This is a genomic window from Pukyongiella litopenaei (assembly GCF_003008555.2).
GTDB classification, from domain to species: domain Bacteria; phylum Pseudomonadota; class Alphaproteobacteria; order Rhodobacterales; family Rhodobacteraceae; genus Pukyongiella; species Pukyongiella litopenaei.
In genome coordinates this window covers 3362333-3593018 of sequence record NZ_CP027665.1, presented here as the reverse complement: position 1 = coordinate 3593018, position 230686 = coordinate 3362333, and the positions used below count along the sequence as shown (strand labels likewise).

The window sequence follows — 230686 nt, the reverse complement described above, 5'->3', positions numbered from 1 at the left end:
TTGGCGCGGACGGGCATTTGCGCGTCGACCACAAAGACGATGTCATCAAGATCCATGCGACGCGCCTCATCCTCGGGTAACAAAGCCGTTTCTTCCGTCCGTTCAGACATGCTGCGCCCCGCGAAGGGGTTTCGGCCGACCGATCGCGAGCGGGTCACAACGCGCTTGGTTGTTTTGCCGACGGCTTTGCTGAGCTCTTCGATGGTCTTTTCATCTGATGGGGTCAGGTAGAGCTTGATACCCGCGTTACCCTGCAGGGCGCGGCGGGCATTTTCGCCGTATATCTCGTCCAAGGCTGGGATCGTCTGTGTGACGATCGCGAGGTTGGCCCGGTAGGACCTCAGTGTTTCGATGCTGTCTAGAACGATCGGCATTTTACCCAGCCGGTTGAACTCATCGAGCATAATCATCACCGGCCAAGGCTCATCCTTGCCAGGTTCATGGTCTTGTAGCGATGCCAACAAATCCGAGAAGAACAATCGGATCAGCGGTGCGAGGGGTTTCACCATCAGCGGTTCGACCACAAGATAGACCGAAAACGGCGTCTTGCGGATTTCGCGGAAATCGAAGTTTGAGGTCGCGGTTGCGCGATCGATGGCGGGGTTGGACCATTGTTTGAGGCCAGATGTCATCAAGAGCGAAAGGTAGGACGTTAGCGTGTCGTTGTTGGTCGAGGCCATGCGCATGAAGATCAGCTTGGCGGCTGGGTTGACCACCTCGTCGGCGCGGCGGCGATATTCCTTCTGCTTGTCGCCACCTGATGCGGTGATGCGATAAATCTCGCCCAAGGTCGGCCGCTTGCGCTCGAACGCCAAGAGCCCTGCCGCCACGAATAGATCGATACCGCCATCGAGGAGCCCCTGAACCCGATCATTATCAGCTTGCAAGAACAGCGAAGCCAGGAGTTGCAGCTCCATCTGCTGGCGGTCGACGTTTTCCAGCGCCGATATGCGCAGCAAGGGATTGTAGCGGTGCGAGCGACCATCCTTCCAATCTGTTGGCGCGAACCGGAACACCTTGTCGCCCTGCGCGGCCCTGTGGCGCGCCGTCGCATCGAAGTTTTCGCCCTTCACGTCGAGCACGACGGCACTGCCCTGATAAGTCAGAAGGTTCGGAATGACGAAACCCGTAGTCTTCCCGCGTCCGGTCGGGGCCACGATCAAAGCATGGGGAAAAACCTTGGACATGACAAAAGGTTTGCGGCTCTTGGGCTTGCCCATTTTTCCGAGCACAAAGCCGTGGCCAGGCTTGCCGAAGAAGCCGTTGCGCTTCATCTCAGACATGTGCTGCCAGTGGGTTTCACCAAACTTGGTCAGCGCGTCGTTCATCAACACAGCGCTCAGCAAAACGCCAGCACCGGTGCTAATCCCGACGATCAAGTGAACGATCTGCATATCGTCGGGGTGGGTTATTCGAAGAACCCCATAGCTGCGTGACAGCATCAAGAAATCGATGTCTGCCCCAACCCCGAACCAGCGGAACGTCAGACAGGCCGACGCCAGAACATACCCCAGCACCGCGCCCAGAAGAGCAAAGCTCATGACGCCGAGTGCGATCCGTGCCTTACCCATGCGTCACGCCCTTTTCGCCATCGCTATCGACATGCCGCTCGCGTCGGGCGTCTATTTCTTCATTGGCGATCTCGTCGAGGACGTGCTCCATCCCCACGCTGCTCGCTAGAGCGGCATCGCTCTGCAGATAGGCTTTGGCCGCATAGAGCCGATCCAGGCGGTCTTCGATATGTTCCTCCAGCGCGGTCTCATCGCCAATCGCCAAGTCAGGGGTGTTTTCTTCACCGACCAGATCCTCCAGTTCGGCCCTCAAGGTCTCGCGCTCCAGATCGCTGCGGAATGGCTCTGCCGTCGGATCATCTCTCAAACGGCTCAGGATATCAGCGGTAGTCGGCGGCAACCTGTCGACCATGCTTTCCTGCCGGTCGGCTTCCACCGCCCCACTGTCCTTGAGAACCTCGACATCTGCCAACACTCGCCCAAGATCACTGTGCACTTGGTCGAGACGGTCGATCGCTTTCTCGAGCTCATCGGCGCGTGACAGGTCAAAGCCTTCCTTCTCGGCAATTGCCTTCAGATCCTGCCCAAGCCACTGCCGCTCCAGTGCTGCGTTCCCCGCGCCGATTTCGACGCGACGCGTCACATCCTGCGCGTCTATGCCGGTGCCTTTCAAAGCTTTCTGAAGACGCTCTGCAAGAGCTGGATCCTGCAAAGCGCCTTGGGCCTCGGCCCGTATATTCGCAGCGGAATAGATCCCACTCTTGGACGCGTCCTCGAGCAAGGTGTGGGACTGCGTTCCAATTGGGCTCAGATGCGACAGTGAACGATAGATGTCGTTCAGCTCATGCTCGAGCGCCACCCGCCGTTCGACCGGAGCGTCCGCCACAATGCGCTCGGCTTGGTTTAACTTGTCGTGAAAGGAATCCACGACCTCATCAAAGGAATGCTGTTCTTCGGCCATGCCATATACCTTTCCATCTGCTTCAAGCGATTTGCCCTGCGCCAAAAGTTTCGCGGCCTTGTCCAAGGCCGCTGCAATGTCATGCTGGTTCTCACGCGAGGCTTCGGCCGCCAATCCGCGATAAAGCAGCGCGTTCTGCGCCACTTCGACCAAGGCACGGTCAAGCTCTGGTCCCACGCGCTCGCGCTCGGTCAGCTTCTGGCCCGTAGCTTCAGCACGACGTTGGTCCACGTCGCTTGGCCTCTTCGTCGTGATCCCGCGCTCCAGCTTTCGCGTCGCCTCAAGCCGCAGCCCATAGCGGTCCGACACCTCCACCATCGCTTCGCGAAAACTGTCGTAGTTGAAGTGGTGCCCTTCTTTCAGAAAGAAGAATTCACCGTCCTTGCTGCGCCGGTTCAGAACGATGTGCGCGTGCGGATGGTCCCGGTCCTCATGCACGGCGGCGATGTAGTCAAAATGGCTGCCGTCGCCCTGAAAGAACCGCTCGCAAATCTCGCGCGTGATCTCGGCGACATCCTCTCCGCGCGTACCAATCGGGAAAGCCATCAAGAGATGCGAGGTATGCCCCAGCTTGGGATGGAATCCCTCATTCCACTGCGCTGAAAACCGTCGCGTGACCTGTTCGATCTCTTTCGCGGACAAGACGCTTTGACCGTCATAGGTGCCACGGCTGTCGATGATAAAGCTCGACTTGGTGGTCAGGTATTCCAGCTGGTTGCGCAGCTGCGCTTTGTTGTGCGTTCCGCCGTCGCGAATGGCTTTGAAGATCGCGGGGGAATGCCCCATGGCGGCGCGCGCCATTTGCTTGGCACGGGCGCGCGGGACGTTGCCGCGAATGCGGCTCCAGTCGCGATCGAAAAAGGCCTCCTGCACGGCGGCAACGGCACTATTCCGGGCCATTGGCAAAGCCTCCCAAAACGCGGGCAACCTCGCCGGACAGCGCACTTCGGCGGCGCTGCGCCATGTCCTGAACCTGGTCGGCGATGTTGAAGATCAGCCCGGCCAGAGCGCGCACCTCGCCATGGGCAGAATTGCCATAAGGCGGCGTTTTACCCTGGCGCTTTGCCTCATTCAGACGCTGCGCGATCTGGTTGATGTTGTTGCCGGTGCGATTGAGAGAGGCCGATAACCCCTGCATCTGGTTGGCCAGTTCATCGTCGGGAACAAATAGATCGTTCGACGCATAGATCAGCCGCCGCAACCCCTCGGCGCGGCTGGCAATTTCATGCCGCGTCAGCACCGCATCGAAGCTCGCGAGCTCCTTTGGCGTCAGCCGGACATTTACCAGTTCGGAGCGCACGCGCGCGTCGAGTTTGCGGCTTTGATCGGCCTTCAACGTGTAGAAGATGCTTCGGGTCGTGACGCCGAATTCGCGGGCCAGATCCTCGATTGGCACACCTTCGGCACGCTTGCGCACGATGGCAAAACGCTGGTTCTGCGTCAGTCGCTTGTGCCGTGGTGCGCGCGGTCGGCCCATGTGAAGTAATCACCCCTATTTCTTGCCAGCATCATACAGGCAGCCCTGTTATGGCATTTCGCCATAATTGATTCAATATTATAATATTGCATCAGCTGCCTGTATTCCGTTTGGAGCAGCCCTACGCTGCGACCGCCGGGCAAAGCCCGGCCACATGCGCAAGGCATGGCACCACTAATCGTGGTTCCACGCCTCAGCATCGCCAAGCAATTGCAGCGCTATTGCGCGGGCCGCGCCTTCGGCGCTGGCATAGGTTTGATGATCCGGCAGCTCGTGCAAATCAAAGGGCTGTTGCGGGTCGTCCGGGGTCTCAACTCGGACATAGATTGCCCAGCCATCGATCAGTGCTGAATCATCACAATACTCCTGCCCGCCATCGGGCAGATTGCTGAACCCATGCAGATGCACGCTGGCGCGGCCCTCTCGGGCCGCCTGCCTGATGTCAGAATACCTCATGGCGAACCTCTGCACTTTCCCCGATGAAAAATTCATCAGGCCTGCCGTTCAGGCGAGTGCCATCCCGACTGGTCAAACCAATAGCTGACCCGTTCCGCGAGAAGGTGATGAGGTACTGCCCAAGACCATCGCACGTCACCACATACCCGCTGTTGGCCCAGTGAACGCGGTTGCCCGCGTCCACTGCTGTTTTGATCTCTTCCAAGGTCATCGCAACGCCTCCTCAAGGATTGCGAGCGCCCCAAGACAGTCATCGATATAGGGCTGCTCCTCGCCGTCCAGATCGTTCAGCTCCAGCCGGTTCAACACCGCGTAAAGCGTGGCGCGCGCCTCACGGGCGGCGCTTCGCAGGCTGACCGTGTCTTCCAGACGCGCGGTCGCGAAATCATCGCTGTGGTAGTCCGGGGTCATGCCGCCACCTCCTTGCTCTGACCTGCTGCGTGCAAAACAAAGTCGGCAGCTTTCTGCGCCTCGGACGCCGCGCGAAAAATCGCCCGCTTGTCCTCTTTGAGCGCTTTCAACCACCCTTCAACATAGGCGGCGCTTTGGTCGAATTCCGGCGCGACGCCAATCTGAGCACCAAGGAAACAAGCACCGATTTCCGCCACCAGCTCTTCAAAGGCGTAGGCCTCGCGGTTGGCAAACTTCTTGATCCGCTCAAGCCGCTTTTCGCTGCCAGTCCAATGGATCACTTCATGGGCCAAAGTCCCATAGTAGCCTGCCGCATCGTGAAACGTGGCAATCGGTGGCATGTGGATGTGATCTTTGGCGGGGCTGTAATAGGCGCGCGGATCATCACTGGTGAGGATCTCCGCCCCGATCCGGCCGAAAAACGCCTCAAGCTCAGGATCTTCGGCCGTTCCCAGATCGCGCGGGGCCTCGGGCCGGATGTAGCAATCCTCCGGCAGACCCTCGATCTGGTCCGCATTAAAGACGCGGTAGGCGCGCGCATAGGGCACCTCTTCCTCGACACCCAGTTCGTTCTCTCGGGTGAACGTCCCGTATTTGACTACGGTCGACGACGTTTCACCTTTGCGGACCTGTCCACCCAGCTCCTGCGCCTGTTTGTAGGTCATCCAGCGGCTCGAAACATAGCCATGCTTGGCCGCCATCACCCAGAGCATCAGGATATTAATCCCGCGATACTCCTCGCCATTGTGTCGGGTTGGCAGGGCAATGCCCGACGCGCTCCCTGTCCACGGCTTGCGCCAAGGCGGCGTGCCCGCCTCAATCTCTGCAATAATGGTGTCGGTGACATGGGCATACGCGCGATATAGTGGGCGCTGGCACAAGCCTCCATTCCGACCAAACACGGTGGCAGGGACCGAAACAGCGCGAACAGTTGTGGTCTGGTGTACTTCCTGCGCTTTACGATGTGCCCTTGGACGTCCATCGCCACGACGTGAAAAACATTCTTGCCGAGATCGATCCCGACGACTGCAAACTCTGACATGATCCTTTCCTCTTTTTTTGATCTATAGGGAGGATGACCTGAACAGTCGCTCTCCCGAAAGGGCGGACCATCCCATTACTTCTAAGCCCCGCGCGTCGCCGGACTTGTATCGATCACGTGCGAAGCCAGTTCCGGATTTCTGAACGTCGAGCCTGTCGTGTGCTGAAGCAACACCGATCTACACAACGAAAGTTGCCTCGGGGCCGAGCCGATGAAGAGAAACTGGTCGCGGATATGATTGAGCTGGCACGTCAGTATGGCCGATACGGTTACCGCCGGATCGCGGCATTGCTGAGAGATGGAGGCTGGCAAATCAACGACAAGCGTGTGGAGCGTCTGTGGCGACGTGAGGGGCTGAAAGTGCCAATGAAACAACCGACGAAAGGGCGGCTCTGGCTGAATGATGGATCATGCGTTCGGCTCCGGCCCGAGCATCGCAATCACGTCTGGTCTTATGACTTCGTGCATCATCGAACCGACGATGGGAAGGTGTTCCGCACTTTGAACATCCTCGACGAACACAGCCGGGAATGTCTGGCAATCAGGGTAAAGCGCAAGCTGAACTCTGGCGATGTGATCGACGCCTTGAGCGACCTGTTCATCCTGCGCGGTGTGCCTTCCTATATCCGCTCTGACAACGGCCCAGAGTTCATTGCTCAGGCGGTTCAGGACTGGATTAAAGCCGTTGGCGCCAAGACCGCCTACATCCAGCCGGGCAGCCCCTGGGAGAACGGATACTGCGAAAGCTTCAACGCCCGGTTCCGCGACGAGTTTCTAAACGGTGAGGTCTTCTACAGCCTGCGCGAGGCTCAAATCCTGATCGAACAATGGAGGAAACACTACAACACCAAACGACCGCATAGTGCTCTGGGCTACCGCCCGCCGGCGCCGGAAACCGTCGTCCCGATGGACCAGAGGCCAATCATGCACTAACAATCAAACTGGACCACTTGGGTGGGGCTGATCAGCCCTTCTTCATGATGATGTTTCTCGCAGGCGGCATGATCATCGCCACTCCGCTGATCGTCCGCTCAATCTCGGGCAACTTCATGATGGCCGGACCGCCGAGCATTCCCAGTCCTGGCGGGTTCGCCAAGGGTTTGATCGGAAGCAAGGGCTCACGGGCGCGGGCACGGTTTGGGACGAGGTCGAATGCTGAGATCGCCGGGGCTGGGATAAGTCAGGCGGGCGCTGCGACTATTTCAGTGGTTCAGCGGATGGCAGAACGGGCGAGAAGGTTGGAATGAAACCGGCCCTAATCGGACCTTCACCCTATGCTCGTGATGCTGCGTTCGCAGCCCGCTTTGCGGACCTTCGCTGCAAGTGCAAGATCTGGACTAGATCGAACTGACGGTCTGCGGGATCTTCCAGACATTCGAACCGACCGTTCCGGCCGGCGCTTCTGGTACAAAGCGGTCATCAACGCATGCGGTACCCAACGACCGCCGTCACTTCATCCCGCCTTTTCCCTGAAATAGTCCCAGGCTTCGACCTCGGCGCCGTCCTCGAGGATGCAGACCCCGGTCTGCGAGCCGTCGGCGGCACGACGGATCTCGTATGTTCCACCATTTTCGACGCAGTAGTTCGCAGCGGGGTTAGCAAGAGCTGTTGCCGACGGCTGTTCATCCTCGGCCGTCTCCGGAGAACAGCCGGTCATGGCCACACCGACTGTGAGAAACAAGATTCCCAGTACTTTGCTTTCAACATTCATATTTGCTCCCTTTCAACTTCGGATCAATGCGGGCCATGGGCGACCGTCAACGCGTGGTGCAGAGCAGCTTCCATGAACGCCCGTTCCGCCTTGCTTTCCCCCGGCAGATCAAGCGAGGCTTTCCGCTCCGCCCCACCTGCGGGAAGTATCCGTCCTTCCATAACCGTGCCCCAGACGCCGACGTTTCGGATCTCCATCGCGTCGACTGAGAGGGGGTTCGCATCGAGGATAGTGAAGTTTGCCCGCTTGCCGGGAGAGATCGTCCCGATCTCGTCCTCGAGCTTCAGCGAGTAAGCCGCCTCGATGGTGACCCCACGCAGCGCTTCCTCGACGGTCACGCGTTGGTCCGGCCCCGCGATCCGGCCCGAGGTCGTCAGGCGGTTCACCGCGCACCAAATAAGGAACAAAGGATCGGCCGGTGCCATAGGCATGTCGGAGTGGAGCGACCACGGGATACCCGCCCGCGAGACGTCGCCGAGGCGCACCATCTCGTCCGCGCGCTCTGGGCCGAGGCCCACCTTCCCGTATTGATCGGCCAGCGCCGCGACGTAGTAGGGATTGCCGCTGACGATGGCACCAAGCGCCTTGATGCGGCTGACCTGATCGGCGCCGCTCACCGCGAAATGCACGAGCACGGTCCGGTGATCGTAGCGCGGGTTGCGCCGCAGGTTGGTCTCGAGGGTGTCGAGAACGCGGTTCAAACCCTCATCGCCGTTGACGTGGATGTGGATCTGGTAGCCTGCGTCCCAGTAAATCCGGAAGGCGCGCTCGAAGACGTCCCGGTCCATCATCCACTCGCCCGTGTGGCTATCGAGGTAGGGATCGCGCACCTGCATAAGCTGCGAATAGATAGCCCCGTCTGCGAAGAGCTTGACCTGCTTCGACGTCATACCCGTCATGCCGCCATACCAAGAGGCGAGCTTCTCGGTCTCGGCAATGACCTGCGCGTCGTCGGCATACATGCCGACCATGCTCTTGCCGTCCGGCATGAAGGACCAGCGAAACGGCATGTCGGGGCTCGAGAAGACGGCGTTAACTCCGTCCTGAACGGGTTTGGCAAGAATGCCGCCCGGCTCGTTGCCGAAGGTAATCCCCTTGGCGTGCATGTAGTCCCTGCTGAGTTCAAGACCGGCCTGAAGCCTCTCGGGGCTTGCCACCATCGTAGCGATGTGGGGCAGGATCGCGAACATACCCTGTTCCCAATAGTGGCCATCCTCGTAGTTGCTCTGCTCCCTCGCTGACGCGGAGAAGGCCGCGTAGGCTTCGCGGGTAAGCCCGCAGCGCTCGAGTGTGGCGGTGTTCAGGAAGAACTCATGACAAGAGCGACCCCAGACGAGGATCGGCCGGGTTGTGCTGATGGCGTCGAGCTCGGCTCGGGTCAGGGAGCCGTAGAACGCCGGATGATAGCCCCATGTCAGGACCGGCTCGCCGGAACCGGGCGCCGCCGCGACGGCGGCCGTCAGCCGGTCAATGAAGTCCTGCTTGTCCTTCACGGCCGGCACAGTCCCCGAGGGCAGGACCCAGTCCTCGATCGACAGGATCTCTGACGACATGGTCAGCGCGGCGAGCACCGGGTGGTCATGCTGGGCCACGAAGCCCGGAACGATCACGTGGTCGGCGAAGGTCGTGTCGACGTCGTGGGGCTGGTCGCCGAGGATCGCGGTCGTCTCCTCGAGGCTCCCGACCCAGAGGATTCGCCCGCCTACGACCGCCACCGCCTCGGCGGACGGCTGCGTCGGCTCCAGCGTGACGATCTCGCGAGCGGTGTAGATGGTAGCCTTTGGTGCGGCCATTGCGAGGCTTCCCACGTCTTGCAACGATCCAGTTAGCGCGATGGCCCGCCCCGCCGGCGTCAGTGACGTCGCTCCCAACAGACTGGCCCAGACAAAAGTTCTCCGGTTCAAGTTGGTCATTTTGTTCAAGCCTCCCAGCTCACTGTGTCAAATGCATTTTAAGTGAGACACGACGGATTGATCAGCCCCACCCAAGTGGTCCAGTTTGATTGTTAGTGCATGATTGGCCTCTGGTCCATCGGGACGACGGTTTCCGGCGCCGGCGGGCGGTAGCCCAGAGCACTATGCGGTCGTTTGGTGTTGTAGTGTTTCCTCCATTGTTCGATCAGGATTTGAGCCTCGCGCAGGCTGTAGAAGACCTCACCGTTTAGAAACTCGTCGCGGAACCGGGCGTTGAAGCTTTCGCAGTATCCGTTCTCCCAGGGGCTGCCCGGCTGGATGTAGGCGGTCTTGGCGCCAACGGCTTTAATCCAGTCCTGAACCGCCTGAGCAATGAACTCTGGGCCGTTGTCAGAGCGGATATAGGAAGGCACACCGCGCAGGATGAACAGGTCGCTCAAGGCGTCGATCACATCGCCAGAGTTCAGCTTGCGCTTTACCCTGATTGCCAGACATTCCCGGCTGTGTTCGTCGAGGATGTTCAAAGTGCGGAACACCTTCCCATCGTCGGTTCGATGATGCACGAAGTCATAAGACCAGACGTGATTGCGATGCTCGGGCCGGAGCCGAACGCATGATCCATCATTCAGCCAGAGCCGCCCTTTCTTCGGTTGTTTCATTGGCACTTTCAGCCCCTCACGTCGCCACAGACGCTCCACACGCTTGTCGTTGATTTGCCAGCCTCCATCTCTCAGCAATGCCGCGATCCGGCGGTAACCGTATCGGCCATACTGACGTGCCAGCTCAATCATATCCGCGGCCAGTTTCTCTTCATCGGCTCGGCCCCGAGGCAACTTTCGTTGTGTAGATCGGTGTTGCTTCAGCACACGACAGGCTCGACGTTCAGAAATCCGGAACTGGCTTCGCACGTGATCGATACAAGTCCGGCGACGCGCGGGGCTTAGAAGTAATGGGATGGTCCGCCCTTTCGGGAGAGCGACTGTTCAGGTCATCCTCCCTATAGATCAAAAAAAGAGGAAAGGATCATGTCAGAGTTTGCAGTCGTCGGGATCGATCTCGGCAAGAATGTTTTTCACGTCGTGGCGATGGACGTCCAAGGGCACATCGTAAAGCGCAGGAAGTACACCAGACCACAACTGTTCGCGCTGTTTCGGTCCCTGCCACCGTGTTTGGTCGGAATGGAGGCTTGTGCCAGCGCCCACTATATCGCGCGTACTCTAACAGAGTTGGGCCATGATGCGCGTTTGATGCCGGCCCAATATGTGAAGCCATATCTCAGAACTCAGAAGAACGACTTTCTTGATGCCGAAGCAATCTGCGAGGCGGTCCAAAGACCGACAATGCGGTTCGTTCCGATCAAGACACGAGAACAGCTAGAATTACAGGCTGTTCATCGCGTTCGGGACCGTCTGGTAGGCCGTCGCACTGCTGTCAGCAATCAAATCCGAGGGCTTTTGGTTGAACATGGGATTACCATGCGCCAAGGGCGTGGCGGATTGCGAGGTGTGGTTCAGAACCTTCTTGAAGAAGAGAACACAACCGTGTCGCCAGCCATGCGAACCCTAATCTCGGGTCTCTGGGCAGAATGGCAGTCAACAGATGCTGCCGTTCGGACCCTCACCCAAGAACTCGAGGCTCTTGCCAAGAAAGATCCGGCCTGCCAACGCCTGATGACAGTACCAGGTGTCGGACCGTTGGTCGCGACAGCAACGATTGCGGCCGTCGCAGACGGATCAGCCTTTGGAAGAGGGCGGGACTTTGCAACATGGCTCGGGTTGGTGCCAAGGCAAATGTCGACCGGCGGCAGGACCAGATTGGGCGGCATCACAAAGCGCGGGAATACATATCTCCGCCGAATGTTCATCCATGGCGCCCGGAGCTTCAAAATGAACGGGAACCGTTCGACGCACCGGATTGGAACATGGCTTAATGACCTTGAACAGCGAACCCACAAGAATATCGCCACCGTGGCTTTGGCAAACAAACTGGCGCGAATTGCCTGGTCAGTATTGGCCAATGAAACGGAATACAGATCGCTTCCGGCTTAATCGTAAGCCTGAAGCCCAAGAATGATGTGCGATGTGAGAGGAGATGGCGCTGCAACGATCCGCCACGCATAGATGCTGAAGAGGGAAACTGGCCAGTTCTGGCCGAGCTAGTATCAAGCAATATGCGGCAGCGGATACCCATCAAGGCCCGGAGCTGAGTGCTCCACACAGAGGCCGGATACATTGACGCAACAGTTCAGCGCATCGAAATCTGAGATTGCATATCGCGGGCGGACCATACATTTCCCTTCGCAGCTTCCGCCAAGATCAACTTGTCCAGAGTGAGGTCGGACACAGCCTTTCTCAGCCGTTCGTTCTCCTTCTGAAGGCGTTTTAGTTCCCTAAGTTGGTCGGTTCCCATCCCACCATATTGCTTGCGCCAGCGATAATAGGTCTGTTCGGTTATGCGAACCTCACGGATAGCATCAACCCGCGCCATTCCTTGCCCGACAAGCACCTCAACCTGCCGTAACTTCGTGACAATTTCCTCGGGCTTGTGTCGCTTATTTCCCATCGTGAATCCTCCGTTTTCTAAACATAGCGGCGGACCACTTCAGTGGGGGAGGATCACCCTCACTAAGGGGCAAGCAGCCTACATGGAATACCATCGAACCAATATCTTCCGCAGAGGCTAATGCTATACTTTTAAACTCAACAATTTCGGCAACATCCTTCCATCCTAACACTAAGCCCGTTTTTTTGGGTTCCGAACGAATAGCGCCTTTGGGAGCAACCATCATTTTCTGAAAAAACTCCAAGCTACCGAAGCGTTTTCACTCTCGAAATTTCTCCGGCACCGGAAGGCCGCTTAAATCATTGTTTTAAAACACATTTTATTCAACGGCATTTCGACGGAAAAACACCCGCCCCAGAGCGTGTCACGCAGCACCAACTAGCAACTTGTAAGTAACTGATTTTTAATCCGTTTACTCCGGTTTGCAAATCCGTGTACACTGGTTCGATTCCGGTACTCGCCTCCAATTCATCAGCCCCCAAGTGCCAAGACGCAACTACCTCGTTGCTTAGCTATGTTCGGCGCTAGAGCACCGCTCCCTTCTAACATGAACAGCATTTTGCATAGTGCCGTATGAACCGGACTTGTCAGTTCAGTTGCTCGGTCAGTCTGCTGTGATAGCGAAACGCGGACCGAAGACAGCCCGACTTAGTCACCCACAGCCACTTTCATGCGCGCATAATTGCAAAAACAGCGCTTTGCATATTCCAGTTTGCGAACCGTATCAGCTCTGTAACCAACAGCGACATCGCAATCCTCGCGCGCGGCGCCGGCCATTTGATACGCCGAACCATTTCGACCGGAGCCAGAGAGCCGTGAATAGGTCTGCGTTGCCTCTTGCAGGCGCGTTGCAAGATCTTGCTGAAGAGCGCCACCAACAGACTCAGTGGTCAATCCAACATCGCGCCAACTGCGGCAGGCACCCATGATGTCATCCAGAGAAACCGATACCCTGCGGTTGCGTAGCTCTGGTCCGGCGACACTTACCAACAGTTCATTTTTGCCACGGCTGGCCACAGTGCCAATTCGACTGGCTGGAACACCAGCAGCAATCAACGCATTTCGAACGGCTTCGGCCCGACGCAGGCCAAGGGATTGATTATACCCCGCCCCCCCGACTGCATCCGTATGTCCGATCAGAACTGTTTGCTTGTAGCTGCCGCTGGACTTCAACTGGAGCGCAATAGATTGGACCTGCTCCAGCGCTTCGCCACTTAACACACTAGAATCAAAACTAAAATTCACCTCCCCAAGTGCCTGAGACCAGGTCACTCCGGCCGAGAACAGAAAAATTACTGAGCTCACAACAGCAAGAAATCTCATGGTTTCAAAATCCATCTCAAGTAAGATAACGCTCAGAAAAGCCCACTCATCTTCGTCGTTTTGCCGTCAAATGGCAACTACGCACTCAAGGATAGTCTCCCCTCTTTGTTTCAGTGCTAGCTCTTTGTTTCAAAATCCGATAGTTTGGGCAGAAGATACCAATACTATTTTGAGGTGTATCGTGCGAATTTCATTGTTTTTTCACGGCGTTGTCGCCGGCCTTTCAATTTCGACTGCAGCTATGGCACTCAGCGTGTCTGATGCTATTACCTATGTGCTTGAAAGCAATCCGGACATTCAGGCTGCTGAGTTCAACAAACAGGCGGTTGAGTTCGAATTGGAACGCGCCCGCGCCTTTCGCGCCCCCAAGTTCTCGTTGGATGGTTGGACCGGGACCAGCCGTGACATCGGAGAAACGACCAATGGCACCGGTGGTTATATTCAGGGATACGAGCTTTCGGCCTCGATTTCGCAACGTTTGTTTGACGGGTATTGGACACGATCAGAAATCGAACGGCAGGCATATCGGGTCGATGCAGCCGCGTTGCGTGTTCTTGAAAGATCCGAGTTTCTCGCACTCGAGGCTGTGCGCGTTTTTGCCGACGTAAGACGAATGCGTGCGCAGGTGTCTTTGGCGCGTTCAAACATCGCCTATCACCGCACCGCAGTGTCTCGTCTGCAAAAGGCGTTTGACAATGGGGTCGTCGGCCCCAGCGATTTGCTGCAGGCAGAAGAGCGTCTGCTGGTAGCGCAGGATATTTTGCTCCAGTTCGAACTGGATCAAGCGGATACCGAGGCGATGTTCCTGGAGGTCGTAGGTATTGCCCCCCAGTCCCTGTCGCCTGTTCGATCCATAGCAGCCTCGGTACCTGGTTCACTGGATCTGGCGCTGGCAACGGCGCGGCGGCACAATCCAACCATCAAGTTCTCACAAGCTGATGTTGGCGCTGCCGACGCGATGGCGCGGCGTGCCAAACACAACCTGTTTCCCAGCCTGGATCTGGTATTGGAGGGACGGTACGGTGATGATCTCAACGGCATAGATGGTCGCGTCAATGATGTGTCTCTCGGCATACGGCTTACATACGAGCTACAGGGCGGTGCCCAACGGGCCCAGCGCGAGGAACAAGCACGGCGCGTCCACGAAAGCCGGGCACGGCTGTTGTCACAAACCCGGTTGGTTGAACGTGAAATGCGTCACAGCTGGAACTCTATGGTACAGATCCACCGCCGCGTAGGCCTATTGGAAAACCAGGTCTCAGAACTGCAAGAGCTACGTGACACTTACGAAAAAGAGTTCATTGTTGGCGCCCGTTCGCTTTTGGATGTTCTCAACACCCAGAACGCACTGGTGCGGGCACAGGCCGAACTGATCAATGCCCGTTCTCTAAGCGTTTACGTAGAATATCGCGTGCTGGCAGCGTCAGGTACGTTGTTGTCTTCGCTCGGCATTGAGCCCCCGGAAGATGCAAAACCCTATGCCCGTGACCAAGCCGGAGCGCCACCGGTTAGCTCTGCCGAACCCAATCAGCATTTTGACGCCAAGTCCTTTAGCAATTGGCGACGAAATGTATCAAAAAAAAAATAGGCCAAAGCCGGTATAGGAGACCGCTGCAATTTCCCTGACTGACGACACAGCGCCAGAATTTCGAAGCAAACTTGCGGTTTCGCCAAGCCGTCGGGTGGTACAGGCAGAGTCCTCTAAGGTCGCGGATTGGCAAATCGAAGACCGCCCTCTTGATCCTCTAGCTGCCTCGCTGGCAGAAGCCATGCGGCGCATGGGGCGGGATATTGACGAGAGCACCCTGCGTTCTGGGTTACCGCTGCCAACCGGCGGGAAGATGACCCCCGAATTGGCCATACGCGCGGCAGCAGGGCAAGAGTTCAGGGCCATGCTGACCCGTCAGGGCCGCCTGAAGGATTTGCCTGTTTCAGTCCTGCCTGCGGTTCTGTTCTTGTCAGGCCGCGACGCCTGTGTGCTGATTTCCCACTCTTCTACCGGTGACGTCGAGGTCTTGCGACCATCTCAGGGTCCTCTTCCTGTGACGCTGCCTGCAGATCAAATAGAGGCAGATTACTCGGGCCATGCGCTGGTTCTGCAGGGACCTTCCCAGACGGCACATGTTGGCGATGCCAGCGCCAATGTACCCAGACGCTGGTTCTGGGGTACTGTCTTTCGAAACTGGCCAGACTATATGCAGGTCATTCTTGCCTCGGCTGTTGTGAACGCGCTGGCGCTGGTCGTGCCGATGTTCACAATGAACGTGTATGATCGCGTGTTTCCGAATGCCGCCATCACAACGCTATGGTCGCTGGTCGCCGGCGTTGCAATAGCACTGCTACTGGATGCGGGACTAAAGGGGCTACGGGCTGGCATCGTGGATAAGGTGGGCCGACGTGTTGATCTGGTGGTTTCATCGCTTTTGTTTCAGCAGATCGCTGGGCTAAAGCTGGAAAATCTGGATCGTTCATCCGGCGCGCTCATGAATTCGCTCAAAGATTACGAGCAGGTCCGCGATTTCTTTGGCTCACAGACTGTGGCCTCGATGACCGATCTGGTTTTCAGCGTGCTGTTCGTAGCGGTGATTGCCTATATCGGCGGTCCTCTCGCCCTGCCCCCAGCAGTAGCCCTTTTGGTGACGCTCTGTGTGGGGATTGGAGTTTTGATCCCGCTGCGCCGCGCCAGTAACGATGCACGCCAGACCAGCGGTAACAAGAACGCGGTTGTCGTCGAAGCAGTAACAGATCTTGAAACGCTCAAGGCCGTTGCTGGTCAGGGGCGGATGCAGCACCGCTGGGAAACCCAGGTCGCGGCCAGTGCGACGGCCCAGGAACGCAGCCGTTGGCTTGCGACTTTTGCAACCACGGTGACATCGCTGCTGCAGCAGATGTCGTCGATCGGGATTGTCATTATCGGGGTCTACATGGCCCTGAACGGGCAGCTTACCATGGGGGCCGTGATTGCCTCGGTTATCCTGTCCGGGCGGGCCATGGCCCCGATGGCCGCTTTGTCCGGTCTGTTCCTACGAGGCAGCTATGCCCTGTCGACCCTGCGCAACCTTGACCAGCTGATGGCTCTTGGGTCTGATTCCAGCCGGACGAAACACAGGCTAAACGCCCAGATCCATGACGGCGAGATCAACTTAGACCAAGCCGGGCTTAGATACCCCGGCGCCGAGGTTGACGCGATGGAGGTGTCTGACCTTACGGTGCAGCCAAAAGAATGCATTGGCATTGTTGGCCCGGTTGGTGCGGGCAAAACGAGCTTGGTGCGGCTGCTGGCCGGATTGTATGAACCGACCTCGGGCATGGTGCGTCTGGATGGCATCAACATGAAACAGCTCAGCACGGCCCAATTGCGCAGCGCCGTGCAGCTGGTGCCACAAGAGGCGGTGCTGTTTTCCGGCTCACTGGCCGAAAACATTGCGTTTGGATTGTCCGATGCCCGCGATGTCGAAATCTTGCGAGCCGCCAAATTGGCCGGGGTAGACCAAATCGCGATGGCCCATCCCCAGGGCTATGGCATGCAGATCACAGAACGAGGGCGCAATCTGTCAGGCGGTCAGCGCCAGATGGTCGCCCTGGCGCGTGCCCTGCTGCAAAACCCCAAAGTACTGATACTGGATGAGCCCACCTCATCTATGGATCAGGCCAACGAAGCCAGGTTTGTAAAGCGCTTGTCCTATCTGCTTGCCCATCGGCCGATGACTTTGATTATTTCGACACACCGGAGAAGCCTGCTCAGCCTGACTACAAGATTGCTAGTGCTGGATCAGGGGAAAATCCTGCATGACGGCCCCAGAGATCAAGTTCTTACTGCATTGAAAACTCCCACAGAGGAGAAAGCCACTTGAGCCGACAGGATTGGGAGCTGCGGGATTTTGCCCAAGGCGCAGAGGCAGCCCGTCTTGGCAGCGCGCATCGCGCACTGACCTTTGCGCTGGTTCTGGTGATTACTTTGGCTGGTCTTGGCCTTGCATGGGCTGCCTGGGCAACATTGGAAGAGGTTGCACGCGCACAGGGCCGCGTTGTCCCTTCGGGACGCGCACGCACCGTCGAAAGCTTGGAAGGTGGTGTGGTGCGAGAAATCCATGTGGCCGAGGGTGACGAGGTGGTGCGTGGGGATGTTTTGGTCCGGATCGACGACACCTCGGCCTCGACCAATTTGGGCGAGCTGGTTGCACAGCACGAAGCCTTGTTGGTCCGCACATTGCGGCTTGAAACCGAAGCAGCAGGGATTGAAACACTCGACTTTTCTAGCTCAGCGGTTGCAGAAGACGCACCAATTGCGCTGCGGGAAAAAGCATTGTTCGATAACCGCCTGGCATCGTATATCGGGCAGCGGGCCGTGTTAGAGGCCCAGATAGACCAGGCGCGGCAAGAAGTCTCGAAGCTAGGGGCCGCAATGCTGCGGATCGACGAGAGCCTTGCCCTGTTAAGCGAGGAAATCGACCTCAAGACTGCATCAGGGGTGATCCCGCGCACCCAAATACTGCCGCTAGAGCGCGAACGTTCGGCCAAGCGGCAAGAACGTGACAATCAGGAAAGCCTGCAGGGGCAGGCACGTGCGGCGCTGCGCGAGTCTGAGGCGCGCTTGCGCGAGCTGGAACTCAAACGGCAGGCCGAAATCAGCGCCGAACGAGCCGAGACCCAGAGTAAGCTGGAAGTGATTGAGGAGACGATGAAACGGGCCACAAGTGCTGTGAACCGTGCCAGTCTGCGTGCGCCGGTAAACGGGCTGGTGACACAATTGAACGTCAATACAATTGATGAGGTGGTCAAACCCGGCGAAGAGGTTCTGCGCATTGTCCCGCTTGAAGACAGCTTGCAGGTAGAGGCTCGTGTCCGACCCGAAGACATTGCGTTCATTCGCCCAGGCCTGTCAGCCAAGGTCAAACTGACGTCGTTTGATTTTACAATCTACGGTGCGCTGGAGGGAGAAGTCACCCGTATCGGTGCCGATGCCAAGACCGATGAAGCAACAGGGGAAATCTATTTCCCGATTGTTGTGGAAACCGCAAGCACAGAGCTGCGCCGAGGTGACGAACGTCACGAAATACGCCCCGGCATGGTGGCCACCGTCGATATCCTGACGGGCGAGCGCACCGTTCTTGACTACATTCTTAAGCCACTGCGTAAAGCGCGTGCCGAGGCTCTTCGCGAACGCTGATCAGATGATCGCCGTGGCCTCTCCTGACGCCGCTTCAAAAATCACCTCGACCTGGGATGGAATGCCACCGCCGTCGGACACGCTCGCATATTGCGTACCACTAACCGACAGGTTTCCGAAGCCGTCAAAACTGATATCGGCTTGGGTTATGATACCCAGAGCTGTCAGGTCGATTTGATCGACGCCAAGCCCACCGGTTTCCTGATAGTCGGTGATCTGATCAATGCCTCCGGTTCCCAGAACAAAGATGTCATTTCCCCAGCCTCCGGTCAGGATGTCATTCCCCAAACCGCCATCCAGCACATCGGCGCCCAATCCGCCTTGTAGGGTGTCCTGCCCTTGTCCACCAACAGCCCAGTCCGCGCCGCTGCCAAGGTCGACAGAATATCCTGCACTTGAGGTTGACAGGTCAACAAAATCATTCCCTCCCAGCAGCGAAAAGCCCTCTATCTCGCTGTAGTCGCTGCCTGAAGCGTCATACACCACCGCATCGTTGCCTGCAGTTCCCTTGGCGATGTCCGATCCGCCAGGGGCGCCAGTCACGTCATCCATCAAATCATGGGTGCCGCCAGACGGCCCGATCACTGTGGACCCTGTTGCTTCCATTTGCAGCGTATCAATATCCAGATTTGCCGTGGTGGCCGTAGACAAGCCTCCACTGTCGACCACTTCATAGGACAGAACAGGTGTGCCGACATAGCCATCCGGCACGGTAATCTGCACCGAGTTTGCAGTCACGATGAGCGATACGTCTGGATCCGCTGTTGAAATGTTTTGAATTCCCAAAGGCAGGTCGGTGTCACTGGAGTTGGCCAAGAGTTCTGTAAACGTGACCGTAGACACCGGATCTGCGGTTGAGAATGTGACCGGCCCGGTCACATCTGGCGAACCATCTTCGACAACCGTTACCGAGAAAGCGACCGGCGTTTCTGCGCCGTGATTTGTCTCAGCTGTCACAGTTCCGGTGATATCCCCTGCAAAGCTGCCGGGGACGGTCAAGGTCAGGGCCGCAACAGTCGCCGCAAAACCTGCAGGGTCCATTGCCCCACGGGTTAGCGTCAGGGTTTGACGATCCGTCGACAACACCCCGGAACTGGCGCTGCTCCCTTCGGGTAGTGCGGCATCAAAACTGACCACAACCTGTTCTAGCCATTCATAGTCTTCGGCTGCCGAATGGGTCAGATCCGCATTGATCCCCATATCAATAACCACCGGGTTGCCGTCTTGCGTCCCACCTACCGGTGTTACGCTAACCGCCAGGTCAAGTTCACCATCGATATCAATCGTGAAACTGCCCCCATCGCTGCCGCCTTCGTTTGTAACTGCCGTTACAAAACCAGCAATCGAGGTCCCATTGGTGGCCGCATGAGCTGGGAATGTAATTTGTAAGGCAGCAAACTCGGCCTCGGTGCCGCTAAAGCTGAGTGTGCCGCCACTGGCAAAGACAAAACTGCCCCCATAGAACCCAAAGGTGCCAGCTGGGACACCGGTCAGCGTGTAGGTCACGGTGGCAATTTCGGAGCCGTCGACATCTGTAACGTCCACGGTCACATCATCAGATGGATGATACACCAACAAGGAATCTGCTTCAGTCAAAACCACCGAAGCATCGTTGATTGCAAAATCAAGATCCGGTGACACCGCGATGTCAAAATCCACCAATACGGCATCGGAATCTTCCGTATCGGTAAACAGGGGGGAGCTATCCGTAGTCGTGGCGACAACCGAAAATGAAACATCCCCTGCAAAATCCAGTGGAGGGACAAAAGTCACTGTGCCATCCGGCACAAACGGATTGGTTCCGCTACCACCTGCGTCAGCAACAGCTGGAATCTCAACAACGCCACCTGTCACTGTCAGAGGCACGCCATCCAGCAGGATCTGCCCACCAAGCGGCACCCCCGTAAGCTGAAGTGAAATCACTTCGTGAAAGTCCGGAGTATCCGCTGAAATTGTCAGCGTATATGGCGTTGGCTGATCCTCGACCCCATCTGTTGGAGAAACCGAAGCCGTCACCGTCGGCTCGTCCGCATCCGGGCGAACCTGGATCAGGATGTCCTGTTGACCAGAGGCTTCGTCCGAGTTTGCAATTTCGAGCGTATTCAAGGTAATGGTGATCGGAATTTGAGCAGGAATATCGGCATCGAGCGGGTCTGGCGTGCGCGCGTGCTCATCTTTTAGTTTAAACTCAACCTTGTCCAGGTCTTCGGCACGGATCGAATAGGTGCCGTCACCATTGTTGATCAAAGAGGCACCGCCGGTGGCACGTATTTCCAGATAATCTGGGATAGTTCCTATTGTGGCAGATACGGCTTCGGAGCCGTCCTGATCTGGTGGCATCGCCTGTAGCGCATCCCATAGGGTGAACCACTGATCCTCGATGATAGTTATCACCGGCAGGTTCGGATCAGACACATCAATAAACGGATTGCCGGTTTCGGGATCTACATTCGAAGTATCCGGAATGAATACAGGCTCATCAGCCACCGGGATCACATCTACAGTACGTGTTTCCGTCCGCGACAACGTACTGCCATCAATATCTTCAGCGGTTGCCGTTACCGTGATGCTCATCGGGCCCGAGTAATGCTCGGCTGCCATGATGCTGAGATCCGCCAGTTGTGCAGGTGTCACGGTAAAAGAAGCGTCTCCGGTTACTGGATCCAAGGCGTCTGGGGGCAATTCCACGCCACTTACAAACAGACGCCCTCCTTCTCCCAGGGTAATGCTGACATTGCCAACCAGACGTTCACCGCCATCCGGTCCAGTGACCGAAATATTAGGAAGATATTCGGTATCTTCGTCAAAGGATCTGCTGCCGCCAAACACCATGTCCGGACCATCAACGACAGGGTTGATAACAAAGCTAAAATTGCCATTGGCAGTCGACGTCGTTCCGCAGGTGATATTGTTCAGAACCAGCCGGTAATCCAACCCAGACAGATTGTCATAGGGATCATCCGGCCCAAAAGTTTCATTGGGATCGAACGGGTTTACCGGGCTCGATTCATGCTCGGGCGGCGTATACAAAAGCGCGCCTTCAGATTGCAGGGAACCGGGCGCTGGGTTGCCAATCAACTTGGCCAGGTCAATGGCATATCCCCCCGAAATCGGGTCATAAACCACTGCCCCTGGCACGTCGCTTGTCAGGCTCGCGCCCGGCGGCAAATCTATCAGAATGCCAAGATCCCCCGTGATCCCCAGGGGCAGATTGATCAGGTCAGAAATGTCATCGAACTGTGGGTTACCACCAGGATCAAGTGCCAGATGCAGCTCAATCTGGGTATCCTCATCTCCTGAGCCAACCAATGACAGGCTTGGTGGCAACAGCTCTTCTGGTGGGCAAGGGTCGATGCCCCCACCAGTCTCGGGCAGAACCACGACAGTAAAGTCGTCCTCAGCTGTCGCGAACCCGGGGTTGCTTCTGATTGCGTTCAGGAACTGATCAAGGTCAAGCTCTCCGGTTCCAGGGTCGGTTGCCGCAGCCCGAGCCGCAGCCAATGCAGCGGGATCCGCGTCATTTTCCATGACAATTGCGGTCAATGTCAGATCGTAATAGGTGACTTCATCCACGTTTTCAGGAATGAAGGCCAGCGTATCCAGCTGCCCTTCCATCACCAGATAGGTTTCACCGCTGCTGTCGACCGGAGTACCGCCTTCGAACCCTACTCCACTGGGAATGCCTGAGATCAAATAATATAGGGTTTCCGAGCCATCAAAGGGCGTACCACCGCCGACAAAGATCTCGGACATCTCGCCCGTAATCGGATCGGCGGCCTGAAAAACATCCGCGCCTGGTACACCATTCTCTTGATCCAGAACCGTCTGTGCCACGCCGTTTTGCAGGACATAATTGGTCAGCCGCTGATCCAGAAGAAACGGTTTAGTATCCTCCCCGGCATAACCATATAGGCGGTGATAATTCTCTGTCCCGGAGTTCCCTGCTGGCCCTGCCCCATCTGTGTCTTCGCTACCTGGTCGAAATTCGACATGCACATCACCCGGTGCAATGACAGGATCGCCACTGGTCTGGTCCGGATCGGCCTCTTGCACAGCAATCTGCGGCGTGTCGGCAACGCCTGTCAGTTCCATGGTCACCCTGCCAGTGCTGGACAAGGTTTGGGTGGGGTCCAAAGTTTCCTGGTAGGTTAAAGTGACTTGGAACAGATACCCTGGTCCCGTACCCTCAGGGACAAAGTCCTGGTTGCTATCCTGAGGCGGCAGAACATAAAGATTTGCAGCCTGACTGGGAGAGATCAACAGCGGCAATCCCGGCGCTGCGGTCAATTCATTGGTGTAACTGCCCGGATTGGCCGGGTCTGGTACGGGCACCCCATCAAAGAACCTTGGCAACCGGCCAAAATCATCTGCCTGAATATCGTGTATGGTAAAGAAATCGAGGATAATTTCCGGCGATCCCGGAGAGTTCCCCGAGTTGTCGATGATATTGCCATCCAACACCACATGGACCGCAGTGTCCTCCATGGTTTCGACATGTTCCGATGGGTTGCCACCGTCCACCACTGGCTCCACTCGAAGCGTCACATTCAATGTTGTTGTCGCGGTGCCGCCATCAGCCTCTTGGGTCACGGCCTCTAGCGTAATGGGGTAGTCACCAGCAAAATGCCGGGGGATCCCCCGCAATTCTACGCCGTCCCATTGCCCGGCGTCCAAACTCCAGTCGGCTGCTCCCGCTCCACTTACATCTGTGATAACAGCAGGGATTTTTTCGCCACCGGGATTGGCCGGATCCGGAACAAATACGGTAATGCCCGATGGCAATCCGCGAATGACAACCGAAATGATTTCCTCGGACCCGTCGCTGTCCTGGATGACAGGTGTAAACGGTATCTGCCAGACGCCACCGGCATCATCAATGACCTGCTCATTTCCGGGCGGTATGCTGATAATCACCACGGTGTTATTGACCGGCCCAACATCCACATCAAATGTGATATCCGACTGGTCCACATCCGTTTGCAATGTGTTTGTATCCCGAGCGCTGACTTCGATGTTGAGCTCATCGCCAAAAAACGCGCCTTCTGCCGTAAACGCATCGCTATCCGAGCGATCAAAATCATAGTCTTCATAAAGCGAAGGCTGCAATCCCAGAGCAAAGTCAAAGCCTGTGACATCAGGAAGGAATGTCACGGTCAGATCACCGGTCGCAGGATCGTACACTGCGCTGTCAATCTGATCCCACTGGGCATTTGAAATCGGTGCAGTGCCGGTTGCATCAAACAGACCGGCGCGCAGCAAGGTTACCCCGTCCAGCGCATGATCGATCCATGCGGATGGAATATTTGAAATCACCATCGTTCCGATTTCCTCGGAACCATCTGAATCCGTCGTGGCTCCAGACAGACCAACAAAGAACGTTACCTGCCCTTCCCCTGATCCATCAGCGGTACTTTCAAGGAATTCGATAATATCGCTAACGGTCACAGACTGACCCGTATCAGCCGTGCCAGAGACTTCGGCGGGGAACCCATCGCTGACAAAGTCACCATTCACCGCAAAAACACGCATCGCAATGTCGATATCCACAACCGGTTCAATCTCGTGGTGCAGCTCCAGAGTTGAGGTCTTTACATTGTCAGACCCATCATATTCGTGATCTCCGGCATAGCCACTGGCCGGATCTTCCGGGTTGTTGGCTGGCGTTGTGGTCTCCTGATGCTCGACACTAAGCACAACATCAATTCCACCGCTGAACTTGGCCGGGAATTCCAGTTCCAAATCCCTAACCGCCGCAGAGAAATGCGCGAATGAGACACCCGCTGCCGGTTCTAGAGTGTAGATCACCGTCTCAGCTGTCGACGCTGGATCAATGCCGATCTGGATATAGCCGGAATGCCCCGCGCTGGCAGTGGCAAGCCCCATATCGCTGCGCGCATCAAACCCATCGCTGGCTGTGGCTATTGTCACCGCCAGTTGCACGCTATTGATTGTCTCCGAGCCGTCATTGTCTTTAAGCGCAAACCTGTCGACACCAAGGCCTATGGTGACTGGACCATTCTGGTTCTCTTGGGTTATGGTCTCTTCGCCATGTAGCCGCAATCCATCCACGACCGCATCGACATCCACATCGATATACTGGCTAACACTGTCGTTGTTATCCGAAAGCCCGGCGGCTGTATCAACTCCATTCAAGACAAACTGCAGGTCTTCGCTGTGCAGGATCGTTTCCAGATCCCGGTCGTCATGTTGAAGAAGGGTAAAGCGAAGCCCGGCATCGAAATCCACAGTGCCGGGATTGAATGTGATTGTAACCAGCGTACCCGCCACTGTTGCACTGGCAATTGCAGAGGTATCCCCCTCAAATTGGCTCATATCTATATTGCCCGAGCCATCATCAGTCAGCCAGCCCACAGGAACGTTGTGGATCTCCAGTGTCTGAAGAGATTCAGACCCATCCTGATCAGGAGTAGACCCTCTGATGTTCACCAGGAAACTATGATCCTCCTTGACCACATAGTCGCCAGTGGCAGTGCTACCGACACCACTCTCAGAGGTATCAATCGAAACCTCCAGTTCCGTCTCGGCATCAGGCAGGATATCCACTTCAAACGACTGGCTGACCCCTGCTGGGCCAGATTCATTCGAGACAATTGTCAGGTCGCCATTGATGATCCCGGAAAAATGTTCCGGGAGTTGACTGAACTTGATCGACCGCAGCTCAGTCATATCAGCAAGTGTCATCGAGAAGGTTGACGTATTTTCAACAGTATAGCTGGCCCGGTCAGTTTCAATGATGATCGGGCCATTGCTGGCTGTATTGGTGGGCAGATCCGTGAATGTGACCGTGATACCGGTGACCACCTCTGAAAAGTCCATGTCAGACAGGGCCGCATCCAGGTTCAGCTGATGCGGCGGTTGATCTTCGTTTCCGACATAATCCGGCGCAAAAACATTCACATCCGCCTCGGCCGATACCGTGACCGTGAACCCCGCAGTTTCGATTCCATCGTCTGGCCCGGTATCTGTCTCTCCGGCCAAGATGGCCTCGTCAGTGACAAAGGTCGCTGTACCCGTAATTGCGCTGCCCGGGCTTTCGGTTGAAAAATCGTACGGCAGGCGAATGACCACGTTGTTATATTCGGCCTCACTCAGGGATACAGAAAACAGAGGTCCGGCAGGCACCGTGGAAAAGGTTCCACCACCATCTGTCGAAATCTGGGTACCATCTGGCAGACCCGTTATCGCCACATCCACCTGCACAATGCTTTCGGAACCGTCGGCGTCTGTCGCCGCAGCCTGAATGGCATCCGACAGGGAAAAATCCAGTGGAGCAAAGGTAGTTGTGTCATCATCAGGATCACCAGGACGGTCGTTCTCGGTCAATGTGATGACACCACTGCCAGTCACCGTCAGATCCCCTTCGGAAGTGACAGAGATCGTCAGGGTATCTTGGGCAAACCCACCTTCATCGGTCACTGCCACCACATTGGCAGTGACGGTTTCGGCAGGGTTTTCCGTGGAATAATCCCGTGGCAGGCGCACAACCAGACTGTCGTATTCCGTTGCAGTGACCAATATGGCGCCACTGGCAGGAACCGCAGCAAAGTTGATGCCATCTGCCGCAAACATTGCCCCACTTGGGAGGTTCGAAAAGTTCACCAAGACATGCGTGACACTTTCAGAGCCATCCGCGTCAGTTGCCACCGGGTTCAGGCCGTCAACCGGTTTGAAATCAACCACGTCATCGGTCTCGGACAGGGACAGGGCTCCGCTACCGTCGATCCGAATATCTCCCTCGTGGCGGACCGTCAGCAAAACATCTGCGTCTGTCGTCAAGGGTATCCCCGGCGCACCGATCTCTTCGGTGATCACGGTCATATCAGCAATCAGATCGGTTGCAGGATTGGTCGAGGAGTAGTCGGTCGGAAAGTTGATCTGCACCTCGTTAGGCAAGGCCCCATCGGCTGGCGAATTGTAGATGAATGTGACTGTGCCACCAGGCTGGGTCGTAAAACTCCCCACCGGGTCACCTGTGTTGACATTGGTTGCGGTGGTTCCGGCAGGCAACCCCGGCAGAGTGAAATCCAGCCCCATAAAGATCTCGTTCGGATCGGTGATAGCGACATCAACAAAATCCGACACCAGAACCGACACAACAGCGTCTGTTTCCTGGGCGATGACTTCACCATCAACAACGACATCCGGCGTTGGCGTTATGGCAACTGCCAACAGGTCAGCCACTGCTCCTTCGGGGGTTCGCACCGCAATCAGGACCGGTATGATCCCGGCATAGTCTCCGGGCAGGCTCAATTCGAGCGGGGTCGTTGCCTCGGCTACGGAACCTGTCCAGACTGTACCCGTAAGCGTTCCGGCATTGACCGTTGCACCTGCGGGCAAGTTGACAAACAGCATGTGAACCTGCGCCGCAAACCGAGGGTCACTGGTATCAGCGGTTTCGGAACCGTCTGCGTCATCAATCGTAATCGCAACAGGAATGGTGACTGTCACTCCCCCCGAACTTGCAGGGATGCCGTCATCCTCTTGTCCAACCACCACGGGGATCGGATAAGGGCCCGGATCGCTGGGATCGCCAACGACCAGCGTGATGTCATGTTCATGCTCGATATCGATGGTGCGGGTGGCGGTGGCTTCGCCGTCAATGGCGGTGTCGTCGCCGTTGGCCTGGTCCTCGTCGGTGCGCACTGTCAGGGTCAGGGTAATCGGCAAGGCCGTGGCATCCCCTGCATCCGGGCCATTCCCGTCGTCATCCAGATCAGAGCGGTTGGTGGTCGAGAAATCCGCAGGCAGGTTCAGCATAATCCCGGCATAGGCCGACGCCAGATCCCCCACATCCGTTGCGGACATCGTCAGCGTCAGAGTCGACGCCCCATCCGCCGCTGTCGCCAGATCCGCCACCGCACCTGCGGGAAGACCGGCAATATCCGCCAGTGTAAAACTGCCGTCACCGGGCAATCCCTCGATCACCAGGGTCAGGCTGCCCAAGGCCTCGGATCCATCCAGATCGGTGGCCTCGGGCAGCAACAGCGACGCTGGGACCAACGCGACAACCGCATCGGTCTCATCCGCAACCCTGTCCGGCAGGCTGTCATCAATCGACACATCCCCTTCGGGGATAATGCGCAGCGTCACGTTAGAGGTCGCAACTCCGGACTCGGTACTGGTGGCCGACAGGGTGCCATTGATCACCAGCCCATCCGCACTGGGACTTTCGGTGGAATAGCCCTGTGGAAAGACAAGCACCAGAGACTGATATTCTGCCAAGGTCCCCGTAAATTCCATCGTGCCCGCTGCCGCGTCATAGGTGATTGTCGAGGACGGAGGCCCATTAAAGGTCATCCCCGGTGGCAGGTCCGTCAGAGACAGCTGCACGGTGTCCACCTCTTCGCTGCCGTCAGGGTCACTCAGCACTACTTGCCAACTGTCCGACGGCACAACCGGCACCGCGGCATCGGTTTCGGCAGTCACCAGTTCGACAATATCCAGGCTAAGATCCTCTGATCCAGAGATCTCGACCACCTGATCAACGGTCTGCGACCCTTCAGGCGTGGTCAGCGTAATCGAGAGCGAGACTTCACCGGCGTAATTTTCTGGCAGGCCAAGCGTCAGCATATTAGCCTGGGCCACCGAGCCAGTCCAGCTGGCCCCATTGAGAAGCCCGGTATTTACCGTGGCTCCACCTGGCAACCCGGTAAAACTGATGCTGACTTCGGCTGCAAATCTTGGATCTCCTATGGCTTCGGTCTCGGACCCATCGGCATCATCTACCGACGCCGTGATCCCCAGATCCACGGTCACACCCGATCCGCTGTCGCTGTCTTCGACACCGGTGACCTGCGCAGGAGCTGACAGGCTGATGTCTGCCTCATGCTCGATATCGATGGTGCGGGTGGCGGTGGCTTCGCCGTCAATGGCGGTGTCGTCGCCGTTGGCCTGGTCCTCGTCGGTGCGCACTGTCAGGGTCAGGGTAATCGGCAAGGCCGTGGCATCCCCTGCATCCGGGCCATTCCCGTCGTCATCCAGATCAGAGCGGTTGGTGGTCGAGAAATCCGCAGGCAGGTTCAGCATAATCCCGGCATAGGCCGACGCCAGATCCCCCACATCCGTTGCGGACATCGTTAGCGTCAGAGTCGACGACCCATCCGCCGCTGTCGCCAGATCCGCCACCGCACCTGCGGGAAGACCGGCAATATCCGCCAGTGTAAAACTGCCGTCACCGGGCAATCCCTCGATCACCAGGGTCAGGCTGCACAAGGCCTCGGATCCATCCAGATCGGCGGCCTCGGGCAGCAACAGCGACGCCGGGACCAACGCGACAACCGCATCGGTCTCATCCGCAACCCTGTCCGGCAGGCTGTCATCAATCGACACATCCCCTTCGGGTGTAATGCGCAGGGAAATAGGTGAGACTGCTTCGTCCCCAAAATTTGTCTTGGCTTTGATCTCACCTGTTAGATCCCCGGCTGGGAAATCAATGCGACTGTCCGATGAGAAATCTTCGGGGAATGTCAGGGTAAGCGCATTATAGTTCGCAAGCGACCCAGTAAATTCAAGCGTAAATGTGCCATTTCCGGCGTCAATCAAGTTACCTGCTGAAGCTGTCGTCCCACTTGGCAATCCCAGCAATGATACCGTAACTTCGCTTATGTACTCACCGATGCTGTCACCAGCCAGCTCCACACCAATTCTGTCCGACAATGCAAAGGAAAGAGGGGCATCCGTTTCTGCGTAAACGGCATCGGGATCAATCACGATCACCGGCACCGCCGTCGACTCATACGCTTCACCACCTCTGTGCCGATCTGGCCTTTGCCTGTCCGGGTAGTCAGTGGGCGGTAGCAGGGGATGAATTTCTAATCCCTCCAGGGGATCACCGGCAGAAACCGGAAGGGAGCTGCCCGAACCTTGCTCAGAGATGTCGCCATCTCTTGACCTATCAAAGGTATCCTGTCCCCTGCCATCCCCAGCATTTGTCCAGCTGCTGTCCTCAACCGCCGCGTTCTGCAGCACCGAAGACGAAATGGTCAGCCCATCCAATAGGAGCTCATAGCTCCCTTCGCCCCCGCCCACGAGCACCAGGACCTCGCCATTTTGCTGCACCAGAAGCAGATCTGCCCCTAGCAATAGAACCCTTGAAATGTCGCTACCGGGCGGAAGCGATGCGCCAACAGTAAACGGGTTGATCAGAAGCAGACCTTCTACCTCCAATCCATCCTTGGATAGCTTAATCAGCTCCTTCAGTTGTTCTTGAGTTGTGCCCAGACTGACACGGATTACTGCAGAGGAAAAATGATTGTTCACGGCGACCAACCCAAGTTTTAGAAAATATAAAGACCCTAACAAATTTCTTTAACGTGGAAAATACAATAGCGATAGATGCAGCGGATTGCAGCCCGCTTGAGGCGAATTCAGTCGGCCCCTCACCGGTTGTAGTTTCACCATTCACTGGGCGATCTATGGGGTAGAAAGCGTGACCTCAGAGTATTTGACCCAGCCCCGAGAAATCAGGCCTGTCTGTCGTCAGACAATCTACACTGCCAAGGACAAATGGCTGGGCAAGCCGTTCTCTAATCGCAATATCCATGACAAGATCCTAAGTCGAGAAATCTGGAAGGTCTTTATCGACCATATCTATGACATGCTGAGGGAATTCTCGAACACGTCGAAAACCACCAAGGTCTGGCTGGTTGATTGTCGAAATGCGATTCCAAACCTTACCGACTGGGCAGACGAGTTTCACGGCACCTCTGATCAGCCCCACCTGAAGTGGTCCCATCTTTTTAGACAGTTTTGCAGCGTTTCTAAGGTGTATCGGGTTTAGGTTTCATGCTGCTTTCTGTTCTTCCAAGCCCGCCCAATATGCGTCGTCAGGTATCTGCCGATCAAGTGCGGAATGAGGCCGCGCGGTGTTATAGCATGTTATCCAGTCCTTGATGATACGTCGAGCCTGGAAGCCGTCGGTGATTTCTTCGAGATAAATCGCCTCCGGCTTCAGCGACCGCCACAGCCGTTCGATGAGGATACTGTCGAGGTACCTGCCTCGACCGTCCATCGAGATGCGCGCGCCCGCGTGGGTCAACGTCGTGATCCAAGTTGATCCGGTGAACTGCGATCCTTGATCCGTATTGATACTCTCAGATGAACCGTATTTGGCGATGGTTTCGTTTAAGGCGTCCACTCAGAAGTCCGCGTGCATCGTGTTGCTTAACCGCCAGCTCAGCTCCTTGCGTGTGGCCCAATCCATGATTGCGACCAGATACAAGAACCCGTTCCGCACCGGCACGAAGGTGATATCGGCGCACCAGACTTGGTTCGGGGGCGATTGTAGATTGCCACCAAGCCGATCTTCGCCATCAATCGCCTTAAACGATGCCGTCCTATAACAACCTCTTCCCGACGCAGATAGGCTGCGATCTGGCGGATGCCTAAGAACGGATATTTGGTGAACACCAGGTTGATCTCTTACATCATCGCCAGAGTGTCAGCATCGATCCCGACGGGCGTGTAATGGAACGCCGACCGGCTGAGCCGCACCAACTTGCATTGTTGACCGATACTGAGCTGCGGGTAGCCCCGCTTGATCATCGCGCGTTTCTTCTCGGGGCTCATCACCTCAGCCCTTCCGACAAAAAATCGTTCTCGACCGCTAACCTCCCGATCTTGGCGTGTAGCTCTTTCATCTCGGCTTCGGTCGGGCCGCTCTGCTTGCCGCCCGAAAACACATCGGCCATGTCTTCGATGGCTTGTCGCTTCCATGTGCTGACTTGGTTCGGATGCAGCTGATGCGTTGCCGCAATCTCCTGCACGGTCTTGTCACCACGCAGCGCTTCCAACGCCACATTCGCTTTAAACTGATCTGTAAAATTCCGGCGCTTCGCCATTCTCGTATCCCTTCAAAGGTTTGGGGTACACCTTAGCTGACTGTCCAGTTTTTTGGGACCACTTCAGTGGACCGACGCCGAGCGCTACACTGGAGTTTATTTCAACCGGATGGCCGCCCATATGTTGAAACAGCTCCAGATGGCCACCTTGATGGCTGCGCGCGGATGGCGCTATCAACTGATGGGCGCCTATGATGACGGCCTTGATGATCAATGGGCGTACAAGAGCTTTGTCACCAGTGACCCAACAGCCGAATACCTGTTGCACACCAATTGGGACCAAGAGAACTGGAACGTTTCAGGCATCTATCTTTATGTCGGCACCGATCAACTGCGTTTTGTCCGAAATAGCATTCCGGTAAGGCTAGAGACCGTTCCGCCGCGATTGTTGTCTGAAACGATGCGTGAGACCGATCTGTTTGAAGGGGTTGCCAGTGTCGGCAACGATCCTGCTTGGGTTGATCAAGGCCCTACACCGGAAGCTCGAAACTATTGGCAGAGCTACTCATTTGGCAAACTCAATGGGTTTGCCAAGACCCGAAAACAAGTGCTCGAATCCTTGCTGCCGTGACTCAAAATTCGCGATGTGGCCCATATCGACGGAAAATTCTTGATTGTTGAGGGCAAGCTGAACACCTGCAAGATCCATCTAGGATCATCAAGCATCCTGATGTCGCCGGGGGACCGTTATCTTTGCATCGTCCCTGGGGGAAGCGTTTCCAAGTCCGCCCAGGTCGCACTGCCATTTGAAGGGGATAACCGGCTCTCTGTTATCCTGTCCAAGGCGCTCATGTTGGCCGATGACGGGCGTTGTTGCAGAACTTGACCGATACAGATTCACCACGAGAATCCGGTGGGTTAAGAGGCTCGCATGAGCAAGCCCGAACCCGCCCGCTACCGCACGACGAACTGGAAGTCCTACAACGACGCGCTGAAACAGCGCGGCTCGCTGCTGATCTGGCTGCACAAGGACATGGTGTGGCTGGCACCCAGGGCCGGCCGCAACGGTCTCCCTGTTGTGTTCTCGGACGCAGCGATCCAGTTTTGTTTGATGGTGAAAGTGCTGTTCGGCCTGCCGTTGAGGCAAACGACCGGGATGGTGGGCAGCATCCTGACGATGGCCGGGCTGGACTGGCCGGTGCCCGACTTTTCCACCCTGAGCCGACGCCAGAAATCCATCACCGTCCAGATGTCGGGCCGTCGCGCGGCAGGCCCGCTGAACCTGTTGGTGGACAGTACCGGGATCAAGTTCCTCGGCGATGGCGAGTGGCTGGCCCGCAAGCATGGAACCCATCGCAGGCGCCAATACCGAAAAGTTCATCTGGCGATGGACACCGGCACCGGCGACATCCGGGCGGTGGAGTTCACATCCAGCAACAAAGGCGACAGTCCGGTCCTGCCCGAACTGCTGAGCCAGTTGCCGCCAGAGGAACAGATCTGTACCGTGACCGGTGATGGCGCCTACGACACGCGCCGCTGCCATACGGCCATCCTGGATCGAGGCGCGGCCGCCATTATCCCCATCCGCAAGAACGGGCGCTTTTGGAAGGAAGACTGTCCGGCCGCAACGGCTCGCAACGAGACCCTGCGCGCCACCCGGCACCTCGGGCGAACCATCTGGAAGCGATGGACCGGCTATCATGCCCGAAGTCGGATCGAGGCAAAGATGCGATTCCTGAAATCCTTCGGCGAACGCATCGCCTCACGAGACCCCGACCGCCAGACCGCTGAATTCCACATCCGTATCGCTCTCATGAACCGCTTCAACGAATTCGGCATGGCCGAGATCGAACGCGTGGCCTGAACTCAATGGGAAAGGGAAAACTCGCTCAGTTGCTGGGTTCTGCAACAATGCCGGTTCGATAGCAAGATGAAGCGACCTAGCTGACAACCTTGTTTTCGCCGATGAAGGCCAGGGCGGTGAACCCGCCCTAGCGCTAAGGTCACTCAGTGACCGGATCTTCATCCCGGCGCGGGAAGGCGACCATTTCGACATCGGGGAACATGCTGTGTTTGACGTTGATCGACGTGATGTTGCCGCTGTCGTCGGTGTTGACGAAGAGGACGCCGCAGCGGTCCCAGACAGTATGACCACACGGCAGCCCCACGCTTGCCTCTGCACGTGGCTCGCTTCCATCGTGTGCAAACGATGAACGAGGGCTGCACCATGAGTGCCGAGCCTCATGCACAGGGAGATGGGCCATGTCGGAATATAGTGTATTCGTGGGCCTTGATGTCCACAAAGAAACAATTGCGGTAGCAGTAGCCGAAGCGGCTCGAGGGGGCGAAGTTCGGGAGTAGGGAGAGATAGCAAGCACGTCGGATTCTGTTGCGCGGCTGTTGAAGAAGTTAAACGCGCGTCCCGATCGGCTGCATTGTGTATATGAAGCAGGGCCTTGCGGTTATGGCCTATACCGGCAGATTCTGGCAGATGGCCACGCCTGCGAAGTTGTGTCGCCAGCCCATACGCCACGTCGCCCGGGCGATCGGATTAAGACGGATCGGCGTGACGCAGTGACGTTGGCACGGCTGTCTCGTGCCGATGAGCTGACTTCGGTGTGGGTCCCGGATGAAGTCCATGAAGCGATGCGCGACCTGATCCGGGTGCGCAATTGTGCTACAAAGGATGTACGATGCGCGCGGCAACGCATGACAAGCTTTTTGCTTCGCCAGGGCCGCATCTGGGGCAAAACAACTTGGAAACGCAGCCACCGTAGATGGCTGGCCAATCAGAGTTTTCCTCGCCCGGCTCAACAGGTTGCATTTCAGACTTACCTCAATACAGAGGAACAAGCTGAGGCTCGGCGCGATAGTATCGAAGAACAGATCCAAATTTTTGTGCCGTACTGGTCGCTCGCGCCTGTTGTCGAAGCTCTGCAAGCCCTTCGAGGTGTCGCGTTGATTACGGCCGTGACGCTCGTCGCTGAGATCGGCGATATCCGCCGTTTCGAGCACCCGCGCCAGCTAATGGCGTTTCTGGGCCTCGTTCCGGGAGAACGCTCTAGCGGTGAAACCACACGCCGAGGCCGGATCACGAAAACGGGGAATGTACTGGCGAGAAGCATACTGATCGAAGCAGCATGGGCTTACCGGCAGCCCGCGAAAATTGGAATGCAAATGATGCTGAGGCAGGAAGGAATTCCTCAGGTTGCAAAAGACATAGGCTGGAAGGCACAGGTCCGCCTTTGTGGGAGATACCGTCGCTTGGTTGCCCGTGGAAAGAAAATGCCTTTGGCGATCACAGCCGTCGCTCGAGAGCTGGTCGGCTTCATATGGGTTTTGGCGCACACCGTGGAACCTAACGCGCAGAATACACAATCATAACCATCCGAAAGGTAGAACTAAAAACGATGCGGCGGGCTGGGTGCCGGGGAAGGTCAGGGAATCCCCGAGAACTTGTAGGGCAAAACCATCAGGTTTCACGCCCGCGTCCCAGACAAGGGTCCCGCGACGTATGCCGGAATGCGCTTTGAACGTGCGGATTAGAGTATGATCAGCCGTCGCACATTGCCCCGGCATCCTGCCCGCCGCATTTGCACACAAGCAATCCGCCAACTTAGCCGGTGCGGCCCATATGTGTTGGGATGAAGACTTGACTGCGGTCATTAGAGAAGTTCTTGCCGTCTTTTTCGCCGGATTTGACGTTCAGTTTCAGAGTTTGAGTAGGCATCTTTTGATCCTCACTTTGAGTGTTTCGATGAACATGACCAAAGCTGGCACCAAGGGGATGTCAGCGAGAAACTTGCTTCGCGAGGAATGCGCTGGCGCAGGGGAATTTTCTTGTTGAAGCGGGGCTTGCCCCGCGTCTGCTACGGCTGCCTGCTTATGTTCAGCAATCAGAAACACGGCGTTGAGGGTCTGAGTTCGGCACTCCAAAATCGACCTGCCACGTCATCACGCATCGAAATGACCAAGGACCTCAATACCCGCTGCCGCTAAACGGCTTTCGGTCAATCCAATTCAACAGCGGCCCCAGTTCACGCGCGCGCCAGATCCACTTCTTCGTGCTCGAAGGCTGTCGCCATCTCCCTGATCTCTCGCTCCGGAGCCCCCAAGGCACGGGCAACGTCACGCCAAGCCATCGTTGCTTCGGCTACCTCTGCAATGATGCGGTCTGCCTCGCCGCGTTCGAGAAGATAGGAGTCATGTTGCGCGCGGTGCAGGGCAATGCTGGCGTCCGGATTGTCGTCATCAACGTAGCTCTTGAGCACCCGTGGTTGGTTCGGCACAGGATTGATGTCGTAGGCCGGTGAGAGGTGCCAGCCGCCCCGCCCACGCAGAAATCCGTGATTGCGCATATGGTCATCGAGGTTCGTCACGAGAATGGAAAAGGCAACCCGCCGGTAGAGCTCCTCGCGATCTTGGTCGGGCGTTACGCTTTCTGAGGTGATGATATCGGCCAGGTCTAAATAGCTGTAGCTTTCGCCATCTTTGCCGCCCAGCATCGCCATGGCTGAGATGAACGGGATCCTGCCGTCATCGTTCCGGTCAAACCGATGGGACAAGAAGACCGGTTTGTCGCCTTCCATCTCAAGCGTGTGATCAGAAACCGTAATTCCGGCGCGTTTTGCCAGCTCTAGTGCGATGGCTTCCCAGCGTTCCACGCAATAGGTGTCCGTCTCCTTCGGGAACTTGGCGACAGATAGGCGGCCGTGCTGGTCAAGGATGCTGGCCTTCGGCCGAGCACCCCCGAGGGAACTTCCCGGTGCAAACAGCATTTTGAGGTCTTCAGCGGTCTCCTCCCCGCGAAGAACGCGTTGGGAGGCATTCAGCAAATCCCCGAGGCTTACGAGCGCAGGCACACCAATGCCCTCGCGCGCTTGAAACGCGCCATCAACCCTGAAGCGCAGCGCACCCAAACGGGTCTCGTCATTTACGCCAAGCAGGTAGTCTGTTTCTTGCAGCGTTCTTGGACGTCGCCCTTCGGCTTCTGCCATGCGACCCTCATAGCGCCGCATCACCGTTCGCCCCCAGGTATCGGGGGCAGAATCCCCAAGCGGTGCCAGCATGTCCTGCCCGGCCTCAGGAACGAATTGCCCTTTGACGAGAGGCATGTCCCGCGAAAGCCCGAAGGCATTTTCGTCGGCAAGCCAATCGTCATGATAGGTAAAGGATACCCGCTCTCGGCCCCGCCCCGCTGTGCGGTGGAGCGTGCCAACCCGTTTCAACCCCTTCCAGTCGATCCAGACCTCAACCATTTTTCAGTCTCGCGCGCTGCGGGAGGTCATCCAGGGCCATCTGCTCACCGACCGGGTCATCCAGATCCCCCCAGCCTTTCAAAAGGCCGAGCGCCTGCAAAACAGCAACGTAGGTGCCGATCTTGACTGCGGGGTTGCCGCTTTCGATCTTGGCGACGGTCTGCCGCGTTGTGCCAGCACGCTGCGCAACAATTTCAGCGGTCAATTTGCGGCGCAGTCGCGCAACACGAATGTTTTTCCCAAGTGTCACGAGCTCTTTACGTGCCGCTCTAGGCATTTTGATCGGAACAGCCATAAAGATACCTCCAGAGAACACTAAGCTGATATAAGTTAAGCTGAGAATACATTAATGTCAATTTTCACCGCTTAACCTGACGATCCAACACCCCAGCTCGCACCACGACTTATGTTATCTCAACATAACATTGAGAGAATTAAGGTTACCAGTACGAAACATGGCCTCGTTACCTCACCGCACTCATACAACGCGTCTGCTTGAACGAAACGATTGCGTTGCCTTCCTTCGGAAGTCACGCCTGCAGCCACGCAACGCGCACCTCCTCTGGAGTCACCACCTTTGATGCGGTCAAGTCCTCGATCTGCCGGTTCGTGATGTAGAGGCATAGGGGATGGCGCGCGCCTCATGCGGAGCGAGCATGGCAAGTCTAGCTGCGGAAAGTTAGTTGCATCTTTTTCAAGCTCCGCGAAATCTCAAGGCGTCACTGGCAATGGGAGATTACGACACCTAAGTTGAATTCAGGATTTTGAGAAACCACTGCAAGCCAATTCGGAGAAAATTCAGATGCAAGACGTTGAGTACGTGAAATCCGTTCTGGCCAAAGAATACGAAACGTCTCATCCTCATGAGATTGAATATCCGAATTTAAGCGACGTGATTGATGGCAATGAGTTCGACTACCCCGCTGGAACTGTGTTTGGCGAAACACCGAACGGCAGCAAAAGCCCAGAGGGGCACGATTATCTCTGGTTTAAACACGGAGAGAAATCGATCCTCACGCATCGGTTCATTGTGGCAGTAGCCCTTGGCAAGTGGGTACCGAGAGATTTTGATGTGGACCACATCAACCATAATCCGTCAGACAATAGACCGGAAAATCTTCGCGTCGTCACTAGACGCGACAACAACGGAAATCGGCGCAGAGTTCGATTGTCTGAGCTTGCTGACCTCAATGAGGTTACTTCCAAGGTTGCTGATCGCAAAGCGAAGAAGACTCCAGAAATTCCGGAACCGCAAGAAGCGGTTGAAGACCCATTTGCCAAATTCCTGAACAGCGGTCCCGTAACTGAGCCTTTTTTCACCGGCGAAACGAAGCCTGCTGAACATAGCAACGGAACATGGCATAAAACAAACTTGGGGTCGTGGCATCTTAAATTCGAATGACGATTGTATCGCCAATTCGGTCGTAGAAAATAATAGCAAGAAACGCATTCTCAGACCTGCAACCCCGCAGCGCGAACCTGTTCAGGCGTCACCAACTTTGAAGCGATCAAATCCTCGATCTGCCGGTTGGTGATGTGGCGACACAAGGGATGGCGCTCGTGGATCCACTCGGCGAGGCTCGCACGGCCCTTGGCTTCGGCCGCTCGCGCCTTCTCTCGGTCCGCCTGTACCTGGGCAAGCCCCTTCTCCCAACGCCGCATCTTGAACCAGTTGTCTGAGAAGCAGACCTTGCTGCGCGTGTAGCCCTCGCTTTCCTTCGCATAGGCTTTGACCGCCTGAAGCAGGTCATCGAGCTCCACACCGGCTTTCACAGCCGCTGCGATCAGGCGCAGACTGGTCCGCCGGTCTCGGATCCTATCCTCGGGATAGGCCGCCAAGATCTTCTCAGATTCAAGATCTTCAACCTCCTCCGCCGCCTCGCGCTTGCGCGTAGGTGGTTTATGGATGGTTTTAGGATGGTTTGGGGTCCACCGTGAACCCCGTACCCCGTTCACCGTGGACCCCGTACCGGGTTCAGGCTGGACGGGGTTCACAGTGACCCCCGTCTCAATGTCGGGCTCAGCCGTGGGTTCGAGCGCGGCCACGCGCTCCAACGCAATCCGGTAAATGACGGTGTAACCGTTCTTGCACTGCCGCCGCCCTGTCTCAATCAGAATGCCTTCGCGCAGGAAGTCGATGATGGTGCGCTTGACCGTGCTCTCGCTGAGCTCTGTGTGGCGCTGGATCGTCCCCTTGGAACACCAGATGCCAGAGCCGTCATCGCTCGCTTTGTCGGCTAGGAACATGATGATCTGCTTGCGCGCGGCGCTGCCAAAGCGGCGCTCGGCGCATTCATTTGCGATGCGCCAGCTCATGATCTCACCGCCAATTGGGTTGAGGTCAGACCGGAAATGCCGTAGGTATCGGGGCGGAAATATTTTTCTATGCCGTTGAGGTGGGTGGCGGCCCCCTCAGCGGTTTTTCTTTGCCTTTTCGTCAGAGCAAGAGCCGGTGAAAAACCGTTTACTTGGGCCTCGTAACCTATTGAAAAGTGACCCTGAACGAAACAAGCACGTTTACAATTTTTCCCTTTGAAATCAGCAAAATTTTTCGGATTGCAAATCCGTGTACACCGGTTCGATTCCGGTACTCGCCTCCATCCCAAACGATCCCCCTGCAGAGTTCAGCCACTGGCATTTTGCCTCCGAATACTCAAATTCTGTTCTGCTCTCGTATTCAACCAGGGTCGGCGTTTCCGGTATTCGGCATACGTTGAGCGCTTCTCTGGTTGGGGCCTTTCATGCGCCAGCCCCGTGAGCGATCAAAAAAGAGTTCGGGAAAAGAACAACACGATATTGACAGATCTCGCGGCACGACATCTATATGGTGTAGCTTTGGTGCCCATGACCAACCACATGGGTGAAAAGGGAAACCGGTGTAAATCCGGTACTGCCCCCGCAACTGTAAGCGGCGAGCCGAGGTCCGAAACCACTGGTGCGCAGCACCGGGAAGGGGGCCGACGCGTCATAGCCGTGAAGTCAGGAGACCTGCCAGGGCGAGAGTGATGACGACCACGGGCGGTGGGCCCGGGCGCGCATATCGGTCGCCGCGGCGCCGGTGTCGTGGTCCATGCCCCCTGCCACAACAAGAGAAAAGGGACAGGCAATGACCATCACCGTCTATTCGAAACCGGCCTGCGTGCAGTGCACCGCAACCACCCGCGCCCTGGATGCCCGTGGCGTGAGTTACGAGATCGTCGACCTGACCCAGGATCCGGCGGCGATGGAACTGGTGCAGGGGCTGGGGTACCGGCAGGCCCCGGTGGTCATGGCGGGCGACGACCACTGGGCCGGGTTCCGCCCCGACATGATCGGCCGCCTGTCCTGAGCCCATGGCCGATCTGGTCTTTTTCTCGAGCGGATCGGGCAACACGCGGCGGTTCATCGAAAAGCTGGGCCTGCCGGCGAGCCGCATCCCGGTCCGCAGCGGCAACCCCCTGCCCCACATCGCCCGGCCATTCGTGCTGGTCTGCCCGACCTATGCCGATGGCCAGGGTCGGGGCGCGGTGCCCAGGCAGGTGATCCGCCTGCTGAACGACCCGGCCCGGCGGCGCCTGCTGCGAGGCGTCATCGCCAGCGGCAACCGCAATTTCGGCGCGACTTTCGCGCTCGCGGGCGATGTGATCGCCCGAAAATGCAACGTCCCGGTCCTGTATCGCTTCGAGTTGGCCGGGTTCGACACCGATATCGCCCGCGTGCGCGCCGGGCTCGACAAATTCCGGGGGACCGAATGCTTGATGCCCAGCTGACCAGCGATCTCGATTACCACGCGCTCAACGCGATGCTGAACCTCTATGACAAGGACGGCCGGATCCAGTTCGACGCCGACCGCATGGCGGCGCGGCAGTATTTCCTGCAGCATGTGAACCAGAACACCGTGTTCTTCCATTCGCTGGACGAGAAGCTCGGCTATCTCGTCGACGAGGGATATTACGAGCCCGAGGTCCTGGCCCGCTATGACCGGGCGTTCCTGCACCGGATATGGGAGGCCGCCTTTGCGCTGAAGTTCCGGTTTCCGACCTTTCTCGGCGCGTTCAAATACTACACCTCCTACACGCTCAAGACCCGCGACGGGCAGCGGTATCTCGAACGCTACGAGGACCGGGTCGTGATGGTGGCGCTGACGCTGGCGCGCGGCGATGAAACGCTGGCCATGCAGCTGATGACCGAGATCGTCGAGGGCCGGTTCCAGCCCGCCACGCCGACCTTCCTCAACGCCGGCAAAAAGGCGCGCGGGGAACTGGTGTCGTGTTTCCTGCTGCGGCTCGAGGACAACATGGAGAGCATCGGGCGCGGCATCAACTCGGCGCTGCAACTGTCCAAGCGCGGCGGCGGCGTCGCCCTGATGCTGACCAACATTCGCGAACACGGCGCCGCCATCAAGGGCATCGCCAACCAGTCCTCGGGCATCATCCCGGTGATGAAGCTGCTCGAGGACAGTTTCAGCTATGCCAACCAGCTGGGCGCGCGCCAGGGCGCCGGCGCGGTCTATCTGAACGCGCACCATCCCGACATCATGCGGTTCCTCGACACCAAACGCGAGAACGCGGACGAGAAGATCCGCATCAAGACGCTCAGCCTGGGCGTGGTGATCCCCGACATCACCTTCGAGCTGGCCAAGCGGAACGAGGACATGTACCTGTTTTCGCCCCATGACGTGGAAAAGGTCTATGGCTGCGCCTTTTCCGACATCTCGGTGACCGAGAAATATCACGAGATGGTGGACGACCCGCGCATCCACAAATCCAAGGTGGGCGCGCGGCAGTTCTTTCAGACCATCGCCGAGATCCAGTTCGAGAGCGGCTATCCCTATGTGATGTTCGAGGACACGGTGAACCGCGCCAACCCGATCGACGGACGCATCACCATGTCGAACCTGTGTTCGGAAATCCTGCAGGTGAACGAAGCGTCCGAGTTCAACGACGATCTCAGCTATGCCCATATGGGCACCGACATTTCCTGCAACCTGGGCAGCCTGAACATCGCCCGCAGCATGGATGGCGGCGACCTGGGGCAGACCGTGGAAACCGCGATCCGCGCCCTCAGCGCGGTCTCCGAGATGAGCGCGATCGACAGCGTGCCGTCGATCCGCAAGGGCAATGACGAAAGCCATGCGATCGGACTGGGCCAGATGAACCTGCACGGCTATCTCGCCCGCGAACACATCCACTACGGCAGCGCCGAGGCACTGGATTTCACCAATATCTATTTCTGCACGGTGCTGTATCACTGCCTGCGGGCATCGAACGCGCTGGCGCGGGAAAAGGGCGAAACCTTCAGCGGCTTCGAGCGGTCGAAATATGCCAACGGGTCGTTTTTCGACGCCTATGCGGATGTCGACTGGCAGCCCGAAACCGACCGGGTCCGGGCACTGTTCGACGAGGCCGGCATCGCGGTGCCGGGACGCGAGGACTGGGCCGCGCTGAAAGCGGCGGTGATGCGGGACGGGTTGTTCAACCGCAACCTCCAGGCGGTGCCGCCCACCGGGTCGATCAGCTATATCAACAACTCGACCAGTTCGATCCACCCGATCACGTCACGGATCGAGATCCGCAAGGAAGGCAAGATCGGCCGGGTCTACTACCCCGCGCCCTACATGACCAACGACAATCTCGACTATTACCGCGACGCCTATGAAATCGGTCCCGAGGCGATCATCGACACCTATGCCGCCGCCACCCGGCATGTGGACCAGGGCCTGTCGCTGACCCTGTTCTTCAAGGACACCGCCACCACCCGCGACATCAACCGGGCCCAGATCCATGCGTGGAAAAAGGGCATCAAGACCATCTACTACATCCGCCTGCGCCAGCTCGCCCTCGAGGGAACCGAGGTGCAGGGCTGTGTTTCGTGTTCCCTGTGAGGCTGCCATGAAAGACCTGACCCAACCGACCCGCCCCGTCCCCGCCGCCATCAACTGGAACCGGCTTCAGGACGACAAGGATCTCGAGATCTGGAACCGCCTGACGGTGAATTTCTGGCTGCCGGAAAAGGTGCCGCTGTCCAACGACATCCAGAGCTGGTCGCAACTGACCGCCGGGGAACAGACGCTGACGATCCGCGTGTTCACCGGGCTGACCCTGCTGGACACGATCCAGAACACCGTGGGCGCGCCGGCACTGTTGGAGGACGCGATCACGCCGCATGAAGAAGCTGTGCTGACCAACATCGCCTTCATGGAAGCGGTGCATGCCCGCAGCTATTCGTCGGTGTTTTCGACCCTCTGCCAGACGGCGGATGTGGACGAGGCCTTTCGCTGGTCGTCGGAAAACGAACACCTGCAGGCCAAATCGCGGCTGATCCTGGACGAATACGATGCAACCGGGCACCCGCTGCGGAAAAAGGTCGCCAGCGTGTTCCTCGAAAGCTTCCTGTTCTATTCGGGTTTCTATCTGCCGATGCACTGGTCGAGCCGGGCGAGGCTGACCAACACCGCCGACCTGATCCGGCTGATCATCCGCGACGAGGCGGTGCATGGCTATTATATCGGCTACAAGTTCCAGCGCGGGCTGGAAACCCTGCCCGAAAGCGAGCGGCAGGAGATCAAGGACTTTGCCTTTGCGCTGTTGTTCGACCTCTACGAGATCGAAAGCCGCTACACCGAGAGCCTCTATGACCCGCTCGGGCTGACCGAGGATGTGAAACATTTCCTGCACTACAATGCCAACAAGGCGTTGCAGAATCTGGGCTTCGAGGCGCTGTTTCCCGATGAAACCTGCCAGGTAAACCCCGCGATCATGTCCGCCCTGTCCCCCAACGCGGACGAGAACCACGATTTCTTCTCCGGTTCGGGGTCGTCCTATGTCATCGGCAAGGCAGTGGCGACGGAAGACGACGATTGGGATTTCTGATCGGCCCATCGGGCCGGCGACAGGAACCACCCTCAACGGGCCGGATACGGGTCTCGACAGGGCATGGTGCGGGCGGCGGGAGTCGAACCCGCACGGGCCAAGCCCTAGCGATTTTAAGTCGCTTGTGTCTACCGTTCCACCACGCCCGCGCCGCCCGGCCGGGACCGGGCAAGACGGGTCTAGCCGCCCGCGCGGCCAGGCGCAATCATCCGCATGTGATCAGATATCGTGTTCCTCGGGCGCCAGTGGCCCGCCCGGGGCGACCAGGCGGCGCTCCGGCAGCCAGGGGTTCAGCGCCAGCGCGCGGTCCAGGTCCCGTCGCGCCGCACCGGTCCGGCCCAGCGCCAGCAGCGTCAGCGCCCGCCCGGCAATGGCGGCGACGTGATCGGGCGACAGGGCGACGGCCCGGTCCAGGTCCGGCAGCGCACGGGAAAAATCCTGCCGCAGGTAGTTGACGAAGGCGCGCTGGTTGTAGCCTTCGGCATAGTCCGGGCAATAGGCGATCAGCGCATCGAACGCCTGCAAGGCGCCGAGGAAATTGTAACCCGACCGGTTGGTCATGCCGCGCTCCAGCAACGCCTGCGCGTGATCGTCGGGGGCATCCGCCCACAGCGCCCACATGTCGGGAACCAGCCGTTGCGCCTCGGCCTCGGTCCCGGCGCGCCGCGCCTGCTCCAGCAACCCGGCCAGCGCCGCGCCGTGATCGGGCGCGGGCGGACAGCCCGCCGCGGCCGCGCCGGAAAACCCGGCGGCGGCCAGACCCAGCATGAAAACGATCCGGCGCATGGTCCCATGCTGCGGCATCGGCGCGCCGGGTCAAATCACATTGTTGCGCGGCCCCTCGCCCGCAGCTATCCGCCCCAGTCGTCGGGCGGGCCCAGCGCGCCCTCTTCCTTGATCGCCTGCATCGCCACATAGGTCGAGGTCGACGCCACATGCGGCAGGGTCGAGATCTTTTCGGCCAGCACCCGGCGATAGGCGTTCATCGACCGTGTCCGGACCTTCATCAGGTAATCGAAATTGCCGGCGATCAGATGCGCCTGCTCGATCTCGCCGATCCGGGCCACCGCGGCATTGAAACCCGCCAGCGCCTTTTCGCTGGTATCGCGCAGCCGCACCTCGACAAAGGCGACGTGATCCAGCCCCAGCCGGATCGGATCGACCAGAGCCCGGTAGCCGGTGATGATGCCGCTCGTCTCCAGCCGCCGCAGCCGCGCCTGCGTGGGGGATTTCGACAGCCCGATCCGGCGGGCGAGATCGGCGATGGATATCCGGCCTTCCTCGGACAGCACCCTGACGATCGCGCGGTCGAACTCGTCCATGTCCCTGCCGTCCATTTGCATCGTCATATGCCGATATCCCTGCCCCATTGAATTGCGGTAACGCGAAATTCGGGCCGTTGTCCCGATCTCTTCGCGATATACTGCCCGAAACACCTGCCCCGATTCAATCGCCAGATCACGAGGTTCGCCATGACCGCAGACACCGCCCTGCCCCTGCGTTTTCGCATCGATGCCGGCACCTATGCCGACGAAGACCGGGTGATCGCGGACCTGATCGCGCAGGCCGGCCTGTCGGCCCGGGACCGGGCCGCGATCTGCACCGCCGGCGCGGATCTCGTGCGCGCCATCCGCGACCAGACCGCCCCGGGCCTGATGGAGGTGTTCCTGGCCGAATACGGCCTGTCCACCGATGAGGGCGTGGCGCTGATGTGCCTGGCCGAGGCGCTGCTGCGGGTGCCCGATGCCGACACCATAGACGCGCTGATCGAGGACAAGATCGCCCCGTCCGACTGGGGCCGCCACCTGGGCCATTCCACCTCGTCGCTGGTCAATGCCTCGACCTGGGCGCTGATGCTGACCGGCAAGGTGCTGGCCGATGACGCGCCCGGCCCGGTCGGCCACCTGCGCGGCGCGATCAAGCGGCTGGGCGAACCGGTGATCCGCACCGCCGTGGGCCGCGCGATGAAGGAAATGGGCCGCCAGTTCGTGTTGGGCGAAGACATAACGGCGGCGATGACGCGCGCCGCCGGCATGGAGGCCAAGGGCTATACCTATTCCTACGACATGCTGGGCGAAGCGGCGCGGACCGAGGCCGACGCGGCGCGCTATCACCTGGCCTATTCCCGCGCCATCACCGCCATCGCGGCGGCCTGCACATCGAACGACATCCGCGTCAATCCGGGCATCTCGGTCAAGCTCTCGGCGCTTTACCCGCGCTACGAAGTCGCCCAGCGCGACCGGGTGATGTCGGATCTGGTGCCGCGCCTGCGGTCGCTGGCGCTGCTGGCGAAATCGGCACGCATGGGGCTGAATGTCGACGCCGAGGAAGCGGACCGGCTGGCACTGTCGCTCGAGGTGATCGACGCCGTGATGGGCGAACCGGCGCTGGCCGGCTGGGACGGGTTCGGCATCGTGGTGCAGGCCTATGGCCCCCGCGCGGGCATCGTGATCGACGAACTTCATGCGATGGCCAACCGCCATGACCGCAGGATCATGATACGGCTGGTCAAGGGCGCCTACTGGGATACCGAAATCAAGCGGGCGCAGGTCGCGGGCATGGACGGCTTTCCGGTCTTTACGCGCAAGCCCGCGACCGACATCTCCTACATTGCCAATGCCCGCAAACTGCTGGGCATGACCGACCGGATCTATCCGCAATTCGCCACCCACAACGCGCATACGGTCGCCGCGATCCTGCACATGGCGGGCGAACAGCCCTACGAATTCCAGCGCCTGCACGGCATGGGCGAAAGCCTGCACCGGATCGTCAGGGACCGCGAAAACACCCGCTGCCGCATCTATGCCCCGGTGGGCGCCCATCGCGACCTGCTGGCCTACCTGGTCCGGCGGCTGCTGGAAAACGGCGCCAATTCGTCCTTCGTCAACCAGATCGTCGACGAAAACGTGCCCGCCGAAACCGTTGCGGCGGACCCGTTCGAAACGATCCGCGCCGATGCCCCGGCCATTCCCGCCGGCACCGCCATGTTCGCGCCGGAACGGCCCAATTCACGCGGCTTCGACCTGGCCCACGCGCCGACCCTGGCCGTGATCGAGGCGGCCCGCGCGCCGTTTCGGGATCATCGCTGGCAGGCCGCGCCGCTGCTGGCGCGAAAGGCAACCCCCGCCCCCGAAGAAACCGTCGCCAACCCGGCCAATGCGGCCGACAGCCCCGGCGCGGTCGCACCCACCTCGGCCACGGATATCGAAACCGCTTTGGCCGCCGCGCGACCCTGGGGTGACAGCGCCGCCGATCGCGGCGCCGCGCTGAACCGGGCCGCCGATCTCTACGAGGACAGCTTCGGCGAGATCTTCGCCCTGCTCGCCCGCGAGGCCGGCAAGAGCCTGCCCGACGCCGTCGCCGAACTGCGCGAGGCGGTGGATTTCCTGCGCTACTACGCCGCCCGAATTCCCGACGCGGATCCGGCCGGGCTGTTCACCTGCATCAGCCCGTGGAACTTTCCGCTGGCGATCTTCACCGGCCAGATTGCCGCTGCGCTGGCCACCGGCAACGCGGTGCTGGCAAAACCGGCGGAACAGACGCCGCTGATCGCATCGCTGGCGGTGTCGCTGCTGCATCGCGCCGGCGTGCCGCGCACCGCGCTGCAACTGCTGCCCGGCGGCGGCGTGGTCGGCGCGGCGCTGACCTCGGATTACCGCGTCGGCGGCGTGGCCTTCACCGGCTCGACCGAAACCGCGCTGAAGATCCGCGCCGCGATGGCCGAACACCTCGCCCCCGGCGCGCCGCTGGTGGCCGAAACCGGCGGGCTGAATGCGATGATCGTCGATTCGACCGCGCTGCCGGAACAGGCGGTGCAGTCGATCGTCGAAAGCGCGTTCCAGTCGGCGGGCCAACGCTGCTCGGCGCTGCGCTGCCTCTATGTGCAGGAGGATATCGCCGACGATCTTCTGGCCATGCTCGGGGGCGCGATGGACGCGCTGCATATGGGCGACCCGTGGGACCTGGCCACCGATTGCGGCCCCGTCATCGACGACGACGCCCGCGCGGGCATCGCGGCGCATGTGGATGCGGCTCGGGCCGAAAACCGGGTGCTCAAGGAATTGCGCGCGCCCGCCAGCGGCACCTTCATCGCGCCAACGCTGATCGAACTGCCCGGGATCGCGGCGCTGGAGCGGGAAATCTTCGGCCCGGTCCTGCATGTGGTCCGGTTCGGATCCGCCGATCTGGACCGGGTGATCGACGACATCAACGCCACCGGCTACGGGCTCACCTTCGGGCTGCACACGCGCATCGACGACCGGGTGCAGCATGTGACCGACCGGGTGCATGCGGGCAACCTCTATGTGAACCGCAACCAGATCGGCGCCATCGTCGGCAGCCAGCCCTTCGGCGGCGAAGGCCTGTCGGGCACCGGCCCCAAGGCGGGCGGCCCGCATTACATGGCGCGGTTCTGCGCCCCCGACCGGCAGGCGGCGGTGGACGGCTGGACCGGCCCCGCAACCGGCCGGCCGGAGCCCGCCGGCACGCCGGCGCCGCCCGAAACCCGGTCCCTGCCCGGCCCCACCGGCGAATCGAACCGCATGACCGTGACCCCGCGCGCGCCGCTGCTCTGCCTCGGTCCCGGCCCGCAAACCGTGCGCGCGCAGGCCGCGGCGGTGCAATTGGCGGGCGGCGTCGCACTCTGCCCCGATGGCGAGATCGCGCCGGATGAACTCACCGGGTTCGACGGGATCGCGGGGGTTCTCTGGTGGGGCGACGCCGATCGCGGGCGCGCCATCGAACAGGCCCTGGCCACGCGCACCGGACCGATCCTGCCGCTGATCCCCGGCAAACCCGATCCGGCCCGGGTGATGGGCGAACGGCATCTGTGCATCGACACCACCGCCGCCGGCGGCAACGCGGCACTGCTGGGCGGCGCGGCCTGAGCAGCGCATCGCGGCCTCTGCCCTGATAATGAACCACGGGCATCACCAACGCCCATCGGCCGGGACGACAGACCACCGTCCCTGCTTCATCTTGCCCGATAAACTCCGGGGAGCGCGAGGGGCTGGCCCCTCGCTCCGGCGGCCGGTCCGGGTGCGCCGCCCTTGACCCCGCGCCGCATCCGGCCCAGCCTGTCGCCAGATGCTGCCGATCCGCGATCATAACCCGTCAGGACGCACGCCCGTCGTCGTCTACGCGCTGATGGCCACGAATATCCTCGTGTTCCTGTCCTATTTCGGGATCATGGACGATCCGCACTATTTCAGCCGCCTCATGTTCGACTGGGCGCTGATCCCGGCGCGGGTGGCGCAGGGCGACGGCGCCTATACGCTGATCACCTCGACCTTCCTGCATGGCGGGTTCCTGCATCTGGCGGGCAACATGCTGTTCCTGTGGATCTTCGGCGACAACCTCGAGGACGAGATGGGCCACGGACCCTTCCTGCTCTTCTATCTCGCCTGCGGGCTGGGGGCCGGGCTGATCCATGTGGCCGCCGGGCCCGGTTCGATGGTGCCGACCGTGGGCGCCTCGGGCGCGATCGCGGGCGTCATGGGCGGCTACATGCTGCTGTTCCCGCGTGCCCGCGTCGATATCTTCATCTTCCTGGTGATCCTGATCCGCATCATCCCGGTCCCGTCCTGGGTGATGCTGGGCGTCTGGCTGGGCCTGCAGGTGATGGGCGGCATCGGCACCGATCCCGATGCGGGCGGCGTGGCCTACTGGGCCCATGCCGGGGGATTTGCCGTGGGGCTGATACTGACCCTGCCGCTGTGGCTGCGCCGGGGCGGCGCGGCATTCTGGAACCGCACCCACGGGCACCCCCCGCATGCCGAACACCGCTATCGCATCGCCACGACCCGTATCCCCCGAGTACCCCGGTCCCGGAGATAGGACACCGCCCCCGCATCACCCCGCCGCATCACCCCACGGGCACTTCGGTGGTGTGCTTTACCCGCCGCATGGCAAAGATGGTCGAAGTGCCGGCGACCGCCTCATGTTCCAGCACATGTTTCATCAGGATCGCCTCGAGATCGGCCATGTCCCGCACCAGCAGGTGCAGCAGGTAATCCCATTCGCCCGAGATCTTGTAGACCTCGACGATGGTCGGTTCCTGTTCCATCGACCGCTGGAAATCCTGCCGCGACCGGGCATCCTGCGATTTCATCCGCACCTGGCAGAACACGTCCATCGAACGGCCCACGGCGGCCGGATCGACCAGCCTCACCTGCGGTCCGAGAATGCCGCGATCCTCGAGCCCGCGGATCCTTCGCCAGCAGGTGGCGGCAGAGGTTCCGACCGCCTCGGCCAGGTCCGCGACGCTTCTGGAGGCATCCCGCTGCAGGACTGACAGGATTCTCTGGTCCAGACCGGATATCGTCATGCGCTCGTTCACCTCTCACCCCAATATGAAACATTCATTTCAACTCTAGGCGAGCCCCGTCGCGGATTGAAGAGACTGGCTCAGCATTATGCTACTATTCTCCCAGATCAGCGTTCGGAACTCGCCCAGGCGCGACCCCAGGAGGACCGGCATGACGGATCAGACCCCTGTTCTGAGAGATTACGACCTGCTCGACCGTTACACGCGCCGGCAGGGCCGGGTGTTCCTGACCGGGACACAGGCGATCGTGCGCATCGCGCTGGACCAGGCGCGGCGCGACCGCGACCGCGGCCTGGACACGCGCGGCTATGTATCGGGCTATCGCGGATCGCCGGTGGGCGGGATCGACCTCGAAATCGAGCGGCACCGCGCCATCGTCGAAGAGGCCGGGATCGAGTTCCTGCCCGCCGTCAACGAAGAATTCGGCGCGACCCAGATGATCGGCACCCAGCAGGTCGAGACCGATCCCGACAAGATCTGCGCGGCGGTGTTCGGGCTGTGGTATGGCAAGGGGCCCGGTGTCGACCGCGCGTCGGATGCGCTGAAACACGGCAATGCCTACGGGTCATCGCCCACCGGCGGGGTCCTGGTGGTCGCGGGCGACGATCACGGCTGCGTCTCGTCCTCGATGCCGCATCAATCCGACGTGGCGTTCATGAATTTCTTCATGCCCACGCTCAACCCCGCCAACGTGGCCGAGTTCCTGCCCTTCGCCGAATGGGGCTATGCGCTGTCGCGGTTCTCGGGCATGTGGGTCGGGTTCAAGGCGATCTCGGAAACGGTGGAATCGGGCATGTCCTTCGACCTGCCGCCCGACCGCGATTTCGTCGCCCCCGATTTCACACCCCCCGCCGACGGGCTGCATTACCGCTGGCCCGACCTGCCCGGCCCGCAGATCGAGGAACGGATGGAGGCCAAGAAGAACGCGGTGCTGGCCTTTGCCCGCGCCAACCCGATCGACCGGGTGGAATGGGGCCATGATGACGCGCAGTTCGGCATCGTGACCACCGGCAAATCCCATCTCGACGTGCTCGAGGCGCTGCGGCTGCTGGGCATCGACCGGGCAACCGCCGCCGACCTGGGCATCGACATCTACAAGGTCGGCATGGTCTGGCCGCTGGAGGATGTCGGCGCGCTGAAATTTGCCAGCAACAAGCAGGAACTCCTGGTCATCGAGGAAAAGCGCGGCATCATCGAAAGCCAGCTCAAGGAATATTTCTACGACTTTCCCGGCCACAAGCCCGAACGCATGGTCGGCAAGCGCGACGAACATGGCGAACGGCTGGTGCCCTGGACGCATGAACTGGGCGCCGTGATGCTGGCGCGGATCATCGCCGCCCGGCTGGACCTGAATTTCCCCGGGCTGCACCTGTCGGACAAGGCCGCCGCGATCATCCCGCCGTCCCGGCCCATCACCGTCGCCGGGGCCACCCGCACCCCGTATTTCTGTTCGGGCTGTCCGCATAACACGTCAACCAAAGTGCCCGAGGGCAGCGAGGCCATGGCCGGGATCGGCTGTCATTTCATGGCCAGCTGGATGAACCGCAATACCACCTCGCTGATCCAGATGGGCGGCGAAGGGGTCAACTGGGTGTCGCGGTCGAAATTCAACGGCAACAGGCACATCTTCCAGAATCTCGGCGAAGGCACCTATTACCATTCGGGCATCCTGGCGGTGCGGCAGGCCATCGCCGCCGGCACCAACATCACCTACAAGATCCTGTTCAACGATGCCGTCGCCATGACCGGCGGGCAGGTCGTGGACGGCCCGATCAGCGTGCCGGCCATCGCCAATACGCTGGTTTCGGAAGGTGCGAAACAGGTGGTGGTCGTCTCCGACCGGCCCGAACAGTTCGACAAGGCCGATTTTCCGCCGGGCGTCCGTATCGAACACCGCCGCGACATGGACCCCATCCAGCGCGAGCTGCGCGACATTCCCGGCACCACCGTGCTGATCTATCAGCAGACCTGCGCAACCGAGAAGCGCCGCCTGCGCAAGCGTGGCAGGATGGAGGATCCAAAGAAATTCGCCGTCATCAATCCGCTGGTCTGCGAAGGCTGCGGCGATTGCTCGGTGGAATCGAACTGCCTGAGCGTCGAGCCATTGGAAACCGAGTTCGGGCGGAAACGCCGCATCAACCTGAATTCCTGCAACAAGGATTTCACCTGCCTGAACGGGTTCTGCCCCAGCTTCGTGACCGTCGAGGGCGCCAGCCTGAAAAAACCGGGCGCGTCCGAAAACCGGGTCGCGCTCGACACCCTGCGGGCCAGCCTGCCCGACCCGGCCCTGCCCGGGCTCGACACCCCCTGGGATATCCTGGTGACCGGCGTCGGCGGCACCGGTGTCGTCACCGTCGGCCAGCTGATCGCGATGGCCGCCAACCTGGAGCAGAAAGGCGCAAGCGTTCTGGATTTCATGGGGTTTGCCCAGAAATTCGGGCCGGTTCTGAGCTATATCCGCATGTCGGAAACCGAGGCCGGGGTGAACCAGGCCCGGATCGAACCCAGTTCCGCCGATGCGCTGATCGGCTGCGATCTGGTGGTCAGCTCGTCGCCCAAGGCAAGCCTCACCTATCGCGCCGGCGTCACCCGCGCGGTGGTCAACACCGCCGTGATGCCGACCGGCGACCTGGTGCAGAACCGCGACGCCGATCTGAGGGCCGAAACCCGCCTGGCCGAGATCGGCAAGGCGGTTGATGCGGCCGCGCTGAAGACGCTCGACGCCAATGCGCTGGCCGAGGCGCTGGTGGGCGACAGCGTGTTCGCCAACGTGATGATGCTGGGGGCTGCGTGGCAGGCCGGGCTGGTGCCGCTGGGTCTTGAGGCGCTGATGCGGGCCATCGAGCTGAACGGGGTCAAGCCGGAGCTGAACAAGGACGCCTTTGCCTGGGGCCGCGTCGCCGCCCATGCTCCCGATGCCGTGGAACGCATCGCGCAACTGCCGGTCAGCCCGGTGCAGACGCTCGACGAAAAGATCGACCGCCGCGCCGCGTTCCTGGCCGAATATCAGGATGACGCCTACGCGCAGGAATACCGCGACACGCTGGCCGGGGTGCAGGCGGCGGAAACCCGCGTCGCGGGCGCCCCCGGCGCGCTGACCGAGGCCGCCGCCAGAGGGCTGTTCAAGCTGATGGCCTACAAGGACGAATACGAGGTGGCGCGGCTGCATATGCAGACCGGGTTCCGCGAGAGCCTCGCGGAGCGGTTCGAAGGCGATTTCGTCATCCGCCACCACCTCGCTCCGCCTTTCCTGCCCGCCGCCGTCGATGCGCGCGGACGGCCGCGCAAACGCAGTTTCGGGCCGTGGATCGCTGGTGCGATGTCGCTGCTGGCGCGCATGAAGCGGCTGCGCGGAACAGCCTTCGACCCGTTCGGATATGCCGCAGAACGCCGCACCGAACGGGCCCTGATCGGCGAATACCGCGAGCTTCTCGACCGGCTGGTGGCCGGACTGACGGCCGCAAACCGGGCCGAGGCGGCACGGATCGCCGCCATGGTGATGGAAATCCGCGGCTATGGCCCGGTCAAGGACGCGGCCATCGCCGGAACCCGCGCCGGGATCGCCCGCGCGATGGCCGCCTATGCGGCCTGAAATGGACTAATGTTTCGCCTTTCCGTGCTGGGCCGGCCCGCCTATTCATTGGTCAGTGGATCCCGGACACCCTTGCGGGATGACCGGACCGTGCCAAAACCGCCCGAACGGCCTGAGGAGGACAGGACATGACCCTGCAGCACATCAGCAGCTATGCCCATGGCGAATGGATCGCGCCCGGATCGGGCGCCCGCACCATCGCCGACGCGGTCACAGGCGAGGTGTTCGCGACCGCGGGCAACGACGCGCTGGACGTGGCCGGGATGCGGGATTTCGCCCGCGGGAAAGGCGGGGCCGCGCTGCGCGCCATGACCTTCCACGAACGGGCGCGGATGCTGAAGGCGGTGGCGCTGCATCTCGACGGCCACAAGGACGCGCTCTACCGGCTGTCCTATCGCACCGGCGCGACGCTGGCCGACAGCCGGATCGACATCGACGGCGGGATCGGCACCCTGTTCGCCTTTGCGTCGAAGGGGCGGCGCGAGATGCCGGACGGCCATGTCTATGTGGACGGCGACGTCGAACGGCTCGGCCGAACGGGCCGTTTCCTCGGCCAGCATGTCCATACCCCGCTGCGCGGCGTTGCCGTGCATATCAACGCGTTCAACTTTCCGGTCTGGGGGATGCTGGAGAAACTGGCGCCCACGCTGCTGGCGGGGATGCCTGCCATCGTCAAACCCGCAACCGCCAGCTGCCATGTCACCGAGCTCTGCGTGCGGGCGATGATCGACAGCGGCCTGCTGCCCGAGGGCGCGGTGCAGCTGATCACCGGCGGCACCGGCAACCTGCTGGACCTGCTCGACTGCCAGGACGTGGTCAGCTTCACCGGCTCGGCGGACACCGCGTTCGCGCTGCGGTCAGCCCCGCATATTCTGCGCAACTCGATCCGCTTTGTCGCCGAACAGGACAGCCTGAACGCCTCGGTTCTCGGCCCTGATGCCGCGCCGGGCACGCCCGAGTTCGATCTCTTCGTCAAAGAGGTCCACCGCGAAATGACGACCAAGGCCGGGCAGAAATGCACGGCGATCCGCCGCATCCTTGTTCCCGACGCCCATGTGCAGCCGGTGATCGAGGCGATTTCGGCCCGGCTGGCAGGCACGGTGATCGGGGCGCCGGATCTGGACGGCACGCAGATGGGGGCGCTGGTCTCGAACGCACAGAAACGCGACGTGCTCGACAAGGCGGCCATCATCGCGGGCGAAGCCGAACGGGTCCATGGCGATCCGGAGGCGTTCGAGGTTTCCGGCGCGGATGCCGAAAAGGGCGCCTTCGTGCCGCCGATGCTGTTTCACTGCGCCGATCCCGAACGGGCCGAACGGGTCCACGACACCGAGGCCTTCGGACCCGTTTCCACCGTCATGGGCTATCGCGATCTCGACCAGGCGATGGCACTGGTGAACCGTGGCGGCGGCAGTCTCGTCGCGTCGGTCATAACCCGAGATCCCGAGGTGGCGCGCAGGGTCACGCTGGGTGCCGGGGCGTTCCACGGGCGGCTCTATTTCAACAACCGGGATTCGATGGCCGAGGCCACCGGCCACGGGTCGCCGCTGCCGCATCTGGTGCATGGCGGCCCCGGCCGTGCGGGCGGCGGCGAGGAAATGGGCGGCATTCGCGGCGTGAAACACTACATGCAGCGCACGGCGATCCAGGGCAGCCCCGACATCCTGACCGCCATCACCGACCAGTGGGCGCCCGGCGCGACCGAGATCGAAGGCCCGGCGCATCCCTTCACCCGCCGGTTCGGCGAACTGGAGATCGGCGAAACCTTCCACAGCGGCGAGCGCCAGGTGACGCTCGACGACATCGAGCATTTCGCCCATTTCACCGGCGACACCTTCTATGCCCACATGGATGACGACGCCGCCGCGCGGAACCCGTTCTTTCCGGGCCGGGTCGCCCATGGATACCTGCTGCTGTCCTTTGCCGCGGGGCTGTTCGTGGAACCAGACGAAGGCCCGGTGCTGGCCAATACCGGGCTCGACGGGCTGCGGTTCATGAAACCGGTGACGGCCGGTACGCGGATCAAGGTCCGCCTGACGGTCAGGAAAAAGACCCGCCGCACCCCTGACTATGGCGAGGTGCGCTGGCACGTCACCCTGACCGATCAGGATGGCGACAAGGTCGGCGAATACGAACTGCACACGATGAACGCCTATTGAGGATCGGAACATGAGCGACACCATACGCGTCGAGGATCACGGCACCTGGGCCGAGATCACGCTGAACCGCCCGGACCGGCTCAACAGCTTCAACGAAGAGATGCACCATGCCCTGCGCGCGGCGATCGGCGCGGCACGCGATCAGGGCAAGCGCGGCCTGCTGCTGACCGGCGCGGGGCGCGGATTCTGCGCGGGCCAGGATCTGGGCGACCGTGACCCGTCGAAGATGGAGGGCAAGCCCGATCTCGGCCGGACCGTGCGCGAATTTTACGCGCCGCTGGTCAACCTGATCCGGTCGCTCGATTTTCCGGTGGTCTGCGCGGTGAACGGGGTTGCCGCCGGCGCGGGCGCAAACCTGGCGCTGGCCTGCGACATCGTGCTGGCGGCAGAAAGCGCGAAATTCATCCAGTCCTTTGCCAGGGTCGGGCTGATCCCGGATACCGGCGGCAGCTGGCACCTGCCCCGGCTGCTGGGCGAAGCCCGCGCCAAGGGGCTGGCCCTGACCGCGATGCCCCTGCCCGCCCGCCAGGCCGCGGACTGGGGGCTGATCTGGCAGGCGCACCCGGATGACAGGCTAATGGACGAGGCCCGCGCCCTGACCGAAACGCTGGCCCACGGCCCCACGCTCGGGCTCGGCCTGACCAAGAAGTGCATCCAGGCCGCCGCGACCGACAGCTTGCGCGACCATCTCGAAATCGAAGCCGAGGCCATGAAGACCTGCGGCGAAAGCGACGATTACGCCGAAGGCGTCACCGCCTTCCTGACCAAGCGCAAACCCGAGTTCCGGGGCCGGTGATCGCGCCCTGTCTGGCCGGTATTAGCTGCCCCGGTCAGGCCGGTAAACCCGCTGGCCCGCCGGTGCACGCCGTGACCGCGCGCCCGGTTGGCAGGGCGGCGAAACCGGGTATAGTCCGGGGCACCGGTCACTATCGGGGTCCGATTTCCATGCGTTCATTCGACGAGATCCACCAGATCGCCGCCGACCGGCATGGCGGGCCGACCGCACTTGAGGCGCAGCTGTCCCGGCCCCGCGATGCCACCGAACTGGCGGCCCTGCCCGATGACCGCTGGCTGGCCACGCTGACGAAATGCGTCTTTCAGGCAGGCTTCAACTGGAAGGTGATCGAGGCGAAATGGGACGGGTTCGAAACCGCCTTTGACGGGTTCGACCCGCATCGCTGCGCCTTCATGGACGATGACCGGTTCGACGCCCTGCTGGCCGACCGGCGCATCGTTCGCAACGCGGCCAAGATCGCCACGGTCCGCGACAACGCGGCCTTCCTGCTGGAACTGCGCGAGGACGGTGGCGCGGGCAAGGTGCTGGGTGGCTGGCCGTCCACGGATTTCATCGGGCTGCTCGACCTGCTCCGAACCCGGGGCGCGCGGCTGGGCGGCATGACAGGGCAATATGCCATGCGATTTTCCGGGCGCGACAGCTTTATCCTGTCGCGGGACGTGACCGCGCGGCTGATCGCCGAAGGCGTGATCGACAAGCCCGCCGGATCGAAATCGTCGATGCGCGCCGTGCAGGGCGCGTTCAACACATGGATGGACCAGTCCGGCCGGTCACTGACCGAGATCAGCCGGGTTCTGGCCATGAGCCTCTGATCCCGTGCCGACGCTGCGCCTGTCTGCCCGCCTGGTTCTGCCGCTGCTGCTGGTGCTGCTGAGCACCGGTTGCGGGCGCAGGCTGACCGAGGGCGAGGCCGCGTTCGTCACCCGGCTGCAGGGCGGTGCGATCGACACCGCCCGCGTGCGCCTCGTTTCCGGCGCGCCGCTGAACTCGGTCACCTTCCGCCGCCAGGCCCGTCCCCGCAAGAGCTGCCGGGAACGGATCCTGCCGCCCTCCGAGGGCGATACCGTCACCGTTCGCCCCGCCGCCGTCGCACTGCTCAACACCGTGCATTTCACCGACGACTGGTATCTCGACGACTACCTGAAGGGCTGGCCGGAGCAGGTGCATCTGGTTCCGGCGATGCTGTTCGCCCATGAGATGACCCATGTCTGGCAATGGCAGAACCGCCGGGTCACCGGCTATTCCCCGTTGCGCGCGGCAGCCGAACATGGCCGGTCCGACGACCCTTACCTGTTCGATCTCGACGGTGCGCCCGCGTTCCTGTCTTTCGGATATGAACAACAGGGGGCCATCGTCGAGGAATATGTGTGTTGCCGCGCGCTGGCCCCGCAGGCGGCGCGCACCAGGCGGCTGCATGCCATGCTGAAGGGCGCCTTTCCGGTCGCCGACCTGCCCGCGCGGGGGCGCGAAAGCGATGTATTCCTGCCGTGGAGAGGCGCGGAACTGGGCGGTATCTGCGCCTGACTATTCCGTCTGGATGCTTTCCAGATAGGCCAGCAACGCGGCCAGCGGGCGCGGCGTCGGGGTCAGCGTCCCGTCCACGTCCACCGGAACCAGCTCGCCCTCGAGCAGCGAGCCATATTCCGGCATCTCCGCCAGCCCGGTCCGGTCCTGCCCGTAGCCGTCGATCTGCGACAGCACCGCCGCGCGCGGGAACCGGCCGCCGTTGCGGGCGGCGATCGTGGTCAGGTCCGGCGTCTTGCGCCCGTCCGCCAGAACGACGCCGCCGCCTGCATCGCTGCCATGGCAGCCGGTGCAGTTGCTGGCAAAGAGCTGCGCGCCCTCGGTGGCATCGGGCATGCCATCGACGGCGCAGGCCGCGGCAATCGCAAGGGCCGGCAGGGCGGCGAACATATAGGGGCGGGTCATGCAGAGGCGTCTTTTCTGTTTCGGTCAGGTCATTTCTGAATGGAAATCAGGAAGGCGACAAGGTCAACAATCGGCTGGCTGGTCAGAATCGGCTGGCCATCGGGCGTCTTCAGCGCCGCACCGCTGCCCTCGAAGAAATCGCCATAGACCGGCATCGGGCTGCCATGGCTGACCAGGGGATCGCGCCCGTCGATCCGCCGGACCACCCGTTCGGTGGGAAACACCCCGCCATTGCCCGCGCTGAGCCCGGTCAGGTCGGCAGGCGCGATCAGCATCACCCCCGCCATCGGCCCATGCCCCGTTGCCTCGATCCCGTGGCAGGTCGCGCAATGGGCGCGGTAATCGGCTTCGCCCGCCCCGGTATCCTGTGCCATGGCTGCGGGCGCTGCCGTCATCAGGGCCAGCGTGACCGCCGGTATCAGCTGGGTTGGTCGCATGGGTTCGGTCTCCCTGTTTGTGGCACGGTTCAACACGAGACTTGTGCCGGCGCCGCAGGATCGCAATGATCCCGATCAAGCGGGACCGGAATTCGGAGGCGGGATGACCCATTATGCGCTGATCATGCTGGCGGCCGGCATCGGCATTCCGGTGCTTGCCGCGTTGAACGCCCAGCTGGGCAAGGTGATCGGCTCGCCGGCGGCGGCGGGGGCGATTCTGTTCATGGTTGCCCTGGGTGCCGCGGCGGTCGCGACACTGGTGACCGGCCCCCAGGCGCTGTCGCGGGCGCCGGCGGCCCCAAGGCACCTGTTCCTGGCCGGTCTCCTGGTGGCGTTCTACGTCCTGTCGATCACCTATGTGGCGCCGGTCTTCGGCGTCGGAAACGCGGTGTTCTTCGTGCTGCTGGGGCAATTGCTGAGCGCTGCGCTGATCGACCATTTCGGCCTGTTTGGCGCGCAGGTCAGCCCGCTTACGGCCACCCGCGCCGCCGGTATCGCGCTGATGGGCGCCGGGGTCTGGGTCACGCAGCACTGACCCCGCAGATCCCCGGCCATGGCGGCGGATCGCGCGGATTGGACTCAGGGGATTGCCGTGAAGAAATGGCGCGGTTGACGGGGCTCGAACCCGCGACCCCCGGCGTGACAGGCCGGTACTCTAACCAACTGAGCTACAACCGCGCATCTCTTGCCCTTCCCGGGCCGGGTCTGGCAGCAGTGGCGCGGTTGACGGGGCTCGAACCCGCGACCCCCGGCGTGACAGGCCGGTACTCTAACCAACTGAGCTACAACCGCCCGCTGCCCGCCCACTGACGTGAGCGTTCGCACCTCTTATGGCCCCGTCCTGCCCCCGTCAAGCGCCCTTGGCCAATTTTCATGGCAAGCGGCGGTTCCGGATGACGCGACCGTCCCTGCCGGGCGCTGACCGGCGGGTTTGCGTCACCCCTCCGCGTCGCAAACGGGACAGACAGGCCCGCCCGCCGGGGCAGACTGGTGCAGGGAGCGAGGACATATGCACGGCCGGAATTCCAAGATCGATCTGATCCGGCGGACCATCGGGGCCGCGCGCGGGCGCGCGGCACGCGGACAGCCCGGACGGGCCTGAACCCGCCCTTCCCCCGCCCTACCCCATTGTCCAGGGACCGTCCCGATGAATGACCAGACCAGACCACGAGCGGCCTCGCGCAGCGGCGGCCGCGCTGCCCGCCGCGCCGCCCGCGCCAGCGCCCTGCCCGATCACCTGCGCCCGGTGCGCCCCGGCCTCGAAGGCGGGCTCTATCGCCCGCTTGCCGATACCGACATGCAGAAGATCCACGGCGCGGCGCTCGATGCGCTCGACCGGATCGGGCTGGCGGATGCCCCGCCCAGCGGGATCGCGTATCTGACCGGCGCGGGCTGCACGCTGGGCGATGACGGACGCCTGCGCTTTCCCCGCGCCCTTGTCGAGGATACGCTGGCACGGGCCAACCGGTCCGTCACGTTGCATGGCCGCGATCCGGCCCATGATCTGGACCTCGGCGGCACCCGCGTGCATTACGGCACCGCCGGCGCGGCGGTGCACATGGTCGACGCGGACGGGCGCAGCTATCGCGACAGCACGGTGCAGGACCTGCACGATGCCGCCCGTATCGCGGACCGGCTCGACAATATCCATTTCCTGCAGCGCCCGATGGTCTGCCGCGACATTCCCGACAACCGGGACATGGACCTGAACACCATCTATGCCTGCTGTTCCGGCACCACAAAACATGTCGGCACCTCGTTCACCGAGCCGGGATTCGTGGCCGACGCGCTGGAAATGCTGCACATGATCGCCGGGGGCGAAGAGGCCTGGCGGGCGCGGCCCTTCGTCAGCAACTCCAACTGTTTCGTCGTTCCGCCGATGAAATTCGCGACCGAAGCCTGCCAGGTGATGGAAAACTGCATCCGGGGCGGGATGCCGGTGCTGCTGCTGTCGGCGGGCATGGCCGGGGCCACTGCGCCGGCGACGATCGCGGGCGCGATCGTGCAGGCGGTGGCCGAATGCCTGGCCGGGCTGGTCTATGTCAATGCGGTGCAGCCCGGCGCGCCCGCGATCTTTGGCACCTGGCCCTTCGGGCTCGACCTGCGCACCGGCGCGATGACCGGCGGGTCGGGCGAACAGGCGCTGCTGACGGCGGGCTGCGCGCAGATGCACCGGTTCTACGACCTGCCCGGCGGCGCGGCGGCGGGGATCGCGGATGCGAAACTGCCGGACATGCAGGCGGGCTGGGAACAGATGTGTTCGAACGTGATGGCCGGGCTTTCGGGGTTGAACATGGTCTACGAGGCCGCCGGCATGCACGCCTCGCTGCTGGGGTTTTGCCATGAAAGCCTGATCCTGGGCGACGATCTCATCGGCCAGGCGCTGCGCTGCGTGCGCGGCATCGAGGTGACCGAGGACACGCTGGCCGTGGACCAGATCGCCGAGGTCTGCCTGGGCGGCAGCGGCCATTACCTGGGCACCGAACAGACACTGGGGCGGATGCAGGCGGATTACGTCTATCCCGCCCTCGGCGACCGCACCTCGCCCAAGCAATGGGCGGAGATGGGCAAACCCGACCTGATCGCCCGGGCCACCGCCCGCAAGGAAGCGATCCTGTCCGAGCCCGCGCCCGCGCGGTTCGACGCGGCAACCGATGCGGCGATCCGGGCGCGGTTCAACATCCACCTGCAGGGGTGACGCGAAAAAATGTGGGGGGCCGAGACCCCCCATCCAGTTTCGCCGTTCAGGCTCATGTGATTACCGCCCGAAGTTTTTTGCCTGCGTCCTGAACGTCGCCGGGACGAGCGCACCCGCCCCATGAACAGGTGGGAAGGACGATCCGGCCGTCCCACCCGGTTTCGTCGGGGCCGCGGGGCAAAAGCCCCCCTGACCCCTACGCGCCATCGCTGGCGCGATCCCTCAGCTGCACCCGCTGGTCGCCCCGCAGGTGTTGCATTTCATGCAGGTGCCGTTGCGCACCAGCGTGTAGTTGCCGCATTCGCCGCAGGCCTCACCTTCGTAGCCCTGCATCCGGGCCTTGGCCCGCGCGTCCATGCTCACCGCGCCCGCCGTCAGCGTCGCGGTGTCGCCGACGGTGTCCGGCACCAGCGTCTGCAGCGCCGCGACCGGGTCCGCAGCCCCGCTCAGCGCGGTGGCGCCGATGGTCTGGCCGCCCTGCAGCACCACCAGTTCCTGCGGCAGCCGCTTGCGCAGATAGCCGGTCGAACTGATCTGTTTCAGCACCTCCAGCGATTTCGACGCCGCCGTTTCGGACATCTCGGTGATGTTCGACACGCCCTCTTCCTCGCCGCGGCCAATGTCGTCAAAGGTCGCGCCTTCGGGTTTCACATGGGCCAGGTCGGTGCGGTCCAGATAGCTGACCGCCAGTTCCCGGAACACATAGTCGAGGATCGAGGTGGCGTTCTTGATGCTGTCATTGCCCTGCACCATCCCCGCCGGTTCGAACTTGGTAAAGGTGAAGGCGTCGACGAATTCCTCGAGCGGCACCCCGTATTGCAGGCCCACCGATACCGCGATGGCGAAATTGTTCATCATCGCCCGGAAACCGGCGCCTTCCTTGTGCATGTCGATGAAGATCTCGCCAAGGTTGCCGTCCGCATATTCGCCGGTGCGCAGATAGACCTTGTGCCCGCCGATCGTGGCCTTTTGCGTATAGCCCTTGCGCCGTTGCGGCATCTTTTCGCGGTGGCTCTTGATGATCTCCTTGACCACCACCTTCTCGATGATCTTCTCGGCCAGCACAGCCGCCTTTTCCTGCGGGTTGCCGCTCTCCAGCGTCTCGGCCGCCTCGTCGTCATCCTCGACCAGCGCCGCCGCCAGCGGCTGGCTCAGCTTGGAGCCGTCGCGGTAGAGCGCATTGGCCTTCACGCCCAGCGACCAGCTGAGTTCATAGGCCTTCTGGCAATCCTCGATGGTCGCGTCATTGGGCATGTTGATGGTCTTCGAGATCGCGCCCGAGATGAAGCTCTGCGCCGCCGCCATCATGGTGATGTGGCTGTCGACCGACAGGAACCGTTTGCCCTTCTTGCCGCAGGGATTGGCGCAATCGAAGATCGGGTAATGCTCTTCCTTCAGATGCGGCGCCCCTTCCAGCGTCATCGTCCCGCAGACGTGATCGTTGGCCGCCTCGATATCGGCGCGCGAGAACCCGAGCTGACGCAGCAGGTCGAAGGTCGGGTCGTTGAGCTTGTCGGCCGGGATCTTCAGCACGTTGAGGCAGAACTCCTCGCCCAGCGTCCACTGGTTGAACACGAACCGGATGTCGAAGGCGCTTTCCAGCGCGGCGTCGACCTTGGCCAGTTCGTTCGGCCCGAAGCCGTGTTTGGCCAGCGTGGTGTGGTTGATCGCCGGGGCGTTGCCGATGGTCCCGTGGCCGACCGCGTAGGACACGATCTCCTCGATCTGCGCCGACCCGTAGCCCAGTTTCTCCAGCGCCGCCGGAACCGACCGGTTGATGATCTTGAAATAGCCGCCACCGGCCAGCTTCTTGAACTTCACCAGCGCGAAATCGGGTTCGATGCCGGTGGTGTCGCAGTCCATCACCAGACCGATCGTGCCGGTGGGCGCGATCACGGTGGCCTGCGCGTTGCGGAACCCGTGCTTTTCGCCAAGGCTCAGCGCCTCGTCCCAGGCCGACATGGCCAGCTGCACCAGTTTCCGGTCCGGGCAGTTGGCGTGATCCAGCGCCACCGGCCTGACCGCGAGCCGTTCATAACCGTCCACCTTGCCATGGGCGGCGTTGCGGTGGTTGCGGATCACTCGCAGCATGTGCCCGGCATTCTTTTCATATTTGGCAAAGGCGCCCAGTTCGCTGGCGATCTCGGCGCTGGTCGCATAGGCAACCCCGGTCATGATCGCTGTGAGCGCGCCGCACAGCGCCCGGCCTTCGGCAGAATCATAGCCAAAGCCCATGTTCATCAGCAACCCGCCGATATTGGCATAGCCCAGCCCCAGCGTGCGGAAGTCATAGGACAGCTGCGCGATTTCCTTCGACGGGAACTGCGCCATCATCACGCTGATCTCCAGCGTCAGGGTCCACAACCGCGCGGCATGCATGTAATCGTCGGCCTGGAACACGCCATCCTTGAGGAAGGTCAACAGGTTCATCGAGGCCAGGTTGCAGGCGGTATCGTCGAGAAACATGTATTCCGAACAGGGGTTCGAGCCGCGGATCGGCCCGTCCTCGGGACAGGTATGCCAGTCGTTGACCGTGTCGTGATACTGGATGCCCGGATCGGCGCAGGCCCAGGCGGCATGGCCGATCTGTTCCCACAGGTCGCGCGCCCGGACCACCTTGGACACTTTGCCGTCGGTGCGGTTCACCAGTTCCCAGTCGGCATCCTTTTCGACCGCGGTCAGAAATGCGTTGGTGACCCGGATCGAGTTGTTCGAGTTCTGCCCCGACACCGTGTTGTAGGCATCCGAATCCCAGTCGGTGTCGTAGGTGGGGAATTCGATACTGTCATGACCCTGGCGGGCATAATCCAGCACGCGCTTGATATAGGTTTCCGGGATCGCGGCCTTCTTGGCATCGCGGATCGCCGCCTTCAGCCCGTCATTCGCGGCAGGATCATAGGCGGCATCCAGGTCGCCGTCCCAGGCGCGGATCGCGGCGAAGATGCCGTTGAGCTTCTGTTCGTGCATCTTCGATCCGGCGACGATGCTGGCGACCTTCTGTTCCTCCAGCACCTTCCAGTTGATGAATTCCTCGATATCCGGGTGGTCGGCATCGACGATCACCATCTTGGCCGCGCGCCGCGTGGTGCCGCCCGATTTGATCGCGCCGGCGGCGCGGTCGCCGATCTTGAGGAACCCCATCAGCCCGCTGGATTTGCCGCCGCCGGACAGTTTCTCGCCCTCGGCGCGCAGGTGGCTGAAATTGGTGCCCGTGCCCGAACCGTATTTGAACAGCCGCGCCTCGCGCACCCACAGGTCCATGATGCCGCCATCATTGACCAGGTCGTCCTGCACCGACTGGATGAAACAGGCATGCGGCTGCGGGTGTTCATAGGCCGATTTCGACTTGACCAGCTTGCCCGACCGGTAATCGACATAGTGGTGGCCCTGGCTGGGACCGTCGATGCCATAGGCCCAGTGCAGGCCGGTGTTGAACCATTGCGGGCTGTTGGGCGCGGCGCGCTGGGTGGCCAGCATATAGCGCATCTCGTCGAAATAGGCGCGGGCGTCATCCTCATTGCTGAAATAGCCGCCCTTCCAGCCCCAATAGGCCCAGGCGCCGGCGAGCCGGTCGAACACCTGTTTCGAGGAGGTCTCGCCGCCCAGTTCCTTGTTGTCATCGGCCGGGACCGACCGCCACAGGAACTCGGGCACCCCCTTTTCGCGCACCTTGCGCAGCCGCGCGGGCACGCCCGCCTTGCGGAAATATTTCTGGGCGATCACGTCGCTGGCGACCTGGCTCCAGCTGCGCGGGATCTCGATGTCGTCCAGCCGGAACACCACGGTGCCGTCGGGATTGCGGATCTCCGAGCTGGTGGTGACGAAGTCCAGCTCTGCATAGGCGTCCTGGCCAGCCCTGGTGAATTTTCTCTCAATTTTCATCTTTTCTGCCTCTCAGATCCGTCTGTCCGTTCGGCCGCCCGTGTGTCGTCGACCGCGCGCCGAAAGCGGGTTTGCGGCAAAACCCCACCCCGCAGCCGGAAGGCTGCAACCGGGTGTGCGCGCCCGGTCGGGCTTGTTCGTGGTTTCGCGTTTCCCGCCCCGTCGGCACCGCTGGTTATGCTACCAGATTTAGTGGTTGCCGATCCGGCCCCCACAACTTGACGTATCGAACCCTATGGGGTCAACGCAATTATTCGCCGATCCCGGCAAAGTTTTTCTTGACGTATCCCGAACCCGGCGGCGGCGATGAATTATCCACGATTCACTCACAGGACCTGTAGGGCGGATGCAACCGGTTAACCTTGTGTTAACTTTCGGATTTTCCCATGAAATCAATGGGGTTTGGCACATGCTCCTCACGCGTGACCCGCGCACTTTGCCGCGTCGCAGCATGGCGAAAACAGCAGGTCACGGCCTGGAAACGCACCGGTCAGGGGACCCGGGCGATTCTACCGCAGCCGCGCGCCCGGCGCCTCCGGCCTCGCCAGATCCGGCGAGGTTCCCGACCCGCCCACACACTAGATATTGTGTCGCCGCTGCAACCTGAACGCGTCCGCACGCGCCAGTCGGCCCTGCGACCGCGGCAGGTCAACGAATCGGCAATGGTCGAAAATTGGAATGGTCGGGGCGGCGAGATTCGAACTCACGACCCCCTGTACCCAAAACAGGTGCGCTACCAGACTGCGCCACGCCCCGAACCGAGCGCCTGTCTAGCCGTGCAGTCGCGGTTTGAAAAGACCTAACAGGGCCAGGCGGCGGGACCGGCGGCAAAAACCGGGTGCCGCATCTGGTCCCCTGCGCCGATGCCATAGCGCCGCGCCAGGCCACCGTTGATTTCCAGCACCGCCAGCACGCCGTCGCCGCCGTCGATCGAGGTGAGATCACCGGGTATCGCGTCGTGATGAACCCGCAGGACCGTGCCGTCCGGCCCGGCAAAGATCATGTCGAGCGGGATCAGCGTGTTCTTCATCCAGAATGACACCGCGCCGGCCGTGTCATAGACGAACAGCATCCCGGCATTGCGCGAAAGCTCCTGTCGGTGCATCAGCCCGCGCGACCGTTCGCGCGGTGTGTCGGCAATCTCGACGGCGAACCGCAATTCGCCCCAGTCACCGCGCAGCGTCACGGCATCGTCGCGGCACCGGTCACCGGCGACCGCCTGCCCCGCCCAGATCGCCAGCACGCAGGCCAGCAGGGCGCGCATCACTTGTCCTTGCTGCCGGTGTTTTCGGCGCCCGCTTCCCAGGCTTTCACCTCGGCGGCCATGCGTCCGCGACGGCCATCGACCACGCGCATCGCGATCGCTTCGCCCGGTTGCAGGTCGGCCAGGCCGGAATGACGCAGCACCTCGATATGCAGGAACACGTCCTCGGATTTGCCGAACACATTGGCAAACCCGAATCCCTTGCCCTTGTCGAACCACTTCACCCGCGACGGCTCCAGCGGCGTGTTGAGGATCGTATCCGCGCCGATATCGGCGAAATCGGTCAGGACCGGCGTATCTCCGCGCGCGGGCGGGTCGATCGACAGGATCTCGACGGCCTGCACACCGCGTTCGGTGTTCTGGGTGACGATTTCGATCCGGGATCCGTCCGCAACCGAACTCTGCCCGAAATTGCGCAGCACATTCACATGAAGCAGAATGTCGGGGCCGCCTCCGTCGGATATGACAAAGCCGAATCCCTTCGCGGGATCAAACCATTTAACACTGCCCTGAATATGCGCCATGCTGAACTGATCATCCGCCACCGGTGTACCCACTACCCGCTATCCCGTCCGTTCCCCCCCAGGAAATTCCAACATATGCGCAGATTCCGATTAGTGCAATTTACTTGTTAACTTGGAAGGCAAAAAACATTCACTCATTTGCGATGCTTCCGCGCCGGGGTTGAAGCGGCCGGATCAGGGGCTGAGCCGGTCGATCTGCCAGGCTGCATCCGGGGTGCCGCGGCGCCACCGGAACCGGTCATGCAGGCGGAACGCGCCATCCGCCCAGAACTCGATCTCGGACGGAACCAGCCGGTAGCCGCCCCAGAATGGCGGGCGGGCCGGGTTGGGGCCGTGTTTCGCCGTCACCCTCGCCACCTCGGCCATCAGGCTCGCGCGCCCGGACAGCGGCTGCGACTGGTGCGACGCCCAGGCCCCCAGCCGGCTTTTCAGCGACCGCGACGCGTAATAGGCATCCGCCTGCGGCCCGTCCTCGCGGCTGATCGCGCCGCGCACCCGAATCTGCCGCCGCAGCGATTTCCAGTGCATCACGAACGCGGCCTTGCCCGCCCCGTCCAGTTCCTGCGCCTTCACGCTGCCGTAATTGGTGTAGAACACGAACGCCGCCGCCTCGATTTCTTTCAGCAGCACCATCCGGGCATTCGGCATCCCGTCGCCGTCCACCGTCGACAGCGCGATGGCGTTCGGGTCGTTGGTCTCGGTCCTTTCCGCCTCGGCCAGCCAGCTGCGCGCGATGGCAAAGGGATCGTCGCCCGCAAAAATCCCGCTTCTGTCGCTCATGCCCGGTGCCTTCCTGCCAATTCGCCCGTTTCCGGCCGCAGGCTAGGCGCGCCGGTCCGCCGGGGCAAGCCCGCCACTTGAAGCAGAATTGGCAATCGCCTAAAGGATTGGTTCAGTTAACAGGATGGGAGAGGCTCATGGCAGATGGTCTGATGGCGGGCAAGCGCGGGCTGATCATGGGCCTGGCCAACGACAAGTCCATCGCATGGGGCATCGCGCGCGCGCTTTCCGGCGCCGGGGCGGAGCTGGCGTTTTCCTATCAGGGCGAGGCGCTCAGGAAACGGGTCGACCCGCTGGCCGCGCAACTGGGCAGCGATATCGTCCTGCCCTGCGACGTGGGTGACGAAGCCTCGATCGACACCCTCTTTGCCGCCTTGCGCGACAGATGGGGCAAGCTGGATTTCGTCGTCCACGCGATCGGGTTTTCCGACAAGAACGAATTGCGCGGCCGCTATGTCGATACCAGCCGGGGCAACTTCAACCTGACCATGGATATCTCGGTCTATTCCTTCACCGCGGTGATGCAGCGGGCCGAAAAGCTCATGACCGATGGCGGCAGCGCGCTGACGCTGACCTATTACGGCGCCGAACAGGTCATGCCCCATTACAACGTCATGGGCGTTGCCAAGGCGGCGCTGGAGGCATCGGTGAAATACCTCGCCGAGGACCTGGGCAAGGACGGCATCCGGGTCAACTCGATCTCGGCCGGGCCGATCAAGACGCTGGCCGCCTCCGGCATCGGCGATTTCCGCTATATCATGAAGTGGAACGAACTGAACGCGCCGCTGCGGCGCAATGTGACCATCGACGACGTGGGCGGCTCGGCGCTCTACCTGCTCAGCGACCTCGGCGCGGGCGTGACCGGCGAGAACCTGCATGTGGATGCCGGCTATCATGTCGTCGGCATGAAGGCGGTGGACGCGCCGGACGTGACCAAGGGCTGACCCCGGCGATGGACCCCGCACAGCTCGTCGCCTTCAACGCGGTGCTCCTGGCGGCCATGGCCAGCCCCGGACCGGCGCTGCTGCTGGCGTTGCGGACGTCGCTGGTGCAGGGGCCGCGCGCGGGGATCGCGACGGGGGCCGGGCTCGCGCTGATCGCGGCGGCATGGACCGGCGCCGGCCTGCTGGGTCTCGACATCGTTTTCGCCCTGTTCCCCTGGGCCTACGCGGCCATCAAGACCGCCGGCGCGCTCTACCTGATCTGGCTGGCCGTCTCGATGTGGCGCAACGCACGCAACCCGCTGCCCGCCACGCCGCCGAACCGGGGACACGCCTTCCGAACCGGGATACTGGTGAACCTGGGAAACCCGAAATCCGTCCTTTTCGCCTCGGCGGTTCTGGCGGTGATCTTCCCGCCCGACCTGACCCTAGCGGACAAGGGGTTCATCGTGCTGAATCACCTGTGCGTCGAACTGATCGCCTATACCGGGCTTGCCCTGCTGCTGACCACCGGACCTGCCCGCCGCGCCTGGCTTGGCGCAAGGACCGGGCTGGACCGGGTCGCCGCCGCGGTGCTCGGGGCGCTCGGCCTGCGCCTGCTGCTGGAACATTAATCCGAAAGGTGCCGCAATGACCGCAAGAGATACGGACAAGGATATGGGCCGCCTGCCCCACGAAAAGGGTTTCCACATCAGCTGGGACCAGATCCACCGCGACTCGCGCGCGCTGGCCTGGCGCCTTGACGGTCAGGGACCCGACAACGGCGCCTGGCGCGCGGTGGTCGCGATCACCCGCGGCGGCATGGCCCCGGCAATGATCGTCAGCCGCGAACTGGATATCCGCACGGTCGACACGATCAGCGTCAAATCCTACCACCATCAGGCCCAGGGCGAAGCCGAGGTGCTCAAAGCGCCCGACGCCGAGCTCATGAGCGATGGCACCGGCATCCTGATCGTCGACGACCTCGTGGACAGCGGCAAGACGCTGGACCTCGTGCGGCGGCTCTACCCCAAGGCCCATTTCGCCACCGTCTATGCCAAACCCAAGGGCCGCCCGATGGTCGACACCTTCATCACCGAGGTCAGCCAGGACACCTGGATCTTCTTTCCGTGGGATATGGCGCTGCAATATGTGGAACCCTATCGCGGGACCGACTGACCGCGGCGGCGGCGTCATCCGCGGGACGCTCCGCAGGGGATATTTTTGGCAAGAGGAAGCCGCCGCCCGCCCCCTTCCTCTTGCCTGAAATATCCCCGCCGGAGGCGGAAGATTCGGCCCGACATCTACCAGGGAGCAAGCGACATGACCATCTCGCGCACCGCGACCACCTTCGCGCCGCCGGTTATGGAGGCACGGCGCTGGCTCGACGGCGCGACCTTTCCGCCCGACCGCCCGCTGATCAACGTGAGCCAGGCAGCACCCGTCGATCCGCCCCCCGAACAGCTGCGCCGGTTCATGGCCGACAGGGCGGTCAGCGACGACAGCGTGCATCTCTATGGCCCGGTACTGGGGCTGCCGGAGCTGCGCTCGGAACTGGCGGCACAGATTGGCGCGCATTACGATGGCACCGTCGCGGCGAACCAGATCGCCATCACCTCGGGCTGCAACCAGGCCTTTGCCGCCGCCGTGCACGCGCTGACCGGCGAAGGGGACGAGGTCATCGTCCCGACGCCGCGGTATTTCAACCACAAGATGTGGCTGGACATGGCCGGTGTCGCGGCGGTTCCGTTGCCGACGGGTGGCGGCCTCCTGCCCGATCCCGACCGCGCCGCCGCCCTGATTACCCCGCGCACGCGCGCGATCGCGCTGGTGACACCGAACAACCCCGGTGGCGTCGAATACCCGGCCGCGCTGGTGCGCGCCTTCTACGAACTGGCGCAGGCACGGGGATTGCGGCTGATCCTCGACGAAACCTATCGCGACTTCGACAGCCGCACCGGTCCGCCCCATGATCTCTTCGCCGATCCGGGCTGGGCCGACACGCTGGTGCATCTCTATTCCTTCTCGAAATCCTATCGCCTGACCGGCCACCGGGTCGGCGCGATGGCCGCATCGGCGGCGCTGCTGGCCGAGGTCGAGAAATTTCTCGACACGGTTGCGATCTGCCCACCCCAGATCGGACAGCATGCCGCACTCTGGGGGATGCGCAACCTCGGCCAGTGGCTGGCCGGCGAGCGGGCCGAGATTCTCGACCGCCGCGCCGCGATCACCGAAGGCTTCCCGGCCCTGGAGACCGCCGGCTGGCGGCTGCTGGGCCTCGGGGCCTATTTCGCCTATGTCGAACACCCGTTTGCCCTGCCCTCGGACGACCTGGCCCGCAGGCTGGTCCGCGAGGCGGGCGTCCTGCTGCTGCCCGGCACCATGTTCACGCCGCAGGGCGACCCGGCCGGCACGCGGCAGGTCCGCATCGCCTTTGCCAATCTCGACCGCGCCGGGATCGGAACCCTGTTCGACCGTCTCGCCGGCGTGTCCATCTGAGCTTGCCCCGCCTTTTCGCCCATCGTATGCACGGGGTCGCGACACGGGCAGCACCGCCAACCAAGGGGACAACATGGCCGCCGGCATCAAGAGCTTTTCCAAAACCTTCGTCTGGGTTCTACTCGGCCTACTGATCCTCGGGCTGGGCGGCTTTGGCGCCACCAACCTCACCGGCACCGTTCGCACGGTTGCCACGGTGGGCGACCAGTCCGTAAGCGTCGATGACTATGCGCGCGAATTGCAGCGCGAGATCCGCGCCATCGAAGCGCAGAGCGGCCAGCCCCTGCCGATGACCAGCGTGCAGGCGCTGGGGCTGGACCAGCAGGTGCTGTCGCGGCTGGTGTCGCTGGCGGCAATCGACGACGAGACGGCGAAGCTGGGCCTGTCGATCGGTGACGCGAACCTGCAGAAGGAAATCGTGGCGATCCCCGCCTTCCAGGGCATCGACGGGACATTCGACCGCGAAGCCTATCGGTTCGCCCTTCAGAACGCGGGGCTGACCGAATCCGAATTCGAGGCCGACCTGCGCGCCGAACAGGCCCGCACGCTGGTGCAGGGCGCCATCGTCGCCGGGGTCGAGATGCCGGCGGTTCTGGCCGACACCATGGCCGACTATGTCGCGGCCCGGCGCAGCTTTACCGTCGCGACGCTGGATGCCGCGGCGCTCGACGCGCCACTTCCCGAGCCGACCGATTCCGACCTGAAGGCGCGGTATGACGACAATCCCGACGCATACATGCTGCCCGAAACCAAGCGCCTCACCTATGCCAAGCTGACGCCCGACATGATCCTCGACCAGGTCGAACTGGAAGAGGCCTCGCTGAAACGCCTCTATGACGAGCGCAGCGACGAATACGACCTGCCCGAACGCCGCCTTGTCGAACGGCTGGTCTTTGCCGACGAAGACGCCGCGAAAACCGCGCTGGCACAGATCGAGCTGGGCGGCAGCACCTTCGAGGCGCAGGTGGATGACCGCGGGCTGTCATTGTCGGACGTGGATCTGGGCGACATCACCGCCGCCGATCTGGGCGACGCCGCCGACGCCGTGTTCGCCGCCGAAATCGGCGATGTCGTCGGGCCGCTGCCGACCTCGCTCGGCCCCGCGCTGTTCCGGGTGAACGGCCTGCTCGAGGCGCGGGTGACCAGTTTCGAGGACGCGCTTCCCGAGCTGCGCGATGAACTGGCCGTCGACCGCGCCCGCCGCCTGATCGAGGCGCAGGCGCAGGATATCGACGACCTGCTGGCCGGTGGCGCCACGCTCGAGGAACTGGCCGACGAAACCGAAATGGAGGTCGGAACCCTGGACTGGACCGAAGCCAGCGATGCCGGTATCGCCGCCTATCCCGAATTCCGGTCCGTCGCCGCACAGGTCACCGACGAGGATTTCCCCGCCATCACCCATCTCGGCGATGGTGGCGTGTTTGCCCTGCGGCTCGACGAGGTGCTGCCGCCGCGGCCCGAGCCGTTCGAGGATGCACGGGCGCGGGTCGAAGCCGACTGGCGCGCGGAACAGCTGCGCGCGATGTTGCAGGCGCGGGCCCAGCAGGTGTCGGCGGACATCGAAGCCTCCGGTGATTTCCAGGAAACCGGCCTGCCGTTCCGGGTCGAGAACGGGCTGACCCGCACCGCCTATCTGGACGGGATGCCCCCCGATTTCATGACCGGCGTGTTCGAGATGACACCGGGCGAGATCCGGGTGATCGACGGTGAAGGCGCGGCCTATGTCGTCCGCCTCGACAGCGAAGCCGCGCCCGAGGACACGCCGGAACTGGCGGCGATGAAAGAGGCCCTGGGCGCCCAGATGTCGCAGGGCCTGTCACAGGCGCTGTTCCAGGCCTTCATGCGCGACGCGCATACCCGCGCCCGTCCAGAGGTCGACCAGCGCGCCCTAAATGCCGTGCAGGCGAGCTTTCAGTAACGCCGCGGGCCGGGTGCCGGGTCGGGGCTGACGCAGATCCGGGCCGGACGGCGACCCTGCCGGTCACGGTTGCGCAAGACGCCGGATCACGGCCGAGACCGGCGCCAGTGTGACCCCTTCTGCCACCCATCCCCGCAGCGCCTCCGACGCGGCGGGGGTGAGGTCGAGCAGCAGGACCACCGCCCCCGTTTGTCGCGCCCGGAACGCGGCACGGTCCAGCGCGCGCCGGATCCCGGCCGGTGTTGCGGTGGTATCGAGAACGTGGGCAACGGGTGCCACGCCGGTGCCGTGCGTCCCCGCGCCGGGCGGCGACCGGCGCAGGACCAGAACCCGCCCGGTATCTTCGGCAAAGGCAATGACCTGGCGCGCCAGTTCACGGTTCCCCCGCAGGCCGGTTCCCGCGCCTTCGACCAGCCCAAGCGCCTCGGGCAGCGCGGCGAAAACCGCGGCCAGCGCCACCTCGGCATCACGGGCGGTGGCGGCGCGAGGCAGGTCGAACAGCGCCAGCACCTCGCCACCTGCCGCCCGCACCGCCTGCATCCGTGCGGCGGCCCCGTCGGTCGTAGGGGCGATGGCATGGGTGACGGGGCCGACCCAGTCGGCGGGAAGCGGGCCGCCACCGGTCAGCACCAGCGCCAGCAGCGGCTGGTCGGCCGGCGCGTCGAAACGGGTGGCAAAGCGATCACGCGGCGGGGGCTCCACGGCCTCGTCCGGTGCGTCCCCCTGCCCGACCAGCGGTCGGGCGCGGACGCCCGGCATCGTTGCGGGGGCGGTGGGACGGGTCGCATCGCCGCTCAGCGCCGCCAGGTCGTCGGCAGGCTGCGCGATCGGCTGCGGCCCCGGCACCGCAGGCGCGGCTTTCACCTGGCCCTGAACGGTGGGCATCGCTGCGCCGCTGTCGGGGAGAGGCGCAACCCGGCCGGCCGGAACCGGCGCGCCATCGGGGACCTGCGGAACCGGCGGGCGGGCGGTCACCATCGTCACAACTGCGGCCAGGGCCACCGCCGCCACCCCGCCCCAGACGAACCCGCCCCAGAATCCACGCATCTTTCCACCCCGCCGCTTCCGGTCCGGGCCGCGGGGTCATCTGCCCTTGACGCTGCCCGGCAAGCCTGAACAAGTAAGCACCGACCGATGTATAGAGCGACCGGCCCCCGGTCCTCCAGCCCCAAACCGGAACCCGTTGCCGATGCTGCCGCAGATTGACCTCTTGCCCCCGTCCCTCCGCCGAACCGCAGCTGTTCCGCTCGGCGCGTGGCGCGGGGATGCGGCGGCACCGGGCCGGCCCTGTCGGAAACCGCCGCATGACACCCGGCCCATCACGCAGGTTCCGGCATGAGCGACGCATTGAAACCCCTGATCGGCGCTGCCGCCGATCGGCCGCTGACCCGCGACGAGGCCGAGGCGGCCTTTGCCCTGCTGTTCGAAGGCGAAGCGACCCCGTCCCAGATCGGCGGGCTGCTGATGGCGCTGCGGACGCGCGGCGAAACCGTGGACGAATACGCCGCCGCCGCGGGTGCGATGCGCGCGCGCTGCCACGCGGTCGAGGCCCCGGCGGATGCGATCGACATCGTCGGCACCGGCGGCGATGGCAAGGGCACGCTGAACATCTCGACCGCCACCGCCTTTGCGGTCGCGGGCGCGGGGGTGACCGTGGCCAAGCATGGCAACCGCAACCTGAGCTCGAAATCCGGGGCGGCGGACGCGCTGTCGCAGCTGGGCGTGAACGTGATGGTCGGCCCGGAGCTGGTCGAACGGGCGATCCGGGAAACCGGCATCGGGTTCATGATGGCGCCGATGCACCACCCGGCCATGGCCCATGTCGGGCCGGTTCGCGCCGAACTGGGCACCCGCACCATTTTCAACATCCTCGGCCCGCTGACCAACCCCGCGGGGGTAAGGCGGCAACTGACCGGCGCCTTCACCCGCGACCTGATCCGCCCGATGGCCGAAACCCTGCGGGCGCTGGGGTCGGACCGGGCCTGGCTGGTCCATGGCAGCGACGGCACTGACGAGCTGACCATCACCGGTACCAGCTGGGTGGCCGCGCTGGACCCGGACGGCACGATCCGCGAGACCGAGCTGCATCCCGAGGATGCCGGCCTGCCCGTGCACCCGTTCGAGGCGATCCTGGGCGGCAGCCCCGAGGACAACGCCGCCGCCTTCCGCGCGCTGCTGGCCGGTGAGCCCTCGGCCTATCGCGACGCGGTTCTGCTCAATTCCGCCGCCGCGCTGGTGGTGGCCGACGCCGCCCCCGACCTGCACGCGGGCGTGGCGATGGCCGCCGACAGCATCGACAGCGGCAAGGCGGCCGACAAGGTGGCCGCGCTGGCCCGCATCACGCAAGGACAGACATGACCGAAACCGTTCTGGACCGGATCAAGGCCTACAAGCTGGAAGAGATCGCCGCGGACAAGGCGGCCCGACCGCTCGCCGGGATCGAGGACGCGGCGCGCGCGGCAGGTCCGGTGCGCCCCTTTGCCGCCGCGCTCGCGGCGGCCTCCCGCAGCGGCTATGGGCTGATCGCAGAAATCAAGAAGGCCAGCCCGTCCAAGGGCCTGATCCGGGACGATTTCGACCCTCCGGCACTGGCGGCGGCCTACGAGGCGGGCGGCGCCACCTGCCTGTCGGTGCTGACCGATACCCCCAGTTTCCAGGGCGCGAAACCGTTCCTGAACGCGGCCCGCGACGCCTGCGACCTGCCGGTGCTGCGCAAGGATTTCATGTATGACCCCTATCAGGTGGCCGAGGCCCGCAGCCTGGGCGCCGATTGCATTCTGATCATCATGGCCAGCGTCGGCGACGGCCAGGCCGAAGAACTCGAGGCGGCAGCGACGGGCTGGGGCATGGATGTGCTGATCGAGATCCATGACGAGGATGAACTCGAACGCGCCACCCAGCTGAAAAGCCCGCTGATCGGGATCAACAACCGCGACCTGCGCACCTTCGAGACCACGCTCGACACCACGCGGCGGCTGTCGAAACTGGTGCCGGGCGACCGCACCATCGTCTGCGAAAGCGGCCTTGGCGGCCCCGCCGACCTGGCCGAAATGGCCCGCTACGGCGTGCGCCGGTTCCTGATCGGCGAAAGCCTGATGCGCCAGGCCGATGTCGAGGCGGCCACCCGCGACATCCTTGCCAACCCGCTGATCTCGGGGGGATGTGATGGCGTTGACGCATTTCGACGAATCCGGCGCGGCGCATATGGTCGACGTGTCGGACAAGGCCGAAACCGCCCGCATCGCCATCGCCGAAGGCCACATTACGATGGCGCGGGAAACCTTTGATATCATTTCAGAAGGCCGCGTATCGAAAGGCGACGTTCTGGGCGTCGCGCGGCTGGCGGGCATCATCGGCGCCAAGAAAACGCCCGACCTGATCCCGCTCTGCCATCCGTTGCCCGTGTCCAAGGTCGCGGTGGATCTGGAACCGGACGCCACCCTGCCCGGCATCCGGGTTCGCGCGACGGTCAGGACCACCGGGCGCACCGGCGTCGAGATGGAGGCGCTGACCGCGGTTTCGACCGCGCTGCTGACGGTCTATGACATGGCCAAGGCGGTCGATCGCGCCATGCAGATCGGCGGCATCCGCGTATGTCTCAAGGATGGCGGCAAATCGGGCCGCTTCGAGGCGGAATGATCCCCGTCGCCGAGGCCCGTCAGCGGCTGTTCGACCTGGTCGCGCCGCTTGGCTCCGAAACCGTGCCGCTGGCCGAGGCCGCCGGGCGCGTGCTGGCAGGCGATGTCGCCGCCACGCGCGATCAGCCCCCCTTTGCCGCCTCGTCGATGGATGGCTACGCGGTCAAACGGGCCGAGGTCGAACGCGATGCCATGTTCCGGGTTGTCGGCGAATCCGCGGCCGGGCACGGGTTTTCCGGCCGCGTGGGACCGGGCGAAACCGTGCGCATCTTTACCGGCGCGCCGGTGCCCGATGGCGCGGATTTCGTCGTCATCCAGGAAGAGGTCGCCCGCCGCGGCGAGGTGATCACGCTCACCGGGGACGATTATCGCAACGCCAATATCCGCCCCCGCGGCGCGGATTTCCGGTCCGGCACCGCGCTGCCCGGCGGGCGCAGGCTGGCGCCGGGCGACATCGCGTTGCTGGCCTCGATGAATATCGGGACGGTCCCGGTCACCCGCCGCCCGGTGCTGGCCCTGCTCGCCACCGGCGACGAACTGGTGATGCCCGGAGACACCCCCGGCCCCGACCAGATCGTGGCGTCGAACAGTTTCGGCCTCAAGGCGATGATCGAAGACCTCGGCGCCTCCGCACGGATGCTGCCCATCGCCCGCGACACCGAAAATTCGCTGCGCACCGCCTTTGATCTCGCAGGAGACGCCGACCTGCTGGTGACCATCGGCGGCGCGTCGGTCGGCGATCACGATCTCGTCGGACGGGTCGCGGTGGATCTCGGCATGGAACAGGCGTTCTACAAGGTGGCGATGCGCCCCGGCAAACCGCTGATGGCCGGCAGGCTGCGCGGGACGGCGATGATCGGACTGCCGGGCAACCCGGTCTCGGCGATGGTTTGCGGGCATGTGTTTCTGGCCCCGATGATCCGCCTCATGCTGGGGCTGGGCGCCGACCTGCCGCCCCTGCGGCAGGCCCGGCTGGCCGCCCCGCTGGGACAGAACGGCCCCCGCGAACATTACATGCGGGCGCTGATCGAGGGCGACGCCGTGCGCGCCTTTGACAACCAGGACAGTTCGTTGCTGACCGTGCTGTCACAGGCCAACGCGCTGTTGATACGCCCGCCCGGCGACGCCCCCCGCGACGCCGGAGAGACGGTGGATTACCTGCCGATCTGAACGCCCCGCCCCGCACACCTGTTGACACAAAACAGGAACATGCGTAGAACAAACGCAAACAACGGGATCGGAGGCTCGGGCAATGCTGACCAAGAAGCAACTGGAATTGCTGGAATTCATCCATACGCGCCTGCAGCGCGACGGTGTTCCGCCGAGTTTCGACGAAATGAAAGATGCGCTCGACCTGCGCAGCAAATCGGGCATCCACCGGCTGATCACGGCGCTCGAGGAACGGGGCTTCATCCGACGCCTTGCCCATCGCGCCCGCGCCATCGAAATCCTGCGCCTGCCCGAGGCGCTGGGTGGTGGTACCGGGGGCGGTTTCACCCCACGCGTGATCGACGGCGACCGGCCCACCGGCCCGCGCCCCGCCAATTTCGAACCCGTTTCGGTGGATGCCATCGACCTGCCGGTGATGGGCCGGATCGCCGCCGGGGTCCCGATCGAGGCGATCAGCCAGGTCTCGCACCGGGTCGCGGTGCCCGGGTCGATGCTGTCGGCCTCGGGCGAACATTACGCGCTCGAGGTCAAGGGCGATTCGATGATCGAGGCCGGGATCAACGATGGCGACGTGGTGGTGATCCGCGAAACCTCGACCGCCGACAATGGCGATATCGTGGTGGCGCTGGTCGAGGATCACGAGGCGACGTTGAAACGTTTCTTCCGGCGCGGTAACGCGATCGCGCTCGAAGCGGCCAACCCCGCCTATGAAACCCGCGTCTACCCCGATGAAAAGGTAAAGGTGCAGGGGCGGCTCGTCGGGCTGATCCGCACCTACTGAGCGGCCATCACCCTTGCCCGCCCTCCGGCCGGGCGGTTCCACAACCGATCTCCCGAAACCTGCCGCGCGGTGACGGTGACGCCGCCGCTGATGGCAATACTGCCGGTCTGCCTCAGGCGCGGCGGATCATAAACGATGCACCCGCCCGGCGGGTCGACCGGAACCGACGCCACCACCACCTGACCCGGGCGGCAGGTTTCCAGGCTCCGCGCCGCGCGTTTGCCGGAGACATGCAGGATCTCGTGCCCGCCCGCCAGGATGCGGCGAACCCGTCCGTCGCCCTCGGGCCAGCGCGCCGCCGCCCGTTCCTGGGTGGCACCGTCACCGTCATTCTCCAGCCAGACACCGGCGATGAACCCGCTGCCCCGCGGCTTGCTGAGGGCGCGGCCGGTTTCGGTCATCACGCCGACCAGCGCACCGGTATCGGCCACCAGCACCTCGGGCCGGTCCGCGCCGGCCCAGCCCCAGGCGACCAGCGCCAACGCGGCAGGCGCCAGCCCGGCGCACCGCGCGCGGCCCTGCCACAGCATCAGCCACAGCAGCCCCAGCGCCAGCACCGGCAGCACCCATCCCGGCGGCGCGGCAACCCGGCCCTGGGCCCCGTCGAGCCCGGACACGAATGTCGCGACACCGAGTATCCAGCGCAGCCCGATCCCCATCAGGTGCAAGCCGACCGCTTCGAACCCGAACGGCGCGAGACAGGCCGCCAGCACGGCCGCCGGGATCACCAGCACCCCCATCAGCGGCACGCTGGCCAGGTTCGCGGGCAATCCGTAATGCGCCAGCGTGTTGAAATGCGCGGCCCCGACCGGCCCGGTGGCAGCCCCCGCCACCGCCGACGAGATCACCACCCCCAGCACCGGCCGGGCCCAGGCCGGCAGGGCGGGAAGATCGGCGTCCCTGATCCAGCCGAACACCGCCACCAGCGCGGTGGTGGCGGCAAATGACATCTGGAACCCGGGGCCGAGCAAGGCCTCGGGGCGCAGCGCCAGCACGATCAGGGCGGCCATCGCCACGGCCCGCAGGCTGAAGGCGCGGCGATCGACCAGCACGGCGCAGAGCGCCACCGCGGCCATGACAAAGGCCCGTTCGGTCGCCACGTTGCCACCCGACAGGGCGAGATAGACCGCCGCCGCCAGCAGGGCCGCAACCGCCGCGATCTTGCGCACCGGCCAGCGTAGCGCCACTGGCGGCACCAATGCCAGCGCCATCCGCACCGCGCCAAACACGAACCCCGCCAGCAGGCCCATATGCAGCCCCGAGATCGCCAGCAGATGCGCCAGGTTCGAGGCGCGCAGCGCATCCAGCGCATCCCGGCCCATGCCGCTGCGGTCGCCGGTGGTGACCGCGGCGGCGAACCCGCCCACGTCGCCGGGCAATACCGCCCGCACCCGGTTTGATGCCGCCATGCGCAGGACCGCGACCCGCACCCCTGCCCGTCCGGCCCCGGCCGGGCTCACCGTCAGCGTCGGGCTGCGCGTATAGCCGACCGCGCCGAGCCCCATGAACCACGCGTGACGGCGGAAATCGAACCCGCCGGGTTCGACCGGGCCGCCCGGCGGCGACAGGTGGGCGCTGGTCATGATCATTTGCCCCGGTGCCAGCGCGGGCGCGCTGCCATGCAGCGATATCCGCACGCGGCCCGGCCGCGCCTCGGGCGGCACCCCGGCCAGCACGACACGGTCCAGCGTCACCCTGAGCGCATCCGAGGCCGAGCGGTCCATGGCCACCACGCGCCCTTCCACCGGGCCGTAGTAGCGCCAGCCCAGAACCGGCGCGGTCTTGGCCTGCGCCCGCAACCCGGCGATGCAGAACCCGGCGGCCATCAATGCCACGGCCCATCCCAGCGCCGCCCAGCCTCCGGGCCGCCTGAGCGATGCGCCCGCGCAGACGGCACCCAGCGCCACCAGCCCGGCATATTCCGGCAGGCCGGGTTCGGAGCGCAGCGCGAAATAGGTTGCGATACCCAGCCCGAAACAGACCGGCGCCCAGGGAAACAGGTGCCCCCGCTGCCCGAGCAGCACCGCGTCGATACGCGCGAGGATGCCCATGCTTGCCCCCTGACTGTCAGCCCGATAGACAGGCGCGAACCCTAGCCGCCTCATGGTTATCAAAAGGTAAAACCGACCCGATGCCCGCCTCCGAATCCGCCCCCGTCGTTACCCGTATCGCCCCGTCACCCACCGGTTACATGCATATAGGAACGGCGCGAACGGCGTTGTTCAACTGGCTCTATGCACGCGGGCGCGGCGGCAGGTTCCTGCTGCGCATCGAGGATACGGACCGCACCCGGTCCACTCCCGAGGCCACCGCGGCGATCCTGCAGGGGCTCGCATGGCTGGGGCTGGATCACGACGGCGAGGTGGTCAGCCAGTTCGAACGCAGCGACCGCCACGCCGAGGTGGCCCACCAGCTGCTGGCCGAAGGCAAGGCCTACAAGTGCTTTTCGACCCAGGACGAGATCGCCGCCTTTCGCGATGCCGCCCGCGCCGAGGGCCGCAGCACCCTGTTTCGCAGCCCCTGGCGCGATGCCGACCCGTCCACCCATCCCGATGCCCCCCATGCGATCCGCATCAAGGCCCCGCAGGACGGCACAACGGTCATCCGCGACCGGGTGCAGGGCGATGTGACCATCCGCAACGACCAGCTCGATGACATGATCCTGTTACGTTCGGACGGCACACCGGTCTACATGCTCGCGGTTGTTGTGGATGACCATGACATGGGCGTGACCCATGTGATCCGCGGCGACGACCATCTCAACAACGCGGCGCGGCAGATGATGATCTATGACGCGATGGGATGGGACGTGCCGGTCTGGGCGCATATCCCGCTGATTCACGGCCCCGACGGCAAGAAGATGTCCAAGCGGCACGGCGCCACGGGTGTCGATGAATACCAGAAGATGGGCTATCCGGCCGCCGGGATGCGCAACTACCTGACCCGGCTCGGCTGGAGCCATGGCGATGACGAGTATTTCACCGACGAACAGGCCCGCGACTGGTTCGACCTGGACGGAATCGGCAAGAGCCCGGCACGGTTCGACGTCAAGAAGCTCGAGAATCTCTGTGGCCGCCACATTGCCGATGCCGAAGACGCCGCGCTGCAGCAAGAGATCGGCGCCTACCTGGCCGCGACCGGGCAACCCGCCTTGACCACGCGGCAGGCGCAACGGCTGGCCGATGCGATGTATTGCCTCAAGGACCGGGCGCGGACCTTTCCAGAACTTCTTGAAAAGGCTCACTTTGCCCTGACGGATCGCCCGATCGAGCCGGATGGGAAGGCGCAACAGGCCCTGCAAACGGTATCCGACGGTATACTGTCAGAATTGACGCCGCGCCTGCAAACTGCTAGCTGGACGCGGGACGATCTGGACGCCACGCTCGGGGCCTTTGCCGAGGAGAAAGGCACCAAGTTCGGTAAGCTGGCCGGCCCGTTGCGGGCCGCGCTGGCAGGCCGCGCGGTAACGCCGTCGGTCTTCGACATGATGCTGGTGCTGGGTCGCGACGAAACCGTGGCCCGGCTGCAGGATGCGGCAGCGCGCGCCGAACGGTCCTGAACGGGGGCCTGCTGCATATGAAAACGGGCGGATCATGCCCCGCGCGCCGGCCGGGTGCCGGCGGATGGGCCCCGTCCGAGGATGGATTGAGGCGAGACAGAGGAAGGGAAAGATGACTGACAGCAAGAAAACCGCAACGCTGAGCTTTGACGGCAAGAGCTATGACCTGCCGATCTTCTCGCCCACCGCCGGACCGGATGTGATCGACATCCGCAAGCTCTATGGCACCGCGGGCGTGTTCACCTACGATCCCGGCTTTACCTCGACCGCCAGCTGCGACAGCACCATCACCTATATCGACGGTGAAAAGGGCGAATTGCTGCACCGCGGCTATCCGATCGACCAGCTGGCATCGAAATCTCACTTCCTCGAAGTGTGCTTCCTGCTGCTCTATGGCTACCTGCCGACCGCGACCGAGCTGGAGAGCTTCGAATCCACGATCACGCACCACACCATGGTGCATGAGCAGATGATCAATTTCTTCCGCGGGTTCCGCCGGGATGCGCATCCGATGGCGATCATGGTGGGCGTCGTCGGCGCGATGTCGGCCTTCTACCACGACAGCACCGACATCAACGACCCGCGTCAGCGCGAGGTCGCGTCGCACCGGCTGATCGCGAAAATGCCGACCATCGCCGCGATGGCCTATAAATACACCATCGGCCAGCCCTTCGTTTATCCGCGCAACGACATCGACTATGCGTCGAACTTCCTGCGCATGTGCTTTGCCGTGCCCTGCGAGGAATACGAGGTCAATCCGATCCTAGCCCGCGCCATGGACCGGATCTTCACGCTGCATGCCGATCACGAACAAAATGCCTCGACCTCGACGGTGCGGCTGGCCTCGTCCTCGGGCGCCAACCCGTTCGCCTGTATCGCCGCCGGTATCGCCTGCCTGTGGGGACCGGCCCATGGCGGCGCCAACCAGGCGTGTCTCGAGATGCTGGAGGAAATCGGCACCGTCGACCGCATTCCCGAATACATCGAACGCGCCAAGGACAAGAACGATCCGTTCCGCCTGATGGGCTTTGGCCACCGGGTCTACAAGAATTTCGACCCGCGCGCGAAGGTGATGAAGCAATCCGCCGACGAGGTGCTGGACCTGCTGGGGATCGAGGACAACCCCAAGCTGCAGGTGGCCAAGGAACTAGAAAAGCAGGCGCTGAGCGATCCCTATTTCGAGGACAAGAAGCTGTTCCCGAACGTGGATTTCTATTCCGGCATCATCCTCGAGGCGATGGGCTTCCCGACCTCGATGTTCACCCCGATCTTCGCCCTGTCACGGACCGTCGGCTGGATCAGCCAGTGGAAGGAAATGATCGCCGATCCACAAAACAAGATCGGCCGCCCGCGCCAGCTCTACCTCGGCGAGACCCTGCGCGACTACGTCGACATCGAAAACCGCTGAGACCGGCGGCACGGCGGGCCACGCTGTACCGCCCCGCATCACCACCAACGGGGCGCCCCAATCAGGCGCCCCGTCCTGTTTGCCCCCTGCCCGCTCCTTCCAGAACACGATAGGTCATCGTGGAGCGGCACGGCGCATAAGGAATGACAAGGCGGCAAAGCATGCGTCCATGCCGCCACCGGCCCGGATTTCGAGAAATAAGGTGGTGCCCCCACACGGACTCGAACCGCGGACCTACTGATTACAAATCAGTTGCTCTACCAGCTGAGCTATAGGGGCGCGGGGCGTTCATAGGCTCAAGGCAGGTTTGTGTAAAGCCAAGAAACGACCTTCATACGGCCGCTTCCGCGCGGGCGGTTTCAAGGTGTTCATCCGGAAAGCCACCGGCCCGATCTGACAGGCGAGCGCGGCCCTGCGGCAACCGGATGCCGGGACGGATCGCAGCTTTGTCACGAGATGCCCCGTCTGGCCTTCATGCCCCGGCGCGGGCAGGGCCACGCGCGGCCCTATGTGGTCTCGACCACCATCAGTTCGCGCTCGGAGGCGCCCCACGCATGGCTCAGCGCTTCCTGATATTCGGGGCTGTTGTAGCAGTCGACCGCCGCCTCGACGGACGGAAACGTCGCGACGACATTGCGCGGGCGCTCCTTGCCTTCGAGCTGCACGAAACGTCCCCCCCGCGCGATGAATTCCCCGCCATGCTTGGCGATCGCCGGACCGGCCAGTTCGGCATATTTTCCATAGGCTTCCGCGTCCGTCACGGTCACATGCGCAATCCAGAGTGCAGCCATCTCAACCTCCCAATACCTGTTCCGCCGCCTTGATCGCGGCATCCGCGTTGGCCACGTCGCGGCCCCCGCCCTGCGCCATGTCGGGGCGGCCACCGCCCCCCTTGCCGCCGAGAACGGCCACCGCCGCGCGGACCATGTCCACCGCAGACACGGTGCCGGTCAGATCGTCGGTCACCCCCGCGGCCACCGCGGCCTTGCCGCCGGCATCGGCAATCAGCAGCACCACGCCCGATCCCAGCCGGGATTTGTGTTCGTCGATCAGCGCGGGAAGATCCTTGCCGGTCACCCCGCTGAGCACCTGCGCCAGCAGCGGTACGCCGTTGATGTCGCGGGCCTCGGGAGCCGCCGCACCACCGCCCGACATCGCCAGATCGCGCCGCAGCTGCGCCATCTCGTTGGTCAGTTCGCGGATCTTGGCCTGATCGGCCCGCAGCCGGTCCAGCAGCCGGTCGGGCGTGGTCTTGAACTCACCCTGCACCGCATCGAGCATGGCGCGCAGGCCCGCCAGGTGGTCATGGGCCCCGGTGCCGGTCAGCGCCTCGATCCGGCGGACCCCGGCGCTGCTGGCGCTGTCGCCCAAGAGCACGAACTCCCCGATATCGCCGGTGCGCCGGACATGGGTGCCACCGCACAGTTCCAGCGAATAGGTGTCGCCATCGGCGCCCTTGCCGGACCCATCCAGACGGCCCATCGAAACGACGCGCACCTCGTCGCCGTATTTCTCGCCAAAGAGCGCCTGCGCCCCCAGCGCCCGGGCGTCGTCCGGGGTCATGATCCGGGTTTCCACCGGGCTGTTCTGGCGGATGAACTCGTTCACCTCGGATTCGACCCGCCCCAGTTCGTCACCCGTCAGCGCCCTGGTATGGCTGAAATCGAACCGCAGCCGGTCGGCATCGTTGAGCGACCCGCGCTGGGCCACATGATCGCCCAGGGCGCGGCGCAGCGCCTCGTGCAGAAGATGGGTGGCCGAGTGGTTGGCCCGGATCGCTGTGCGGCGGGTGTGATCGACCTCCAGCACCGCCGCCTCTCCGCAGGCGATGGTGCCCTCGGTCACCTCGGCGATATGGACGAACACCCCGGCGGTCTTGCGGGTGTCGGTCACGCGGGCGACACCGCCGGCGGTGCGGATAATGCCGCTGTCGCCGACCTGGCCGCCTGCCTCGGCATAGAACGGGGTCTGGTTCAGCGCGATCTGCACGCCGCTGCCGGCCTCGGCGGTGTCGGTTTCGGCACCATCCCTGACCAGCGCGACCACCTGGCCTTCGGCGGTTTCGGTGTCGTAGCCGAGGAAATCGGTCGCGCCATGTTCGGCCGCGACATCGAACCAGATCGTGGCATCCGCGGCTTCGCCCGATCCGGCCCAGGCGGCGCGCGCCTTGGCCTTCTGTTCGGCCATGGCGGCGTCGAACCCGTCCGTGTCCACGGTGCGGTCCCGTTCGCGCAGCGCATCCTGGGTAAGATCGAGCGGGAACCCATAGGTGTCGTAGAGCTTGAACGCCGCCGCGCCCGGCAGCGGCGCACCGTCGGGCAGCGTTGCCAGCTCGTCGTCCAGCAGCTTCAGCCCCCGCTCGAGCGTCGCCTTGAACCGGGTCTCCTCCAGTTTCAGGGTTTCCTCGATCAGCGCCTGTGCCCGGCCCAGTTCGGGATAGGCCGCGCCCATTTTTCCGACCAGCGCGGGGACCAGCCGGTGCATCAGCGGATCGCCTGCCCCCAACAGATGCGCATGCCGCATCGCCCGGCGCATGATCCGGCGCAGCACATAGCCGCGCCCGTCATTGGCCGGCATCACCCCGTCGGCCATCAGGAACGAGGTCGAGCGCAGATGATCGGCAATCACCCGGTGATGGGTCTTGCCCGGCCCGTCCGGGTCGGTGGATGTCGCCTCGGCGCTGGCCTCGATCAGGCTGCGCATCAGGTCGGTGTCGTAATTGTCGTGCTTGCCCTGCAGCAGCGCGCCGATCCGCTCCAGCCCCATGCCGGTGTCGATCGATTGCATGTCCAGTTCGACCATCGAGCCGTCTTCGAACTGTTCGTTCTGCATGAAGACGAGGTTCCATATCTCGATGAACCGGTCGCCATCCTCTTCGGCGCTTCCCGGCGGGCCGCCCCAGATCTCCGGCCCGTGGTCAAAGAAGATCTCGGTGCAGGGGCCGCAGGGGCCGGTCGGCCCCATCTGCCAGAAATTGTCGCTCGTCGCGATGCGGATGATCCGCTCCTCGGGCACGCCAACCTTTTTCCAGATGTCGAAGGCCTCGTCATCGGTGTGGTAGACCGTCGTCCACAGCCGGTTGGCGTCGATATCGAAATCGCGGGTGATCAGTTCCCAGGCGAACCGGATCGCGTCATCCTTGAAATAGTCGCCAAAACTGAAATTGCCCAGCATTTCAAAGAACGTGTGGTGACGCGCGGTATAGCCCACATTGTCGAGATCGTTGTGTTTTCCGCCTGCCCGCACGCATTTCTGCGCCGTGGTGGCGCGTTTGTAGTCGCGCGTCTCGATGCCGGTGAACAGGTTCTTGAACTGAACCATCCCCGAATTGGTGAACATCAGCGTGGGATCGTTGCGCGGCACCAGCGGGCTCGAGTCCACGATCTCGTGGCCCTGCCGGGCAAAGTAGTTCAGGAAGGTGGTTCGGATCTCGTTCAGCGTTGGCATCGGCTTCTCTCGGCACGCAGGGATTGCGGGTTCGCGCAGGTTTAGCCCCGCGCCCGCCCCGTGTCCACAGCACCCGAACCGAAACGGGACGCCCGATCCGGGCGCCCCGTGCAACTGGTTTCCACGCCCCGAACGGGGGCCGGTATTTCCGGCCGTTCGGTCAGGCTTCCAGCACGTCGTCGCCATCCAGTTCGGGCGGCATGTCAAAGTCGAGCCCGTGGGCGGCGCGGATCTTGTCCTCGATCTCGAGCGCGACGCGGGCATGTTCGCGCAGGTAGGACTTGGCGTTCTCGCGCCCCTGCCCGATCCGTTCGTCGCCATAGCTGAACCAGGACCCGGATTTCTCGACCACGCCGGCCTTGACGCCGAGATCGAGCAATTCACCCATCTTCGAGATGCCTTCGCCATACATGATGTCGAATTCCACTTGCTTGAAGGGCGGCGCGACCTTGTTCTTGACCACCTTGACGCGGGTGGCGTTGCCGACCACCTCGTCGCGATCCTTGATCGCGCCGATGCGGCGGATGTCGAGCCGCACCGAGGAATAGAACTTCAGCGCGTTGCCGCCGGTGGTGGTTTCGGGGCTGCCGAACATGACCCCGATCTTCATGCGGATCTGGTTGATGAAGATCACCATGCAGTTCGACCGGCTGATCGACCCGGTGAGCTTGCGCATGGCCTGGCTCATCAGCCGGGCATGGACGCCGACGCTGCTGTCGCCCATGTCGCCTTCGAGTTCGGATTTCGGCGTCAGGGCCGCAACCGAATCCACCACGACCATGTTCACCGCGCCGGACCGGACCAGCGTATCGGTGATTTCCAGCGCCTGTTCACCAGTATCCGGCTGGCTGATCAGCAACTCGTCCAGATCGACGCCCAGCTTGCGCGCATATTGCGGGTCCAGCGCGTGCTCGGCATCGACAAAGGCGCAGACACCGCCGCGTTTCTGCTGCTCGGCGATGCAATGCAGCGTCAGCGTGGTCTTGCCCGAGCTTTCCGGCCCGTAGATCTCGACGATGCGGCCCATCGGCAAACCGCCGATCCCCAGCGCGATATCGAGCCCCAGCGACCCGGTCGAACTGGCCGCGATTTCCTGCAGGGCGTTGTCGCCGCCCAGCTTCATGATCGACCCCTTGCCGAATTGCCGTTCGATCTGCGCCAGCGCGCTGTCGAGCGCTTTTTGCCGGTCGGTGTTTTTCTTGCCGTCCATAGTCAGAAGATCCGCCATCGTCCCGTTGTCCTCCTTATTGTCATGCCCGTTCTGGCACGGCAACCGCTGCTTTGTTCGCCTCTTGTTCCTTATGAGATCAAAAAGAGAACATTTCAATCGGAATTTCGCCTTATCTTACCTTTTCGCAATTGTGTTAAGAAGGCGTATACGCCAGCCTGCCCCGGACCCAGACGCAGGAACTCGACGGATATGCTTGTTTTCTTTAAGGAACGTCTCGTGTTTCTCGCCGTGCCCAAGACCGGGAGCACGGCCTATCAATCCGCCCTGCGCGACCGCGCCGATATCGTCGTGGCCAACCCGCCCGAGCTGAAACACGCGCCGCTCTACCGCTACAACCGGTTTTTCCGGCCGATGTTCGAAAAGGTGTGCAACGCGGAGATGGAAACGCTGGCGGTCATGCGCGAGCCCGTGGACTGGCTCGGCAGCTGGTTCAGGTATCGCCGCCGTCCCTGCATGCGCGGCCATCCCAACGCCACCCACGATATCAGCTTTGACGATTTCGTGCGGGGTTACCTGCGCGGAAACCGGCCCGGTTTCGCCGATGTTGGCAGCCAGGCCACGTTCCTGGAACCGCGCCCGAACGGCACCTCGATCACCCATCTGTTCCGCTACGAAACCCCTGCCGCCCTGACCGATTTCCTGCAGCAACGGCTGGGGATGCCGGTGCAGACGGGGCGCGAAAACGTATCGCCCGAGATGCCGGTCACCTTGTCGCCGGGGGTCGAGAAACGGCTGCGGCAGAAATGCGCGCGGGAGTTCGAGCTTTACGACCGGATCGGCTGACCCGGCGCAGATCCGGCCAGCCTAGTGAAGCTGTTGATGAACCGTGTCCGTCAACTGGTTCAGGGAAAACGGTTTTGGCAGGAACACCGAGTTCGGAACCGCGGGCTGCGTGTCGCCGAATGCGCCTTCCGCATAGCCGGAAACGAACACGACCCGCACATCCGGTCGCGTCTTCAGCGCCTCGCGCACCCAGCTCGGCCCGTCCATGCCCGGCATCACCACATCGGTGACAAAGACATCCACGTCCAGTTCGGGATCTTCCAGCGTGCGCAGCGCATCTTCGGCCGATTCGGCCTCGATCACCGTGTAGCCCCGCAGCCGCAACGCGCGCGACGCAAACGCCCGCACCGGCGCTTCGTCCTCGACCAGCAGCACGACGCCTTCGCCATGCGGCGAAATGGCCGGCGCGGCCGGTGCCGGCGCGGTTACCTCGGCATCGGGTTCACCGTCGAACACCGGAATGTAGAGCGTGAATTCGGTGCCGCGCCCCACCACGCTGTCGACGAAGATATAGCCGCCGGTCTGCTTGATGATGCCATAGGCGGTGGACAGGCCCAGCCCGGTCCCCTCGCCCACGCGCTTGGTGGTATAGAAGGGTTCGAACACTTTCTGCAGCTTGTCCGGGGCGATGCCGACCCCGTCGTCGCTGACCCGCACGCAGACATAATCGCCCGGCGGCACCTGGGCGCGGTCGCGGTCCAGCGGGTCATCGAGCCGCACGGCCTCGGTCGAAACCCGGATCTCGCCGCCATCGGGCATCGCGTCGCGGGCGTTGACGACGAGGTTCAGCAGCACCTGTTCCAGCTGCCGCTTGTCGGCCCGGATCGGGCGCAGCACCGGATCGTGGCTCAGGCTCAGGGTGATCCGCTCACCGACGAGACGATTCAGCAGATGGGTCAGGTCCGACAGCGTCTCGCGCAGGTCGAGCATCTCGGGGCGCAGGGTCTGCTTGCGGGAAAACGCCAGCAACTGGCCGACCAGTGCGGCGGCGCGGTTTGCATTCTGGTTGATCTGCACGAGGTCGCCGTAGTCCTGGTCGCCCTGGTCATGGCGCAGCAGCAACAGGTCGCAATGGCCCGAGATCGCGGTCAGCAGGTTGTTGAAATCATGCGCCACGCCGCCGGCCAGCTGGCCGATCGCCTGCATTTTCTGGCTCTGCACGAACTGCGCTTCGAGCGTCTTGAGTTCGGTGGCATCGTTCAGAACCGCGATGACCTCGGCGCCGTTGCCGTCGGCCACCCGGCTGAGCGTGACCTGGACGAACACCTCGCGGTCACGCCGCGTCAGCCGCAGGAATTCCGATTGCTGCTGTTTCCGGCCCTCGGCGGTGTCCTTCAGCCAGTCGCAAACCGGCCGCCCGAGCCCCTGCATCACCTGGCCGATCCCGGTATCGGGACCGATCTCGACACCCAGCAGGGTCTTGGCCAGGTCATTCGCCTTCAGGATCCGGCCGGAGGCCTCGATCCGCAGCATTGGCACCGGCAAGGTTTCGAAATCCGGCCCCGCTCCCGCCGCCAGGTCCTCGGCCACCGGCAGGATGAACAGCTCGCGCCGCCCCCTGCCCGGTTCTGGTTCGTGAACGATCACCGGAACCGTTCCGTCCGCCGCGCTCAGCCGCATGACCCCGCCCGGCGTCACCTCGCCATCCGCGAACAGCCGGTCGAGCGATTTCACGCGCCGCCCGGCGAGCGCCCGCGCCGCATCGTTCATGTAGAGGACCGCGCCGGCACGCCCGACGGTGATCATCGGGATCGACAGCAGATCTGCCCCCGGTTCACCCGGACGGTCGGCGATCTGTTCGATCCGCCACAGCAACCGGCCATGCCCGATCCGATGCACATGCAGGCGGACATGGTCGCGGCGGCTGAGAAAATCCTCATGCGCGGCCCCGTCCCGCCGGGCGCGGGATTGAAGCCGCAGGATGATCGCCGCCGGTTCCGCGCACAGCCCGCGCAACGTTCCGGCCAGGGTTTCCGACGCATCGTCGCCGAACCGGGTCACGGCGGCGGCATTGCGCATCTCGATCACACCGTCGGCATCGGTCACGAAACCCGGCATCGCATCGCGTGCGATCAGCCCCACCACGGCGCGGCCGGCGCTGAACCTCGTCAGACCCGCGATCCAGCCCACGGCGGCATGGCCCAGTGCGACCAACGCCATGGTCGCGGCGGCGGCAAACGCCATGATGCGCGGAAGCCCCGGCGGAGCCAACAGCAGCGCGTAGCCCAGCCCCAGCATCGCCACCACCAGTATCACCAGCACCCTGCTGCTGACAGCCGCCTGCGCGGTATCGGTCTGCGAAATCTGGCGGCCTGTCACAGGGCCTCTCCATTCCCGAATTACGGCGGCATGGTTCGACGGGATGTGTTAAGCTACCGTCAACGCCTGATAATAATCTTCAGGTTGTGTAGATACACACATACTATCCTGTCAAGTGAGAAGAAAAAAACCCGTCCGTGCCATGTTGAACCGGCCACGATCTCGACGCGACCTGCCGCCAGCCGGGATGCGCGCGCAGGAAATGCGCGACGGATTGCGCGTTTTCGTCATCGAGGATGGAACAGGTGGCATAGGCCAACAGCCCGCCGGGCACGAGACAGGCCGACGCGCGATGCAGGATGTCGCGCTGGATCCCGGTCAGTTCGGCCAGCCGGGCCTCGGTCAGCGCCCACTTGCCCTCGGGCGACCGGCGCCAGGACCCGCTGCCCGAACAGGGCGCGTCGCACAGCACCAGGTCGAACGGCCCCAGGCCCGCCAGATCCTGCGTCGCCGCCAGCGTGATCTGCGCCCCGGCCCTGTCGGCACGGGCGGGAAGATCGCGCATCCGGTCGGGCGAGGCATCATGGGCGACGATCTCGACCGCCGCACGCGCCGCCATCGCCAGCGCCTTGCCGCCCCCGCCGGCACAATAGTCCAGCACCCGCATCCCCGGTTTCAGCGGCAGCAGGTCGACGACCGCCTGGCTGGCCGCGTCCTGCAATTCGACCCGGCCGTCGAGATAGGCCCGCGCGTTGCGCAGGCGGCGGGCGCCGTCGGTCACTTCGAGCGCGGTGGGCGACGCGGGATGTGGCCGGGTCGCGATGCCGTCATCCGCCAGGGCGTGCCGGGCCGCGTCGCGATCGCAGCGGGCCAGGTTCACGCGCAGATGCACCGGTGCGCGGTTCTGCAAGGCCCGACCGGCGGCGTCGGCCTCGCCGCCCAGGCTTGCCACCAGGCGCGGCCAGAGCCAGTCGGGCATATCGCAGCGCTCCTGCGGTGTGCGCGGGTCGCGCCCGCCGGCCCGTTCCGCATCGCTCAGCGCCGCCGGGGCGTGGCCGCCCGCACCGAACACCGCGTCCGGGTCGCCGCCCGCCGCGCGTATCGCGCCCAGCATCAGGGCGCGCCCGCCCGATCCGCCGCCAAGCGCCGCATAGGACCGCCGCCGCCGCAGCGCGTCGAACACATGGTCGCGCACGGCGGCGCGATCCCCGGAACCGGCGAACCGGCTGCGCCGCGCCCAACCGGTCAGCGCCTGTTCGGCCGCCCGGCCCGCCCCGATACCGTCAAGGATCTCGATTGCCGCCTGCACGCGGGCCGCCGGGGTCATCGGCGGCTCACATTATCCGGTAGTTCGGGCTTTCGCGGGTGATCTGCACGTCATGCACATGGCTTTCCTTCAGCCCCGCACCGGTGATCTTCACGAACTGGCAGTTGCGGCGCATCTCATCCACCGTGGCGCAGCCGGTATAGCCCATCGCCGCACGCAGCCCGCCGACGAGCTGATGGATCACCGCCCCGGCGCTGCCCTTGTAGGGCACCTGCCCCTCGATGCCCTCGGGCACCAGCTTGTCGCTGGCGGCATCCTTCTGGAAATACCGGTCCGCCGAGCCGCGCGCCATCGCGCCCAGGCTGCCCATGCCGCGATAGGATTTGAAGCTGCGGCCCTGGTAGAGGATCACCTCGCCCGGGCTTTCATCGGTGCCCGCGATCATCGACCCGACCATGGCGCAGGAGGCCCCCGCCGCGATCGCCTTGGCGAAATCGCCCGAATACTTGATGCCGCCGTCGGCGATCACCGGCACGTCGCCCGCAGCGGCGGCGCAATCCATGATCGCGGTCAGCTGCGGCACGCCCACGCCGGCGACCATCCGGGTCGTGCAGATCGAACCCGGCCCGATGCCCACCTTGACCGCGTCGGCGCCGGCGTCGATCAGCGCCCTGGTGGCCTCGGCGGTGGCGACGTTGCCGGCCACGATCTGGACCTCGTTCGACAACGACTTGGCCCGTTCGACCGCGCGCGCCACGCCGTCGGAATGACCATGCGCCGTGTCGATCACGATCATGTCCGCGCCCGCCTCGACCAGCGCCTGCGCCCGTTCGAACCCGGCATCGCCCACGGTCGAGGCCGCGCCCACGCGCAGGCGCCCCAGCCGGTCCTTGCAGGCGGTCGGGTTCAGCACCGCCTGTTCTGTATCCTTCAGCGTCAGCAACCCGGTCAGCTTGCCGCCCGCATCGGTGACCAGCAGCTTTTCGATCCGGCGCGCCTTCATCAGGCTGATCGCCTCGTCCCGGTCCGCCGGTTCGCGCAGCACCGCCAGGTTGTCCGAAGTCATCATCACGCTGACGGGCGTGGCGTCATCGCTGGCGAACCGCATGTCACGGTTGGTGACGATGCCGACCACCCGGCCATCGCCATCGACCACCGGGAACCCGGTGACGTTGTAGCGGTCCTGCAGGGCCTTGGCATCCACCAGCGTCTGATCGGCGGTCAGGGTGATCGGATTGTAGACGATCCCGCTCTCGAATCGTTTCACCCTGCGGATTTCGCGGGCCTGTTCGTCGATGCTCAGGTTGCGATGCACGATACCCATGCCACCGGCCTGGGCCATGGCGATGGCCATGCGGGCTTCGGTCACGGTGTCCATGGCGCTGGACAGCAGCGGGATGTTCATCGCGATGTCGCGGGTCACCCGTGTCGCCGTATTGGCCGTCGCGGGCAGCACCGACGATGCCGCCGGAACTAGAAGAACATCGTCGAAGGTGAGCGCCTCGCGAATCTGCATACCAGCATCTCCAAGCCGAATTCGTTTGGCGGTTTCCTATCTCACGGGGCGCGGGAAAAGGAAAGGCCGGAAGCGCGCCCTGCCGCCCGTCATCCCGCGGGTCGGCAATTCACCCGAACGTTGCGGGCCGCGGCGTGGAATTTCGCGCACAGCGACGTTTGGCGGCCACAAACCGACGCAAGCCGTCTTTCGCTTCCCGCGCATCAGCCTATGGTGGCGGCGAACCGAAGAAAGGCCGGCCCGCCATGACCACCGATCCCCTTGTCGTCTTTACCCCGTCCGGCAAACGCGGGCGTTTCCCGGTCGGCACGCCGGTGCTGACCGCCGCGCGCCAGCTGGGCGTCGATCTCGATTCGGTCTGCGGCGGGCGCGGCATCTGTTCCAAATGCCAGATCACGCCGTCCCATGGCGAGTTCCCCAAGCACGGGATCACCGTGCGCGAGGACGCACTGAGCGACTGGAACGCCGTCGAACAGAGATATGACGACAAGCGCGGCCTGAAACCGGGGCGCCGGCTGGGATGCCAGGCGACCGTGCAAGGCGATGTCGTGATCGACGTGCCGCCCGAAAGCCAGGTCCACCGGCAGGTGGTGCGCAAGGCCGCCACCGCCCGCGCCATCACCATGGACCCGGCAACCCGGCTGTATTTCGTCGAGGTGGACGAACCCGACATGCATTCGCCCACCGGCGACCTGGAACGGCTGGCCCGGGCGCTGAAGGACCAGTGGGACATCGACGCGGTGACGGCGGACCTGTCGCTGCTGGCCAAGCTGCAACCGGTGCTGCGCAAGGGCAAGTGGCAGGTCACCGTGGCGCTCTATCGCGATCACCACGGCGGCGCGGCGCGGATCGTCGAGATCTGGCCCGGCCTGCACGAAAGCGGTCTCTTCGGGCTGGCCATCGACCTCGGCTCGACCACCATCGCCGGGCATCTGACCGATCTCGACACCGGCGTGGTGGTGGCGTCATCGGGGCTGATGAACCCGCAGATCCGGTTCGGCGAGGACCTTATGAGCCGGGTCAGCTATTCGATGATGAACCCCGGCGGCGATGCCGAGATGACCGCCGCGGTCCGGGGCGCGCTGAACGATCTCGCCGCGTCGATCGCCGCCGAGGCCGATATCGACCCGGCCCTGATCGTCGAGACGGTTTTCGTCTGCAACCCGGTCATGCACCACCTGCTGCTGGGGTTCGATCCGGTCGAACTGGGCCAGGCCCCGTTTGCGCTGGCCACCTCCGAGAGCCTATCGCTGCCGGCGCGGGACCTGGGGCTGGACGCGATCAACCCGCGCGCGCGCACCTATATCCTGCCCTGCATCGCGGGTCATGTCGGCGCCGATTGCGCCGCCGTGGCGCTGAGCGAGGAACCGGGAAAATCCGATGACCTGGTGCTGATCGTCGATGTGGGCACCAATGCCGAGCTGCTGCTGGGCGACAAGAGCCGGGTGCTGGCCTGTTCGTCGCCCACCGGCCCGGCCTTCGAGGGCGCGCAGATCTCCTCCGGCCAGCGCGCGGCACCCGGCGCGATCGAGCGGATCGAGATCGACCCGGCCACCCGGACCCCGCGGTTCCGCGTGATCGGGTCCGAGCTCTGGTCCGACGAGCCCGGTTTCGACGATGCCATCGCCACCACCGGCGTCACCGGCATCTGCGGGTCGGGCATCATCGAGGCGGTGGCCGAGATGCGCATGGCCGGATTGCTGGACGAAAGCGGGCTGATCGGCTCGGCCGAACAGACCGGCACCTGGCGCTGCCGGCCCGAGGGGCGGACCCACGCCTACCTGATCCATGACGCCACCGAAACGGGCGGGCCGCGCATTACCGTCACCCAGGGCGATATCCGCGCCATCCAGCTCGCGAAATCCGCGCTCTATGCCGGGGCGCGGCTGCTGATGGACAACATGAATGTCGACAGGGTGGATCGCGTGGTGCTGGCCGGGGCTTTCGGGGCCCATATCTCGACCAGGCACGCCATGGTGCTGGGCATGATCCCAGATGCCCCGCTGGACAAGGTGACCAGCGCCGGCAATGCGGCCGGAACCGGCGCCCGGATCGCCCTGTGCAACATCGGCGCGCGCGCCGAGATCGAACGGGTGGTGCGGGACATCACCAAGGTCGAAACCGCGATCGAGCCCAAGTTCCAGGATCATTTCGTCGCCGCCAACGCGATCCCGCACAAGACCGACCCGTTCCCGGAACTGGCCAAGGTGGTGACGCTGCCGTCGCCCGCGTTCAACGCGGGCGGAGACGCGGGCGCCACCGGGGGCCGCCGCCGGCGCCGGCGCGGCTGACACCCGCGCCGGCCTGCGGCGCGAAACCGGGCACCCTGCCCGCAGCCCGCCGTGCGTTATGACGCGGGGGCGTCTTCGTCCTCCGGGCGCAGCGTGATCGCCCCGTCCCGTGCCAGGCCGCGAATGGCGGTCGCAACCGCTGTCATCGCGGCGTCGGCCTCGGCGGCGGGAACGGCGCCGCGTTCGGCCATTTCCTCGCGCAGGTTGTCGGCCATCCGGTTCGAGATGTTGTCGAGCAGGAAGTCGGCCGCGGCCCGGTCGGCCGGTTCGGTTGCCCCGGCCAGCGCCGCCAGCATGGTCGCCGGCTCGACCGCGCGCACCACCGCCGCCGCATCGCGCGAACCGAGCCGGGCGGGGATATGCGCAAAGGTGAATATGGCGCGGCGAACGGCACCGGCAAAGGCGGCATCGGTTTCGTCCAGCGCGCTGAGCATCTCGTCGCGGGTGGCTGAAGCCGACTGGTTCAGGATCGCCCCCAGCCGTTCACCCGGCGCCCGGTCGAAGGCCGGCACCGGCTTGTCATCGAGCTGTGCCGCCAGCGACATCCCGATCCGATAGACGGCGTCGGGCGTGACCGCCCCGGTCTGCGATACCGCATAGGTGATGCGCCGCGCCAGCGGGCCGGGCAGATGCGCGAGCAGTTCCGCCGCCCGCGCGGTTTCGAGCTTGGACAGCAGCACCGCCGCCACCTCGATGCTTTCGGTCGCGGCCATCGCCGCCAGATCCCCGACCGGCAATGCCTGGAGCCGGTCCCAGGGATCGCCGGACTGACGCACGCCCGCCTCCTTGCGGAGGCGCTGCGCGGTCTGTGGGCTGATCCGCCCGTCGAGCGCGCTGAGCGCCCCGGCCAGCCCGCCGGCAAAGGACAGGCCGACGCTGTCGAGGATGGTGGCAAATTCCTGCGCCACGCGAATGGTGGTATCCCGATCCACCAGCCGCATGTCGCCCATGCGCTGGATCAGCTTTTCCTGCAGCGCCTCGGGCAACTCTTCCAGCGGCAGGTCGGCGCCTTCGTTCAGCAGCAGCCGCACCACGATCGCCGCCTTGGTGCCGTCGTCCAGAGCCACGGGGGGCGCCGCCTGTTCCGGCATCCCGCCCCCCGCCCCGGTCGTGTTCACCGCGCCGGGCAAGCCCGCCACGGCCCTGTCCTGCTGCATCGATCTGTCCCTGCCTGCATGTCCCCACCGAGGGACACTGTCAGGCTAGGCCGATGCCGGTAAAGAAATCCTGAACCGCGATCCGGAATCAGCGCTCAATTGCGAGGACATCCGCGCAGCATTATCCAGCCACCCCTCGGTCGCCGGGGCGGCTGCAAGAACCGGCATCGTGGCGGCGATCAGCTCGAAGCCTGATCCACGCAGAGTTGCTGGCCCGCATCCCAGACGGTGCCGGGGGCGCAGGACTGTGCCTGGTGGTCGCGCTCCGAGCAGCCGCCAACGGCCATCGAAACGGCGGGCGTCGTGGCCAGCACAAACGCGACAAGAGCGGTCTTGATGGTCATGGCTACCTCCTGACGGGCCGGAAACGGCCCGGCTGCATCATGCCACAGAAGGCGCCCGCCGCCAAATCACGACTTTGGCGGCCGGCCCGGCGGCGCCTCAGTCGTCGCCCGACCCGAACACGCGGGCGAAAATCGTATCCACATGTTTGGTGTGATAGCCGAGATCGAACTTCTCCTCGATCTCCTCGGCGCTCAGCGCGGCGGTCACCTTGGCATCGCCCAGCAGTTCGGTCTTGAAATCCTTGCCCTGCTCCCAGACCTTCATCGCGTTGCGCTGGACCAGCCGATAGGCGTCCTCGCGGCTGACGCCGGCCTGCGTCAGCGCCAGCAGCACCCGCTGGCTCATCACCAGGCCGCGGAACTTGTTCATGTTGGCCAGCATGTTGTCGGGATAGATCACCAGTTTGTCCACCACCTGCGTCAGCCGTGCCAGCGCGAAATCCAGCGTCACGGTGGTATCGGGGCCGATGTTGCGTTCGACCGAACTGTGCGAGATGTCGCGTTCGTGCCAGAGCGCCACGTTTTCCATCGCCGGCACCACCGCCATACGCACCAGCCGCGCCAGCCCGGTCAGGTTCTCGGTCAGCACCGGGTTGCGCTTGTGCGGCATCGCGGAGGAGCCCTTCTGACCCTTGGAAAAGAACTCCTCGGCCTCCAGCACCTCGGTGCGCTGCATGTGGCGGATCTCGGTGGCGACGTTCTCGATCGAGCTGGCCACCACGCCGAGGGCGGCGAAAAACGCCGCGTGGCGGTCGCGCGGAATCACCTGGGTGCTGATCGGTTCGGGTTCCAGGCCCATCTGCCTGCAGACATGGTCTTCGACCGCGGGATCGATATTGGCAAAGGTGCCGACCGCGCCCGAGATGGCGCCGGTGGCGATTTCGTAGCGGGCCTTTTCCAGCCGATTCAGGTTGCGGTCCATTTCCGCGTAGAACCGGGCAAAGGTCAGCCCCATCGTGGTCGGCTCGGCATGGATGCCGTGGCTGCGGCCGATGCGCACCGTGTCCTTGTGTTCATGGGCCCGGCGCTTGAGCGCGGCGAGCAGGCCCTTCATGTCCTCGATCAGGATATCGGCGGCGCGGGTCAGTTGGACGTTGAAACAGGTGTCCAGCACATCCGACGAGGTCATGCCCTGATGGACGAACCGCGCCTCCTCGCTGCCCACATGTTCGGCCAGATGGGTGAGGAACGCGATCACGTCATGCTTGGTCACCGCCTCGATCTCGTCGATCCGGGCCACGTCGAACTCGACATCCTTCGCCTTCCAGACGGCTTCGGCGTTTTCCTTCGGAATCACCCCCAACTCGGCCATGGCATCGCAGGCATGGGCCTCGATCTCGTACCAGATGCGGAACTTGGTTTCGGGGCTCCAGATGGCGACCATCTCGGGACGGGAATAGCGGGGGATCATTGGCAAGGCACCCTTTTCGTGGAATAGGCGGGATCGCGCGCCTCATAGACCGGCAGGCGGGGCGCGACAAGGTGGCGTGTCGGGACAGGGGCTGGGATGCGGGCAAACGTTGCGGTCGAACCCGGCGATTTCGAAGGCGTCTGGCAGCTGTCACGACGGATCGAACAGGCCGGCGGCCCGGCGGCCGTCTTCTCGGGCCACGCGCGCTGGACGCGCGGCGCGGATGGGCTGGACCATGTCGAGGACGGGCAATTGCGGATCGCGGGACACGCCCCGATGCACGCGACCCGGCGCTATCGCTGGGACAACGATCTGCGGGTCTTCTTCGATGACGGGCGGTTTTTCCACGCGGTGCCGCGCCACGGAGGCACCGCCACGCATTTCTGCGCCCCCGACAGCTATGTCGCGATCTACGATTTCACCGGCTGGCCCCGGTTCCGGGTCGAGTGGCAGGTCAAAGGCCCGCGCAAGGATTACCGGATGATCTCGGATTACCGGCGCGGCGATTGAACGCTCACGATCCGCCGGGATGCTCCAGTTCCTGCTTGTTGCGGCAATAGGCGGGCGCGTGGTCGAGCCTGTCATGGGCAGATTGCAGCATTCGGCAACCGTCCTGGTCGACGCAGGTGGTGCACCGGTAGACCATGGTGCGATAGCTGGCGGCGTTGATCTCGGGGTCGCGCCCCAGATATGATCGCAGATCCGCCCCCAGGCGTTCGGCCATGCCGTTCACCAGGTCGGCGCTGTCCGCCATTTTCGAAAACAGGCCCATCCGCTCTCCTCCTGCAGTGCAACGGGACGGGAACAGGATGCGGCATCGGGATCGGGGCGACTTTGATCTCTGTCAATGCGGGGATCTCCGTCAATGCGGGTTCGCCGCCGCGCCGCGACTTCGGCCTTGCGGCAGCGCAGCATTTCCGGCACCTTCGCGCGACTGACACAACACGACAAGGAGCGATCGTATGACCCTGGCTGCAACTCATGGCGTTCTGGCCGACGCCTTCGGCCCCAGGAACGGTGCCGCGCTGCGGATCAAGCAGGTGATTCTGGTGATGCTGGGCATCGCCGTGCTGGCCATAGCCGCCAAGGTCAAGGTGCCGATGTGGCCGGTCCCGATCACGATGGGAACCTTTGGCGTCCTCGCCATCGGTGCCGCCTATGGCGCGCGGCTGGGGCTGGTGACGATCCTCGGCTACCTGCTGGTCGGCGCCCTGGGCTTCGATGTCTTCGCGGGATCGACGGCCGAGAAATTCGGCCTGACCTACATGATGGGCGGCACCGGCGGCTACTTGGTCGGCTATGTGCTGGCCACCATCGCGCTGGGTGCGCTGGCAGCGCGCGGATGGGACCGTTCGGCGGGCAAGATGGCGCTGGCGATGCTGCTCGGCAACGTGCTGATCTATGTGCCGGGCCTGCTCTGGCTGGGCCAGCTCTACGGCTGGGACCAGCCGATCCTGCAATGGGGCCTGACCCCGTTCGTGGTCGGCGACGCCATCAAGCTGTGCATGGCGGCCCTGCTGCTGCCCGCGCTGTGGAAACTGGTGGGCAACGCCCGCACCTGATCCGGCGCGCGCCGATCAACCGAAAGCCTTCCTTGGGCCCGGATGTATCGTCCGGGCCCTTTTTCATGCCCAAACCGTTGACACCAATCGGTCTTCCGGCGGTATCCCGAAGCGCCCGACCCGACAGATCATAAGCCGGACCTATGACATAAAAGGCAGAAAAGCCTTTTTCTCGCTGTCATGCGTGACAGACTGCAAGCGTCAAGAAACTGATACAAGACCCGCGCAACAAGCGGTCGGACCCGTGAACCAACGATAAGGGAGCTGAACCTGATGCTATCCAAACTGAAACTGACCGTGGCGCTGACCGCGGGGCTCGTCTTCGGATCGGCCGCCGCCGCGCAGACCGAACTGACCGTCTATACCGCGGTCGAGGCCGAAGACCTCGCACGCTATGCCGAGACCTTCGAGGCCGCGAATCCCGACATCAAGATCAACTGGGTCCGCGATTCCACCGGCATCATCACCGCCAAGCTGCTGGCAGAGCGCGACAACCCGCAGGCGGACGTGATCTGGGGGCTGGCCGGAACCTCGCTGCTGCTGCTGAAATCCGAGGGTATGCTGGAACCCTATGCGCCCGCCGGTGTCGAGGCGCTCGACCCCCGGTTCGTCGACGACAGCACCCCGCCGAGCTGGACCGGTATGGATGCCTATGTCGCCGCGGTCTGTTTCAACACCGTCGAGGGCGAAAAGCTGGGGCTGAGCCTGCCCTCGTCATGGCAGGACCTGACCGATCCGATGTATTCCGGTCACATCATCATGCCGAACCCGAACAGTTCGGGCACCGGGTTCCTGGACGTGTCCAGCTGGCTGCAGATCTTCGGCGAGGATGGCGGCTGGGAATACATGGACAAGCTGCACGAGAATATCGCCCGCTATACCCATTCCGGGTCCAAACCCTGCAAGATGGCGGCGGCCGGCGAGATCCCGATCGGCATATCTTTTGCCTTCCGCGGTGCGAAATCCAAGGCCGCCGGCGCGCCGCTCGAGATCATCGTGCCGACCGAAGGCGTCGGCTGGGAAATGGAAGCCACCGCCATCGTTGCCGGCACCGCCAATCTCGAAGCGGCGCAGAAACTGGTCGATTTCTCCGTCACCAAGGAGGCCAATGAAATGTACAATACCGGCTATGCGGTGGTTGCCTATCCGGGCATCGCCAAGCCGGTCGAACATTTCCCCGAGGGCCTGCTCGAAGCGATGATCGACAATGATTTCGAATATGCCGCCAACAACCGCGCCGCGATCCTGAAGGAATGGCAGGCGCGCTACGACGGCAAATCGGAAGCCAAGTAACGCGCCCGCGCAGGGGCGGCCCATGCCGCCCACCCGGCACCGCGCCCTGACCGGGCGCGGTGCGGCTGCGCCCTCGCCCTCTTGCCGGAACCGGATGCACACATTGAACGCCCCGACCACGCAGACCGCGCCCTATCTCGATATCGAAAACCTGTGGAAGGCCTTTGGCGACTTCCTCGCGCTCCGTGATGTGTCGCTGAGCATCGGACAGGGCGAGTTCGTCTGTTTTCTCGGCCCCTCGGGCTGCGGCAAGACCACGCTCCTGCGTGCGATCGCCGGGCTGGACCTGCAGTCGCGCGGCACGGTGATGCAGGCGGGCCGCGACGTGTCGAACCTGCCGCCATCGGAACGCGATTTCGGCATCGTGTTCCAGTCCTACGCGCTGTTTCCCAACCTCACCATCGAAAAGAACATCGCCTTCGGGCTGGAAAACACCGGCCGGCCCAAATCCGAGATCACCGCCCGCGTGGCCGAGTTGCTGGCCCTCGTCGGACTGTCCGACCAGGGCACGAAATACCCCGCGCAACTGTCCGGCGGCCAGCAACAGCGCATCGCGCTGGCCCGCGCCATCGCCACCAATCCCGGCCTGCTGCTGCTCGACGAACCGCTCTCCGCGCTCGACGCCAAGGTGCGCGTGCATCTGCGCCACGAGATCAAGGAATTGCAGCGCCAGCTGGGTGTCACCACGGTGATGGTGACCCATGACCAGGAAGAGGCGCTTTCGATGGCCGACCGGATCGTGGTGATGAATCGCGGCGCGATCGAACAGATCGGCACGCCGCCGCAGGTCTATCGCCATCCCGCGACGCTGTTCGTGGCAAACTTCATCGGCGAAACCAACCGGTTCGATGCCATCGCGACCGGGTCGGGCCTGCGCGTCGGCAACCTGAACCTCGACGCGCAACCACATGACTTTGCCAAAGATTCCCGCGTCGCAGCCGTGATCCGCCCCGAAGATGTCATCCCCTATCCGGCCGACCGCGCCTCCGGCAACGGCAACTGCATCGCGGTGACCATCGCCGAGATGGAGTTTCTCGGCTCCTTCTGGCGCTGCCGGCTGGATTGCAGCGAACCGGCGCTGGCCGGGCTCTATGCCGATTTCTCGATCAACGCGGTCCGGCGCCTCAGGCTCGATCCCGGCGCGGCGATGATGGTCGAACTGCCCGCGGCGCGGCTGATGTCCTTCGACATGCCCGATGAGACTGGGAACGCCCGATGATCGCACGCGACGCCGAGCGCCTCCCCGAGGGACCAGCCATTCGCGGCAAGCTGGGACGCGACGACCTGATCATGCGTGGCGGCATGGTGGTGATCGCGCTCTATCTGCTGGTCACGCTGGCCTTTCCGCTCTACGCGATGCTGTCAAAATCGATCTCGACCTACAGCTTCGATCTCGCCGCGTTCGAGCTCCAGGTCAGCGACGATGAGGGTCGCTTTGACGGCACGATCCGCACCGCCGCCGAACTGAACGAGGCGACCGGGGCCTATACGCCCGCCGACCTGATCGCCGGATCGGACGGGCGGCTTGGCGTGACCGCCTTCTTCCCCGATTTCAGCTTTCGCAGCCCGGTCAGATACCGCATCCGCAACGCCACCGACGATGGCCGGTTCCTGGTCGGCTCGACGCTGCATGACGACACCAGCTGGCAGGAGCTGGACAGCAACACGTTCCGCCGCGTGCAACTGCGCCCGGTGGAAACCCGGGGGCTGGGCAATTTCGCCAGCTATTTCTCGACACCGGCGCTGTTCAACTCGATCCAGAATTCGATCGTGATCGCGGTGATCTCGACCATCGTCACCGTGACGCTCGCCTTCTGGTTCGCCTATGCGCTGAACCGGTCCTGCATGCGGTTCAAGGGGCTGTTCCGGCTGATCGCGATGATGCCGATCCTGGTGCCGTCGCTGCTGCCCGGCATCGCGCTGGTCTATCTGTTCGGCAACCAGGGAATGCTGAAGGACCTGATGTTCGGCGCCTCGATCTATGGCCCCATCGGCATCGTGATCGGGTCGGTGTTCTTCACCTTCCCCCATGCCTTCATCATCATTTCGACGGCCTTGGCGATCTCGGACGCGCGGCTCTACGAGGCGGCCACCGCGCTGCGCGCCTCGCGCTGGCGCACCTTCTGGACCGTCACCATTCCCGGCGCGCGCTACGGGCTGATCTCGGCCGCCTTCGTGGTGTTCAACCTGGTGATCACCGATTTCGGCCTGCCCAAGGTCATCGGCGGCCAGTTCAACGTGCTCGCGGTGGACATCTACAAGCAGGTGATCGGGCAGCAGAATTTCGAGATGGGCGCGGTGGTCTCGGTGGTGCTGGTGATCCCGGCGATCCTCGCCTTTGCCATCGACCGCGCGGTGCAGAGCCGCCAGGTCGCGCTGCTGTCGGCGCGGTCGGTGCCGTTTGCACCGAAGCCGGACCGGAAGATCGACCGGTTCTTCTTTGCCTATGCCTGCGCGATCGGCCTGTTCATCATCGGCCTGCTGGGGGTCTGCCAGTTCGCGGCGCTGGTCAGGTTCTGGCCCTATGACCTGAGCCTGAGCCTGAACAATTTCCAGTTCGACCGCATGGATGGCGGCGGCTGGGGAAGCTATTTCAACTCGATCCGGCTGGCGCTGCTGACCGCCGTGATCGGAACCGCCGTGATCTTCTTCGGCGCCTACCTGGTGGAAAAGACCAGGGGGTTCCGGACCGGGCGCGCCCTGTTCCAGATGTTCGCGATGCTGCCGATGGCCATTCCGGGCATGGTGCTGGGGCTGGCCTATATCTTTTTCTTCAACAACCCCGCCAACCCGCTGAACGCGATCTATGGCACCATGGCGATCCTGGTGATCTGCACGGTCACGCATTTCTACACCGTGTCGCACCTGACCGCCGTGACCGCGCTCAAGCAGATGGACCGCGAATTCGAATCGGTGGCCGCGTCGCTGAAGCAGCCGACGATGAAGCTGTTTGCCCGGGTGACGGTGCCGGTCTGCCTGCCGGCGGTGCTGGACATCTCGATCTACCTGTTCGTAAACGCGATGACGACGGTATCGGCGGTGGTGTTCCTCTATTCGCCCAAGACCACGCTGGCCTCCATCGCGGTGCTGAACATGGACGATGCGGGCGACATCGCACCGGCGGCGGCGATGGGCATGATGATCTTCTACACCAACGCGCTGGCGCGGATCCTGCACCTGGTCGCGTCGCGCGGCATCCTGGCCCGCGCACAGGCCTGGCGCATGCGATAGCCGCCGCGCCGGGGGCGATGGACAAGCCCGAACGCCGTGCCTATCAACGGCGCATGACCCGATCCGCCACACCGGACTGCGCCGATGATGCGCGCTGACGCCCCTGCCGGCAACGGCCAGGCCATCGGGCTGATGGTCCTGGCGATCCTGTGTTTCACCCTGATGGATTCCGGCGCCAAGGCGCTGGCACCGAAGATCGGTCTCGTGCCGACGATCTGGGTGCGCTACGCCGGGCACATGGCGATGGTGCTCGCGATCGTCGGGCCGCGCCTGCGGACCGTGGCCCGCGCCCGTTATCCGCGCCTGCAACTGCTGCGGTCGGTCCTGCTGATGGGCGCGACGGCCAGCTTCTTCACCGGTCTCAGCCTGATCCCGCTCTCGGATGCGGCCGCGCTGATGTCGGTGAACCCGGTGCTGATCACCGTCGGGGCGGCGCTGTTTCTGGGCGAAGCGCTGGGGCCGCGCCGGATCATCGGTGTCGGGATCAGCCTGCTGGGGGCGGTGATCGTGCTGCGTCCGGGCAGCGACGTGTTTTCGCCCGCCGCGCTGCTGCCGCTGGGCGCCGCCGGCTGCTATGCGGCCTATTCGCTGCTGACCCGGCGGGTCGGCGCGGACGAGGATGCCTGGACATCGCTGTTCTACACCGGCCTTGTCGGCACCATCGTCCTGACGCTTGCCCTGCCCTTCCACTGGCAGACCCCGGATGCCTCGGCCGTTCTGCCGATCCTCACGATCATCTGCGCGGGCGTGGCCGGGCAGCTGGCGATGATCCGCGCCTTTTCGATGGGCGAGGCGGCGATGCTCGCCCCCTATTCCTATTGCGGTCTCGTCTTCGCCGCATTGTGGGGGGCGCTGTTTTTCGGCGAGTTCCCGGACCGCTGGACCATCCTCGGCGCGCTTGTGATCGCAGCCGGGGGTCTGTATGTCTGGTACCGAGAGACGAGCAGGAACTGACACGCGCACACATGCCCGCCGATCCCGCAGCCCTGCCCCGGTCCACCCGCATCGGGTATTACCTGTCCAACCTGTTCCTGCGCGGCCTGATCGGGCTGGTCGGACTGGTTCCCTATCGCATCCGGGTGCCGATGATGGGCGGGTTCACCGCCCGCGTTCTGGCTCCGCTGGCCGGGTTCGACAAGCGTGTGCGCAACAACCTGGCGCTGGCCCGGCCCGATCTGACCGGCGACGAAATCGAACGGCTGTGCCGCGCGGTTCCCGACAATGCCGGGCGCTCGATCATCGAGATCTACGCGGGACGCCCGTTCATCGAACGCGCCCGCGCCGCGCCGGTGTCCGGGCCGGGGTTCGCCGCGCTCGAGACCGCTCGCGCCGCGAACAGGCCGGTGATCCTGATGACCGGCCATTTCGGCAATTACGATGCCGCGCGCGCCAACCTGATCGCGCGCGGGTTCCGCATGGGCGCGCTCTACCGGCGGATGGCCAACCCGTATTTCAACACACATTACGTCCGCAAGATCGAGGCGATCGGCATGCCGATGTTCGAACAAGGCCGGCGCGGCATGTCGCAGATGGTGCGCCACCTGAAATCGGGCGGGATCATCGCCATCGTCGGCGACCTGCACGCCCATGGCGGGCGCGAACTGACCTTTTTCGGGCAGCCCGCGGTGACCAGCGTCGTGCCCGCGGAACTGGCGCTGAAATACGATGCCATGCTGCTGCCCGTCTATGCGGTCCGGCAGGACAACGGGCTCGATTTCGAGATCGTGTTCCAGGACCCGATCCCGCATTCGGACCCGGAGACCATGACCCAGGCGATCAATGACGGGCTCGAAGACCTGGTGCGGGCCCATATGGATCAGTGGTTCTGGATCCACCGCCGCTGGAAACCCTGGGGCGGGCTGGGGTTGCAGTCGCAGGCCCCCGACGACTGACACGGCCGGCCCACCTGACCCGCGCCTACCTGACCCGCGCGGCTGCCAGGATCGCCCCCGGCCCCGGGCGCTGGATCAGCACCGCAGAGGCGCTGTCGCCATCGAGCCGGGCGGTAAACTCGGCCGGGGCAGCGCCGTCCCAGTCGCCCAGCACCGACAGGTCCTCGACCACATTGGCATAGGCAATGGTCTTGCCCGCGTTTTCACCCGACGAGATCTCGACCTTGCGCAGCGGCGCGAACCGCACCAGCTGCACCAGAACCGGCCCGCCGGTATCGGCGGTCGCGACCGGCTTGACCTGCACGGTCAGCGCCGTGCCCGATCGCGTGACGCGCATTGTCATCACCGGCGATCTGGCGCGGTGGGCCGTGATCGCCTCGGCCAGTTTCGCGGCATCGACACCGACGACATCCTCGCGGCCTGCCACCACCATCTGCGGGGTGTAGATCATCTTGCGCCCGGCAAAGGCGGCATAATGTTTCTGCCGCGCCGTGAACTCGGGCCGGGCAAAGTGGTCCTTCCAGCCGATATAGTCCCAGTAATCCACATGCAGCGCCAGCGGCAGGACATCGTCACGCGTCGTCAGGTCGCGCAGCAACGCGTCGGCCGGCGGGCAGGACGAACAGCCCTGCGAGGTGAACAGCTCCACCACAACCGGCATGTCCCCGGCCCGTACCGGCACCGCCTGCACCGCCGCGACCAGGCAGGACAGGACCAATGACATCAGAATTCGCATCTCGACCACGCACCCCCACTGGCGTTTCCGATCTGTCTAACGACATGCATCGAGCCACGCGAATCAAGGTTTCTTGATCCCGTCACGGCGAAACCGCACCCGATTGTGACAGCAATGCCATGCCCGGCGCGGCGTTTCTGTGTGCAATGGTATACATAAAACGTCGCATCCGGCCGGATAGCTATTGAACGGCGCGTCCGCCTGATGCAGATAGCGGCCAGCGAATTCCCGTTTTCACCCTTGCAACGGAGCCAAGCCATGCCCATCACCGTCGGACAGGACACATCCAAGACCCGCCGCACCCTCCAGGCGGGCGGCGCCACGGTCGCCTATTATTCGATCCCCGCCGCGGAGGCCGCCGGCCTGGGCGATTTCTCCAACCTGCCCGCCGCGCTCAAGGTGGTGCTGGAGAACATGCTGCGGTTCGAAGACGGCAAGACCGTCACCGTCGATGACATCCGGGCCTTTGCCGAATGGGGCGCCAATGGCGGCAGGAACCCCCGCGAAATCGCCTATCGCCCGGCCCGCGTGCTGATGCAGGACTTTACCGGCGTGCCCGCGGTGGTCGACCTTGCCGCGATGCGCGACGGCATCAAGGCGCTGGGCGGCGACCCGCAGAAGATCAACCCGCTGAACCCGGTCGACCTGGTCATCGACCACTCGGTGATGATCGACGAGTTCGGCAACCCGCGCGCGTTCCAGATGAACGTGGACCGCGAATACGAACGCAACATGGAACGCTACCAGTTCCTGAAATGGGGCCAGTCGGCGTTCAACAATTTCCGCGTGGTGCCGCCGGGTACCGGCATCTGCCACCAGGTGAACCTGGAATACCTGGCACAGACCGTCTGGACCGACACCGATCAGGCCGGCGAGACCGTGGCCTATCCCGACACCCTCGTTGGCACCGACAGCCACACCACCATGGTCAACGGCGCCGCCGTCCTGGGCTGGGGCGTGGGCGGCATCGAGGCCGAGGCGGCGATGCTGGGCCAGCCGATCTCGATGCTGATCCCCGAGGTCGTCGGCTTCAGGCTGACCGGCGAGATGGTCGAGGGCACCACCGGCACCGACCTGGTGCTGAAGGTGGTCGAAATGCTGCGCGAAAAGGGCGTGGTCGGCAAGTTCGTCGAATTCTACGGCGAAGGCCTCGACAACCTGCCGCTGGCCCAGCGGGCCACCATCGCCAACATGGCCCCGGAATACGGCGCCACCTGCGGTTTCTTCCCGATCGACGACGAAACCCTGCGCTATCTGCGCCAGACCGGCCGCGAAGAGGACCGCATCGCGCTGGTCGAGGCCTATGCCAAGGAAAACGGGTTCTGGCGCGGCGCCGACTACGCGCCGGTCTATACCGATACGCTGGAACTGGACATGGGCACCATCGTGCCCGCGATCTCGGGTCCGAAGCGCCCGCAGGACTACCTGCCGCTGACCGGCGCCAAGGACGCCTTTGCCCGGGAAATGGCCGAGACCTTCAAGCGCCCGGCGGACAAGGAAGTCGCCGTCGAGGGCGAGGCATATACCATGTCCTCGGGCAAGGTCGTGATCGCCTCGATCACCTCCTGCACCAACACCTCGAACCCCTATGTGATGATCGGCGCGGGCCTGGTCGCCAAGAAAGCCCATGAGCTGGGCCTGACCCGCAAGCCCTGGGTAAAGACCTCGCTGGCACCGGGATCGCAGGTGGTCTCGGAATATCTCGAAGCCGCCGGGCTGCAGGAACATCTCGACGCCATCGGCTTCAACCTCGTGGGCTATGGCTGCACCACCTGCATCGGCAACTCGGGCCCGCTTCAGCCGGAGATCTCCAAGGCCATCGCCGATGGCGACCTGGTGGCGACCTCGGTGCTGTCGGGCAACCGCAACTTCGAGGGCCGCATCTCGCCCGACGTGCGCGCCAACTACCTCGCCTCGCCGCCGCTGGTGGTGGCCTATGCGCTGGCCGGCGACATGACCATCGACCTGTCCTGCGAACCGCTGGGCACCGGCAAGGACGGCCAGCCGGTCTATCTCAGGGATGTCTGGCCGACCAACCAGGAAATCGCCGATCTGGTCCACGAGACCGTGACCCGCGAAGCGTTCCAGGCCAAATATGCCGACGTGTTCAAGGGCGACGAGAAATGGCAGGGCGTGGATGTCACCGGCGGCGAAACCTATGACTGGCCGCCCAGTTCGACCTATATCCAGAACCCGCCCTATTTCCAGGACATGGGCATGGAGCCGGGCACGATCACCAATATCGAGGGCGCGCGCGAGCTTCTCGTTCTCGGCGACATGGTGACGACCGACCATATCTCTCCCGCCGGGTCCTTTGCGACCACCTCGCCCGCCGGCCAGTATCTGACCGAGCGCCAGGTCCAGCCGCGCGAATTCAACTCCTACGGGTCGCGCCGCGGCAACCACGAGATCATGATGCGCGGCACCTTCGCCAATATCCGCATCCGCAACGAGATGCTGGACGGGGTCGAGGGCGGCTATACCAAGGGCCCGGACGGCGAACAGACCAGCGTCTACGAGGCGGCGATGGCCTACAAGGCCGCGGGCACCCCGCTGGTCGTCTTTGGCGGCGAACAATATGGCGCGGGATCGTCGCGCGACTGGGCCGCGAAAGGCACCGCGCTGCTGGGGGTCAAGGCGGTGATCGCCGAGAGCTTCGAGCGCATCCACCGCTCGAACCTCGTCGGCATGGGCGTGATCCCGTTCGAGTTCACCGGCGGCGACACCCGCAAGACGCTGGGGCTGAGCGGCGATGAAACCGTTTCGATCCGCGGGCTCGACACGATCCAGCCGCTGGCCGAGGTGCCCTGCGAGATCACCTATGCCGATGGCACGGTCAAAACGATCACGCTGAAATGCCGGATCGATACGGCAATCGAGATTGACTACATCGAACATGGCGGCGTGCTGCACTATGTGCTGCGGGACCTGGCCCGTTCGTGACCGGAACTGCGGCAGGCGGCACCCCCGTCTGCCGCACCCAACGCCCCTGGAAACAGCCGCGATGGAAACAACGCGGCTGTTGTCCCGTCAGGGATCACCCGCAGCAGCCATCGCCAGACTGGATCGGCGGGCACGGCACGGTCCCATACGAGCAATAGACACAGCAATCGCCCGCCTTGGGCCTCAGCACCGTCTTGCATTGCCGGCACTCATAGAACCACTGGCAGAAATCCGTCGGCATCGTCTCGGTTTCGGCATGTCCGCATTCCGGGCAGGTCAATGTGCTTTCGAGCACAACGGATCGGTTTTCCATCGTTTCACATCTGCCTGATCAGGTAATCGTTTATCCGCGATTCGGTGAGCACCATCACCCAGGCCAGGACAGTCATCGCGGTGCTGCCGGCAAGCCACCACCGCAGCCGCGCCAGCGCCCCGCGTCGATGGGCAACCAACCACGGTGCCACGACCAGCACGGTCGAGACCGCCAGGACATGGTAGCTGACGCCAGCCACTTTTCCAAAGACCGCCAGCCAGCTTCCGCCCATGCCCAGCAGGGTCATCACCATCGGCAGGACACAACAAAATGCGACCCCGAGGGCCGATGTCGACCCGACATAGCTGAGGCCGAGGTATCTCCGCATTCCGCACCTCCTGTGCTTCTCATGCCGTGGCATTGCGGCAGCAAACGTTGAGAGTGTATAACTTCTGTAGTCACTACAGGATCAAGCCGGGCCGGTTCACATGATCGCGATAGGAGAGGCATCCCGACAAAGCGGCGTCGGCATCGAAACCATCCGCTACTATGAGCGCGAAGGCATCGTTCCGAAACCGCAGCGTGCGCCCAACAATCGGCGCCTCTATTCGGCGCATGATGTGGGCAGGCTCCGTTTTCTGAGGCGGTGCCGCGATCTGGGCTTTCCGCTCGCGGACGCCGTGGCGCTGCTCGCCCTGTCCGAAAGCAGCGACGAGGATTGCCGATCGGTAAAGGAGATAGCCGAGCTGCATATTTCCGAAGTGCGCAGCAGGATCGACGACCTCACGCGTCTGGAAACCGCGCTGAAGGAGCTCACGGTCAACTGTGACAGCGGCAACGTATCCTGTCCGCTGCTTTCCCGGCTGCGAACGACATAGGGCTGCCGGCGCACGGGCGCTGGCAGCAGTCGCATGAACCGGCTAACGTCGCGATGCAAGACCATCATCGAATCGTGCCGTGCTCCGATATCTCGCCTTTCTCCTTCCCGTCATTCTTGCGCTCGTGCTGCTGATCGCGGCCGCGGCCGGCTATGTGATGAAATCCGGGGCGCTTCAGTTGCTGCCGCCGGGATCGCTGAACATGGCGGCGGGGCGGCCGGGCAGCGGCTATCACGCGCTGGCGGAACGATACCGGGCCATCCTCGCCCGCGACGGCATCGACCTGCAGATCATCGAAACACCCGGGTCGATGGAAAACTCGCGGATGCTCGCCACGGGCGAGGCCGATGTGGCGCTGATACAGGGTGGCACACCGGTCGCGGATTCGATCGGCCTGCAGGCGCTCGCCGCCGTCTTTCTCGAACCGTTCTTCATCTTTCACCGGCCCGAGGTCACCGACGCCGCGGATCTGAACGCGTGGAACGATCTGCGCCTGGCCGCGGGCGAACCGGGCGGCGGCACGCGGATCGCCATCAACAACATGATCCAGACGCTGGGCGTCGATCTGGACCAGGACCGGATGCTGCCGCTGGCGGGGGCCGAGGCGGCCGACGCGCTCTTGTCGGGCGAAGCCGATCTCGCCATATTCGTGGCGCCGATCGACGCCCCCTATCTGCAACCCCTGCTGACCGATGCCGATCTGCGCATCGAAACCCTGCGCGACACCGTGGCGTTGACCCGCAAGCTGCCCTATGTGCGGATGGCCGACATCCCGCCCGCCGGCATCGACTATTCCCGCCGGCTGCCGCCCGAGCGCATCCCGCTCACCGCGATGACCGCGATGCTGGCGGCGAATGGAGACCTGCACCCCGCTCTGGTCAACCGGCTGGTCCATGCGGCGATCGAGATCCATTCCGGCCCGACCCCGCTCAGCGACGACTTGCGGTTCCCCTCGACCCAGGGGCTGGACCTGCCGCTGAACCGGCAGGCCGCGGCGCTGCTGACCGGCGGCCCCGGCGTGCTGGAAAGCCTGATGCCCTACTGGATCGCGGCCCAGATCACCCGCGTCACGCTGCTGTTCCTGCCGCTGCTGGTGCTGATGGTGCCGCTGCTGCGGATGTTGCCCGGCCTCTATGCCTGGAGCATGCGCGCCCGCATCTACCGGCGCTACAAGGAACTGGTGGCGATCGACGCCGAGGCGGACAGCGACGTTACGGCCGAACGGCTGGACGCGCTGATGCAGCGGCTGGAACACATCGACCAGGAAGCGCGGGCCGTGCAGGTGCCGTCGCGCTATCGCGAATATGTCTATACGCTGCGCGTGCATATCGACCTCGTGCGCCGCAAGCTGCAGGAAGCCGCCGTCTGACGGCGCGCCGGGCCGCGGGCGTGGTCATGGCGCCCCGGTTGCGCTAGACAGGCGTTAGCCGTGGTTCCCACGAAAACTGCCACCCCCCGGAGGGCACCCTTGGCCAAGGATCTGATTGCCTGTCCCGTCTGCGATCTTCTGCACCGGGAAACGGATATCATGCAGGGCGCGACCGCCCGGTGCCACCGCTGTGGCACGGTCCTGTTCGCCCCGCGCAATGGCGCCATGACGCAGATCCTGATGCTGTCGCTGACCGCGCTGATCCTGATGTTCGCCGCGATCTTCTTTCCGTTTCTCGAGATCGATTCGCACGGGCTGCACAGCCGCAGTTCGATCTTCGACGCGGTGCTGGCCTTCGACCACGGGCCGCTGCTGCCCCTGTCGGTGGCGGTGGCCGGGCTGATCGTGCTGCTGCCGCTGGCGCGGCTTGCCGCCGCGATCTATGTGATGGGGCCGATGGCGATCAGCTATCGCCCCCTGCCCCATGCCGATCTGGCCCTGCGGTTCTTCGACGCCGCCCGCCCCTGGGCCATGGCCGAGATTTTCATCGTCGGCGTGACCGTGGCGATGGTCAAGATCGCCGGGCTGGCGCATGTGACGCTGGGCCCGGCCTTCTGGGCCTTTGCCGGACTGGTGCTGCTGATCGTTCTCAAGGACAACCTGATGTGCAGGATGACGATTTGGAAAACGCTGAGCGAACGCAGCCGGCCCTGACCGCGCGCGGCGCCGGCATGGTCGGCTGCCGCCACTGCGGGCTGGCCAATCCGCGCCGGACGACGCGCTGCCGCCGCTGCGGCGGCATCCTGCACGAACGCGACGATACCCGCAGCCTGCAACGGGTCTGGGCCTGGCTGCTGGCCGGCCTGATCGCCTATGTCCCGGCCAATCTCTACCCGATGCTGCGCACCACCACCTTCGGCCATACCATGGACAACACCATCGTCGGCGGGGTGATCGAGCTGTTCGCGCATGGGTCCTACGCGGTCGCCGGCATCGTGTTCTTCGCCAGCGTCATGATACCGATCGGCAAGTTCATCGCCATCGGGTATCTCGCCGCCTCGGCCCGGCACGATCCGGGCAACCATACCACCGCGCGGCAGCATCTCTACGAGGTGGTCGAGTTCATCGGCCGCTGGTCGATGGTGGATGTTTTCGTGGTCGCGATCCTGACCGCGCTGGTGCAACTGGATCTGATCGCGACAATCAATCCGGGCATCGCCGCGATCTGCTTTGCGCTTTCGGTTGCGTTCACCATGATTTCCGCCCAGATGTTTGATCCCAGGATCCTCTGGGACAGAAAAGCCGGACCAGCCACGACGTGACAGACCAGACCCCCGCCGACCTGGACATCGACCCAGCCCGCCCGTCAATCTGGCGGAACCTGTCCTTCGTCTGGCTGGTGCCGATCCTGGCGCTGGCGGTATCGCTGGGGCTGGCCTGGCAGACCGTCGCCAATCGCGGCGTCCCGATCGAGATCATCTTCAACAGCGCGTCGGGCATCGTGTCGGGCGAAACCACCCTGCGCTACCGGGACGTGGTGATCGGAACGGTCGAGGACGTGTCCTTTACCGATGATCTGGGCAAGGTGCTTGTGCGGGCGCGGGTAAACAAGGACGTGGCCCCCTATCTCGATTCGCAGGCGCAGTTCTGGGTGGTGCGCCCGGCGGTCAGCACCCGCGGCATCACCGGCATTTCCACCGTCCTCTCGGGGGTCTATATCGAAGGGGCCTGGGACCAGACGCCCGATGCGCCCCAGCGCCGTTTCGAAGGGCTCGACGGTCCGCCGCTGGTGCAGCCCGGCCGGGCGGGCAAGCGGATCACGCTGATCACCGATGACGGCCGGCTGCTGTCCGAAGGCGCCCCGGTCCTGTTCCGCGGCGTCGAGGTGGGCCGGCTGGAGCGACCGCGCCTCACGGTTTCGACCGACATGATCGTGGTCGATGCCTTCATCGAGGCACCCCATGACCGCAAGCTGAACACGGCGACCCGGTTCTGGGACACATCCGGGTTCCGGGTCTCGATCAGCGGCGCCGGTCTCAGCGTCGATTTCGACAGCATGGCGACATTGCTGGCGGGGGGCCTCGAATTCGGATCGATCTTCGATGGCGGCGTGCCGGTCAGCCCCGGCCATGTCTTCAACGTCTATGCCAGCGAGGGCGAGGCCCGCAAAAGCGTGTTCACGCGCTCGACCGCCCAGGCCATCGACCTGGCCGCGCAGTTCAATGAATCCGTGGCCGGGCTCGAGGTCGGCGCCGAGGTCCGGCTGGGCGGTCTCAAGGTCGGAGAAGTGGCCGCGATCACCACCCGGATCCACGAATCCGACGCCGGCCCCACCATCCGCCTGATGACCCGGCTGTCGCTGGAGCCCGGCCGCCTGGGCCTGCCCGCGCAGGCCAGCCGCGAGGACGCGCTGGATTTCCTCGAAGCCGCCGTGAATGGCGGGCTCAGGGCGCGGCTGGCGACGACCAGCCTGTTCAGCAGCGCGCTGGTGGTGGACCTGGTCGAACTGCCCGATGCCGAACCCGCTGGCCTCGATCGCGATGCCGACCCGTTGCCGACCCTGCCGACCGCCCCCTCGGACCTGCCCGATTTCACCGCGACCGCCGAGGGCGTGTTCGAACGAATCAACGCCCTGCCGATCGAAGAGATGATCGACCACGCGATCGCGCTGATGACCGGTATCGAAGAGTTCACCCGGTCCGAAAAGCTGCGCGCGCTGCCCGGCGACGCCGCCGCGCTGCTGGCGGATGCCCGCACCCTGCTCCAGGACGAAGCGACCCGCGCCCTGCCGGGGGACCTGCGCGACACCGTGGCCGAGCTTCGCGGCATCGCGACCGATCTCAGGCGCAGCGGCGCGTTGGAATCGCTGGGAGAGGCACTGGAAAAGGCCAATGTGGCAGCGGCCAACATCTCGACCGCCTCGGCCGAGGTTCCCGCGCTGGTCGAGGATCTGCGGGCGGTCGCGCAGAAGGCCCGCTCGCTTGAAGCAGAGGAACTCATCACGGCCGCACGCGAGGTGCTCGAGAGCGCCGATGCCGTGATCGGCGCCCCCGGCGCGCGCGAGTTGCCGGAAACCCTGAACGGCGCGCTGGCCGAGATCCGCAGCTCGCTGGCCGAACTGCGCGAGGGCGGCATGGTCGACAACGCGAACGCGGCGATGGCATCGGCCAGGTCTGCGACGGATGCGCTGAAAACCGCGGCCGAAACCCTGCCCGAGCTTTCGGCCCGCATGACCCGCCTGGCCGCCCAGGCCGAAGCGCTGGTGGCGGCCTATGGCGCGCGATCGAATTTCAACGACGAAACCATCGCCGCCCTGCGCGCCATGCGCGAAGCCGCGCGGTCGGTTTCCGAACTGGCCCGGACATTGGAACGGGACCCTGCCCTGCTGATCAGAGGACGCTGACATGACCCTGCGCCCACGCCAAATCCTGCCCCTCTGCGTCGCCGCGCTGCTGGCGGGTTGTGCCGACGATACCGCCCGGTTCCTGATCGAGCCGGCGAGCACCGCGACCACACAGCGGGTGCGGGTCTCGACCATTGAGGTCCGCAACGTGTCGCTGCCCTCCTATGCCTCGGGCCTGGAGATCGCGGTCCAGCAGCCGGACGGCGCGTTGCGCAACGTGGACGGTTCGATCTGGGCCGACGATCCCGAACGCGGGATCACCACGGCGCTGGCCCGCAATCTCGACATGGCGACCACCGCCACCGCCGCCGCCGAACCCTGGCCGCTGGATGGCCGGGCACAGGTGCGTATCGATGTGCGCGTGGACAGGATGCTGGCCGGCGCGGATGGCACGTTCCGCTTTGCCGGACAGTTCGCGCTGTCATCGCCCGACGGGATCATCCGCGAACGCCTGCAGCGGTTCGACATTGCCATCCCGTTGCCGGATGCCACACCCGCCGCCGTTTCCGCCGCAAGCGGCCAGGCCATATCCGCCCTCGGCGCCGACATCGCCCGCAGCCTGGCCCGGTGAACAAGGCCGGTTTGCGATAGCGGATCGCAACGCCGGGAACGTTCCGCTGCCGGAAAGGCGGTCCGTTTCGCTTGATCGGGCAGAGTTCTAGAAACGCCGGATGCGCCCCTAGATCGTCACATCGTCTTCCAGGATCAGGTCGACGAGTTTCGCCATGAATGCGTTGTATTCGCCCCTGGCCATCAAGCCAACGAAAGGATTGTGGTCGTTGTGGCCTTCGAAAATGTGCTGATGAACCTCTGGGGCAACGATGGCCAGTCGTTTCGAACTTATCGAATCCGGCTTGTGATCAGAAACAGAGAATGCATGCAAAGCCGTCTTGCTCTTGGGCGCACAGTGGCAAAATGGTTCATAGGCTCTCCCGAGCTGGGGCAGGCTCAGTCGTCCTCCGACGACCTCGAACCGACCGCCGATTGATATTCCGGCGGACGCGTTCAGGTATTTTGCCGCGGACAGCGCCGGAAACCCGCCGATCGATTCTCCGTAGAAGACGGCGCGTTTGTACCGCCTCAGGCGCAGCCGACTCGCCAGATTTTCCATGCTGGCGGGTAGCGATGGTCCCAGTCTGGGTAGCCCGGCGTGATAGGTGCAGTTTGGCCAGCGCAGAATGAGGCACACATCCACCTGATCCGCGGGCAGCGCCATCAGCAGACGCGGCAATGGCACGAACAGGAGGTTTCGATAGGCCGAGAAGATGACAAGTAGCGCCTTGTGCCGATTCGGTGTCCTGCCGGTTGAAAAAATCAGATGTGGCGAACGCCCCAGGCGCGAACGGGAATAGGCAGGAAGCGACTGAGCGCGCTAGAGCCCTGGGTAGGCCGACAAATCCGGTCTCGTCACCATCCCGCCGGAACGCCTTTGTCGATCACGATCGGCCCCACCCGGATGGTCCGGTTCGAGTGTTCGTGCATAACCGGCCCCCGGTCCATCTGGACGATGGTTCCCGGTGCCGGCGGATGGCAGGCGGCACGTGCCTTGCGCCCGCCCTGCCCCGGCCGAACGGGTCAGGTGGTTGCCGCCATGCGTCTGACCTGCACTGTCCGGCGGATGAAGGCGGCGATGAAGATCGCCGTGAGGATCAGGACGATGGTCGGCGCCGGGGCACTGTCGAGGAAGAAGCTGAGATAGACGCCGGCCAGCATGGACGACATGCAGGCCGCAACCGCCACCACCAGCATCCGGCCAAAACTGCGCACCAGCAGAAACGCGATAGCCCCCGGCGTGATCAGCAGCCCGACGGCGAGGATCAGCCCGGTCGCCGACAGCGTCGCCACGATGGTCAGCGACAGGATCGTGAGCAGCCCGTAATGCAGCAGCCCGACCGGCAGGCCCGACGCCTGCGCCTGCGCCGGATCGAAGGCGTGCAGCATCAGGTCCTTCCATTTCAGCAGCAGCACCGCGGTGACAAGGACCGAGATCAGCCCGGCGGTCCAGAGATCGCCCGCCCCAACACCCAGCATGTTGCCGAACAGGATATGGTCGAGATGCACGTTGGTGTGGATCGACACATAGAGCACGATCCCCAGCCCGAACATGCCCGAAAACACCACCCCCATCACCGTGTCCTGCTTTACCCGGCTGTTTTCGGACAGGTATCCGGTGGCGATGGCGGTCGCCATGCCGGCCGCGAACGCGCCGAGGATCAGGGGAAAGCCGACAATATAGGCCAGCACGATCCCCGGCAGCACCGCATGGCTGACCGCGTCGCCCATCAGCGCCCAGCCCTTGAGCACGAGGAAACAGGACAGCAGCGCCGTGGGGACTGACACGATCAGGGCGATCCAGAAGGCATTCTGCATGAACCCGAACTGGAACGGCATCAAAAGCGTATCCATCATCGCGCCGCCTCCGTGCGCAGGGCTTCGGCCGCCTTGCGCCGATGCGCCAGCAACCCGTGTTTCGGCGCCAGGACAAAGACAGTCAGGAAAACCAGCGTCTGGAGCACGACGATGACCCCGCCGGTGGCGCCGTCGAGGAAATAGCTGACATAGGCCCCCGCGAAGCTGGTGACCGTGCCGATGACGACCGAGGTCAGGATCAGCCGCGGGAACCGGTCGCAGAGCAGGTAGGCGCTCGCCCCCGGCGTCACCACCATGGCGATGACGAGAAACGCGCCCACCGTCTGCATCGCGGCAACCACGCAGGCCGAAAGCAACCCGAAAAACACCACCTTCAGCATTCCGGGCCTGAGCCCGATCGACCGGGCGTGGCTTTCGTCGAAAAAGACCACCATCAGGTCCTTCCATTTCATCAGCAGGATCGCCAGCGAGACAAATCCGATGATCGCCAGCTGCAGCGTGTCCTCCGGCGTGATGGCGAGGATGTTGCCCATGGTGATGGTCTGGATCGACACCGCCATCGGATAGACCGAGGCCATGAACAGCCCGAGGCCGAAAAACGAGGTGAAGATGATGCCGATGATCACGTCGACCTTGAGCCCCGACCGGTCGGAGAGAAACAGCATCGCCGCCGCGGCGAGCCCCCCCGAGATGAACGCACCCAGCGCAAAGGGCAGCCCGAGGATGTAGGCGCCCGCCACGCCCGGCACCACCGAATGCGACAGCGCGTCCCCGATCAGCGACCAGCCCTTGAGCATCAGGTAGGAGGACAGGAAGGCGCAGACCCCGCCGACAAGCGCCGAAACCCACATCGCGTTGGTCATGTAGCCATAGCCGAAGGGTTCGAGCAGCACGGTCATTTCTGCTCCTCCGAAACGCGGGTCTCGTCGCCGTATTGGACAAAGGGCCGTTCATCATCGGTAAAGATCGAGATCCGGCGCGCGTCGTCATCCTCGTGCAGGTCGGCCCCCCCGAGGGTGAATTGCCGCAACACCCCGCCAAAGGCGCGTTCGAGGTTGGCGCGGGTAAAGGTGGTTTCGGTCGGCCCGTAGCCCAGCACCGTCCCCTTCACCAGCACCGTCCGGTCACAGAACTCCGGCACGCTGCCCAGGTTGTGCGTGGAAACCAGCATCACCCGCCCCTCGTCGCGCAATTCGCGCAACAGCGCGATGATCTGCTCCTCGGTCTTTACATCGACCCCGGTAAAGGGTTCGTCGAGCAGGATGACCTGCCCGTCCTGCGCCAGCGCCCGCGCCAGAAAGACGCGCTTTTTCTGCCCGCCGGACAGTTCGCCGATCTGGCGGTGACGGAAATCCTGCATGTTGACCCGCGCCAGCGCCGTTTCGACCGCGTCATGATCGGCCCCGGACGGCCGGCGCAGGAACCCCATATGGCCATAGCGCCCCATCATCACCACGTCCTCGACCAGCACCGGAAACGACCAGTCGACCTCTTCGGCCTGCGGCACATAGGCGACGAGGTTCAGCTTCAGCGCCTCGCGGACACCGCGGCCCAGCAGCCGGATTTCGCCCCTGGCGGCCGGCACGAACCCCATGATCGCCTTGAAAAGCGTCGATTTCCCCGATCCGTTCACCCCCACCAACGCGGTGACGGTGCCGCGCGGTATCTCGAAACTCGCATCACGCAACGCGGTGTGGCCGTTCCGATAGGTGACGGTGACATCATGCGCGGCAATGCCACCGCCGGGATCCGCCTGCGCGACGGTGCCGGGGGCCGAAATCTGGAGGTCATGTGCCATTGATCTGCTTTCTGCCGGAAGGGACGGTCGCCCGAAACGCGGGACCCGGCCAGCCAACTGCGCGCCGGGCCGGGTCCCGTGTCTGAATTGCCGCTCAGTTCATGCCCGCCTGCAGCCCGTCCGCAACCGTCTGCGACGTGACCCTGAGCAGGTCGAGATATGACGGAACCGGCCCGTCGGGCTCGGAGAGGCTGTCGACATAGAGCACGCCGCCGTAATGCGCCCCGGTTTCGCGCGCCACCTGCCGGGCCGGTGCGGTGTTCACGGTGCTTTCGCAGAACACCACGGGAATGTCATTGTCCCTGACGCCGTCGATCACGGCCCGCACCTGCTGCGGCGTGCCCATCTGGTCGGCATTCATCGGCCAGAGATAGAGCTCCTTCATGCCGAAATCGCGGGCCAGGTAGCTGAACGCCCCCTCGCAGGTCACCAGCCAGCGCTGCGCCGCGGGGATCGTGGCGATCTCCTGGCGCAGCGGGTCGAGCGTCGCGCGCAGCTCGTCCTTGTAGGTATCTGCATTCGCCGCATAGGTCGCCGCATTGTCCGGGTCATGTTCGGCAAAGGCCGCGTGGATGTTGTCGATATAGATCAGCGCGTTGTCGAGCCCCATCCAGGCATGCGGGTTCGGCTTGCCCTCATAGGCGCCGGCTGCGATCGGGATCGTGTCGATCCCCTCGGTCAGCGTGACCGACGGGATGTCGTTCAGGTTGGCGAGGAACTGCTCGAACCAGAGCTCGAGGTTCAGGCCGTTCCAGAGAATGAGGTCCGCATCCTGCGCGCCGACCAGGTCGCGCGGGGTCGGCTCGTAGCCGTGGATCTCGGCGCCCGGCTTGGTGATCGAAACCACGTCGGCGGCATCCCCGGCGACATGGCGCGCCATATCAGCAAGGACCGTAAACGTGGTCACCACCTTCATCCGGTCCTCATCGGCCACCGCCGCGCCCGCCACCAACACCGCCGCGGCCACCGCTCCCGACAGGCCCGTCAATCTCGAAGTCATTGAAATGTCCCTTCCACCATGTCCCGAAACCAATGCCCGCACCCCAGATGCGAGCCAGTCGCAATTAGAGATATCGCCTCTGCCAGTTATTGCAAGTGCAATTCGTTCGCAGCTACCGGGCGGCTGGATGCCCCTGCCCTGGATCGGCCACGGATACAGGCCGAAACCGCCCGGAATCCCGGCGACCGAAGGCTGACGGCATGTTATTCTTGGTTGGTCGGAATGCTATGGCGCACCTGAGAGGATTCGAACCTCTGGCCTCTGCCTTCGGAGGGCAGCGCTCTATCCAGCTGAGCTACAGGTGCGTCGTTGGCGCGGTATAGCGGCGCCTCTGCGGCTTCGCAATCGCAAAGTGGCTCAGCCAAACAGATCGCGGGCCAGTTCCAGCGCATCGACCAGCCCGTCCACCTCGGCGCGGGTGTTGTAGAGCCCGAAACTCGCCCGGCAGGTCGCGGTCACGCCCAGGTGGTCCATCAGCGGCCCGGCGCAGTGATGCCCGGCCCGGACCGCGACGCCCTTCTTGTCGAGGATGGTCGAGACGTCATGGGCATGGGCCGCCCCGTCGAGCGTGAAGGAGAAGATCGCGGCCTTGTCGGGGCATGTGCCCTGCAATTGCAGCCAGTTCAGCCCGCCCAGCCTCTCCTGCGCGTAATCGCGCAGCCCGGCCTCATGGGCGGCGATGCTGTCCATCCCCAGATCCATCAGGTAATCCAGCGCCACGCCCAGGCCGATCGTCTGCACGATGCCGGGCGTCCCGGCCTCGAATTTCATCGGCGGATCGTTGTAGATCACCTCGTCCCGATGCACTTCGCGGATCATGTCGCCGCCACCGATGAAGGGGCGCATCTCGGCCATGCGCTCGGCCTTGCAATAGATCGCGCCGGACCCGGAGGGCCCATAGAGCTTGTGCCCGGTGATGGCGTAGAAATCGCAGCCGATATCCGTGACATCGACCGGCATGTGCACCGCCGCCTGCGAGCCGTCCACCAGCACCGGCACGCCGCGCGCATGGGCGCCTTCGGTGATCGTCTTCACATCCACCACGGTTCCCAGCACGTTGGAGCAATGGGTGACGGCCACCAGTTTCGTGCGCGGCCCGATCGCATCGAGCACCGCCTGCGGGTCGAGCCAGCCGCTGGCGTCGGTTTCCACCCATTTCAGCACCACCCCCTGGCGTTCCCGCAGGAAATGCCAGGGCACGATATTGGCGTGATGCTCCATCACCGACAGCACGATCTCGTCGCCGGCGGACATGCGCGGCATCGCCCAGCCATAGGCGACCATGTTGATGCCCTCGGTGGTGCCCGAGTTCAGCACGATGTCGTCCCCGGACGGCGCGTTCAGGAACCGGGCGATGGTGCAGCGCACGGATTCGTATTTCTCGGTGGCGAGGTTGGACAGGAAATGCAGGCCGCGGTGAACGTTCGAATATTCCTCGGCATAGGCCCGCGTGACCGCGTCGATCACCACCTGCGGTTTCTGCGCCGAGGCACCATTGTCGAGATAGGTCAGCGGCTGGCCGTTCACCTCGCGGGCCAGGATCGGGAAATCGGCGCGGATCCGTTGCACGTCATACATGGGCAGCCACCCCCAGAACGGGGCCTCCGATCAGGGACAGGACAAGCGACAGGCCCAGCACGATCGCCAGCGCCGTGGCCACGAGCACGCCGCTGGACCTGAACAGCGAACCGAGACGGTGCGCCTCGTTCACGAAATGCAGGGTGATGTAGAGCCCGGCCACGGCGGCGAACAGCACCACCAGCAGCGACAGCGCCGGTATCGTCAGCGCCAGCACCAGCGTGATCACCTGCACCAGCAGCCGCAGCGACTGCAGCCAGACGATCAGCACCAGAATCTGGTCGACCCCGCCGGTGCCGCCGAACAGCCGGCCGGTCCAGAACAGCGCATAGACGGTCAGCACCAGCGCCGCCGCGACCAGCAGGAAATAGACGATCGGCGACGCGAACACCCCCGGCAGCGGCGCCGGTCCCGGCACCAGCATGTCCGACAGCGAGAACAGCAGCGTGTTCAGCACCGCCACCAGCCCCAGCCCGGTCCACAGCGCCTCGGGCGCGATCCGCAGCGACATCAGGTAGCGCGCGGTCCGGGCCGGGTCGCGCAGGGTTTCGACGATCAGGTTGCGCAGCACGGCAATGGTCATGGCGATGCCCTTTCGGCCCGGATCAGACCGGCGCCCCAGAACCAGAAGAAAAACAGGCACCAGAGCACCCCGACCGCGTTCAGTTCCGCGCCGGGCCCGATGAACCCGGCCACCAGCCCGTGCAGCAGCAGCAGCGGGGTCGATGCCAGCAGCGCCCAGAACAGCGCCAGGCGGGCGCCGTACCAGCTCCCCTGCCCGCCGAGGAGCTGCGCCAGCAGATGCGACAGCGCCGCCAGCGCGTAGAAGATCAGCGGCGCCAGGAAAATCCAGCCCAGCAGCGCGCCGCCCATCAGCATGTCGAACTCGCGCCCCTCGAGATGCGCCTGCCGCGACAGGCGCGGCATCTGGGCAAAGAAGACCAGGACACAGGCCACCATCAGGATGATCAGCGCGCGGTCCTCGCGCTGCCCCATCCCGAGCAGCCGGCCGACCACCCGGCCGGGCCGCCGATAGGTGGCAACGATGTCCGAGGTCACGGCCATCAGCGGCGGCGGGCCAGCCAGCTTTCCAGCCGCGCCACGATGTCCCCGGCGATGCCTTCGTCCTCGATCTCCTCCACCGCCTCGGCCAGGAAGGCCAGCGTCAGCAGGTCGGTGGCGTCCTCGTGCGGCACCCCGCGCGAGCGCAGGTAGAACAACGCCTCGTCGTCGATCGCGCCCGAGGTCGAGCCATGCGAACAGGCCACGTCATCGGCATAGATTTCCAGTTCCGGCTTGGCCAGGAACTGGCTGTCCCCGTCGAGCAGCAGGCTCTGCGAGATCTGGTAGCCGTCGGTCTTCTGCGCGCCGTCCTTGACCAGGATCTTGCCCTGGAACACGCCGGTGGCACCGTTGCGCAGCACCTTCTTGAACACCTGGCGGCTTTCGCAGTTCACCGCGTCATGGGTGATGAACACGGTGTCGTCATGGTGGAAATCGCCATCGCCGACACAGGCACCGGCCACATGCGCCACCGCGTCGTCGCCGGTCAGTTCGATCACGCATTCATTGCGCGTCAGCACCCCGTTCACGGTCAGCGTAAAGGACTTGAACACCGATTCGGTTCCCAGCCGCGCGAACATATGCGTGGCGGCCCGGCGTTCGTGGTCGCGGCCCTGCGCCCGCACATGGTGCAGCGTGCCGCCATCGGCGATGTCGATCTCGGTGCATTTGTTGAACCGCGACGCCGCCGGCCCGTTTTCCAGAATGGTGACTTCGGCGCCCGGCTCCACCCGGATCACATGATGCAGGATCGCGTCCGAGGCCTCGTCGGAATGGACATAGACCAGGTTGATCGGCTTCGACGGCTTTCCGGTGACATGGATCGCCACGCCATCGGCGGCAAAGGCGGTGTTGAGCGCCGCCAGCGGACGCGGCACCGGGTCGTGGCTACGCGTTTCCAGCACGCCGTAGAGATCCCTGGCCCAGTGGATATCGGTGCAACAGATATCCTCGAGACGGTCGATCTTCACCCCGTCCAGCTGCAGGTCGTCGGAGGCATCGGCATCGAATATCCCGTCGACGAAAACGATGCGCAACCGGTCCTGGCCGTCGAACATCGGCGGTTCGTCCCGCACGAACACGGCCGCGCGGGGCGCTTCGGGCCGGGTCAGCGTGTCGGGGCGGGTGTATTTCCAATACTCGTCGCGCCGCTCCGGCAATCCCATCTCCCGCACCCGCGCCAGCGCCGCTTCGCGCGCCGGACGGGTGCAGCCCGCCGTCGGAAACGCCATCGTCTCCAGCCGGGCCTCGGTGGTATTCTGTTTGCGTTCAGCCAGTGCCATGGTCACACCTCGGCCAGGATATCGGCATAGCCGTTGTTTTCGACCTCCAGCGCCAGTTCCGGCCCGCCGGTCTTGACGATGCGCCCGTTGGCCATGATGTGCACCACATCCGGCTGGATGTGGTTCAGCAGCCGCTGATAATGGGTGATGACGAGAAACCCGCGCCCTTCGTCCCGCAGCGCGTTCACGCCATCGGCCACCAGCTTCATCGCGTCCACGTCGAGCCCGCTGTCGGTCTCGTCGAGAATGCACAGTTTCGGCTCGAGCATCGCCATCTGCAGGATCTCGTTGCGTTTCTTCTCGCCGCCCGAGAAACCCACGTTCACCGGGCGCTTGAGCATCTCGGCGTCGATCTTCAGCGTCTTTGCCTTCGCGCGGATCACCTTGAGAAAGTCGGCCGCGCTCATTTCCTCCTGCCCGCGCGCCTTGCGCTGGGCATTCACGGCCGTGCGCAGGAAGGTCATGTTGCCCACGCCGGGGATCTCGACCGGGTATTGGAACGCCAGGAACAGGCCGGCGGCCGCGCGGTCCTCGGGCTCCATTTCCAGCAGGTCCGCGCCTTCGAGTTCGGCGCTGCCCTCGGTCACCTCATACCCGTCGCGGCCCGACAGCACATAGCTCAGCGTCGATTTCCCGGACCCGTTCGGCCCCATGATCGCATGGACCTTGCCGGCCTCGACCGACAGGTCGACGCCTTTCAGGATCGGTTTGTCTTCTTCTTCAAGTTTGACGTGCAGGTTCTTGATATCAAGCATTTTCATACCTTCGTATTCCATCGGCGCCCGCGCCGGTTCGAGTGAGTGAAACAGGTCAGTCCAGCAGCCGGAGGACCAGCCCCGCCAGCAACCGCCCCACCAGCGCGCCGGCGGCAATGCCCAGCACCGGCGAGGCGTTGAATGTCAGATTGGTCCAGGCGATGCCCGCCACGCCGCCGGCTACGGTCAGCACATAGGGCAGCGCCGCGATCACGCGGTCGGACCAGGACGCGGTGCGATCAGCCAACGGACCCCTCCAGCGAAATGGCGACGAGCTGCTGCGCCTCCATGGCAAATTCCATCGGCAGCGCCTGCAGGACATCCTTGCAGAACCCGTTGACCACGAGGGCGACGGCCTCCTCTTCGTCCATCCCGCGCGAGCGGCAATAGAACAGCTGGTCGTCATCCACCTTCGAGGTGGTCGCCTCGTGTTCGCAGCGCGACGAATTGTTCCGCACCTCGATATAGGGCACCGTATGCGCCCCGCATCTGTCGCCGATCAGCAGGCTGTCGCACTGGGTATAGTTGCGGCTGTGCTTCGCCTTGGGATGCATCGATACCAGCCCGCGATAGGTGTTCTGGGCGCGACCCGCGCTGATGCCCTTGGACACGATCCGCGACCGGGTGTTCTTGCCGAGGTGGATCATCTTGGTGCCGGTATCGGCCTGCTGATAGTTGTTCGCGATGGCGATCGAATAGAATTCGCCCTGGCTGTCATCGCCGCGCAGGATGCAGGACGGGTATTTCCACGTCACCGCCGAGCCGGTTTCGACCTGCGTCCACATCACCTTGGCCCGGTCGCCCCGGCAATCGGCGCGCTTGGTGACAAAGTTGTAGATCCCGCCCTTGCCGTTCTCGTCGCCCGGATACCAGTTCTGCACGGTGGAGTACTTCACCTCCGCGTCTTCCTCGACGATGATCTCGACCACCGCGGCATGAAGCTGCGAGGTATCGCGCTGCGGCGCGGTGCAGCCTTCGAGATAGGAGACATAGGACCCCTTGTCGGCAATGATCAGCGTGCGCTCGAACTGGCCGGTATTCTCCGCGTTGATGCGGAAATAGGTGCTCAGTTCCATCGGGCAGCGCACGCCGGGCGGGACATAGACGAACGACCCGTCCGAAAACACCGCCGAATTCAGCGTGGCATAGAAATTGTCGCTGACCGGCACGACCGTGCCGAGATACTTCCGGACCAGGTCCGGGTGGTCCTTGATCGCCTCGGACATCGAACAGAAGATCACGCCGGCCTTCTTCAGCTCGGCCTGGAACGTGGTGCCGACCGACACGGAATCGAACACCGCGTCCACGGCAACCTTGCGGCCCTCCGCCGGCGCCGCCTCGGCCCCGTCGACGCCCGCCAGGATCATCTGCTCCTTCAGCGGGATGCCCAGCTTCTCATAGGTGGCCAACAGCTTGGGATCGACCTCGTCGAGCGACTTCGGCTTGACCTCCATGCTCTTGGGCCGGGCATAGTAATACTGGTCCTGGAAATCGATCTCGGGATAGTCGACCATCGCCCATTTGGGCTCTTCCTTGGTCAGCCAGCGCTCATAGGCCGCCAGCCGCCAGTCGGTCATCCAGTCCGGCTCGCCGTTCTTCTCCGAGATCAGGCGCACGATGTCGGGGGTCAGACCCTTGGGCGCATATTCGGTTTCGATCTCGGTTTCCCAGCCGTATTTATAGGTGCCGCCGACCTCGCGCACCGCGTCCACGGTTTCCTGGTCGACACCGTCCTTGACCTGGGTTTGATCCAATGCAGCCATCTGACTTCTCCTCAGCTCACGCCGCGCGGGCGCGGTGCTTTCGTTCCTTTTCCAGCCATACCTCTGCGAACCGCATCAGGTCGGCTTCCTGCGTTTCGGGCCCCAGCGACACGCGGATCGCGCCTGCCGCCGCGGCCTCGTCGTAACCCATCGCGCGCAACACGCGGCTGGCCCGGACCTTGCCGCTCGAACAGGCCGATCCGGCGCTGATCGCGAATCCGGCCAGGTCCATCTGCATCACCTGCGTCTCTCCTTTCCACCCCGGGGTGGAGAAACACAAGGTATTGGGCAGCCGCGCATGCCCTTTTCCGACAAAAATGGTTCCGCTGGCCGCGACTTCAAGTGCCTGTTCCAGTTTGTCGCGCATCTGCGCCACCCGATCCCAGACGCCATCGGCCAGATCGCGCGCCGCCGCCTCGGCCGCCGCGCCGAACCCGGCAATGCCGATCAGGTTCTCGGTGCCCGCGCGCCGGCCCATCTCCTGCCCGCCGCCCTTCATCCGCGCCGCCAGGTCGGTGCCGCGCCGCAACACCAGCGCCCCGATACCCTTGGGACCGCCCAGCTTGTGCGCCGACACCAGCGCCATCTGCGCCCCGCACCAGTTGAACGCCACCGGCAGCTTGCCAAAGGCCTGGGTGGCATCGGTCACCGCCAGCCCCTGCGGCAGGTCCTGGACGATACCGGTTTCCGAATTGGCCATCTGCAGAACCGACCCCGCCGGGTCCGGCACCGCCACCCGGCCCGCGCCGTCCACGTCCAGCCCGCCATCGACCCAGGCCGCCACCGCGTCATGTTCTATCGCGGCTCCCGCCAGCCCGCGCCCGGCACAGGCCAGCGCCGCCGCCTCTGTCGCCCCCGAGGTGAACACCACATCGGCCCCATCCGCGCCGAACGCCGCCGCCACCTGCGCGCGTGCGCGCTCGATAATCGCCTTCGCCGCCCGGCCCTCGGCATGGACCGAAGACGGGTTGCCCGGGCAATCCATTGCCGCGATCATCGCCTCCCGCGCCTCGGGACGAAGCGGCGCGGTGGCGTTGTGATCAAGATAGACCCTGCGCACCGGCGGCCCCCTTCCTCTTGCCCGAAATATCCTCGGGGGTGAATTGGCCCGGCACGGGCCAAGAGGGGGCAGACAGCCCCCTGCCCCTATCCCGGATCACCCGCCCGGTCATTCCGCGTCCACCACCGCAAACAGGTTCGGCACCGCCGGGCACGGCGCCAGATCGTTGCGGATCACGTCCGACAGACGCGTCTGGTGCAAAAAGACATAGACATGGGCGCTCAACCCTTCCCACAGCCGGTTGGTCAGCGACTGCGCCCGGCTGCCCGATGATCCTCCGGACGCACCGGCGCCCTTGTGCATCGCGTCGACGGTTTCATCCACCGCCGACAGGATGTCGACCACGCGGATCTCGGCGGCGGGCCGCGCCAGGCGGTAGCCGCCACCCGGTCCGCGCACCGATTCCACCAGCCCCGCCCGGCGCAGCTTCACGAACAGCTGCTCCAGATAGGGCAGCGAGATATCCTGCCGCTGCGCGATCTCGCCCAGCGACACCAGCCCGTCGGCGTCCTGCAGCGCGATATCCGCCAGCGCCACCATTGCGTATCTGCCTTTTGTCGAAAGCTTCACCTGACACTCCCCGTCCGCGTGATCGTTGACCTTTCGGACGCCATTGCCTATCTGCGCTGAAGGCCGGTCTTTCGGCCTCCAACAGAATTAGAACCGTTCTAAGGTGCCCAAGGTTTTTCGTCAAGATTGCCCGGCCACCGACGGCAGAAAACAGGACCATCGCCCCCATGCCCGAGGTCATCTTTCCCGGACCCGAAGGCCGCCTCGAAGGCCGCTATCACCCGCAGAAGGAAAAGGACGCCCCCATCGCCATCGTGCTGCACCCGCATCCGCAGTTCGGCGGCACCATGAACAACAAGGTCGTTTATAACCTGCACTACGCCTTCTACAACATGGGCTTTACCGTGCTGCGGTTCAATTTCCGAGGCGTCGGGCGGTCGCAGGGCGAATACGATCAGGGCGTGGGCGAACTGTCCGACGCCGCCAGCGCGCTCGACTACCTGCAGTCGATGAACAACAACTCCAAGCATTGCTGGGTCGCCGGGTTTTCCTTCGGTGCCTGGATCGGGATGCAACTGCTGATGCGCCGGCCCGAGATCACCGGCTTCATCAGCGTGTCGCCGCCGGCCAACATGTATGATTTTTCCTTCCTCGCCCCCTGCCCCTCTTCCGGGCTGGTCATCAACGGCACCTCCGACCGCGTCGCCCCGCCCGAGGACACCCGCACGCTGGTCGGCAAGCTGCACGAACAGAAGGGCATCACCATCACCCACGAGGAACTGGACGGCGCGGACCATTTCTTCCAGGACCCGCATATGGACACGATGATCGGCAATGTGACCGATTATGTGAAACGCCGCCTGACCGAGAATACCCGCTGATGCCGGCATCGCCGGCCGGCCCGGCACTCGATGCGCGGATCACGTTTCTCAGGGAAGCCGACCGGCTGAAATCGGTGCTGCGCGCCTCGTCGCTGATCGACGGGTCGCGGCGTGAGAACTCGGCCGAACACAGCTGGCACGTCATGCTCTACGCGCTGGTTCTGGCCGATCACGCGGAACCGGGGGTCGATGTGACCCGGGTGCTGAAGATGCTGCTGATCCACGACATCGTCGAGATCGACGCCGGCGACGCCCCCATCCACGGCACCGTCGATCACGACGCGGTCGCCGCCCGCGAAGCCGCCGCCGCCGCGCGCCTGTTCGGATTGCTGCCCGACCCGCAGGCCGCCGAGTTTCGCGCGCTGTGGGACGAATTCGAGGACGCCCAAAGCGCCGATGCACGCTATGCCAAGGCAATCGACCGGTTCCAGCCCCCGGTGACGAACCTGGCCAATGGCGGCGGCACATGGACCGACTATGACGTCACCCTGGACGACCTCGACAACCGGATCGGCCCGCCGATCCGGCGCGGCGCGCCATCGTTGTGGTCCTGGCTGCGCCCGAAACTGGCGGCGTTCTTCAACCGCTAGCCGCCGATCTGCCGCCGCAGCCAGTCCGCCGCCGCGCGGGTCGCCTCGAGCCCCTGCGGGATCGTCCGGGTGAGCGACATGAACCCGTGAACCTGGCCGGGATATTCCAGCAGGTCCACCTCTCCGCCCGCCTCACGCAGCTTCGCGGCATAGCCCAGCGCGTCGTCCCAGAGCGGATCGTGTCCGGCGGCGATCACCAGCGCCGGCGGCTGCCCGGCCAGCCGGTCCGACAGGATCGGCGAGGCGCGCGGATCGCGCCGGTCGGCATCCGCCTCGAAATAGAAATCGAGATACCAGCGGATCCGTTCCGCCGTCAGCACATAGGCATCGGCCAGCATCACCATCGATCGCGAATCGAGCGAGATGTCGACGCCCGGATAGATCAGCAGCTGCGCCGCCGGCATCGCCGCGCCCAGCCCGGCCAGGTCGTGCAGCAGCCCGGCGGTCAGGTTGGCGCCCGCACTGTCGCCGCCCACCGCCAGCCGCGCCGCATCCACGCCCCAGTCGCCGCCGCGATCACGCAGGGCGCTGAACACCGCCAGCACATCATCCGCCGCAGCCGGGTATTTATGCTCGGGTGCCAGCCGGTAGTCATAGGAAACGACCCGGATCTCGGCCCAGAGCGCCAGCCGCCCGCACAGCCCGTCATGGGTGTCGAGATCGCCCTGCACCCAGCCGCCGCCATGCAGGTAGAGCAGTGTCGGCCGCAGGCCATCATGCCCCGCCTGCACCGCATCATAGATCCGCGCGGGCCGGTCACCCGCGGCCCCCGGCAACAGTATGTCGGTCTTCGTCACCGCGTCCGGGCATGGCAGGTCGAAGAGCTCGCACATCTTCCTGATGCCGGCGCGGCTGTCCTCCAGCGTCTGCGGCGCGGCGGGATCGCGCACGGCGTTGATCAGGTCCCCGATCGCCTGCGCCTTGGGGTCGATCCGCCGCCCGTCCACCTGCGCCAGCCGCCCGGAATAGACCATCCCCACCACCGGCGCTGGCAGCTTGGCAAGCAGCATCTGCCCCAGGATTCGCGCTTTCGACATTGGTGCCCCCGTTTGCCTGTCCCGCACAGCATGGACCAGCATAGGCGCGATTCACCAGACCCCTCTGCGACAAATCGGTATGCAATAGTATGCAGTCTTTTTCGGCGCCGCGATTCACGCTAGAGACACGATCAGATCGACACCAGCAGCCGAAAGGGCATGCCATGACCAAGATCAAGGTTGAAAATCCCGTCGTCGAGCTCGACGGGGACGAGATGACCCGCATCATCTGGGATTTCATCAAGAAAAAGCTGATCCTGCCCTATCTGGACATCGACCTGCTCTACTATGATCTGGGCATCGAGGAACGCGACCGCACCGAAGACAGGATCACCGTCGAAGCCGCTGAGAAGATCAGGGAAATCGGCGTCGGCGTGAAATGCGCGACGATCACCCCCGACGAGGCCCGCGTCGAGGAATTCGGCCTGAAACAGATGTGGCGCAGCCCCAATGGCACCATCCGCAACATCCTGGGCGGCGTGGTGTTCCGCGCCCCGATCATCTGCAGGAACGTGCCGCGGCTGGTGCCCGGCTGGACCCGCCCGATCGTGATCGGCCGCCACGCTTTCGGCGACCAGTACAAGGCCACCGACCTCAAGTTCCCCGGCCCCGGCAAGCTGAGCATGAAATTCGTCGGCACCGATGGCGAGGTTATCGAACGCGAGGTCTTTGACGCCCCGTCGGCGGGCGTGTTCATGTCGATGTACAACCTGGACCAGTCGATCCTCGATTTCGCCCGCGCGTCGTTCAACTATGGCCTGAACCTGGGCTGGCCGGTCTACCTGTCGACCAAGAACACCATTCTCAAGCAATATGACGGCCGGTTCCTGGAACTGTTCCAGAAGGTCTACGAAGAGGAATTCGAGGACCGTTTCAAGGAAAAGGAGATCTGGTACGAACACCGGCTGATCGACGACATGGTGGCCTGCGCGATGAAATGGAACGGCGGATTTGTCTGGGCCTGCAAGAACTACGATGGCGACGTGCAGTCCGACACCGTGGCGCAGGGCTTCGGGTCCCTGGGGCTGATGACCAGCCAGCTGATGACACCCGACGGCAAGATCGTCGAGGCCGAGGCGGCCCATGGCACCGTCACCCGCCACTACCGCCAGCACCAGAAGGGCGAGGCGACCTCGACCAACTCCATCGCCTCGATCTATGCCTGGACCGGGGGGCTGAAGCACCGCGCCAAGCTGGACGACAACGCCGCGCTGACGCAGTTCGCCGAAACGCTGGAAAAGGTGATCGTGGACACGGTGGAATCGGGCTTCATGACCAAGGATCTGGCGCTGCTGGTCGGTCCCGACCAGCATTGGCTGACCACCGAGGGCTTTCTCGAAAAGATCGACGAGAACCTGAACCGGGCGCTGGCGGGCTGACCCCGATCCGCGCGCGATACATCGGTCGCCCCGCGGGCGGCCCGACCAACCACAGGGGCACAGACAGGGCCGGGGAATGACAGCAGGAAACGACACCGCCGCCGGGCGCAACGAACCGCACCGGCCCGCGTTGAACCACGGCCTGGCCGAGGATGCGATGGCCTATGTCATGGGCACGTCGCTCTGCGCGATGGCGATGGTCATGCTCACCCATCTGGGGCTGATCACCGGGCAGACCGCCGGGCTGGCGGTGTTGTTGTCCTATGTCAGTGGCTGGAGCTTTGGCGCAGTGTTCTTCGTCGTCAACCTGCCGTTCTACGCGCTGGCCTGGCTGCGGATGGGGCCGCGCTTCACCCTGCGCAGCTTTGTCGCCGTGGCGCTTTTGTCCGGCATCGCCGAACTGCTGCCGCGCTATGTCGCCTTCGAAACGCTGGACCCGCTGGTGGGCGCGCTCTTCGCGGGGGCCTTTTCCGGGTTCGGCCTGATCATCCTGTTCCGCCACGGCGCCTCGTTGGGCGGGGTTGGCGTGCTCGGGCTCTATTTGCAGGACAAGATCGGGTTCCAGGCCGGCTGGACGCAGCTTGCGTTCGACGCCATTCTCTTTGCCGCCGGGATTTTCCTGCTCGACCCGCTGTTGATCGCCTATTCGCTTTCGGGGGCGGTCGTCACCAATCTCGTGATCGCCGTCAACCACCGCAAGGATCGCTATATCGCGACCTGACGGGTCAGTCGCCGTAGAACGGGTGGTCGTAGCGGTTCAGCGGCGTGGCGCGGATCATCGACCGGTTGGCCGATGCCTTCACCGTCTGCGATGCCTGCCGGCGGCGTTTGAACAGGACCGTGTCCGGCACCACCTTGTGCACGATGCCGGCGGCCACGGTGTCGCAATTCCACTGCCAGTCCTCGAACGCCCAGCCGCCGACGATATCACGGTGCCTAAACGGAAAATCGCGATGGATCCATGTCGGGCAGACGCAGAGCGCATCCCAGTAATTCCCGATCCGCAACAGGTCTGGAATGAACTCGGGCGTTTCCTGATCCACATGCCGGAAAATCGAGGCCTGGCGTTCAAAGAAATAGTTGAACTCGGGATGGGCCACGCGGTTGTCCGGTCCCGGTGCCAGGAACTCGACGGCCTCCACCAGCCAGTCGCTGCTCCACAGGTCGTCGGCATCGAGAAAAGCCGTGAAGGCCCCCGTGGCCCGCGCGATGGCCGCGTTGCGCACCTGCCCCTGATCGGCGAAATCATGGATCGCGACGGCAGCCGCGTCCTTGCGGTGCGCCTCGAACAGATCGCGCGTGTGTTCATCGGGGCGGTCGAGACAGAGCAGCGGCTGCACGGTCAGCCCGGCAGCCCGGGCGCGGTCTATCGTGGCCCAGAAGGATCTGAGCGACGGAACGCAGATATCGCCCTCGCGGTGGCCGGTGATGATACAGGTCAGATCAGTTGTCATGGAGGGCCAATACCGGTTCGATCACGTCACGCAGGATGGGCAGGACAGCGGCGGCGGTCGGCTCGGCCGGGATCTGCGCCACCTGCGCGACCCCATCGACATCCGCCGCGGCACGAGCCTGTGCCGCGCTCCGTGCCAGCACCACACGGGGGCCACCCGCGCTGGCATGGAGCCGGTCGATCTGGGCGTCATTGCCCGCGGTGCCCGTCAGGCAGGTCACGATGGTGAAGTCCTGACCTAGTTGCCGGCCATAGAGTTTCAGCGCGCGCCAGCACAGGCCGCTGCCGCATTGCAGGATGATCCGGCATCCGACACCGCGCAGAACATCGATCAGCGCCTGCGCCTGGTGCGGGGCGGGCAGCATGTCGATGCCGGCCGGCATGGCCGCCTGCCTCATGCCGTCACTGTCCATTGCGGGAAGGTGTTCCCTGCCATCCGTCCAAAGCACAAGCACCCGCGCCGAACCCGCGATCTCGCCCAGCGCGGTCGCCAGCGTGCGATCCTCTCCACCGGCATCGTTGCCGACAACCAGCACGACCGGGCAATCCGCACCCGACAGCGTCCGGCGCATCCGTTCGGTCACACTCAACAGCGGGCCGAGGGTGGTCAGCTGGGTGACGATACCGCGCGGCACATCCGGCAGGGCAACGGCGGGATCCAGCGCCCGCGCCTCGGCGATCCGGGCCGTCATGGCCGGATCATCCGGCAGATCGCGCAGCCGTTCGTACCGCGCCCCGATTGCCCCGGCGGTGCCTTGTTCCCTGAGATAATGCACAAAGGGATGGCCGCCGGAGACGACCAGATCAGGCCGGGCGCGCAGCCAGACCTGGGGGTCGAACCATGTATTCGGACGCCGCCCGTCGCGCCAGCCGTAGCGCAGATAGTGGTCGAGCGGGTCCATGCCCGCCTCGGCCACGTCCGGATAACTGTGCAGATAGAATTCAGGATCGAATTGCGGCCCGACCAGGGCGCGGTCGCCCCGGCTGGCAGGCCGCACGAGACGACGCAGCACCCCGGCCAGCCGGTCGATGATTGATCGGGTCATGTCGTGCCACCCCGGGGAACACAGAAGGTCCGCCCCTCATAGGCGTGGCCCGGGTGGCACGCAAGAGAGCGCCTCAGGCCAGGTGCATCAGCGTCACCCTGATCTTTGCGCTGTCGGTGATATTGTCATGGGTCAGGTTGGTTGTGCCGCTGTCACTCGAATTCAGCAACCGGATCACCGGCCCGCTGAAGGTTCTGCAGGTCGGGGCGTTCAGGTTCGCGCCGCCCCTGATGAACAGCACCTGGCCGGGATAGTAGAGCGGCGAGGGCTCAAACGGCAGATCCTCGATCATGGCCGCCCCGGTGGCAGAGCCACGGCTGACCAGATCGATCGAACATTGCAGCATCACCATGGCGCCCACGCGCACATAGACGCCTTCCTGATTGGAGTAGCTGATGCCGCTATCGTCACCGGAAAAGGTCAGGCGCGGTGTCCAGACACCCTGTTCATAATGCTCCAGCTTCTGCGCGCCCAGATGCAGCCCGTTGGGGAACCCGACGACCCCGTCGGCGGCGCCCACGCGCATCGCATCCGCAAAACTGGCGCCATCGGAGCTGACGCGCAGGGTAAAGTCGGTATCCCCGTTCAGCCCGATCTCTGCGTGACCGGCCCAGCCGGACTGGAACAGCAGACTGGCGGTATCGCCCGCCCCGGCCTTGTTGATCTTTACCCGATGGTCATTGCCATCATGGCTCAGCAGCGTCGCGTCGGACGCAACCGACACCCGGTTTACCGCGTCGCTTTCGGTATTGATGCCGATACCGCTGATATTCTGCAGGATCTCGGCATTGACCGGAACCGAGATCCCGAACCAGCCGGGATCGTCGAAGCGCACGAACCCGCCCTCGTCCAGCAGATGGGCGACCCATCCCCGCTGGGGGGTCACGAAACGCCAGGCGCTGCCGCTCCAGACCGCGATCCTGCCGCCCTTGCCGGCCCAATCGCCGCTGCCCCCGCCGGCAACGATATAGCGCGCGCCGGCGCGCACGGATGACGGCGGCGACGATTTCGTGCGGGTTTCCACGGTCAGCTGGACCGCGGCATCGAGGATGTCCAGCGCCTCGTTATGGGTGACATGCTTCTGGGCCTGCGCGGGCCGAATGTAGGGAAGTCCGTGAACGGGCGAGGTGTCCGACATCGAGTTGCTCCTGTGACCTGACCGGGTTGCGGGGCATCTAGGCGAAAAACCCTCGCCCGCCGATTAACCCGCCGTTCGGTCAAACCCGCCGGACCGCAACGCCCCCGGTCCGGCACACGCGGCCAGCTTGCGCGATTTGCGCCCATGTTCTAACGGTTTGGAGAGATCGGGCCGTTCTTGCCGGAGCATATCAATGCCGACCCATTACCTGTATCTGATTGCCGCCATCGTTGCCGAAACCATCGGCACCACCGCGCTGCAGGCAAGCGCGCAATTCACGCGGCTGTGGCCGTCGGTGCTGGTGGTGATCGCCTACGCGCTGTCCTTCTACCTTCTCAGCCAGACGCTGCGCATAATGCCCGTGGGCATCGTCTATGCGATCTGGTCCGGCCTGGGCATCGTGCTGATTGCCGCGATCGGGCTGCTGGTTTTTGGACAACGGCTCGACTGGCCCGCCATTCTGGGCATGTGCCTGATTGTCGGCGGCATCCTGGTGATCCACCTTTTCTCAAAGACCGCCAGCCACTGACCGACACTTGCGGCGCGGGTCTACCCCGACGTCAGGTCGCCCAGCAGCTTGTCGCGATCGGCGACCAGGCGATCCTTGTAGCGGCGCAGGGCGCGAACCGCGAACTTGTTGTGGCGCGCGGCCTTGCTGTCAGGGTCGCGGCGCGCATCGGTCTCCAGATCCGCGATGCAGCCATCGACCTCTTCGATTTCCTTGATCGTCCCGCTCAGTTCAGTGGCCGTATCGGTCATGCCTTGTGTCCTTTCCTTGTATCCCCGGATCGCGCCAACGCGATCTGCCAGCCTTTCACGAGCCCCATTGTGAACCGCAACCGGACAAGCGGCAACTCCGGAATTCCTGCCCTTCGGCCACGCCCGGCAAATGAAAAGACCGGCGGTCGATACCGCCGGTCCAGCTGCCGGTTTGGGTGATGCCTACGCCCGGCGGCGGCGGCCACCGGCGCGGCCGCCCCTGCCCCGGCCTTCTTCGCCGGGCTTTGCAGGCGCCTTGTTGAACCTGATCCACTCACTGCCATGCGGGTCGTTGTTGGTCAGGAAATTGGCGGCGCGGATCGCCTCCATTTCCGTGCCCGCCCGCGCCTTGGTCGAGCCCATGCCGAACAGCGCGACAAAGGTGTCGTCATCCATGTCATCGGGGATCACCACGCCGGCGGCGGCGATCTCGGCCTTCTTTTCGGCAATCTTCGTCCGTGTCACGGGCAACGCCACCGGGTTCATGATCGCGCTGGTCATGCCCGCGCCCATGGCCATCGGCAGAAAGGCATTGTTGATGCCGTGCCGGTTGGGCAGGCCGAACGAGATGTTCGATGCACCGCAGGTCGTGTTCACGCCCAGTTCATCGCGCAGGCGCCGCACCAGGGCGAACACCTGCTGACCGGCCGTCGCCATCGCGCCGATCGGCATCACCAGCGGGTCCACCACGATGTCATGGGCGGGAATGCCGAAATCGGCGGCGCGCTCGACGATCTTCCTGGCCACCGCGAACCGTACATCCGGGTCCTCGGAGATCCCGGTGTCGTCGTTGCTGATCGCCACCACCGGCACGTTGTATTTCTTGACCAGCGGCAGCACGATCTCCAGCCGCTCCTCCTCGCCGGTGACCGAATTCAGGAGCGGCCGTCCCTCGGCCACCTCGAGCCCCGCCTCGAGCGCACCGGGCACGGAACTGTCGATACAGAGCGGGACATCCACCAGCCCCTGCACCAGCTCGATCATCTTGCGCATCAGCGGCGGCTCGGTCTGGTTGGGATCGGGGTTGGAGTTATAGACCACGCCCGCATTCACATCGAGCACATTGGCCCCGGCGGCGACCTGCGCCAGCGCGTCCGTCTCGACGGTCGAGAAATCGCCCGCTTCCAGTTCCGCCGCCAGTTTCTTGCGCCCGGTGGGATTGATCCGTTCCCCGATGACGCAGAACGGCTCGTCAAATCCGATGACTGCGGTGCTGGTCTTGCTCTCGACGATAGTGCGGGTCATTTGCCTGCCTTTCAGGACGCGTGCGCGCCGGTTTCGTTTGCCGGACGGGCCGAATCGCCACCATTGGCGATGGCCCAGCCAGCATTGGTCTTGATGCCACCAAGCGGGAAGAAATGCACCTGCTCGATGTTGAAATCGGGATGGGCGGCCTTGTGCGCGGCCAGTTCGGTGATCACCTCGGTCGGCTCGTAGGGCAACAGCAGCTTGGTCACGTCCATCGCGCGTTTCTGCAGCACCCTGAGCGACGGGCCGACCCCGCAGGCAATGGCGAACCGGATCAGCGTCTGCAGCTTTGCCGGCCCCGCGATACCGATATGGATCGGCAGCGTGATACCGGCGTCGCGCAGGCCGTCAGCCCAGGCAATGATCGGCCGGGCGTCAAAGGCGAACTGCGTCGCAATCGCCATTTGCGCATCGGTGCGGTCCGAAAAATCCTGTTTCCAGCGAAGCGCTTGTTCGACGTTCTTCATGCCGCCATCCGGGTCGATATCGCGATTGCCCTCGGGGTGCCCGGCCACATGCAGCCGCTTGAATCCGGCCTTGTCGAACAGCCCGGTTTCCAGCAGCTGCATCGAACTGTCGAACGCGCCTGCCGGATCGGCGACGCCGCCCGCCAGCAACAGCGCCTGGTCGACGCCCGCCTCGCCCTGGTAGCGCGCGATCCAGTCGGCCAACGTTGCCCGGTCGCGGATGATCCGGGCCGGAAAATGCGGCATCACGCTGAACCCGTCGCCCGCCAGCCGCCGCGCGGTGCGCACCATGTCGTCAATCGGCGTGCCCTCGATATGGGCGATGTAGACCCGCGTGCCCTCGGGCAGCAGAGCCCGGAAATCCTCGACCTTGTCGGCGGTGCGCGGCATCACCTCGATCGAATAGTTGCGCAGGAATGCCGAAACCTGCGGGTTGATCGCGCCCGCGCCGGGTTCCGCCCCGGCGGCATCGCGTTTCCTGAAGTTCAACAATGCCATCGCGATCTCCCAAATGGATCCCGGGCTCATGCCCATCCGTCGTTGTCGATCAGCGCCTTGATCCGGTCCCGGTCATATTCGGTCTCCAGTCGCGCCGCTTCCGCATCCGCGACCGCGTCCGCATCGCCCTCGACCGTGTAGGCCGGCGCCTTGCGCCACTCTGCGAGATAGGCATCGGTGTCGCGCGCGTTCACCTTCATCGCCGCCCGGTCGATCGCCTGTTCGAACCGTTCGGCCAGCTGCCGCTTGGCGCCGCGCCGACCCTTGCCGACGATGACCTGGGCCGGGATGTCCCGCCAATAGACGATTGTGACCTCCGGCATGGGCTGCCTCCTCCTTCTCGCGTGACCCTGTTTAGGCCAGGTGCGGCACCGCGCGGCGCCTGTTTTCGACAGAACGCGACGAGCAAGCGACCTGTGCGGCGACCCTAGCCCCACCGTCGGCAACGATCCAGCGCACCGCGCCCCCGAATTTCTCATCTTGATAATGAATCGCGTCACCGCGCTGCCTGCTTGCACCGCCCTGCCCGGCTGCATATTGTGAAACCAACTCGAAATCGGAGGGCGTGTATCATGGCGCCCAAGCGTCCCAAAGGTGCGGGCGCGTTCCCGAAAGCGGTCGAAAGCCCCGCGCCAGAACCGCCCGATCCGGCCGAGCTCTATGCCGCGCTGGATCTGGGCACCAACAGTTGCCGGATGCTGATTGCCCAACCCAAGGGCAGCGGCTTTCACGTCGTGGACAGCTTCTCGAAATCGGTGCAGCTCGGCTCGGGGCTGGAACGGACCGGACGACTGTCGCGCGCCTCGATGGGGCGCACGGTCCAGGCGCTGAGGATCTGCCAGCAGAAACTCAAGCGCAACAAGGTGCAGCGGATGCGGCTGGTGGCAACCGAAGCCTGCCGGCGGGCGCGGAACGGGAACGACCTGATCCGGCAGATCCGCCGTGAAACCGGCCTGACGATGGAGATCATCCAGCCCGAGGAAGAGGCCCGGCTGGCGGTGGTGTCCTGCGCCCCGCTCGTCTCCACCCGCACCGACCAGTTGCTGGTGGTCGATATCGGCGGCGGGTCGACCGAACTGGTCTGGATCGACCTGTCGTCGGTACCGTATCGCGACCGCCCGCGCGCGATCATGCGCCTGCATGCCGGGTTTCACGCCCCCGACAGCCCGTTTCCGGCGGCCAAGGTGGTGGACTGGATCAGCGTCCCGCTCGGGGTGGCGACGCTGCGCGACCAGTTCAGCGATGTCGAGGACGACGCGGCCCGGTTCGCCCTGATGAGCTGGTTCTTCGAAGAGAACCTGTCCGAATTTGCACCCTACAAGGACGAACAGGCGCGCAAGGGGTTCCAGATCGTGGGCACGTCCGGCACGGTGACGACCGTGGCGGCCAGCCATCTGGGGCTGCGCCGCTACGACCGGACCAAGGTGGACGGGCTGCGCATGACATCGGACCAGATCGACGCGGTCATCCGGGGCTATCTCCGCCTTGGTCCGACCGGCAGGCGGCGCGATCCGCGCATCGGCGAGGACCGGCACGCCCTGATCATGTCCGGGTCGGCCATTCTGCAGGCGCTGTTGCGACTCTGGCCCACGGACCGGCTGTCGGTTGCCGACCGCGGATTGCGCGAGGGCCTGCTCTATGCGCAGATGAGCGCCGACGGCGTGCTCGAGGACGGCCCGTTCTGATCTCTGCCCGGCCATGCGGGAACCGGAGCACCTTGCCCCGGCAACCGGGCGGCGCTATCGCGGGGTGTCCGCAGTGGAAAAGGGTTGGCCGCAATGGTGGCATTGTCCGGCATGATGACATGCGCCCCGCACGAGGTCGCAGCCGTTCTGCAGGCCCTGCCCCGGCATCTGCGCCTGAGCCGCGCCGAGGCCGGGTGCCTCGCCTTCGAAGTCACTCAATCACCGCATGACCCGTGCCGGTTCTTGGTGTCGGAACGGTTCACCGACCGCGCCGCCTTCGAGGCGCACCAGCAGCGCACACGCAACAGCGCATGGTGGCGGGTGACCGGCCACATGGCGCGCGATTTCCGGGTGAGCGACGCATGACCGGGCAGCCACCGGTGCAGATGATGCGTGCGGCGGTCTGGATGATCGGCGCGATCGCGTCCTTCTCGACCATGGCGGTCGCGGGCCGCGAGGTCAGCGCGACGCTGGATACGTTCGAGATCATGGTCTATCGCAGCCTGGTCGGGGTCGCCGTGGTGGTCGCGGTGATTACCTTCGCCGGGCGCTGGCCGCGGGTATCGCGGCAACGTCTGGGCGTTCACCTGCTCCGCAACCTGGCCCATTTCACAGGGCAGAACCTCTGGTTCTTCGCGGTCACGGCGATCCCGCTCGCACAGGTATTCGCGCTCGAATTCACGTCCCCTCTCTGGGTGATCATGCTGTCTCCGCTGCTGCTGGGTGAACGGCTGACCGGGATCCGGGCAACCGCCGCCCTGCTGGGTTTTGCCGGCATCCTGATTGTGGCCCGGCCGAGCCCCGAAACCGTCAGTCTCGGGGTCGTCACCGCGGCCTCATCCGCGATCTTCTTTGCGCTGACCACCATCTTCACCAAGCGGTTGACACGGCACGAGGATATCGCCTCGATCCTGTTCTGGCTGACGACGATGCAGCTGGTCATGGGGCTGGTCACGGCCGGCATGGACGGCGACATCGCCGCACCGGACAGGCAGACCGCCCCGTGGCTGGTGCTGATCGGGCTGGCGGGGCTGGTCGCGCATTTCTGCGTGACCAAGGCGCTGTCGCTGGCGCCCGCGACCGTGGTGGTGCCGTTCGATTTCGCCCGCCTGCCGACCATCGCCATCGTCGGCATGGTGCTATACGGCGAATCGCTCGACCTCTGGGTGCTGCTGGGCGCCGCCGTGATCTTTGTCGCCAACTACCTGAACATCCTCGGGGAAACGCGCCGGTTCGGCGCCCGCGCCGGTGTCCGGCCCGGCGGCCCGGCCTGAGCCGTCCATGAACCTGCGCCTCAGCCTGCCGGTGCATGATCGGCATAGCGCAAGTTCCGGGTCGCGCCGGACACATCTTGCGGGTTAGCTGTGGCCCATGAGAAAACAGAAATCCCTTTCCTCGCGCGCCTGGGGCGAACTGGTGCTGCTGGCCCTGATCTGGGGCGGATCATTCCTGTCGATCCGGATCGCGCTGAACGAAGTGCCGGTGATAACATCGGTCCTGCATCGCACGGCATGGGCGGCTTTGGCGCTGTGGATCGTGGTACTAGCGATGCGTCTGCCGCTGCCCCGGTCGCCACGCCTCTGGGGCGGTTTCCTGGTGATGGGTCTACTCAACAACATCATCCCGTTCTCGCTGATGGCATGGGGACAGTTGCATATCGAAACCGGCCTGACCTCGATCCTCAACGCGACGACGGCCATCTTCGGCGTGATCGTGGCGGCGATGGTCTTTGACGACGAACGGCTGACCGCGCGCAAGGCGATCGGCGTGGCGCTGGGTTTAGCCGGCGTGGTCACGGTGATCGGCTGGCAGGCGCTCACGTCGTTCGACCTGCGCTCGGTCGCCCAGTTGGCCGTGCTCGGCGGGGCGATCAGCTATGCCTTTGCCAGTTCGTTCGCCCGCGCCCGGCTCGGCGGGCTTGCGCCGCAGGTCGCAGCGGCCGGGATGCTGACCGCCTCGACGCTGCTGCTGCTGCCCGCCGCGCTGCTGCTGGACGGGCCGGTCACGTTCACGCTCGCCCCGGTCACATGGGGGGCCATCGCCTATTACGCGCTGATTGCCACCGCGGGGGCCTACCTGCTCTATTTCCGGGTGCTTGCCATGGCCGGATCGGGAAACCTCATGCTGGTCACCCTGCTGATCCCGCCGGTGGCGATCACGCTCGGCGCCTGGGTTCTGGACGAAGCCCTGCCCGCCCGCGCCTGGACCGGCTTTCTGGTTCTCGCGCTCGGCCTGCTGATCCTTCAGGGGCTGCCGCGCCGCAGACGGATTGACCCCAAACGCGCCTCTGACTAGCAAGGGCCGAAAAAAGGGGGCCATGGCCGTGCTCTATTCTTCCGCGCAGAACTGGCGCGATGCGCCGCGCAAACGCGTGCTGTTCTTTGGCATGTCGGGTCTGGGCAAGACCCACCTGTCGCAGATGCTGCGCGCCGCGGGTGGCTGGTTCCATTACTCCATCGATTACCGCATCGGCACGCGCTACATGGGCGAGTACATCGCCGACAACGCCAAGGCCGAGGCGATGAAGGTGCCGTTCCTGCGTGAATTGCTGCTGTCGGATTCGATCTATATCGGGTCCAACCTGAGCTTTGAGAACCTGACCCCGGTTTCGGCCTATCTCGGCAAGCCCGGCAATCCGTCGCTGGGCGGGCTGCCGATGACCGAATATCGCCGCCGCCAGGAACAGTTCCGCATGGCCGAGGTGCATGCCCTGCTGGATACCGAATATTTCATCGACCGGGCCGACCGGCTTTATGGCTATCCGCATTTCATCTGCGACACCGGGGGGTCGATCTGCGAATGGGTCGATCCCGAGAACCCCGACGATCCGGTGCTCAGGGATCTGGCCGGCAACACGCTGATGATCTGGATCCGCGGCGACGAGGCCCATTCGGCCGAACTGGTCAGACGGTTCGACAAGGCGCCCAAACCGATGTCCTACCAGTCCGAGTTCCTCGAACGGGTCTGGAGCGAATACCTGTCCGAAAACAACATTCTGGAGACGGATGTTGACCCGGACGGCTTCATCCGCTGGACCTATGCCCGCGCGCTGGCCCATCGTCAGCCGCGCTATGAGGCGATGGCACGCAACTGGGGGGTCACGGTGACGGCGGATGAGGTGTCCGGGGTCCGGGACGCGGGTGATTTCGAGGACCTGATCGCCGGTGCCATCGACGCACGCATCAGGGCCTGACCGCGCCTCAATAGCCGCAGGCCGCGATGGTCGCCTGCACCGCCCGGGCCGCCTGCGCCAGCCCGACCTGCATCACCGTTTTGCCGCCCGCATCGACGGCTGACAGACGCCCGGTCTCCGGCGCACCGATCACCTGCGTCAGGAACGGGCCACGGGGCTGCATATTCGCGGTAAGCTGCTGACGGCTGCGATCCAGAACCACGGGAAACCGTTGCCCGGACACGAACAGCGTCATCGGCCCCGCCGGTGCGTCGGCGGCATAGAGCATCACATAGCTCTGCCCCCGGCCATCGCACATGTAATAGAACCCCGACCCGTCGCCGGAGGGCGCGGCCACCCCGGCAAAGCGCGTGACGCCGTCCGAGGCGGTCCCGTGGCTCCATTGCTGCGGCAACGCGGTTTCGGCCGCCCCGTATTCCCTCTCGCTGCAATGATCCGCGACGCATTGATGATAGACTGGATCATCGGCCCCCTTCGAGTCGGCCAGACAGCGCCAGACACAACGCTGCAATGCCATCGGGTCATCGTCCTGCGCCAAGGCCGCCAATGGAAAGACGAGCAACAACAAAAGGGTGTGCAACATCGCCAGGCTCCGCCCGATCCGGTTTCCCGCACCCTAGCAATAGCCCTGCCCCGTGTCAGCCTCTCGCCGCCCCCCCCCTTGGCATCCCTCCCTCTGCAGGCTTATCTAGCGTTCAACAAGAGGAAGACGCTGCCCATGCCGATCAAGATCCCCGCCGACCTGCCCGCCTATGACGTGCTCTCGCGCGAGGGCGTCATGGTCATGTCCGAGGACCAGGCGGCGCGGCAGGACATCCGGCCGCTTCGGATCGGGCTGCTGAACCTGATGCCCAAGAAGATCCAGACCGAAAACCAGTTCGCCCGCCTGATCGCCGCCACGCCGTTGCAGATCGAACTGTCGCTGATCCGGATGTCGGAACATCGCACCCGCAACACGGCCGCCGAACACATGGCCGAATTCTACCGTCCGTTCCAGGAGGTGCGCGACGAGAAATACGACGGGCTGATCATCACCGGCGCACCGATCGAACATCTCGAATTCGACGAGGTCACCTATTGGGACGAACTGCGCGAGGTCTTTGACTGGACCCAGACCAACGTGCATTCGACCTTTGGCGTCTGCTGGGGGGGATGGCGATGATCAACCATTTCCACGGCGTGCGCAAACACCTGCTCGACGCCAAGGCCTTTGGCTGTTTCCGGCATCGGAACATGGCCCCGGCCTCGCCCTATCTGCGCGGGTTCTCGGATGACTGCGTGATCCCGGTCAGCCGCTGGACCGAGATGAAACAGCACGAAATCGAAGCTGTTCCGGCGCTGATCACGCTGCTGGCCAGCGACGAGGTCGGCCCCTGCCTGGTGCAGGACCCGGACCACCGGGCGCTCTATATCTTCAATCACTTCGAATATGACAGCGACACGCTGAAGCAGGAATATGACCGCGACGTGGCCAGCGACACGCCGATCAACGTGCCCGTGAACTACTATCCCGATGACGATCCCACCCGCATCCCCAAGAACCGGTGGCGCAGCCACGCGCATCTGCTCTATGGCAACTGGATCTCCGAGATCTATGAAACCACGCCATTCGACATCGAACGGATCGGGCTGGACATGACCGACCTGCGGGCGGGACGGGACTGACGCGGCGGCCGGTTTGCGTTAATCCGGTTCACATTCCATAGTGCGACAAACCGCAACAAGCAGGCCATTCCCGATGGAACAGAGCTATTCCGGCGCGATCACCCGCTATTTCGACGAGCACGCCCCCAGGGAGATACGCCGCGCGATCACCGAGGCCGAAAAGGGCCGGATCCTGAACCCGACCTACCCCTATGCCGAGCGGATGGACGGCAAGGAGTATGACCGCGCGATGGAGCTTCTCCAGATCGAACTGGTAAAGATGCAGGCCTGGGTCAAGAGCAGCGGCATGCGGGTGGCAATCGTGTTCGAAGGCCGCGACGCCGCCGGCAAGGGCGGCACGATCAAACGGTTCCGGGAAAACCTGAACCCGCGCGGAGCCAACGTGGTCGCGCTGCCGAAACCCACCGAGGCCGAGCAGACGCAATGGTATTTCCAGCGCTATATCGACCACCTGCCATCGGGTGGCGAAGTCGTGTTCTTCGATCGCTCCTGGTACAATCGCGGCGTGGTCGAAAAGGTGTTCGGGTTCTGCGACGACGACGCCCGCGAACGGTTCTTCCGGCAGGTGGTGCCGCTCGAAGCGGCCTTTGTGAACGATGGCATCGTCCTGTTCAAACTGTGGCTGAACGTGGGCCGCGCCGAACAGCTGCGCCGGTTCCTCGACCGCGAATCCGACCCGCTGAAGCACTGGAAACTGTCCAGCATCGACGTGGACGGGCTGGCGAAATGGGATGCCTATACCGATGCGATCGACGAGACGCTGACGCGCAGCCACTCCGGTCATGCGCCCTGGACCGTGATCCGCACCGATGACAAGCGCCGCGCGCGGCTGGCCGCGATCCGCACGGTCCTGCACGGGCTCGACTATGCCCGCAAGGACGGTGACGCGCTGGGTGAAATCGACCGGGCCATCTGCGGCGGGCCGGACCTGCTGGATGGCTAAGCGCGGCTATCACCACGGCAACCTGCGGCAGGCGCTGATCGACGCCGCGCTGGAACTGATCGAACAGCGCGGCCCGGGTGCCTTCACGCTGTCGGAGGCCGCGAAACGCGCCGGCGTTACGCCCGCCGCAGTCTATCGGCATTTCGAAGGGCGCGAGGACCTGGTTGCCGAGGCTGCCCGTCAGGGGTTCGAAATGTTCGCGGACCTGATGCAATACGCCTATGACAAGGGCCAGCCCTCCGCGCTCGCGGCATTCGAGGCGACGGGACGCGCCTATCTGGCCTTTGCCCGCAAACATCCCGGCCACTATATCGCCATGTTCGAAAGCGGGGTTTCGATGAACCGCACCCCCGAACTGGCAACCGCCTGCGCCCGCGCCCGCGCGGTTCTGGAAACCGCCGCCGCCGCGCTCTCCGAACATATCCCGCCGGAAAAACGTCCGCCTGCCACGATGGTCAGCGCCCATATCTGGGCGATGAGCCACGGGGTCGTCGAACTCTATGCCCGAACGGCGCCGGGCACCAATTCGCCCTTCCCGCCCGAGGACCTGCTGGAATCCGGGATCGGCATCTACCTGCGCGGTCTGGGCCTGATCGCGCCCGACGGATAGGGCTGGCCATGAAGATCCACGTCATCAACCCGCGCCATTATGTGTCCCGCCGCCGGTTCCAGCAGCAACAGGCCGAACGGCTGGGGCTGGACATGGAATTCGTCGACGCGGTGTCGCTGGCCGACATGACCGAGGACCAGTTCCAGGCGGCCGCCAATGAATGGACCCGTCCGATCACCGCCAAGGACGTGGCCTGCACGTTATCGCACAAGAAGGCATGGCAACTGGCAGCGGCGGCAAATGGCCCGGTCTGCATCTGCGAAGACGACGTGGTGTTCGACCGGTATGTCACCGTCGCGCTGGACCAGATAGCCGGCCGGAACGACCCGTGGAACCGGATCTACGATCTGGAATATGTCCCGCGCGCCCATGACATGGCGCGCACACCGCTCTGGCACGGCGGCACCCCCGAATTTACCGCAACACGGGTTATGAAGAACAAGTATGGCGCGGGCGGGTATGTCATCACGCCACTTGCGGCGCAGCGCCTGCTGGAGGAAACGCCCGGCTATGTGATGCTGGACGCCTGGCTGTGGACACGGCCCTGGCTGGAAACCTGCCAGATCGAACCCTGCCCGTTGACGCAGGCCCATAACATCGCACCATCAGCCCCGGCACCCAGCGACGCGGCACCGAGCCAAGTCTATCGCAACGCGTCGTGGCTCAACGCCAAGCGGAAACGATTGCACCTGTCGCTGGAGGAAGCCTGGCCCTCGCTCAAGGCACGGGTTGCCGGGACCAAGCGGCCGCTTGCCATCGCGCTGGACAGGTTTGCCACCCCCGACCCGGAGATCTGACCAACCATAGGACTGACCGCCCTGTCCACGCCCGCAATGGCTGGCCACCCACAGGAAAGGGCCGCGCCAGATGGCGCGGCCCTTGTCCAATTTTCTGTATCCGGCGCCTTAACGCTTGGAGAACTGGAAGCTCCGGCGGGCCTTGCGCTTGCCGTATTTCTTCCGTTCGACCACCCGGCTGTCGCGGGTGAGAAACCCGGCGGCCTTCAGCGCGCCGCGCAGGGACGGATCATAGAGCTGCAGCGCCTTGGAAATGCCGTGCTTGACCGCGCCGGCCTGACCGGACAGGCCACCGCCCTTGACGGTTGCCATCACGTCGAACTGGTCCTCGACCCCGGCCACCTGGAACGGCTGGCGCAGGATCATCTGCAGAACGGGACGCGCGAAATAGGTGTTCAGTTCCTTGCCGTTCACCTCGACCTTGCCCGAGCCGGGCTTGATCCAGACGCGGGCGACGGCGTCTTTCCGCTTGCCGGTGGCATAGGCACGGCCCAGGTCGTCGCGCACGGGTTCGCGGGCGATGACCTCTTCGGCCACGGGTTCGACGCCGGCGATGGCGTTCAGGTCTTCGAGAGTGTTGATTTCTTCAGCCATCGGTCATCAGCTCCGGGTGTTTTTCTTGTTCATGGACTTCACGTCCAGAACTTCGGGGCTCTGGGCCTCGTGAGGATGCTCGGCGCCGGCATAGACGCGCAGGTTGGTCATCTGCTGGCGGCTCAGACGGTTGCCGGGCAGCATCCGCTTGACCGCCTGCAGCACCACGCGTTCAGGGTGCGCGCCATCCAGGATCTGCTGCTTGGTGCGGCTCTTGATCCCGCCGGGATGGCCGGTGTGCCAATAGAGATGCTCGTCGCGTTTCTTGCCGGTCATCTGCACCTTGTCGGCATTGATGACGATGACGTTGTCGCCCATGTCCATGTTCGGGGTGAAGGACGGCTTGTGCTTGCCGCGCAGGCGCATGGCGACGATCGAGGCAAGACGGCCCAGAACCACGCCCTCGGCGTCGATCAGGATCCACTTCTTGTCGATGTCTGCAGGCGTTGCAGAGAAGGTTTTCATGAGGGGTATTCCCATTTGACGTGAAAGACCGGTACGCACCCGCACCGGTCCGAATTCGATGATCGGTGTCTAAAGCCACGCCCGATACAGGTCAAGTGCGGGTGGACGTTATTTTCTTTGTGTTATCATGCGCTTATATTTATGGTATCATAATACCCCATATGAACGCCGCCGAACGCGCCCCGCCTCAACGCGCGGGCGGGATCGAATAGGTCAGCGTCGCGCGCGCAACCGGCTTGTCCAGACCGTCCGAACGGATCAGCACGTCGCCCACGGCCAGGACCCGGCCCAGTTTCAGCAACCGGCAATCGGCGATCAGATCCGCGTCGGCGGCCGGTTTGCGCATGAAGTCGATGGAACAGTTGGTCGTGACCGCCAGCGCCTTGCGCCCGACCCGCGCCAGCACCATCGCATAGACCGCGCAATCGGCGAGGCTGAACATGGACGGCCCCGAAACCGTGCCGCCCGGCCGCAGATGCCGCTCTCCCACCAGCAGGCGCATCCGCAGCCGGTCCTCCTCGAGCAGATCGAACGCGAAATCGTTGCGGACCTGCGGAAACACCTCCTCGAGATACGAGGCCAGTTCGTCGATAGTCAGCGCAAGAGACATGCTTTTCCTTTCCCTCTTCCCCGCCTAGTGTTGGCCCGGCAGCCAAGCGGAGGGCAAGATGGCAATTCTGGAACGTCGCGACACGGGCCGCGTTGCGCGGTTGATCCTGAACTCGCCGGGGAACCTCAACGCGCTGTCCGACGAGATGATTGCCGCGCTGCAGGCCGAGTTCGACGCGCTAAGGCAGGACAGCGGGATACGCGCGGTGATCCTGTCCGGCGCGGGCAAGGTCTTCTGCGCCGGGCATGACCTGAAACAGATGACCGCGGGACGGCAGGCCGAGGACGGTGGGCGTGCCGGTTTCAGCGACCTGTTCGACCGCTGTTCGCGGATGATGCTGTCGATCCGCGCCCTGCCCCAGCCGGTGATCGCGCAGGTTCACGGCATCGCCACCGCCGCCGGATGCCAGCTGGTCGCGTCCTGCGACCTGGCCATCGCCGCGCATGGCACGCGATTCGGGGTGAACGGGGTGAATATCGGCCTGTTCTGCTCGACGCCGATGGTCGCCCTGTCGCGCAACATCCCGGCCAAGCAGGCATTCGAGATGCTGACCACGGGCGCGTTCATCGAGGCGGATCGCGCCGCCGAGCTCGGTCTGATCAATCGCGCCGTTGCCCCCGAAGACCTCGACGCCGCCACATCCGACCTGGCCGACAAGCTGGCCGGCAAACTCGGCGTGGCGGTGAAAATCGGCAAGAGTGCTTTCTACGACCAGTTGCAGATGCCGATCGAGGCCGCCTATGACCATGCCCGCGACGTGATGGTCGAAAACATGCTCTATCGCGACACCGCCGAAGGGATCGCGGCCTTCATCGAAAAACGCCTGCCCGACTGGCAGGACTGATCGCAAGGCTTGAGCCGATCCCGCCGCTGCCCTAGATGGGCGGCATGAAACAACAGCTTCACATCGTCGGCGGCGGCATGGCCGGGTCCGAGGCAGCCTGGCAGGCCGCCCGCATGGGTGTTCCCGTGGTGATCCACGAAATGCGCCCAAAGGTCGAAACCTTCGCCCACAAGACCGGCAACCTGGCCGAGATGGTCTGTTCCAATTCGTTTCGGTCCGATGACGACGAACAGAACGCGGTCGGGCTGCTGCATTGGGAAATGCGCGCCGCCGGCGGGCTGATCATGGCATCCGCCGACGCGCACCGCCTGCCCGCCGGTGGCGCGTTGGCCGTGGATCGCGACCCCTTCGCCGAAACCGTGACCGAACGGCTGACGGCGCTGCCCAATGTCGCGGTGAGCCACGAAGAGATCACCGACCTGCCCGATGAGGGGCACTGGATCTTTGCAACCGGGCCGCTCACCTCGCCCGCACTCGGAGACGCGATACGCGCCGAGACCGGAACCCAGGCACTGGCATTCTTCGACGCCATCGCGCCCATCGTCTATGCCGACAGCATCGACATGGATCAGGCCTGGCGGCAATCGCGCTATGACAAGGGCGAAACCGAGGAAGAACGCACCGCCTATCTCAACTGCCCGATGAGCCGCGACCAGTATGACGCTTTCATCGACGCGATACTGGCCGCCGACAAGACCGAGTTTCACGACGGCGAAACCGCCACCTATTTCGACGGCTGCCTGCCCATCGAGGTGATGGCAGAGCGTGGCCGCGAAACCCTGCGCCATGGCCCGATGAAACCGGTCGGGCTGACCAACGCGCATCGCCCCGACGACAAGCCCCACGCGGTCGTGCAGCTGCGCCGCGACAACGCACTGGGCACGCTCTACAATATCGTCGGCTTCCAGACAAAGATGAAGTATGGCGCGCAAACCGATGTATTCAGGATGATTTCCGGCCTGGAAAACGCCCGGTTCGCGCGTCTCGGCGGCATCCATCGCAACACCTTTCTCAACGCGCCCACATTGCTGGACGACCAGATGCGGCTGAAATCGAAACCCAATATCCGCTTTGCCGGGCAGGTCACCGGCGTCGAGGGCTATGTGGAAAGCGCGGCGATGGGGCTGCTCGCCGGTCGCCTGGCCGCCGCCGAAATCCTCGGACACGCGCTGCCCCCGGTGCCGCAGGACAGCGCCATGGGCGCGCTGGTTCATCATATCACTGGCGGCGCCGAGGCCAGGACCTTTCAGCCGATGAACGTCAATTTCGGCCTGTTCCGCCCGGTCGACGGGCTCAGGGGGGGGCGGCGCGGACGCAAGGACCGCTACAAGGCCTATACCGACCGCGCAAAGGCGGCCTGGTCCGCCTGGCTGGCGCAGATCGAACTGGACGCGGCCTGATCCGCCCTTCTATCCTCGGATCATGGCCGAGAAATTTCTCGATACCGTCTATGGGCTGGAAACGCCCGAGGACACCCGCGCGCTCTACGACCGCTGGGCCGCCTCCTATGATCGGGAAATCGCCGAAAACGGCTATGCCACGCCCGGCCGGGTGGCCGATGCGCTGTGGTCGCTGCGGCCGCACCCGGGGTTGCCGATCCTCGATTACGGCTGCGGCACCGGCCTGTCCGGGCTGGCGCTGCGCCGGGCCGGTTTCGAACGGATCGACGGGATGGACCCATCCCCCGAGATGCTCGACGGCGCACGGCGCCGGTCCTGCTATCGCCGCCTGTCGCAGATCGACCTCGACAACCCGACCCCGGTCGAACCGGGCGCCTATGCAGCGATCACGGGGGCCGGCGTGCTCGGCACCGGCGCCGCGCCGCCCGAAACCTTCGATCTGGTGATGGACGCGCTGGCCACAGGCGGACTGTTCGCCTTTTCCTACAACGATCATACGCTCGCCGACGCCGCGTTCACCACCAAGCGTGACGCCTGGCTGCAACCGGGCAAGGCACGGCTCCTGTTCCGGGAATACGGGCCGCACCTACCCGGGCTCGACCTCAACGCCGAAGTCTATGTGATTGAAAAAGCGTGACACTCACAACCCGCTTTGCGCCATCCCCCACCGGCCCGCTGCATCTCGGACATGCCTATTCGGCGCTGCTCGCCCATGACATGGCGCGGGCCGGACAGGGCCGGTTCCTGCTGCGGATCGAAGACACAGACACCGCCCGCGCCCGCGAGTGCTGGGAACAACAGATCTATGACGACCTGCACTGGCTCGGCCTGAGCTGGGAAACGCCGGTGCTGCGCCAGTCCGACCACCTGCGCCGCTACAACGACGCCCTGATGGATCTCGCGGCACGCGGGTTGGTCTACCCCTGCTCCTGCCGCCGCTCCGATATCCGTGCCGCGCTTTCGGCGCCGCAGGAAGGCGCACCGCTGCCGCCGGTCTATCCCGGCACCTGCCGCCACCGCGACATGACCGACCGCCGCCCCGGCGATGCGCTGCGGCTGAACATGGACAAGGCCATCACCGCCCTGTCCGACCGCATGCCGCTGGCCTTCACCGAAACCGGGCCGGAACGGGCCGGGCTGCGGATTGTGACCGCGAACGATCTGCGATGCACCACCGGCGACGCGGTGCTCGGCCGCAAGGAGATCGAGACCGCCTCCTATGTGCTGGCCGCCGTCATCGACGATGCGGGACAGGGGATCACCCATGTGATCCGCGGCGGCGACCTGTTCGATACGACGCCGTTGCAGGTCCTGTTGCAGGCGCTGCTGGGCCTTCCCACGCCGGTCTATCACCACCACCGGCTGATCCGGGACGAAAACGGAAAACGGCTGGCCAAGCGTGACGATGCCCGCGCCATCGCCACCTACCGGGCAGACGGCGCCAGCCCCCGCGACATCCGCCGGATGGTCGGTCTCTGACCGCCTGCTTCCTCTTGCCCAAAATATCCCCGCCGGAGGCATCGCCCGCAGGACGATTTCAGCCCATCGGCGCCATCAGTTCGACCTCTTCCCCCGCACGAAGCGCGGTAAAAAAACAGCTGCGCCGGTTGGTGTGACAGGCCGGTCCGGTCTGGCGCACCTGCAGCAACAGGCAATCACGATCGCAATCGACCCTGAAATCGACCAGTTCCTGCACATGGCCCGAGCTTTCGCCCTTGACCCAGAATGACGACCGCGACCGGGACCAGTAGGTGACCCGCCCGGTTTCCAGCGTGCGCCCCACCGCCTCGGCGTTCATCCAGGCCATCATCAGCACCTCGCCGCTTTCGCAATCCTGCGCTATGGCCGGGATCAGCCCCGCATTGTCAAAGACCAGGGTATCGGTATCGAAGGACATCAATGAAAACCCTTTTGCATAACCGCGTTGCGGGACTATGTAATAAGGAGCATCGACGAGGGAAAGCCATGTCCGGCGACAGCGACCTGATCAAGCTCTACTCGGCACGCATTCTCGCGCTTGCGGCCGACATTCCGCATCTGCACCGCCTCGACGCACCGGATGCCACGGTCAAACGCCGCTCGCCGCTCTGCGGCTCGACGGTCACGGTGGATGTGGCCCTGCGTGACGGCCGCATCACCGGGTTCGGACAGGACGTCAAGGCCTGCGCCCTGGGACAGGCGGCGGCGGCCGTGGTCGGTGCGGCCGTGATCGGCGCGACCCGCGAACAGGTGGAAACGGCCCGCGATCAACTGCGCGCCATGCTCAGATCCGGCGGTCCGGTTCCGGACGCCCCCTTTGACGGGTTCGAGGTCCTGTTGCCCGCCCGCGATTTCAAGAACCGCCACGCATCGATCCTGCTGGCGATCGAAGCGACCGCAGAGGCGATGGAAAAGGCCGAACAGGCCAACTGCGCCTGACCCGTCAACACCGCGTTCCGGACAAAAAAACCGCCGCGCATCCCGGGCGGATGGCGGCGGCAGGCAGTGCGGGTCTCATGTCGGCTCCGGGTGCCCGGCCCGGGCCAATGGGCAGGCCCGGCAAGAACAGGGTCAGGCAGCCCCTCTTGCAGCGTACACAGGACATGATGTCCGGGCTCACCCGGCATGAGATCGCAGGCAGAAACTCTCAGTAGCTCAGGCGAGCCCCGGCAGGTGCAGCCCGACAACCAGCATGACCACCAGCGCAGCGGCCCCGGCGGCATCCTGCAACAGCGTATCCTGGGACCGGCGAAGGGCGGTGCGGATCTGGGTCATCATGGGTCTGCTCCCTGTCAACATGGTTAAGCATTTGTTGACCCTTTGTTCTCACATCTCGCCGTCCAAGTAAAGAACTTTTAGAGAACGTTTGTGAACATTTGTGGGGTGACGGCCTCAACCCACTGAAATCAAACGGATCGCCCGGTCCTGCCGCATCAGCCACAGCAGAACGCGTGCCGCACGTCCCCGTGCGCTTTCCAGCGCGGGATCCCTGGCCAGCAGCGCGCGCGCATCGCTCTGGGCGGCCTGCATCAGCCCGGTCTGGCGTTCCAGGTCTGCAATGCGAAACCGGGGCAGGCCCGACTGCGCGGTTCCGATCAAGTCCCCCGCCCCGCGCATCGCCAGATCGGTTTCCGCGATGCGAAACCCGTCCTCGGTTTCCCGCAGGGTTTCCAGCCGGCGCCTTCCGCCTTCGGACAGGGGCGCGCGAAACATCAGCAGGCAGGTGCTCTCGGCGGCGCCACGCCCGACCCGCCCCCGCAACTGGTGCAGCTGTGCCAGGCCAAAGATCTCGGCCCGTTCGATCACCATGATCGAGGCGTTGGGCACATCCACGCCGACCTCGATCACCGTGGTCGCGACCAGAACCTTGGTTTCCCCGCGCTGAAAGGCCGCCATCGCGGCATCCTTGTCGGCGGGCGGCATCTGGCCATGCACCAGCCCTACCACGCCATCACCCAGGGCGGCCCGCAGGTGCCGGAACCGGTCTTCGGCGGCGGTCAGGTCGCTGAGTTCCGATTCGTCCACCAGCGGACAGACCCAATAGCATTGCCGCCCCTCGCCCACGGCCCGGCGCAGGTGGTTCACCACCTCGTCCATCCGCCCGGTGCCGACCAGCGCGGTTTTCACCGGCTTGCGCCCCGGTGGCTTTTCATCCAGCACCGACACGTCCATGTCGCCATATTGCGCCAGCGCCAGGCTGCGCGGGATCGGCGTCGCCGTCATCACCAGCACATCCGCCCCGCGCCCCTTTTCGGCAAGCTCGAGCCGCTGGCGCACCCCGAACCGGTGCTGTTCGTCGACAATCGCCAGCCGCAGGTCGGCAAAGGCCACGTCGGGCTGGAACACCGCATGGGTGCCGACAAGGATCTGTATCTCTCCGGCCGCGAGCGCCGCGAGTTTGGCCTGCCGTTCCGCCCCCTTGTCGCGCCCGGTGAGGATATCGAGCGTGATCCCCGCATGTTCGGCCAGCGGACGCAGCCCGTCCAGATGCTGGCGGGCCAGGATCTCGGTCGGGGCCATCATCACGCCCTGCCCGCCGGCCTCGACCGCGACCAGCAGCGCCAACAACGCGACCAGCGTCTTGCCCGCGCCGACATCGCCCTGCAGCAGCCGGTTCATGCGTTCGGGCGCGGCCATGTCCCCGGCAATCTCGGCCAGCGCCCGGGTCTGGGCGCCGGTGGGGCTGTAGGGCAAGGCGGCAAGCACCCGGTCGCGCAGAACGCCGGTGCCACGGCTCGATATCCCGCGCGCCTTGCGTTCCCGCCGCCGCGCCAACGCCAATGTCAACTGGTGCGCCATCAGTTCGTCATAGGCCAGGCGTGCGCGCGCGGGCGCCTCGGCGGCGGTCTCCACCTTGCCCTGCGGCGCATGCGCGGCCCGCATCGCCGCGCCCCAACCGGGCCAGCCTTCGCGTCCGAGCTGGGCCAGGTCGATCCATTCGCCCAGTTCCGGCAACCGTTCCAGCGCCGCGCGCGTCGCCTTGAACATGGTCTTTTGCGTCACGCCCTGCGTGAGATGATAGACCGGTTCGAAATCGGGGATCTCCGCGGCCTCGGCGGGCGGCAGAACATGGTCGGGATGCACCATCTGCGCCATGCCGTCGAACAGCTCGACCCGCCCCGACACGATCCGGCGTGCGCCCACAGGCAAGATCCGCGTCAGATAGCTCGCGCGTGCGTGAAAGAACACCAGCTGGAAATCGCTCTGCGCATCCTCGACCAGAATGCGGTAGGCCCCGCCGCGGCTGGCGGGTGGGCGATGGGCGCCGACTGTGACCTCGACCGTCATCGTCGCCGGCAGATCCGCCCCCCGGATACTGTCGCGCCGGCGCCGGTCGACGACCGAATATGGCAGCGAATACAACAGGTCGCGCGGCGCGGTTACATCAACCGATTCCAGCAGCCGCGCGGTTTTGGGACCGATCCCCGGCAGCGTTTCAACCTCGGCGAATAGCGGGAACAGCTGTTCGGGACGTCCGCTCATCGCGCGCCGATCAGGTCCAGCCAGCCATCTTCATCCAGCGTCCTGATCCCCAGTTCGGCGGCCTTCCTGGCCTTGGAGCCGGCGCCGGGGCCGGCGATGACGATGTCGGTCCTGGCTGATACCGAGCCCGACACCCGCGCGCCCAAGGCCTCGGCGCGGGCCTTGGCCTCGGCGCGCGTCATCATTTCCAGCGTGCCGGTGAACACCACGGTCAGGCCCGCGACCGGGCTGCCATCCGTGTCGGGGCGCGCGGCGTCCTCGACATCCAGATGCGCCACCAGCCGGTCGATCGAGGCGCGTTCACCATCCTGCGCGAACGCCGTCACCAGCGACCCGGCCATGACCGCGCCGACCCCGTCGATGGCGGTCAGGTCCTCCCACGCGGCCCCCTCCTGCGCCTCGGCTTCGCCCATTGCCCGTTCGAACGCGTACCAGCTGCCGTAATGGGTCGCCAGCAGGTTCGACGCCGCTTCGCCCACATGGCGGATGCCAAGCGCGAAGATCAGCCGCCCCAGCGGGATCGAACGTTTCTCGTCGATCGCCCGAAACAGGTTCTCGGCGGATTTTTCGCCCCAGCCATCGCGGTTTTTCAGCTGTTGCAAGCCACTGCCATAGCGATCCCGCAGGGTGAATATGTCCGCGGGCTCCGCAATCCAGCCATCGCTGTGGAACTGCTCGACCTGTTTTGAACCCAGCCCGTCGATGTCAAAGGCCTTGCGCGACACGAAGTGTTTCAGCTTTTCCACCGCCTGGGCCGGGCAGATCATGCCGCCGGAACAGCGGCGGACCGCATCGCCTTGCTCGCGGATCGCGGCGCTGCCGCATTCGGGGCATATGTCCGGAAAGACATAGGGCGCCGCGTCCGCGGGCCGTTTCGCGAGATCGACATCGGCCAGTTTCGGGATCACGTCGCCCGCACGATAGACCTGCACCCAGTCGCCCACGCGGATATCCTTGCCATCGCGGATCGCGTTGCCCGAGGCATCCCGCCCGGCGATGTAATCCTCGTTGTGCAACGTGGCGTTGGAAACCACGACGCCGCCCACGGTTACCGGGGTCAGACGCGCCACCGGTGACAACGCGCCGGTGCGGCCCACCTGGATGTCGATCGCCTCCAGCCGGGTCCAGGCGAGCTCGGCCGGGAACTTGTGCGCAATCGCCCAGCGGGGCGTGGTCGAGCGGACCCCCAGCCGTGCCTGCAGGGCAAGATCGTCGACCTTGTAGACCACCCCGTCGATGTCATAGCCCAGCGTAGCCCGCTGCGTCTCGATCTCACGATACTGCGCCAGCATGTCGCCGGGGCCGGCGCACAGGACCGTCAGCGGGTTGGTGGCAAACCCCATCGCGGCGAGCCGTTCGATAGCCGCGAACTGCGTCCCGGCCAGCGGTTCCGACAGCACGCCCCAGCCATAGGCAAAGAACCGAAGCGGCCGATCTTTCGTGATCGCGGGATCAAGCTGCCGCAACGACCCGGCGGCGGCATTGCGCGGATTGGCAAAGGTCTTGGCCCCCGCCCCGGCCTGGCGTTCGTTGAGCGTGGCGAAATCGGCATGGCTCATATAGACCTCGCCGCGCACCTCGAGGATCTCGGGCGCGGCGGCGATCCGGTCCGGGATATCGCCGATGGTGCGCGCGTTCTCGGTGACATTTTCGCCGATCGCGCCATCGCCGCGGGTCGCCGCCTGCATCAGGATGCCGGCCTCGTATCTCAGCGACAGGGACAGCCCGTCGATCTTGGGCTCGGCGGTATAGGCCAGCGCGGCATCCGCGGCCAGGCCCAGATATTTGCGGATACCGGTGTCGAACCCGGTCACGTCCTCGTCGTCGAACGCATTGCCCAGCGACATCATGCGCACGGCATGTTCGATCTTGGCAAAGCCCTCGCCGGGCCTGGCGCCGACCTGGTCACTGGGGCTGTCGGCGCGTTTCAGGGCCGGAAACCGCGCCTCGATCGCGGCGTTGCGCCGCTTCAACGCGTCATAGTCCGCATCCGTGATCTCGGGCGCATCGTCGCGATGATACGCGGTATTGGCTCGGCCCAGTTCATCGGCAAGGCGCGCCAGTTCCTCGCGCGCCTGCGCCTCGGTCAGGTCTTCTATCGCTGTTGCCCCGGTCACGCCCAACCCCACCCTGTTGCCCTTCAACTGATAGGGCGGCGTAAGGGCAAGGTCCAGATGCGTGCAGCGTTCAGCCGGCCCCGACGGCCAGGCGGGGCTTGCCCATCTCCTCGGTCTGCGGATCGCGCAACACATATCCGCGCCCCCAGACGGTTTCGATGTAGTTTTCACCGCCCGTCGCGGCGCTGAGTTTCTTGCGCAGCTTGCAGATGAACACATCGATGATCTTCAACTCGGGTTCGTCCATGCCGCCATAGAGGTGATTGAGGAACATTTCCTTGGTCAGCGTGGTTCCCTTGCGCAGGCTCAGCAGTTCCAGCATCTGGTATTCCTTCCCGGTCAGATGCACGGGCTGGCCATCGGCCTCGACCGTCTTGGCATCGAGATTGACCGCAACCTTGCCGGTATGAATCACCGATTGCGAATGCCCCTTGGACCGGCGGATGATCGCATGGATGCGCGCCACCAGTTCCTCGCGATGAAACGGCTTGGTCAGATAGTCGTCGGCGCCGAAACCGAACCCCTTGATCTTGCTCTCGGTGCCGTCATCGCCCGACAGGATCAGGATCGGCGTGTCAATCCGGGCCAGCCGCAGCTGGCGCAGCACCTCGTGCCCGTTCATATCTGGCAGGTTCAGGTCCAGCAGGATCAGGTCGTAATCATAGAGCTTGGCCAGGTCGATCCCTTCCTCGCCCAGATCGGTCGCATAGACATTCAGATTGGCATGGGTCAGCATCAGTTCGATGCTTTTCGACGTTGTTGGGTCGTCCTCGACCAGTAGCACGCGCATGTAACGCTCTCCGCCTCAATCAGTTTTCTCGATCGCATTAACCGTGAAAAAGAATAGTTAACTTCGCGTTACCGTAACATAGAAACCGCATCGCGCAACCTAAGGTTGCCTCATTTTTCGCAGCGCCGCGATTTTCAGCCCCTCTTCACCATGATCCGCCACCGCCTTGATCCAACCGCGGAATTCTTCTTCGGACAGCGCATAGCGTTGCAGTGCCTCGGACTGCGCGATCAGGCCGTAGAGCACACCGCGCACGACCGCCGCCTTGCGTGATGCGACCCAGCGCCGCGTGTCCGCCGGCGGCAGGTCGGCGCGCGTCATCACCCTGCCATCCGGCAGCTTCACCGCCCGCGGCCCGTCGACTTTCTTGAGAAACATCATCCCATCCCCTTTCAGTCACCCGCCCCACCATTGCCCCCTCGCCTTAACGGGCCGTGAAACCGGGCCTTGAGAGTCGGTAGGATTTTCCTATATTCTGCGGCACTTCTCTTCCTGTCAGGAGCCGCCCCATGGCGCTGGATACAGACGCACCGCTGAATTCCCTCGGCTTTGCCAAACCGCCCGCGGAAACACGGGTCGTGGTGGCCATGTCCGGCGGCGTCGACAGTTCCGTCGTCGCCGCCCACCTGGCCGATCAGGGCTATGATGTCGTTGGCGTGACGCTGCAGCTTTACGACCACGGCGCCGCCCTGGCCAAGAAAGGCGCCTGTTGCGCCGGGATCGACATTCACGATGCGCGGCGCGTGGCCGAGGAACGCGGATTCCCGCATTATGTGCTGGATTACGAGAACATCTTTCGCGACGCGGTGATTGACGAGTTCGCCGACAGCTATCTGGGTGGCGCAACGCCGGTGCCCTGCATCCGCTGCAACGAGCGGGTGAAATTCAAGGATCTGCTGGAAACCGCGCGCGATCTCGAGGCCGATTGCATGGCTACCGGCCACTATATCCAGCGCAAGCAGGGTCCGAACGGCCCCGAACTGCATTGCGCCGAGGACGCCAATCGCGACCAGTCCTATTTCCTGTTCTCGACGACGCCGGAACAGCTGTCCTTCCTGCGGTTCCCGCTCGGGCACCTGCCCAGCAAGGATGCGACCCGCGCATTGGCGGCGCAATACGGCCTGGCGGTCGCCGACAAGCCCGACAGCCAGGACATCTGCTTCGTGCCGAACGGCGACTATGCCGCGGTGATCGAGAAACTGCGCCCCGGCGCGGCGGAACCCGGCGACATCGTTCACGCCGACGGGCGCGTTCTGGGCGTGCATGACGGCGTGATCCACTACACGATCGGGCAACGCCGCGGCCTCGGCATCGGCGGGCTGTCCGAGCCGCTCTATGTGGTCCGGCTGGATGTCGACGCCAAGCGGGTGATCGTCGGCCCCAAGGAGATGCTGGCGACCCGCACGATACCGGTACGCGAAATCAACTGGCTGGGCGACACCCCCTTTACCGCGCGCGATGAATGGCATCTGTCGGTCAAGGTCCGCTCGACCCGGCCGCCGCGCGAGGCGATCCTGCGCCCGCTCAGCGACACCACCGCCGAGGTGGAACTGCTGACCCCCGAAGAAGGCGTGTCGCCGGGCCAGGCCTGCGTGTTCTACGAAACCGGCGGCAGCCGCATCTATGGCGGCGGCTGGATCTGGAAAGGCGCCTGAGCCGGTCGCAGTGTCAGCGAAACAGCCGTCAGAGCCGGTCCAGAACCGCCCGCGCCGCGCGCAGGCCGGGCATCTCGCCGCCGCGCCCCAGCCGTTCCATGGTCAGGTCCATCGCAGCCCGCTGCGCCGAGGGGTCGGCCCGGACGCGTGCGAGCTGCCGCGCGATGGCGGCGGGCGTGCAATCCGGCCCCAGGCATTCCGGCACGACGCGGGTTTCGCTGACCAGATTGACCAGCGTGACGGTATCGACGGTCACCATCCGCTCGGCGATCTTCTGGGTCAGCCAGTTGAGCCGGTAGGCAATCACCATCGGCGTTGCTGCAGCGGCAAGCTCCAGCGACACGGTGCCTGAGGCCGCCAGCGCCAGATCGGACGCGGCAAACGCGGCCCGCTTGTGCGCCGCCGCCGTATCGGGATCGAACCGGCGCGGATCCAGCACCACCGGATCGCCCGGCCAGCCCGATACCAGCTGCGCGACATGATCGGCCAGGTGACCCACCGCCGGGACCAGCACCCGGTGGCCCGGCGCATCCGCGAGGAACCGCCCGAGCGCCGCGGCGAACACCGGCGCAAGCCGGTCGACCTCGCCCCGCCGCGACCCCGGCAGCGCCAGCAGCAGCGGCGCGTCCGCCAGCCCCAGTTCGGCCCGCAGACCCGCGATATCACCGGCGGTTGCCCGAGGTTCGGTCACCACCGGATGGCCGACGAAATCACAATCCATGCCCGCCTGCTCCATATAGGGCGGCTCGAACGGCAGCAGCGCCAGAACGTGGTCGATGACCTTTGCCATCTTCGCGGCCCGGCCGGGCCGCCAGGCCCAGACGCTGGGCGCGACATAATGCACAATGCGGATATCGGGCCTGGCCGCCTTGACCCGCCCGGCCACACGCAGGCAGAAATCCGGACTGTCGATGGTGACCAGAACATCCGGCCGGGTGTCGATCACCGCCTGGGCCGCCTCCGCGATGCGGCGCTTGAGCTGGAAGAACCGCGGCAGCACCTCGGCCAGCCCCATGACGCTGAGTTCGTCCATCGGGAACCGGCTCTCGAGCCCCTCGGCCTGCATCAGCGGGCCGCCCACACCGTCAAAGGCGACATCCGGCCGCAACTGCCGCAACCCGGCTATCAGCGCCGCGCCCAGCCGGTCGCCCGAGGGCTCGCCGGCGATCAGGAACACGCGCATCAGCCGGGCTCCCGCACCCAGAGAAACAGGCCGGTGCGCGCGCATTCGTCCAGCACCGCGGCACGGTCCAGCACCATGACGCCCCCGGCCTCGACAACCACGCCGCGCAGCCCGGCCGCGGCGGCGTTGCGGATCGTGCCGGGGCCGATCGCGGGCAGGTCGGCGCGGCGGTCCTGGCCGGCCTTGGGCGCCTTCAGCAGCACGCCGCCGGGCGGCTTGGTGTCGTAGCGGCGCAGCGTGTCGAGCATCCAGTCGGTGCCGGGCAGCGCCTCGACGGCGATCACCTGCCGGGCGGCCACGACGCAGCCCTGCCCCACATCCTGCGCCGCCAGCGCCGCCAGCACCTGCGCGGCGCGGGCCGCATCCGCCCGGTCGGCGTCGGTCGTCTCGCCCGACAGCAGGCCGGGTCCGGGCAGCAGGGCGGGCGCGATCTCATGCGCGGCACGCATCTGCAGGCCCGCGCCCTCGAAAATGGCGATCACCGCCCGCAACGCCCCATCGTCGCCCGAGGCCAGCGCCTTCTGGATCACCGGCACCAGGGGCAGCGTGGCCGCGTCGATCGCGGCGGGATCGACCGGGGGACGGCGGATCGCCCCGGCCAGGCAGACCTCGGTCACCCCGCGCGATTTCAACTCGGCCAGGAAACTGCCGAGCGTTTCGAGCCGGAACATCATGTCCGGCGTCAGCGTATCGGGTTCGAACCCCTGCAGCGCACAGACCAGCGGCGCCGGGCTGCATTCGGCCACCACCGCCGCGGGCAGGCCGCCGGTTCCGGCAATCAGCGCCAGCATCCGTCAACCCCCGGGCGTGTGGAAGGACCGGCCGCTTTCGGCCAGGATGAACTCGGCAATCTCGCGCACATGCGCGCTGTCGCTGTCCAGCAGCTGCCGCGCGCGTTCTTGGAACGTGCCCTCGCCCGAGGACAGGAGATCGAACGCCTGCCGCAGCGCCCGAATTTCATCGCGCGAGGCACCGCGGCGCTTCAGCCCGACGAGGTTCAGCCCTTCGAGCTGACCGGTCGGCCCCTGCACCTGCCCATAGGGCATCACGTCGCGGGTCACCTTGGTCAGTCCGCCGATGATCGCGCCGCGCCCCAGCCGCACGAACTGGTGCACGCCCGAATTGCCCCCCACGATCACGTCGTCCTCGACGATCACATGCCCGGCCAGCGGGACATTGTTCACGATGATGCAGCGATTGCCCATCTGCACGTCATGGGCGACATGCGCCCCGGCCATCAACAGGCAGTCGTCGCCGATCCGGGTCACGCCGCCGCCGCCGGCGGTGCCCGCGTTCACGGTCACGCTTTCGCGGATCCGGTTGCGCGCGCCGATCACCAGCCGGGTGTCCTCGCCGCCGAACTTCAGATCCTGCGGGATCTCGCCGATCACCGAGAAACTGAAGATCACCGTGTCGTCGCCGATCTCGGTATCGCCGGTGACGACCACATGCGGCTTCAGCTCGACACGGTCGCCCAGCCTCACCCTCGGGCCGACCACGCAGAACGGCCCGACAACGCAGCCCTCGCCCAATTGGGCGCCTTCCTCGATCACGGCGCTGGGATGTATGCGGCTCATTTTCGCGGGCCTTTCGCCGGTCGGGTTCCCGTTGCCGTCACTGGCCCGGTGTCCAGTCGACCAGGGCGGAAAACTCGGCTTCGGCCGCGACCTCGTCGCCCACCATCGCGACCCCGTTGAACTTGAAGATCTTGCCGAAGGGTTTGCCGCGCAGGGTTTCCACCTTCATCTCCATCACGTCGCCGGGAACCACCTTGCGGCGGAACTTGGCCCGTTCGATGGACATGAAATAGATCAGCAGATCGGTATCGACCACGTCAAAGCCGACCCCCAGCATCACGCCTGCGGTCTGCGCCATCGCCTCGATGATTGTCACGCCAGGCATGATCGGCGTGCCGGGGAAATGGCCCTGGAAATGCGGCTCGTTCATAGTCACGTTCTTGATGCCGCGCGCCGAGGCATAGCCGTCGATATCAACCACCTTGTCCACCAGCAGGAACGGATACCGATGCGGCAGGATCCGCTGAATCAACTGGATATCCGCGCTTTTCAACTCGTCGCTCATGCTGGGCACTCCCTCTTTCACCCGCGCGGGGCGGACATGTTCCGTCCTGCATGCAGTAACAATCAAGCCGCCATACGGCAAGCGGCGCTAGTCCTGCGGGGCCTCTTGCGTCTCGGGCGCGGCATCATCGGGCGCAGCGTCATCCGGCACGGTTTCAGGGGCGGCATCTGGCGCGGTTTCCGGTGCGGGGGCGGTCTGGTCCCCGGACGGCGCCCGGGTTCCGTCGCCGATTGCCGCGTCGATGCGTGAAATCGCCAGGTCGGTGATGTCGGTGGCGTTGGCGCTCAGGAACACGCTGGACCGTTCGAGGACGACACTGGCGCCGGAATCACGCATCAGCGACACCAGCACCGGGCGAATCGCGCGGAAGAACTCGACCCGCGCCGCATCGTCACGTTTGGCCAGCGCCACGGCCTTGGCGTCCTGGGTCTGACGGATCTCCTGCACCTTGGCGTCGAACGCATCGGCAAGCTTGCGGAACTCGTCGGGCTCGAGACTGGCGCGACGGTCGGTCAGGTCCTTTTCCTCGGCCTCCAGTTCCGCTTCCTTCTGCCGGTTCTCGGCGGCCAGCAACGCGCTGTCGGCCTCGATCTCACGCGCGACGCGGCGGCCAAAGGCCGAATCCACGAACAGGCGTTCCGATGCAATGGTCAGGATCGGAACCTGCGGCATCCCCAGCGGCTGGGCCGGCACGGCCGTCGGCGCGGCGGCCCCCCACAGCAGCAGGGCCAGCCGGGTGACGATGGCCCGAAGACCCATCACGCACGCCTCAGAACTTGGCCTGGATGGTCAGGTCGAAGGTCTGCTCCTTGTCGTAGTCTTCCTTCCGGAGCGCCTTGGAGAAGTTGAACCGGAGCGGACCGAACGCGGTATCCCACAGCAGCGAGAAGCCGATCACATGACGAAGTGCCCCCTCGGCCCCGACGATCACGCCGCCGGTTGTATCCACATTGTCGATGTTCCAGAGATTGCCGACGTCATAGAACAGGCCGCCGCGCAGCCCGACCTCTTCGGGGATCCCCAGCGGGAACTCGGCCTCGAACCGCGCGACAGCATAATAGTTGCCGCCGATGGCATCGTTGACCCCGTTCGACAGGTCGCGCGGACCGATACCCGCCGGTTCGAAACCGCGGAACGTGTTCGGACCGAGAACGAACCGGTCCACCGCGCGGCTCGACACATCGCTGCGCCAGTGCAGCGCGGCGGCCTCGAAGGATGCGCGCAGGGTCACTTCTTCGTTCAGCACCCGCGTCTGCGCAATCGCCTTGGCCAGCGACTTGATGTATTTGTTGTCACCGCCAACGCCGCCGAAATCCATCCCAAATTCGAGCAGCACCCCGGCATTGGGGTTCAGCCCGGTGGTGCGGCTGTCGAACGCATAGGTGAACCCGAGCGCGCTGCTCGTCCGGTTGCCCTGCGCGATTTCGTTCAGGATCACCTCGCCCGAGATCACCTCGTCGCCGCGCCGGATCATCTCGCTGTCTTCATAGCTGTAGCGCACCGCGAGATACGAGCTTTCGCTCAGCGGGAACCGGAGCGAGGGCACGAAGAACAGCCGCTCGATATCATAGGTCGCAAAGCTCGATTCACGCCCCGCAACACCCAGATCGAGGTCGAACCGCAGGTTCCGGCCCATCAGGTAGGGTTCGGTGAAGCCCAGAACATAGAGCTGCGATTCCTGCGCGGTCGACGCGGTAAAGGACAGGCGCTGCCCGCGGCCCAGAAAGTTGCTTTCGCGGAACCCGATCGCCACGCCGAACCCGTCCGAGACGGAATAGGAGCCGCCCAGGTTGAGCGAGCCCGTGGGCTGTTCGGCGACATCCACATCGACGATCACACTGCCCGGCGCGGAACCTTCGCGGGCGTCCACCTCGGTGGTCTCGAAGAACCCCAGCGCACGGATGCGTTCGGCGCTTTCGCGGATTTCACGCGGATTGAACGGGTCGCCCTCGACCACGCGGAACTGCTGGCGCACCACCCGGTCGAGCGTAGTCGTGTTGCCTTCGATGTCGATGCGTTCGACGAAGACGCGCGGCCCCTTGGTCAGCACGAACTCGATATCCAGCGTGAGATCGCGGTCGTTGCGGGTGATCCGCGGTTCGACCCGCATGAAATCGATGCCCTTGCGCACGGCCAGGCGTTCCTGGCGGGCAATCGAGTTCTCGACCAGCGATGGCGAGAACACCACGCCGGGTTTGATCTTCAGCGCCTCCTGGAACTCGCCCGCATCGGCGCCGGGCATCTCGCTGCGGGTTGTGATCCGGCCGAACTTGAACTGCTGGCCTTCCTCGACGTTGATCACCAGGTAGAAGGCATCGCGTTCGCGGGTGAATTCGACATTGGAGGACAGCACCCGCATGTCGACATAGCCGCGCGACAGGTAGAAATCCCGCAGCACCTGCTTGTCGAACTCGATCCGGTCCTCGATCAGCGTGTCGGACCGGATGAAGGTGCGCAGGAAACCGGCCTGTTTGGATTCCAGCACCCGGCGCAGACGCCGGTCGGAATAGGCCCGGTTGCCAACGAAACTGATCCGCTCCACCTCGATCGCGTCGCCCTCGGCGATCTCGAACACGAGATCGACCCGGTTTTCGCTGCGGCGAATGATCCGCGGCGTCACCCGCGCCGAAACCCGCCCCTGCTGCGAATAAGCCTCGGCCAGGGCCGCGGCATCGCGTTCGGCGCGTTCCGGGCTGAACACCCGGCGCGGCTTCGATTCGATGATCTTCTCGAGGTTCTCGTCCTTCAGACGCCGGTTGCCCTCGAAGTTGACGATGTTGATGGTCGGATACTCGCTGACCTTGATCACCAGCGTGCTGCCCTGGGGAACCAGGTCGACCGACTGGAACACGCCGCTGCCAAGGATCCGCTGGTAGGCGTCGTTCAGTTCCCCGGCGCTGACCCGCTTGCCGCGTTCGAGCCCCGCGTAATTGACAATGGTGGCGGTTTCGATCCGCTGGTTGCCCTCGACCTTGACCGAATTGAAGGTGTAGTTCTGCGCCCGCGCCGTGCCCGGCACCGCGGCCAGAACGATGGCCAGAACCATGGCCTGAGCAAGGGCAAATGCCGGTGCCAGCCTATACCACATCTTGGTTCTCTTGACCTGCTGAACGCAGGATTTGCCTGCCGTCTTTCCGAATCCCATGTCCCTCGTTCCGAAAAGAGCCCCTGTTGAAGAACGTCACTATCGGGAATGGAGAGAGTTGTCAAAACCGCAGAAGCGGCAATTTCGGCGCGGTTCAGCAGAAGATCAGGTCATTTGCCACCGCAAACAGCATCAGGGTCAGAATCAGCGCCAGCCCCGTCGCCATCAGGATGCGCAGCGCCCCGTCGCTGGGCGGGCGCCCCACGACCGCCTCGTAGAGATGGAACAGCAGGTGGCCGCCGTCCAGCACGGGGATCGGAAACAGGTTGAGCAATCCCACCGCCGTGGACAGCACCGCAATGAACCAGATGAAGCTCTGCGCCCCCTGCGCGGCCATCGCGCCCGAGGTTTCGGCGATGCCGACCGGTCCCGAGATGTTGCATGTGCTGATCGCGCCCGTCACCATGTGCCACAGCCCCGACAGCGAGCTTTCGACGATCCGCCAGGTCTGCGCCACCCCACCCAGCAGGGCCGCGCCGGGTGCGGCGGTCCGGGTGGCGGGCTCGAACGCCATGCCGCCGATCACGCCGATGCGCCAGTTGGTGACAAAGCCGCCGCCCTCTTGCGGTTCGTCGGTGCGGCGCGGCGCCAGCGTCAGGTCGATCATGCCGCCGTCGCGCCAGACCGACAGCAGCATGGCCCGGCCATTACCGCCTTCGACCGCCGTTTTCAGATCGTCGAAACTGGAAATCGGCGCCTCGTCGATGGCGACGATGACATCGCCGCCGCGCAACCCCGCATCCATCGCCGCACTGCGCGGCGCGACCTGGCTGACCAGCGCCGGGAACGGGTGCGGGCCCTCGACGCTTTGCACGGAGCCTTCGCGGCGGATATCATAGATCACCGGTCCGCCGTCCCGGAGCTGATCAACCAGCGCATCCCAGTTGCCGCCTTCGTCACCCGGCAGCGGCACGCCGCCCAGGCCGAGAATTTCGTCACCTGGGCGCAGATCATACGCCCCACCCGGCAGAACGTGGATCTCGCCCACCGTGAGCGGGTCGCGCGGTTCACCCTGAAACATGAAGATGCCGGCGAAAACAACGATCGAGAGCACGAAGTTGAACAGCGGCCCGGCAACGACCGTGGCCGCCCTTGCCCATAGTGGCGCGCCGTGCATGGTGCGTCTCAACTGTGCCGGATCCTGCGCGGCGGCGTCCATCACGTCCTGATCCGGTCCGGCCGATGCGGCATCCGCGTCGCCGAGAAACTTCACATAGCCACCGAAGGGCAGCGCCGCGACCTGCCAGCGGGTGCCGCGGCGGTCGGTCCGCGACCACAGCACGGGGCCGAACCCGATCGAAAACACCTCGGCCTGGATGCCCGACCAGCGCCCCACGATGTAATGCCCGTATTCATGCACCGCGACGATCACCGACAGCGCCACCACGAAGGCGGCGAGCGTATAGAGCGCCCCACCGAATTGCGGGATGAGCGATACTGCGTCCAAAACCGTTATCCTGCCCGTTTCATCATGGCCTCGTCGGCCCATGTCCTTGCCAGATGGTCGGTTTCCATGACGTTATCAAGCGTCATCTCGGCATCGAGCAGACCGGTCCGGCCCTCAAACCGCTCCAGCACGGCCTCGACCACCATGGCCATGGCGGTGAAACCGATGCGTCCGGCGATGAACCCGTCCAGCGCGCGTTCCTTGGCACCGTTGAAGGCGGCACCGGCCAGCCCGCCCCGCGTCATCACCGCCCGCGCCAGCCGCAGCGCCGGATAGCGCGTGTCTTCGGGGGCGCGGAAACTGAGGCTGCCCACCTGCGCCAGGTCCAGCCGTTCGACCGGCAGCTCGCGCCGTTCCGGCCAATGCAGCGCATAGCCGATCGCGTGCCGCATGTCGGGCGCGCCCACATGGGCCAGCAACGCCCCATCACGAAATCCGACCAGCGCATGGACCAGCGATTCCGGATGCACCAGCACTTCGATCCTGTCGGGTGAAACCCCGAAGTATTCCTTGGTTTCAATAAGTTCCAGCGCCTTGTTGAACATGGATGCGCTGTCGATCGTGATCCGCTGCCCCATGTCCCAGTTGGGATGCGCACTGGCCTGTTCTACGGTTGCCGCGGCCAGCTTCTCCAACGGCCAGTCCCGGAACGCCCCGCCCGAGGCGGTGATGATGATCCGTTCGACCGCGTGGATGTCTTCGCCCGCCAGCGCCTGGAACACGGCGGAGTGTTCGCTGTCGACAGGCAGCAGCCGCGCCCCGTTGTCGCGGGCGGTCCGCAGGACGAGATCCCCGGCGCAAACCAGCGATTCCTTGTTGGCCAGCGCAAGCGTCGCCCCCTGCTCGAGCGCCGCGAGACCCGGCGCCAGGCCGGCGGCACCGACAATGGCGGACATCACCCAGTCACAAGGTCGCGAGGCGGCCTCGGACAGCGCCGCCGCCCCCGCGGCGACCTCGATCCCGCTATCGGCCAGCGCCTCACGCAGGTCGCCCAACAGATCCTCATGGGCCGTCACCGCCACCTGTACCCGCAGCGTGCGCGCATCCGCGGCCAGCTGCGCGATGTTGCGCCCGCCGGTCAGGGCCACGACCCGATAGCGGTCCGGGTCGCGGGCGATCAGGTCGATCGTGTTCTGCCCGATCGACCCGGTGGCGCCGAAAATGGATATGCGTCGCATCACAAGCTCACCCGCCACCCAGCGGCAGCCCGAACGACGCCTGCACCACGAACACGAAGACCGAGGCCCCCAGCATGCCGTCGAACCGGTCCAGCAGGCCGCCATGGCCGGGGATCAGCGCGCTGGAATCCTTGACGCCGACCGCGCGCTTGACTGCGCTTTCGGCAATGTCGCCCATCTGGCCGGCAAAGCCGACGATCACCGAGAAGACGACCAGTTGCGCCCCGAGCCCCTGCATCCGGGCAAAGACCAGACCCACGAGGGCGGCCCCGATCCAGCCCGCAACCGTGCCCGACCAGGTCTTCTTGGGGCTGATCCGGGGCCAGAATTTCGGCCCGCCCAGCGCTTTGCCCGCGAAATAGCCCAGGATGTCCGATGCGACGACGACCAGCACCAGCCACAGCATCCAGACCCAGCCGAACTGATCGCGCAGCCCCATCATTTCATGCCCGGCCAGGCAGATCCCGGCGGCGAACCCCGCAAAGACCAGCCGCCAGCGCCCCAGCAGCGCCGCGCCGGTCAATGCCGGCACCAGCAGCACCGCCACCGCCGGCAGCGCCGGAATGGTGAGCGACAGCATCAGGGCGGCCGCACCCATCGCGCCCAGCATCACGGCACGCGATCTGCTGCCGGGATCGAGCATGCGGGCCAGTTCCCAGACCATCGCCCCGCATACCAGCGCGACAAAGACGTGAAAGAGATGGCCGCCCAGCATCACCGCGCCCAGCCCGATCACCACCATGACGGCAGCCGAGCCCGCCCGCGCGGCCAGGTCGGACCAGCGCCCTTCGCCACTCATGCCGGGCAACTCATGCGATGACCGCACCGAACCGGCGTTCGCGGCCGCCATAGCTGGCGCAGAGCCGGGCCAGTTCCTCGGCGGTGAAATCCGGCCAGAGCGTGTCGATGAATTCGTATTCGGAATAGGCCGACTGCCAGAGCAGGAAATTCGAGATCCGGGCCTCGCCGCTGGTGCGGATCACCAGGTCGGGATCGGGCAGCACCCGGGTATCGAGATAGCGCGGGAGGGTTTCCTCGTCCACGTCCTGCGGCAACAGCGTGCCGTCGGCCACATCCTGCGCCAGGCGCCGGGTCGCGCGCGCCACCTCGTCGCGGCCGCCATAGTTCAGCGCGATCGTGAGGTTGATCAGGTCGTTGGTCTCGGTCAGCTTTTCCAGCTGGTCCATCAGCGCGATCAGCTTCTTGTCCAGGCGCACCCGGTCACCGATGAACCGCACCCGCACACCGCGTTCGGCCAGGGCGCGGGCCTCCTTGGTGATGTAGCGGCGGAACAGGTTCATCAACCCGGCCACCTCGGCCTGGGTCCGTTTCCAGTTCTCGGTCGAAAAGGCGAATATCGTCAGGTATTTGATGCCGAGATCGGGACATGCCGCAACCACCTCGCGCACGCGGCGCGCGCCCGCATGATGGCCGAAAAGCCGCGGCCGCCCGCGCGCCTGCGCCCAGCGGCCGTTGCCATCCATGATGATCGCCACATGGCGCGGGCCCGCCGCCTGCGATCCGGTTTCGGGGTCGCTCGGCATCGCCCTGCTCAAACCTGCATGATTTCGGATTGCTTCGTCTCCAGCGCGTTGTCCACGGCCGCAACCATCCGGTCGGTCAGTTCCTGAACCTCGGTTTCCCAGAATTTCTGGTCATCTTCGGACATGCCGTCGGCCTTGGCCTTCTTGATCTGGTCCATGCCATCCTTGCGCACGTTGCGGATCGAAACCCGCGCATGTTCGGCATATTGCCCGGCGACCTTGCCCAGTTCCCGGCGGCGTTCCTCGTTCAGTTCCGGGATCGGCAGCATGATGATCGTGCCGTTGGTCTGCGGGTTGATCCCCAGCCCGCTTTCGCGGATCGCCTTTTCCACCTTGCCGACCAGCGACTTGTCCCACACGTTCACGGTGACCATGCGCGGTTCGGGCACGTTCACGGTGCCGACCTGGTTGATCGGGGTCGGCGAGCCATAGGCATCGACCATCACCGGCTCCAGCATCGACGACGATGCCCGCCCGGTGCGCAGGCTCGCGAACTCGGTGCGCAGGTTGGCCATCGCCCCCTCCATGCGCCGTTCCAGATCGCCGGTATCAAGCTCGAATTCTTCCGTCATACCCCGTGTTCCCCCGGATTTCCTGAGTGCTCCTCGCGCGCTCTATAGCCCTAGCCATGCACCTTTGTATAGGTGCCGCGCCCGGCGAGAATGCCGCGAAACCCGCCCGGTTCATCCAGCGAGAAGACGATGATCGGCAGGTTGTTGTCCCGTGCAAGCGCGATCGCCGAGGCATCCATCACGCCCAGCCGCTTGGCCAGGACGTCGTCATAGCTGACCTCGTCATAGCGTTTCGCATCGTCGAATTTGGCCGGATCCTTGTCATAGACCCCGTCCACCTTGGTGCCCTTGAAGATCGCCTCGCAGCCCATTTCATTGGCGCGCAGCGTGGCCGCGGTGTCGGTGGTGAAATAGGGGTTGCCGGTGCCGGCGGCAAAGATGCAGACCCGTTTCTTTTCAAGGTGCCGCACCGCGCGGCGGCGGATATAGGGCTCGGCCACCTCGTCCATGCGGATGGCGCTGATAACGCGGGTGAACACGCCCAGGCCTTCGAGCGCGGCCTGCATTGCCAGCGCATTCATCACCGTTGCCAGCATTCCCATGTAATCGGCGGTCGCCCGCTCCATGCCCTGCGCGCTGCCCGACAGCCCGCGAAAGATGTTCCCGCCGCCGATCACCATGCAGATCTCGACGCCGAGATCATGCACCGATTTCACCTCGCGCGCGATGCGCTGCACGGTGGGCGGGTGCAGGCCGAACCCCTGATCGCCCATCAGCGCCTCGCCCGAGATCTTCAGCATCACCCGGCGGAACTTGGTGTCCTCCAGCGCGTCATCCGGCGCTGGGTCCGGCTTGGTTTCGGTCACTGGGGAAAGGGTCATGTTGCGCTCCGCTGCGGCACCGGACTAGTTTGCGGCAACTTGACGGAAATCGGCGCCGGGTTCAATCCGTCGCGCCCGGATTGGTGGTGGATAATGGCGCATCGGTGGACGATTACGGGCGGGCCGGACGACCTGCCCGACATTGCCCCGGACCAGCCGGTCCTGATCGCCGGACCCACGGCGTCGGGCAAGTCGGCGCTGGCGCTGCGGATCGCGCGGGATCAGGGCGGGGTGATCGTCAACGCCGATGCCAGCCAGGTCTATGACTGCTGGCGCGTCATCACCGCCCGCCCCGGCCCCGGCGACGAAGCCGCCGCCCCGCATCTGCTCTATGGTCACATCGGCTGGAACGCGCCCTATTCCACCGGGCACTGGCTGCGCGAGGTCACCCCCCTGCTGAGCGGTGGCGAACGGCCGATCATCACCGGCGGCACCGGGCTCTATTTCACCGCGCTGACCGAGGGCATGGCCGAGATCCCCGCCACACCGCCAGAAATCCGGGCCGAAGCCGATACGCGGCCACTGGACGACCTGCTGGCGGGGCTGGATCGCCACACCCGCGTCGGTCTCGATCTGCGCAACCGCGCCCGCGTCCAGCGCGCCTGGGAGGTGCTGCGCGCCACCGGGCGGGGTCTCGCCGACTGGCAGGCCGCCACGCCCGCCCCGGCGCTGCCGCTGTCAGGGGCAATGCCGATCCTGGTCGATGCGCCTCGGGAATGGCTGCTGCCCCGAATCGAAACGCGGTTCGACGCGATGCTCGCGATGGGTGCGTTGGACGAGGTGGCGGCGATGCTCGACCGTTACGACCCCGCCCTGCCCGCTTTCCGGGCCATCGGCGTGCCGGAACTGGCCGATCATCTCAGCGGCCGGATCACGCTGGACGAGGCGCGGGCGCGGGCCACCATCGCCACGCGGCAATATGCCAAACGTCAACGCAGCTGGTTTCGCGGGAAAATGCGCAACTGGAGCGTTTTTCGGCCGGACATGTGACAACCCCTGCCGGGTAAACACCCGCTGGGGATGTCGCAAATGTGCATCCGATGTCGAAATCAGACATTGACGCCCCCCGCCGAACCATGCCGAATACCGACATGAGGGGCGCCGGGACACAGGACAGCCACAGCGACAATCGGCGCAAGCTTCCGGTCAGCGGCCGGGCCGATGGCATTGCGCCCCGACCATCCAGCGTCACAGGGAGAACGTCATGACCAGCCAGACCATCAACGGAAAACCGATCCATTGGGCGGCAGAAATGCATGTCCGGGACTACCATGACGGCAAGCTCAGCCGCCGCGAATTCCTCACCCGCGCCACCGCCCTGGGCGTGACCGCGCCGGCCGCCTATGGCCTGGTCGGCCTGGCCCAGCCCGCCAGCGCCCAGGCAACTCCGGTCCAGGGCGGCACGCTGCGCATCCAGCAGTCGGTCAAGGGCATGAAGGATCCCCGCGCCTATGACTGGTCCGAAATCGGCAACCAGTCGCGCGGCTTCCTGGAATACCTGGTCCAGTACAATGCCGACGGAACCTTTGTTCCGATGCTGCTGGAAAGCTGGGAGGTCAACGACGATGCCACCCAGTACACGCTGAAGGTGCGCCCGGGCGTCAAATGGAACAATGGCGACGACTTCACCGCCGAGGACGTGGCCCGCAACATCTCGGGCTGGTGCGACAAGTCGATCGCCGACAACTCGATGGCCAGCCGCATGGCCGCGATCTCCGACACCGAGGCCGGCAAGGTGCGCGAGGGCGCCGTCGAGGTCGTCGACGACCACACGGTCGTGATGCATCTGTCCGAGCCGGATATCTCGGTCATCGCCAACATGTCCGACTACCCGGCGGCGATCACCCATTCCAGCTATGCCGGCGGCGACCCGTTCGAAAACGGGGTCGGCACCGGCCCGTTCAAGCCGGTCAGCATCGAAGTCGGCATCAATTGCGTGCTCGAACGCAATGCCGATCACAACTGGTGGGGCACCGAGGTTTATGGCGGACCCTATGTCGACCGGATCGAGTTCATCGACTACGGCACCGACCCGGCCGCATGGGTGGCGTCGGCGGAATCCGACGAGGTGGATCTGCTCTATGAAACGGTGGGCGATTTCATCGACGTGATGGACGCGATCGGCTGGACGAAATCCGAGGCGGTGACCGCCGCGACGCTCGTGTTCCGCGGCAACCAGTTGGCAGAGGTCGACGGCGTCAAGCCCTACGCGGATGCAAAAGTGCGCCGGGCGCTGGCCATGGCGGTCGACAATTCTGTGCTGCTCGAACTGGGCTATTCGGGCCGCGGCCGGGTGGCCGAGAACCACCATGTCTGCCCGATCCATCCCGCCTATGCCGATATCGGGCCGGCGCCGTTCGATCCGGACCAGGCCAAGGCGCTGATGGACGAGGCCGGCATGGCCGAATTCGAACATGAACTGATCACCGTCGATGACGACTGGCAGCGCAATACCGGCGACGCGCTGGCCGCGCAGCTGCGCGACGCCGGGATCAACGTCAAGCGCACCGTGCTGCCGGGAAACACGTTCTGGAACAAGTGGACGGAATACCCGTTCAGCGCCACCCAGTGGAACCACCGGCCGCTCGATGTGCAGATCCTGACGCTGGCCTACCGGTCGGGCGAGGCCTGGAACGAGGCGGCGTTTTCCAACCCCGACTATGACCAGCTGATCAACGAGGCCAACGCCATTGCCGATGCCGACCAGCGGCGCGAGGTGATCGGCAAGATCGAACAGCTGCTGCGCGACGAAGGCGTGATCATCCAGCCTTATTGGCGGTCGCTCTACAATCACAGCAACGGCAAGCTGGTGAACGCCGAGAAACACCCGGCGCACGAGCTTCACCTCTACAAGATGGGTTTCGCGTCCTAGTCCGCGACACCGCCGACACCGGGGCGGGCGCGATCTGCGCCCGCCCCTCCGGAAGCCGCCCCGGCCCGATCGGTTCTCCGATTGCCTGCCGGACCAGCCACGGAACGGACACGACATGGGAAGATTCATCTTGCAACGGGTCTGGGTGATGGTGCTGACGGCACTCTGCCTGACCTTCGTGGTGTTCTTCCTGACCAATCTCTACCCGAACATGGAAAAACTGGCCAAGACCCAGGGCAACATGCGGATGACCGACGAACAGGTGACGCTGTGGCTGGACAGTCGCGGCTACACCGACCCGTTGCTGGTCAAATACGGCCGCTGGCTCGGGGTCCTGCCGGGGTGGACCCGGACGGCCGAGGACGGCACCGTGACCGGGCGCTGCATCGACGGGCCGGTCAGCGCCGAGGTCGCCGCCGCCGCGCCGCGGTTCTGCGGCATCCTGCAGGGCGACTGGGGGTATTCCACGGTGTTCCGCGAATCGGTGGCCGATATCATCGCGGTGCGGCTGGCCCTGACCGGCAAGCTGATGCTGTGGGTGATGATCGTGATGGTGCCGATGGCGCTGCTGGTCGGCGTGCTCGCCGGGATGCGCGAAGGCTCGAAGCTCGACCGGGCGCTGTCCACCTTCTCGATCGCGACCACGGCGACGCCGGAATATGTCTCGGGCGTGATCCTGATCGCCATCTTCGCCTCGTCGGCGGTGGGACTGAAATGGTTCAAGGGCACCGCCACCTCGGCGATGGAGCACGCGACATTGGAAAACTTCACCCTGCCGGTCATCACCATCGCGCTCTACGGCATGGGCTATATCGCGCGGATGACGCGGGCCTCGATGACCGAGGTGATGACCGCGCAATATATCCGCACCGCGCGGCTCAAAGGCGTCGGATTTTCCAAGATCGTGCTGAAACACGCGTTGCGCAACGCGCTGATCGCGCCGTTCACCGTGATCATGCTGCAGGTGCCGTGGCTGCTGAACGGCGTGGTGATCGTTGAAACCCTGTTCAACTACAAGGGGTTCGGATGGGCGCTGGTGCAGGCGGCGGGCAACAATGACATCGAGCTGCTGCTGGCGATCTCGGTGGTCTCGGTCGTCGTGGTGCTGATCACGCAGCTGATCTCGGATATCGGTTATGTGTATCTCAACCCGCGCATCCGGATTTCGTGAGGAGAAGGGACGAGATGGAACCGCTCACGACATTCGAGATCATCACCCGCCTGCTCTGGCAGTTCATGCCGGTCTGGATCGCCCTGCTGATTCTCTTTGCCGCCTCGATGGCGTTCAAGCGGCGGCTGGGGCTCTATGGCAAGCTGTTCGATTCCCCCATCGGCATGATCGGTTTCGCGCTGGTCATGTTCTGGGTCTTTACCGGCATTTTCGGCGCGATGGACATGATCATAACCCACGATCCGCTGAGCCAGGTCTCGGGCATGAAGAACAAGCCGCCGGGCACACCGCTGGCGGGCTCCGCGGATGGCGAATTTGCCTGGTATCTGCTGGGCGGCGACAATCTCGCGCGCGACGTGTTCTCGCGCATGGTCAGGGGCGCCTGGGTGGTGGTCCAGATCGCACCGCTGGCGACGCTGTTCGCGTTCATGGTCGGGATCACGCTGGGGCTGCCGGCCGGGTATTACGGGGGCAGGCTGGATACCGTCCTGTCGTTTCTCGCCAACCTGATCCTGGCCTTCCCGGTGATCCTGCTGTTCTACCTGCTGGTGACCCCCGAGATCGTCGCCACCGGGGTTCCGGCCTATATGGCGACCGTGCTGTTCGTGTTCCCGATCGTGTTCATGGGGGTGCTGCTGAATTCGAGGTTCTACACCCGGCCCCATGTCCGCACGCCGCTGCTGATCGGGGTGCTGGGGGTTATGGCCTGGCTCTACCTGTCGCTGATCTCGGCACCGGGGACGAAGGTGAACGTGCTGCCCGGCGTGCTGGACCTGTTCGATATCCCCGGCGGCATCCTGGTGGTGTTCGTCTCGGTCGTGTTCGTCAATTCGCCGACCGTGTTCCGGATCGTCCGGGGGCTGGCGCTGGACATCAAGACCCGCGACTATGTGGCCGCCGCGCAGACCCGCGGCGAAGGGCCGTGGTACATCATGCTGTGGGAAATCCTGCCCAATGCGCGCGGTCCGCTGATCGTCGATTTCTGCCTGCGCATCGGCTATACCACGATCCTGCTGGGCACGCTGGGCTTCTTCGGGCTCGGGCTGCCGCCGGAAAGCCCCGACTGGGGCAGCACGATCAATGCCGGCCGCCGGCTGCTCGCCGTCTACCTGCACCCCGCCCTGCCGCCAGCGCTGGCCCTGCTGACGCTGGTGCTGGGCCTGAACCTGCTGGCCGACGGGCTGCGCGAGGAAAGCCTCAAGGACTAGGGTATACGGGCCCGCACGACCCGGTTGCCCGGACGGGCGACGGAACACGGCAACGATACCGGCGGAACCGGGGGCCAGCCCCCGGACCCCCGGAGTTTATCCGGCAAGATGAAGGGGCAAGGGCCCCGCCTGCCGGCAAGGAGGAACCAAGATGAGCAAACTCGCCGAGGTCGACGGCCCGATCCTGGAGATCGACAAGCTGTCCATTTCCTTCTTTACCCGGCTGCGCGAGATCCCCGCGGTGATGGATTTCTCGGTGTCGGTGATGCCCGGCGAGGCGGTCGGCCTGGTGGGCGAATCCGGTTGCGGCAAGTCCACCGTGGCGCTGGGCGTGATGCGCGACCTGGGCAAGAACGGGCGCATCGTCGGCGGGTCGATCAGGTTCAAGGGCCGCGACATGGCCGGGATGAGCGACACCGAGCTGCGCAACATCCGCGGCAACGAGATCGCGATGATCTACCAGGAACCGATGGCATCGCTGAACCCGGCCATGCGCATCGGCCAGCAGCTGATGGAAGTGCCGATGATCCACGAGGGCGTGGGCCGCGACGAGGCCCGCGCCCGCGCGCTGGAGGTGGTGACGGATGTGCGCCTGCCGGATCCCGAGCGGATGCTGAACAGCTACCCGCACCAGCTGTCGGGCGGGCAGCAGCAGCGGATCGTGATCGCCATGGCGCTGATGTCCAAGCCCGCCCTGCTGATCCTCGACGAGCCCACCACCGCGCTCGACGTGACGGTCGAGGCGGCGGTGGTCGAGCTGGTCAAGGAGCTGGGGCAGAAATACGGCACGTCGATGCTGTTCATCAGCCACAATCTCGGCCTGGTGCTGGAAACCTGCGACCGGCTTTGCGTGATGTATTCCGGCGAGGCGGTCGAGCGCGGCTCGATCAAGGATGTGTTCGACGAGATGCAGCACCCGTATACGCAGGCCCTGTTCCGGTCGATCCCGTTGCCCGGCGCCGACAAGAATGCCCGGCCGCTGGTGGCGATCCCCGGCAATTTTCCCCTGCCCCATGAACGCCCGCGCGGCTGCAATTTCGGCCCGCGCTGCGACTATTTCGAGGCAGGCCGCTGCGATGCGGGCGATATCGCGATGGAACCCGTTCCCGGCAATGACCGCCATCACACCCGCTGCCTGAAGTTCCGCGAGATCGACTGGAACGCGCCGCTGGTCCTGGGCGAACGCAAGGAGAAGGCCGCGGTCGGCGACGTGGTTCTGAAGATGGACAACCTGAAGAAATATTACGAGGTCGCGGCCAATGCGCTGTTTGGCGGCGGTGAAAAGAAGGTGGTGAAAGCCAACGAAACGCTGAGCTTCGAGGCGCGCGAATCCGAAACGCTGGCCATCGTCGGCGAATCCGGCTGCGGCAAATCCACCTTTGCCAAGGTGCTGATGGGGCTGGAGACGGCCACCGACGGGCAGATCCTGCTGGACGACAGCAATATCGAACAGCTGCCGATCGAGGAGCGCGACGCGAGGACCGTGGGCGAGGTCCAGATGGTGTTCCAGAACCCGTTCGACACGCTGAACCCGTCGATGACCGTGGGCCGCCAGATCATCCGGGCGCTGGAGATATTCAAGGTCGGCGATTCCGAGGCCGAACGGCGTCAGCGCATGCTGGAGCTGCTGGACCTGGTCAAACTGCCCCGTGCCTTTGCCGATCGGATGCCGCGGCAGTTGTCGGGCGGGCAGAAACAGCGGGTGGGCATCGCGCGCGCCTTTGCCGGCGGCGCGCGGATCGTGGTTGCGGACGAACCGGTTTCGGCCCTTGACGTGTCGGTGCAGGCGGCGGTCACCGACCTGCTGATGGAAATCCAGCGCAACGAAAAGACCACGCTGCTGTTCATCTCGCATGACCTGTCGATCGTGCGATACCTGTCGGACCGGGTGATGGTGATGTATCTCGGCCATGTGGTCGAACTGGGCGATACCGAACAGGTCTTTGCCCCGCCCTATCATCCCTATACCGAGGCATTGCTGTCGGCGGTGCCGATCGCCGATACCTCGGTCGAGAAGGAACATATCGTTCTGGAGGGCGACATCCCGTCGGCGATGAACCCGCCGTCAGGCTGTCCGTTCCAGACCCGTTGCCGCTGGAAATCCGAGGTGCCCGGCGGCCTGTGCGACCGGGAGGTGCCGCCGGTGCGCGAACTGGCGCCGGGCCATCAGGTCAAATGCCACCTGTCCGACGACGTGCTGGCGAAGATGCAGCCGGTGATCAAGATCGCGGCCGAATAGGCCCGCCCGTCACCCGCCCCAGATCGCACGGACGTAGTTGCGGGTTTCCTTGTAGGGTGGCACGCCGCCGTGTTTCTCGACCGCCTGCGGACCGGCATTGTAGGCCGCCAGCGCCAGCCGCCACGATCCGAACTTGCGAAACTGCCGCGCCAGGTAACGCGCGCCGCCGTCGAGGTTTTCATGCGGGTCATGCGGATTGACACCCAGCGCGCGCGCGGTGGCGGGCATGAGCTGGGCCAGCCCCAGCGCGCCCTTGTGCGATCTGGCGCGCGGGTTCCACCCGGATTCCTGCTGCACCAGCCGCAGGAACAGATCCTCGGGCACATTGTGCCGGCGCGCCGCCGATTTGGCCATGTCGAGGAACTGCCCCCGGTAGCTCACCGTGATCCGCTTGGCGCCGTATTTCGACGGCGTATGGATCGTGGGCGGTTTCAGCCGGACCGAATTGGCGTATTGCTTGGATCCGCGCGCATCCAGAACCCGGGTCTGGGACTTGAACAGGTTGCGCTTGGCGCGGGTCGAGAACATGTCGGCATAGGCCGGCGCCCCCAGCCCAAGCGCCGCAATCATCGCCACGACAGCAGATACCCTCATCCGATTCCGTCCCGTCGTCCCGCCTCAGCATCGGCTTTCCCAGCCGATCTTGGGCGCGACTATACGCGAAACCGACCGGAAATCCAGCGCATGGGCGGCTTCCTGCCGTTAACTATGTTTCAACTGTTGCTGGGTGGGTATAGGTTGATGGCCGGCCGGTCCGGCGGGATTCGGCTGACAAGAGCAGTAACAACAGGGGGCACCATGGCGGGCTCGGTCAACAAAGTCATTCTCATCGGAAATCTCGGCCGCGATCCCGAGGTGCGGACCTTTCAGAACGGCGGCAAGGTCTGCAACCTGCGCATCGCCACGTCGGAAACCTGGAAGGACCGCAACACCGGCGAACGGCGCGAACGCACCGAATGGCATTCCGTCGCGATCTTCTCGGAGCCGCTGGCGCGGGTGGCCGAGCAGTATCTGCGCAAGGGGTCCAAGGTCTATATCGAAGGGCAGCTCGAAACCCGCAAATGGCAGGACCAGAGCGGCAACGACCGCTATTCGACCGAGGTCGTGCTGCGCCCCTATCGCAGTGAACTGACCATGCTGGACGGCCGCGACGGCGGTCAGGGTGGCGGCTCGGGCGGCGGCTATGGCGGTGGAGGCTATGGCGACGACGACCGGTTTGGCGGCGGCAGCAGTGGCAGCAGCAGCGGTGGCGGGCAGCCCCCGGCCGCGCATAACCTCGACGAGGACGAGATCCCGTTCTGATCCGGCCCGCCCGGACCAATCGACTGAAAGGCGCAGATAATGACGTGGTCCTTTTCGATCGGGCGGCTGTTCGGATCGGAACTTCGCGTTCACGTCACCTTTTTCCTGTTGCTGGCCTGGGTCGGGTTCGCGGCCTATACCGAAAGCGGCTGGGCCGGTGCGGTCAACAACCTGTTGTTCGTGCTGGCCTTGTTCGCCTGCGTGGTCGCTCACGAGTTCGGCCATGCGCTGACCGCGCGCCGGTTCGGCATTCACACACCCGACATCACGCTGCTGCCGATCGGCGGGCTGGCGCGGCTCGAACGGATGCCCGAGAACCCCCGGCAGGAGATCATCGTGGCGCTGGCCGGCCCCGCGGTGAATATCGTGATCTGGCTGGCCCTGGTGCTGTTGCTCGGCGCGGCACCGGTGTTTCTCCCCGGCGGCGGCGGCGACCTGTCCGGGTCCGGCTTGCTGGGACAACTGGCCACGGTCAACCTGTTCCTGGCCCTGTTCAACCTGATACCCGCCTTTCCGATGGATGGCGGACGGGTGTTCCGCGCGGTCCTGTGCCTCTTCACCGACCGGGTGACGGCAACGCGCGCCGCCGCGCTTGCGGGCCAGGGCCTTGCCTTCGGGCTGGGGTTCTGGGGGCTGAGTTCGGGCAACCCGATCCTGATCCTGATCGCGGTCTTTGTCTTTGTCGCCGCCGGAGCCGAAAGCCAGGACGTGGCGATGCGCGCCGCGACCCGCCGGCTGGTGGCCCGCGATGCGATGATCACCCGCTTCGAAGCGCTCGGCCCGCAGGACAGCATCGCCGCCGCCGCGCAGGCCTTGATCCGCACCACCCAGCATGAATTCCCGGTTATCGACGCCGAGGGGCGTCCGCTGGGGTTCGTCACCCGCTCGGCCCTGTTTTCGGTACTGACCGGCGAGGGAAACCGGACCCGCCCGGTCAGCGAGATCATGGAAACGGGCATCCCCGGCGTGCCGCTGGGCGCCGGGCTGGAAACGGTCCTGAACGCGTTGCATGAGGGGGCGCCGGCGGTCGCGATCTGCGACAGCGGGGGCCGGATGCTGGGCTATGTCACCCGCGAAAATGTCGGCGAACTCATGGTCGTGCGCGGCCGGTAGGACCGCTGGAGCGACCGATCTGGTCCGCTCACCGGAAAATCGACAGGCCTTATCGGCGCAACGCCTCCGCCAGCACCGCCCGCACATCGCCTTCGGGCACGTCATCGGTGACAAAGGCCGCGCCGATCCCGCGCGCCAGCACATAGCGCATCCGACCGTCCACGACCTTCTTGTCCTGCGCCATCAGCGCCAGCAGCCCGTCGGCATCGGGCAATGGTCCGGGAATGTCGGACAGGTCGGTCTTCATCCCCATCCCGCGCAGATGCGCGCGGACCCGGCTGGGGTCTTCCTGTGCGCACAGGCCCAGCCGCGCCGACAGCTCGAACGCCAACGCACAGCCGATCGCGACCCCTTCGCCATGCAGCAGGCGGTCGGAATAGCCGGTCGCGGCCTCCAGCGCGTGACAGAAGGTGTGACCGAGGTTCAGCAGCGCGCGGTCGCCCTGTTCGGTTTCGTCGCGGACCACGATATCGGCCTTCATCCGGACCGACCGCGTCACCGCCTGCACCCGCGCGGCCCGGTCTCCCGCCGCCAGCGCCGGTCCGTGCTCCTCCAGCCAGCCAAAGAACCCCGCGTCGCCGAGCAGGCCGTATTTCACCACTTCGCCATAGCCGGCGAGAAAATCGCGTGGCGCCAGCGTCGCCAGCGCGTCGATATCCGCCAGCACCAGCGACGGCTGGTGAAACGCGCCGACAAGGTTCTTGCCCTGCGGCGTGTTGATCCCCGTCTTGCCGCCGACCGAACTGTCCACCTGCGCCAACAGCGTGGTGGGCAGTTGAACGAACCGCACCCCCCGGCGCAGCACCGCCGCCGCGAACCCGCCCAGATCCCCGATCACCCCGCCGCCGAGCGCCACCACCACGTCGGAGCGCTCGATCTTCTGCTCCAACAGCCATTCGACCGCGCGGGAAAACTGCGGCCAGCCCTTCGTGGCTTCGCCCGCCGGCAGGGCCAGCGTCACCATGTCGATACCGTCCGCCGCCAAGCCCGCGCGCAGCGGCCCGAGATGCAGGTCGGCGACCTTTTCGTCGGTCAGAACCGCCACCCGCGGCCGCGTCAGGAGCGGCGCAATCCGCGCCCCCGCCCGGGCGATCAGCCCCGGCCCGATTTCCACGTCATAGGCGCGCGCGCCCAGGTCGACATGAACGCTTTGTATCATTTTTTCGGTTCCAGCACATCCGGGCGCCCGGCCAGCGCGGCCAGCACCTTGTCCACCATGTCGGCGATCGACGACTGGCCGTCGGACACCACGGTCAGGTCCGCCTCTTCATAGGCGGCGCGACGGGCGGCATAGAGCTCCTCGAGCGTGGCGCGCGGATCGGGCGTGCGCAGCAGCGGCCGCGTGTCCTTGCGTCGGACACGGCTCCACAGCACCTCGATATCCGCCTTCAGCCAGACCGACACGCCGCGCTCAGAGATCATCCGCCGGTTTCCGGCCAGCAGGAACGCCCCGCCGCCGGTCGACAGGATCCCACATTCATGATCCAGAAGCCGCGCGATCACCTGCGATTCCTTGCGTCGAAAGAACGGCTCGCCGTCGCGGGTGAACACCTCGGGGATGGTCATGTTGGCCGCCAGTTCGATCTCGGCATCGCTGTCCAGGAACGGCACACCCAGCCGCGCGGCCAGCGTCCGGCCCACCGCCGTCTTGCCCGCCCCCATCATACCAACCATGACGACGGTCTTTTTCAACCGCCCCGGCATGTGATCCGGTGCCACGCCCGTGCCGGTATTTTGCTCAAAACCACCCATTCTGGCCTGAATGACGTGATCTTGGACAAAAGGCCATATATAACTTGGGCAAAACACTCGAACGAGGCAATCCGGGCATGACGCGCAAACTGTTCAAATTCCTGCTCTACCTGCTGTGCCTGGCGTTCCTGGGGGTTGTCGCCTACGCCTATATCGGCCCGCTGATCGGGTCCGATTTCGACGCGCCGACCCGCGAGATTCGCCAGCCGGTCACGTTGCATGCGGATTAACGCGGCACTCGCCGTTATCCTGCTGCCGCTCGCCGCCGCCGCGCAGGCACCGCTTTCGGCCATCGAATGGCTGAACGAGGACATGCCCCCGGTGCGGCAGGGCCCGGTTCTGAGCGAGCCGCCCGTCAGCGACGGCGCGGCGCTGCCGCCGGTCTCGGTGACGCCGCTGGCCGAACGGGCCGATCCGGTGGGGCTGGTATCCGCAAAGGTCACCGGCCTGCCGCCCGACCTGTGGGAACGCTCCGGGGCCGATGAGCTGGCGGCGATGATCGCGCGCACGCCGGTCGAGGACAGCCCGGCCATGCAGACGCTGCTCTATACGCTGCTGCTGTCGGAAACGCGGCCGCCGCCCGAGAATGGCGAGGCGCTGCTGCTGGCACGGCTGGACCGGCTGCTGGATCTCGGCGCGGTCGATGCCGCGCAGGCGCTGGCGGAACATGCGGGAACCGGCACACCGGCGCGGTTCGCGCGCTGGTTCGATGCGACCCTGCTGACCGGGGACGAGGATGCGAGCTGCGCCGACCTGCTGCGCGCCCCGCATCTGTCACCGGGGTATGACGCGATGATCGCCTGCACCGCCCGCGCCGGCGACTGGTCCACCGCCGCCCTGCTGCTGGAAACGGCTCATGCGCTCGACCTGCTGCCGAAATCGCGGCTGGCGCTGCTCGACCGGTTTCTCAGCCCCGAGATATTCGAGGACGCCGCCCCCCTGCCCGCCCCCGAACATCCCGATCCGCTGGGGTTCCGCCTGCACGAGGCGATCGGCGAACGGCTGACCACATCGCGCCTGCCGCGTGTCTTTGCCACCGCCGATCTGCGCGACGTGGCCGGCTGGAAGGCCCAGATCGAAGCCGCTGAACGGCTGGCCCGCATGAATGCCCTGTCGCCGAACCGGCTGCTCGGCCTCTACACGGAACGGGCGCCCGCCGCCTCGGGCGGGGTCTGGGACCGGGTTGCCGCCCTGCAGGCTTTCGAATCGGCGCTCGGCCGACAGGACGCCGACGCGGTGGCCGCCACGCTGCCCCCGGTCTGGGACGCGATGCGCGATGTGCGGCTCGAGGTGGCCTTTGCCACGCTCTTTGCCGAACAGCTGGCTAAACAGCGGCTGGACGACCCGCGCGTCAATGCTCTTGCCTGGCGCATCCGGCTGCTGTCGGCCGATTACGAGACAGCCGCGCGCCAGCCGCCCGATGACAGCCCCGCGACCGGGTTCCTGACCGCGCTGGCCGAGGGTGACCCGGGCACGGTCCCGGCCCCCGATGCCACCGCTGAGGCCATAGCCGAAGGCTTCGCACCCGGTGCGAAACCGCCCGCCGAGATCCTCCACCTGCTGGAAACCCACCAGCTGGGGGCGGCCATCCTGCGCGCGATCAGCCTGCTCGACCGCGGCGCCGAGGGCGATCCGACGAGCCTGTCGGGCGCGCTGGCGACATTGCGGGCGGTCGGTCTGGAAGACAGCGCGCGGCGCGCGGCGTTGCAGCTGATGCTGCTCGACAGGCACCGGGCATGACCGCCCCGGCCCATCCGCATGACTGGATTGCGCAGTTTCTCGAAGCGCAGGCCGCCGAGATGGGCGCGGCGACCAACACCCTGCTGGCCTATGGCCGCGACCTCAAGGATTTCGCCGAATGGCTCGACCGGCAGGGCAGCGGTTTCGCGCAGGCCGACCGGGACGCGGTCGAACGCTACCTGATCCATTGCGATGCCCAGGGGCTCGCGCGGTCCACGCGCGCGCGGCGGCTCTCGGCGATCCGGCAGCTGTTCCACTTTACCTTCGACGAGGGCTGGCGCGGCGACAATCCGGCGATCCAGATCAGCGGCCCCGGCCGCGACAAACGCCTGCCCGGCACGCTGGCGGTGGACGAGGTCGACCGCCTGCTCGAGGCGGCCCGCCACACCGGCCGCGCCCCGGCGGACCGGCTGCGGAACAGCTGCCTGATGGAACTGCTCTATGCCACGGGCATGCGGGTCAGCGAACTGGTGGCCCTGCCGGTATCGACGACACGCGGCGATCCGCGCATGCTGCTGATCCGGGGCAAGGGTGGCAGGGAACGCATGGTGCCGCTGTCGCCGCCCGCCCGCGCGGCGCTGGCCGACTGGCTGACGGCTCGCGACGAGACCGAGGCCGACCGCGAAGCGAAAGGCCACGCGCCGTCCCGGTTCCTGTTCCCGTCGCGCAGCAGCGCCGGCCACCTGACCCGGCACCGGTTCTACCTGCTGATCAAGGAACTGGCGGTGGCCGGCGGAGTCGATCCGTCCAAGGTCAGCCCGCATAAGCTGCGCCACGCCTTTGCCACCCACCTGCTGGCCAACGGCGCCGATCTGCGGTCGATCCAGACGCTGCTGGGACATGCCGACCTGGCGACCACCGAGATCTACACCCATGTTCTCGACGCCCGGCTTGCCGAGCTTGTGCTGGAACATCACCCGCTGGCGCGGGATTCCGATGGCGACGGGTCTTGATTGCCCGCGCGCGGACGCCCATAACCATGTGATGGTCAAGGACATTTGAGAACAGATGGACGCCTCTTCCACATGGGCTGACAGCGCGTTCTGGATCTCGGCGGGCGCGATCCTGCTGCTGCTGGTGCTGTCGGCCTTCTTTTCCGGCTCGGAAACCGCGCTGACGGCGGCGTCGCGGGGCAAATTGCGCATGCAGGCCGACAAGGGGTCGCGCGGCGCGGCGCGGGCCCTGCGCATCACCGAGGACAACGAACGGCTGATCGGGTCGGTCCTGCTGGGCAACAACCTGGTCAACATTCTCGCCGCCGCGCTGGCGACGGCGATGTTCACCCGGTTGTTTGGCGAAAGCGGCGTGGCGCTGGCGACGCTGGTGATGACGCTGCTGGTTCTGGTCTTTGCCGAAGTGCTGCCCAAGACCTATGCGATCACCAACGCCGAAAAGGCCGCCGCCGCCGTCGCCCCGGTGATCGGCGCGATCATCACGGTGTTTGCCCCCATGGTGGCCGCCGTGCGGATGCTGGTGCGCGGGGTGCTGCGGCTGTTCGGCGTGCAGACCGACCCCGACAGCCACATCCTCGCCGTGCGCGAGGAAATCGCCGGTGCGCTGCAACTGGGCCATTCCGAAGGCGTCGTCGAAAAGGAAGACCGCGACCGCATCCTCGGCGCGCTGGACCTGAGCGAACGGGCCGTCGAGGAAATCATGCTGCACCGGTCGGGGATCGAGATGATCAACGCCGCCAGCGATCCGGGGACGATCCTGAAACAATGTCTCGACAGCCCGCATACGCGCCTGCCGGTGTTCCGGGACGAACCGGAAAACATCGTCGGCGTCGTCCATGCCAAGGACCTGCTGCGCGCGATCCACGGTGCGGTCAGCGGCCAGGACGACCCGAATGCGGCGCTGTCGCGGTTCCGTATCACCGACGTGGCCAAGCCCCCCTATTTCGTGCCCGACACCACCACGCTGGACGACCAGATGCGGCAGTTCCTGCGGCGGCGGACCCATTTCGCGCTGGTGGTGGATGAATACGGGTCGCTGCGCGGGCTGATCACACTCGAGGATATCCTCGAGGAAATCGTGGGCGAGATCGCGGATGAATTCGACCTCGACGCCGAACAGATGGTCAAACGCACCAGCGACGGGCAATACCTGGTCGATGGCGCCACGACGATCCGCGACCTGAACCGCGCCACCGACTGGTCCCTGCCCGATGACGAGGCCAACACCGTCGCGGGCCTGGTGATCCACGAAGCGCAGACGATCCCGACGCCGGGGCAGGTGTTTTCCTTCCACGGGTTCCGGTTCGAGGTCACGGCACGCGAGGGCAACAGGGTCACGGCGCTGAAGATCCGGCCGCTTTAGGCCGGGTTTCTGCCGGGGCGCGATCCGGTCCGCACCGGGACGATCCGGGCACCGACCCCTGACCCCTGACCCCCGGCCCCGGGGTCAATGCCCCGCCGGTTTCCGGGGTGCCGCAGCCTCCAAACGACATATCCTGTCGCTCAGCGACAAGCGATGAGCCGCAAAGCGCAAAAACTGGACAGCGAGGCCCATCCCGAACCAACGGAGCGTTCCATGCAAACCACCACCCGCGTCGTAGTGATCGGTGGCGGCGTCGTCGGCTGTTCGGTGCTGTATCACCTGACCAAGCTGGGCTGGTCCGATGTCATGCTGCTGGAACGGTCGGAACTGACCAGCGGCTCGACCTGGCATGCGGCGGGCGGGTTCCATACGCTCAACGGCGACACCAACATGGCCGCCCTGCAGGGCTATACGATCCGGCTCTATCGCGAACTCGAAGAGATCACCGGCCAGTCCTGCGGGCTGCACCATGTCGGCGGCATCACGCTGGCCGACAACCGCGACCGGTTCGACATGCTGCTGGCCGAGCGGGCCAAGCACCGGTTCATGGGGCTGGAAACCGAGATCGTCACGCCTGCGGAAATCGCGAAGCTGTCGCCGATCACCAATCTCGACGGCATCATCGGCGCGCTCTACGATCCGCTCGACGGCCACCTGGACCCGTCCGGCACCACCCATGCCTATGCCCGGGCCGCGCGCATGGGCGGGGCCGCGATCGAAACCCGCTGCATGGTGGTCGAAACCAACCAGCGCGCCGATGGTAGCTGGGATGTCGTCACCGACAAGGGCACGATCCACGCCGAACATCTTGTCAACGCGGGCGGGCTCTGGGCGCGCGAGGTGGGCGCGATGGCGGGGGTCTATTTTCCGCTGCACCCGATGGAGCACCAGTATATCGTCACCGACGACATTCCGGCGATCTACGAGGCCGGGCATGAACACCCCCATGTCATGGACCCGGCCGGCGAAAGCTATCTGCGGCAGGAAGGCCGCGGGCTGTGCATCGGCTTCTATGAACAGCCCTGCCGCCCCTGGGCGGTGGATGGCACGCCCTGGGATTTCGGCCACGAATTGCTGCCCGACGATTTCGACAAGATCACCGACAGTATCGAATTTGCCTATCGCCGGTTCCCGGTGCTGGCCGAGGCCGGGGTGAAATCGGTGATCCACGGGCCGTTCACCTTTGCCCCGGACGGCAACCCGCTGGTCGGGCCGGTGCCGGGGATGCGCAACTACTGGTCCGCCTGCGGGGTCATGGCCGGGTTCAGCCAGGGCGGCGGCGTCGGCCTGACGCTGGCGCAATGGATGATCGAGGGCGAGCCGGAACGCGATGTCTTCGCGCTCGACGTGGCGCGGTTCGGCGACTGGATCAGCCCCGGCTACACCCGGCCCAAGGTGGTCGAAAACTACCAGACCCGGTTTTCCGTCGCCTACCCGAACGAGGAAAAACCCGCCGCACGCCCCAACCGCACCACGCCAATGTATGACATCTTCACCGGGCTCGGCGCGGTCTGGGGGCAGCAATACGGGCTGGAGGTCGCCAATTATTTCGCGCAGGGCGATGAACCGGGGCACGAGACACCCTCCTTCCGCCGCTCGGACGCCTTTGCCGCCACCGGTCGCGAGGTGCGCGCGGTCCGCGGCAGCGTCGGCATCAACGAGATCCACAATTTCGGCAAGTATCGCGTCGCGGGGCCCGGCGCGCGCGACTGGCTGGACCGGATCATGGCGGGACGGGTGCCGGCCCCGGGCCGGCTGAGCCTGACGCCGATGCTGTCGCCGCGCGGCCGGCTGATCGGGGATTTCACCATCTCATGCCTCGCCCACGACGACTTTCAGCTCACGGCGTCCTATGGCAGCCAGAATTTTCACATGCGCTGGTTCGGACAGCACCGGGCCCCCGGTGTCACCGTCGAGAATGTCAGCGACAGGCGCACCGGGTTCCAGGTCGCCGGGCCGAAGGCGCGCGCGGTCCTGGCCGCCTGCACCCGCGATGATGTCGCGGCCCTGCGGTTCCTCGACGTGGCGCATATGGTGATCGGCATGACCGATTGCACGGTGCAGCGGGTCAGCTATACCGGCGATCTGGGGTTCGAGATCTATTGCGACCCGATGGGCCAGCGGCAGCTGTGGACCACGCTCTGGACCGCCGGGCAGGATTATGGCATCACCCCGTTCGGGATGCGGGCGATGATGTCGCTCAGGCTCGACAAGTTCTTTGGCTCGTGGCTGCGGGACTACTCGCCCGACTATACCGCCGCCGAAACCGGGTTGGACCGGTTCATCGCCTTCGGGAAAGACAACGATTTCATCGGCCGCGCCGCCGCCGAGACCGAGCGCGACACCGGCCCCGCGCGGCGGCTGGCGGCGTTCCTGGTCGATGCCGACGACGCGGATGTGCAGGGCTACGAACCGATCTGGCTCAACGGCAGGGTGCAGGGCTTCTGCACCTCCGGCGGCTATTCGCACCATGCGGAACACTCGGTTGCCCTCGGGTTCCTGCCCGCTGACCGGATTGCCGAGGGGGTGGCGGTGGATATCGAGATCCTCGGCCAGATGCGTCCGGCGCGGCTGGTCACGACACCGCTCTTCGATGCCGATGGCACCCGGATGCGCGGCTGAACGATGGCCCCTGTCACCGACCTGCCGATCCTGATCCTCGCCGCCGGGGGATCGACCCGGATGCGCGGGCGCGACAAGCTGATGGAAGAGGTCGGCGGCCAGCCCCTGCTGGCCCGGCAGGCGCGGATGGCGCGCGCGGTGACCGCCGGTCCGGTGATCGTCGCCCTGCCTCGCGCGCCGCATCCGCGCCACGCGGCGCTGGCCGGGCTCGGGGTGACAGCGCTGGAGGTCGCACAGGCAGCCGAGGGCATGAACGCATCGCTTCGGGCGGCCTTTGCCGCCGTGCCGGACACCGCCCCGGCGGCGATGCTGCTGCTGGGCGACTTGCCCGCGCTGCAGCCGTCCGACCTGGCGGCGGTATTCGCCGCGGTCGACCTGCACTCGGATATCCTGGCGTGGCGCGGCGCCACCGAGGACAACCGGCCGGGGCATCCGGTGGTGGTCGCGCGGGCGCTGTTCCCCGAATTTCTGAAACTGACCGGCGATGGTGGCGGCCGCGCGGCGTTGGCGGCGGCCGGTGACCGTGTCTGTCTGGTGTCCCTGCCCGGCCAACGCGCGAGAACCGACCTCGACACGCCGGAGGACTGGCAGGCCTGGCACGCCGGCAATCGCGACGGGATGTCATAGATCTCGGGCCAGATCTCGGGCCACGCCCTCATGTGAATCATCGCCGGGATATACGGCCCGCACGGTCCCCCGGAAAGATACCCCAAAACAGTGACGGGCAACGGATCCCCATCCGCTGCCCGCCTCTTTACCGCCGTTGTCCAGGCGTACCAGACCCGAACCGGCCGTTCGGCCACTTAATCAAGACCCGAACCTTCGACCCCGTGGTCAACCCTTACCCTTGCCCCGATGGCGTCACCATCGGTCCACTCACACACACTCACTAACACCAACTATCTCGCAGCACACACACAACTGCGCAGAACCTCACTCACCTATATAACCACACACACGGTTTTGAAGGATCCGGCTGACGACACGGCGGCATCTGTATATCTCTGGTTACGCTGCCGCTCCGTCAGGAGCAGAAAAATACACCCGTTAACTCCGGACCTATGGTTCCCGGTCAAGGCGTGGGCGATGCGGTGGACCAGAGGCCCGAAACACTCGCTACTTGTGACAGCGCATCCTTCGATGCAGTACCGCGCGGTCGCCCCCGTGACCGTTCAGTTCGTCCTGTAATTGGACATGTTGAACCTAGCCGATACGGGGCACCGAAGGAAGCGGAATTTCGCCTATTGCGACCGCAGAAACGGCGAATTCGGACCGATTTGACACCGTTGTGAGTGCGACGCTCTACCTTAGGTGGAATTGCCTAAAATGCCGCCCTCCTGAGGTTTTGGTTAGACTCCAAAGGGCTGAACCGGGAGCGCGGATGCGGCGAATCACCTGCAGCGTTTAAATATCGATGCAACCCGGTAACGCATCAACCGGGGAAATCCCGTAGGCAGGACGGGGCGTCTATTCCGCCTGCCCGGTCCCCCGGTAAAGATCCGCATATCTATCCCTGAGGATGTTCTTCTGGACCTTGCCCATGGTGTTCCTGGGCAGTTCGCCGACGACGATCAGCTTGCGCGGGCGTTTGAACCCCGCCAGCGTTTCGGCCAGCGATGCCGCGATGGCGTCGAGATCCGGCGTGGCGCCGGGCTCGGCCACCAGCAGGCCCACCGGCGTTTCCCCGAAATCGGGATGCGGCACCCCGATCACCGCGCTTTCCAGCACGCCGGGCCGGTCGTCGAGCAGCAGCTCGATCTCCTTGGGATAGATGTTGTAGCCGCCCGAGATGATCAGGTCCTTGTTCCGCCCGACGATGTGGACATAGCCATCGCCGTCGATCCGGCCCAGGTCGCCGGTGATGAAGAACCCGTCCGCGCGCAGCTCGGCCGCGGTCTTGTCCGGCATCTGCCAATAGCCCTTGAACACGTTCGGCCCGCGCACCTCGATCTGGCCGATCTCGCCGTGCGGCAGGGTCGCGCCGCTGTCGGGGTCGGTGATCTTCAGGTCGATCCCCGGCAACGGAAAGCCGACCGTTCCGGCCCGCCGGTCGCCCTCATAGGGGTTCGAGGTGTTCATGTTGGTTTCGGTCATGCCGTAGCGTTCGAGGATGCGATGCCCGGTGCGGGCCTCGAACCGTTCATGGGTCTCGGCCAGCAGCGGCGCCGAGCCCGACACGAACAGGCGCATATGCGCGGCCAGGTCACGGGTGAGGCGGGGATCGTCCAGCAGGCGGGTATAGAAGGTCGGCACCCCCATCATCGACGTGGCAAGCGGCAGCGCCTCGATCACCGCGTCCGGGTCGAATTTCGGCAGGAAGATCATCGACCCGCCCGCCAGCAGGGTGATGTTGGTGGCCACGAACAACCCGTGGGTGTGGAAGATCGGAAGCGCGTGCAGCAGCACGTCGTCGGCGCTGAACCGCCAGTAATCGACCAGAGTCTCGGCATTGCTCAGCAGGTTGGCCTGGGTCAGCATCGCGCCCTTGGACCGCCCCGTGGTGCCCGAGGTATAGAGAAAGGCCGCGAGATCGTCCCCGCCGCGGTCGACGGTTGGAAACACGGCAGGGCACCCGTCGGCCAGCGCCATCAGCGATCCGGTGCCATCCGCGTCGAGCGTTTCGAGCCGGGCGCCGCAGCGCGCGGCCATCGGCGCCATCGCCGCGCGGCTGGCCGATGGACAGATGAACAGCCCGGCGCCGCTGTTCTCGACGAAATAGGCCACCTCGCCCGCCGTGTAGGCGGTGTTGAGCGGCAGGAACACCAGCCCCGCCTGCGCACAGGCGGCCACGACCGCCAGCGCCTGCGGCGACTTGTCGACCTGCATCGCGACCCGGTCGCCCGCCCGCAGCCCGCACCCGGTCAGCGCATGGGCCAGCCGCGCCGATAGCGCCACGAAGGCGCCATAGGTCAGGCTTTCGCCATCGGGCAGATGCAGGAATACCCGCCCGCTGTCCGCATGACCCCCGAACAAGACATCGTATAGCGGATTCGGCATGGCTTCTGGTCCCTCCTGGTCTCTCCCGCATCCCCTTACCGCGTCGGGCAACCGGGTGACCAGCCCCCCGTCAATGGCGCGGGTATGGCTGGCCCCCGATCCGGACCGCGCGGCGGGTCAGGCCGGAACAGCCAGGCCGGCAATCTGTGATCGCACATGGCAAGGCGGCCGGTGCATCTCGCACCGGCCGCCCCGCATCTTTCGGACCAGAAGGTCAGATCAGGCGATCAGACACCGGGATCGATCGATCCGTCATCGAGACCCCCGGCAAGATCGGCGCCGAACATGCCATCGTCGCCGGCACCGCCGCCACCGGCACCGCCCGCGTCAACTGCACAGGCATCCGCGCCACAGGCATCGCCGTCATCCGCCCCGCCATCGGCACCGCAGGCATAGCCACCGCACGAGCCGTCATCGGGAGCCGCAGCCGCCGCGACAGGCGCCGCCGAAGCCGCAACGGCTTCGTTGCCCTCGTTGCCTTCATTGCCCTCGTTTCCTTCATTGCCCTCGTTCCCCTCGTTGCCTTCGTTGCCCTCGTTTCCTTCATTGCCCTCGTTGCCCTCATTGCCTTCGTTTCCTTCATTACCCTCGTTCCCCTCGTCACCTTCGTCGTCTTCATCACCCTCATTGCCCTCGTTGCCTTCGTTACCTTCGTTACCCTCATTGCCCTCGTTACCCTCATTGCCTTCGTTACCCTCATTGCCCTCGTTACCCTCATTGCCCTCGTTACCCTCGTTACCTTCGTTTCCTTCGTTACCTTCGTTTCCTTCGTTGCCTTCGTTGCCCTCATTGCCTTCGTTACCTTCATTGCCCTCGTTACCCTCATTGCCCTCGTTACCCTCATTGCCTTCGTTACCCTCATTGCCTTCGTTACCTTCATTGCCCTCGTTACCCTCATTGCCCTCGTTACCCTCATTGCCTTCGTTACCCTCATTGCCTTCGTTACCCTCATTGCCCTCGTTGCCCTCGTCACCTTCATCACCCTCATTGCCCTCGTTACCCTCGTTGCCTTCGTTGCCCTCATTGCCTTCGTTACCCTCATTGCCCTCGTCGCCCTCGTCACCTTCATCACCCTCATTGCCCTCGTTACCCTCGTTGCCTTCATTGCCCTCGTTGCCTTCATTGCCCTCGTTGCCTTCGTTACCCTCATTGCCCTCGTCGCCCTCGTCACCTTCATCACCCTCATTGCCCTCGTTACCCTCGTTGCCTTCATTGCCCTCGTTGCCCTCATTACCTTCGTTACCTTCATTGCCTTCATTGCCTTCGTTACCTTCATTGCCTTCGTTGCCCTCGTTGCCTTCATTGCCTTCGTCACCCTCATCACCTTCGTCACCCTCGTCGCCTTCATCACCCTCGTTGCCCTCATTACCCTCGTTGCCCTCATTGCCTTCATTCCCCTCGTTGCCTTCGTTTCCTTCATTGCCCTCGTTGCCCTCGTTACCCTCATTGCCCTCATTGCCTTCGTTACCCTCGTCGCCCTCATTACCCTCGTTGCCCTCATTACCCTCGTTGCCCTCATTACCCTCGTTGCCCTCATTACCCTCGTTACCTTCATTGCCCTCGTCGCCTTCGTCAGCCTCGTTGCCTTCATTCCCCTCGTTGGCTTCTTCGCCCTCGTTGCCTTCGTCGCCCTCGTCGCCCTCGTTGTCCTCGTTGCCTTCGTTCATCTCGTCGCCTTCATCGCCTTCGTCACGCTCATCGCCTTCGTTGGCCTCATCGCCCTCGTCGCCTTCGTTACCCTCGTTGCCCTCGTTGTCTTCATTGCCTTCATTGCCCTCGTTGCCTTCGTCACCCTCGTCACCCTCATTGCCCTCGTTGTCCTCGTTGCCCTCGTTGAATTCATCGCCGGGAAAGATGGACTCGTTGTTTTCGTTATCCTCGTTGCCCTCGTTGCCCTCGTTGCCCTCGTTGCCCTCGTCGCCCTCGTTGCCCTCATTGTCCTCGTTACCCTCATTGCCCTCATTGCCTTCGTTGAACTCATCGCCTTCGTCACCCTCGTTGGCCTCGTCCCCCTCGTCGCCTTCGTCGGCTTCGTTGCCCTCGTTGTCCTCGTTGCCCTCGTTGCCCTCGTTGCCCTCGTCGCCCTCGTCATCCTCGTTGCCTTCGTTGGCTTCGTCGCCCTCGTTGCCTTCGTCGCTGAACTGCGCCGGATCGGGCACGGGCATGCCGCCGCGGATCTCGGACGCCTCATTGCTGCTGAGCGCCTGGATGCCCGACGCGATCGCCGGTGTCGGTTCCGGGGCGCGGGGGTTCAGGTGATAGTCCGCAATGGTCGAACGCAGAATTGCCATAAGTGTCATGATATCGGTCTCCAAAATAATCGCCGGGTCCGAAGCCCCGTCGTCAATGATGCGGATGCCCGAGGCATCCATCTGCAAAACCCTGTCGGCCGTGCCGTCCACGAGGAACTGCACGGTCCAGACATCCCGCCCCGTCGAGGGCAGGCATTCAGGGCGGTAGAAACCCGGCAGAAGCTCTTCGGCCAGAAGATCCAGTTTCTGCGGGGTGGAGAGATCGCTGAATTTCAACCGCGCATGAATGGCGCGGTCAAAGGCATTTGCGATCTCGAGTTCAGGACGGAAACAGGCGGTCAGCCGTTCCGCACCCGGCGCCAGCGTCAGCCGCGCGCGGCCTTCCGCTATGGCCCTGTCCAGGGAAATGGACTTGAGGCTGTATGCCGGGGATTGATCGATGAAATGCATGTTCTGTTCGCAATGTCCTCTTCTATCCGGCCATCCTGAATAGGGACGGCACTCGCTACAACAGGCGGGTCGCATGCACCGACATTCCGGAACATCCTGCGTAACCAGACGCAGCGACCCTGTTCATGTCTCGTGAGTGGATTATGGAAGAAGCTCGAACGGGAACGGTCTCGTATCGACGGTCCGCGGTCATGTCCCGCTGCCGGACCACCGGCCCACGGCTCGCGTTCATGCAGCGGCCCCGGTCCGGCTTTCCCGGTCTCGGCCTGTCGGCAAGGAGGGCACCGCCCGCCCCTGACAGCCACCGCCGGGAAAATCGATCTGCACCCAGAATGGCGGCAGACCCGGTTCCGTGTAAAGTCGGGAAATCCGGAACATTCCTGCAACCGGCGTTTTCATTGGCAAATTCCGCCGCGCCGATCACGGAGTGTTTACCCGGCGCAACACATCCGCTTACGCAACGTCAACCATGGGTTGCGGGGCAGGTCCGGATACCGCCTGTGCCTGCGAATCTCCCCTGCCCCCGCGCCATCCCGATCAGCCCGCAAGACGCGGCAGATAGAGGACGATGCCCGGAAACGCGACCAGCAGCGCGATGGTCACCCCGTCGGCGATGAAGAACGGCGTCACCCCGCGGAACACGTCTTGCACCGACAGGTCCGGGCGCACGCCGGCGACGACAAAGCAGTTGAGCCCGATGGGCGGCGTGATCAGGCAGAACTCGGCCATCTTCACCACCAGGATGCCGAACCAGATCGCGCACATCGTCCCCGACATGCCAAAGGTGCTGTCGGCCGCGGTCACGAACTCGCCACCGTTGAGCGCCATCACCGCAGGGTAGACCACCGGCAATGTCAGCAGCAGCATCCCGATCGCATCCATGAACATGCCCAGCACCGCATAGGCCAGCAGGATACAGATCAGGATCAGCATCGGCGACATCTCGAGCCCGGTCAGCCAGTCCGAGAAGGCGCCGGGAAGATCGGCGAAACCCAGGAAACGGACATAGACCAGCACGCCCCAGATGATGGTAAAGATCATCACCGTCAGCTTGGCGGTTTCCAGCAGGGCCGATTTCAGCTCGGCCCAGCGCATCCCGCGCCACAGCGCCATGCAGAACACGACGAAGGCCCCCAGTGCGCCGCCCTCGGTGGGCGTTCCCCAGGCATCGCCGCCGAACGGGTTGTAGACGAAACAGATGATGATCACGACGACGAAGACGATCGGCAGCGCCGGTGGCAGCGACACCAGCCGTTCGCGCCAGGTGAACCCGGTGATCGGCGGACCGACCGATTTGAACACCATCGCGATGCCGACGATCAGCAGCCCGTAGATCAGCGCCGAGAACGCACCGGGGATGAAGCCTGCCAGCAGCAGCTTGCCGACATCCTGTTCGACGATGATCGCGTAGATCACCAGGATCGCCGAGGGCGGGATCAGCGAGGCCAGCGTCCCGCCCGCGGCCACCACGCCCGCGGCGAACCGCTTGTTGTAACCGGCCGCGAGCATCTCGGGGATGGCGATGCGCGCAAACACGGCAGAGGTGGCGACCGATGCCCCCGACACCGCGGCAAACCCGGCGGTGGCAAAGACCGTCGACACCGCCAGCCCGCCCGGCACCCATGCAATCCACCGCTTGGCCGCCTCGAACAGCGCCCGCGTCAGCCCCGCGTAATAGGCGAGATAGCCGATCAGGATGAAGGTGGGGATCAGGCTCAGCGCCTGGCTGGCGACCTTGGAATGGGGAACCTGCCCGGCCGTCTTGATTGCGACCGTCAGCGCCCAGCCCAGATGTTCGGCGCCGAAATCGCGCTTGGCCCAGAACACCAGCACCAGCCCGACCAGCCCGGCAAGCCCGGCGGCAAAGGCCACCCGCATGCCGGCGACCACCAGCACCAGCAGGCCCCCCGTCACCCACAGGCCGATCTCGATCGTGTCCATGCGCCTAGTCCTGCCCTTCGAGTTGTTCGGCCTCGGCCGCGGCCTGCGCCGCCGCGTCCTGGATCAGCGGCACCGCCACCGGCGCCGTGGCCCCGGTGACAAAGGCCCGCCCATAGCCCCAGGCCTGCAACAGCAGCCGCAGGCACAGCACAGAGAACGCAATCGGCGCGAGCAGCTTTGCCGGCCAGATCGGCAGGCCGATGTCGATGGTGCTGTCGCGGCTCCACAAGGGCGCGGCGAAATCGAAGCTGCGCAGGAAATGCGCCCAGCTGCCCCAGACCATCGCGACCATCAGCGCCAGCATCAGCAGGACCGACACCAGTTCCGCCAGCCACAGCGCCCGGCCCCTGAGGCGGCCGATCAGGATGTCCATGCGGATATGGCCCCCGTCGCGCTGCACATAGGCGATGCCCATGAACGCGATCAGCGGCATTGCCTGTTCGATCCAGTCCACATATCCGGGCAGCGGCGCATTCAGCGTCACCCGCCCGCCGACCGACCGCACCGCCAGCAGCATCAGCGAAAACACCGCCAGCCCGCTCAGCAGCGCCAGGACCCGCTCCAGCCCCAGCAGCCGCCGGTCAAGCCGGCTGAGCAGGCTGTCATCCTCCAGAACCGAGTGATGTCCGGCCATCCGGTATCTCCTGATCGTGTTGTGGATCGGGCAACGGTCCGGGCACGGCTGCGCACCCGGACCGGACGCGTCAGTTGCCGGCGCGCGTCTGCTCCAGCGTGGACATCACCAGATCGTAGAGCTCCTGCGCGGGCAGGCCCTGCGCGCTCATTTCCTCGATCCACTGGTCCCGGGCCGGATCGGCGGCCTTGGCGCGGAACTCGGCCAGCACCTCGTCGGACAGCACGACCTTTTCGACCTTCTTTTCCTCCAGGACGCTGTCCCAGCGTTTCAGAAGCTCGCCGTAATTGGCCAGGTAATGGGCAATGGCCTCGTCGACCGAACTGTCGAGCGCCGCGCGCTGGTCATCGGTGAGCGCCTCATAGGCGTCGACATTCACCACGATCGGGCAGTTCACCGTGCCGGGGTTCAGGTTCGCCGTCCACCAGTCGGCACGGTTGATGGTGCCAAAGGACAGGTGCGCGTGCTGGGCAAAGGCGGCCGTGTCGATCACGCCGCTTTCCATCGCGTTGTAGACCTCGGTCGCGGTCATCGAGGTCGGCACCGCGCCGACGGCCTCGAACGCCTGGCCGATGCCGCCGGTCGCACGCACGCGCATGCCTTCGAATTCCGACAGCTCGTCGCGCGGCTCGCCGGTGCCGACGAGATTGTATTGCGGCATCGGCGAGGTCATCAGCAGCCTGGCATTCCACTGCGCCATTTCATCCTGAACGGCCGGGTGGGCATAGACCGCGTTGCTGACGGCCACCTCCTCTTCCAGCGTGTTCACGCCGAGGAAGGGCAGTTCCAGCACGGTGAGGCTGCGATTCTTGTCGCGGTGATAACCGGCGCAGAACTGCGCCATCTCGAACGCCCCGATCGAGATACCGTCGAGATTCTCGCGATTCTTGCTGAGCCCGCCATAGCTGATGTTCAGGGTGAAATCGCCGCCGGTCTTTTCGGATACAAGTTCGGCCAGTTTCTCGAGGTGCTCGGTAAAGGCCCGGCGCTTGCCCCAGGTGGATACGTTCCATTCCAGCGCGGTAGCCTCGGATACCAGCGCGGTGGTCAGCAACGCGGCCGCGGCGCCGGTCAGCATCTTGTTCATGTGGTTTTCTCCCTCTGCGCGGCCCCTTTACACGGACCGCTTGGAGAAAAGGCTAACCCGGCACCGCGCCGGTGCCAAGCCCCGGCATTTCACGCGAACGGATTCGATGGCGGACAACCGACAGGTATGTATGCAGATGCATACCGAAACAATTTGTCGCACCCACCGCTGCTGTGAGCAATGAACGGAAAATCGCGGTTAGCGCCAGCAATTCGTGACGTTGCGTCGCCAATTTGACAGGCAATCTCTTGCCGTTTCATCAATTTTTCAGCATCACGGCGATGGATTTACAAGAACCCGGATGAACGCAAAAAACGTTTACAAGCAAATCCTTTCATAACAACAATTTGTTCACTTCTTTTCACGCTCCGCTATTATCGCGACGTAACGGAACCGCCCCGCCCCGCACATGATTCCCGCCGGGCCGGGCCTGACAGATCTTGCCAGAGGGAGGAGCCTCAGATGCCGCATTCCACACAGCCCGATACCACGGTTTATCCGCCATCTGACGACACCGTCGCCCGCGCGCATGTGGACGCCGCCCGGTATGACGAGATGTACAAGGCCTCGATCACCGACCCCGAAGGCTTCTGGGGCGAACAGGGCAAGCGGCTGGACTGGATCAAGCCCTACAGCACGGTCAAGGATGTCGATTTCTCCTATGGCAATGTCAGCATCAACTGGTTTTCCGACGGGGTCCTGAACGTCGCCGCCAACTGCATCGACCGGCACCTGGCGACCCGTGGCGACCAGACCGCGATCATCTTTGAACCCGACGATCCCGACACGCCCGCCCAGCACATCACCTACAAGGACCTGCACGAAAAGGTCTGCCGCATGGCCAACGTACTGCTCAGCCAGGGGGTGATGCGGGGCGACCGGGTGGTGATCTACCTGCCGATGATTCCCGAAGCGGCCTATGCGATGCTGGCCTGCGCGCGGATCGGGGCGATCCATTCGGTGGTGTTCGCGGGCTTTTCGCCCGATGCGCTGGCCAACCGGGTCAACGATTGCGGCGCCAAGCTGGTCATCACCGCCGACACCGCCCCGCGCGGCGGCCGCCGCACCGCGCTGAAATCGAACGCCGATGCCGCCCTGCTGCATTGTTCGGACAAGGTGCGCTGCCTGGTGGTCAAGCATACCGGCGACCAGACCACCTGGATCAACGGGCGCGACGTGGACGTGAATGCGCTGATGGAAACGGTGGCGCCGGATTGCCCGGCCCGCCCGATGGGCGCCGAGGACCCGCTGTTCGTGCTCTACACCTCGGGATCGACCGGCAAGCCCAAGGGCGTCGTGCATTCGTCCGGCGGCTATCTGCTCTTTGCCGCGATGACCCATGAAATCACCTTCGATTACCATGAAGGCGACGTTTTCTGGTGCACCGCCGATGTCGGCTGGGTCACCGGCCACAGCTATATCATCTATGGCCCGCTGGCCAATGGTGCCACCACCGTGATGTTCGAGGGCGTTCCGACCTATCCCGACGCCAGCCGGTTCTGGCAGGTCTGCGAAAAGCACAAGGTGACCCAGTTCTATACCGCCCCCACTGCGATCCGGGCCCTGATGGGCCAGGGCAACCAGTTCGTCGAGAAATCCGACCTGTCCTCGATCCGGCTCCTCGGCACAGTGGGCGAGCCGATCAACCCCGAGGCATGGAACTGGTACAACGAGGTGGTCGGCAAGGGCAAATGCCCCATCGTCGATACCTGGTGGCAGACCGAAACCGGCGGTCACATGATGACCCCCCTGCCCGGCGCCCATGCCACCAAGCCCGGCGCGGCGATGAAACCCTTCTTCGGGGTCGAGCCGGTCGTGCTCGAACCGCAGAGCGGTGAAGAGATCCACGAAAGCCCGACCGAAGGCGTGCTGTGCATCAAGGACAGCTGGCCCGGCCAGATGCGCACGGTCTGGGGCGACCACGAGCGGTTCCAGCAGACCTATTTCAGCGACTACAAGGGCTATTACTTCACCGGTGACGGATGCCGCCGCGACGCGGATGGCGATTACTGGATCACCGGGCGCGTCGATGACGTGATCAACGTGTCGGGGCACCGGATGGGCACCGCCGAGGTAGAGAGCGCGCTGGTCGCCCATGCCGCCGTCGCCGAAGCCGCCGTGGTCGGCTATCCGCACGACATCAAGGGCCAGGGCATCTACTGCTACGTCACCCTGATGAACGACCAGAACCCCAGCGACGACCTGGTCAAGGAACTGCGCAGCTGGGTGCGGACCGAGATCGGCCCGATCGCGTCGCCCGACGTGATCCAGTGGGCACCCGGCCTGCCCAAGACCCGCTCGGGCAAGATCATGCGCCGCATCCTGCGCAAGATCGCCGAGAACGACGTGGGCAGCCTCGGCGACACCTCGACCCTGGCCGATCCGTCCGTGGTCGACGACCTGATCTCGAACCGCACCAAGTAGGGGACCGCAGCGATGGACGCCGACACCATGACCCGACCCTTCGTTCTGATCCTTCTCGGCCCTCCGGGGGCCGGGAAAGGCACCCAGGCCCGGATGCTGGAAGACAGCTTCGGTCTCGTGCAACTGTCCACCGGCGACCTGCTGCGCGCCGCGGTGGCCGCCGGCACCGAGGCCGGCAAGGCCGCGCGTGCGGTGATGGAGGCCGGCGGGCTGGTCAGCGACGACATCGTGACCGCCATCCTGCGCGACCGCATGGCCGAACCGGATTGCGCCCGCGGCGTGATCCTGGACGGGTTCCCGCGCACCACGGTCCAGGCCGAGGCGCTGGATGCGCTGCTGGCCGAGACCGGGCAGCAGGTCGGCGCGGCGGTCAGCCTCGAAGTCGAGGATGCGGCGATGATCGCCCGTATCTCGGGGCGGTTCACCTGCGGCAATTGCGGCGAAGGCTATCACGACAGGTTCAAGCCGACCGCGAAGGCCGGCACCTGCGACAAATGCGGCGGCACCGACATGAAACGCCGCAGCGACGACACTGCCGAGACGGTGGCCAGCCGTCTCGACGCCTACCATGCGCAGACCGCGCCCCTGATCGCCTACTACGGCGACAAGGGCGTGCTGCGAAAGGTGGATGCGATGGGCGCGATCGACGCCATCGCATCGGAACTGGCCGACGTCGTGCGCACCGCGATGCCGTGACGTGAGGGAGCGGTCCCGGCCTGTTCATCGGGACCATCAACGGAGGAAGAAGGAGGAACCGCCATGGCGGACCAATCCAATAGTGCCGCAAGCACCGCCGAAGCCGACAAGGGCTATTGGGCGGCGAATGTGCGCATCATTCTCATCAGCCTCGTGATCTGGGCGCTGGTGTCATTCGGGTTCGGCATCCTGCTGCGCCCGCTGCTGTCGGGAATTGCCGTGGGCGGGACCGATCTGGGCTTCTGGTTCGCCCAGCAGGGCTCGATCCTGGTATTTCTCGCGCTGATCTTCAACTACGCCTGGCGCATGAACAGGCTGGACGCCCAGTTCGGCGTGGACGAGGAGTAACCCGCCATGGACCAGTTTACCATCAACCTGCTGTTCGTGGGCGCGTCCTTTGCGCTCTATATCGGCATCGCGATCTGGGCGCGCGCCGGATCGACCTCGGAATTCTACGCCGCGGGCCGGGGCGTGCACCCGGTCACCAACGGCATGGCCACGGCCGCCGACTGGATGTCCGCCGCCTCGTTCATCTCGATGGCCGGGCTGATCGCCTTTACCGGCTATGACAACTCGTCCTACCTGATGGGCTGGACCGGCGGCTATGTGCTGCTGGCGCTGCTGCTTGCGCCCTACCTGCGCAAGTTCGGCAAGTTCACGGTATCCGAATTCATCGGCGACCGGTTCTATTCGCCCACCGCGCGGATGGTGGCCGTGATCTGCCTGATCGTGGCATCGACCACCTATGTGATCGGGCAGATGACCGGTGTCGGCGTGGCGTTCGGCCGCTTCCTCGAGGTGAGCAACACCACCGGCCTGCTGATCGGCGCCTGTGTCGTGTTCGCCTATGCGGTGTTCGGCGGCATGAAGGGCGTGACCTATACCCAGGTGGCGCAATATTGCGTGCTGATCATGGCCTACACGATCCCGGCGATCTTCATCTCGCTGCAGCTGACCGGCAACCCGGTGCCGCCGCTGGGCCTGTTCGGCGATCACGTCGCCTCGGGCGAGCCGCTGCTGTCCAAGCTCGACGCGATCGTGGTGGAACTCGGTTTTGCCGAATACACCACCCATCACGCCGATACGTTCAACATGGTGCTGTTCACGCTGTCGCTGATGATCGGCACCGCCGGCCTGCCGCATGTGATCATGCGTTTCTTCACCGTGCCGCGGGTGGCGGATGCCCGCTGGTCGGCCGGCTGGGCGCTGGTGTTCATCGCCCTGCTCTATCTGACCGCGCCCGCGGTGGGAGCGATGGCACGGCTCAACATCACCGAGCTGATGTGGCCGGACGGCACCAACGCCGAGGCGGTCTCGGTCGAGCAGGTCAAGAACGCGCCGGAATACGACTGGATGGAAACCTGGGAAAAGACCGGCCTGCTGAGCTTTGCCCCGGAAACCTCCACCGAAGCGGCAGCTTTCCTCGCGGCAAACCCGCAGGCGACCGTCAGCCTGCTTCAGCCGGATCACAACCTTGTCACCATCGCACCCGACGGGCGCGGCGAAGCCGAGATCCAGGCCCAGATCGACGCCTCGATTGCCGAGGGCAACATCCTGCACCACCTCGACAAGAACGGCGATGGCCTGATCCAGTACTACAATGACCGCAATGCCGACATGCAGGCCAAGGCGGCCGAGAACGGCTGGAACGGCAACGAGTTCGTGGAATTCAACCGCGACATCCTGGTGCTGGCCAATCCCGAGATCGCCAACCTGCCCAGCTGGGTGATCGGCTTGGTGGCCGCGGGTGGCCTGGCCGCCGCGCTGTCCACCGCCGCAGGTCTGCTGCTGGCGATTTCCTCGGCGGTGTCGCATGACCTGATCAAGGGCCAGCTGAACCCCTCGATCTCGGAAAAGGGTGAACTGATGTGGGCACGGATCGCCATGGCCATCGCCATCGTGGTCGCGACCTATCTCGGCCTGAACCCGCCGGGATTTGCCGCGCAGACCGTGGCTCTGGCCTTCGGCCTCGCCGCCGCGTCGATCTTCCCGGCGCTGATGATGGGTATCTTCTCGACCAGGGTGAACAACACCGGTGCGGTCGCGGGGATGCTGGCCGGCCTGATCGTCACGCTGGTCTACATCTTCCTGCACAAGGGCTGGTTCTTCATCCCCGATACCAACGCGTTCACCGATGCCGATCCGCTGCTGGGCTCGATCAAGTCCACCTCGTTCGGTGCGGTCGGCGCGGCCATCAACTTCGCGGTGGCCTATCTGGTGTCCGGCATGACCAAGCCGATCCCGCAGGACATCGTGGAACTGGTCGAAAGCGTCCGCATCCCGCGCGGCGCCGGGGCCGCTGCCGCGGACCACTGAGAACGCGGGTGCGGGCCGGGCGCGATCCGTCCCGGCCCGCACCCCTGCCCCGTCCGGGTTTCCGGGCGGGGCGATCCGATTCAAGAGGCCTGCCATGACGCTTACCGATGCCGACGACCTGCTGGGTTTCCTGACCTCGGTCCACCCCTATGACGGGCTGGCGCCGGGGGTGCTCGACAGGCTTGCCCCGCAGTTCCGGATCCTTTCCTTCGCGGCAGGCGATAGCGTCTATGAACGCGGGGCCGAGCTCGACGGGCTCTATCTGGTCCACCGTGGCGAGATCGAGGTGCGGGACGAAAACGACATTCCCGTGTCCCTGCTGGGTCCGCGCAACTCGTTCGGCGAACGCGGATTGCTGCGCGCGGGCAAGGCCGCCACCTCGGTGCGCGCGACCGCCGATACCACGCTTCTGCTGCTGCCCGCGCCCGCGTTCCACGCGCTGATGCGCGACCACCGGCAGGTGCGGAAATTCTTTGACCGCCGCCGCCCCGCGACCGCGCGCGGCAACGATCTGGCGGTGAGCCGGGTCCGCAGCCTGATGGCGGCCGATCCCGTCACCTGCGCCCCCGGTACCCCGGTGCATGACGCCGCAAGGCTGATGGGCGACCGGGATATTTCATCGCTCTGCGTGACCGATGCCGGCGGGCTGACCGGGATCGTGACCACCCGCGACCTGACCGTGCGCGTCCTGGCCCGCGGCCGCGCACCCGACACCCCGGTGTCGGAGGTGATGACCCCGAACCCGATGACCCTGTCGCCCTCGGCCATCGGGTCGGACGTGCTGCACATGATGATGGAGCACGGCATCGGCCATGTGCCGATCTGCGAGGACGGAAAGCTGCTGGGCATCGTGTCCCAGACCGACCTGACCCGGTTTCAGGCGGTCAGTTCGGCCGAACTGGTCGCGGCCATCGCCCGCGCGGGCAGCGCCGCGGACATGGCCCGGGTCACCGCCGAGATCCCGCGCCTGCTGGTTCAGCTGACGGCGGGCGGCAATCGCCACGAGGTGGTCACGCGGCTGATCACCGACATCGCCGACACCGTGACGCGCAGGCTGCTTGCGCTGGCCGAATCGCGGCTGGGTCCGCCGCCGGTGCCCTACCTGTGGCTGGCCTGCGGCAGCCAGGGCCGCCAGGAACAGACCGGCGTATCGGACCAGGACAATTGCCTGATCCTGCATGACGAGGCCAGCGACGCCGACGCGGCCTATTTCGAGGCGCTCGCCCGGTTCGTCTGCGACGGGCTGAACGAATGCGGCTATGTCTACTGTCCCGGCGAGATGATGGCGATGACGCCGCGCTGGCGGCAACCGCTGCGCGTCTGGCGCGACTATTTCGCCGGCTGGATCGCGCAACCGAACCCGGAGGCGCAGATGCTGGCCAGCGTCATGTTCGACCTGCGCCCGATCGGCGGCGACACCAGCCTGTTCGACGGGTTGCGGAGCGAAACCCTGAACGCGGCCAGCGCCAACTCGATCTTCGTGGCGCATATGATTACGAATTCGCTCAAGCACACGCCGCCGCTGGGGCTGCTGCGCGGGATCGCCACGATCCGCTCGGGCGAGCATCGCAACCGGCTGGACATGAAGCTGAACGGCGTGGTGCCCATCGTGGATCTGGGGCGGATCTTCGCGCTGCGCGGCAGGTTGCAGGCGGTCAACACGCGGGCGCGGCTGGAGGCGGCCGAGGCGGCGGGCGTGCTCAGCCCGTCCGGCGCGCGCGACCTGCTGGACGCTTATGACCTGATCGCCGAAACGCGCCTGTCGCACCAGGCCGGGCGGATCCGGGACGGGGAGACGCCCGACAATTTCATGGCGCCGGGCGATCTGTCGGATTTCGAACGCAGCCATCTGCGCGATGCCTTCGTGGTGGTCAAGACGATGCAGTCGGCGCTGGGTCACGGCACCGGGATGCTGGGATGACCGGGGGCGAGGATGGCCAGCGCGGAACCGGGGCTCTGCCCCGGACCCCGGGATATTTCCGGCAAGAGGAAGCGGGCGCAACAGGGAGGACCGGCTCATGTTTCTGGAACTGATCGCCACCGTGATCGCGGGCATTGCCGCAGCCGGGCTGGTGATGCTGCTGATCCGGGCCGGGGTCGGCCTGCCGCGCTGGACGATGCCCGTGGTGGCCGGGCTGGCGATGATCGGTGCCACGATCACCAGCGAATATGGCTGGTATGACCGCACCCGCGCCGGTCTTCCCGACGGGCTGGCGGTCGTGGACACGGTGGAGAGCCGGATGCCGTATCGGCCCTGGACCTATCTGTTTCCCTATGTGGACCGCTTCGCGGCGCTGGATACCGCCACGCTGAAGCGCAATCCGGCGCGGCCGGGAGAGCGGATCGGGGATCTCTATTTCTTTGGCCGCTGGCAGGCGGTGCAGAAGCTGCCGGTCCTGCTGGACTGCACCGGCCGGCGCCGCGCCAGCCTGGTGGACGGGGCCACGTTCGACGCCGACGGGGCGGTCACCGATGCCCGCTGGGTCGAGGCCGGTGCCGATGATCCGATCCTGGCCGCCGGATGCGGGGCGGCGTGATGTTCGGCCGGCTGGGCCTGCGGCTGCGGGTCTTTCTGATCTTCTGCCTGCTGGCACTGGGCGGAATGGCGATCGTCGCCGGGGCGCTGGTGCTGGGCTACATGCGCGCGGGCCGGCCCGAACTGGCCGGCGCCTTCGTCCTGTCGGGAGTTCTGGCCGGGTTCCTGTTCCTCGGGCTGGTGGCGGGGATCTGGTTCCTGTTCGACGAGAACGTGGCCCGCCCCATCGTCCGGCTGGCCGCCGCGCTGCGCGCGCGCGCCCATGCCGGTGCCAGCGGTGACATCGACCTGCATGGTGCGCGCTATCTCGGCGACCTGGCACCGGCCGCGCAGGCGGTGACCGGGCAATTGATGCAGTCGGCTCTGGACACGGCGGGCGCCGTGGCGACGGAAACCGCGCGGCTGCAGGCCGAACGCGACCGGCTAACCGCCCTGCTGACGGATATTCCCGTCGCGATGATGATCGTCAGCCCCGCCCACCGGATCGTGCTCTATGACGGGCAGGCCGCCGAGGTGCTGGCCCAGGTGGCGCCGCCGCGGCTCGATGCCTCGCTGTTCGACTATTTCGACCGCGGCGCGGTGGAGGAGGCCCATGTCCGACTGACGCAGACCGGCCGCGAGGTGGCGTTTCGCGCATTGGGCGCGCGGGGGGCGCAGGGCTATGACGCGCGGCTGAAACCGTTGGGCGGCGCGCCCGGTTACATGCTGGTGATCGACGCCGAGGAGGCGCGGATCGCCCCCGAGGCCGCGCGTCCGCTGGTCTATGATTTCGGATTGCTGGATACGCCGGGCGACGAGCTGTTCGAGAACCGCCCCCTGTCCGGGCTCTGCTATGTCGCCTTTGACACCGAAACCACCGGGCTGTTGCCGCACAAGGATGCCGTGCTGCAGATCGGCGCGGTGCGGGTGCTGCGCGGACGGCCGGTCGAGGGCGAGGAACTGGACCTGCTGGTGGATCCGGGCCGGCCGATCCCGCCCGCCTCGACACGGGTGCACCACATCACCGATGCGATGGTTGCCGGCGCCCCGGATATCGCCGCAGCCGGTCGCCGCCTGCATGATTTCGCGCGTGACGCCGTCCTGGTTGCCCATAACGCGCCCTTCGACATGGCGTTCCTGCGCAATGACGCCGACCGCATGGGGGTCACCTGGGACCATCCGATCCTCGACACGGTGCTGTTGTCGGCGGTGCTGTTCGGACCGGGCGAGGTTCACACGCTGGACGCGCTGTGCGGTAGGCTGGATGTCGAGATCGACCCCGCGGACCGGCATACCGCGTTGGGCGATGCCCGTGCGACCGCGCTGGCGCTGTGCCGGATGTTGCCGATTCTCGAGGCGCGCGGCATGAAACGGTTCGGGGATGTGATCGCCGAAACCCGGCGCCACGGGCGGCTGCTGGAAGATCTCAACTGATCCGCCGCTTGACACCGCGGGGCGGGGCAAGGCATGGCTGCGCGGCATTGCACCCGCCACCGCCACGGACCCCTGCCCCTCATGCCCGACGACACCCTGACCCCCGGCCCCGACACCGAGCGCGCGTTCCGCGACGCGCTGGGCTGTTTCGGAACCGGCGTCACCGTCGTCACGACGCGAACCGAAACCGGGCCGCTGGCGATGACGGCCAATTCCTTTGCCTCGGTGTCGATCGACCCGCCGCTGGTTCTGTGGTGCCCCGCGCGGCAGTCGGAACGGCATGACCTGTTCACGGCGGCCGAACGCTTCGTGATTCACGTCATGGCCGAGGACCAGCAGGCGACGGCCGCGCATTTCGCCCGGACCGGCCATGATTTCAGTGGCATCGACTGGACCGGGACGGCCGACGGGCCGCCGCATCTGGCCGGGGCGCTGGCGCGGTTCGATTGCGCCCGCAGCGCCGTGCATGACGGCGGCGACCATTCGATCATCCTCGGCGAGGTGCGCCGGTTCTGGCACCGGGCCGGGTCGGGGCTGATGTTCAAGCGCGGACAATATGGCGGGTTCGCCGGCCCGCTCTGAGGACCCGGAACAGGCCTGACAGGCACGGACGCCCCCGGAGAGGATTGGCCTCATCTGCGGCACACGCCCCCGTCTACCACCCCAGCGCCTTGCGCAGCATGTTCAGCGCCACGAGGATCAGGAACAGGGCAAAGACACGTTTGAGCGGGCGCGGGTCCATCGCATGGGCGAGCTTCACGCCCCAGGGCGCGGTGATCGTGGTCATCGCGACAACGACGAGGAACGCCACGACATTGACCGCCCCCACCGTCAGCGGCGGCCGCTGGGCCGGATCGACCTGCAGCAGCAGGAACCCGGCGACCGACGGCACAGCGATGATCACGCCAAACCCCGCCGCGGTCGCGACGGCGCGGTGTATGGGGGTGTTGTAGAGGCTCATCAGCGGCACGCCGAAACTGCCGCCGCCTATTCCCATCAGCACCGACAGGAACCCCACCGACGGCGACATCGCCGCGCGCCGCAGCCCCGTCGGCATCGCGTCGCCCAGACGCCAGTCCGACCGGCCCAGCCCGAGATAGAGACCGATCCCCAGCGCCAGCACGCCAAAGACGGCCTGCAGCACCTCCGAGCGCAGCGACGAGGCGGCAAGAACGCCCAGAACCGCGCCCGCGGCGATCCCCGGCCCCCAGCCGCGCAGGATCGACCAGTCGACCGCTCCTTTGCGATTATGGCTCAGAACCGAGCGGATCGAGGTGACGATGATGGTGGCCAGCGAGGTCGCGAGACACATCTGCATCAGCTGCGGGCCGTCATATCCCAGTGTCTGGAACGTGTAGAAAAACGCCGGAACCAGCACGATACCGCCGCCTACCCCCAGCAGCCCCGCCAGGACCCCGGCAAATCCGCCGATCACCAGCAGCAGGACCAGCATCTGCAACAACAGCATCGTATCGGGCATGGGCGCTACTCCGGGTGACTATGCGCCCTGCCTACACCGCCCGCGCAGCCGCCGCCAGAGGCGCAACCCGGTCCAGCGCGGCCTCGACCAGCCCCGGCCCCGCGCCGGGCAGATGCGCCTGCTCGGACAGGCTGCGCCGCCAGGCCCGTGCCCCGGGCCGCCCGGCGAACAGCCCCAGCATGTGCCGCGTGACCTGGTGCAGCTTGCCGCCGCCGGCCAGGTGGCGTTCGATATAGGGCAGCATCGACCGCACGGCCCGGGCCGGGTCCGATGCCGTCCCGGTGCCGAAGATCATGGGATCCGCCGCGCAGAGAATGTCGGAGGGCTGATGATAGGCGGCACGCCCGATCATCACGCCGTCGAGCCCCGCTTCGAGATGCCGCCGCGCCTCGTCCAGCGTTCCGATGCCGCCATTGATCGAGACATGCAGCCCCGGAAACCGCGCCTTGATCCGGTGCACGAGATCGTGGTCGAGCGGCGGGATGTCCCGATTTTCCTTTGGGCTGAGCCCCTGCAACCACGCCTTTCGGGCATGGATGATCACGCGGGTGCAGCCCGCATCCGCGATCCGTGACAGGAAATCGGGCAGCACGGTCTCGGGGTCCTGATCGTCGACGCCGATCCGGCATTTGACCGTCACCTCGACCGGCACCGCATCGCGCATCGCGGCCACGCATTCCGCGACCAGCGGCGCATCTTTCATCAGCACCGCGCCGAACGTCCCCGACTGCACCCGGTCCGACGGGCAACCGCAGTTGAGGTTGATCTCGTCATACCCCGCCTCGGCCCCCAGCCGCGCCGCCCGCGCCAGTTCGCCCGGCTCCGAACCGCCGAGCTGCAGGGCCACGGGATGTTCGGCGGCGTCATGGTCGAGCAGATGCACCGCCCCACCCCGCACCAGCGCCGGCGCGGTCACCATCTCGGTATAGAGCAGCGTCTCCCGGCTCAGAAGACGATGGAGATACCGGCAATGCCGATCGGTCCAGTCCATCATAGGCGCACAGGACAATCTTGCATGGCGATGAAGCCTGTTTTTATTGGGTTTTTTAGACATAGTTAGGTAAGTTCACACATCTGGTTTCACCACTTTTACCGTGGTAGTGTCACAAAAATTGTCACAAATCGGAGGGATCATGGCTACATTAGTTGACAGAAATGGTAAGGTATTGGTTCGGGTGCGGAAGGGTGGCGTAACCCGGTCAAAAACCTTCCCGAACAAGACGGCTGCTAGAGCATGGGCGGAGCGGTTGGAAGCGGAAATAAGCAAGGCTGGTTACACCGGCAAAGTTGACGTTCGGTCTGTCACGGTCGCAGACATGATCGACAAGTATAAGGCGGAGATTGCGCCTGATAAACCGCACGGGCGGTCTAAAGAGTTCAGTATTAACCTAATTAGGGATCGCTTGGGGCGTGTCCGTCTAGGCAATCTGACCAGCCGCAAGGTCATAGAATTTGCGGACGCCAGAGCCAAAGAAGGTGCTGGACCCGTGACCGTAGCAGCGGACATAGCCTATCTAGGTGGTATGCTGCGGATTGCCCGTGCCGTATGGCAATGGGACTTGTCGGATCAAATCATACCGGATGCGTTGGAGGCGCTGCGGCTACGCGGACTAGTCGGCAAGAGCAACCAGCGTGACCGCCGTATTACCGCCGAAGAAGAAAAGACGCTCTTGGCGTATTTCAAGAGTAAGAATAACTGGTCGGTTCCTATGGCCGACATGACGCTGTTCCTGATTGACACCGCTATGCGAGTGAGTGAGGCGACAAGGATAACGTGGGATGATCTTAACAGGGAAGATAAGACCATACTCATACGGGACCGGAAGCACCCTACCGAAAAGATAGGCAACAACACGGAAGTGCCGTTGTTGGGCCGGTCCTATGAAATCGCTGCTTTGCAGCCGCAATCCTCTGAACGTATTTTCCCCTACAACCCCAAAACCGTAGGCACCTACTGGCGAATTGCTTGCAAGAAATGCGGCATCGAGGACTTGCGCTTGCACGATCTGCGGCACGAAGGGATTTCTAGGCTGTTTGAAGCGGGCTACAGTATCCCGCAAGTGCGACTGGTAAGCGGACACCGTGACGTGAACATGCTCATGCGCTACACACAGTTGAAAGCGAAGGATTTGCACCGGGTGCCTGTGCCGGTGCTGGAAACCTAATTAGGGGAAGCTCAAGAGTGAAGAAAGTTGCCGCACTAATATTGCCCATAGCGTTCGTCGCACAGAACGCGGCGGCGGAGCCGGGTCGCACAACCAGATACTTCATGGATACGCCTGCCAGCCTTTTTGATCTTGGTATGTATCGACTGGGAAAACGATTAGAGGAAGAGAAAGACCGCACCGGATATTCAGCGACTGTGTCTTATGACTGGGAAGCCGACAATATTGACATTTGGAGTATAACCCTTGTTCAAGGGGATATTGATTATAATACTGCACACGAAATTTGTGGCACCCAATATGAAGAACTAAGAGGCATTTCTGGTGCTTTTTTGGTGGACATTCGCAATATAGACATTCGAAACAACTTGTTTTCTGATCTATTTACTTACACAGGTAGAACAACGCAGGAAATGAAAGAAAAAGCCGATATACTTGGTAGCCGATTCATGTTCCGGCATACTATTCGGGATGAATCTCGAACAGAACTCTCTGTAGATATGAAAGACATTACAATAGTAGACCTATACGAGTGCGAGGGCAGACTCACTAACAACGAATTTTCAGTTACCAGAGTGAGTAAGGATTAATTCACCGCATTTACCTAATTAGGTTCCCGACGATACCGGCACCGGGGACGCCAGCGGCTTCGGCAATTGCCCCTAGTATCGGCGCTAGACCCTGCGGGGTGCCGCTGTCGGGCGACTCTTTGAACAAGATGGCATCTGCGGTGTCGAGGAACCGGGCAAAGTCTGTGCGGTCGTAGCCGATTTTGTAGCGGCGGTTTCCTTGCCGGTAAGCGTTGATGAACGAACGGATATTTACATCGCCCCGTGCGTTGGTAGCGGCCCCGGTGCGGAGGGCAGTATTAGCTACGCCCCATTGAAAGCGGTTGTCCGCCATGTCCTGTTTGGCGTCGTCCGGTAGCTTGCTGAAGAATGTGGCGTCTAGTTCGTCCTCAAGGTCGCGCAAGGCGTTACCGACGATCAAGTTGGGGTCGCGCCCGTAGGCGTTCTTGACGGCTTTTGCGACTTGGTTGCGGACTTCAAGCAGTTCTTCCGCTGACAGTTCGCCGCCCCGGAAAGCCCGCCTGTCGTCAATGGATTTCTTGAAGTGTGAAAGCAGGTTTCTTGCGCCTTCGTCGGCTTCGTTGTCGATCATGCCCGCAATGCGTTCTGCGAGGTTGTCGCCTTCTTCCCTAGTTAGGTTTCCTGCTTCTCTGGCGATTTCGTTGAACCGCTCGGAGATTGCCCTACGCGCTTTGCCCACATTGCCGGTGGTCACGGCTACCGCGTTGGGTTCACCCATCGCCCGCATGATTTCCTTGTTCAGCGCCCGCACCTGTGTAGCGCGTAGATCGTCGTAGTTGTCTATTGGTTGGGTCATATCCTTGACCGCGCCCGATATACCGCCACGGCTGCGCCACTCTTGGAAGTCCGCCGCGTCCTGTCTGCGGGCGGCTGCAAACGTGGTTGGGTCGCTGGTGTCGATTATCGCAGCTTGTGCTTGCGTCGTCGGGAATGAATAGCGGTCCCGCATGGTGCGGCTGGAAAGCACGTCGCCCAGCACGGGTTCTGATAGTTCGTAGGTCGGTGACGGGTTAACTTGCGCACCTGCTGCCCTTCCGCGTGGTTCGGGAATACCGGGTTCCAGAGGGTCAGCGGTGCCGCCCCATGCTTTCGGGTTAATGTCCCTGCCCTCTCTTGCGGCGGCGGATATTTCCGCTCTCTGTGCGGCTCTCTGTCTGCGGCTGTTGTCGATCACCGCGTTACCGATTTGAATACCCTTTTGTGTTCCTGGCCGCATGTATCTGTAAGCACCAGCGGCACCCGCACCAACGCCATAACCGGCTGCGGCTGCGGCGGCTCCTGTAAGGGGTGCGTCAGGGCTTGAAGCGGCACCTAGAGCGGAGTCCAGCGCCAAGCCCATAAGCGGCCTACGCACCAGCGAGGACGCGCCCCCGGCGGCTATGTCGGGCAGAGCGCCGCCCACGGTGGCAACGCCCGGATTAACTGCGCGGTTGATGCGTTGTAGCGGGTCGTTTGCCGTGCGTAGTTCGCGGCCCTTTTCAACCAGTTCAGCACCGCGTTGAACGGGGTTCGGTGAACCTACCCTGTCTAGCAGGTTCACGCCCCTGCCAAGCAGTTCCATAGCACCGCCTGCCACGTCCTGCGCGGTGTCCCGTGCAGCACGTCCTAGACGTTTCAGTGTGCCGGACTTCGCAAGTTCGTATTCTTCCTTGCTGACTGCGGTGTAGGTCCGGTCGCCGGGGAAGCGGACCACATACCGCCCGTCATTCATGCGCCCCGTTTCCATAGGCTTACCTCACATACGAACGCGCCCAATCAGGCACGGTATTTCTCGTGTAGTCGCTTCCCCAAGCGCGGGGTGGGCCAACATCAAAATGCAAAGAATTGTCATATACGCCGACACCTTTGAAACCGGCTTCTCTGGCGGCTTGGATTAGCTTGATACGCTCATCCCTAGTTAGGTTAGACACGTCTATGTCATAGGCGTTGCCGTGCAGATGTTGACTGTTCCGTGCGCCGCCAACGCTACGATTGTGTTCGGGGCTGCGGTGAGCGGACGTAACCGAAAGCGGGCCGTAGCTGCTTTCGAGTGCGGAAAACGCCTTGGTTGCGGCTGGCGTCATGCCGCTGGTTCGCCTATCGGGTGTGTCGGGTTCCGTGATACCGCCGCCTCTGTTGTGGCTGCGCGGCTCTCTGGTGATACCCAAGCTAGGGTTATACAGCCGGTCTATCCGCTCTTGGCTTGTGCGGAGTAGGTCACCGATTTGGCTTTGCGTGTGTGCTATGCGGCGGTCATACTGTGTGCGGATTCCTTCTTCGTGGTTTGCTCGCGCCATGTGCTGTTGCAGGTTCGCCAGCCGTTTCTGTTTGTCGGTGTGTTGATCGCGGTCACTCATAGAAGCGGCCCCTTGGTGTGACCGTGTTCGATCCGTTCAAAACGCTCACCGGCCCATGCCAGAAGTTCAGACCGTAGGTAGAGAACCTTACCGCCTCTGTTGTCGGCAGACCGCCAATGTGACGGGCCTTCGCCTTTTACCGCCAAGTTGGACAACGTGCGCGGACTCATGCGGAGAAACTCTGCTGCTTCGTCCCGCGTGAAGAACACGTCATCTTCATCCATGATTTCAGCCATTTTGGTCATCTTTAACGCCCCTACATTTAGTGCACTAGTGATACCTTTATACCATATATAGTAGGAAATGTCAAGGATTCACTTCTCCAACCCATTGATTTCAAACGCTTTTCTACTTTGCGGCCAAATACAAAGAAAAATCCGGCTGGCCGCAGGGCCAACCGGATACAGTGTCACAACATTGGATACTAACCTATTTAGGTGTTTGATATTATTACATATTCTGCACAATCCATCATAGGCGCAATGGATAGGCGGGACGCCCTGTCCATCAGCGCATCCCCGGTCCTGCCCACGGCCTGCGATGGGGTCATGGATGATGAGTCCTGCATCACTTCGCCTTGTCTGGTGTCTCTTTCCATGCCTGGTCTTCCGTATATGGTTTCCTGCCAAACATGTCAGGTCCGATGGGTCTCTGGCTGCCGGACTGGCACCGTGGTCACGCAATGGGCCGATCGGGGTTCATGACCTGCGGCACAGGGATGCGGTAGCGGTGCCTGCAAATGATATCCAGATGGACAAGGTAAGCCCGGGTTCCCGGAACCGCTCCATACTTCTCATATTCGGTGCAAGCCATTGATATAATGGTGGGTGATGAGAGACTCGAACTCCCGACATCTTCGGTGTAAACGAAGCGCTCTACCAACTGAGCTAATCACCCGCAGGACTGCGATGTAGCCGGTGTTCCGACCCGGCGCAAGAGGTGTTGCCGGCCATTCCGCGATGGCCATCCGAGCCCGGACCCGACCGGCGGAACAGCCCCGAAATGGAAACCGGGCGGCAGTCTGAACTGCCGCCCGGTCATGTCGTGGTTGTCAGGTGCGGATCAATGCGCCGGATGCTTGTCCCAGTCTTCCTGCTTGGGCAGGATTTCGAACGTATGTTCCGGCGGCGGGCTGGGCAGTGTCCATTCCAGCGTGTCCGCGTATTCGTTCCATGGGTTGTTCTCGGTCACCCTGGCGCCCTTGCGCAGCGTGTACCAGACGATCCCGAAGAACAGGATGAACGACGCGAAGGACACGAAGGCGCCGATGCTCGACCACCAGTTCCAGTAGGCGAAGGCCTCGGGATAGTCGATGTAGCGGCGCGGCATGCCCTGGCGGCCCAGGAAGTGCTGCGGGAAGAAGGTCAGGTTGGCGCCGATGAAGAACATCCAGAAATGCAGCTTGCCCCAGAACTCGGGATACATCCGACCGGCCATCTTGGGCAGGTAGAAATACATCCCGGCAAAGATCGCGAACACTGCGCCCAGGCTCATCACATAGTGGAAATGGGCCACCACATAATAGGTGTCGTGATAGTAGCGGTCCACCGCGGCCTGGCTCAGCACGATGCCAGTGACGCCGCCCACCGTGAACAGGAACAGGAACCCGAAGGCAAACAGCATCGGCGTGCGGAACTCGATCGAGCCGCCCCACAGCGTGGCGATCCAGCTGAAGATCTTGACGCCCGTGGGCACCGCGATGGTCATCGTCGCCAGCATGAAATAGGCCTGCTGGTTCAGCGTCATGCCCACGGTATACATGTGGTGCGCCCAGACGATGAAACCGAGGAAGCCGATCGCGATCAGCGCCCAGACCATCGGCAGGTAGCCGAAGATCGGCTTGCGGGCGAAGGTGGCGATCACATGGCTGATGATGCCGAAACCTGGCATGATGACGATGTAGACCTCGGGGTGGCCGAAGAACCACAGGATGTGCTGGTAAAGCACCGGATCGCCGCCGCCGGCGGCGTCAAAGAAGGTGAAGCCGAAGTTGCGGTCCATCAGCAGCATGGTGATGGCGCCCGCCAGAACCGGCAGGCACAGCAGAATCATCCAGGCGGTGACAAAGATCGACCACGAGAACAGCGGCACCTTGAACAGGGTCATCCCCGGGGCGCGCATGTTCAGGAAGGTGGTGATCATGTTGATCGCCCCCAGGATCGACGAGGCCCCCGAGACGTGCACCGCGAAGATCGCGAGATCCATCGACATGCCGCCTTCGTTGACGCTGAGCGGCGGGTAGAGAACCCAGCCCACGCCCGAACCGGCCTGGTCGTTGCCGCCCGGCGCCAGCACCGAACAGACCGCCAGCGAGGTGCCGGCGACATAGAGCCAGAAGCTGAGATTGTTCATGCGCGGGAATGCCATATCGGGCGCGCCGATCTGCAAGGGCATGAAATAGTTGCCAAAACCGCCGAACAGCGCAGGGATCACCACGAAGAACATCATCAGGATGCCGTGGCCGGTGATCAGCACGTTCCACAGGTGGCCGTTGGGTGTGCATTCCCCGGCGGCCGCCGCGGTCAGACGCGCGCCCTCCATGCACATGAACTGAACACCCGGCTCCATCAGTTCGAGCCGCATATAGACGGTGAAACCGACCGAAACGAGACCGGCAACGGCCGCGACGATCAGGTATAGGATCCCGATATCCTTGTGGTTTGTGGACATGAACCAGCGGGTAAAGAAACCGCGTTCATCCGCGTGCCCGTGCATGGCGGCGTCAGCCATTTCGTGCCTCCTGTTGCATAGATCCATGGGCCGCGAAATCCCGGCCCATGCAGTGTCTTCGCGGTTTTAGAGCGTCAGCGCGGGTGCTTCAATGGGACAAATTGATCTACATCAAGATTATGTGTTGCGCCGCGCGCGGTCGCAACGATGGGGCGCGGCCCGAACGGGCCGCACCCCGGCGGTCAGAATCCGGCCCGGATCAGCCGATCAGGCCGTTGTCGTCGCGCTTGACCACGATGACCGACGACCGGGGCAACGCGCCGTCACCGTCCGGGAACGGCGCGCCGGGATGCTGGATGCCGACAAAGATCGACCGGCGGTCGGCCGACCAGGTCAGGCCGGTGACCTCCGAGCCGTTCGGGCCGGTCAGGAACCGCGCGATTTCGCCCGTCACCGGGTCTCCGACCAGCATCTGGTTGTTGCCCATGCCGGCGAAATCGCCTTCGTTGCTGTCATCGCCGTCGGTCTGGATCCAGACCATGCCGGCGCTGTCGATCTGCATCCCGTCGGGCGAATTGAACAGGTTGCCCGGGGTGATGTTGGCCGACCCGGCATAGGCATCCGCGTGGACATCGGGGTTGCCCGCCATCACGTAGAGATCCCATTCGAACCCGTCGGCGGCGTGGTTGCCGTCGACCGGGCGCCAGCGCACGATCTGGCCATAGCGGTTGGCCTCGCGTGGGTTCGGACCGTTCACCGGGGTTTCGTCGCCGCCGCTGTTGGACTTGACGCCGCGGTTCTTGTTGTTGGTCAGGCAGCAATAGGCTTCGGCGGCCACCGGGCTGACCGCGACCCATTCGGGACGGTCCATGGTGGTCGCACCGACCCTGGACGCGGCGATGCGGCTGAAGACCGCGATCTGCGCGTCGTCCATGCCGGTCGCGTCGGGCGTCAGCGCCACCCAGTCGCCGGTCATGTCGTCGTTGAACTTCGCGACCGAGAGCTGGCCGTGATCGAGCAGCGCGGAGGTATCGGTGCCCGGCACATAGGGGTCGCGGGACACGAAGCGATAGAGGAACTCGCCACGTTCGTCATCGCCCATATAGACCACCACCCGGCCATCGGGCGCCAGGGCGGTGGCGGCGTTTTCATGCTTGAAACGTCCCAGCGCCGTCCGCTTGACGGGAACCGATGCCGGGTCGGCCGGGTCGATTTCCACCACCCAGCCCGCCCGGTGCGGTTCGTTGGGGTTAGCGGCGGTATCGAACCGTGCGTCCCATTTGTGATAATCATAGCCCCAACCCTCGGGGTCGATGCCATAACGGCCATAACCGGCGGCAACCTCCTCGGGCAACTCGGTCTCGGCAGTGGCGCCGAAGTAGCCATTGAAGTTCTCTTCGCAGGTCAGGTAGGTGCCCCAGGGCGTCTTGCCCGCCCCGCAGTTGTTGAGCGTCCCCAGCGCTGCGGTCCCGGTCGGGTCGGCCTCGGTCTTCAGCAGGTCGTGACCGGCGGCAGGGCCGGAAATCGCCATCGGCGACAGATGGGTGATGCGGCGGTTCAACGGGCTGTCCACCACCACATGCCAGCCGGTATCGTCCTCGACCACCTCCATCACGGTCACGCCCTGCAGGTTCTGCAGCTTGCGCACGTCATCGGCCGAGCCCGGCGTGCCCGCCTGCGCGGCGGGCAGGTTGATCTTGCGGTTCACATATTCATGGTTGACGGCGATCACCTGCCGGCCATCGACCTCGAACAGTTCCATCCCGTCGGTGTTCTCGCCAAAGATCCGGTCCGAGCCATCGACGGTGCCGCCGGTGGCCGCGTCGAAATCGGGCGCATCGGAAAACAGCGGATCGCCCCAGCGAGCCAGCACCTTCCAGTTGTAGCCTTCGGGCACATGAACGGTGTTGTCGGTGGCCGCAGGGATCGCCGTGAACGGGAACCGCGCCGACTGGGCCGCGCGGGCCGAGGTGGAGGAGAGCAGGCTGCCCGCCCCCATGACCGCCGCGCCCGATCCAAAGGCGACGACGCCGCGCAGGAACCCGCGCCGCGACAGCGCGTTGTCCACCACGCGGTCAAATCCGTTTTCCTCGGGCCGGGGAAATTTCAGTTCGTCCCAGTCATCGGCCGAAAGCTGGGTGAGATCGGCATCATTCATGATCTGTCCTTGCCATGCAGATAGTGTGTTGACACCCGTCCCGCTACACCGCCGATGTTTCGGAGATATGACAGGCGCAGTTCGGTTGACGCGCCCTGCCCCGCGGCGCAGAACTCCGATGCGCCCGTCATCGGCTGGCACCGTTCGAAATGAGGTATCCGACCATGAGCTACGATCCCGACAACATCTTTGCCAAGATCCTGCGCGATGAAATCCCGTCGACCCGTGTCTATGAGGATGACGACACGCTGGCCTTCATGGACATCATGCCGCGCGCGGACGGCCACCTGCTGGTGATCCCCAAGACCCCCTGCCGGAACGTGCTGGACGCTTCGCCCGAACAGCTGGCCACGGTCATGGCCACGGTGCAGAAGATGGCCCGGGCGGTCATGGCCGCCTTTGATGCGCCGGGGGTGACGATCCAGCAATTCAACGAGGCCGCCGGCGGGCAAGAGGTGTTTCACCTGCATTTCCACATCCTGCCGCGCCACGAGGATGTCCGGCTGCGCCCGCCCGGCACGATGGGCGACATGGATGCGATCGCGGCGCAGGCGGACCGGATCCGGGCCGCGACCCGGGCCTGACCGCACCGCCCTGCTCTGGCGCGACCGGCTATGGCCGCTCGCCGATCACCCGGTCGAAGCTGCGGCGCAGGGCGGTGTCCACATCGCCCATCGTCACCGGCAGGCCCAGATCGACCAGGCTGGTCACACCATGGTCCGAGATGCCGCATGGCACGATGCCACTGAAATGCTCGAGGTCGGGGTCCACGTTGATCGACAGCCCGTGAAAGCTGACCCAGCGCCGCAGGCGGATCCCGATGGCGGCGATCTTGTCCTCGGCCATCGCCCCGCTGGCCGTGCGCGGTTTCTCGGGCCGCTCGACCCAGACCCCCACGCGCCCGTCGCGGATGTGACCGGTGACGTTGAACTCTGCCAGCGCCGCGATCACCCAGCGTTCCAGCTGCTGAACGAACCGGCGGACATCACGCCCGCGCGCGCCCACGTCGAGCATCACATAGACGACCCGCTGGCCCGGCCCGTGATAGGTGTATTGCCCGCCCCGCCGGGTGGGAATGACCGGAAACCGGTGCGGATCGGTCAAGTCCGACGCCCTGGCCGAGGTTCCGGCGGTATAGAGCGGCGGATGTTCCAGCAGCCAGACGCACTCCCCGGCCCGGCCCGCCGCGATATCCGCCGCGCGGGTTTCCATGAAGGCCACCGCCTGGTCATAGGCGGTCAGCCCGTCGCTGACGATCCACTCCACCATGCCCAGCCCATAACCCGCCGCGCGGTCAAGCGAAAGGGTCCGATGCCCGCCCCGCAAACGGGCTCGCACAGGAACCGGAAAGAGACCGCGTTTTGGGCTTCACAAGCCTGAACCGCTCGTCTATACGCCGCTCTACCAAGCCGGGATGTGCGGTCGTGGCGGAATTGGTAGACGCGCAGCGTTGAGGTCGCTGTGGGGTAACACCCGTGGAAGTTCGAGTCTTCTCGACCGCACCATTTTCCAGACATATCATTTGGATGATCCGTCGGACCCGGCGACAGGCCCGGCGACCGGAATAGCAGCACCCGGCCTGGAATTCGCCCGATCTTGCGTTTCGGCCACCGCCGGGCTAGCAGCGGTCCGATCAATCGGAGACGGCACGCAATGGGCATCAACACCGAACGCGACATCGAAGCCAACCTGCAGATCGGCCCCACCGACAAGGGCATGGTCCGCATCTTTGTCGAGGCGCAGGGGATCGAGGTGCCGATGGATTTCGCCCCCGAGGAGGCCGAAGAGATCGCCACCGAGATCCGCGCCGCCGCCGAGGCCGCACGCGGATTGAAACGCTGACGTATCAAACCCTTGGGTCGCGAAGATCATGCAGCCTGCGGGCGGCGTGAACGGCGAATTTCTGGATCAGCGCCTTGCGCCGCGCCGGGGCGACGCGGTCTTCCGGTGCCATGCGTATGATCTCGGCATCATAGGCGTCCGCAACGATCAGCCCGGTGGTCTCGGGCAACAGCTCGCTCGGGAAATCGGTGTCCACCGCCCAGAAATAGCGGTCGCACCAATCCAGATAGCCCTGCCATTTGCTGTCCGAGGTAAAATCGACCCGGTTGGATTTGCATTCCACCACCCACAGTTCTCCCCTGGGGCCCAGCCCCATCACGTCCACGCGCAGCCCGCGCGCGGGCACGAATTCCTCGACCGACACGAACCCGTGCGCCCTGAGGTGACGGGCGACGCCACGGGCGAGTTTCTGGCCGGGTTGGAGATCGGGCATCATGGGGGAAGAATGTGAACAATCCATGAACACAAATCAAGCCCGCAGAGAATTCGCCCGCGCGCATCTTGCCGCTCTTGTCTGGACGGCCGACACGGCTTACCTAGGCAGCGGCGGGCACTGCCCTTCGCGTGTCAGGTAGCATTCCGGTGGCCTTACACAAATCCGAGGGAGCTGGCTCTGTCCGGATCCTGGTCCGGTTACCCGGCGCCCACCTGTATATGCAGGTCCTCGGGAATCAGAACCGCACGGTTGCCCGGCGGTCCCGCCGCTTTTCCTGCCCCACCGGCACCGGCCGAAGGTCGCGCAGGACCGGCAATCCGCGTCGCGGTCCGCTGTCCGGTTTGCGGGCCAGCGCCATGATGGCCCAGGCGAACTGAACCCCGGCAAACACGATGCCATGCATGAACCACAGCAGGAATATGGCCAGCGGTCCGTCCGACGACCGCGCCGTCAGCCCCCACAGCCCCGCCACATCGAACCACAGCAACAGCGCGACGAACACGGCGGCAAGGCCGAACCCGATCAGGACGTTGAGGATGTAGAGACGGATGAGCCGGGGCATGAGCGCGCTCCTTTCCCGGCCAGTCTAGCAGGTGGCCGCGATGCGTCCAGTGTCAGAATGCCTCAGGCCGGGCCTCGCGCGCCATGTGGTCCAGCACCGCGTTGACGAATTTCGGCTCCCGCCCCTCGGGAAAGAAGGCGCGGGCGATGTCGACAAACTCGGTGATCACCACTTTCGGCGGCGTGCCGGAATAGGCCAGTTCGGCCCCGGCGGCGCGGAACAGCCCGCGCAGGGTCGGGTCGATGCGCGAGATCGGCCATTTCGCCACCAGCGCCCGGTCGGTCATCTGGTCGATCGGCGCCTGGTAGTTCACCGCGTTGTCCACCAGCTTGCGGAACAGGCCGATATCCCCGTCCACCATCTCGTCGCCTTCATAGCTGGCGCCGAAACGGTGATCGAGAAATTCGCCCACGACCTCCTTGCTGGTCTGGCCCGACTGCTCCATCTGGAACAGCGCCTGCACGGCATAGAGCCGCGCGGCGGATTTCATCCGGCGTTTCTGGTTGCCGGACAGGGGCGCGTTGGCGGTGCTCATGCGGTGGGGTTTCCCTTGGCGTCTCCGGCCAGCCGGATGGTGTCCTGGGGCGGCCTGAACCCGGCCCCGGTTTTCTGGCCGCCCCACTTACGGCTGAGCGCAACCAGATGCAAGGCCGCCGCGGCGGCGCCGCCGCCCTTGTTCATCTGCGCGGGATCGGCCCGCACGACCGCCTGTTCGCGGTTCTCGACGGTCAGGATCCCATTGCCGATGCACAACCCCTGCAACCCCATCAGCTGGATCGCGCGGCTGCTGTCATTGCAGACCGTATCGTAATGGGTGGTTTCCCCCCGGATCACGCATCCCAGCGCCACATAGCCATCGTAGTTCGAGCTCCGGTCGGCAATGGCAATCGCGGTGGGCACCTCCAGCGCACCGGGCACCTCGGCGATATCCCAGCCGCCGCCCGCCGCCTCGATCTCGGCCCTGGCCCCGGCCACGAGGTCGTCGGCGATGTCCTTGTAATACGGCGCGACGACGATCAGCAGCTTGACCGGCCTGTCGAAATCCGGGCGTTGCAGGATGTGATGGGTTTCGGTCCCGGCCATGTCAGGTCTCGTCCTCGGCGAATATGGGGCGGGTGCCGGCAATGGTCAGACCAAATGCGTCAAGCCCCAGGTAGCGGGTTTGCGGCGACTCCGTCAGCAATATCAGCTCATGCAGGCCCAGCTTGGACAGGATCTGCGCCCCGAGCCCGGTCTGCTTGATCGTCCGCGGCCCTTCGTCCTCGTCGGCATAGAGCGCCTTTCGCGGCTGGCGGAACAGGCACACGACGCCACGCCCTTCGCGTGCGATCATTTCCATCGCGCGGGGCAGTTCGCGGGCCGGTTTCGGCCCCAGCCCCAGCAGGTCGGTGGTTTCATGCAGCGCATGGGCCCGCGTCAGCACCGGCTCCGGCGTGGTGATATCCCCCTTGATCATCACCACATGCTCGATCCCGTGGGTCTGGTCGGTAAATATCCGCATGTCCCACTCCCCCCCGAACTCGGAGGTGACGGTCTCGCGGGCGGTCTCCACCACCAGGTTGTCGTTGCGCGCGCGATAGGCGATCAGGTCCGAGATCGCGCCGATCTTCAGCCCGTGTTCGGCCGCGAATCTCACCAGGTCGGGCAGCCGCGCCATCGACCCGTCCGGGTTCATGATCTCGCAGATGACCCCGGCCGGGTTCAGCCCCGCCAGCCGCGCGATGTCGACCGCCGCCTCGGTATGGCCCGCGCGCACCAGCACGCCGCCCTGCTTGGCGCGCAGCGGAAAGACATGGCCCGGCGTCGCCAGATGCGCCATGGTGTTCTGCTCGTTGATCGCGGTCGCCACCGTCAGCGCCCGGTCCGCCGCCGAGATGCCGGTGCTGACCCCCTCGCGCGCCTCGATCGAAACCGTAAAGGCCGTTTCGTGGCGCGACGAGTTGTTCACCGCCATCATCGGCAGGCCCAGGCGGTCGATCCGCTCGGCCGTCATCGGCAGGCAGATCAGCCCGCGCCCATGCAGGGCCATGAAGTTGATCGCCTCGGCATCGGCGAATTCGGCGGCAATCACCAGGTCGCCCTCGTTTTCCCGGTCCTCGTGATCGACGAGCACGAACATCCGCCCGGCCCGCGCCTCGGCGATGATCTCCTCGATCGGGGCGATTGCATTGCGCAGGCCGGTTTCCACCGGGCCGGGGGCTTCAAAACTCATCGGATCGTCCTTCGCGGCAGGTTACCGGGCAGATAAACCACGCGCCGGGCGAAGGCCAGCCCCACCGCACCCGATCCCGGCGCGGAATGCCCTGTCCTTCATCTTGCCGGATAAACTCCGGGGGTGCGGGGGCTGGCCCCCGCCGGCGCACCGGTTGCCGCGGGCACCCGCCTCAGCCTGCCTCAGCCCGCTTCTGCCAGCCGGGCCACATAGCGGGCCAGCGTATCGATCTCGAGATTGACGCGTTGTCCCGCCGCGATGCCGCCCCAGGTCGTCACCTCCTGCGTGTGCGGGATCAGGTTGATGCCGAAATCGCACCCCTCCACGTCATTGACCGTCAGCGAGGTTCCGTTGAGCGCCACCGAGCCCTTGGGCGCGATGAACCGCGCCAGGGCGGCGGGCGCGCGCAGGGTGACACGGGTGCTGTCACCCTCCTCCGCAACCGCGACGACCTCGGCCACGCCATCCACATGACCCGACACGATATGCCCGCCCAGTTCGTCGCCCACGCGCAGCGCGCGCTCCAGGTTGACGCGATGACCGACCGACCAATCGCCCAGATTGGTCTTCGACACCGTTTCGGCGCTGATCTGCACGTCGTACCAGCCGGGCCCGAGCGCCACCACGGTCAGGCAGACGCCGTCGCTGGCGATCGAGGCGCCGATATCGATCCCCGCCGTATCATAGCCGGTCGCGATCCGTGCGCGCAGATCGCCCGCCTGTTCGAGTTCGGCCACGGTGCCGATATCGGTGATGATGCCGGTAAACATTTGCCTCGTCTCCGCTCGGATGCCTTCGCCCCGTGACCTAGCCCCGCCGGGCCCGCGCCACAAGGGGGATCATTGGGGGGCAACAGGGGGCCATCCTTGCACCTTGTTCCCGACACGGTCATAGTCCGTTAACCATTCTGCCCCCAGGCTGAACCGCCATGACAGCAAAGCATGACATTGCGGCGGCAAACCGCACATTCCTGTTCCTGCAGGGTCCGCACGGTCCGTTCTTTCACGGGCTGGGCACCATGCTGCGGGCTGCCGGGGCGCGGGTCGTCCGGGTCGGGTTCAACGCCGGCGACCGCGCCTTCTGGTTCCGCGCGCCGGGCTATGTCGCCTTCGACCGCGCGCCCGGGGACTGGCCCGAAACGCTGGCCGGCCTGCTCGACCGGCACCGGGTCACCGATATCGTGCTCTACGGCGACACCCGGGCCATCCACGCCGAGGCGGTCCGGCAGGCGCGGGACCGCGGGCTGGCGATCCATGTGTTCGAAGAAGGCTACATGCGGCCGTTCTGGGTCACCTATGAACGGGGCGGATCGAACGGAAACTCGCGGCTGATGGGCCTGACGATCGACGACATGCGCGCCGCGCTGGCCCTGTCCGACCTCGAAGCCCCGCTGCCGCCGGCCCACTGGGGCGACATGCGCCAGCATGTGTTCTACGGCGCCCTCTACCACTGGTTCGTGATGTTCCGGAACCGCGCCTACCCGAGTTTTCGCGGCCACCGGACCCTGAGCGTGCAGGCGGAGTTCCGGCTCTACCTGAAACGGCTGCTGCTGATGCCGGCCCATGCCGCCGAACGGCGGATCGCCACGCGGCGGGTGCGCCGCGGCGGTTTTCCCTACCACCTGGCGCTGCTGCAACTGGAACATGACAGTTCGTTTCAGGAACATTCGCCCTTTGCCACCATGACCGAGTTTCTCGAACAGGTGATCGCGGGGTTCGCGGCGGGGGCGCCGCGCCATCACCACCTGGTCATCAAGGCGCATCCGCTCGAGGATGGCCGGACGCCCGTGCGCACCGACACGAGGCGGCTCGCGGCGGCGCACGGGATCGCGGACCGCACCCATTATGTGCGCGGCGGCAAGCTGGCGCAGCTGCTCCAGGATGCGCGCAGCGCGGTCACGGTAAACTCGACCGCCGGGCAACAGGTGCTGTGGCGCGGCATCCCGCTCCGGGTGTTCGGCGCGGCGGTCTATGACAAGCCCGAACTGGTCTCGATGCGGCCGCTGGCCGAGTTCTTTGCCGGCGCCACCCGCCCCGACAGCCGCGCCTACAAGGATTACCGGCGGTTCCTGCTGGAAACCAGCCAGGTTCCGGGCGGGTTCTACTCGGCCCGCGGGCGCCGGCAACTGCTGCGCCATGTGGTGGACATGATGCTGATGGACGAAGATCCCTATGACGCGTTCCGGT

Annotated in this window: 202 protein-coding genes, 8 tRNA genes, 7 pseudogenes and 1 riboswitch (2 of these 218 cut by a window edge); of the genes and pseudogenes, 98 read left to right on the top strand and 119 right to left on the bottom strand. The window is 64.4% G+C overall.

Annotation, left to right across the window (positions count from 1 at the left end; all coding sequences use genetic code 11):
* From C6Y53_RS17525 to C6Y53_RS17495, 7 genes and pseudogenes are all read right to left on the bottom strand, one after another.
* On the bottom strand, nt 1-1571 hold the 5' portion of the coding sequence (locus C6Y53_RS17525; protein ID WP_106473607.1) for a type IV secretory system conjugative DNA transfer family protein. 322 nt of this gene lie to the left of the window's left edge; 1571 of the gene's 1893 nt are visible here — the first part of the coding sequence; the start codon lies at nt 1569-1571; its stop codon lies beyond the left edge, outside the window.
* Entirely contained in the window at nt 1564-3372 is a 1809-nt protein-coding gene (locus C6Y53_RS17520) for a relaxase/mobilization nuclease domain-containing protein (protein ID WP_106473606.1), read from the bottom strand. Before C6Y53_RS17520 ends, C6Y53_RS17525 begins: the two co-directional genes overlap by 8 nt.
* A complete protein-coding gene (locus C6Y53_RS17515) occupies nt 3359-3949 on the bottom strand; it encodes a helix-turn-helix domain-containing protein (RefSeq protein WP_106473605.1) in 591 nt (196 codons plus the stop codon). Before C6Y53_RS17515 ends, C6Y53_RS17520 begins: the two co-directional genes overlap by 14 nt.
* A gap of 174 nt (nt 3950-4123) precedes the next feature.
* Complete coding sequence (locus C6Y53_RS17510; RefSeq protein ID WP_106473604.1) at nt 4124-4405, bottom strand: hypothetical protein; 282 nt, start codon at nt 4403-4405, stop codon at nt 4124-4126.
* A 7-nt stretch (nt 4406-4412) separates the two neighbouring features.
* Nucleotides 4413-4616 (bottom strand): annotated as a pseudogene (locus C6Y53_RS17505) (hypothetical protein); the annotation flags it as partial.
* The gene (locus tag C6Y53_RS17500) at nt 4613-4816 is read right to left on the bottom strand and encodes a hypothetical protein (protein ID WP_014880597.1); all 204 of its coding nucleotides are present in this window, start codon (nt 4814-4816) and stop codon (nt 4613-4615) included. The pseudogene C6Y53_RS17505 and the gene C6Y53_RS17500, both read right to left, overlap by 4 nt.
* The gene (locus tag C6Y53_RS17495; protein WP_106473603.1) at nt 4813-5697 is read right to left on the bottom strand and encodes an ArdC family protein; all 885 of its coding nucleotides are present in this window, start codon (nt 5695-5697) and stop codon (nt 4813-4815) included. The genes C6Y53_RS17500 and C6Y53_RS17495 overlap by 4 nt, the downstream gene beginning before the upstream one ends.
* 239 nt (nt 5698-5936) lie before the next feature.
* Between C6Y53_RS17495 and C6Y53_RS17490 the strand changes: the two are divergent.
* Nucleotides 5937-6791 (top strand): annotated as a pseudogene (locus C6Y53_RS17490) (IS3 family transposase); the annotation flags it as partial.
* 520 nt (nt 6792-7311) lie between these two features.
* Here C6Y53_RS17490 and C6Y53_RS17480 read toward each other — a convergent pair.
* The 3 genes and pseudogenes from C6Y53_RS17480 to C6Y53_RS17470 all read right to left on the bottom strand — a co-directional run.
* Nucleotides 7312-7569 (bottom strand): putative hemolysin, encoded by a 258-nt coding sequence (locus tag C6Y53_RS17480; RefSeq protein WP_244614873.1) that lies wholly within the window; start codon nt 7567-7569, stop codon nt 7312-7314.
* A 23-nt stretch (nt 7570-7592) separates the two neighbouring features.
* Nucleotides 7593-9362, bottom strand: coding sequence for an amidohydrolase (locus tag C6Y53_RS17475; protein ID WP_244614872.1), 1770 nt, complete (start codon nt 9360-9362; stop codon nt 7593-7595).
* A gap of 212 nt (nt 9363-9574) precedes the next feature.
* Nucleotides 9575-10429: pseudogene (locus C6Y53_RS17470) on the bottom strand (IS3 family transposase); the annotation flags it as partial.
* Between the two features lie 78 nt (nt 10430-10507).
* Between C6Y53_RS17470 and C6Y53_RS17465 the strand changes: the two are divergent.
* Entirely contained in the window at nt 10508-11530 is a 1023-nt protein-coding gene (locus C6Y53_RS17465; RefSeq protein ID WP_106473601.1) for an IS110 family RNA-guided transposase, read from the top strand.
* 232 nt (nt 11531-11762) lie between these two features.
* On the opposite strand, the pseudogene C6Y53_RS17460 reads toward C6Y53_RS17465, so the two are convergent.
* Nucleotides 11763-12044: pseudogene (locus tag C6Y53_RS17460) on the bottom strand (transposase); the annotation flags it as partial.
* Between the two features lie 648 nt (nt 12045-12692).
* Nucleotides 12693-13382, bottom strand: coding sequence for an OmpA family protein (locus C6Y53_RS17455; protein WP_244614871.1), 690 nt, complete (start codon nt 13380-13382; stop codon nt 12693-12695).
* Between the two features lie 166 nt (nt 13383-13548).
* On the opposite strand from C6Y53_RS17455, the gene C6Y53_RS17450 reads away from it, so the two are divergent.
* The 3 genes from C6Y53_RS17450 (at nt 13549) to C6Y53_RS17440 (ending at nt 18537) form a co-directional block, all read left to right on the top strand.
* Nucleotides 13549-14955 (top strand): TolC family outer membrane protein, encoded by a 1407-nt coding sequence (locus C6Y53_RS17450; protein WP_244614870.1) that lies wholly within the window; start codon nt 13549-13551, stop codon nt 14953-14955.
* Nucleotides 14956-15136: 181 nt separating this feature from the next.
* Nucleotides 15137-17221, top strand: a complete 2085-nt coding sequence (locus C6Y53_RS17445; RefSeq protein ID WP_106473599.1) for a type I secretion system permease/ATPase — start codon at nt 15137-15139, stop codon at nt 17219-17221.
* Nucleotides 17218-18537 carry an HlyD family type I secretion periplasmic adaptor subunit gene (locus C6Y53_RS17440; protein WP_106473598.1) on the top strand — a complete coding sequence of 440 codons (1320 nt, stop codon included), beginning with the start codon at nt 17218-17220 and terminating at the stop codon, nt 18535-18537. Before C6Y53_RS17445 ends, C6Y53_RS17440 begins: the two co-directional genes overlap by 4 nt.
* Here C6Y53_RS17440 and C6Y53_RS17435 read toward each other — a convergent pair whose 3' ends face one another.
* The 6 genes and pseudogenes from C6Y53_RS17435 to C6Y53_RS21460 all read right to left on the bottom strand — a co-directional run bounded on the left by C6Y53_RS17435 (nt 18538) and on the right by C6Y53_RS21460 (nt 31397).
* Nucleotides 18538-29817: a hypothetical protein gene (locus C6Y53_RS17435; RefSeq protein WP_149615551.1), complete on the bottom strand. Its 11280-nt coding sequence runs from the start codon at nt 29815-29817 to the stop codon at nt 18538-18540. It abuts the gene before it with no gap.
* Nucleotides 29818-30340: 523 nt separating this feature from the next.
* A complete protein-coding gene (locus C6Y53_RS21480; RefSeq protein ID WP_425300326.1) occupies nt 30341-30694 on the bottom strand; it encodes an integrase core domain-containing protein in 354 nt (117 codons plus the stop codon).
* Nucleotides 30695-30793: a hypothetical protein gene (locus C6Y53_RS21475; RefSeq protein ID WP_425300365.1), complete on the bottom strand. Its 99-nt coding sequence runs from the start codon at nt 30791-30793 to the stop codon at nt 30695-30697.
* A 95-nt stretch (nt 30794-30888) separates the two neighbouring features.
* A pseudogene (locus C6Y53_RS21470) lies at nt 30889-30966 on the bottom strand (hypothetical protein); the annotation flags it as partial.
* Between the two features lie 12 nt (nt 30967-30978).
* A complete protein-coding gene (locus C6Y53_RS21465; RefSeq protein WP_424927819.1) occupies nt 30979-31125 on the bottom strand; it encodes a hypothetical protein in 147 nt (48 codons plus the stop codon).
* A complete protein-coding gene (locus C6Y53_RS21460) occupies nt 31125-31397 on the bottom strand; it encodes a transposase (RefSeq protein WP_424927818.1) in 273 nt (90 codons plus the stop codon). The genes C6Y53_RS21465 and C6Y53_RS21460 overlap by 1 nt, the downstream gene beginning before the upstream one ends.
* Nucleotides 31398-31518: 121 nt before the next feature.
* Here C6Y53_RS21460 and C6Y53_RS17425 point away from each other — a divergent pair, with 121 nt between their 5' ends.
* The 3 genes from C6Y53_RS17425 to C6Y53_RS17420 are packed head-to-tail and all read left to right on the top strand — an operon-like array spanning nt 31519 to nt 33201.
* Nucleotides 31519-31968, top strand: a complete 450-nt coding sequence (locus C6Y53_RS17425) for a hypothetical protein (protein WP_149615550.1) — start codon at nt 31519-31521, stop codon at nt 31966-31968.
* Nucleotides 31969-31983: 15 nt separating this feature from the next.
* Complete coding sequence (locus C6Y53_RS21515) at nt 31984-32223, top strand: DUF7737 domain-containing protein (protein WP_483251943.1); 240 nt, start codon at nt 31984-31986, stop codon at nt 32221-32223.
* 45 nt (nt 32224-32268) lie between these two features.
* On the top strand, nt 32269-33201 hold the full coding sequence (locus tag C6Y53_RS17420) for an IS5 family transposase (RefSeq protein ID WP_106473594.1): 933 nt from the start codon (nt 32269-32271) through the stop codon (nt 33199-33201).
* A gap of 139 nt (nt 33202-33340) precedes the next feature.
* On the opposite strand, the gene C6Y53_RS21080 is transcribed toward C6Y53_RS17420, so the two are convergent.
* Entirely contained in the window at nt 33341-33505 is a 165-nt protein-coding gene (locus tag C6Y53_RS21080) for a hypothetical protein (protein ID WP_211299417.1), read from the bottom strand.
* A 94-nt stretch (nt 33506-33599) separates the two neighbouring features.
* Here C6Y53_RS21080 and C6Y53_RS17415 point away from each other — a divergent pair.
* Nucleotides 33600-34721, top strand: a pseudogene (locus C6Y53_RS17415) (IS110 family RNA-guided transposase).
* Between the two features lie 653 nt (nt 34722-35374).
* On the opposite strand, the gene C6Y53_RS17410 reads toward C6Y53_RS17415, so the two are convergent.
* Complete coding sequence (locus C6Y53_RS17410; RefSeq protein ID WP_106473593.1) at nt 35375-36595, bottom strand: type II toxin-antitoxin system HipA family toxin; 1221 nt, start codon at nt 36593-36595, stop codon at nt 35375-35377.
* On the bottom strand, nt 36588-36890 hold the full coding sequence (locus C6Y53_RS17405; RefSeq protein WP_106473592.1) for a helix-turn-helix transcriptional regulator: 303 nt from the start codon (nt 36888-36890) through the stop codon (nt 36588-36590). The genes C6Y53_RS17410 and C6Y53_RS17405 overlap by 8 nt, the downstream gene beginning before the upstream one ends.
* A 507-nt stretch (nt 36891-37397) precedes the next feature.
* Between C6Y53_RS17405 and C6Y53_RS17400 the strand changes: the two genes are divergently transcribed.
* Entirely contained in the window at nt 37398-37997 is a 600-nt protein-coding gene (locus C6Y53_RS17400; RefSeq protein WP_106473591.1) for an HNH endonuclease signature motif containing protein, read from the top strand.
* Between the two features lie 50 nt (nt 37998-38047).
* Here the strand turns inward: C6Y53_RS17400 and C6Y53_RS17395 are convergent, their stop codons facing one another.
* Entirely contained in the window at nt 38048-38911 is an 864-nt protein-coding gene (locus C6Y53_RS17395; RefSeq protein ID WP_106473590.1) for a hypothetical protein, read from the bottom strand.
* A 503-nt stretch (nt 38912-39414) separates the two neighbouring features.
* Nucleotides 39415-39605, top strand: a riboswitch (cobalamin riboswitch).
* A gap of 96 nt (nt 39606-39701) precedes the next feature.
* On the opposite strand from C6Y53_RS17395, the gene nrdH reads away from it, so the two are divergent.
* From nrdH to nrdF, 4 genes are read left to right on the top strand one after another with little or no spacing between them, the layout of a single operon-like run.
* Entirely contained in the window at nt 39702-39923 is a 222-nt protein-coding gene (nrdH, locus tag C6Y53_RS17390; RefSeq protein WP_106473589.1) for a glutaredoxin-like protein NrdH, read from the top strand.
* Between the two features lie 4 nt (nt 39924-39927).
* A complete protein-coding gene (gene nrdI / locus C6Y53_RS17385) occupies nt 39928-40344 on the top strand; it encodes a class Ib ribonucleoside-diphosphate reductase assembly flavoprotein NrdI (RefSeq protein ID WP_106473588.1) in 417 nt (138 codons plus the stop codon).
* Nucleotides 40326-42458, top strand: coding sequence for a class 1b ribonucleoside-diphosphate reductase subunit alpha (nrdE, locus tag C6Y53_RS17380; RefSeq protein ID WP_106473587.1), 2133 nt, complete (start codon nt 40326-40328; stop codon nt 42456-42458). Before nrdI ends, nrdE begins: the two co-directional genes overlap by 19 nt.
* A 7-nt stretch (nt 42459-42465) precedes the next feature.
* Nucleotides 42466-43446: a class 1b ribonucleoside-diphosphate reductase subunit beta gene (gene nrdF, locus C6Y53_RS17375; protein ID WP_106473586.1), complete on the top strand. Its 981-nt coding sequence runs from the start codon at nt 42466-42468 to the stop codon at nt 43444-43446.
* A gap of 64 nt (nt 43447-43510) precedes the next feature.
* Here nrdF and C6Y53_RS17370 read toward each other — a convergent pair.
* The 3 genes from C6Y53_RS17370 to C6Y53_RS17360 all read right to left on the bottom strand — a co-directional run bounded on the left by C6Y53_RS17370 (nt 43511) and on the right by C6Y53_RS17360 (nt 44789).
* Nucleotides 43511-43595 (bottom strand) — tRNA-Leu (locus tag C6Y53_RS17370).
* A gap of 70 nt (nt 43596-43665) precedes the next feature.
* Entirely contained in the window at nt 43666-44232 is a 567-nt protein-coding gene (locus tag C6Y53_RS17365; protein ID WP_149615549.1) for a tetratricopeptide repeat protein, read from the bottom strand.
* A 65-nt stretch (nt 44233-44297) separates the two neighbouring features.
* Entirely contained in the window at nt 44298-44789 is a 492-nt protein-coding gene (locus C6Y53_RS17360) for an Lrp/AsnC family transcriptional regulator (RefSeq protein WP_106474173.1), read from the bottom strand.
* Between the two features lie 129 nt (nt 44790-44918).
* Between C6Y53_RS17360 and putA the strand changes: the two genes are divergently transcribed.
* On the top strand, nt 44919-48332 hold the full coding sequence (gene putA / locus C6Y53_RS17355) for a bifunctional proline dehydrogenase/L-glutamate gamma-semialdehyde dehydrogenase PutA (RefSeq protein WP_106473585.1): 3414 nt from the start codon (nt 44919-44921) through the stop codon (nt 48330-48332).
* 199 nt (nt 48333-48531) lie between these two features.
* Nucleotides 48532-49281, top strand: a complete 750-nt coding sequence (locus C6Y53_RS17350) for a rhomboid family intramembrane serine protease (protein ID WP_106473584.1) — start codon at nt 48532-48534, stop codon at nt 49279-49281.
* A gap of 28 nt (nt 49282-49309) precedes the next feature.
* On the opposite strand, the gene C6Y53_RS17345 is transcribed toward C6Y53_RS17350, so the two are convergent.
* Nucleotides 49310-49771: an Lrp/AsnC family transcriptional regulator gene (locus tag C6Y53_RS17345; RefSeq protein ID WP_106473583.1), complete on the bottom strand. Its 462-nt coding sequence runs from the start codon at nt 49769-49771 to the stop codon at nt 49310-49312.
* Nucleotides 49772-49922: 151 nt separating this feature from the next.
* On the opposite strand from C6Y53_RS17345, the gene C6Y53_RS17340 reads away from it, so the two are divergent.
* The 5 genes from C6Y53_RS17340 to C6Y53_RS17320 all read left to right on the top strand — a co-directional run bounded on the left by C6Y53_RS17340 (nt 49923) and on the right by C6Y53_RS17320 (nt 57842).
* Complete coding sequence (locus tag C6Y53_RS17340) at nt 49923-53363, top strand: indolepyruvate ferredoxin oxidoreductase family protein (protein ID WP_106473582.1); 3441 nt, start codon at nt 49923-49925, stop codon at nt 53361-53363.
* 128 nt (nt 53364-53491) lie between these two features.
* Nucleotides 53492-55522, top strand: a complete 2031-nt coding sequence (gene paaZ, locus C6Y53_RS17335; RefSeq protein ID WP_106473581.1) for a phenylacetic acid degradation bifunctional protein PaaZ — start codon at nt 53492-53494, stop codon at nt 55520-55522.
* Nucleotides 55523-55532: 10 nt separating this feature from the next.
* Complete coding sequence (gene paaG / locus C6Y53_RS17330; RefSeq protein ID WP_106473580.1) at nt 55533-56318, top strand: 2-(1,2-epoxy-1,2-dihydrophenyl)acetyl-CoA isomerase PaaG; 786 nt, start codon at nt 55533-55535, stop codon at nt 56316-56318.
* A gap of 149 nt (nt 56319-56467) precedes the next feature.
* Nucleotides 56468-57130: a DNA-3-methyladenine glycosylase I gene (locus tag C6Y53_RS17325; protein ID WP_106473579.1), complete on the top strand. Its 663-nt coding sequence runs from the start codon at nt 56468-56470 to the stop codon at nt 57128-57130.
* Nucleotides 57131-57134: 4 nt separating this feature from the next.
* Complete coding sequence (locus C6Y53_RS17320) at nt 57135-57842, top strand: hypothetical protein (RefSeq protein WP_425300323.1); 708 nt, start codon at nt 57135-57137, stop codon at nt 57840-57842.
* Here the strand turns inward: C6Y53_RS17320 and C6Y53_RS17315 are convergent, their stop codons facing one another.
* Nucleotides 57843-58247 (bottom strand): c-type cytochrome, encoded by a 405-nt coding sequence (locus tag C6Y53_RS17315; RefSeq protein ID WP_244614869.1) that lies wholly within the window; start codon nt 58245-58247, stop codon nt 57843-57845.
* Between the two features lie 29 nt (nt 58248-58276).
* Complete coding sequence (locus tag C6Y53_RS17310; RefSeq protein ID WP_106473578.1) at nt 58277-58684, bottom strand: c-type cytochrome; 408 nt, start codon at nt 58682-58684, stop codon at nt 58277-58279.
* Nucleotides 58685-58787: 103 nt separating this feature from the next.
* Here C6Y53_RS17310 and C6Y53_RS17305 point away from each other — a divergent pair, with 103 nt between their 5' ends.
* On the top strand, nt 58788-59219 hold the full coding sequence (locus C6Y53_RS17305; protein ID WP_106474170.1) for a DMT family transporter: 432 nt from the start codon (nt 58788-58790) through the stop codon (nt 59217-59219).
* A 66-nt stretch (nt 59220-59285) separates the two neighbouring features.
* On the opposite strand, the gene C6Y53_RS17300 is transcribed toward C6Y53_RS17305, so the two are convergent.
* Nucleotides 59286-59362, bottom strand: a tRNA-Asp gene (locus C6Y53_RS17300).
* A gap of 37 nt (nt 59363-59399) precedes the next feature.
* Nucleotides 59400-59476, bottom strand: a tRNA-Asp gene (locus C6Y53_RS17295).
* A 355-nt stretch (nt 59477-59831) separates the two neighbouring features.
* Here C6Y53_RS17295 and C6Y53_RS17290 point away from each other — a divergent pair.
* Nucleotides 59832-61382: a trimethylamine methyltransferase family protein gene (locus C6Y53_RS17290; RefSeq protein ID WP_106473577.1), complete on the top strand. Its 1551-nt coding sequence runs from the start codon at nt 59832-59834 to the stop codon at nt 61380-61382.
* Nucleotides 61383-61604: 222 nt separating this feature from the next.
* On the opposite strand, the gene C6Y53_RS17285 is transcribed toward C6Y53_RS17290, so the two are convergent.
* From C6Y53_RS17285 to pdxH, 5 genes are all read right to left on the bottom strand, one after another.
* Nucleotides 61605-65264, bottom strand: a complete 3660-nt coding sequence (locus tag C6Y53_RS17285) for a vitamin B12-dependent ribonucleotide reductase (protein WP_106473576.1) — start codon at nt 65262-65264, stop codon at nt 61605-61607.
* Nucleotides 65265-65943: 679 nt separating this feature from the next.
* Nucleotides 65944-66020, bottom strand: a tRNA-Pro gene (locus tag C6Y53_RS17280).
* Nucleotides 66021-66063: 43 nt separating this feature from the next.
* Nucleotides 66064-66528: a DUF192 domain-containing protein gene (locus C6Y53_RS17275; RefSeq protein ID WP_106473575.1), complete on the bottom strand. Its 465-nt coding sequence runs from the start codon at nt 66526-66528 to the stop codon at nt 66064-66066.
* Nucleotides 66528-67073 carry a cold-shock protein gene (locus C6Y53_RS17270; protein ID WP_106474169.1) on the bottom strand — a complete coding sequence of 182 codons (546 nt, stop codon included), beginning with the start codon at nt 67071-67073 and terminating at the stop codon, nt 66528-66530. The genes C6Y53_RS17275 and C6Y53_RS17270 overlap by 1 nt, the downstream gene beginning before the upstream one ends.
* A gap of 153 nt (nt 67074-67226) precedes the next feature.
* Nucleotides 67227-67832 (bottom strand): pyridoxamine 5'-phosphate oxidase, encoded by a 606-nt coding sequence (gene pdxH / locus C6Y53_RS17265; RefSeq protein WP_106473574.1) that lies wholly within the window; start codon nt 67830-67832, stop codon nt 67227-67229.
* A 137-nt stretch (nt 67833-67969) separates the two neighbouring features.
* Here pdxH and fabI point away from each other — a divergent pair, with 137 nt between their 5' ends.
* The 5 genes from fabI (at nt 67970) to C6Y53_RS17240 (ending at nt 73169) form a co-directional block, all read left to right on the top strand.
* Nucleotides 67970-68776 carry an enoyl-ACP reductase FabI gene (gene fabI, locus C6Y53_RS17260; protein WP_106473573.1) on the top strand — a complete coding sequence of 269 codons (807 nt, stop codon included), beginning with the start codon at nt 67970-67972 and terminating at the stop codon, nt 68774-68776.
* A gap of 8 nt (nt 68777-68784) precedes the next feature.
* The gene (locus tag C6Y53_RS17255) at nt 68785-69387 is read left to right on the top strand and encodes a LysE family translocator (RefSeq protein ID WP_106473572.1); all 603 of its coding nucleotides are present in this window, start codon (nt 68785-68787) and stop codon (nt 69385-69387) included.
* Nucleotides 69388-69403: 16 nt separating this feature from the next.
* On the top strand, nt 69404-69931 hold the full coding sequence (gene gpt / locus C6Y53_RS17250) for a xanthine phosphoribosyltransferase (RefSeq protein WP_106473571.1): 528 nt from the start codon (nt 69404-69406) through the stop codon (nt 69929-69931).
* A gap of 144 nt (nt 69932-70075) precedes the next feature.
* Nucleotides 70076-71251, top strand: coding sequence for an aminotransferase (locus C6Y53_RS17245; protein ID WP_106473570.1), 1176 nt, complete (start codon nt 70076-70078; stop codon nt 71249-71251).
* A 73-nt stretch (nt 71252-71324) separates the two neighbouring features.
* The gene (locus C6Y53_RS17240) at nt 71325-73169 is read left to right on the top strand and encodes a peptidyl-prolyl cis-trans isomerase (protein ID WP_106473569.1); all 1845 of its coding nucleotides are present in this window, start codon (nt 71325-71327) and stop codon (nt 73167-73169) included.
* Between the two features lie 63 nt (nt 73170-73232).
* On the opposite strand, the gene C6Y53_RS17235 is transcribed toward C6Y53_RS17240, so the two are convergent.
* Nucleotides 73233-74216: a divergent polysaccharide deacetylase family protein gene (locus C6Y53_RS17235; protein ID WP_106473568.1), complete on the bottom strand. Its 984-nt coding sequence runs from the start codon at nt 74214-74216 to the stop codon at nt 73233-73235.
* Between the two features lie 288 nt (nt 74217-74504).
* Between C6Y53_RS17235 and trpD the strand changes: the two genes are divergently transcribed.
* From trpD to lexA, 5 genes are all read left to right on the top strand, one after another.
* A complete protein-coding gene (trpD, locus tag C6Y53_RS17230; protein ID WP_106473567.1) occupies nt 74505-75527 on the top strand; it encodes an anthranilate phosphoribosyltransferase in 1023 nt (340 codons plus the stop codon).
* The gene (trpC, locus tag C6Y53_RS17225; RefSeq protein ID WP_244614868.1) at nt 75524-76456 is read left to right on the top strand and encodes an indole-3-glycerol phosphate synthase TrpC; all 933 of its coding nucleotides are present in this window, start codon (nt 75524-75526) and stop codon (nt 76454-76456) included. Before trpD ends, trpC begins: the two co-directional genes overlap by 4 nt.
* A complete protein-coding gene (gene moaC / locus C6Y53_RS17220) occupies nt 76374-76808 on the top strand; it encodes a cyclic pyranopterin monophosphate synthase MoaC (protein ID WP_244614867.1) in 435 nt (144 codons plus the stop codon). The genes trpC and moaC overlap by 83 nt, the downstream gene beginning before the upstream one ends.
* Entirely contained in the window at nt 76805-77977 is a 1173-nt protein-coding gene (locus C6Y53_RS17215; RefSeq protein ID WP_106473565.1) for a molybdopterin molybdotransferase MoeA, read from the top strand. Before moaC ends, C6Y53_RS17215 begins: the two co-directional genes overlap by 4 nt.
* Before the next feature lie 82 nt (nt 77978-78059).
* Nucleotides 78060-78758 (top strand): transcriptional repressor LexA, encoded by a 699-nt coding sequence (gene lexA / locus C6Y53_RS17210; RefSeq protein ID WP_106473564.1) that lies wholly within the window; start codon nt 78060-78062, stop codon nt 78756-78758.
* Here the strand turns inward: lexA and C6Y53_RS17205 are convergent.
* Nucleotides 78752-80809, bottom strand: a complete 2058-nt coding sequence (locus C6Y53_RS17205; RefSeq protein ID WP_106473563.1) for a ComEC/Rec2 family competence protein — start codon at nt 80807-80809, stop codon at nt 78752-78754. The genes lexA and C6Y53_RS17205 overlap by 7 nt on opposite strands.
* A gap of 80 nt (nt 80810-80889) precedes the next feature.
* Here C6Y53_RS17205 and gltX point away from each other — a divergent pair, with 80 nt between their 5' ends.
* The gene (gene gltX / locus C6Y53_RS17200) at nt 80890-82317 is read left to right on the top strand and encodes a glutamate--tRNA ligase (protein WP_106473562.1); all 1428 of its coding nucleotides are present in this window, start codon (nt 80890-80892) and stop codon (nt 82315-82317) included.
* Between the two features lie 112 nt (nt 82318-82429).
* A complete protein-coding gene (gene gltA, locus C6Y53_RS17195) occupies nt 82430-83725 on the top strand; it encodes a citrate synthase (protein WP_106473561.1) in 1296 nt (431 codons plus the stop codon).
* Nucleotides 83726-83928: 203 nt separating this feature from the next.
* Here the strand turns inward: gltA and C6Y53_RS17190 are convergent.
* From C6Y53_RS17190 to recA, 4 genes are all read right to left on the bottom strand, one after another.
* Nucleotides 83929-84004, bottom strand: a tRNA-Thr gene (locus C6Y53_RS17190).
* Nucleotides 84005-84231: 227 nt separating this feature from the next.
* Nucleotides 84232-84516, bottom strand: a complete 285-nt coding sequence (locus tag C6Y53_RS17185) for a DUF1330 domain-containing protein (RefSeq protein WP_106473560.1) — start codon at nt 84514-84516, stop codon at nt 84232-84234.
* A 1-nt stretch (nt 84517) separates the two neighbouring features.
* A complete protein-coding gene (gene alaS / locus C6Y53_RS17180; protein WP_106473559.1) occupies nt 84518-87172 on the bottom strand; it encodes an alanine--tRNA ligase in 2655 nt (884 codons plus the stop codon).
* Nucleotides 87173-87332: 160 nt separating this feature from the next.
* On the bottom strand, nt 87333-88400 hold the full coding sequence (recA, locus tag C6Y53_RS17175) for a recombinase RecA (RefSeq protein ID WP_106474168.1): 1068 nt from the start codon (nt 88398-88400) through the stop codon (nt 87333-87335).
* A gap of 192 nt (nt 88401-88592) precedes the next feature.
* Here recA and C6Y53_RS17170 point away from each other — a divergent pair, with 192 nt between their 5' ends.
* A complete protein-coding gene (locus C6Y53_RS17170; RefSeq protein WP_106473558.1) occupies nt 88593-89186 on the top strand; it encodes a sulfotransferase family 2 domain-containing protein in 594 nt (197 codons plus the stop codon).
* A gap of 21 nt (nt 89187-89207) precedes the next feature.
* Here the strand turns inward: C6Y53_RS17170 and C6Y53_RS17165 are convergent, their stop codons facing one another.
* From C6Y53_RS17165 to guaB, 3 genes are all read right to left on the bottom strand, one after another.
* Nucleotides 89208-91424 (bottom strand): ATP-binding response regulator, encoded by a 2217-nt coding sequence (locus C6Y53_RS17165; protein WP_106474167.1) that lies wholly within the window; start codon nt 91422-91424, stop codon nt 89208-89210.
* 184 nt (nt 91425-91608) lie between these two features.
* Nucleotides 91609-92772 carry an RsmB/NOP family class I SAM-dependent RNA methyltransferase gene (locus C6Y53_RS17160; protein WP_106473557.1) on the bottom strand — a complete coding sequence of 388 codons (1164 nt, stop codon included), beginning with the start codon at nt 92770-92772 and terminating at the stop codon, nt 91609-91611.
* Nucleotides 92773-92779: 7 nt separating this feature from the next.
* A complete protein-coding gene (gene guaB, locus C6Y53_RS17155) occupies nt 92780-94228 on the bottom strand; it encodes an IMP dehydrogenase (RefSeq protein WP_106473556.1) in 1449 nt (482 codons plus the stop codon).
* Between the two features lie 245 nt (nt 94229-94473).
* Between guaB and C6Y53_RS17150 the strand changes: the two genes are divergently transcribed.
* Nucleotides 94474-96519 (top strand): ASKHA domain-containing protein, encoded by a 2046-nt coding sequence (locus C6Y53_RS17150; RefSeq protein ID WP_106473555.1) that lies wholly within the window; start codon nt 94474-94476, stop codon nt 96517-96519.
* A gap of 56 nt (nt 96520-96575) precedes the next feature.
* Here the strand turns inward: C6Y53_RS17150 and C6Y53_RS17145 are convergent, their stop codons facing one another.
* The 3 genes from C6Y53_RS17145 to purB form a co-directional block, all read right to left on the bottom strand.
* A complete protein-coding gene (locus tag C6Y53_RS17145) occupies nt 96576-97676 on the bottom strand; it encodes a flagellar motor switch protein FliG (protein ID WP_106473554.1) in 1101 nt (366 codons plus the stop codon).
* Nucleotides 97677-97855: 179 nt separating this feature from the next.
* Nucleotides 97856-98020 (bottom strand): hypothetical protein, encoded by a 165-nt coding sequence (locus C6Y53_RS21075; RefSeq protein WP_211299415.1) that lies wholly within the window; start codon nt 98018-98020, stop codon nt 97856-97858.
* 97 nt (nt 98021-98117) lie between these two features.
* Nucleotides 98118-99431, bottom strand: coding sequence for an adenylosuccinate lyase (purB, locus tag C6Y53_RS17140; protein WP_106473553.1), 1314 nt, complete (start codon nt 99429-99431; stop codon nt 98118-98120).
* A 96-nt stretch (nt 99432-99527) separates the two neighbouring features.
* Between purB and C6Y53_RS17135 the strand changes: the two genes are divergently transcribed.
* Entirely contained in the window at nt 99528-99941 is a 414-nt protein-coding gene (locus tag C6Y53_RS17135; protein ID WP_106473552.1) for a DUF6314 family protein, read from the top strand.
* 4 nt (nt 99942-99945) lie between these two features.
* Here C6Y53_RS17135 and C6Y53_RS17130 read toward each other — a convergent pair whose 3' ends face one another.
* Entirely contained in the window at nt 99946-100203 is a 258-nt protein-coding gene (locus C6Y53_RS17130) for a DUF6455 family protein (RefSeq protein WP_106473551.1), read from the bottom strand.
* 190 nt (nt 100204-100393) lie between these two features.
* Here C6Y53_RS17130 and C6Y53_RS17125 point away from each other — a divergent pair, with 190 nt between their 5' ends.
* The 6 genes from C6Y53_RS17125 to C6Y53_RS17100 all read left to right on the top strand — a co-directional run bounded on the left by C6Y53_RS17125 (nt 100394) and on the right by C6Y53_RS17100 (nt 107409).
* The gene (locus C6Y53_RS17125; RefSeq protein ID WP_106473550.1) at nt 100394-100993 is read left to right on the top strand and encodes a biotin transporter BioY; all 600 of its coding nucleotides are present in this window, start codon (nt 100394-100396) and stop codon (nt 100991-100993) included.
* Nucleotides 100994-101266: 273 nt separating this feature from the next.
* A complete protein-coding gene (locus tag C6Y53_RS17120; RefSeq protein WP_106473549.1) occupies nt 101267-102286 on the top strand; it encodes a putative 2-aminoethylphosphonate ABC transporter substrate-binding protein in 1020 nt (339 codons plus the stop codon).
* Between the two features lie 103 nt (nt 102287-102389).
* The gene (locus C6Y53_RS17115; protein ID WP_244614866.1) at nt 102390-103505 is read left to right on the top strand and encodes a putative 2-aminoethylphosphonate ABC transporter ATP-binding protein; all 1116 of its coding nucleotides are present in this window, start codon (nt 102390-102392) and stop codon (nt 103503-103505) included.
* Nucleotides 103502-105517, top strand: coding sequence for a putative 2-aminoethylphosphonate ABC transporter permease subunit (locus C6Y53_RS17110; RefSeq protein ID WP_106473547.1), 2016 nt, complete (start codon nt 103502-103504; stop codon nt 105515-105517). The genes C6Y53_RS17115 and C6Y53_RS17110 overlap by 4 nt, the downstream gene beginning before the upstream one ends.
* An 84-nt stretch (nt 105518-105601) precedes the next feature.
* Nucleotides 105602-106471 (top strand): DMT family transporter, encoded by an 870-nt coding sequence (locus tag C6Y53_RS17105; protein WP_244614865.1) that lies wholly within the window; start codon nt 105602-105604, stop codon nt 106469-106471.
* An 11-nt stretch (nt 106472-106482) separates the two neighbouring features.
* The gene (locus C6Y53_RS17100; protein WP_106473546.1) at nt 106483-107409 is read left to right on the top strand and encodes a lysophospholipid acyltransferase family protein; all 927 of its coding nucleotides are present in this window, start codon (nt 106483-106485) and stop codon (nt 107407-107409) included.
* Between the two features lie 25 nt (nt 107410-107434).
* Here the strand turns inward: C6Y53_RS17100 and C6Y53_RS17095 are convergent, their stop codons facing one another.
* Complete coding sequence (locus tag C6Y53_RS17095; protein ID WP_244614864.1) at nt 107435-108133, bottom strand: DUF1223 domain-containing protein; 699 nt, start codon at nt 108131-108133, stop codon at nt 107435-107437.
* A 270-nt stretch (nt 108134-108403) separates the two neighbouring features.
* Between C6Y53_RS17095 and acnA the strand changes: the two genes are divergently transcribed.
* Nucleotides 108404-111088, top strand: a complete 2685-nt coding sequence (gene acnA / locus C6Y53_RS17090; RefSeq protein WP_106473544.1) for an aconitate hydratase AcnA — start codon at nt 108404-108406, stop codon at nt 111086-111088.
* Nucleotides 111089-111182: 94 nt separating this feature from the next.
* Here acnA and C6Y53_RS21305 read toward each other — a convergent pair whose 3' ends face one another.
* Together C6Y53_RS21305 and C6Y53_RS17080 are read right to left on the bottom strand one after the other, a co-directional pair.
* Complete coding sequence (locus C6Y53_RS21305; protein WP_483251944.1) at nt 111183-111329, bottom strand: GDCCVxC domain-containing (seleno)protein; 147 nt, start codon at nt 111327-111329, stop codon at nt 111183-111185.
* A 76-nt stretch (nt 111330-111405) separates the two neighbouring features.
* Complete coding sequence (locus C6Y53_RS17080) at nt 111406-111729, bottom strand: hypothetical protein (RefSeq protein ID WP_106473542.1); 324 nt, start codon at nt 111727-111729, stop codon at nt 111406-111408.
* Between the two features lie 100 nt (nt 111730-111829).
* Here C6Y53_RS17080 and C6Y53_RS17075 point away from each other — a divergent pair, with 100 nt between their 5' ends.
* The 6 genes from C6Y53_RS17075 (at nt 111830) to C6Y53_RS17050 (ending at nt 117562) form a co-directional block, all read left to right on the top strand.
* On the top strand, nt 111830-112219 hold the full coding sequence (locus C6Y53_RS17075) for a MerR family transcriptional regulator (RefSeq protein WP_106473541.1): 390 nt from the start codon (nt 111830-111832) through the stop codon (nt 112217-112219).
* A gap of 79 nt (nt 112220-112298) precedes the next feature.
* Entirely contained in the window at nt 112299-113588 is a 1290-nt protein-coding gene (locus C6Y53_RS17070) for a TAXI family TRAP transporter solute-binding subunit (protein WP_149615548.1), read from the top strand.
* A 99-nt stretch (nt 113589-113687) separates the two neighbouring features.
* A complete protein-coding gene (locus tag C6Y53_RS17065) occupies nt 113688-114302 on the top strand; it encodes a paraquat-inducible protein A (RefSeq protein WP_244614863.1) in 615 nt (204 codons plus the stop codon).
* Nucleotides 114269-114910, top strand: coding sequence for a paraquat-inducible protein A (locus C6Y53_RS17060; protein ID WP_244615020.1), 642 nt, complete (start codon nt 114269-114271; stop codon nt 114908-114910). Before C6Y53_RS17065 ends, C6Y53_RS17060 begins: the two co-directional genes overlap by 34 nt.
* The gene (locus C6Y53_RS17055; RefSeq protein ID WP_244614862.1) at nt 114907-116991 is read left to right on the top strand and encodes a PqiB family protein; all 2085 of its coding nucleotides are present in this window, start codon (nt 114907-114909) and stop codon (nt 116989-116991) included. Before C6Y53_RS17060 ends, C6Y53_RS17055 begins: the two co-directional genes overlap by 4 nt.
* A gap of 1 nt (nt 116992) precedes the next feature.
* Entirely contained in the window at nt 116993-117562 is a 570-nt protein-coding gene (locus tag C6Y53_RS17050) for a PqiC family protein (RefSeq protein ID WP_106473539.1), read from the top strand.
* A gap of 108 nt (nt 117563-117670) precedes the next feature.
* Here the strand turns inward: C6Y53_RS17050 and C6Y53_RS17045 are convergent, their stop codons facing one another.
* The 15 genes from C6Y53_RS17045 to iscR form a co-directional block, all read right to left on the bottom strand.
* Complete coding sequence (locus C6Y53_RS17045; RefSeq protein WP_106473538.1) at nt 117671-118207, bottom strand: hypothetical protein; 537 nt, start codon at nt 118205-118207, stop codon at nt 117671-117673.
* A gap of 359 nt (nt 118208-118566) precedes the next feature.
* A complete protein-coding gene (locus tag C6Y53_RS17040) occupies nt 118567-119400 on the bottom strand; it encodes a metal ABC transporter permease (RefSeq protein ID WP_106473537.1) in 834 nt (277 codons plus the stop codon).
* Nucleotides 119397-120260: a metal ABC transporter permease gene (locus C6Y53_RS17035; protein ID WP_106473536.1), complete on the bottom strand. Its 864-nt coding sequence runs from the start codon at nt 120258-120260 to the stop codon at nt 119397-119399. Before C6Y53_RS17035 ends, C6Y53_RS17040 begins: the two co-directional genes overlap by 4 nt.
* Complete coding sequence (locus tag C6Y53_RS17030) at nt 120257-121159, bottom strand: manganese/iron ABC transporter ATP-binding protein (protein WP_106473535.1); 903 nt, start codon at nt 121157-121159, stop codon at nt 120257-120259. The genes C6Y53_RS17035 and C6Y53_RS17030 overlap by 4 nt, the downstream gene beginning before the upstream one ends.
* 94 nt (nt 121160-121253) lie before the next feature.
* Nucleotides 121254-122159 (bottom strand): metal ABC transporter substrate-binding protein, encoded by a 906-nt coding sequence (locus C6Y53_RS17025; protein ID WP_106473534.1) that lies wholly within the window; start codon nt 122157-122159, stop codon nt 121254-121256.
* A 228-nt stretch (nt 122160-122387) separates the two neighbouring features.
* Nucleotides 122388-122464: transfer RNA gene (locus C6Y53_RS17020), tRNA-Arg, on the bottom strand.
* A gap of 52 nt (nt 122465-122516) precedes the next feature.
* Nucleotides 122517-123737 carry a cysteine desulfurase gene (locus C6Y53_RS17015; RefSeq protein ID WP_106473533.1) on the bottom strand — a complete coding sequence of 407 codons (1221 nt, stop codon included), beginning with the start codon at nt 123735-123737 and terminating at the stop codon, nt 122517-122519.
* Nucleotides 123730-124320 carry a YIP1 family protein gene (locus C6Y53_RS17010; protein ID WP_106473532.1) on the bottom strand — a complete coding sequence of 197 codons (591 nt, stop codon included), beginning with the start codon at nt 124318-124320 and terminating at the stop codon, nt 123730-123732. Before C6Y53_RS17010 ends, C6Y53_RS17015 begins: the two co-directional genes overlap by 8 nt.
* Entirely contained in the window at nt 124317-124802 is a 486-nt protein-coding gene (locus C6Y53_RS17005; protein WP_106473531.1) for a YIP1 family protein, read from the bottom strand. Before C6Y53_RS17005 ends, C6Y53_RS17010 begins: the two co-directional genes overlap by 4 nt.
* Nucleotides 124802-126082 (bottom strand): Fe-S cluster assembly protein SufD, encoded by a 1281-nt coding sequence (gene sufD, locus C6Y53_RS17000; RefSeq protein ID WP_106473530.1) that lies wholly within the window; start codon nt 126080-126082, stop codon nt 124802-124804. Before sufD ends, C6Y53_RS17005 begins: the two co-directional genes overlap by 1 nt.
* A 2-nt stretch (nt 126083-126084) precedes the next feature.
* Nucleotides 126085-126837, bottom strand: a complete 753-nt coding sequence (gene sufC, locus C6Y53_RS16995; RefSeq protein WP_106474162.1) for a Fe-S cluster assembly ATPase SufC — start codon at nt 126835-126837, stop codon at nt 126085-126087.
* A gap of 55 nt (nt 126838-126892) precedes the next feature.
* Nucleotides 126893-127084, bottom strand: coding sequence for a hypothetical protein (locus C6Y53_RS16990; protein ID WP_106473529.1), 192 nt, complete (start codon nt 127082-127084; stop codon nt 126893-126895).
* Nucleotides 127077-128600, bottom strand: a complete 1524-nt coding sequence (gene sufB / locus C6Y53_RS16985; RefSeq protein ID WP_106473528.1) for a Fe-S cluster assembly protein SufB — start codon at nt 128598-128600, stop codon at nt 127077-127079. Before sufB ends, C6Y53_RS16990 begins: the two co-directional genes overlap by 8 nt.
* Before the next feature lie 16 nt (nt 128601-128616).
* Nucleotides 128617-129660 (bottom strand): cysteine desulfurase family protein, encoded by a 1044-nt coding sequence (locus tag C6Y53_RS16980; protein WP_106473527.1) that lies wholly within the window; start codon nt 129658-129660, stop codon nt 128617-128619.
* A 108-nt stretch (nt 129661-129768) separates the two neighbouring features.
* Complete coding sequence (gene iscR, locus C6Y53_RS16975) at nt 129769-130230, bottom strand: Fe-S cluster assembly transcriptional regulator IscR (RefSeq protein WP_106473526.1); 462 nt, start codon at nt 130228-130230, stop codon at nt 129769-129771.
* Nucleotides 130231-130397: 167 nt separating this feature from the next.
* Between iscR and C6Y53_RS16970 the strand changes: the two genes are divergently transcribed.
* Together C6Y53_RS16970 and C6Y53_RS16965 are read left to right on the top strand one after the other, a co-directional pair.
* Nucleotides 130398-131051: an alpha/beta hydrolase gene (locus C6Y53_RS16970; protein WP_106473525.1), complete on the top strand. Its 654-nt coding sequence runs from the start codon at nt 130398-130400 to the stop codon at nt 131049-131051.
* Nucleotides 131051-131641 carry an HD domain-containing protein gene (locus tag C6Y53_RS16965; RefSeq protein WP_106473524.1) on the top strand — a complete coding sequence of 197 codons (591 nt, stop codon included), beginning with the start codon at nt 131051-131053 and terminating at the stop codon, nt 131639-131641. Before C6Y53_RS16970 ends, C6Y53_RS16965 begins: the two co-directional genes overlap by 1 nt.
* Here the strand turns inward: C6Y53_RS16965 and C6Y53_RS16960 are convergent.
* Nucleotides 131638-132678 (bottom strand): alpha/beta hydrolase, encoded by a 1041-nt coding sequence (locus tag C6Y53_RS16960; RefSeq protein WP_211299414.1) that lies wholly within the window; start codon nt 132676-132678, stop codon nt 131638-131640. The genes C6Y53_RS16965 and C6Y53_RS16960 overlap by 4 nt on opposite strands.
* Before the next feature lie 164 nt (nt 132679-132842).
* Between C6Y53_RS16960 and C6Y53_RS16955 the strand changes: the two genes are divergently transcribed.
* Together C6Y53_RS16955 and C6Y53_RS16950 are read left to right on the top strand one after the other, a co-directional pair.
* A complete protein-coding gene (locus tag C6Y53_RS16955) occupies nt 132843-134057 on the top strand; it encodes an NADP-dependent isocitrate dehydrogenase (RefSeq protein WP_106473522.1) in 1215 nt (404 codons plus the stop codon).
* Nucleotides 134058-134133: 76 nt separating this feature from the next.
* Nucleotides 134134-134778 carry a YitT family protein gene (locus tag C6Y53_RS16950; RefSeq protein ID WP_106473521.1) on the top strand — a complete coding sequence of 215 codons (645 nt, stop codon included), beginning with the start codon at nt 134134-134136 and terminating at the stop codon, nt 134776-134778.
* 4 nt (nt 134779-134782) lie between these two features.
* Here the strand turns inward: C6Y53_RS16950 and C6Y53_RS16945 are convergent, their stop codons facing one another.
* From C6Y53_RS16945 to C6Y53_RS16935, 3 genes are all read right to left on the bottom strand, one after another.
* Nucleotides 134783-135511 carry a glycosyltransferase family A protein gene (locus tag C6Y53_RS16945; RefSeq protein WP_106473520.1) on the bottom strand — a complete coding sequence of 243 codons (729 nt, stop codon included), beginning with the start codon at nt 135509-135511 and terminating at the stop codon, nt 134783-134785.
* Nucleotides 135501-136556 carry a hypothetical protein gene (locus tag C6Y53_RS16940; RefSeq protein WP_106473519.1) on the bottom strand — a complete coding sequence of 352 codons (1056 nt, stop codon included), beginning with the start codon at nt 136554-136556 and terminating at the stop codon, nt 135501-135503. The genes C6Y53_RS16945 and C6Y53_RS16940 overlap by 11 nt, the downstream gene beginning before the upstream one ends.
* A 73-nt stretch (nt 136557-136629) precedes the next feature.
* Nucleotides 136630-137694, bottom strand: a complete 1065-nt coding sequence (locus C6Y53_RS16935; protein WP_106473518.1) for a DUF2793 domain-containing protein — start codon at nt 137692-137694, stop codon at nt 136630-136632.
* Between the two features lie 193 nt (nt 137695-137887).
* On the opposite strand from C6Y53_RS16935, the gene C6Y53_RS16930 reads away from it, so the two are divergent.
* The gene (locus C6Y53_RS16930) at nt 137888-138223 is read left to right on the top strand and encodes a DMT family transporter (protein WP_106473517.1); all 336 of its coding nucleotides are present in this window, start codon (nt 137888-137890) and stop codon (nt 138221-138223) included.
* A gap of 20 nt (nt 138224-138243) precedes the next feature.
* On the opposite strand, the gene C6Y53_RS16925 is transcribed toward C6Y53_RS16930, so the two are convergent.
* The 4 genes from C6Y53_RS16925 to C6Y53_RS16910 form a co-directional block, all read right to left on the bottom strand.
* Nucleotides 138244-138453, bottom strand: a complete 210-nt coding sequence (locus C6Y53_RS16925; RefSeq protein WP_106473516.1) for a hypothetical protein — start codon at nt 138451-138453, stop codon at nt 138244-138246.
* 183 nt (nt 138454-138636) lie between these two features.
* The gene (locus C6Y53_RS16920; protein WP_106473515.1) at nt 138637-139698 is read right to left on the bottom strand and encodes a methyltetrahydrofolate cobalamin methyltransferase; all 1062 of its coding nucleotides are present in this window, start codon (nt 139696-139698) and stop codon (nt 138637-138639) included.
* An 11-nt stretch (nt 139699-139709) separates the two neighbouring features.
* A complete protein-coding gene (locus C6Y53_RS16915; RefSeq protein ID WP_106474161.1) occupies nt 139710-140666 on the bottom strand; it encodes a methylenetetrahydrofolate reductase in 957 nt (318 codons plus the stop codon).
* A 26-nt stretch (nt 140667-140692) separates the two neighbouring features.
* Entirely contained in the window at nt 140693-140989 is a 297-nt protein-coding gene (locus C6Y53_RS16910; protein WP_106473514.1) for a virulence factor, read from the bottom strand.
* Between the two features lie 249 nt (nt 140990-141238).
* Here C6Y53_RS16910 and C6Y53_RS16905 point away from each other — a divergent pair, with 249 nt between their 5' ends.
* The 5 genes from C6Y53_RS16905 to C6Y53_RS16885 all read left to right on the top strand — a co-directional run bounded on the left by C6Y53_RS16905 (nt 141239) and on the right by C6Y53_RS16885 (nt 145544).
* A complete protein-coding gene (locus C6Y53_RS16905; RefSeq protein ID WP_106473513.1) occupies nt 141239-142351 on the top strand; it encodes a Ppx/GppA phosphatase family protein in 1113 nt (370 codons plus the stop codon).
* Between the two features lie 93 nt (nt 142352-142444).
* Nucleotides 142445-142717 (top strand): putative quinol monooxygenase, encoded by a 273-nt coding sequence (locus C6Y53_RS16900; protein WP_106473512.1) that lies wholly within the window; start codon nt 142445-142447, stop codon nt 142715-142717.
* Nucleotides 142714-143625, top strand: a complete 912-nt coding sequence (locus C6Y53_RS16895; protein ID WP_106473511.1) for a DMT family transporter — start codon at nt 142714-142716, stop codon at nt 143623-143625. The genes C6Y53_RS16900 and C6Y53_RS16895 overlap by 4 nt, the downstream gene beginning before the upstream one ends.
* Nucleotides 143626-143722: 97 nt before the next feature.
* Nucleotides 143723-144646, top strand: coding sequence for a DMT family transporter (locus C6Y53_RS16890; RefSeq protein ID WP_106473510.1), 924 nt, complete (start codon nt 143723-143725; stop codon nt 144644-144646).
* 28 nt (nt 144647-144674) lie between these two features.
* Nucleotides 144675-145544, top strand: coding sequence for an ATPase (locus C6Y53_RS16885; protein WP_106474160.1), 870 nt, complete (start codon nt 144675-144677; stop codon nt 145542-145544).
* 7 nt (nt 145545-145551) lie between these two features.
* Here C6Y53_RS16885 and C6Y53_RS16880 read toward each other — a convergent pair whose 3' ends face one another.
* Nucleotides 145552-146127 (bottom strand): hypothetical protein, encoded by a 576-nt coding sequence (locus C6Y53_RS16880; protein WP_149615547.1) that lies wholly within the window; start codon nt 146125-146127, stop codon nt 145552-145554.
* Between the two features lie 135 nt (nt 146128-146262).
* Here C6Y53_RS16880 and metA point away from each other — a divergent pair.
* The 4 genes and pseudogenes from metA to C6Y53_RS16860 all read left to right on the top strand — a co-directional run bounded on the left by metA (nt 146263) and on the right by C6Y53_RS16860 (nt 149559).
* A pseudogene (gene metA, locus C6Y53_RS16875) lies at nt 146263-147209 on the top strand (homoserine O-acetyltransferase MetA).
* Between the two features lie 73 nt (nt 147210-147282).
* Complete coding sequence (ppk2, locus tag C6Y53_RS16870) at nt 147283-148152, top strand: polyphosphate kinase 2 (RefSeq protein ID WP_106473508.1); 870 nt, start codon at nt 147283-147285, stop codon at nt 148150-148152.
* A complete protein-coding gene (locus C6Y53_RS16865) occupies nt 148145-148762 on the top strand; it encodes a TetR/AcrR family transcriptional regulator (protein ID WP_106473507.1) in 618 nt (205 codons plus the stop codon). Before ppk2 ends, C6Y53_RS16865 begins: the two co-directional genes overlap by 8 nt.
* Before the next feature lie 8 nt (nt 148763-148770).
* Nucleotides 148771-149559 (top strand): glycosyltransferase family 25 protein, encoded by a 789-nt coding sequence (locus C6Y53_RS16860; RefSeq protein ID WP_106473506.1) that lies wholly within the window; start codon nt 148771-148773, stop codon nt 149557-149559.
* A 108-nt stretch (nt 149560-149667) separates the two neighbouring features.
* On the opposite strand, the gene rpsI is transcribed toward C6Y53_RS16860, so the two are convergent.
* From rpsI to C6Y53_RS16845, 3 genes are all read right to left on the bottom strand, one after another.
* A complete protein-coding gene (gene rpsI, locus C6Y53_RS16855; RefSeq protein WP_106473505.1) occupies nt 149668-150153 on the bottom strand; it encodes a 30S ribosomal protein S9 in 486 nt (161 codons plus the stop codon).
* Nucleotides 150154-150159: 6 nt separating this feature from the next.
* On the bottom strand, nt 150160-150618 hold the full coding sequence (gene rplM, locus C6Y53_RS16850) for a 50S ribosomal protein L13 (protein WP_106473504.1): 459 nt from the start codon (nt 150616-150618) through the stop codon (nt 150160-150162).
* Nucleotides 150619-150805: 187 nt separating this feature from the next.
* The gene (locus C6Y53_RS16845; protein ID WP_106473503.1) at nt 150806-151228 is read right to left on the bottom strand and encodes a PaaI family thioesterase; all 423 of its coding nucleotides are present in this window, start codon (nt 151226-151228) and stop codon (nt 150806-150808) included.
* A gap of 58 nt (nt 151229-151286) precedes the next feature.
* On the opposite strand from C6Y53_RS16845, the gene C6Y53_RS16840 reads away from it, so the two are divergent.
* Genes C6Y53_RS16840 through gluQRS form a run of 4 tightly spaced genes read left to right on the top strand, consistent with a single transcriptional unit; the run spans nt 151287 to nt 154951 of the window.
* Nucleotides 151287-152072, top strand: a complete 786-nt coding sequence (locus C6Y53_RS16840; RefSeq protein ID WP_106473502.1) for an enoyl-CoA hydratase — start codon at nt 151287-151289, stop codon at nt 152070-152072.
* Nucleotides 152073-152116: 44 nt separating this feature from the next.
* Nucleotides 152117-153472: a methylenetetrahydrofolate--tRNA-(uracil(54)-C(5))-methyltransferase (FADH(2)-oxidizing) TrmFO gene (gene trmFO, locus C6Y53_RS16835; RefSeq protein ID WP_106474159.1), complete on the top strand. Its 1356-nt coding sequence runs from the start codon at nt 152117-152119 to the stop codon at nt 153470-153472.
* Nucleotides 153473-153494: 22 nt separating this feature from the next.
* Nucleotides 153495-154109 (top strand): class I SAM-dependent DNA methyltransferase, encoded by a 615-nt coding sequence (locus C6Y53_RS16830; protein ID WP_106473501.1) that lies wholly within the window; start codon nt 153495-153497, stop codon nt 154107-154109.
* A complete protein-coding gene (gene gluQRS, locus C6Y53_RS16825; RefSeq protein WP_106473500.1) occupies nt 154106-154951 on the top strand; it encodes a tRNA glutamyl-Q(34) synthetase GluQRS in 846 nt (281 codons plus the stop codon). The genes C6Y53_RS16830 and gluQRS overlap by 4 nt, the downstream gene beginning before the upstream one ends.
* A 58-nt stretch (nt 154952-155009) precedes the next feature.
* Here the strand turns inward: gluQRS and hisI are convergent, their stop codons facing one another.
* Nucleotides 155010-155369, bottom strand: a complete 360-nt coding sequence (gene hisI, locus C6Y53_RS16820; RefSeq protein WP_106473499.1) for a phosphoribosyl-AMP cyclohydrolase — start codon at nt 155367-155369, stop codon at nt 155010-155012.
* Nucleotides 155370-155437: 68 nt separating this feature from the next.
* Between hisI and C6Y53_RS16815 the strand changes: the two genes are divergently transcribed.
* The gene (locus C6Y53_RS16815) at nt 155438-155890 is read left to right on the top strand and encodes an iron-sulfur cluster assembly scaffold protein (RefSeq protein WP_106473498.1); all 453 of its coding nucleotides are present in this window, start codon (nt 155438-155440) and stop codon (nt 155888-155890) included.
* Nucleotides 155891-156106: 216 nt separating this feature from the next.
* Here the strand turns inward: C6Y53_RS16815 and C6Y53_RS21375 are convergent, their stop codons facing one another.
* The 5 genes from C6Y53_RS21375 to sciP form a co-directional block, all read right to left on the bottom strand.
* Entirely contained in the window at nt 156107-156229 is a 123-nt protein-coding gene (locus tag C6Y53_RS21375; protein ID WP_280178363.1) for a hypothetical protein, read from the bottom strand.
* Between the two features lie 114 nt (nt 156230-156343).
* Nucleotides 156344-158434 carry an ATP-dependent DNA helicase RecG gene (gene recG, locus C6Y53_RS16810; RefSeq protein ID WP_106473497.1) on the bottom strand — a complete coding sequence of 697 codons (2091 nt, stop codon included), beginning with the start codon at nt 158432-158434 and terminating at the stop codon, nt 156344-156346.
* On the bottom strand, nt 158431-160686 hold the full coding sequence (gene ligA / locus C6Y53_RS16805; protein WP_211299413.1) for an NAD-dependent DNA ligase LigA: 2256 nt from the start codon (nt 160684-160686) through the stop codon (nt 158431-158433). The genes recG and ligA overlap by 4 nt, the downstream gene beginning before the upstream one ends.
* A complete protein-coding gene (gene ctrA, locus C6Y53_RS16800) occupies nt 160622-161341 on the bottom strand; it encodes a response regulator transcription factor CtrA (RefSeq protein ID WP_106473496.1) in 720 nt (239 codons plus the stop codon). The genes ligA and ctrA overlap by 65 nt, the downstream gene beginning before the upstream one ends.
* A 99-nt stretch (nt 161342-161440) precedes the next feature.
* Nucleotides 161441-161719, bottom strand: a complete 279-nt coding sequence (sciP, locus tag C6Y53_RS16795; protein ID WP_106474157.1) for a CtrA inhibitor SciP — start codon at nt 161717-161719, stop codon at nt 161441-161443.
* Nucleotides 161720-161850: 131 nt separating this feature from the next.
* Here sciP and mnmA point away from each other — a divergent pair, with 131 nt between their 5' ends.
* Nucleotides 161851-162996 (top strand): tRNA 2-thiouridine(34) synthase MnmA, encoded by a 1146-nt coding sequence (mnmA, locus tag C6Y53_RS16790; RefSeq protein WP_106473495.1) that lies wholly within the window; start codon nt 161851-161853, stop codon nt 162994-162996.
* A gap of 28 nt (nt 162997-163024) precedes the next feature.
* Here the strand turns inward: mnmA and lpxB are convergent, their stop codons facing one another.
* From lpxB to pyrH, 12 genes are all read right to left on the bottom strand, one after another.
* Complete coding sequence (gene lpxB, locus C6Y53_RS16785) at nt 163025-164179, bottom strand: lipid-A-disaccharide synthase (protein ID WP_106473494.1); 1155 nt, start codon at nt 164177-164179, stop codon at nt 163025-163027.
* Nucleotides 164179-164970: an LpxI family protein gene (locus C6Y53_RS16780; protein WP_106473493.1), complete on the bottom strand. Its 792-nt coding sequence runs from the start codon at nt 164968-164970 to the stop codon at nt 164179-164181. Before C6Y53_RS16780 ends, lpxB begins: the two co-directional genes overlap by 1 nt.
* Before the next feature lie 3 nt (nt 164971-164973).
* Nucleotides 164974-165756 (bottom strand): acyl-ACP--UDP-N-acetylglucosamine O-acyltransferase, encoded by a 783-nt coding sequence (gene lpxA, locus C6Y53_RS16775; protein WP_106473492.1) that lies wholly within the window; start codon nt 165754-165756, stop codon nt 164974-164976.
* A 37-nt stretch (nt 165757-165793) separates the two neighbouring features.
* A complete protein-coding gene (gene fabZ / locus C6Y53_RS16770; protein WP_106473491.1) occupies nt 165794-166261 on the bottom strand; it encodes a 3-hydroxyacyl-ACP dehydratase FabZ in 468 nt (155 codons plus the stop codon).
* 87 nt (nt 166262-166348) lie between these two features.
* Nucleotides 166349-167020 carry an OmpH/Skp family outer membrane protein gene (locus tag C6Y53_RS16765; protein WP_106473490.1) on the bottom strand — a complete coding sequence of 224 codons (672 nt, stop codon included), beginning with the start codon at nt 167018-167020 and terminating at the stop codon, nt 166349-166351.
* A gap of 10 nt (nt 167021-167030) precedes the next feature.
* Nucleotides 167031-169406 carry an outer membrane protein assembly factor BamA gene (gene bamA, locus C6Y53_RS16760; RefSeq protein ID WP_106473489.1) on the bottom strand — a complete coding sequence of 792 codons (2376 nt, stop codon included), beginning with the start codon at nt 169404-169406 and terminating at the stop codon, nt 167031-167033.
* Nucleotides 169407-169500: 94 nt separating this feature from the next.
* The gene (gene rseP / locus C6Y53_RS16755) at nt 169501-170853 is read right to left on the bottom strand and encodes an RIP metalloprotease RseP (protein ID WP_106473488.1); all 1353 of its coding nucleotides are present in this window, start codon (nt 170851-170853) and stop codon (nt 169501-169503) included.
* Between the two features lie 5 nt (nt 170854-170858).
* Nucleotides 170859-172031, bottom strand: coding sequence for a 1-deoxy-D-xylulose-5-phosphate reductoisomerase (gene dxr, locus C6Y53_RS16750; protein WP_106473487.1), 1173 nt, complete (start codon nt 172029-172031; stop codon nt 170859-170861).
* A gap of 7 nt (nt 172032-172038) precedes the next feature.
* Nucleotides 172039-172830 carry a phosphatidate cytidylyltransferase gene (locus C6Y53_RS16745; protein ID WP_106474156.1) on the bottom strand — a complete coding sequence of 264 codons (792 nt, stop codon included), beginning with the start codon at nt 172828-172830 and terminating at the stop codon, nt 172039-172041.
* A 10-nt stretch (nt 172831-172840) separates the two neighbouring features.
* The gene (gene uppS / locus C6Y53_RS16740; protein ID WP_106473486.1) at nt 172841-173575 is read right to left on the bottom strand and encodes a polyprenyl diphosphate synthase; all 735 of its coding nucleotides are present in this window, start codon (nt 173573-173575) and stop codon (nt 172841-172843) included.
* A gap of 8 nt (nt 173576-173583) precedes the next feature.
* The gene (gene frr, locus C6Y53_RS16735) at nt 173584-174147 is read right to left on the bottom strand and encodes a ribosome recycling factor (protein ID WP_106473485.1); all 564 of its coding nucleotides are present in this window, start codon (nt 174145-174147) and stop codon (nt 173584-173586) included.
* Nucleotides 174148-174197: 50 nt separating this feature from the next.
* Nucleotides 174198-174887, bottom strand: a complete 690-nt coding sequence (gene pyrH / locus C6Y53_RS16730) for a UMP kinase (protein WP_244615018.1) — start codon at nt 174885-174887, stop codon at nt 174198-174200.
* A 174-nt stretch (nt 174888-175061) separates the two neighbouring features.
* On the opposite strand from pyrH, the gene miaA reads away from it, so the two are divergent.
* From miaA to C6Y53_RS16705, 5 genes are all read left to right on the top strand, one after another.
* Entirely contained in the window at nt 175062-175958 is an 897-nt protein-coding gene (gene miaA, locus C6Y53_RS16725) for a tRNA (adenosine(37)-N6)-dimethylallyltransferase MiaA (RefSeq protein ID WP_106473483.1), read from the top strand.
* A 214-nt stretch (nt 175959-176172) separates the two neighbouring features.
* A complete protein-coding gene (locus C6Y53_RS16720) occupies nt 176173-177840 on the top strand; it encodes an ABC transporter substrate-binding protein (protein ID WP_106473482.1) in 1668 nt (555 codons plus the stop codon).
* Between the two features lie 115 nt (nt 177841-177955).
* Entirely contained in the window at nt 177956-179011 is a 1056-nt protein-coding gene (locus C6Y53_RS16715; RefSeq protein ID WP_106473481.1) for an ABC transporter permease, read from the top strand.
* A gap of 14 nt (nt 179012-179025) precedes the next feature.
* Nucleotides 179026-180219 carry an ABC transporter permease gene (locus tag C6Y53_RS16710; protein ID WP_106473480.1) on the top strand — a complete coding sequence of 398 codons (1194 nt, stop codon included), beginning with the start codon at nt 179026-179028 and terminating at the stop codon, nt 180217-180219.
* Nucleotides 180220-180370: 151 nt separating this feature from the next.
* A complete protein-coding gene (locus C6Y53_RS16705; RefSeq protein ID WP_106473479.1) occupies nt 180371-182458 on the top strand; it encodes a dipeptide ABC transporter ATP-binding protein in 2088 nt (695 codons plus the stop codon).
* Nucleotides 182459-182467: 9 nt separating this feature from the next.
* Here the strand turns inward: C6Y53_RS16705 and C6Y53_RS16700 are convergent, their stop codons facing one another.
* Nucleotides 182468-183052 (bottom strand): lytic transglycosylase domain-containing protein, encoded by a 585-nt coding sequence (locus C6Y53_RS16700; protein WP_106473478.1) that lies wholly within the window; start codon nt 183050-183052, stop codon nt 182468-182470.
* 204 nt (nt 183053-183256) lie between these two features.
* On the opposite strand from C6Y53_RS16700, the gene ssb reads away from it, so the two are divergent.
* Together ssb and C6Y53_RS16690 are read left to right on the top strand one after the other, a co-directional pair.
* A complete protein-coding gene (gene ssb, locus C6Y53_RS16695) occupies nt 183257-183760 on the top strand; it encodes a single-stranded DNA-binding protein (protein WP_106473477.1) in 504 nt (167 codons plus the stop codon).
* Nucleotides 183761-183799: 39 nt separating this feature from the next.
* Nucleotides 183800-184873 (top strand): site-2 protease family protein, encoded by a 1074-nt coding sequence (locus C6Y53_RS16690; RefSeq protein ID WP_106473476.1) that lies wholly within the window; start codon nt 183800-183802, stop codon nt 184871-184873.
* Nucleotides 184874-184922: 49 nt separating this feature from the next.
* Here the strand turns inward: C6Y53_RS16690 and aroB are convergent, their stop codons facing one another.
* Both aroB and C6Y53_RS16680 read right to left on the bottom strand, forming a co-directional pair.
* Complete coding sequence (aroB, locus tag C6Y53_RS16685; protein ID WP_106473475.1) at nt 184923-186032, bottom strand: 3-dehydroquinate synthase; 1110 nt, start codon at nt 186030-186032, stop codon at nt 184923-184925.
* Nucleotides 186029-186625, bottom strand: a complete 597-nt coding sequence (locus C6Y53_RS16680) for a shikimate kinase (protein WP_106473474.1) — start codon at nt 186623-186625, stop codon at nt 186029-186031. The genes aroB and C6Y53_RS16680 overlap by 4 nt, the downstream gene beginning before the upstream one ends.
* 77 nt (nt 186626-186702) lie before the next feature.
* Here C6Y53_RS16680 and C6Y53_RS21070 point away from each other — a divergent pair, with 77 nt between their 5' ends.
* The 6 genes from C6Y53_RS21070 to C6Y53_RS16655 all read left to right on the top strand — a co-directional run bounded on the left by C6Y53_RS21070 (nt 186703) and on the right by C6Y53_RS16655 (nt 193930).
* Nucleotides 186703-186855 carry a hypothetical protein gene (locus C6Y53_RS21070; RefSeq protein WP_211299412.1) on the top strand — a complete coding sequence of 51 codons (153 nt, stop codon included), beginning with the start codon at nt 186703-186705 and terminating at the stop codon, nt 186853-186855.
* Entirely contained in the window at nt 186845-188365 is a 1521-nt protein-coding gene (locus C6Y53_RS16675) for a hypothetical protein (protein WP_106473473.1), read from the top strand. The genes C6Y53_RS21070 and C6Y53_RS16675 overlap by 11 nt, the downstream gene beginning before the upstream one ends.
* Entirely contained in the window at nt 188362-189318 is a 957-nt protein-coding gene (locus C6Y53_RS16670; RefSeq protein WP_106473472.1) for a tyrosine recombinase, read from the top strand. The genes C6Y53_RS16675 and C6Y53_RS16670 overlap by 4 nt, the downstream gene beginning before the upstream one ends.
* Before the next feature lie 55 nt (nt 189319-189373).
* The gene (locus C6Y53_RS16665; protein ID WP_106473471.1) at nt 189374-190681 is read left to right on the top strand and encodes an HlyC/CorC family transporter; all 1308 of its coding nucleotides are present in this window, start codon (nt 189374-189376) and stop codon (nt 190679-190681) included.
* 213 nt (nt 190682-190894) lie between these two features.
* Nucleotides 190895-193303 (top strand): GcvT family protein, encoded by a 2409-nt coding sequence (locus C6Y53_RS16660; RefSeq protein WP_106474155.1) that lies wholly within the window; start codon nt 190895-190897, stop codon nt 193301-193303.
* A 3-nt stretch (nt 193304-193306) separates the two neighbouring features.
* Nucleotides 193307-193930, top strand: a complete 624-nt coding sequence (locus C6Y53_RS16655; RefSeq protein ID WP_106473470.1) for a nucleotidyltransferase family protein — start codon at nt 193307-193309, stop codon at nt 193928-193930.
* A gap of 840 nt (nt 193931-194770) precedes the next feature.
* On the opposite strand, the gene C6Y53_RS16650 is transcribed toward C6Y53_RS16655, so the two are convergent.
* The 5 genes from C6Y53_RS16650 to C6Y53_RS16630 all read right to left on the bottom strand — a co-directional run bounded on the left by C6Y53_RS16650 (nt 194771) and on the right by C6Y53_RS16630 (nt 202664).
* Nucleotides 194771-196300 (bottom strand): malonate--CoA ligase, encoded by a 1530-nt coding sequence (locus C6Y53_RS16650; RefSeq protein ID WP_106473469.1) that lies wholly within the window; start codon nt 196298-196300, stop codon nt 194771-194773.
* A 227-nt stretch (nt 196301-196527) separates the two neighbouring features.
* Nucleotides 196528-199002, bottom strand: a complete 2475-nt coding sequence (locus C6Y53_RS16645; protein ID WP_211299411.1) for a hypothetical protein — start codon at nt 199000-199002, stop codon at nt 196528-196530.
* 537 nt (nt 199003-199539) lie between these two features.
* Nucleotides 199540-200943 carry a TRAP transporter large permease gene (locus C6Y53_RS16640; RefSeq protein WP_106473468.1) on the bottom strand — a complete coding sequence of 468 codons (1404 nt, stop codon included), beginning with the start codon at nt 200941-200943 and terminating at the stop codon, nt 199540-199542.
* A gap of 4 nt (nt 200944-200947) precedes the next feature.
* On the bottom strand, nt 200948-201577 hold the full coding sequence (locus C6Y53_RS16635; protein ID WP_106473467.1) for a TRAP transporter small permease subunit: 630 nt from the start codon (nt 201575-201577) through the stop codon (nt 200948-200950).
* A 70-nt stretch (nt 201578-201647) separates the two neighbouring features.
* The gene (locus C6Y53_RS16630; RefSeq protein WP_106473466.1) at nt 201648-202664 is read right to left on the bottom strand and encodes a C4-dicarboxylate TRAP transporter substrate-binding protein; all 1017 of its coding nucleotides are present in this window, start codon (nt 202662-202664) and stop codon (nt 201648-201650) included.
* A 462-nt stretch (nt 202665-203126) separates the two neighbouring features.
* Between C6Y53_RS16630 and acs the strand changes: the two genes are divergently transcribed.
* The 8 genes from acs (at nt 203127) to C6Y53_RS16590 (ending at nt 212631) form a co-directional block, all read left to right on the top strand.
* The gene (acs, locus tag C6Y53_RS16625) at nt 203127-205088 is read left to right on the top strand and encodes an acetate--CoA ligase (protein WP_106473465.1); all 1962 of its coding nucleotides are present in this window, start codon (nt 203127-203129) and stop codon (nt 205086-205088) included.
* A 12-nt stretch (nt 205089-205100) separates the two neighbouring features.
* A complete protein-coding gene (locus C6Y53_RS16620) occupies nt 205101-205784 on the top strand; it encodes an adenylate kinase (RefSeq protein ID WP_106473464.1) in 684 nt (227 codons plus the stop codon).
* A gap of 63 nt (nt 205785-205847) precedes the next feature.
* On the top strand, nt 205848-206132 hold the full coding sequence (locus C6Y53_RS16615) for a DUF4212 domain-containing protein (protein ID WP_106473463.1): 285 nt from the start codon (nt 205848-205850) through the stop codon (nt 206130-206132).
* A gap of 6 nt (nt 206133-206138) precedes the next feature.
* Entirely contained in the window at nt 206139-208100 is a 1962-nt protein-coding gene (locus C6Y53_RS16610; RefSeq protein WP_106473462.1) for a sodium:solute symporter family protein, read from the top strand.
* Nucleotides 208101-208194: 94 nt separating this feature from the next.
* The gene (locus tag C6Y53_RS16605; RefSeq protein WP_106473461.1) at nt 208195-210021 is read left to right on the top strand and encodes a DUF294 nucleotidyltransferase-like domain-containing protein; all 1827 of its coding nucleotides are present in this window, start codon (nt 208195-208197) and stop codon (nt 210019-210021) included.
* 97 nt (nt 210022-210118) lie between these two features.
* The gene (locus C6Y53_RS16600; protein WP_106473460.1) at nt 210119-210637 is read left to right on the top strand and encodes a hypothetical protein; all 519 of its coding nucleotides are present in this window, start codon (nt 210119-210121) and stop codon (nt 210635-210637) included.
* Complete coding sequence (locus tag C6Y53_RS16595; RefSeq protein ID WP_106474154.1) at nt 210637-212049, top strand: 3'-5' exonuclease; 1413 nt, start codon at nt 210637-210639, stop codon at nt 212047-212049. The genes C6Y53_RS16600 and C6Y53_RS16595 overlap by 1 nt, the downstream gene beginning before the upstream one ends.
* Before the next feature lie 81 nt (nt 212050-212130).
* Nucleotides 212131-212631: a flavin reductase family protein gene (locus C6Y53_RS16590; protein WP_106473459.1), complete on the top strand. Its 501-nt coding sequence runs from the start codon at nt 212131-212133 to the stop codon at nt 212629-212631.
* Nucleotides 212632-212704: 73 nt separating this feature from the next.
* Here C6Y53_RS16590 and C6Y53_RS16585 read toward each other — a convergent pair whose 3' ends face one another.
* A complete protein-coding gene (locus C6Y53_RS16585) occupies nt 212705-213529 on the bottom strand; it encodes a sulfite exporter TauE/SafE family protein (RefSeq protein WP_106473458.1) in 825 nt (274 codons plus the stop codon).
* Between the two features lie 31 nt (nt 213530-213560).
* Nucleotides 213561-214523, bottom strand: coding sequence for a tRNA dihydrouridine(20/20a) synthase DusA (gene dusA / locus C6Y53_RS16580; protein WP_244614859.1), 963 nt, complete (start codon nt 214521-214523; stop codon nt 213561-213563).
* A 139-nt stretch (nt 214524-214662) separates the two neighbouring features.
* Here dusA and C6Y53_RS16575 point away from each other — a divergent pair, with 139 nt between their 5' ends.
* Nucleotides 214663-215694: a tyrosine-type recombinase/integrase gene (locus C6Y53_RS16575; RefSeq protein ID WP_106473456.1), complete on the top strand. Its 1032-nt coding sequence runs from the start codon at nt 214663-214665 to the stop codon at nt 215692-215694.
* 104 nt (nt 215695-215798) lie between these two features.
* Nucleotides 215799-216284, top strand: coding sequence for a hypothetical protein (locus C6Y53_RS16570; protein ID WP_149615546.1), 486 nt, complete (start codon nt 215799-215801; stop codon nt 216282-216284).
* Nucleotides 216285-216294: 10 nt separating this feature from the next.
* On the opposite strand, the gene C6Y53_RS16565 is transcribed toward C6Y53_RS16570, so the two are convergent.
* The 6 genes from C6Y53_RS16565 to C6Y53_RS16540 all read right to left on the bottom strand — a co-directional run bounded on the left by C6Y53_RS16565 (nt 216295) and on the right by C6Y53_RS16540 (nt 223448).
* Nucleotides 216295-217995 carry a hypothetical protein gene (locus tag C6Y53_RS16565; RefSeq protein ID WP_149615545.1) on the bottom strand — a complete coding sequence of 567 codons (1701 nt, stop codon included), beginning with the start codon at nt 217993-217995 and terminating at the stop codon, nt 216295-216297.
* A 19-nt stretch (nt 217996-218014) separates the two neighbouring features.
* Nucleotides 218015-218620 carry a YcbK family protein gene (locus C6Y53_RS16560; protein WP_106473454.1) on the bottom strand — a complete coding sequence of 202 codons (606 nt, stop codon included), beginning with the start codon at nt 218618-218620 and terminating at the stop codon, nt 218015-218017.
* Nucleotides 218617-218865: a helix-turn-helix domain-containing protein gene (locus C6Y53_RS16555; protein ID WP_106473453.1), complete on the bottom strand. Its 249-nt coding sequence runs from the start codon at nt 218863-218865 to the stop codon at nt 218617-218619. The genes C6Y53_RS16560 and C6Y53_RS16555 overlap by 4 nt, the downstream gene beginning before the upstream one ends.
* A gap of 576 nt (nt 218866-219441) precedes the next feature.
* Nucleotides 219442-219517 (bottom strand) — tRNA-Val (locus tag C6Y53_RS16550).
* 165 nt (nt 219518-219682) lie between these two features.
* Nucleotides 219683-221350 (bottom strand): cytochrome c oxidase subunit I, encoded by a 1668-nt coding sequence (gene ctaD, locus C6Y53_RS16545; RefSeq protein WP_106473452.1) that lies wholly within the window; start codon nt 221348-221350, stop codon nt 219683-219685.
* A gap of 199 nt (nt 221351-221549) precedes the next feature.
* On the bottom strand, nt 221550-223448 hold the full coding sequence (locus C6Y53_RS16540) for a PhoX family protein (protein WP_106473451.1): 1899 nt from the start codon (nt 223446-223448) through the stop codon (nt 221550-221552).
* A 164-nt stretch (nt 223449-223612) separates the two neighbouring features.
* Here C6Y53_RS16540 and C6Y53_RS16535 point away from each other — a divergent pair, with 164 nt between their 5' ends.
* Entirely contained in the window at nt 223613-224032 is a 420-nt protein-coding gene (locus C6Y53_RS16535) for an HIT family protein (protein WP_106473450.1), read from the top strand.
* Between the two features lie 28 nt (nt 224033-224060).
* Here the strand turns inward: C6Y53_RS16535 and lipB are convergent, their stop codons facing one another.
* Nucleotides 224061-224717 carry a lipoyl(octanoyl) transferase LipB gene (gene lipB, locus C6Y53_RS16530; protein ID WP_106474153.1) on the bottom strand — a complete coding sequence of 219 codons (657 nt, stop codon included), beginning with the start codon at nt 224715-224717 and terminating at the stop codon, nt 224061-224063.
* Between the two features lie 149 nt (nt 224718-224866).
* On the opposite strand from lipB, the gene C6Y53_RS16525 reads away from it, so the two are divergent.
* Both C6Y53_RS16525 and C6Y53_RS16520 read left to right on the top strand, forming a co-directional pair.
* Nucleotides 224867-224953 (top strand) — tRNA-Leu (locus C6Y53_RS16525).
* Between the two features lie 148 nt (nt 224954-225101).
* Nucleotides 225102-225290: a DUF6324 family protein gene (locus C6Y53_RS16520; RefSeq protein ID WP_106473449.1), complete on the top strand. Its 189-nt coding sequence runs from the start codon at nt 225102-225104 to the stop codon at nt 225288-225290.
* A gap of 4 nt (nt 225291-225294) precedes the next feature.
* On the opposite strand, the gene C6Y53_RS16515 is transcribed toward C6Y53_RS16520, so the two are convergent.
* The 6 genes from C6Y53_RS16515 to C6Y53_RS16490 form a co-directional block, all read right to left on the bottom strand.
* A complete protein-coding gene (locus C6Y53_RS16515) occupies nt 225295-225726 on the bottom strand; it encodes an MmcB family DNA repair protein (protein WP_106473448.1) in 432 nt (143 codons plus the stop codon).
* A 235-nt stretch (nt 225727-225961) separates the two neighbouring features.
* The gene (locus C6Y53_RS16510) at nt 225962-226288 is read right to left on the bottom strand and encodes a hypothetical protein (protein ID WP_106473447.1); all 327 of its coding nucleotides are present in this window, start codon (nt 226286-226288) and stop codon (nt 225962-225964) included.
* Nucleotides 226289-226340: 52 nt separating this feature from the next.
* The gene (gene nusB, locus C6Y53_RS16505) at nt 226341-226823 is read right to left on the bottom strand and encodes a transcription antitermination factor NusB (RefSeq protein ID WP_106473446.1); all 483 of its coding nucleotides are present in this window, start codon (nt 226821-226823) and stop codon (nt 226341-226343) included.
* The gene (locus C6Y53_RS16500) at nt 226820-227371 is read right to left on the bottom strand and encodes a 6,7-dimethyl-8-ribityllumazine synthase (protein WP_106473445.1); all 552 of its coding nucleotides are present in this window, start codon (nt 227369-227371) and stop codon (nt 226820-226822) included. The genes nusB and C6Y53_RS16500 overlap by 4 nt, the downstream gene beginning before the upstream one ends.
* Before the next feature lies 1 nt (nt 227372).
* A complete protein-coding gene (gene ribB / locus C6Y53_RS16495) occupies nt 227373-228500 on the bottom strand; it encodes a 3,4-dihydroxy-2-butanone-4-phosphate synthase (protein ID WP_106473444.1) in 1128 nt (375 codons plus the stop codon).
* A 182-nt stretch (nt 228501-228682) separates the two neighbouring features.
* The gene (locus C6Y53_RS16490) at nt 228683-229270 is read right to left on the bottom strand and encodes a riboflavin synthase (RefSeq protein ID WP_106473443.1); all 588 of its coding nucleotides are present in this window, start codon (nt 229268-229270) and stop codon (nt 228683-228685) included.
* 158 nt (nt 229271-229428) lie between these two features.
* Here C6Y53_RS16490 and C6Y53_RS16485 point away from each other — a divergent pair, with 158 nt between their 5' ends.
* Nucleotides 229429-230686, top strand: partial view of a capsule biosynthesis protein gene (locus tag C6Y53_RS16485; RefSeq protein WP_106473442.1) — the 5' portion only. It continues 44 nt past the right edge of the window; only the first 1258 of its 1302 coding nucleotides appear in the window; the start codon lies at nt 229429-229431; its stop codon lies beyond the right edge, outside the window.

Coding starts and splice junctions, on each gene's coding strand:
- C6Y53_RS16585 (WP_106473458.1), bottom strand. CDS start 213,529: ATGCCCGATACGATGCTGTTGTTGCAGATGCTGGTCCTGCTGCTGGTG.
- uppS (WP_106473486.1), bottom strand. CDS start 173,575: ATGCCGAGCGACCCCGAAACCGGATCGCAGGCGGCGGGCCCGCGCCAT.
- C6Y53_RS16650 (WP_106473469.1), bottom strand. CDS start 196,300: ATGCCGAATCCGCTATACGATGTCTTGTTCGGGGGTCATGCGGACAGC.
- lipB (WP_106474153.1), bottom strand. CDS start 224,717: ATGGTGGAGTGGATCGTCAGCGACGGGCTGACCGCCTATGACCAGGCG.
- C6Y53_RS16880 (WP_149615547.1), bottom strand. CDS start 146,127: ATGTTGCACACCCTTTTGTTGTTGCTCGTCTTTCCATTGGCGGCCTTG.
- C6Y53_RS16555 (WP_106473453.1), bottom strand. CDS start 218,865: ATGACCAAAATGGCTGAAATCATGGATGAAGATGACGTGTTCTTCACG.
- C6Y53_RS16565 (WP_149615545.1), bottom strand. CDS start 217,995: ATGAATGACGGGCGGTATGTGGTCCGCTTCCCCGGCGACCGGACCTAC.
- C6Y53_RS16595 (WP_106474154.1), top strand. CDS start 210,637: ATGTTCGGCCGGCTGGGCCTGCGGCTGCGGGTCTTTCTGATCTTCTGC.
- C6Y53_RS16705 (WP_106473479.1), top strand. CDS start 180,371: ATGAGCAAACTCGCCGAGGTCGACGGCCCGATCCTGGAGATCGACAAG.
- C6Y53_RS16640 (WP_106473468.1), bottom strand. CDS start 200,943: ATGGACACGATCGAGATCGGCCTGTGGGTGACGGGGGGCCTGCTGGTG.
- C6Y53_RS17100 (WP_106473546.1), top strand. CDS start 106,483: ATGCCCGCCGATCCCGCAGCCCTGCCCCGGTCCACCCGCATCGGGTAT.
- C6Y53_RS17510 (WP_106473604.1), bottom strand. CDS start 4,405: ATGAGGTATTCTGACATCAGGCAGGCGGCCCGAGAGGGCCGCGCCAGC.
- C6Y53_RS16945 (WP_106473520.1), bottom strand. CDS start 135,511: ATGACAACTGATCTGACCTGTATCATCACCGGCCACCGCGAGGGCGAT.
- C6Y53_RS16900 (WP_106473512.1), top strand. CDS start 142,445: ATGGTGGCATTGTCCGGCATGATGACATGCGCCCCGCACGAGGTCGCA.
- lpxB (WP_106473494.1), bottom strand. CDS start 164,179: ATGCGCGTGTTCCTGATCGCCGGCGAGCCCTCGGGCGACCGGCTGGGC.
- C6Y53_RS16910 (WP_106473514.1), bottom strand. CDS start 140,989: ATGCCGGAGGTCACAATCGTCTATTGGCGGGACATCCCGGCCCAGGTC.
- acnA (WP_106473544.1), top strand. CDS start 108,404: ATGCCCATCACCGTCGGACAGGACACATCCAAGACCCGCCGCACCCTC.
- C6Y53_RS16955 (WP_106473522.1), top strand. CDS start 132,843: ATGACCAAGATCAAGGTTGAAAATCCCGTCGTCGAGCTCGACGGGGAC.
- sufB (WP_106473528.1), bottom strand. CDS start 128,600: ATGGCTGCATTGGATCAAACCCAGGTCAAGGACGGTGTCGACCAGGAA.
- C6Y53_RS16515 (WP_106473448.1), bottom strand. CDS start 225,726: ATGATGCCCGATCTCCAACCCGGCCAGAAACTCGCCCGTGGCGTCGCC.
- C6Y53_RS16745 (WP_106474156.1), bottom strand. CDS start 172,830: ATGAGTGGCGAAGGGCGCTGGTCCGACCTGGCCGCGCGGGCGGGCTCG.
- C6Y53_RS17125 (WP_106473550.1), top strand. CDS start 100,394: ATGACCCTGGCTGCAACTCATGGCGTTCTGGCCGACGCCTTCGGCCCC.
- C6Y53_RS17500 (WP_014880597.1), bottom strand. CDS start 4,816: ATGACCCCGGACTACCACAGCGATGATTTCGCGACCGCGCGTCTGGAA.
- guaB (WP_106473556.1), bottom strand. CDS start 94,228: ATGCAGATTCGCGAGGCGCTCACCTTCGACGATGTTCTTCTAGTTCCG.
- C6Y53_RS21375 (WP_280178363.1), bottom strand. CDS start 156,229: ATGATGACCCAGATCCGCACCGCCCTTCGCCGGTCCCAGGATACGCTG.
- C6Y53_RS17405 (WP_106473592.1), bottom strand. CDS start 36,890: ATGGCTGTTCCGATCAAAATGCCTAGAGCGGCACGTAAAGAGCTCGTG.
- C6Y53_RS16700 (WP_106473478.1), bottom strand. CDS start 183,052: ATGAGGGTATCTGCTGTCGTGGCGATGATTGCGGCGCTTGGGCTGGGG.
- C6Y53_RS16925 (WP_106473516.1), bottom strand. CDS start 138,453: ATGACCGATACGGCCACTGAACTGAGCGGGACGATCAAGGAAATCGAA.
- C6Y53_RS16615 (WP_106473463.1), top strand. CDS start 205,848: ATGGCGGACCAATCCAATAGTGCCGCAAGCACCGCCGAAGCCGACAAG.
- C6Y53_RS16950 (WP_106473521.1), top strand. CDS start 134,134: ATGACAGCAGGAAACGACACCGCCGCCGGGCGCAACGAACCGCACCGG.
- nrdH (WP_106473589.1), top strand. CDS start 39,702: ATGACCATCACCGTCTATTCGAAACCGGCCTGCGTGCAGTGCACCGCA.
- C6Y53_RS16500 (WP_106473445.1), bottom strand. CDS start 227,371: ATGGCCGGGACCGAAACCCATCACATCCTGCAACGCCCGGATTTCGAC.
- C6Y53_RS17480 (WP_244614873.1), bottom strand. CDS start 7,569: ATGAATGTTGAAAGCAAAGTACTGGGAATCTTGTTTCTCACAGTCGGT.
- sufD (WP_106473530.1), bottom strand. CDS start 126,082: ATGGCACTGGCTGAACGCAAACAGAATACCACCGAGGCCCGGCTGGAG.
- nrdI (WP_106473588.1), top strand. CDS start 39,928: ATGGCCGATCTGGTCTTTTTCTCGAGCGGATCGGGCAACACGCGGCGG.
- C6Y53_RS16575 (WP_106473456.1), top strand. CDS start 214,663: ATGGCTACATTAGTTGACAGAAATGGTAAGGTATTGGTTCGGGTGCGG.
- C6Y53_RS16895 (WP_106473511.1), top strand. CDS start 142,714: ATGACCGGGCAGCCACCGGTGCAGATGATGCGTGCGGCGGTCTGGATG.
- C6Y53_RS16905 (WP_106473513.1), top strand. CDS start 141,239: ATGGCGCCCAAGCGTCCCAAAGGTGCGGGCGCGTTCCCGAAAGCGGTC.
- trpD (WP_106473567.1), top strand. CDS start 74,505: ATGAGCGACGCATTGAAACCCCTGATCGGCGCTGCCGCCGATCGGCCG.
- C6Y53_RS17130 (WP_106473551.1), bottom strand. CDS start 100,203: ATGGGCCTGTTTTCGAAAATGGCGGACAGCGCCGACCTGGTGAACGGC.
- C6Y53_RS16600 (WP_106473460.1), top strand. CDS start 210,119: ATGTTTCTGGAACTGATCGCCACCGTGATCGCGGGCATTGCCGCAGCC.
- hisI (WP_106473499.1), bottom strand. CDS start 155,369: ATGTCCTTCGATACCGATACCCTGGTCTTTGACAATGCGGGGCTGATC.
- gltX (WP_106473562.1), top strand. CDS start 80,890: ATGCCCGCCTCCGAATCCGCCCCCGTCGTTACCCGTATCGCCCCGTCA.
- C6Y53_RS17010 (WP_106473532.1), bottom strand. CDS start 124,320: ATGACCATTGCCGTGCTGCGCAACCTGATCGTCGAAACCCTGCGCGAC.
- C6Y53_RS16675 (WP_106473473.1), top strand. CDS start 186,845: ATGCGGATTAACGCGGCACTCGCCGTTATCCTGCTGCCGCTCGCCGCC.
- C6Y53_RS17215 (WP_106473565.1), top strand. CDS start 76,805: ATGATCCCCGTCGCCGAGGCCCGTCAGCGGCTGTTCGACCTGGTCGCG.
- C6Y53_RS17105 (WP_244614865.1), top strand. CDS start 105,602: ATGATGCGCGCTGACGCCCCTGCCGGCAACGGCCAGGCCATCGGGCTG.
- C6Y53_RS17365 (WP_149615549.1), bottom strand. CDS start 44,232: ATGCGCCGGATCGTTTTCATGCTGGGTCTGGCCGCCGCCGGGTTTTCC.
- moaC (WP_244614867.1), top strand. CDS start 76,374: ATGGTCGACGTGTCGGACAAGGCCGAAACCGCCCGCATCGCCATCGCC.
- paaZ (WP_106473581.1), top strand. CDS start 53,492: ATGACCCTGCAGCACATCAGCAGCTATGCCCATGGCGAATGGATCGCG.
- C6Y53_RS17310 (WP_106473578.1), bottom strand. CDS start 58,684: ATGCGACCAACCCAGCTGATACCGGCGGTCACGCTGGCCCTGATGACG.
- C6Y53_RS17120 (WP_106473549.1), top strand. CDS start 101,267: ATGCTATCCAAACTGAAACTGACCGTGGCGCTGACCGCGGGGCTCGTC.
- C6Y53_RS17340 (WP_106473582.1), top strand. CDS start 49,923: ATGACGGATCAGACCCCTGTTCTGAGAGATTACGACCTGCTCGACCGT.
- C6Y53_RS17075 (WP_106473541.1), top strand. CDS start 111,830: ATGATCGCGATAGGAGAGGCATCCCGACAAAGCGGCGTCGGCATCGAA.
- C6Y53_RS16830 (WP_106473501.1), top strand. CDS start 153,495: ATGGCCGAGAAATTTCTCGATACCGTCTATGGGCTGGAAACGCCCGAG.
- sufC (WP_106474162.1), bottom strand. CDS start 126,837: ATGCTTGATATCAAGAACCTGCACGTCAAACTTGAAGAAGAAGACAAA.
- C6Y53_RS17240 (WP_106473569.1), top strand. CDS start 71,325: ATGGCCGCCGGCATCAAGAGCTTTTCCAAAACCTTCGTCTGGGTTCTA.
- lpxA (WP_106473492.1), bottom strand. CDS start 165,756: ATGAGCCGCATACATCCCAGCGCCGTGATCGAGGAAGGCGCCCAATTG.
- C6Y53_RS21305 (WP_483251944.1), bottom strand. CDS start 111,329: ATGCCGACGGATTTCTGCCAGTGGTTCTATGAGTGCCGGCAATGCAAG.
- C6Y53_RS16840 (WP_106473502.1), top strand. CDS start 151,287: ATGGCAATTCTGGAACGTCGCGACACGGGCCGCGTTGCGCGGTTGATC.
- C6Y53_RS17455 (WP_244614871.1), bottom strand. CDS start 13,382: ATGGATTTTGAAACCATGAGATTTCTTGCTGTTGTGAGCTCAGTAATT.
- putA (WP_106473585.1), top strand. CDS start 44,919: ATGACCGCAGACACCGCCCTGCCCCTGCGTTTTCGCATCGATGCCGGC.
- C6Y53_RS17275 (WP_106473575.1), bottom strand. CDS start 66,528: ATGCGCGCCCTGCTGGCCTGCGTGCTGGCGATCTGGGCGGGGCAGGCG.
- C6Y53_RS17040 (WP_106473537.1), bottom strand. CDS start 119,400: ATGATGGATACGCTTTTGATGCCGTTCCAGTTCGGGTTCATGCAGAAT.
- acs (WP_106473465.1), top strand. CDS start 203,127: ATGCCGCATTCCACACAGCCCGATACCACGGTTTATCCGCCATCTGAC.
- C6Y53_RS16630 (WP_106473466.1), bottom strand. CDS start 202,664: ATGAACAAGATGCTGACCGGCGCCGCGGCCGCGTTGCTGACCACCGCG.
- C6Y53_RS16815 (WP_106473498.1), top strand. CDS start 155,438: ATGTCCGGCGACAGCGACCTGATCAAGCTCTACTCGGCACGCATTCTC.
- lexA (WP_106473564.1), top strand. CDS start 78,060: ATGCTGACCAAGAAGCAACTGGAATTGCTGGAATTCATCCATACGCGC.
- C6Y53_RS16915 (WP_106474161.1), bottom strand. CDS start 140,666: ATGGCATTGTTGAACTTCAGGAAACGCGATGCCGCCGGGGCGGAACCC.
- C6Y53_RS16620 (WP_106473464.1), top strand. CDS start 205,101: ATGGACGCCGACACCATGACCCGACCCTTCGTTCTGATCCTTCTCGGC.
- fabZ (WP_106473491.1), bottom strand. CDS start 166,261: ATGAGCGACGAGTTGAAAAGCGCGGATATCCAGTTGATTCAGCGGATC.
- nusB (WP_106473446.1), bottom strand. CDS start 226,823: ATGAGCACCGCCAACGCGCCCCTGTCCGGCAACCAGAAACGCCGGATG.
- C6Y53_RS17030 (WP_106473535.1), bottom strand. CDS start 121,159: ATGGCACATGACCTCCAGATTTCGGCCCCCGGCACCGTCGCGCAGGCG.
- rpsI (WP_106473505.1), bottom strand. CDS start 150,153: ATGGCTGAAGAAATCAACACTCTCGAAGACCTGAACGCCATCGCCGGC.
- frr (WP_106473485.1), bottom strand. CDS start 174,147: ATGACGGAAGAATTCGAGCTTGATACCGGCGATCTGGAACGGCGCATG.
- C6Y53_RS17035 (WP_106473536.1), bottom strand. CDS start 120,260: ATGACCGTGCTGCTCGAACCCTTCGGCTATGGCTACATGACCAACGCG.
- C6Y53_RS21465 (WP_424927819.1), bottom strand. CDS start 31,125: ATGAGCCCCGAGAAGAAACGCGCGATGATCAAGCGGGGCTACCCGCAG.
- C6Y53_RS21075 (WP_211299415.1), bottom strand. CDS start 98,020: ATGACCATCAAGACCGCTCTTGTCGCGTTTGTGCTGGCCACGACGCCC.
- C6Y53_RS16970 (WP_106473525.1), top strand. CDS start 130,398: ATGCCCGAGGTCATCTTTCCCGGACCCGAAGGCCGCCTCGAAGGCCGC.
- C6Y53_RS21460 (WP_424927818.1), bottom strand. CDS start 31,397: ATGGCGAAGCGCCGGAATTTTACAGATCAGTTTAAAGCGAATGTGGCG.
- C6Y53_RS16670 (WP_106473472.1), top strand. CDS start 188,362: ATGACCGCCCCGGCCCATCCGCATGACTGGATTGCGCAGTTTCTCGAA.
- C6Y53_RS17515 (WP_106473605.1), bottom strand. CDS start 3,949: ATGGGCCGACCGCGCGCACCACGGCACAAGCGACTGACGCAGAACCAG.
- ppk2 (WP_106473508.1), top strand. CDS start 147,283: ATGGAACAGAGCTATTCCGGCGCGATCACCCGCTATTTCGACGAGCAC.
- recG (WP_106473497.1), bottom strand. CDS start 158,434: ATGAGCGGACGTCCCGAACAGCTGTTCCCGCTATTCGCCGAGGTTGAA.
- trpC (WP_244614868.1), top strand. CDS start 75,524: ATGACCGAAACCGTTCTGGACCGGATCAAGGCCTACAAGCTGGAAGAG.
- C6Y53_RS17015 (WP_106473533.1), bottom strand. CDS start 123,737: ATGTATGACGTGCAACGGATCCGCGCCGATTTCCCGATCCTGGCCCGC.
- C6Y53_RS16765 (WP_106473490.1), bottom strand. CDS start 167,020: ATGGGTCTTCGGGCCATCGTCACCCGGCTGGCCCTGCTGCTGTGGGGG.
- C6Y53_RS17520 (WP_106473606.1), bottom strand. CDS start 3,372: ATGGCCCGGAATAGTGCCGTTGCCGCCGTGCAGGAGGCCTTTTTCGAT.
- C6Y53_RS17445 (WP_106473599.1), top strand. CDS start 15,137: ATGCGGCGCATGGGGCGGGATATTGACGAGAGCACCCTGCGTTCTGGG.
- C6Y53_RS16710 (WP_106473480.1), top strand. CDS start 179,026: ATGGAACCGCTCACGACATTCGAGATCATCACCCGCCTGCTCTGGCAG.
- C6Y53_RS17150 (WP_106473555.1), top strand. CDS start 94,474: ATGACCACCGATCCCCTTGTCGTCTTTACCCCGTCCGGCAAACGCGGG.
- C6Y53_RS16560 (WP_106473454.1), bottom strand. CDS start 218,620: ATGAGTGACCGCGATCAACACACCGACAAACAGAAACGGCTGGCGAAC.
- C6Y53_RS17205 (WP_106473563.1), bottom strand. CDS start 80,809: ATGGGCATCCTCGCGCGTATCGACGCGGTGCTGCTCGGGCAGCGGGGG.
- C6Y53_RS16845 (WP_106473503.1), bottom strand. CDS start 151,228: ATGTCTCTTGCGCTGACTATCGACGAACTGGCCTCGTATCTCGAGGAG.
- trmFO (WP_106474159.1), top strand. CDS start 152,117: ATGAAACAACAGCTTCACATCGTCGGCGGCGGCATGGCCGGGTCCGAG.
- C6Y53_RS17465 (WP_106473601.1), top strand. CDS start 10,508: ATGTCAGAGTTTGCAGTCGTCGGGATCGATCTCGGCAAGAATGTTTTT.
- C6Y53_RS16590 (WP_106473459.1), top strand. CDS start 212,131: ATGCCCGACGACACCCTGACCCCCGGCCCCGACACCGAGCGCGCGTTC.
- C6Y53_RS17235 (WP_106473568.1), bottom strand. CDS start 74,216: ATGCGTGGATTCTGGGGCGGGTTCGTCTGGGGCGGGGTGGCGGCGGTG.
- C6Y53_RS17050 (WP_106473539.1), top strand. CDS start 116,993: ATGACCCTGCGCCCACGCCAAATCCTGCCCCTCTGCGTCGCCGCGCTG.
- ctrA (WP_106473496.1), bottom strand. CDS start 161,341: ATGCGCGTGCTACTGGTCGAGGACGACCCAACAACGTCGAAAAGCATC.
- bamA (WP_106473489.1), bottom strand. CDS start 169,406: ATGGGATTCGGAAAGACGGCAGGCAAATCCTGCGTTCAGCAGGTCAAG.
- C6Y53_RS16510 (WP_106473447.1), bottom strand. CDS start 226,288: ATGCCCCGGCTCATCCGTCTCTACATCCTCAACGTCCTGATCGGGTTC.
- C6Y53_RS16660 (WP_106474155.1), top strand. CDS start 190,895: ATGCAAACCACCACCCGCGTCGTAGTGATCGGTGGCGGCGTCGTCGGC.
- C6Y53_RS16635 (WP_106473467.1), bottom strand. CDS start 201,577: ATGGCCGGACATCACTCGGTTCTGGAGGATGACAGCCTGCTCAGCCGG.
- C6Y53_RS17095 (WP_244614864.1), bottom strand. CDS start 108,133: ATGTCATTGGTCCTGTCCTGCCTGGTCGCGGCGGTGCAGGCGGTGCCG.
- aroB (WP_106473475.1), bottom strand. CDS start 186,032: ATGATACAAAGCGTTCATGTCGACCTGGGCGCGCGCGCCTATGACGTG.
- C6Y53_RS16865 (WP_106473507.1), top strand. CDS start 148,145: ATGGCTAAGCGCGGCTATCACCACGGCAACCTGCGGCAGGCGCTGATC.
- gltA (WP_106473561.1), top strand. CDS start 82,430: ATGACTGACAGCAAGAAAACCGCAACGCTGAGCTTTGACGGCAAGAGC.
- ribB (WP_106473444.1), bottom strand. CDS start 228,500: ATGAGTTTTGAAGCCCCCGGCCCGGTGGAAACCGGCCTGCGCAATGCA.
- C6Y53_RS16920 (WP_106473515.1), bottom strand. CDS start 139,698: ATGACCCGCACTATCGTCGAGAGCAAGACCAGCACCGCAGTCATCGGA.
- pyrH (WP_244615018.1), bottom strand. CDS start 174,887: ATGCTGAAGATCTCGGGCGAGGCGCTGATGGGCGATCAGGGGTTCGGC.
- C6Y53_RS17325 (WP_106473579.1), top strand. CDS start 56,468: ATGCGTTCATTCGACGAGATCCACCAGATCGCCGCCGACCGGCATGGC.
- C6Y53_RS16645 (WP_211299411.1), bottom strand. CDS start 199,002: ATGCATTTCATCGATCAATCCCCGGCATACAGCCTCAAGTCCATTTCC.
- dxr (WP_106473487.1), bottom strand. CDS start 172,031: ATGCGACGCATATCCATTTTCGGCGCCACCGGGTCGATCGGGCAGAAC.
- C6Y53_RS17165 (WP_106474167.1), bottom strand. CDS start 91,424: ATGCTGGGGCTGGGCTACGCGCTGCTGTTGGCTCCGCCGGGGCTTCCG.
- C6Y53_RS16940 (WP_106473519.1), bottom strand. CDS start 136,556: ATGACCCGATCAATCATCGACCGGCTGGCCGGGGTGCTGCGTCGTCTC.
- C6Y53_RS17345 (WP_106473583.1), bottom strand. CDS start 49,771: ATGACGATATCCGGTCTGGACCAGAGAATCCTGTCAGTCCTGCAGCGG.
- C6Y53_RS17410 (WP_106473593.1), bottom strand. CDS start 36,595: ATGGTTGAGGTCTGGATCGACTGGAAGGGGTTGAAACGGGTTGGCACG.
- sciP (WP_106474157.1), bottom strand. CDS start 161,719: ATGTTTCTCAAGAAAGTCGACGGGCCGCGGGCGGTGAAGCTGCCGGAT.
- ctaD (WP_106473452.1), bottom strand. CDS start 221,350: ATGGCTGACGCCGCCATGCACGGGCACGCGGATGAACGCGGTTTCTTT.
- C6Y53_RS17285 (WP_106473576.1), bottom strand. CDS start 65,264: ATGAAAATTGAGAGAAAATTCACCAGGGCTGGCCAGGACGCCTATGCA.
- C6Y53_RS16930 (WP_106473517.1), top strand. CDS start 137,888: ATGCCGACCCATTACCTGTATCTGATTGCCGCCATCGTTGCCGAAACC.
- C6Y53_RS16780 (WP_106473493.1), bottom strand. CDS start 164,970: ATGCTGGCGCTGATTGCCGGAACCGGCGGCCTGCCCGCGGCGGTGGTG.
- C6Y53_RS16860 (WP_106473506.1), top strand. CDS start 148,771: ATGAAGATCCACGTCATCAACCCGCGCCATTATGTGTCCCGCCGCCGG.
- fabI (WP_106473573.1), top strand. CDS start 67,970: ATGGCAGATGGTCTGATGGCGGGCAAGCGCGGGCTGATCATGGGCCTG.
- C6Y53_RS16890 (WP_106473510.1), top strand. CDS start 143,723: ATGAGAAAACAGAAATCCCTTTCCTCGCGCGCCTGGGGCGAACTGGTG.
- C6Y53_RS17185 (WP_106473560.1), bottom strand. CDS start 84,516: ATGGCTGCACTCTGGATTGCGCATGTGACCGTGACGGACGCGGAAGCC.
- C6Y53_RS17425 (WP_149615550.1), top strand. CDS start 31,519: ATGTTGAAACAGCTCCAGATGGCCACCTTGATGGCTGCGCGCGGATGG.
- C6Y53_RS16655 (WP_106473470.1), top strand. CDS start 193,307: ATGGCCCCTGTCACCGACCTGCCGATCCTGATCCTCGCCGCCGGGGGA.
- C6Y53_RS17350 (WP_106473584.1), top strand. CDS start 48,532: ATGCTGCCGATCCGCGATCATAACCCGTCAGGACGCACGCCCGTCGTC.
- recA (WP_106474168.1), bottom strand. CDS start 88,400: ATGGCGGATCTTCTGACTATGGACGGCAAGAAAAACACCGACCGGCAA.
- C6Y53_RS16690 (WP_106473476.1), top strand. CDS start 183,800: ATGACGTGGTCCTTTTCGATCGGGCGGCTGTTCGGATCGGAACTTCGC.
- miaA (WP_106473483.1), top strand. CDS start 175,062: ATGGCGCATCGGTGGACGATTACGGGCGGGCCGGACGACCTGCCCGAC.
- C6Y53_RS17475 (WP_244614872.1), bottom strand. CDS start 9,362: ATGGCCGCACCAAAGGCTACCATCTACACCGCTCGCGAGATCGTCACG.
- C6Y53_RS17395 (WP_106473590.1), bottom strand. CDS start 38,911: ATGAGCTGGCGCATCGCAAATGAATGCGCCGAGCGCCGCTTTGGCAGC.
- C6Y53_RS17245 (WP_106473570.1), top strand. CDS start 70,076: ATGACCATCTCGCGCACCGCGACCACCTTCGCGCCGCCGGTTATGGAG.
- nrdE (WP_106473587.1), top strand. CDS start 40,326: ATGCTTGATGCCCAGCTGACCAGCGATCTCGATTACCACGCGCTCAAC.
- C6Y53_RS17145 (WP_106473554.1), bottom strand. CDS start 97,676: ATGCAGCAGGACAGGGCCGTGGCGGGCTTGCCCGGCGCGGTGAACACG.
- C6Y53_RS17255 (WP_106473572.1), top strand. CDS start 68,785: ATGGACCCCGCACAGCTCGTCGCCTTCAACGCGGTGCTCCTGGCGGCC.
- C6Y53_RS16935 (WP_106473518.1), bottom strand. CDS start 137,694: ATGTCGGACACCTCGCCCGTTCACGGACTTCCCTACATTCGGCCCGCG.
- C6Y53_RS17135 (WP_106473552.1), top strand. CDS start 99,528: ATGCGGGCAAACGTTGCGGTCGAACCCGGCGATTTCGAAGGCGTCTGG.
- C6Y53_RS17290 (WP_106473577.1), top strand. CDS start 59,832: ATGAATGACCAGACCAGACCACGAGCGGCCTCGCGCAGCGGCGGCCGC.
- nrdF (WP_106473586.1), top strand. CDS start 42,466: ATGAAAGACCTGACCCAACCGACCCGCCCCGTCCCCGCCGCCATCAAC.
- C6Y53_RS17080 (WP_106473542.1), bottom strand. CDS start 111,729: ATGCGGAGATACCTCGGCCTCAGCTATGTCGGGTCGACATCGGCCCTC.
- C6Y53_RS16605 (WP_106473461.1), top strand. CDS start 208,195: ATGACGCTTACCGATGCCGACGACCTGCTGGGTTTCCTGACCTCGGTC.
- ssb (WP_106473477.1), top strand. CDS start 183,257: ATGGCGGGCTCGGTCAACAAAGTCATTCTCATCGGAAATCTCGGCCGC.
- C6Y53_RS17315 (WP_244614869.1), bottom strand. CDS start 58,247: ATGACCCGCCCCTATATGTTCGCCGCCCTGCCGGCCCTTGCGATTGCC.
- C6Y53_RS16535 (WP_106473450.1), top strand. CDS start 223,613: ATGAGCTACGATCCCGACAACATCTTTGCCAAGATCCTGCGCGATGAA.
- C6Y53_RS17420 (WP_106473594.1), top strand. CDS start 32,269: ATGAGCAAGCCCGAACCCGCCCGCTACCGCACGACGAACTGGAAGTCC.
- C6Y53_RS17025 (WP_106473534.1), bottom strand. CDS start 122,159: ATGACTTCGAGATTGACGGGCCTGTCGGGAGCGGTGGCCGCGGCGGTG.
- paaG (WP_106473580.1), top strand. CDS start 55,533: ATGAGCGACACCATACGCGTCGAGGATCACGGCACCTGGGCCGAGATC.
- C6Y53_RS21070 (WP_211299412.1), top strand. CDS start 186,703: ATGACGCGCAAACTGTTCAAATTCCTGCTCTACCTGCTGTGCCTGGCG.
- rplM (WP_106473504.1), bottom strand. CDS start 150,618: ATGAAAACCTTCTCTGCAACGCCTGCAGACATCGACAAGAAGTGGATC.
- C6Y53_RS16490 (WP_106473443.1), bottom strand. CDS start 229,270: ATGTTTACCGGCATCATCACCGATATCGGCACCGTGGCCGAACTCGAA.
- C6Y53_RS16680 (WP_106473474.1), bottom strand. CDS start 186,625: ATGGGTGGTTTTGAGCAAAATACCGGCACGGGCGTGGCACCGGATCAC.
- C6Y53_RS16720 (WP_106473482.1), top strand. CDS start 176,173: ATGACCAGCCAGACCATCAACGGAAAACCGATCCATTGGGCGGCAGAA.
- C6Y53_RS16540 (WP_106473451.1), bottom strand. CDS start 223,448: ATGAATGATGCCGATCTCACCCAGCTTTCGGCCGATGACTGGGACGAA.
- alaS (WP_106473559.1), bottom strand. CDS start 87,172: ATGCCAACGCTGAACGAGATCCGAACCACCTTCCTGAACTACTTTGCC.
- C6Y53_RS16520 (WP_106473449.1), top strand. CDS start 225,102: ATGGGCATCAACACCGAACGCGACATCGAAGCCAACCTGCAGATCGGC.
- C6Y53_RS16665 (WP_106473471.1), top strand. CDS start 189,374: ATGGACGCCTCTTCCACATGGGCTGACAGCGCGTTCTGGATCTCGGCG.
- C6Y53_RS17360 (WP_106474173.1), bottom strand. CDS start 44,789: ATGCAAATGGACGGCAGGGACATGGACGAGTTCGACCGCGCGATCGTC.
- C6Y53_RS16960 (WP_211299414.1), bottom strand. CDS start 132,678: ATGTCGAAAGCGCGAATCCTGGGGCAGATGCTGCTTGCCAAGCTGCCA.
- C6Y53_RS16570 (WP_149615546.1), top strand. CDS start 215,799: ATGGATACGCCTGCCAGCCTTTTTGATCTTGGTATGTATCGACTGGGA.
- C6Y53_RS17305 (WP_106474170.1), top strand. CDS start 58,788: ATGACCCATTATGCGCTGATCATGCTGGCGGCCGGCATCGGCATTCCG.
- C6Y53_RS17045 (WP_106473538.1), bottom strand. CDS start 118,207: ATGGCGCTGCCCGCGGATCAGGTGGATGTGTGCCTCATTCTGCGCTGG.
- gpt (WP_106473571.1), top strand. CDS start 69,404: ATGACCGCAAGAGATACGGACAAGGATATGGGCCGCCTGCCCCACGAA.
- dusA (WP_244614859.1), bottom strand. CDS start 214,523: ATGATGGACTGGACCGATCGGCATTGCCGGTATCTCCATCGTCTTCTG.
- C6Y53_RS16965 (WP_106473524.1), top strand. CDS start 131,051: ATGCCGGCATCGCCGGCCGGCCCGGCACTCGATGCGCGGATCACGTTT.
- pdxH (WP_106473574.1), bottom strand. CDS start 67,832: ATGAGCGACAGAAGCGGGATTTTTGCGGGCGACGATCCCTTTGCCATC.
- C6Y53_RS17005 (WP_106473531.1), bottom strand. CDS start 124,802: ATGGCCGTGACCTCGGACATCGTTGCCACCTATCGGCGGCCCGGCCGG.
- C6Y53_RS17170 (WP_106473558.1), top strand. CDS start 88,593: ATGCTTGTTTTCTTTAAGGAACGTCTCGTGTTTCTCGCCGTGCCCAAG.
- ligA (WP_211299413.1), bottom strand. CDS start 160,686: ATGTGTTGCGCGATCCGCAGACCGAGGAGATGGGCAAGCCCCGCCTGG.
- purB (WP_106473553.1), bottom strand. CDS start 99,431: ATGATCCCCCGCTATTCCCGTCCCGAGATGGTCGCCATCTGGAGCCCC.
- mnmA (WP_106473495.1), top strand. CDS start 161,851: ATGGCGCTGGATACAGACGCACCGCTGAATTCCCTCGGCTTTGCCAAA.
- C6Y53_RS17400 (WP_106473591.1), top strand. CDS start 37,398: ATGCAAGACGTTGAGTACGTGAAATCCGTTCTGGCCAAAGAATACGAA.
- C6Y53_RS17160 (WP_106473557.1), bottom strand. CDS start 92,772: ATGACCCCGGCGGCCCGCGTGCAGGCGGCAATCGAGATCCTTGACGGT.
- C6Y53_RS17110 (WP_106473547.1), top strand. CDS start 103,502: ATGATCGCACGCGACGCCGAGCGCCTCCCCGAGGGACCAGCCATTCGC.
- C6Y53_RS16715 (WP_106473481.1), top strand. CDS start 177,956: ATGGGAAGATTCATCTTGCAACGGGTCTGGGTGATGGTGCTGACGGCA.
- C6Y53_RS16610 (WP_106473462.1), top strand. CDS start 206,139: ATGGACCAGTTTACCATCAACCTGCTGTTCGTGGGCGCGTCCTTTGCG.